This window comes from Agrobacterium pusense, from assembly GCF_013285525.1.
Lineage (GTDB): Bacteria > Pseudomonadota > Alphaproteobacteria > Rhizobiales > Rhizobiaceae > Agrobacterium > Agrobacterium pusense.
Genome location: NZ_CP053856.1, coordinates 2552501 through 2778826 on the forward strand (window position 1 = coordinate 2552501; position 226326 = coordinate 2778826).

General features: G+C 58.7%; 218 protein-coding genes, 3 tRNA genes, 2 rRNA genes, 1 other RNA gene and 1 riboswitch (1 of these 225 running past the window's edge). Of the genes, 101 read left to right on the forward strand and 123 right to left on the reverse strand.

The features are described 5' to 3' along the window. The 4 genes from HQN82_RS12365 to recQ form a co-directional block, all read left to right on the forward strand. Window positions 1-1702, forward strand: a 23S ribosomal RNA gene (locus HQN82_RS12365) (it extends 1099 nt beyond the left edge of the window). Window positions 1703-1966: 264 nt separating this feature from the next. Next, window positions 1967-2081 (forward strand): 5S ribosomal RNA (gene rrf, locus HQN82_RS12370). 220 nt (window positions 2082-2301) lie between these two features. Further along, window positions 2302-2378: transfer RNA gene (locus HQN82_RS12375), tRNA-Met, on the forward strand. A gap of 402 nt (window positions 2379-2780) precedes the next feature. Next, the gene (gene recQ, locus HQN82_RS12380; RefSeq protein WP_173615019.1) at window positions 2781-4589 is read left to right on the forward strand and encodes a DNA helicase RecQ; all 1809 of its coding nucleotides are present in this window, start codon (window positions 2781-2783) and stop codon (window positions 4587-4589) included. A 50-nt stretch (window positions 4590-4639) separates the two neighbouring features. Here the strand turns inward: recQ and HQN82_RS12385 are convergent, their stop codons facing one another. Beyond that, entirely contained in the window at window positions 4640-5872 is a 1233-nt protein-coding gene (locus HQN82_RS12385; RefSeq protein ID WP_004439004.1) for an ROK family transcriptional regulator, read from the reverse strand. A 264-nt stretch (window positions 5873-6136) separates the two neighbouring features. Between HQN82_RS12385 and HQN82_RS12390 the strand changes: the two genes are divergently transcribed. The 8 genes from HQN82_RS12390 (at window position 6137) to nrdF (ending at window position 14323) form a co-directional block, all read left to right on the forward strand. After that, on the forward strand, window positions 6137-7159 hold the full coding sequence (locus HQN82_RS12390; protein ID WP_004439006.1) for a sugar ABC transporter substrate-binding protein: 1023 nt from the start codon (window positions 6137-6139) through the stop codon (window positions 7157-7159). Window positions 7160-7383: 224 nt separating this feature from the next. After that, a complete protein-coding gene (locus tag HQN82_RS12395) occupies window positions 7384-8466 on the forward strand; it encodes an ABC transporter permease (protein WP_112766015.1) in 1083 nt (360 codons plus the stop codon). Next, window positions 8466-9248, forward strand: a complete 783-nt coding sequence (locus HQN82_RS12400) for an ATP-binding cassette domain-containing protein (protein ID WP_004439010.1) — start codon at window positions 8466-8468, stop codon at window positions 9246-9248. Before HQN82_RS12395 ends, HQN82_RS12400 begins: the two co-directional genes overlap by 1 nt. Next, a complete protein-coding gene (locus HQN82_RS12405; RefSeq protein ID WP_112766016.1) occupies window positions 9245-9874 on the forward strand; it encodes a nucleoside triphosphate hydrolase in 630 nt (209 codons plus the stop codon). Before HQN82_RS12400 ends, HQN82_RS12405 begins: the two co-directional genes overlap by 4 nt. A 132-nt stretch (window positions 9875-10006) precedes the next feature. Further along, a riboswitch (cobalamin riboswitch) is annotated at window positions 10007-10230 on the forward strand. Between the two features lie 296 nt (window positions 10231-10526). After that, window positions 10527-10748, forward strand: coding sequence for a glutaredoxin-like protein NrdH (gene nrdH / locus HQN82_RS12410; protein WP_107339850.1), 222 nt, complete (start codon window positions 10527-10529; stop codon window positions 10746-10748). 11 nt (window positions 10749-10759) lie between these two features. Then, the gene (gene nrdI / locus HQN82_RS12415) at window positions 10760-11158 is read left to right on the forward strand and encodes a class Ib ribonucleoside-diphosphate reductase assembly flavoprotein NrdI (RefSeq protein WP_004439016.1); all 399 of its coding nucleotides are present in this window, start codon (window positions 10760-10762) and stop codon (window positions 11156-11158) included. Continuing rightward, window positions 11146-13332 carry a class 1b ribonucleoside-diphosphate reductase subunit alpha gene (nrdE, locus tag HQN82_RS12420; protein WP_081950447.1) on the forward strand — a complete coding sequence of 729 codons (2187 nt, stop codon included), beginning with the start codon at window positions 11146-11148 and terminating at the stop codon, window positions 13330-13332. Before nrdI ends, nrdE begins: the two co-directional genes overlap by 13 nt. A 16-nt stretch (window positions 13333-13348) precedes the next feature. Continuing rightward, window positions 13349-14323, forward strand: a complete 975-nt coding sequence (nrdF, locus tag HQN82_RS12425) for a class 1b ribonucleoside-diphosphate reductase subunit beta (protein ID WP_045533183.1) — start codon at window positions 13349-13351, stop codon at window positions 14321-14323. Window positions 14324-14348: 25 nt separating this feature from the next. Here the strand turns inward: nrdF and HQN82_RS12430 are convergent, their stop codons facing one another. After that, window positions 14349-15461 carry an alpha/beta hydrolase gene (locus HQN82_RS12430; protein WP_006699837.1) on the reverse strand — a complete coding sequence of 371 codons (1113 nt, stop codon included), beginning with the start codon at window positions 15459-15461 and terminating at the stop codon, window positions 14349-14351. Window positions 15462-15613: 152 nt separating this feature from the next. On the opposite strand from HQN82_RS12430, the gene recF reads away from it, so the two are divergent. From recF to HQN82_RS12445, 3 genes are read left to right on the forward strand one after another with little or no spacing between them, the layout of a single operon-like run. Then, the gene (recF, locus tag HQN82_RS12435; RefSeq protein ID WP_006699836.1) at window positions 15614-16741 is read left to right on the forward strand and encodes a DNA replication/repair protein RecF; all 1128 of its coding nucleotides are present in this window, start codon (window positions 15614-15616) and stop codon (window positions 16739-16741) included. Between the two features lie 22 nt (window positions 16742-16763). Continuing rightward, window positions 16764-17531 carry a molybdopterin-synthase adenylyltransferase MoeB gene (locus HQN82_RS12440; RefSeq protein ID WP_037089577.1) on the forward strand — a complete coding sequence of 256 codons (768 nt, stop codon included), beginning with the start codon at window positions 16764-16766 and terminating at the stop codon, window positions 17529-17531. Continuing rightward, window positions 17528-18004: a GNAT family N-acetyltransferase gene (locus HQN82_RS12445; protein ID WP_045533179.1), complete on the forward strand. Its 477-nt coding sequence runs from the start codon at window positions 17528-17530 to the stop codon at window positions 18002-18004. Before HQN82_RS12440 ends, HQN82_RS12445 begins: the two co-directional genes overlap by 4 nt. 59 nt (window positions 18005-18063) lie before the next feature. Here HQN82_RS12445 and HQN82_RS12450 read toward each other — a convergent pair whose 3' ends face one another. Next, window positions 18064-19068 (reverse strand): 2-hydroxyacid dehydrogenase, encoded by a 1005-nt coding sequence (locus HQN82_RS12450; protein ID WP_004439034.1) that lies wholly within the window; start codon window positions 19066-19068, stop codon window positions 18064-18066. Window positions 19069-19248: 180 nt separating this feature from the next. Here HQN82_RS12450 and HQN82_RS12455 point away from each other — a divergent pair, with 180 nt between their 5' ends. Next, on the forward strand, window positions 19249-19782 hold the full coding sequence (locus HQN82_RS12455) for an SH3 domain-containing protein (RefSeq protein ID WP_034496360.1): 534 nt from the start codon (window positions 19249-19251) through the stop codon (window positions 19780-19782). On the opposite strand, the gene HQN82_RS12460 is transcribed toward HQN82_RS12455, so the two are convergent. Further along, complete coding sequence (locus HQN82_RS12460) at window positions 19775-20767, reverse strand: adenosine kinase (RefSeq protein ID WP_004439040.1); 993 nt, start codon at window positions 20765-20767, stop codon at window positions 19775-19777. The genes HQN82_RS12455 and HQN82_RS12460 overlap by 8 nt on opposite strands. 464 nt (window positions 20768-21231) lie before the next feature. Here HQN82_RS12460 and HQN82_RS12465 point away from each other — a divergent pair, with 464 nt between their 5' ends. After that, window positions 21232-22176 (forward strand): AEC family transporter, encoded by a 945-nt coding sequence (locus HQN82_RS12465; RefSeq protein WP_004439041.1) that lies wholly within the window; start codon window positions 21232-21234, stop codon window positions 22174-22176. Between the two features lie 5 nt (window positions 22177-22181). On the opposite strand, the gene HQN82_RS12470 is transcribed toward HQN82_RS12465, so the two are convergent. The 9 genes from HQN82_RS12470 to rimP all read right to left on the reverse strand — a co-directional run bounded on the left by HQN82_RS12470 (window position 22182) and on the right by rimP (window position 33464). Continuing rightward, the gene (locus HQN82_RS12470; RefSeq protein ID WP_006699833.1) at window positions 22182-23198 is read right to left on the reverse strand and encodes a class I SAM-dependent methyltransferase; all 1017 of its coding nucleotides are present in this window, start codon (window positions 23196-23198) and stop codon (window positions 22182-22184) included. 75 nt (window positions 23199-23273) lie between these two features. Continuing rightward, window positions 23274-25421 (reverse strand): polyribonucleotide nucleotidyltransferase, encoded by a 2148-nt coding sequence (gene pnp, locus HQN82_RS12475; protein WP_006699832.1) that lies wholly within the window; start codon window positions 25419-25421, stop codon window positions 23274-23276. A 277-nt stretch (window positions 25422-25698) separates the two neighbouring features. Next, the gene (rpsO, locus tag HQN82_RS12480; protein ID WP_004439050.1) at window positions 25699-25968 is read right to left on the reverse strand and encodes a 30S ribosomal protein S15; all 270 of its coding nucleotides are present in this window, start codon (window positions 25966-25968) and stop codon (window positions 25699-25701) included. A 181-nt stretch (window positions 25969-26149) separates the two neighbouring features. Next, window positions 26150-27097: a tRNA pseudouridine(55) synthase TruB gene (gene truB, locus HQN82_RS12485; protein WP_004439053.1), complete on the reverse strand. Its 948-nt coding sequence runs from the start codon at window positions 27095-27097 to the stop codon at window positions 26150-26152. Window positions 27098-27100: 3 nt separating this feature from the next. Beyond that, window positions 27101-27517 (reverse strand): 30S ribosome-binding factor RbfA, encoded by a 417-nt coding sequence (gene rbfA, locus HQN82_RS12490; RefSeq protein ID WP_004439055.1) that lies wholly within the window; start codon window positions 27515-27517, stop codon window positions 27101-27103. 134 nt (window positions 27518-27651) lie between these two features. Then, on the reverse strand, window positions 27652-30387 hold the full coding sequence (gene infB, locus HQN82_RS12495) for a translation initiation factor IF-2 (protein WP_004439058.1): 2736 nt from the start codon (window positions 30385-30387) through the stop codon (window positions 27652-27654). A 102-nt stretch (window positions 30388-30489) separates the two neighbouring features. After that, window positions 30490-31191 (reverse strand): RNA-binding protein, encoded by a 702-nt coding sequence (locus HQN82_RS12500; protein WP_035206477.1) that lies wholly within the window; start codon window positions 31189-31191, stop codon window positions 30490-30492. Next, the gene (gene nusA / locus HQN82_RS12505) at window positions 31188-32804 is read right to left on the reverse strand and encodes a transcription termination factor NusA (protein ID WP_173614929.1); all 1617 of its coding nucleotides are present in this window, start codon (window positions 32802-32804) and stop codon (window positions 31188-31190) included. Before nusA ends, HQN82_RS12500 begins: the two co-directional genes overlap by 4 nt. 63 nt (window positions 32805-32867) lie before the next feature. Beyond that, window positions 32868-33464, reverse strand: a complete 597-nt coding sequence (gene rimP / locus HQN82_RS12510) for a ribosome maturation factor RimP (RefSeq protein ID WP_004439068.1) — start codon at window positions 33462-33464, stop codon at window positions 32868-32870. Between the two features lie 287 nt (window positions 33465-33751). Here rimP and HQN82_RS12515 point away from each other — a divergent pair, with 287 nt between their 5' ends. After that, window positions 33752-35380 (forward strand): MFS transporter, encoded by a 1629-nt coding sequence (locus HQN82_RS12515; protein WP_004439071.1) that lies wholly within the window; start codon window positions 33752-33754, stop codon window positions 35378-35380. Between the two features lie 163 nt (window positions 35381-35543). Here the strand turns inward: HQN82_RS12515 and HQN82_RS12520 are convergent, their stop codons facing one another. Next, window positions 35544-36809, reverse strand: coding sequence for a lytic murein transglycosylase (locus HQN82_RS12520; protein ID WP_173614930.1), 1266 nt, complete (start codon window positions 36807-36809; stop codon window positions 35544-35546). 38 nt (window positions 36810-36847) lie between these two features. Further along, complete coding sequence (gene recR / locus HQN82_RS12525) at window positions 36848-37453, reverse strand: recombination mediator RecR (protein ID WP_003507177.1); 606 nt, start codon at window positions 37451-37453, stop codon at window positions 36848-36850. A 37-nt stretch (window positions 37454-37490) separates the two neighbouring features. Here recR and HQN82_RS12530 point away from each other — a divergent pair, with 37 nt between their 5' ends. Then, the gene (locus HQN82_RS12530; RefSeq protein WP_173614931.1) at window positions 37491-38126 is read left to right on the forward strand and encodes an MOSC domain-containing protein; all 636 of its coding nucleotides are present in this window, start codon (window positions 37491-37493) and stop codon (window positions 38124-38126) included. A 64-nt stretch (window positions 38127-38190) separates the two neighbouring features. Here the strand turns inward: HQN82_RS12530 and HQN82_RS12535 are convergent, their stop codons facing one another. From HQN82_RS12535 to ffs, 3 genes are all read right to left on the reverse strand, one after another. After that, a complete protein-coding gene (locus HQN82_RS12535) occupies window positions 38191-38514 on the reverse strand; it encodes a YbaB/EbfC family nucleoid-associated protein (protein WP_004439084.1) in 324 nt (107 codons plus the stop codon). Window positions 38515-38538: 24 nt separating this feature from the next. Continuing rightward, window positions 38539-40413, reverse strand: coding sequence for a DNA polymerase III subunit gamma/tau (locus tag HQN82_RS12540; protein WP_173614932.1), 1875 nt, complete (start codon window positions 40411-40413; stop codon window positions 38539-38541). A 78-nt stretch (window positions 40414-40491) separates the two neighbouring features. Next, window positions 40492-40588: signal recognition particle sRNA small type (gene ffs, locus HQN82_RS12545), an RNA gene on the reverse strand. 65 nt (window positions 40589-40653) lie between these two features. Here ffs and HQN82_RS12550 point away from each other — a divergent pair. After that, on the forward strand, window positions 40654-41082 hold the full coding sequence (locus HQN82_RS12550) for an HIT domain-containing protein (RefSeq protein ID WP_006699828.1): 429 nt from the start codon (window positions 40654-40656) through the stop codon (window positions 41080-41082). Next, the gene (gene nudC / locus HQN82_RS12555; RefSeq protein WP_081950445.1) at window positions 41082-42044 is read left to right on the forward strand and encodes an NAD(+) diphosphatase; all 963 of its coding nucleotides are present in this window, start codon (window positions 41082-41084) and stop codon (window positions 42042-42044) included. The genes HQN82_RS12550 and nudC overlap by 1 nt, the downstream gene beginning before the upstream one ends. 15 nt (window positions 42045-42059) lie before the next feature. Here nudC and HQN82_RS12560 read toward each other — a convergent pair whose 3' ends face one another. Next, window positions 42060-42923: a prephenate dehydratase gene (locus HQN82_RS12560; RefSeq protein WP_004439096.1), complete on the reverse strand. Its 864-nt coding sequence runs from the start codon at window positions 42921-42923 to the stop codon at window positions 42060-42062. Between the two features lie 11 nt (window positions 42924-42934). After that, window positions 42935-43690 carry a 3-deoxy-manno-octulosonate cytidylyltransferase gene (locus tag HQN82_RS12565; RefSeq protein WP_004439098.1) on the reverse strand — a complete coding sequence of 252 codons (756 nt, stop codon included), beginning with the start codon at window positions 43688-43690 and terminating at the stop codon, window positions 42935-42937. A gap of 149 nt (window positions 43691-43839) precedes the next feature. Here HQN82_RS12565 and HQN82_RS12570 point away from each other — a divergent pair, with 149 nt between their 5' ends. Then, window positions 43840-44415, forward strand: coding sequence for a c-type cytochrome (locus tag HQN82_RS12570; RefSeq protein WP_004439101.1), 576 nt, complete (start codon window positions 43840-43842; stop codon window positions 44413-44415). A 79-nt stretch (window positions 44416-44494) separates the two neighbouring features. Here the strand turns inward: HQN82_RS12570 and HQN82_RS12575 are convergent, their stop codons facing one another. The 3 genes from HQN82_RS12575 to HQN82_RS12585 all read right to left on the reverse strand — a co-directional run bounded on the left by HQN82_RS12575 (window position 44495) and on the right by HQN82_RS12585 (window position 48424). Further along, on the reverse strand, window positions 44495-45223 hold the full coding sequence (locus HQN82_RS12575) for a sugar transferase (RefSeq protein WP_072493781.1): 729 nt from the start codon (window positions 45221-45223) through the stop codon (window positions 44495-44497). Window positions 45224-45512: 289 nt separating this feature from the next. Continuing rightward, entirely contained in the window at window positions 45513-47822 is a 2310-nt protein-coding gene (locus HQN82_RS12580) for a transglycosylase domain-containing protein (RefSeq protein WP_173614933.1), read from the reverse strand. A 143-nt stretch (window positions 47823-47965) separates the two neighbouring features. Further along, on the reverse strand, window positions 47966-48424 hold the full coding sequence (locus HQN82_RS12585; RefSeq protein WP_077986525.1) for a YbaK/EbsC family protein: 459 nt from the start codon (window positions 48422-48424) through the stop codon (window positions 47966-47968). 470 nt (window positions 48425-48894) lie between these two features. Between HQN82_RS12585 and HQN82_RS12590 the strand changes: the two genes are divergently transcribed. Beyond that, window positions 48895-49104: a cold-shock protein gene (locus HQN82_RS12590; protein ID WP_003492998.1), complete on the forward strand. Its 210-nt coding sequence runs from the start codon at window positions 48895-48897 to the stop codon at window positions 49102-49104. A gap of 386 nt (window positions 49105-49490) precedes the next feature. On the opposite strand, the gene HQN82_RS12595 is transcribed toward HQN82_RS12590, so the two are convergent. Both HQN82_RS12595 and HQN82_RS12600 read right to left on the reverse strand, forming a co-directional pair. Next, the gene (locus HQN82_RS12595) at window positions 49491-50882 is read right to left on the reverse strand and encodes a dipeptidase (RefSeq protein WP_173614934.1); all 1392 of its coding nucleotides are present in this window, start codon (window positions 50880-50882) and stop codon (window positions 49491-49493) included. A gap of 164 nt (window positions 50883-51046) precedes the next feature. Further along, window positions 51047-51481, reverse strand: a complete 435-nt coding sequence (locus HQN82_RS12600; protein ID WP_022555354.1) for a MarR family winged helix-turn-helix transcriptional regulator — start codon at window positions 51479-51481, stop codon at window positions 51047-51049. Window positions 51482-51896: 415 nt separating this feature from the next. On the opposite strand from HQN82_RS12600, the gene polA reads away from it, so the two are divergent. The 10 genes from polA (at window position 51897) to HQN82_RS12650 (ending at window position 63580) form a co-directional block, all read left to right on the forward strand. After that, window positions 51897-54893, forward strand: a complete 2997-nt coding sequence (polA, locus tag HQN82_RS12605) for a DNA polymerase I (RefSeq protein ID WP_112766022.1) — start codon at window positions 51897-51899, stop codon at window positions 54891-54893. Between the two features lie 75 nt (window positions 54894-54968). Then, window positions 54969-55688: a DUF1868 domain-containing protein gene (locus tag HQN82_RS12610; protein ID WP_112766023.1), complete on the forward strand. Its 720-nt coding sequence runs from the start codon at window positions 54969-54971 to the stop codon at window positions 55686-55688. 192 nt (window positions 55689-55880) lie between these two features. After that, entirely contained in the window at window positions 55881-56066 is a 186-nt protein-coding gene (gene rpmF / locus HQN82_RS12615) for a 50S ribosomal protein L32 (RefSeq protein ID WP_003507205.1), read from the forward strand. A 184-nt stretch (window positions 56067-56250) separates the two neighbouring features. After that, window positions 56251-58053: a sensor histidine kinase gene (locus HQN82_RS12620; RefSeq protein ID WP_173615020.1), complete on the forward strand. Its 1803-nt coding sequence runs from the start codon at window positions 56251-56253 to the stop codon at window positions 58051-58053. Further along, entirely contained in the window at window positions 58050-59396 is a 1347-nt protein-coding gene (locus tag HQN82_RS12625) for a sigma-54-dependent transcriptional regulator (protein ID WP_004439142.1), read from the forward strand. Before HQN82_RS12620 ends, HQN82_RS12625 begins: the two co-directional genes overlap by 4 nt. Before the next feature lie 198 nt (window positions 59397-59594). Continuing rightward, complete coding sequence (locus HQN82_RS12630; protein WP_173614935.1) at window positions 59595-60578, forward strand: tripartite tricarboxylate transporter substrate-binding protein; 984 nt, start codon at window positions 59595-59597, stop codon at window positions 60576-60578. Between the two features lie 100 nt (window positions 60579-60678). Then, window positions 60679-61140 (forward strand): tripartite tricarboxylate transporter TctB family protein, encoded by a 462-nt coding sequence (locus HQN82_RS12635; protein WP_004439147.1) that lies wholly within the window; start codon window positions 60679-60681, stop codon window positions 61138-61140. 9 nt (window positions 61141-61149) lie between these two features. Continuing rightward, on the forward strand, window positions 61150-62655 hold the full coding sequence (locus tag HQN82_RS12640) for a tripartite tricarboxylate transporter permease (RefSeq protein WP_004439149.1): 1506 nt from the start codon (window positions 61150-61152) through the stop codon (window positions 62653-62655). Window positions 62656-62803: 148 nt separating this feature from the next. After that, the gene (locus tag HQN82_RS12645; protein WP_006699817.1) at window positions 62804-63016 is read left to right on the forward strand and encodes a SlyX family protein; all 213 of its coding nucleotides are present in this window, start codon (window positions 62804-62806) and stop codon (window positions 63014-63016) included. A gap of 12 nt (window positions 63017-63028) precedes the next feature. After that, a complete protein-coding gene (locus tag HQN82_RS12650) occupies window positions 63029-63580 on the forward strand; it encodes a DUF924 family protein (protein ID WP_107339867.1) in 552 nt (183 codons plus the stop codon). 66 nt (window positions 63581-63646) lie between these two features. On the opposite strand, the gene dnaJ is transcribed toward HQN82_RS12650, so the two are convergent. From dnaJ to HQN82_RS12665, 3 genes are all read right to left on the reverse strand, one after another. After that, window positions 63647-64783 (reverse strand): molecular chaperone DnaJ, encoded by a 1137-nt coding sequence (gene dnaJ / locus HQN82_RS12655; RefSeq protein ID WP_004439156.1) that lies wholly within the window; start codon window positions 64781-64783, stop codon window positions 63647-63649. Between the two features lie 89 nt (window positions 64784-64872). After that, on the reverse strand, window positions 64873-66774 hold the full coding sequence (gene dnaK / locus HQN82_RS12660) for a molecular chaperone DnaK (protein ID WP_004439158.1): 1902 nt from the start codon (window positions 66772-66774) through the stop codon (window positions 64873-64875). A gap of 307 nt (window positions 66775-67081) precedes the next feature. After that, window positions 67082-67171, reverse strand: a tRNA-Ser gene (locus HQN82_RS12665). A 220-nt stretch (window positions 67172-67391) separates the two neighbouring features. Here HQN82_RS12665 and HQN82_RS12670 point away from each other — a divergent pair. The 10 genes from HQN82_RS12670 to deoA all read left to right on the forward strand — a co-directional run bounded on the left by HQN82_RS12670 (window position 67392) and on the right by deoA (window position 76618). Further along, window positions 67392-67709 carry a hypothetical protein gene (locus tag HQN82_RS12670; protein ID WP_006699814.1) on the forward strand — a complete coding sequence of 106 codons (318 nt, stop codon included), beginning with the start codon at window positions 67392-67394 and terminating at the stop codon, window positions 67707-67709. 63 nt (window positions 67710-67772) lie between these two features. After that, window positions 67773-68423, forward strand: coding sequence for a peptide-methionine (S)-S-oxide reductase MsrA (msrA, locus tag HQN82_RS12675; RefSeq protein WP_112766027.1), 651 nt, complete (start codon window positions 67773-67775; stop codon window positions 68421-68423). A gap of 214 nt (window positions 68424-68637) precedes the next feature. Next, window positions 68638-69630, forward strand: a complete 993-nt coding sequence (locus HQN82_RS12680) for a BMP family lipoprotein (protein ID WP_004439166.1) — start codon at window positions 68638-68640, stop codon at window positions 69628-69630. A gap of 82 nt (window positions 69631-69712) precedes the next feature. Beyond that, a complete protein-coding gene (locus HQN82_RS12685; protein ID WP_112766028.1) occupies window positions 69713-71218 on the forward strand; it encodes an ABC transporter ATP-binding protein in 1506 nt (501 codons plus the stop codon). A 7-nt stretch (window positions 71219-71225) separates the two neighbouring features. Then, the gene (locus tag HQN82_RS12690) at window positions 71226-72329 is read left to right on the forward strand and encodes an ABC transporter permease (RefSeq protein WP_004439171.1); all 1104 of its coding nucleotides are present in this window, start codon (window positions 71226-71228) and stop codon (window positions 72327-72329) included. Window positions 72330-72335: 6 nt separating this feature from the next. Further along, a complete protein-coding gene (locus tag HQN82_RS12695; RefSeq protein WP_004439173.1) occupies window positions 72336-73307 on the forward strand; it encodes an ABC transporter permease in 972 nt (323 codons plus the stop codon). A gap of 5 nt (window positions 73308-73312) precedes the next feature. Next, window positions 73313-73729 (forward strand): cytidine deaminase, encoded by a 417-nt coding sequence (locus HQN82_RS12700; protein WP_112766030.1) that lies wholly within the window; start codon window positions 73313-73315, stop codon window positions 73727-73729. Then, window positions 73729-74529 (forward strand): purine-nucleoside phosphorylase, encoded by an 801-nt coding sequence (locus HQN82_RS12705; protein WP_173614936.1) that lies wholly within the window; start codon window positions 73729-73731, stop codon window positions 74527-74529. The genes HQN82_RS12700 and HQN82_RS12705 overlap by 1 nt, the downstream gene beginning before the upstream one ends. A gap of 2 nt (window positions 74530-74531) precedes the next feature. After that, entirely contained in the window at window positions 74532-75305 is a 774-nt protein-coding gene (deoC, locus tag HQN82_RS12710) for a deoxyribose-phosphate aldolase (protein WP_112766031.1), read from the forward strand. Further along, window positions 75302-76618, forward strand: coding sequence for a thymidine phosphorylase (gene deoA / locus HQN82_RS12715; protein WP_004439181.1), 1317 nt, complete (start codon window positions 75302-75304; stop codon window positions 76616-76618). The genes deoC and deoA overlap by 4 nt, the downstream gene beginning before the upstream one ends. Here the strand turns inward: deoA and HQN82_RS12720 are convergent. The 9 genes from HQN82_RS12720 to cyoA all read right to left on the reverse strand — a co-directional run bounded on the left by HQN82_RS12720 (window position 76611) and on the right by cyoA (window position 85409). After that, a complete protein-coding gene (locus HQN82_RS12720) occupies window positions 76611-77132 on the reverse strand; it encodes a TIGR02281 family clan AA aspartic protease (RefSeq protein ID WP_004439183.1) in 522 nt (173 codons plus the stop codon). The genes deoA and HQN82_RS12720 overlap by 8 nt on opposite strands. 131 nt (window positions 77133-77263) lie before the next feature. Continuing rightward, window positions 77264-77893: a uracil phosphoribosyltransferase gene (gene upp / locus HQN82_RS12725; protein WP_004439188.1), complete on the reverse strand. Its 630-nt coding sequence runs from the start codon at window positions 77891-77893 to the stop codon at window positions 77264-77266. Between the two features lie 95 nt (window positions 77894-77988). After that, window positions 77989-78966 (reverse strand): adenosine deaminase, encoded by a 978-nt coding sequence (locus tag HQN82_RS12730; RefSeq protein WP_107339872.1) that lies wholly within the window; start codon window positions 78964-78966, stop codon window positions 77989-77991. Continuing rightward, complete coding sequence (locus HQN82_RS12735; protein ID WP_112766032.1) at window positions 78963-80183, reverse strand: phosphopentomutase; 1221 nt, start codon at window positions 80181-80183, stop codon at window positions 78963-78965. The genes HQN82_RS12730 and HQN82_RS12735 overlap by 4 nt, the downstream gene beginning before the upstream one ends. A 113-nt stretch (window positions 80184-80296) precedes the next feature. Further along, window positions 80297-81058, reverse strand: coding sequence for an SURF1 family protein (locus tag HQN82_RS12740; protein WP_173614937.1), 762 nt, complete (start codon window positions 81056-81058; stop codon window positions 80297-80299). Between the two features lie 173 nt (window positions 81059-81231). Beyond that, window positions 81232-81627: a cytochrome o ubiquinol oxidase subunit IV gene (gene cyoD, locus HQN82_RS12745; RefSeq protein ID WP_173614938.1), complete on the reverse strand. Its 396-nt coding sequence runs from the start codon at window positions 81625-81627 to the stop codon at window positions 81232-81234. Next, window positions 81627-82253, reverse strand: a complete 627-nt coding sequence (gene cyoC, locus HQN82_RS12750; protein ID WP_006699805.1) for a cytochrome o ubiquinol oxidase subunit III — start codon at window positions 82251-82253, stop codon at window positions 81627-81629. The genes cyoD and cyoC overlap by 1 nt, the downstream gene beginning before the upstream one ends. A 6-nt stretch (window positions 82254-82259) precedes the next feature. Next, window positions 82260-84263 carry a cytochrome o ubiquinol oxidase subunit I gene (gene cyoB, locus HQN82_RS12755; protein ID WP_173614939.1) on the reverse strand — a complete coding sequence of 668 codons (2004 nt, stop codon included), beginning with the start codon at window positions 84261-84263 and terminating at the stop codon, window positions 82260-82262. A gap of 72 nt (window positions 84264-84335) precedes the next feature. Next, window positions 84336-85409: a ubiquinol oxidase subunit II gene (gene cyoA / locus HQN82_RS12760; RefSeq protein WP_037089638.1), complete on the reverse strand. Its 1074-nt coding sequence runs from the start codon at window positions 85407-85409 to the stop codon at window positions 84336-84338. Between the two features lie 306 nt (window positions 85410-85715). Here cyoA and HQN82_RS12765 point away from each other — a divergent pair, with 306 nt between their 5' ends. From HQN82_RS12765 to HQN82_RS12775, 3 genes are all read left to right on the forward strand, one after another. Continuing rightward, on the forward strand, window positions 85716-87044 hold the full coding sequence (locus tag HQN82_RS12765; RefSeq protein WP_004439203.1) for an MFS transporter: 1329 nt from the start codon (window positions 85716-85718) through the stop codon (window positions 87042-87044). A gap of 404 nt (window positions 87045-87448) precedes the next feature. Next, window positions 87449-92953 carry a glutamate synthase-related protein gene (locus tag HQN82_RS12770; protein WP_173614940.1) on the forward strand — a complete coding sequence of 1835 codons (5505 nt, stop codon included), beginning with the start codon at window positions 87449-87451 and terminating at the stop codon, window positions 92951-92953. Continuing rightward, complete coding sequence (locus HQN82_RS12775; protein WP_112766035.1) at window positions 92950-94719, forward strand: diflavin oxidoreductase; 1770 nt, start codon at window positions 92950-92952, stop codon at window positions 94717-94719. Before HQN82_RS12770 ends, HQN82_RS12775 begins: the two co-directional genes overlap by 4 nt. A 36-nt stretch (window positions 94720-94755) precedes the next feature. On the opposite strand, the gene HQN82_RS12780 is transcribed toward HQN82_RS12775, so the two are convergent. The 5 genes from HQN82_RS12780 to fabA all read right to left on the reverse strand — a co-directional run bounded on the left by HQN82_RS12780 (window position 94756) and on the right by fabA (window position 98756). Further along, window positions 94756-95349, reverse strand: a complete 594-nt coding sequence (locus HQN82_RS12780) for a TadE/TadG family type IV pilus assembly protein (RefSeq protein WP_037089524.1) — start codon at window positions 95347-95349, stop codon at window positions 94756-94758. After that, window positions 95346-95942, reverse strand: a complete 597-nt coding sequence (locus tag HQN82_RS12785; protein WP_004439213.1) for a TadE/TadG family type IV pilus assembly protein — start codon at window positions 95940-95942, stop codon at window positions 95346-95348. The genes HQN82_RS12780 and HQN82_RS12785 overlap by 4 nt, the downstream gene beginning before the upstream one ends. A 186-nt stretch (window positions 95943-96128) precedes the next feature. Next, a complete protein-coding gene (fabI, locus tag HQN82_RS12790) occupies window positions 96129-96935 on the reverse strand; it encodes an enoyl-ACP reductase FabI (RefSeq protein ID WP_022555382.1) in 807 nt (268 codons plus the stop codon). A gap of 6 nt (window positions 96936-96941) precedes the next feature. Beyond that, entirely contained in the window at window positions 96942-98165 is a 1224-nt protein-coding gene (fabB, locus tag HQN82_RS12795; RefSeq protein WP_112766036.1) for a beta-ketoacyl-ACP synthase I, read from the reverse strand. Window positions 98166-98240: 75 nt separating this feature from the next. Continuing rightward, window positions 98241-98756 (reverse strand): 3-hydroxyacyl-[acyl-carrier-protein] dehydratase FabA, encoded by a 516-nt coding sequence (fabA, locus tag HQN82_RS12800; protein ID WP_003507274.1) that lies wholly within the window; start codon window positions 98754-98756, stop codon window positions 98241-98243. 316 nt (window positions 98757-99072) lie between these two features. Here fabA and irrA point away from each other — a divergent pair, with 316 nt between their 5' ends. Continuing rightward, entirely contained in the window at window positions 99073-99492 is a 420-nt protein-coding gene (gene irrA, locus HQN82_RS12805) for an iron response transcriptional regulator IrrA (RefSeq protein ID WP_003493135.1), read from the forward strand. Window positions 99493-99567: 75 nt separating this feature from the next. Here irrA and HQN82_RS12810 read toward each other — a convergent pair whose 3' ends face one another. Then, complete coding sequence (locus tag HQN82_RS12810) at window positions 99568-100206, reverse strand: trimeric intracellular cation channel family protein (protein ID WP_004439220.1); 639 nt, start codon at window positions 100204-100206, stop codon at window positions 99568-99570. Window positions 100207-100283: 77 nt separating this feature from the next. On the opposite strand from HQN82_RS12810, the gene HQN82_RS12815 reads away from it, so the two are divergent. After that, on the forward strand, window positions 100284-100802 hold the full coding sequence (locus HQN82_RS12815) for a hypothetical protein (RefSeq protein ID WP_173614941.1): 519 nt from the start codon (window positions 100284-100286) through the stop codon (window positions 100800-100802). A gap of 12 nt (window positions 100803-100814) precedes the next feature. Here HQN82_RS12815 and HQN82_RS12820 read toward each other — a convergent pair whose 3' ends face one another. Next, window positions 100815-101525, reverse strand: a complete 711-nt coding sequence (locus HQN82_RS12820) for a YoaK family protein (protein ID WP_112766038.1) — start codon at window positions 101523-101525, stop codon at window positions 100815-100817. A gap of 205 nt (window positions 101526-101730) precedes the next feature. On the opposite strand from HQN82_RS12820, the gene HQN82_RS12825 reads away from it, so the two are divergent. The 8 genes from HQN82_RS12825 (at window position 101731) to HQN82_RS12860 (ending at window position 109011) form a co-directional block, all read left to right on the forward strand. After that, window positions 101731-102672: an ABC transporter substrate-binding protein gene (locus tag HQN82_RS12825; RefSeq protein WP_072493808.1), complete on the forward strand. Its 942-nt coding sequence runs from the start codon at window positions 101731-101733 to the stop codon at window positions 102670-102672. Between the two features lie 134 nt (window positions 102673-102806). Then, window positions 102807-103580 carry an ABC transporter permease gene (locus HQN82_RS12830; RefSeq protein WP_004439228.1) on the forward strand — a complete coding sequence of 258 codons (774 nt, stop codon included), beginning with the start codon at window positions 102807-102809 and terminating at the stop codon, window positions 103578-103580. After that, window positions 103580-104365 carry an ABC transporter ATP-binding protein gene (locus HQN82_RS12835; protein WP_004439229.1) on the forward strand — a complete coding sequence of 262 codons (786 nt, stop codon included), beginning with the start codon at window positions 103580-103582 and terminating at the stop codon, window positions 104363-104365. The genes HQN82_RS12830 and HQN82_RS12835 overlap by 1 nt, the downstream gene beginning before the upstream one ends. Window positions 104366-104399: 34 nt before the next feature. Then, window positions 104400-105137, forward strand: coding sequence for a histidine utilization transcriptional repressor HutC (gene hutC / locus HQN82_RS12840; protein ID WP_072493810.1), 738 nt, complete (start codon window positions 104400-104402; stop codon window positions 105135-105137). Between the two features lie 189 nt (window positions 105138-105326). After that, entirely contained in the window at window positions 105327-106484 is a 1158-nt protein-coding gene (gene exbB, locus HQN82_RS12845) for a tonB-system energizer ExbB (RefSeq protein ID WP_162699342.1), read from the forward strand. 6 nt (window positions 106485-106490) lie between these two features. Next, on the forward strand, window positions 106491-106976 hold the full coding sequence (gene exbD / locus HQN82_RS12850) for a TonB system transport protein ExbD (RefSeq protein WP_006699793.1): 486 nt from the start codon (window positions 106491-106493) through the stop codon (window positions 106974-106976). Continuing rightward, window positions 106973-107902, forward strand: a complete 930-nt coding sequence (locus HQN82_RS12855; RefSeq protein ID WP_112766040.1) for a TonB family protein — start codon at window positions 106973-106975, stop codon at window positions 107900-107902. The genes exbD and HQN82_RS12855 overlap by 4 nt, the downstream gene beginning before the upstream one ends. Window positions 107903-108021: 119 nt before the next feature. Next, window positions 108022-109011: an Ldh family oxidoreductase gene (locus HQN82_RS12860; RefSeq protein WP_022555390.1), complete on the forward strand. Its 990-nt coding sequence runs from the start codon at window positions 108022-108024 to the stop codon at window positions 109009-109011. Window positions 109012-109231: 220 nt separating this feature from the next. On the opposite strand, the gene HQN82_RS12865 is transcribed toward HQN82_RS12860, so the two are convergent. The 16 genes from HQN82_RS12865 to phnG all read right to left on the reverse strand — a co-directional run bounded on the left by HQN82_RS12865 (window position 109232) and on the right by phnG (window position 123548). Beyond that, window positions 109232-109477 carry a response regulator transcription factor gene (locus HQN82_RS12865; RefSeq protein WP_037089505.1) on the reverse strand — a complete coding sequence of 82 codons (246 nt, stop codon included), beginning with the start codon at window positions 109475-109477 and terminating at the stop codon, window positions 109232-109234. 455 nt (window positions 109478-109932) lie between these two features. Continuing rightward, window positions 109933-110973, reverse strand: a complete 1041-nt coding sequence (locus HQN82_RS12870) for an AraC family transcriptional regulator (RefSeq protein ID WP_037089502.1) — start codon at window positions 110971-110973, stop codon at window positions 109933-109935. 86 nt (window positions 110974-111059) lie between these two features. Next, a complete protein-coding gene (phnN, locus tag HQN82_RS12875) occupies window positions 111060-111656 on the reverse strand; it encodes a phosphonate metabolism protein/1,5-bisphosphokinase (PRPP-forming) PhnN (RefSeq protein WP_037089499.1) in 597 nt (198 codons plus the stop codon). Continuing rightward, on the reverse strand, window positions 111653-112789 hold the full coding sequence (locus tag HQN82_RS12880; protein ID WP_112766041.1) for an alpha-D-ribose 1-methylphosphonate 5-triphosphate diphosphatase: 1137 nt from the start codon (window positions 112787-112789) through the stop codon (window positions 111653-111655). Before HQN82_RS12880 ends, phnN begins: the two co-directional genes overlap by 4 nt. Then, window positions 112786-113475: a DUF1045 domain-containing protein gene (locus HQN82_RS12885; protein WP_048902766.1), complete on the reverse strand. Its 690-nt coding sequence runs from the start codon at window positions 113473-113475 to the stop codon at window positions 112786-112788. Before HQN82_RS12885 ends, HQN82_RS12880 begins: the two co-directional genes overlap by 4 nt. Before the next feature lie 283 nt (window positions 113476-113758). After that, window positions 113759-115108: a phosphonate ABC transporter, permease protein PhnE gene (gene phnE / locus HQN82_RS12890; RefSeq protein ID WP_112766042.1), complete on the reverse strand. Its 1350-nt coding sequence runs from the start codon at window positions 115106-115108 to the stop codon at window positions 113759-113761. Then, entirely contained in the window at window positions 115108-116094 is a 987-nt protein-coding gene (gene phnE, locus HQN82_RS12895; RefSeq protein ID WP_112766043.1) for a phosphonate ABC transporter, permease protein PhnE, read from the reverse strand. Before phnE (HQN82_RS12895) ends, phnE (HQN82_RS12890) begins: the two co-directional genes overlap by 1 nt. Window positions 116095-116164: 70 nt before the next feature. Next, window positions 116165-117070 (reverse strand): phosphonate ABC transporter substrate-binding protein, encoded by a 906-nt coding sequence (gene phnD, locus HQN82_RS12900; RefSeq protein WP_004439243.1) that lies wholly within the window; start codon window positions 117068-117070, stop codon window positions 116165-116167. An 86-nt stretch (window positions 117071-117156) separates the two neighbouring features. Next, complete coding sequence (gene phnC, locus HQN82_RS12905) at window positions 117157-118017, reverse strand: phosphonate ABC transporter ATP-binding protein (RefSeq protein ID WP_006699785.1); 861 nt, start codon at window positions 118015-118017, stop codon at window positions 117157-117159. A gap of 215 nt (window positions 118018-118232) precedes the next feature. Beyond that, window positions 118233-118850, reverse strand: coding sequence for a transferase hexapeptide repeat family protein (locus tag HQN82_RS12910; protein ID WP_035206552.1), 618 nt, complete (start codon window positions 118848-118850; stop codon window positions 118233-118235). Then, complete coding sequence (gene phnL / locus HQN82_RS12915) at window positions 118847-119554, reverse strand: phosphonate C-P lyase system protein PhnL (RefSeq protein ID WP_004439247.1); 708 nt, start codon at window positions 119552-119554, stop codon at window positions 118847-118849. Before phnL ends, HQN82_RS12910 begins: the two co-directional genes overlap by 4 nt. Window positions 119555-119558: 4 nt before the next feature. After that, the gene (gene phnK, locus HQN82_RS12920; RefSeq protein WP_004439249.1) at window positions 119559-120335 is read right to left on the reverse strand and encodes a phosphonate C-P lyase system protein PhnK; all 777 of its coding nucleotides are present in this window, start codon (window positions 120333-120335) and stop codon (window positions 119559-119561) included. After that, a complete protein-coding gene (locus tag HQN82_RS12925; protein WP_004439252.1) occupies window positions 120332-121234 on the reverse strand; it encodes an alpha-D-ribose 1-methylphosphonate 5-phosphate C-P-lyase PhnJ in 903 nt (300 codons plus the stop codon). Before HQN82_RS12925 ends, phnK begins: the two co-directional genes overlap by 4 nt. A gap of 133 nt (window positions 121235-121367) precedes the next feature. Next, entirely contained in the window at window positions 121368-122477 is a 1110-nt protein-coding gene (locus tag HQN82_RS12930; protein WP_173614942.1) for a carbon-phosphorus lyase complex subunit, read from the reverse strand. Between the two features lies 1 nt (window position 122478). Beyond that, the gene (gene phnH, locus HQN82_RS12935) at window positions 122479-123087 is read right to left on the reverse strand and encodes a phosphonate C-P lyase system protein PhnH (protein ID WP_004439258.1); all 609 of its coding nucleotides are present in this window, start codon (window positions 123085-123087) and stop codon (window positions 122479-122481) included. Beyond that, window positions 123087-123548, reverse strand: coding sequence for a phosphonate C-P lyase system protein PhnG (gene phnG, locus HQN82_RS12940; protein WP_004439260.1), 462 nt, complete (start codon window positions 123546-123548; stop codon window positions 123087-123089). The genes phnH and phnG overlap by 1 nt, the downstream gene beginning before the upstream one ends. A gap of 82 nt (window positions 123549-123630) precedes the next feature. On the opposite strand from phnG, the gene phnF reads away from it, so the two are divergent. Next, window positions 123631-124368, forward strand: coding sequence for a phosphonate metabolism transcriptional regulator PhnF (gene phnF / locus HQN82_RS12945; protein ID WP_004439262.1), 738 nt, complete (start codon window positions 123631-123633; stop codon window positions 124366-124368). A gap of 21 nt (window positions 124369-124389) precedes the next feature. Here the strand turns inward: phnF and dapB are convergent, their stop codons facing one another. The 4 genes from dapB to mepA form a co-directional block, all read right to left on the reverse strand. After that, on the reverse strand, window positions 124390-125217 hold the full coding sequence (dapB, locus tag HQN82_RS12950) for a 4-hydroxy-tetrahydrodipicolinate reductase (protein ID WP_022555402.1): 828 nt from the start codon (window positions 125215-125217) through the stop codon (window positions 124390-124392). A gap of 126 nt (window positions 125218-125343) precedes the next feature. Continuing rightward, window positions 125344-126366: a glucokinase gene (locus tag HQN82_RS12955; protein ID WP_112766045.1), complete on the reverse strand. Its 1023-nt coding sequence runs from the start codon at window positions 126364-126366 to the stop codon at window positions 125344-125346. A 22-nt stretch (window positions 126367-126388) separates the two neighbouring features. Then, window positions 126389-126772, reverse strand: a complete 384-nt coding sequence (locus tag HQN82_RS12960; protein WP_137069118.1) for a methylglyoxal synthase — start codon at window positions 126770-126772, stop codon at window positions 126389-126391. A 99-nt stretch (window positions 126773-126871) separates the two neighbouring features. Continuing rightward, window positions 126872-127927, reverse strand: a complete 1056-nt coding sequence (gene mepA / locus HQN82_RS12965; protein WP_173614943.1) for a penicillin-insensitive murein endopeptidase — start codon at window positions 127925-127927, stop codon at window positions 126872-126874. A gap of 200 nt (window positions 127928-128127) precedes the next feature. Between mepA and HQN82_RS12970 the strand changes: the two genes are divergently transcribed. The 7 genes from HQN82_RS12970 (at window position 128128) to HQN82_RS13000 (ending at window position 138185) form a co-directional block, all read left to right on the forward strand. Further along, window positions 128128-129972 (forward strand): extracellular solute-binding protein, encoded by a 1845-nt coding sequence (locus HQN82_RS12970; RefSeq protein ID WP_173614944.1) that lies wholly within the window; start codon window positions 128128-128130, stop codon window positions 129970-129972. A gap of 142 nt (window positions 129973-130114) precedes the next feature. Beyond that, complete coding sequence (locus tag HQN82_RS12975) at window positions 130115-131209, forward strand: microcin C ABC transporter permease YejB (RefSeq protein ID WP_004439268.1); 1095 nt, start codon at window positions 130115-130117, stop codon at window positions 131207-131209. Then, entirely contained in the window at window positions 131209-132354 is a 1146-nt protein-coding gene (locus HQN82_RS12980) for an ABC transporter permease (RefSeq protein WP_004439269.1), read from the forward strand. The genes HQN82_RS12975 and HQN82_RS12980 overlap by 1 nt, the downstream gene beginning before the upstream one ends. 5 nt (window positions 132355-132359) lie before the next feature. Next, a complete protein-coding gene (locus HQN82_RS12985; RefSeq protein WP_045533224.1) occupies window positions 132360-134000 on the forward strand; it encodes an ABC transporter ATP-binding protein in 1641 nt (546 codons plus the stop codon). A gap of 100 nt (window positions 134001-134100) precedes the next feature. Then, complete coding sequence (locus tag HQN82_RS12990) at window positions 134101-135348, forward strand: NAD(P)/FAD-dependent oxidoreductase (protein ID WP_173614945.1); 1248 nt, start codon at window positions 134101-134103, stop codon at window positions 135346-135348. Between the two features lie 172 nt (window positions 135349-135520). Then, on the forward strand, window positions 135521-136882 hold the full coding sequence (locus HQN82_RS12995) for a glutamine synthetase family protein (protein WP_022555410.1): 1362 nt from the start codon (window positions 135521-135523) through the stop codon (window positions 136880-136882). A gap of 1 nt (window position 136883) precedes the next feature. Next, the gene (locus HQN82_RS13000) at window positions 136884-138185 is read left to right on the forward strand and encodes an NAD(P)/FAD-dependent oxidoreductase (RefSeq protein WP_162699343.1); all 1302 of its coding nucleotides are present in this window, start codon (window positions 136884-136886) and stop codon (window positions 138183-138185) included. Here the strand turns inward: HQN82_RS13000 and HQN82_RS13005 are convergent. From HQN82_RS13005 to rirA, 7 genes are all read right to left on the reverse strand, one after another. Next, window positions 138182-138670 carry a gluconokinase gene (locus tag HQN82_RS13005; protein WP_045533089.1) on the reverse strand — a complete coding sequence of 163 codons (489 nt, stop codon included), beginning with the start codon at window positions 138668-138670 and terminating at the stop codon, window positions 138182-138184. The genes HQN82_RS13000 and HQN82_RS13005 overlap by 4 nt on opposite strands. A 107-nt stretch (window positions 138671-138777) precedes the next feature. Continuing rightward, on the reverse strand, window positions 138778-139518 hold the full coding sequence (locus tag HQN82_RS13010; RefSeq protein ID WP_045533087.1) for an ABC transporter permease: 741 nt from the start codon (window positions 139516-139518) through the stop codon (window positions 138778-138780). Continuing rightward, window positions 139515-140453 carry an ABC transporter ATP-binding protein gene (locus HQN82_RS13015; RefSeq protein ID WP_173614946.1) on the reverse strand — a complete coding sequence of 313 codons (939 nt, stop codon included), beginning with the start codon at window positions 140451-140453 and terminating at the stop codon, window positions 139515-139517. Before HQN82_RS13015 ends, HQN82_RS13010 begins: the two co-directional genes overlap by 4 nt. Further along, window positions 140450-141616 carry an ABC transporter permease gene (locus HQN82_RS13020; protein ID WP_173614947.1) on the reverse strand — a complete coding sequence of 389 codons (1167 nt, stop codon included), beginning with the start codon at window positions 141614-141616 and terminating at the stop codon, window positions 140450-140452. Before HQN82_RS13020 ends, HQN82_RS13015 begins: the two co-directional genes overlap by 4 nt. Window positions 141617-141698: 82 nt before the next feature. Continuing rightward, window positions 141699-142610, reverse strand: coding sequence for a glycine betaine ABC transporter substrate-binding protein OsmF (osmF, locus tag HQN82_RS13025; protein WP_006699768.1), 912 nt, complete (start codon window positions 142608-142610; stop codon window positions 141699-141701). 123 nt (window positions 142611-142733) lie between these two features. Then, complete coding sequence (locus tag HQN82_RS13030; protein ID WP_153776472.1) at window positions 142734-143780, reverse strand: AbrB family transcriptional regulator; 1047 nt, start codon at window positions 143778-143780, stop codon at window positions 142734-142736. Between the two features lie 171 nt (window positions 143781-143951). After that, entirely contained in the window at window positions 143952-144422 is a 471-nt protein-coding gene (gene rirA, locus HQN82_RS13035) for an iron-responsive transcriptional regulator RirA (RefSeq protein WP_004439283.1), read from the reverse strand. Between the two features lie 173 nt (window positions 144423-144595). Between rirA and HQN82_RS13040 the strand changes: the two genes are divergently transcribed. Next, window positions 144596-145645 (forward strand): Fe(3+) ABC transporter substrate-binding protein, encoded by a 1050-nt coding sequence (locus tag HQN82_RS13040; RefSeq protein ID WP_052114182.1) that lies wholly within the window; start codon window positions 144596-144598, stop codon window positions 145643-145645. Between the two features lie 90 nt (window positions 145646-145735). On the opposite strand, the gene HQN82_RS13045 is transcribed toward HQN82_RS13040, so the two are convergent. Continuing rightward, complete coding sequence (locus HQN82_RS13045; protein ID WP_004439286.1) at window positions 145736-147232, reverse strand: CoA-acylating methylmalonate-semialdehyde dehydrogenase; 1497 nt, start codon at window positions 147230-147232, stop codon at window positions 145736-145738. 105 nt (window positions 147233-147337) lie between these two features. On the opposite strand from HQN82_RS13045, the gene HQN82_RS13050 reads away from it, so the two are divergent. From HQN82_RS13050 to pncB, 7 genes are all read left to right on the forward strand, one after another. After that, window positions 147338-148219: a LysR family transcriptional regulator gene (locus HQN82_RS13050; protein ID WP_037089480.1), complete on the forward strand. Its 882-nt coding sequence runs from the start codon at window positions 147338-147340 to the stop codon at window positions 148217-148219. A gap of 123 nt (window positions 148220-148342) precedes the next feature. Then, complete coding sequence (locus tag HQN82_RS13055) at window positions 148343-149260, forward strand: DMT family transporter (protein WP_006699764.1); 918 nt, start codon at window positions 148343-148345, stop codon at window positions 149258-149260. 279 nt (window positions 149261-149539) lie between these two features. Then, the gene (locus HQN82_RS13060) at window positions 149540-150646 is read left to right on the forward strand and encodes a DUF475 domain-containing protein (protein ID WP_004439293.1); all 1107 of its coding nucleotides are present in this window, start codon (window positions 149540-149542) and stop codon (window positions 150644-150646) included. A gap of 360 nt (window positions 150647-151006) precedes the next feature. Beyond that, on the forward strand, window positions 151007-151351 hold the full coding sequence (locus tag HQN82_RS13065) for a MarR family transcriptional regulator (protein WP_035206798.1): 345 nt from the start codon (window positions 151007-151009) through the stop codon (window positions 151349-151351). 18 nt (window positions 151352-151369) lie between these two features. Continuing rightward, window positions 151370-152221 carry a C40 family peptidase gene (locus HQN82_RS13070; protein ID WP_004439295.1) on the forward strand — a complete coding sequence of 284 codons (852 nt, stop codon included), beginning with the start codon at window positions 151370-151372 and terminating at the stop codon, window positions 152219-152221. A 93-nt stretch (window positions 152222-152314) separates the two neighbouring features. Next, complete coding sequence (locus tag HQN82_RS13075; protein WP_072493832.1) at window positions 152315-152674, forward strand: hypothetical protein; 360 nt, start codon at window positions 152315-152317, stop codon at window positions 152672-152674. A 209-nt stretch (window positions 152675-152883) separates the two neighbouring features. Continuing rightward, window positions 152884-154188 carry a nicotinate phosphoribosyltransferase gene (gene pncB, locus HQN82_RS13080; RefSeq protein WP_004439297.1) on the forward strand — a complete coding sequence of 435 codons (1305 nt, stop codon included), beginning with the start codon at window positions 152884-152886 and terminating at the stop codon, window positions 154186-154188. Window positions 154189-154230: 42 nt separating this feature from the next. Here pncB and HQN82_RS13085 read toward each other — a convergent pair whose 3' ends face one another. Further along, window positions 154231-155625 (reverse strand): leucyl aminopeptidase family protein, encoded by a 1395-nt coding sequence (locus HQN82_RS13085; protein ID WP_112766050.1) that lies wholly within the window; start codon window positions 155623-155625, stop codon window positions 154231-154233. Window positions 155626-155767: 142 nt separating this feature from the next. On the opposite strand from HQN82_RS13085, the gene HQN82_RS13090 reads away from it, so the two are divergent. Beyond that, on the forward strand, window positions 155768-156592 hold the full coding sequence (locus HQN82_RS13090) for a tetratricopeptide repeat protein (RefSeq protein ID WP_004439299.1): 825 nt from the start codon (window positions 155768-155770) through the stop codon (window positions 156590-156592). A gap of 71 nt (window positions 156593-156663) precedes the next feature. Here HQN82_RS13090 and HQN82_RS13095 read toward each other — a convergent pair whose 3' ends face one another. The 9 genes from HQN82_RS13095 to HQN82_RS13135 form a co-directional block, all read right to left on the reverse strand. Continuing rightward, the gene (locus HQN82_RS13095; RefSeq protein WP_004439300.1) at window positions 156664-157650 is read right to left on the reverse strand and encodes a type II secretion system F family protein; all 987 of its coding nucleotides are present in this window, start codon (window positions 157648-157650) and stop codon (window positions 156664-156666) included. A 9-nt stretch (window positions 157651-157659) separates the two neighbouring features. Continuing rightward, a complete protein-coding gene (locus tag HQN82_RS13100; RefSeq protein ID WP_004439301.1) occupies window positions 157660-158664 on the reverse strand; it encodes a type II secretion system F family protein in 1005 nt (334 codons plus the stop codon). 15 nt (window positions 158665-158679) lie between these two features. Further along, window positions 158680-160146: a TadA family conjugal transfer-associated ATPase gene (locus HQN82_RS13105; RefSeq protein WP_035206587.1), complete on the reverse strand. Its 1467-nt coding sequence runs from the start codon at window positions 160144-160146 to the stop codon at window positions 158680-158682. A gap of 33 nt (window positions 160147-160179) precedes the next feature. Then, window positions 160180-161463, reverse strand: a complete 1284-nt coding sequence (locus tag HQN82_RS13110) for a CpaE/TadZ family protein (RefSeq protein ID WP_173614948.1) — start codon at window positions 161461-161463, stop codon at window positions 160180-160182. A 34-nt stretch (window positions 161464-161497) separates the two neighbouring features. After that, on the reverse strand, window positions 161498-162178 hold the full coding sequence (locus HQN82_RS13115; RefSeq protein WP_045533066.1) for a CpaD family pilus assembly protein: 681 nt from the start codon (window positions 162176-162178) through the stop codon (window positions 161498-161500). 56 nt (window positions 162179-162234) lie between these two features. Further along, window positions 162235-163818, reverse strand: a complete 1584-nt coding sequence (locus HQN82_RS13120; RefSeq protein ID WP_153776406.1) for a type II and III secretion system protein family protein — start codon at window positions 163816-163818, stop codon at window positions 162235-162237. Beyond that, window positions 163815-164621, reverse strand: a complete 807-nt coding sequence (gene cpaB, locus HQN82_RS13125) for a Flp pilus assembly protein CpaB (RefSeq protein WP_153776405.1) — start codon at window positions 164619-164621, stop codon at window positions 163815-163817. Before cpaB ends, HQN82_RS13120 begins: the two co-directional genes overlap by 4 nt. Before the next feature lie 127 nt (window positions 164622-164748). Beyond that, the gene (locus HQN82_RS13130; RefSeq protein WP_173614949.1) at window positions 164749-165261 is read right to left on the reverse strand and encodes an A24 family peptidase; all 513 of its coding nucleotides are present in this window, start codon (window positions 165259-165261) and stop codon (window positions 164749-164751) included. Window positions 165262-165367: 106 nt separating this feature from the next. Then, window positions 165368-165556: a Flp family type IVb pilin gene (locus HQN82_RS13135; RefSeq protein ID WP_045533062.1), complete on the reverse strand. Its 189-nt coding sequence runs from the start codon at window positions 165554-165556 to the stop codon at window positions 165368-165370. A gap of 414 nt (window positions 165557-165970) precedes the next feature. On the opposite strand from HQN82_RS13135, the gene HQN82_RS13140 reads away from it, so the two are divergent. Beyond that, on the forward strand, window positions 165971-166381 hold the full coding sequence (locus HQN82_RS13140; RefSeq protein ID WP_004439310.1) for a pilus assembly protein N-terminal domain-containing protein: 411 nt from the start codon (window positions 165971-165973) through the stop codon (window positions 166379-166381). A gap of 221 nt (window positions 166382-166602) precedes the next feature. Here the strand turns inward: HQN82_RS13140 and HQN82_RS13145 are convergent. Then, window positions 166603-166689: transfer RNA gene (locus HQN82_RS13145), tRNA-Leu, on the reverse strand. A 119-nt stretch (window positions 166690-166808) separates the two neighbouring features. Next, window positions 166809-167114, reverse strand: a complete 306-nt coding sequence (locus tag HQN82_RS13150) for an Rdx family protein (protein ID WP_042936652.1) — start codon at window positions 167112-167114, stop codon at window positions 166809-166811. Between the two features lie 134 nt (window positions 167115-167248). Here HQN82_RS13150 and HQN82_RS13155 point away from each other — a divergent pair, with 134 nt between their 5' ends. From HQN82_RS13155 to HQN82_RS13170, 4 genes are all read left to right on the forward strand, one after another. Further along, entirely contained in the window at window positions 167249-167698 is a 450-nt protein-coding gene (locus HQN82_RS13155; RefSeq protein ID WP_153776403.1) for a DoxX family protein, read from the forward strand. A gap of 135 nt (window positions 167699-167833) precedes the next feature. Next, window positions 167834-168532: a type 1 glutamine amidotransferase gene (locus tag HQN82_RS13160; RefSeq protein ID WP_173614950.1), complete on the forward strand. Its 699-nt coding sequence runs from the start codon at window positions 167834-167836 to the stop codon at window positions 168530-168532. 82 nt (window positions 168533-168614) lie between these two features. Beyond that, a complete protein-coding gene (locus HQN82_RS13165; RefSeq protein ID WP_004439314.1) occupies window positions 168615-168803 on the forward strand; it encodes a YegP family protein in 189 nt (62 codons plus the stop codon). A 174-nt stretch (window positions 168804-168977) separates the two neighbouring features. Further along, window positions 168978-170075, forward strand: a complete 1098-nt coding sequence (locus HQN82_RS13170) for a glycoside hydrolase family 25 protein (protein WP_173614951.1) — start codon at window positions 168978-168980, stop codon at window positions 170073-170075. Window positions 170076-170088: 13 nt separating this feature from the next. On the opposite strand, the gene HQN82_RS13175 is transcribed toward HQN82_RS13170, so the two are convergent. Next, window positions 170089-170964, reverse strand: a complete 876-nt coding sequence (locus HQN82_RS13175) for a DMT family transporter (protein WP_045533214.1) — start codon at window positions 170962-170964, stop codon at window positions 170089-170091. A 104-nt stretch (window positions 170965-171068) separates the two neighbouring features. On the opposite strand from HQN82_RS13175, the gene HQN82_RS13180 reads away from it, so the two are divergent. Together HQN82_RS13180 and HQN82_RS13185 are read left to right on the forward strand one after the other, a co-directional pair. Next, window positions 171069-172511, forward strand: coding sequence for an aminotransferase-like domain-containing protein (locus tag HQN82_RS13180; protein WP_210259558.1), 1443 nt, complete (start codon window positions 171069-171071; stop codon window positions 172509-172511). A gap of 73 nt (window positions 172512-172584) precedes the next feature. After that, window positions 172585-172902, forward strand: coding sequence for a hypothetical protein (locus HQN82_RS13185; RefSeq protein WP_004439319.1), 318 nt, complete (start codon window positions 172585-172587; stop codon window positions 172900-172902). Between the two features lie 77 nt (window positions 172903-172979). Here HQN82_RS13185 and HQN82_RS13190 read toward each other — a convergent pair whose 3' ends face one another. Further along, entirely contained in the window at window positions 172980-173438 is a 459-nt protein-coding gene (locus HQN82_RS13190) for an Rrf2 family transcriptional regulator (protein WP_006699744.1), read from the reverse strand. A 152-nt stretch (window positions 173439-173590) separates the two neighbouring features. Between HQN82_RS13190 and HQN82_RS13195 the strand changes: the two genes are divergently transcribed. Further along, window positions 173591-174481, forward strand: a complete 891-nt coding sequence (locus HQN82_RS13195; protein WP_173614952.1) for an NAD(P)/FAD-dependent oxidoreductase — start codon at window positions 173591-173593, stop codon at window positions 174479-174481. Window positions 174482-174544: 63 nt separating this feature from the next. Here the strand turns inward: HQN82_RS13195 and HQN82_RS13200 are convergent, their stop codons facing one another. Together HQN82_RS13200 and HQN82_RS13205 are read right to left on the reverse strand one after the other, a co-directional pair. After that, window positions 174545-174772, reverse strand: coding sequence for a DUF2188 domain-containing protein (locus HQN82_RS13200; RefSeq protein WP_173614953.1), 228 nt, complete (start codon window positions 174770-174772; stop codon window positions 174545-174547). Window positions 174773-174787: 15 nt separating this feature from the next. Then, window positions 174788-174985 (reverse strand): hypothetical protein, encoded by a 198-nt coding sequence (locus HQN82_RS13205; RefSeq protein WP_173614954.1) that lies wholly within the window; start codon window positions 174983-174985, stop codon window positions 174788-174790. Between the two features lie 572 nt (window positions 174986-175557). Here HQN82_RS13205 and HQN82_RS13210 point away from each other — a divergent pair. Next, window positions 175558-176112 (forward strand): hypothetical protein, encoded by a 555-nt coding sequence (locus tag HQN82_RS13210; RefSeq protein ID WP_173614432.1) that lies wholly within the window; start codon window positions 175558-175560, stop codon window positions 176110-176112. Between the two features lie 101 nt (window positions 176113-176213). On the opposite strand, the gene lepA is transcribed toward HQN82_RS13210, so the two are convergent. From lepA to HQN82_RS13225, 3 genes are all read right to left on the reverse strand, one after another. Beyond that, window positions 176214-178040 (reverse strand): translation elongation factor 4, encoded by a 1827-nt coding sequence (gene lepA / locus HQN82_RS13215; RefSeq protein WP_082074379.1) that lies wholly within the window; start codon window positions 178038-178040, stop codon window positions 176214-176216. A 73-nt stretch (window positions 178041-178113) separates the two neighbouring features. Then, complete coding sequence (locus HQN82_RS13220; RefSeq protein WP_173614955.1) at window positions 178114-178983, reverse strand: carbon-nitrogen hydrolase family protein; 870 nt, start codon at window positions 178981-178983, stop codon at window positions 178114-178116. After that, on the reverse strand, window positions 178980-179588 hold the full coding sequence (locus HQN82_RS13225; protein ID WP_173614956.1) for a GNAT family N-acetyltransferase: 609 nt from the start codon (window positions 179586-179588) through the stop codon (window positions 178980-178982). Before HQN82_RS13225 ends, HQN82_RS13220 begins: the two co-directional genes overlap by 4 nt. A 72-nt stretch (window positions 179589-179660) precedes the next feature. On the opposite strand from HQN82_RS13225, the gene HQN82_RS13230 reads away from it, so the two are divergent. The 3 genes from HQN82_RS13230 to HQN82_RS13240 all read left to right on the forward strand — a co-directional run bounded on the left by HQN82_RS13230 (window position 179661) and on the right by HQN82_RS13240 (window position 181270). Further along, window positions 179661-180062, forward strand: a complete 402-nt coding sequence (locus HQN82_RS13230; protein WP_045533046.1) for a ketosteroid isomerase-related protein — start codon at window positions 179661-179663, stop codon at window positions 180060-180062. Window positions 180063-180150: 88 nt separating this feature from the next. Beyond that, window positions 180151-180732: a helix-turn-helix domain-containing protein gene (locus HQN82_RS13235; RefSeq protein ID WP_004439336.1), complete on the forward strand. Its 582-nt coding sequence runs from the start codon at window positions 180151-180153 to the stop codon at window positions 180730-180732. Window positions 180733-180751: 19 nt separating this feature from the next. Then, window positions 180752-181270, forward strand: coding sequence for a GNAT family N-acetyltransferase (locus HQN82_RS13240; protein ID WP_045533045.1), 519 nt, complete (start codon window positions 180752-180754; stop codon window positions 181268-181270). An 18-nt stretch (window positions 181271-181288) separates the two neighbouring features. Here HQN82_RS13240 and HQN82_RS13245 read toward each other — a convergent pair whose 3' ends face one another. Beyond that, window positions 181289-182362: an alpha/beta hydrolase family protein gene (locus HQN82_RS13245; protein WP_173614957.1), complete on the reverse strand. Its 1074-nt coding sequence runs from the start codon at window positions 182360-182362 to the stop codon at window positions 181289-181291. Between the two features lie 140 nt (window positions 182363-182502). Between HQN82_RS13245 and HQN82_RS13250 the strand changes: the two genes are divergently transcribed. Beyond that, window positions 182503-183597, forward strand: coding sequence for a helix-turn-helix domain-containing protein (locus HQN82_RS13250; protein WP_037089612.1), 1095 nt, complete (start codon window positions 182503-182505; stop codon window positions 183595-183597). 7 nt (window positions 183598-183604) lie between these two features. Here HQN82_RS13250 and HQN82_RS13255 read toward each other — a convergent pair whose 3' ends face one another. Further along, complete coding sequence (locus tag HQN82_RS13255; protein WP_004439343.1) at window positions 183605-184708, reverse strand: TRAP transporter substrate-binding protein; 1104 nt, start codon at window positions 184706-184708, stop codon at window positions 183605-183607. A gap of 185 nt (window positions 184709-184893) precedes the next feature. Next, the gene (locus HQN82_RS13260) at window positions 184894-185367 is read right to left on the reverse strand and encodes a group III truncated hemoglobin (RefSeq protein ID WP_037089611.1); all 474 of its coding nucleotides are present in this window, start codon (window positions 185365-185367) and stop codon (window positions 184894-184896) included. Window positions 185368-185507: 140 nt separating this feature from the next. Here HQN82_RS13260 and mbfA point away from each other — a divergent pair, with 140 nt between their 5' ends. Next, window positions 185508-186491, forward strand: coding sequence for an iron exporter MbfA (gene mbfA, locus HQN82_RS13265; protein ID WP_006699734.1), 984 nt, complete (start codon window positions 185508-185510; stop codon window positions 186489-186491). Window positions 186492-186549: 58 nt separating this feature from the next. Here mbfA and HQN82_RS13270 read toward each other — a convergent pair whose 3' ends face one another. Together HQN82_RS13270 and HQN82_RS13275 are read right to left on the reverse strand one after the other, a co-directional pair. Continuing rightward, entirely contained in the window at window positions 186550-187164 is a 615-nt protein-coding gene (locus HQN82_RS13270; protein ID WP_004439350.1) for a transglutaminase-like cysteine peptidase, read from the reverse strand. A 118-nt stretch (window positions 187165-187282) separates the two neighbouring features. Then, complete coding sequence (locus HQN82_RS13275; protein ID WP_173614958.1) at window positions 187283-188071, reverse strand: alpha/beta hydrolase; 789 nt, start codon at window positions 188069-188071, stop codon at window positions 187283-187285. Between the two features lie 187 nt (window positions 188072-188258). Here HQN82_RS13275 and infC point away from each other — a divergent pair, with 187 nt between their 5' ends. The 6 genes from infC to pheT all read left to right on the forward strand — a co-directional run bounded on the left by infC (window position 188259) and on the right by pheT (window position 194192). Further along, a complete protein-coding gene (infC, locus tag HQN82_RS13280) occupies window positions 188259-188795 on the forward strand; it encodes a translation initiation factor IF-3 (RefSeq protein WP_004439353.1) in 537 nt (178 codons plus the stop codon). 184 nt (window positions 188796-188979) lie between these two features. After that, window positions 188980-189183 carry a 50S ribosomal protein L35 gene (rpmI, locus tag HQN82_RS13285; RefSeq protein ID WP_003493355.1) on the forward strand — a complete coding sequence of 68 codons (204 nt, stop codon included), beginning with the start codon at window positions 188980-188982 and terminating at the stop codon, window positions 189181-189183. A gap of 40 nt (window positions 189184-189223) precedes the next feature. Further along, complete coding sequence (rplT, locus tag HQN82_RS13290; protein ID WP_003493358.1) at window positions 189224-189628, forward strand: 50S ribosomal protein L20; 405 nt, start codon at window positions 189224-189226, stop codon at window positions 189626-189628. A 162-nt stretch (window positions 189629-189790) separates the two neighbouring features. Further along, window positions 189791-190669, forward strand: a complete 879-nt coding sequence (locus HQN82_RS13295; protein WP_035206809.1) for a lipopolysaccharide kinase InaA family protein — start codon at window positions 189791-189793, stop codon at window positions 190667-190669. After that, the gene (gene pheS, locus HQN82_RS13300; RefSeq protein WP_173614959.1) at window positions 190662-191744 is read left to right on the forward strand and encodes a phenylalanine--tRNA ligase subunit alpha; all 1083 of its coding nucleotides are present in this window, start codon (window positions 190662-190664) and stop codon (window positions 191742-191744) included. The genes HQN82_RS13295 and pheS overlap by 8 nt, the downstream gene beginning before the upstream one ends. 24 nt (window positions 191745-191768) lie before the next feature. After that, complete coding sequence (gene pheT / locus HQN82_RS13305) at window positions 191769-194192, forward strand: phenylalanine--tRNA ligase subunit beta (RefSeq protein ID WP_173614960.1); 2424 nt, start codon at window positions 191769-191771, stop codon at window positions 194190-194192. 53 nt (window positions 194193-194245) lie between these two features. Here the strand turns inward: pheT and HQN82_RS13310 are convergent, their stop codons facing one another. After that, window positions 194246-195247, reverse strand: a complete 1002-nt coding sequence (locus tag HQN82_RS13310; protein ID WP_044459966.1) for an aldo/keto reductase — start codon at window positions 195245-195247, stop codon at window positions 194246-194248. A gap of 116 nt (window positions 195248-195363) precedes the next feature. On the opposite strand from HQN82_RS13310, the gene HQN82_RS13315 reads away from it, so the two are divergent. Next, window positions 195364-196254 carry a LysR family transcriptional regulator gene (locus HQN82_RS13315; protein ID WP_004439376.1) on the forward strand — a complete coding sequence of 297 codons (891 nt, stop codon included), beginning with the start codon at window positions 195364-195366 and terminating at the stop codon, window positions 196252-196254. Here HQN82_RS13315 and HQN82_RS13320 read toward each other — a convergent pair whose 3' ends face one another. The 4 genes from HQN82_RS13320 to HQN82_RS13335 form a co-directional block, all read right to left on the reverse strand. After that, window positions 196255-196698, reverse strand: coding sequence for a GNAT family N-acetyltransferase (locus tag HQN82_RS13320; protein WP_112766062.1), 444 nt, complete (start codon window positions 196696-196698; stop codon window positions 196255-196257). Beyond that, window positions 196699-197649 carry an aldo/keto reductase gene (locus tag HQN82_RS13325; protein ID WP_112766063.1) on the reverse strand — a complete coding sequence of 317 codons (951 nt, stop codon included), beginning with the start codon at window positions 197647-197649 and terminating at the stop codon, window positions 196699-196701. It abuts the gene before it with no gap. Between the two features lie 107 nt (window positions 197650-197756). Then, on the reverse strand, window positions 197757-198740 hold the full coding sequence (locus HQN82_RS13330) for a GlxA family transcriptional regulator (protein ID WP_112766064.1): 984 nt from the start codon (window positions 198738-198740) through the stop codon (window positions 197757-197759). Then, window positions 198740-199300 carry an isochorismatase family protein gene (locus HQN82_RS13335; protein WP_045533036.1) on the reverse strand — a complete coding sequence of 187 codons (561 nt, stop codon included), beginning with the start codon at window positions 199298-199300 and terminating at the stop codon, window positions 198740-198742. Before HQN82_RS13335 ends, HQN82_RS13330 begins: the two co-directional genes overlap by 1 nt. A 178-nt stretch (window positions 199301-199478) precedes the next feature. Between HQN82_RS13335 and HQN82_RS13340 the strand changes: the two genes are divergently transcribed. Beyond that, window positions 199479-200462: a Gfo/Idh/MocA family protein gene (locus tag HQN82_RS13340; RefSeq protein ID WP_112766065.1), complete on the forward strand. Its 984-nt coding sequence runs from the start codon at window positions 199479-199481 to the stop codon at window positions 200460-200462. Here the strand turns inward: HQN82_RS13340 and HQN82_RS13345 are convergent. After that, window positions 200459-200830, reverse strand: coding sequence for a hypothetical protein (locus tag HQN82_RS13345; protein WP_112766066.1), 372 nt, complete (start codon window positions 200828-200830; stop codon window positions 200459-200461). The genes HQN82_RS13340 and HQN82_RS13345 overlap by 4 nt on opposite strands. 13 nt (window positions 200831-200843) lie before the next feature. Then, complete coding sequence (locus tag HQN82_RS13350) at window positions 200844-201086, reverse strand: hypothetical protein (protein WP_173614961.1); 243 nt, start codon at window positions 201084-201086, stop codon at window positions 200844-200846. 188 nt (window positions 201087-201274) lie between these two features. Here HQN82_RS13350 and xseA point away from each other — a divergent pair, with 188 nt between their 5' ends. After that, on the forward strand, window positions 201275-202873 hold the full coding sequence (gene xseA, locus HQN82_RS13355) for an exodeoxyribonuclease VII large subunit (protein ID WP_072493846.1): 1599 nt from the start codon (window positions 201275-201277) through the stop codon (window positions 202871-202873). Here xseA and HQN82_RS13360 read toward each other — a convergent pair whose 3' ends face one another. The 3 genes from HQN82_RS13360 to HQN82_RS13370 all read right to left on the reverse strand — a co-directional run bounded on the left by HQN82_RS13360 (window position 202874) and on the right by HQN82_RS13370 (window position 205442). Then, window positions 202874-204076, reverse strand: a complete 1203-nt coding sequence (locus HQN82_RS13360; protein WP_153776390.1) for a mandelate racemase/muconate lactonizing enzyme family protein — start codon at window positions 204074-204076, stop codon at window positions 202874-202876. Window positions 204077-204129: 53 nt separating this feature from the next. Continuing rightward, entirely contained in the window at window positions 204130-204837 is a 708-nt protein-coding gene (locus HQN82_RS13365) for a FadR/GntR family transcriptional regulator (protein ID WP_004439405.1), read from the reverse strand. A gap of 104 nt (window positions 204838-204941) precedes the next feature. After that, window positions 204942-205442 carry a MarR family winged helix-turn-helix transcriptional regulator gene (locus HQN82_RS13370; RefSeq protein ID WP_173614962.1) on the reverse strand — a complete coding sequence of 167 codons (501 nt, stop codon included), beginning with the start codon at window positions 205440-205442 and terminating at the stop codon, window positions 204942-204944. A gap of 81 nt (window positions 205443-205523) precedes the next feature. On the opposite strand from HQN82_RS13370, the gene pecM reads away from it, so the two are divergent. Further along, window positions 205524-206387 (forward strand): 4-hydroxybenzaldehyde efflux transporter PecM, encoded by an 864-nt coding sequence (gene pecM / locus HQN82_RS13375; protein WP_173614963.1) that lies wholly within the window; start codon window positions 205524-205526, stop codon window positions 206385-206387. Between the two features lie 6 nt (window positions 206388-206393). On the opposite strand, the gene HQN82_RS13380 is transcribed toward pecM, so the two are convergent. The 3 genes from HQN82_RS13380 to HQN82_RS13390 form a co-directional block, all read right to left on the reverse strand. After that, window positions 206394-207632, reverse strand: coding sequence for an aminopeptidase (locus HQN82_RS13380; protein ID WP_173614964.1), 1239 nt, complete (start codon window positions 207630-207632; stop codon window positions 206394-206396). An 87-nt stretch (window positions 207633-207719) separates the two neighbouring features. Continuing rightward, entirely contained in the window at window positions 207720-208193 is a 474-nt protein-coding gene (ybaK, locus tag HQN82_RS13385; protein WP_173614965.1) for a Cys-tRNA(Pro) deacylase, read from the reverse strand. 12 nt (window positions 208194-208205) lie between these two features. Continuing rightward, the gene (locus tag HQN82_RS13390) at window positions 208206-208553 is read right to left on the reverse strand and encodes an ArsC family reductase (RefSeq protein ID WP_004439419.1); all 348 of its coding nucleotides are present in this window, start codon (window positions 208551-208553) and stop codon (window positions 208206-208208) included. A 234-nt stretch (window positions 208554-208787) separates the two neighbouring features. Between HQN82_RS13390 and HQN82_RS13395 the strand changes: the two genes are divergently transcribed. After that, window positions 208788-208955: a hypothetical protein gene (locus HQN82_RS13395; RefSeq protein ID WP_003503889.1), complete on the forward strand. Its 168-nt coding sequence runs from the start codon at window positions 208788-208790 to the stop codon at window positions 208953-208955. A gap of 169 nt (window positions 208956-209124) precedes the next feature. Here the strand turns inward: HQN82_RS13395 and HQN82_RS13400 are convergent, their stop codons facing one another. Continuing rightward, the gene (locus HQN82_RS13400; protein WP_045533020.1) at window positions 209125-209841 is read right to left on the reverse strand and encodes a 2'-5' RNA ligase family protein; all 717 of its coding nucleotides are present in this window, start codon (window positions 209839-209841) and stop codon (window positions 209125-209127) included. A gap of 417 nt (window positions 209842-210258) precedes the next feature. On the opposite strand from HQN82_RS13400, the gene HQN82_RS13405 reads away from it, so the two are divergent. Both HQN82_RS13405 and HQN82_RS13410 read left to right on the forward strand, forming a co-directional pair. Further along, window positions 210259-210837, forward strand: coding sequence for a TetR/AcrR family transcriptional regulator (locus tag HQN82_RS13405; RefSeq protein ID WP_173614966.1), 579 nt, complete (start codon window positions 210259-210261; stop codon window positions 210835-210837). Between the two features lie 139 nt (window positions 210838-210976). Then, window positions 210977-211465, forward strand: coding sequence for a hypothetical protein (locus HQN82_RS13410; protein ID WP_173614967.1), 489 nt, complete (start codon window positions 210977-210979; stop codon window positions 211463-211465). A gap of 70 nt (window positions 211466-211535) precedes the next feature. Here HQN82_RS13410 and guaA read toward each other — a convergent pair whose 3' ends face one another. From guaA to HQN82_RS13475, 13 genes are all read right to left on the reverse strand, one after another. After that, window positions 211536-213113, reverse strand: coding sequence for a glutamine-hydrolyzing GMP synthase (guaA, locus tag HQN82_RS13415; protein WP_072493853.1), 1578 nt, complete (start codon window positions 213111-213113; stop codon window positions 211536-211538). Between the two features lie 82 nt (window positions 213114-213195). Next, a complete protein-coding gene (locus tag HQN82_RS13420) occupies window positions 213196-213834 on the reverse strand; it encodes a 5'-methylthioadenosine/S-adenosylhomocysteine nucleosidase (RefSeq protein WP_173614968.1) in 639 nt (212 codons plus the stop codon). Then, window positions 213831-214280, reverse strand: a complete 450-nt coding sequence (locus HQN82_RS13425; RefSeq protein WP_173614969.1) for a PaaI family thioesterase — start codon at window positions 214278-214280, stop codon at window positions 213831-213833. Before HQN82_RS13425 ends, HQN82_RS13420 begins: the two co-directional genes overlap by 4 nt. Window positions 214281-214413: 133 nt before the next feature. Beyond that, window positions 214414-214866 carry a TspO/MBR family protein gene (locus HQN82_RS13430; protein WP_035206657.1) on the reverse strand — a complete coding sequence of 151 codons (453 nt, stop codon included), beginning with the start codon at window positions 214864-214866 and terminating at the stop codon, window positions 214414-214416. A gap of 51 nt (window positions 214867-214917) precedes the next feature. Beyond that, window positions 214918-216012 carry a DUF1513 domain-containing protein gene (locus HQN82_RS13435; protein ID WP_173614970.1) on the reverse strand — a complete coding sequence of 365 codons (1095 nt, stop codon included), beginning with the start codon at window positions 216010-216012 and terminating at the stop codon, window positions 214918-214920. A 4-nt stretch (window positions 216013-216016) separates the two neighbouring features. Beyond that, the gene (locus tag HQN82_RS13440) at window positions 216017-217138 is read right to left on the reverse strand and encodes an imelysin family protein (RefSeq protein WP_173614971.1); all 1122 of its coding nucleotides are present in this window, start codon (window positions 217136-217138) and stop codon (window positions 216017-216019) included. Beyond that, window positions 217138-218661: a di-heme oxidoreductase family protein gene (locus HQN82_RS13445; protein ID WP_173614972.1), complete on the reverse strand. Its 1524-nt coding sequence runs from the start codon at window positions 218659-218661 to the stop codon at window positions 217138-217140. Before HQN82_RS13445 ends, HQN82_RS13440 begins: the two co-directional genes overlap by 1 nt. A gap of 61 nt (window positions 218662-218722) precedes the next feature. Beyond that, window positions 218723-220000 (reverse strand): imelysin family protein, encoded by a 1278-nt coding sequence (locus HQN82_RS13450; protein ID WP_173614973.1) that lies wholly within the window; start codon window positions 219998-220000, stop codon window positions 218723-218725. Window positions 220001-220154: 154 nt separating this feature from the next. Then, window positions 220155-221444, reverse strand: a complete 1290-nt coding sequence (locus HQN82_RS13455; RefSeq protein WP_173614974.1) for an RsmB/NOP family class I SAM-dependent RNA methyltransferase — start codon at window positions 221442-221444, stop codon at window positions 220155-220157. Between the two features lie 61 nt (window positions 221445-221505). Further along, complete coding sequence (locus HQN82_RS13460) at window positions 221506-221871, reverse strand: septal ring lytic transglycosylase RlpA family protein (RefSeq protein WP_004439454.1); 366 nt, start codon at window positions 221869-221871, stop codon at window positions 221506-221508. Between the two features lie 428 nt (window positions 221872-222299). Further along, window positions 222300-223172: an SDR family oxidoreductase gene (locus tag HQN82_RS13465; protein ID WP_173614975.1), complete on the reverse strand. Its 873-nt coding sequence runs from the start codon at window positions 223170-223172 to the stop codon at window positions 222300-222302. Between the two features lie 3 nt (window positions 223173-223175). After that, a complete protein-coding gene (gene queG / locus HQN82_RS13470; protein WP_072494847.1) occupies window positions 223176-224327 on the reverse strand; it encodes a tRNA epoxyqueuosine(34) reductase QueG in 1152 nt (383 codons plus the stop codon). 78 nt (window positions 224328-224405) lie between these two features. After that, entirely contained in the window at window positions 224406-225098 is a 693-nt protein-coding gene (locus HQN82_RS13475; protein WP_006699702.1) for a glutathione S-transferase family protein, read from the reverse strand. A 159-nt stretch (window positions 225099-225257) separates the two neighbouring features. Here HQN82_RS13475 and HQN82_RS13480 point away from each other — a divergent pair, with 159 nt between their 5' ends. Continuing rightward, a complete protein-coding gene (locus tag HQN82_RS13480; protein ID WP_037089424.1) occupies window positions 225258-226064 on the forward strand; it encodes an undecaprenyl-diphosphate phosphatase in 807 nt (268 codons plus the stop codon). Window positions 226065-226326 lie beyond the last annotated feature (262 nt).

Here is a 226326-nt window from a genome sequence, read left to right on the forward strand (position 1 = left end):
GCTTAGAAGCAGCCATCATTTAAAGAAAGCGTAACAGCTCACTGGTCTAAATAAGGGTCTTTGCGCCGAAAATGTAACGGGGCTAAAGCCATGCACCGAAGCTGAGGATTTGCGAGTAATCGCAAGTGGTAGCGGAGCGTTCCGTAAGTCTGTGAAGGCGGACCCGTGAGGGCTGCTGGAGATATCGGAAGTGCGAATGTTGACATGAGTAACGATAAAGGGAGTGAGAGACTCCCTCGCCGAAAGACCAAGGGTTCCTGCTTAAAGTTAATCTGAGCAGGGTTAGCCGGCCCCTAAGACGAGGCGGACACGCGTAGTCGATGGGAACCACGTTAATATTCGTGGGCCTGGTGGTAGTGACGGATCTCGTGTGTTGTTCAACCTTATTGGATTGGTTGGGCGGCGAAGAGGTTCCAGGAAATAGCTCCACCGTATAGACCGTACCCGAAACCGACACAGGTGGTCAGGTAGAGTATACCAAGGCGCTTGAGAGAACTATGTTGAAGGAACTCGGCAAATTGCACGCGTAACTTCGGAAGAAGCGTGACCCTTTTGTACGCAAGTATGATGGGGTGGCACAGACCAGGGGGTAGCGACTGTTTATCAAAAACACAGGGCTCTGCGAAGTAGCAATACGACGTATAGGGTCTGACGCCTGCCCGGTGCTGGAAGGTTAAAGGGAGGGGTGCAAGCTCTGAACTGAAGCCCCAGTAAACGGCGGCCGTAACTATAACGGTCCTAAGGTAGCGAAATTCCTTGTCGGGTAAGTTCCGACCTGCACGAATGGCGTAACGACTTCCCCGCTGTCTCCAACATAGACTCAGTGAAATTGAATTCCCCGTGAAGATGCGGGGTTCCTGCGGTCAGACGGAAAGACCCCGTGCACCTTTACTATAGCTTTACACTGGCATTCGCCAAGGCATGTGTAGGATAGGTGGTAGGCTTTGAAGCAGGGACGCCAGTTTCTGTGGAGCCATCCTTGAAATACCACCCTTATCTTCGTGGATGTCTAACCGCGGTCCGTTATCCGGATCCGGGACAGTGTATGGTGGGTAGTTTGACTGGGGCGGTCGCCTCCGAAAGAGTAACGGAGGCGCGCGATGGTTAGCTCAGACCGGTCGGAAATCGGTCGTCGAGTGCAATGGCATAAGCTAGCCTGACTGCGAGACTGACAAGTCGAGCAGAGACGAAAGTCGGTCATAGTGATCCGGTGGTCCCGTGTGGAAGGGCCATCGCTCAACGGATAAAAGGTACGCCGGGGATAACAGGCTGATGACCCCCAAGAGTCCATATCGACGGGGTTGTTTGGCACCTCGATGTCGACTCATCGCATCCTGGGGCTGGAGCAGGTCCCAAGGGTATGGCTGTTCGCCATTTAAAGCGGTACGTGAGTTGGGTTCAGAACGTCGTGAGACAGTTCGGTCCCTATCTGCCGTGGGTGTAGGAATATTGACAGGATCTGTCCCTAGTACGAGAGGACCGGGATGGACGTATCTCTGGTGGATCTGTTGTCCTGCCAAGGGCATAGCAGAGTAGCTATATACGGAATGGATAACCGCTGAAGGCATCTAAGCGGGAAACCAACCTGAAAACGAGTGTTCCCTATCAGAGCCGTGGAAGACGACCACGTTGATAGGACGGGTGTGGAAGCACAGCAATGTGTGAAGCTTACCGTTACTAATAGCTCGATCGACTTCTTCGTTCCCATTGTTCATGCTCATCAAGCAAAGCTTGATGATCTGTTCTGTCTTCACGCTGACGTGGCCTTCGGCCACTACGCTGCAGACGGCGCGCCAAACGATTGGCGACGGACTAGCGTCCTGTATGGGCGCCACGCTCGACCTCGAGCAAGGCAACATACGGATAAGTCACAGAAACGACGTGTAAATTAAAACGAAGCGCAAGCTTCCCAGCTTCTCGAAAACAACGTTCATGTGAAAACATGAACAATGTTGCGTTTTGCCGACCTGGTGGTTATCGCGGGGCGGCTGCACCCGTTCCCATTCCGAACACGGCCGTGAAACGCCCCAGCGCCAATGGTACTTCGTCTCAAGACGCGGGAGAGTAGGTCGCTGCCAGGTCTGCAAAACGCATCAAAAATCTTCTCATCACATCCCTCGGCCCAGCCGAAAAAAAAGGGCCGCCAAAAGCGGCCTTTTGCAGTTTAAGACAAAACTTAAGGAAAACGCCAAGCGCGTCCCTTACAGGAGATAAATTGCTCCGCAATTTACTCCGGCAAAGATCCGTCGTCGCTAAAGCAACGACGTAACCGCGACATTCGGCCTTGCCGAATGCGCTGGACGCGGGGTGGAGCAGCCCGGTAGCTCGTCAGGCTCATAACCTGAAGGCCGCAGGTTCAAATCCTGCCCCCGCAACCAAAATTACGAAGAAAGCCAACAAGAAAGCCCTCTCCCAAAAGAGGGCTTTCTTGCGTTTTGGGCATGGCATAACACTAGCACAAATCCGCCCCCGAGCACGCGCGGCAAGTGGATGCACCCAAACACAGTCGAGCACTCCGAAAACAACCCGGCTTCACAAAGTCCCGGATGCGACCGTGGCCCGAAGCCATGCAATCTGAAGCCATACAGGAAGCCGCTCGTTCCAAGGGTCCCTCCGGGGAGGCCAGACCGGATGGCTTGTGATGTTGGCGTGCCTCAAGCGGTTTCTGTACGCCAACGCCTTACGCAGCTTCTGTCTCTGTGGCCAATTCCACATTCGGGATTGCCATGGAACCGAAACTGGCGATGATGCGCCATCCTCCAGACACAGAAGAAGAAGCCGTGAACGACGATCCGTTGCAAATCCTCAAGACCGTTTACGGCTATGACAGCTTCCGTGGGCGACAGGCGGAAATCATTCGGCATGTCATGGCTGGAAACAACGCCTTCGTGCTGATGCCGACGGGTGGTGGAAAGTCACTGTGTTACCAGATTCCGGCGCTCGCCCGCAAAGGCATGGGGCTGATCGTCTCGCCGCTGATCGCGTTGATGGTCGATCAGGTGGCGGCGCTTCGGCAGGCCGGCGTGCGGGCCGAGGCACTCAACTCCGACCTTTCGCCAGAAGAGCGGCGTGCGCTCTGGCAGGCCATGCGCTCCGGAAATGTCGATATTCTCTATGCTGCGCCGGAAACCCTTCTCAAACCGGAGGTTCTGGAGGCACTTCAATCCATTGATCTGTCGCTGATCGCTGTCGACGAGGCTCACTGCCTTTCGCAATGGGGGCACGACTTCCGTCCGCCCTATCGCCAACTCGATCTGCTTATCGAGCGTTTTCCGAATACGCCGCGCATGGCGCTGACGGCAACAGCCGACGAACCTACCCGCGCCGAAATCCTCGGCCATCTGGATATCAAAGCGGACGATGCCTTCATCGCGGGTTTCGATCGTCCCAATATCCGCTACGCGATCATGGAAAAGGATAATCCCCGCGCTCAGCTCAGACGTTTTCTGAAAGACCGGGAAGACCAAAGCGGCATCGTTTACTGCCTGTCGAAACGCAAGGTCGAGGAAACGGCCGCCTGGCTGCGCGAAGAAGGACGTAACGCACTGCCTTATCATGCCGGCATGGACAAAGCCGCGCGGGAGGAGAACCAGACCCGTTTCCAGCACGGCGAAGCCGTCATCATCGTCGCGACGGTTGCCTTCGGCATGGGCATCGACAAACCGAACGTACGTTTTGTCGTCCATATTGATCTGCCCGGCAGCATTGAAGCCTATTATCAGGAGACCGGCCGCGCAGGCCGTGATGGTCTCCCGTCCGACGTGCTCATGCTCTACGGTTATGAAGACATTGCGTTGCGTAATCGTTTCATCGAGGAATCGGACGCCTCGGATCAGCGCAAACATATGGAGCGGCAGAAGCTGGATGCGCTGCTCGGTCTTGCGGAGACGGCAAGCTGCCGCAGGCAGATATTGCTTTCCTATTTCGGCGACAGATGCGAGCCATGCGGCAATTGCGATACATGCGCGGAGCCGCCGGATCTGTTCGACGGCGCCATAGCCGCCCAAAAACTGCTTTCCTGTATTTACCGCACCGGAGAAAGATTCGGACAAGCCTATGTCATCCGCGTCCTGCTGGGCCTCGAAGACGAAAGGATTTCCCGATTCGGGCATGATCGCATAACCACTTATGGCATCGGTAAGGAGCACGACAATCGCACCTGGCGCGCCATTCTTCGCCAGCTGGTCGCGTTGCGACTGATTGATGTCGATTTGTCCGGACATGGCGGATTGTCCATTTCCGCCGACGGGAGGCAGTTCCTGCGTGAAAAACCGTCGCTGATGCTGAGAATACCATCTGCGCCCCGTGCAGCCCGGCAGCAGGCGCCGCGAAACGCCGCATCTGCCGCCCTGCCAGACGCTGACCGCGGCCTCTTCGAGGTTCTGCGCGCAAAACGCATGGAAATCGCCCGCGCACAGAACGTTCCGCCTTATGTGATTTTTCACGATAAGACGCTCATCGAGCTTGCCGCCGTAAAACCTGTCTCCGTGAAGGATATGGCGCAGATTCCAGGCGTGGGGGATACCAAACTGGAACGTTACGGTCCGGCCTTTCTTGAGGCGATCATGCAGCATGCCGCCAGCGACTGACCGGCCGACACCCAGAGGAAATCCAGTCGGAATAAGTCACATGAGCCGGGTCAACCGGTCGTGTCTTTAAACAGAACGTTCTGATCGATGAGGTAACGGGAAAACAAGGGAAGGCTGGCGCCACCGATTGCACGCGCCTGGCTGCCGACGGCGCCTTCGACGATCTCCGGCAGCGTGACGCCCTGAAGATCGTGGCGTTTGAGCGCTTCCCGGGTGGCGGCGACGATCCTTGTCCTGACCCAGTCCGGAAAGCCGCCATCAATGATGACGCTGGAAAAATCGATGATGGATGCTGCGGCGATGACAGCCTGGGCCAAGGCTGCCGCAGTTTTTCCGATCCAGCTTTCCAGCGGCTCGCCAAAATCGATCCATTCGTCGGGCGAGAACCAGAGGGGTCGCGGATCGATGCCCCTTTCGCGCAGCATGTTCTCAAGAACGAAGATGGATGCAATTTTGAGGAGCTGAACGGTATTACCATCCTCCCCCTGGACGGGCAGTGGGCCGATTGCGCCTGCGGTACCGGTCTTTCCGGAAAACAGCGCTGAATTCAGGACAACGCCGCCGCCTATGAAGGAGCCGATAAAGACGTAGAGAAAATCGGTATAATTCTGGCCCGCACCAAATACCAGTTCAGCACCGCAGGCGCTTGTTGCGTCATTCTGCAGGAACACCGGGTAGCTGACGTTTTCGGCGATGCCTGCCCGAATATCGACATCCCGCCACCGTTCCATCTCAATCTGCGGCGCCCCGACCTCCTGCGCCCAGTTCCAGAGTTCGAACGGGGCGGCGATACCCACACCGGCTATTTTCTGCCGTTCTGCGGGGGAAAGCTTCGATTCCAGTTCCGCCATACCCTCGATCACGAAGGGCAATATCCATTCCGGTAGCGGATAGGGGTAGGTCCTGCGGAGCTTGAGCCTGATGTGGCCGACAAAATCCATCAACACCAGATCGACGCTGCGCCGGCCGATCTTGACGCCGAAGGAGAACACGGCGTCGGGATTGAGGCGCATTGGGGTCGATGGTTGGCCGACCCTGCCGCGCAGCCTTTCGCCGCGAATGAGAAGCCCGTCCTTTTCGAGTGAGCGCATGATAACCGAAACGGTCTGCGCGGAGAGACCGCAAAGTCTGGCAATTTCGGCTTTTGACAACCCGCCATGGCGGCGAACGAGAGAGAGCACAAGCCGCTCGTTATAAGCGCGTACACCGATCTGGTTGGCGCCACCGCTCATATCCATGGTAGTGGGCGGCGCTTGCTGCGCCGTCTCGACAGATTGTCTCATAATGTCATCCTCCCGCCTTCCATATCTGCCGCGGCCGATACAGCTGGCTTTATGGCAATCTTGCTATCGCAACGTAAACGTCATTGGCGATATTCCTCCATGCCGGGCCTCAGAATGCCACACAGAATTAATAATTCAATCGGATTTATTTATTGACAGCCGTTTCCTTTGGTGGTTCCATCGGAGCTAACGATCATTGTTCTCGGAGGAGACGAGATCGTGGGGTAGCCGAATAGGTGCTCAAATATCCATTGGGAGGATCTCATGAAGACCACTGTTTCCGCTCTTCTGGGCGCGCTTGCGCTTGGCGTTTCTTTCGCTTCCGCCGCTTCCGCCGCCGACACATCTGTTTGCCTCATCACCAAGACCGACACCAATCCATTCTTCGTCAAGATGAAGGAAGGCGCGACTGCCAAGGCCAAGGAGCTTGGTGTGACGCTGAAATCCTACGCAGGCAAGATCGACGGCGATTCCGAAAGCCAGGTCGCAGCGATCGAGACCTGCATCGCCGATGGCGCCAAAGGTATTCTGATCACAGCATCGGATACCAAAGGCATCGTTCCGGCCGTGCAAAAGGCACGTGATGCGGGGCTTCTGGTCATTGCCCTCGACACGCCTCTGGAGCCCGTCGATGCTGCTGATTCCACCTTTGCCACCGACAATCTTCTGGCTGGCGAGCTGATCGGTAAGTGGGCCGCCGGCACGCTGGGCGACAAGGCCAAGGACGCAAAAATCGCCTTCCTCAACCTCACCCCTTCCCAGCCGACTGTGGATGTGCTGCGCAACCAGGGCTTCATGAAGGGCTTTGGCATCGATGTGAAGGACATCAACAAGATCGGTGACGAGAACGACCCGCGTATCGTCGGCCACGATGTCACCAATGGTAACGAGGAAGGCGGCCGTGCGGCGATGGAGAATCTGCTGCAGAAGGACCCGACCATCAATGTCGTCCACACCATCAACGAACCTGCGGCTGCCGGCGCTTATGAGGCGCTGAAGGCCGTCGGCCGTGAAAAGGACGTGCTGATCGTTTCCGTCGATGGCGGTTGCCCGGGCGTCAAGAACGTCGCGGAGGGCGTTATCGGCGCGACCTCGCAGCAATATCCGCTGCTGATGGCGGCGCTTGGCGTCGAAGCGGTCAAGAAGTTTGCGGACACGGGTGAAAAGCCGAAGCCGACAGCAGGCAAGAACTTTGTCGACACCGGCGTGACGCTGGTAACCGACAAGCCGGTAAAGGGCCTCGACTCGATCGATACGAAGGAAGGTCTCAACAAATGCTGGGGCTGATGCCTCACCGTTGAAACCCGCGGGGGCATTCGTGCCCCCGCCCTTGGGCCAGAATGAATATCAGGCACGATCCGGGGGATCGGACAAAGGAACAAACGAGCGCGCTGCGCGCCCTTCGGGGATGACACAGGCCGCTTCAACACTTTGAAATCTACGCATCACTCTCTTTGGAGATAGACCTCGGTGGCAGGGCGGATGCGATGGAGCGATCGGGAGGAAAATCCATGAGCGATCAGCCGATGCGGGCTCAGCCGCATAATGAATTTGAAAAAGTGCTCTCCGGAAGTTCGACGCAGGTCGCCGCTTTCGATACGCACGACAAGAGCGCGCTGGAAAAATTCCAGCATTTTCTTCATTCCAGCCCGGCGGCCGTGCCGCTTATCGTTCTGGTGCTGTCGCTGATTATTTTCGGCCTGCTCCTCGGCGGCAAGTTTTTCTCGGCTTTTTCGCTGACCCTCATCCTGCAGCAGGTCGCGATCGTCGGCATCGTCGGCGCGGCACAGTCGCTGGTCATCCTGACGGCGGGCATCGACCTTTCGGTCGGCGCGATCATGGTTCTGTCCTCGGTCGTCATGGGGCAGTTCACTTTCCGTTACGGTCTGCCAGCGGAGCTCTCCATTCTCTGTGGTCTCGCCGTTGGCGCATTTTGCGGCTTCATAAACGGCGTTCTGGTTTCGCGCATGCGCCTGCCGCCTTTTATCGTCACGCTTGGCATGTGGCAGATCGTGCTCGCGACCAACTTCCTCTATTCCGCAAATGAGACGATCCGGGCTCAGGACATTGCCCAGCAGGCACCGATCCTGCAATTTTTCGGCGCCAATCTTCGTATAGGCAATGCGGTCTTCACTTACGGCGTGATCGCCATGGTTCTGCTTGTTGCTCTGCTCTGGTATGTCCTGAACCGCACCGCCTGGGGCCGCCATCTTTATGCCGTGGGTGACGATCCGGATGCCGCAGAGCTCGCCGGTGTCAACGTCAAACGTATGCTGACCACTGTTTACACCCTGTCAGGCCTCATCTGCGCCTTTGCCGGTTGGGCTCTCATCGGCCGCATCGGGTCGGTTTCGCCGACTGCTGGCCAATTCGCCAATATCGAATCCATCACGGCGGTGGTTATCGGCGGTCTGTCACTGTTCGGTGGACGCGGCTCCATCATGGGCATGATCTTCGGCGCCCTGATCGTCGGCGTCTTTTCGCTCGGCCTCAGGCTTATTGGGACAGACCCGCAATGGACCTATTTGTTGATCGGCGTCCTCATCATCTTGGCTGTCGCAATCGACCAGTGGATCAGAAAGGTAGCAGGCTGATGACAAAAGAACCCATTCTCACAGCACGCAATCTCGTTAAGCGCTATGGCCGTGTGACCGCCCTGGATCACGCCGATTTCGATCTCTACCCGGGCGAAATCCTGGCCGTGATCGGCGACAACGGCGCCGGAAAATCCTCTCTCATCAAGGCGATTTCAGGCGCGGTTACGCCCGATGAGGGGGAAATCCGGCTGGAGGGCCAGCCTGTGCAGTTCCGTTCGCCGATTGAGGCGCGCAAGGCGGGTATTGAGACCGTCTATCAAAACCTGGCCTTGTCTCCTGCACTTTCCATCGCCGACAATATGTTTCTTGGCCGGGAAATCCGTAAGCCCGGCATACAGGGCAGCCTCTTCCGCGCGCTGGATCGTCCGGCCATGGAAAAATTCGCCCGCGAAAAACTGTCGGAACTCGGCCTGATGACGATCCAGAACATCAATCAGGCGGTGGAAACCCTCTCGGGCGGTCAGCGCCAGGGCGTCGCGGTGGCACGTGCAGCCGCCTTCGGTTCCAAGGTCGTGATCCTCGACGAACCGACTGCCGCGCTTGGGGTCAAGGAAAGCCGCCGTGTCCTGGAACTTATTCTCGACGTGCGTTCCCGCGGCCTGCCGATCGTTCTGATCTCGCATAACATGCCGCATGTTTTCGAGGTTGCCGACCGCATCCATATCCATCGGCTTGGCAAGCGCCTGTGCGTCATCAACCCGAAGGACTATTCAATGTCGGATGCCGTCGCCTTCATGACCGGTGCCAAGGAAGCACCGAAGGAAACGCTCGCCGCATGACGCTGAAGCTTGAGACGATCGTCGAAGAGGTTCTTCAGCGGGCAGAAGGCCACTCCCGTTTCATCGTCGCGATTGCCGGTCCCCCTGGGGCCGGCAAATCCACGTTGGCGGATGCTCTTTGCGACGCCTTGCGCGCACGGGGCGAAACGGCCGCCATTCTGCCCATGGACGGCTTCCATATGGACAATGGCATCCTCGAAGAGCGAGGACTGCTGCCAAGAAAGGGTGCGCCGGAAACATTCGATGTGCGTGGCTTCCTCGATATCGTCTCTGCCGTTCGCAAGGGCGGGCAGGAGGTACTTGTCCCGGTGTTTGATCGCTCCCGTGAAATCGCCATTGCGTCTGCCCGTGCGATTGCTCCGGAAACACGCTTCATCCTCGCCGAGGGCAATTATCTGCTGCTGAACGAAGCGCCCTGGACAAACCTTTCCGGAAGCTTTGATCTCACTATCTTCGTGCGTCCGTCCGTCGCGGTGCTGGAAGAGAGGCTGCGAAACAGATGGCTGGGTTATGGTCTCGATGCAGCTCAGATCCACGCCAAGCTTTTCGCAAACGATCTTCCCAACGGGAAAAGGGTGATCGAAAACGCCCGTCCCGCCGATATCCACATCGATATCTGGGAATAGATTAACATCTTCGTCTCCCGCGCGGTGCGTCCGGCCCGCCGTTAAGTCATTGTTGACCATGTGTTGAATCTTTTTGATCCACAGGGCGGGGCTTTTGTGTGTCTATTTATTGACGAGAAAATTTCCTCATATACTATATGTGGTGTTCGAGGTTCTTCCGATTCGCAAGGATTGGGAGCTAAGACGGGAATTCGGTGCGTGACGCCATCGTGGTGAAGCAAGGCCGAAACTGCCCCCGCAACTGTAAGCGGCGAGCATCGTTCCGATTTGAGTCACTGGAGCTGAGCGCTCCGGGAAGGCCGGAATAGATGTTGTGACCCGCAAGTCAGGAGACCTGCCTTGAGCGCAAACGTCCACGGGCGGGGTGTCCGGAGGAAGGTGTAGACGCAGATGATTTGCGTGCGCCCTTTTCTGCCCCCTCCAGAACAAGCTTCGGGGTGAAGTCATGCCAGTGCATATTTTTGAGTTGCTACGCTCGTCTGCGTAGGGAGTGATTTTCTGCGGCTTTCAGCAGTTCCAGGAGAACCAGTCGGATTTCCCGAGAAAACTCCAAGAGAGCACGCCCCACCTGAATGACAAAACCACCGCCGCCCGATTGCGATTGCAATCGGCAACGCATTGCCGCGTCCAAAATAGCTTCGAAAGGGAAATTATGACCATCACCGTTTACAGCAAACCCGCCTGCGTCCAGTGCACCGCCACCTATCGCGCGCTTGACCGTATGGGCGTTCCCTATGAGATCGTCGATATTTCCGAAGATGCTGACGCTCTCGATCATGTCCGTGGTCTCGGTTACATGCAGGTTCCGGTGGTGGTTGCCGGCGAACGCCATTGGGCGGGGTTCCGGCCGGACATGATCGGCTCGATTGGCTGAGGCGGCAGGCGATGGGTCTGATCGTCTATTATTCCAGTCGTTCCGAAAACACCCATCGTTTCCTTCTGAAACTGGGGCGGCGGTTGCTTCGCCTGCCGCTCGGCGCTGAGGATGACGTGCCTCAGGTGTCGGAACCCTATGTGCTCGTCACGCCCACCTATGGCGGCGGCGGCACCAAGGGTGCCGTGCCGAAGCCGGTCATCCGGTTTTTAAACGAGCCCTCCAACCGCAATCTCATTCGTGGCGTCATCGCGGCGGGAAACACCAATTTTGGCGCAGCTTTCGCATCCGCCGGAGATATCGTCTCGCGCAAATGCGCAGTGCCGTTTCTCTATCGCTTCGAGCTTCTCGGCACTGAGGAGGATGTCGCCAACGTCAAACATGGATTGGAACGATTTTGGACACGCTGACCGCTAGCGCGCTGCGCAAGGACACCAAACAGCCAACAGCCGCAAGCCAGACGCCGCTCGATGCAGGCCTGGACTACCACGCGCTGAACGCGATGTTGAACCTTTATGACGAGAACGGAAAAATCCAACTCGACAAGGATCGTCTTGCTGCCCGCCAATATTTCCTCCAGCACGTCAACCAGAACACGGTGTTTTTCCATAACCTCAGGGAAAAGCTCGATTATCTGGTAGCGGAGGGCTACTACGAACAGGAGGTGCTGGACCAGTACTCCTTCAATTTCGTTCGTGACCTCTATGACGAGGCCTATGCCCGGAAGTTTCGCTTTCCGACCTTCCTCGGTGCGTTCAAATATTACACCTCCTACACGCTGAAGACCTTCGACGGAAAACGTTATCTGGAGCGTTACGAGGATCGCGTCTGCATGGTGGCGCTTTCCCTTGCGCGCGGTGATGAGCAGCTGGCACGCAATCTGGTCGACGAGATCATTTCCGGCCGCTTCCAGCCGGCGACCCCGACGTTCCTGAACGCGGGCAAGAAGAGCCGCGGCGAGCTGGTCTCCTGTTTCCTGCTGCGCGTGGAAGACAATATGGAAAGCATCGGCCGCTCCATCAATTCGGCGCTGCAGCTCTCCAAGCGCGGTGGCGGCGTTGCCCTTTCACTGACCAATATTCGCGAGGCTGGCGCGCCGATCAAACAGATCGAAAACCAGTCCTCCGGTGTCATACCCGTGATGAAGCTACTGGAAGATTCGTTTTCCTATGCCAACCAGCTCGGCGCCCGCCAGGGTGCGGGTGCTGTCTATCTGCATGCCCACCACCCCGACATCATGCGTTTCCTCGATACCAAGCGTGAAAACGCCGACGAAAAAATCCGCATCAAGACCCTGTCGCTCGGCGTCGTCATCCCCGACATCACCTTCGAGCTCGCCCGCAACAACGAGGATATGTATCTGTTCTCCCCCTATGATGTGGAGCGGGTCTACGGCGTGCCCTTCACCGAAATCTCGGTGACGGAAAAATACCACGAGATGGTCGCCGACAGCCGCATCCGCAAGAAGAAGATCAAGGCGCGCGAATTCTTCCAGGTGATCGCCGAAATCCAGTTCGAGAGCGGTTATCCCTACATCATGTTTGAGGATACGGTGAACCGCGCCAATCCGATTGCCGGTCGCATCAGCATGAGCAATCTCTGCTCGGAAATCCTGCAGGTCAGCGAAGCGAGCGCGTTCAACGCCGATCTCTCCTATAGTCACATGGGCAAGGATATTTCCTGCAATCTCGGTTCATTGAATATCGCCGCGGCAATGGATTCGGCCGATTTCGGGAAGACCATTGAAACCTCCATCAGGGCACTGACGGCGGTGTCGGACATGAGCCACATCTCCTCCGTTCCGTCTGTTGAAAAGGGAAATGACGAAAGCCATGCCATCGGGCTCGGTCAGATGAACCTGCACGGTTATCTGGCGCGCGAGCGCATCTTTTATGGCTCGGAGGAAGGCATAGATTTCACCAATATCTATTTCTACACCGTGACGTATCACGCTATCCGCGCCAGCAACCGGCTGGCGGTGGAAAGAGGCCAGAGCTTCAAGGGCTTTGAAAACTCCAAATATGCCTCGGGCGAATATTTCGACAAATATACCGACCGGGAATGGTTGCCCGCGACGGAAAAGGTCCGCGACTTGTTCGAAAAGGCCGGTATCGCCATTCCGACCCAGGAAGACTGGAAGGTCTTGAAGCAGGAGGTCATGGCATCAGGCCTCTATAACCAGAACCTGCAGGCAGTGCCGCCGACAGGCTCGATCTCCTATATCAACCACTCCACATCCTCCATTCATCCGATCGTCTCGAAGATCGAAATCCGTAAAGAGGGCAAGATCGGCCGAGTTTATTACCCGGCTTCTTATCTCTCGAACGACAATCTCGAGTATTACCAGGATGCCTATGAGATTGGCCCTGAAAAGATCATTGATACCTACGCGGCGGCCACCCAGCATGTCGATCAGGGCCTGTCTCTGACGCTGTTCTTCCGTGATACGGCCACGACCCGCGACATCAACCGGGCACAGATTTATGCCTGGAAGAAGGGCATCAAGACCATCTACTACATCCGTTTGCGCCAGATGGCGCTGGAAGGCACGCAGGTTCAGGGCTGCGTTTCCTGCACGCTCTGATTTGAGGGACAAGACAATGAACATCGCCGTAAAACCTGTGTCCCGCATCCGCGCGGTCAACTGGAACCGCATCGAGGACGACAAGGACCTGGAAGTCTGGAACCGCCTGACCTCGAATTTCTGGCTGCCGGAAAAGGTGCCGCTTTCCAACGACATCCCCTCCTGGGGAACACTGAGGCCCGAGGAGCAGAAACTGACGATCCGTGTCTTCACCGGCCTGACATTGCTGGACACAATCCAGAACGGCGTCGGCGCGGTGCGCCTGATGGCAGATTCGGCAACACCGCATGAGGAGGCGGTTCTCTCAAACATTTCATTCATGGAAGCGGTGCACGCCCGGTCCTATTCATCGATCTTCTCGACGCTCTGCCTGACACCTGACGTCGATGATGCCTATCGCTGGTCGGAGGAAAACGAGTTCCTGCAGCGCAAATCCGCACTGATCATGCGGGAATATGACAGCGGCGATCCGCTGAAGAAAAAGATCGCCAGCGTGTTTCTGGAAAGCTTCCTGTTCTATTCCGGCTTCTACCTGCCGATGTTCTGGTCAAGCCGCGCCAAGCTTACCAACACGGCGGACCTGATCCGCCTGATCATCCGCGACGAGGCCGTGCACGGCTATTATATCGGCTACAAGTTCCAAAGGACGATAGACCGCCTTAATGAAAACGAAAGGCAGGAGATCAAGGATTTCGCCTTCGACCTGCTTCTTGAGCTTTACGATAACGAGGCAAAATATACCGAGGACCTCTATGACGGCGTCGGCCTGACCGAGGACGTCAAGCAGTTCCTGCACTACAACGCCAATAAGGCCCTGATGAATCTGGGTTACGAGGCACTGTTTCCCGCCGAGGCTTGCCGGGTCAATCCGGCGATCCTTTCAGCGCTCTCGCCCAATGCAGATGAGAACCACGACTTCTTCTCCGGCTCCGGTTCGTCCTACGTCATCGGCAAGGCGGTCGCGACCGAGGACGAAGACTGGGACTTTTGAAACCTTCGGGTAACCCGCAGTATTTTTACTGCGGGTTCACCACCTGGCTGGCAAGTCGGAAGGGGCTCGATACGGTCGCGCCGATAGCATCGAACACGAAAGCGCCCGCACGGCCGATGCCGTTTTGTCCATTGCCGTTGCGGCTTGCCTCCAGCTGCGGCACGAGTGACGCCAAAGCAGCATAGCGGTCGTGGTTGAGCGGGTCCGACGCCTTCAGCTTGGAAATATCCACGAACTGAACGCCCTCCTTGAGGGCGGCGTCCTGCACCTTCGGATCCGTGACGTCAAGTGCGCCGATCCGCGTGACGTCCGCGCCCAGTATGGAGGAGGCTTTCAGGGCGCGGTCGTCCTTGGAAACCAGAACGGTGAGCGGCGGGTTGAGCCGGCCAACCACCTCGATCTGTTTGCGGAAGACATCGGCATCGATGTCGGGCGCGGCAAGAACCACCTGCAGCTTGGCAATAACGTCGCTTCGCCCCTCGAAACGCAATTGGCGTAGCGCTTCCATGACCAGCCAGCCGCCCATGCTATGGCCGAAAACGACAATGTTCTTGCGTGGAGAATGGCGTGTGAGGTCTGTCAGCAGATTGGCGAGTGCGTCACGGGAGTAGGTCGCCGATTCCTTGTCGGCAACGTAGCCGGCGACATTCGCCTGCGAGGGCCAGGAGAATACCAGCGGCACACCATCCAGATTGGCATCAGCTGCCATCTGCGCTGCCCGGAAAAGCGCTTCCTGATAGCTGTAATTATAGCCATGCACGAAAAGCGCAATCTGCTTGCCGGAGCGGGTGATATCTCCGAGGTCATCGTTGAAACGAGCCTTGCTCAACATCTGCGCCTGCGTGACGACAAAATCCTTCTTCGCGTCGGGTTTGCCGGTCGACCACTCAATTTTTCCACTCTTGTGGGTGGGCGGTATCGAAATGTCGAAGCGGGCATAATTCGGTTCGGCCGCTCTGAGCGCACTGAAGCCCTTTTGGGCCTCCTCGCTTTTTTCGCGCGTGCTTGCCACATAGGCGGTCACGATTTTGGCATCCTTCGCCCTGGTGTCGACCGCTTGCAGCACGTCCGCTCCCGGCCGTCCGGCGCAGGAGGAAAGAAGACCGAGCATGATGAAAAGAGGCAGGAGGAGACGCATGGAAGAGTTACCGGTGATAACGAACCGGCTATAAATAACCGCCCGCTAAAAAAGTTGCCACTACTGAATAATTCGCATGGTTTCGGCGCTAGGCAATAAACATGGACAAGAGCCGCCTTGCCATCGGGGCAGCTTCGTTTTAGGCCGTAACCATGACGAACAAGGTCTCGCTTTCCCGACTGAAACTCACGGACTTCCGCAACTACGCGGTGGCGTCGCTTTCCCTGGATGACCGCCATGTGGTGCTGACCGGCGACAATGGGTCCGGCAAGACCAACCTTCTGGAGGCGGTGTCGTTTCTGTCGCCCGGACGCGGACTTCGCCGCGCGGTCCTGTCCGACGTCACGCGCGTGGGTGCGGAAGCCACCGGCTTTTCTATTTTCGCAGATGTCGATGGCATGGATGGCGAGGTCGCGATCGGCACGGGGATTGAAGGCGATGGCGAGGTGGTGTCGCGCCGGCTGCGGCTGAACGGCACGGCAGTCAAATCCGTCGATGAATTGACCGACCATCTGCGTGTCCTGTGGCTCACCCCCGCCATGGACGGCCTTTTTACAGGCTCATCGTCTGACCGCCGGCGTTTCCTTGACCGACTTGTGCTTTCGCTTGATCCCGCCCATGGTCGACGCGCCAGCGATTTTGACAAAGCCATGCGTGGGCGTAACAGACTGCTTTCCGAGGGCCGTTTTGATCCGGTCTGGCTGGACGGTATCGAAAAGCAGATGGCTGAACTCGGCATCTCCATGGCGGTTGCCCGTTATGAGATGCTCGGCCTGCTCCGGAGTTTGATCGAAGGGCGGAGGGGCGATGCGGCCTTCCCCTCAGCGACGCTGTCGCTTTCCGGCTTTATGGATGATGGCCTCAACCGTCCCGCCGTCGATCTGGAAGACGAATATGGCTTGATGCTGCGTGAAGGTCGCTACCGGGACGCTGCCGCCGGGCGCACGCTTGATGGGCCGCACCGTGTCGATCTCTTCGTGCGGCATGCGGAAAAGGACATGGAAGCCGAACGCTGTTCGACGGGGGAGCAGAAGGCGCTGCTGGTGGGTCTGGTGCTCGCGCATGCGCAGCTGACCGCCAACATGACGGGTTATGCACCGGTTCTGCTGCTGGACGAGATTGCCGCTCATCTGGACGAGGGCAGGCGGGCGGCATTGTTCGATCTCATCCACGCGCTGGGGGGACAGAGTTTCATGACTGGAACGGATGCGGCCATGTTCTCCGCCCTTGGCGAGCGGGCACAATTCTTCAATGTATCCCACGGGAGCATCACCGCATGAAGGCAAAGAGAGGGAGTGCGACATGGACCCGCTGAGCCCGGAAGAAATAGAACGCTACAAACGCCATATCCTGCTGCCGGAAATCGGCGGTGCAGGCCAGCAACGGCTGAAGGCCGCGCGCGTGCTGGTCATCGGGGCGGGTGGTCTCGGTGCGCCGGTGCTTCATTATCTCGCCGCCGCCGGCGTCGGCACACTCGGCATGATCGACGATGACGTCGTGTCTCTCTCCAACCTTCAGCGCCAGGTGATCCACGATAGCGGGACGATTGGCGAGCAGAAGACGGAAAGTGCCCGAAAGGCCATTGCTCGCCTTAACCCTCATGTGCGTACAATCGTGTACGAAGACCGCTTTTCGCAGGTCTGGGCGCATGATCATTTGCAATCTTTCGATCTCCTGATTGACGGATCGGACAATTTCGACACTCGATATTCCGCAGCGGACGCGGCGGAAACGGCAAAAAGGCCGCTGGTGACGGGCGCCGTTGGCCGTTTTGATGGTTCTGTGACGGTGCTGAAGCCCTATGAAACAAATGCCGAAGGCACGTTGCTGCCCGGCTATCGTGACCTGTTTCCCGAGCCGCCGCCGCAGGGGCTCATCCCGAATTGTGCGGAAACAGGGATTGTCGGCGCGCTGACGGGCGTTATCGGCACGCTGATGGCCATGGAGGCGATCAAGCTGATCACCGGTGCCGGCGAACCGCTGATTGGCCGTCTGCTCCTCTATGACGCACTGTCGGCGCGTTTCGAAACAGTGCGATACAAGCGGCGTCAAGGGACAAAGAAAACATGATGGAAATCAATAGAATTGGGGACGACTTCGACCGCTGGCATGAATTGCTGGCGCTTATCATGACGTCCTTCGCTTACATGGATGGCGTCATTGACCCACCATCTTCAGCCCATCGCCTGACGCCTGAAAATCTTGCCGAAAAGGCAAGGGCGGAGATTGCTTTCGTAGTTTTGGACGGGAATGACCTGCTGGGCTGCCTTTTCTGCAGGCCGGAGCCGCCATCCTGTCTTTACGTCGGCAAATTGTGCGTTTCCCCGAAAGCGCAGGGAAAGGGCATTGGTAAAATGTTGCTGGCGCAAGCCGAGGCCTTGGCGCGTGAACTGGCGCTGCCGGCGCTACGGCTGGAAACCCGGATTGAGCTTGTCGCCAATCATGTAAAGTTCGGGGCTTGGGGTTTCGTCAAGACGGCAGAAAATGCCCATGCGGGATATGATCGCACGACCTCGATCGAGATGACCAAGATCCTCGGCTGAAGCGACTCCCCCCGGCGCGATTGACAAGAACCGGGAGGTCCGATCTTCGGGCCTCTGTTTCAGTTTCGCCCGGGCAACACCCGGTTCGGCGGGCGGTGACCATCGAACAGCGTGCGGATATTGATGATGACCTTGTCACCCATCTCGATGCGGCCTTCGATTGTCGCTGAACCCATATGTGGAAGCAGCACCACCTTGCCTTCCTTGGCAAGCTTGATGAGCTTGGGGTTCACCGCAGGCTCGTTCTCGTAGACATCCAGTCCAGCGCCGGCGATCTTGCCCTCGCGCAGGCACTGGATCATCGCTGCCTCATCGATGATGTCGCCGCGCGCGGTATTGACGATGTAGCTCGTCGGCTGCATCAGCGCGAGCCGCCGGGCGGAAATTAGGTGATAGGTTGCGGGCGTCGAAGGGCAGTTGACCGAAACGATGTCCACCCGCGCCAGCATCTGGTCGAGACTGTCCCAATAGGTCGCTTCGAGCTCCGCCTCCGTCGCCGGATTGACGCGTTTGCGGTTGTGATAGTGAATGGAAAGCCCGAAAGCCTTGGCGCGCCGCGCCACCGCCGTGCCGATGCGGCCCATCCCGACAATACCGATACGCTTGCCGGAAATGCGCCGTCCCAGCATCCAGGTTGGTGACCAGCCGAGCCACTCATCCGCGCCATTGGCAAGGACGCGTGTGCCCTCGATCATGCGGCGCGGTACGGCCAGCACCAGCGCCATGGTGATATCGGCGCTGTCCTCGGTCAGTACGTTGGGCGTGTTCGTCACGGTGATGCCCTTGCGGGCCGCGGCGTCCACATCCACATGGTCGATGCCGTTGGAGAAACTCGCGATCAGCTTCAGCTGCGGTCCAGCCTGCTCGATCATCGGGGCGGTAATGCGATCGGTGACCGTTGGCACCAGCACGTCCACCCGCTGCATGGCGGCGACCAGTTCTTCCTCGCTGCGCGGGGTGTCATCGATATTGAGTTCTGCGTCGAAAAGTTCGCGCATTCGGGTTTCGACGACATCAGGCAATTTGCGGGTGATATAGACTGTCGGTCTCTTCTTGGGGGTCATCGTTTGCCGCTGCCTTGTTCAGAAGTCATTAACCAGAAAGAGCGATAATTTCTTTCAATCAGGGCGTTTCTACCAGACCCACCGGCGAAGACAAACAAAACTCGCTGAAGCTTGAGGCATGTGGAAACGAGCCTCCTTAAATATCATCCGGTTTGCAGAAGGCGGGAAACGGAAATGGGCATGCGCAGTGTGGTTTCTATTGTTTGCATTGCATTGTCTTTGGGCCTCCTCGGTGCGGCAACCGACGCCATGGCGCAGGGCGCCGCGAAAGGCGCCAGCGGCCTGCCGCTGCCGCGTTTTGTCAGCCTGAAATCCAAACGCGTGAACATGCGCATCGGTCCGAGCACGGATTACGCCGTGTCATGGATGTATCTGAAATCCGGGATGCCGGTCGAGATCATCCAGGAATATGAAAACTGGCGGCGCATCCGTGATGCCGATGGGACGGAAGGCTGGGTCAACCAAGCCCTTCTCTCCGGTGAGCGCACGGCCGTAGCAGCGCCCTGGATGCGGGGCAAGGGCAAGGAAGTTTATGTGAACATGCGCCGTGAAGCGCAGTCGGGCGCTGCCGTTGTCGCACGACTTGAGCCGGGCGTGGTCTTCAGGATCGGCGAATGCAATGGGGACTGGTGTCGTGCCGAGGCCGGTCAGGCCTCGGGCTGGGTTTCGCAGGGCGAAATCTGGGGTGCTTACCCGGGTGAAGCCTTTAAATAAGGCCGTGCTTCTCGCCAAGCGCCTTCAGCGATGACATGGGACGAGGCCCGACCTGCTGAATGACAGCGGCAGCCGCAAGGCAGCCAAGCTTGCCGCAATCTTCGAGCGACCGGTCCTGCGTATAACCGAACAGGAAGCCGGCGGCGAAAAGATCGCCCGCACCCGTCGTGTCGACCACGTCATGCACCGGATAGGCATCCACCTTCACGCGTTCCGTGCCGCGCAGGATAACCGCGCCTTCTTCGCTCATCGTCACCGCCGCGATCTTGCAGTCGGCGGCGATCCTGGTCAGCGCAAGCTCGAAGTCGTCGGTTTCATAAAGGGAAAGCGCTTCCTGCTTGTTGGCGAAAACGATATCCACTGTGCCGGAGCGCATCAGATCGAGAAACTCCTCACGGTAACGGCCGACGCAGAAACTGTCGGAAAGCGTCATGGAAACTTCGCGGCCGTTTTCATGAGCAATGCGGGCGCATTCGCGGATCGCATCCTTGGCGCGCGGCGGATCCCACAGATAACCCTCGAAATAGGTGACCTTGGTCTGCGCCACCACGTCATCTTCCACATCCTCAGGGCCCAGATCGACGCAGGCGCCGAGATAGGTGTTCATCGAACGCTCGCCATCTTCGGTCACGAAGATCATCGAACGGGCCGTTGGCGGAAAGGTGCCTTGCGGCTTGGTTTCGAAATAAACGCCCTGAGCGCGGATGTCGTGCTGGAAGATTTCGCCGAGCTGGTCTTCCGCCACCTTGCCGAAATAGGCAGCCTTGCCGCCGAAATTCGCCACACCCGCCGCCGTATTGCCAGCGCTGCCGCCGGAGGCTTCGAGAGCCGGCCCCATCAGCGAATAAAGCAGCTCTGCCCGTTCTGCGTCTATGAGGTTCATCGCCCCTTTGGTAATGGCATTGTCGTTGAGAAAGCGGTCATCGCAGCGGGAAATGATGTCGACGATGGCATTGCCGACAGTCAGTACGTCAAATTTCGTCATTGGCCCTATCCGGTTCGCACGGGGTGTGCGTCTTTTTTCAAAGGTCTTAAACATTTCTGGCTGCAAGAAAAGCCTAAAGCGGAAATATGCGGTTCTGCGCGAAAGAAGAAAACGCGTCATTTGCCTGTAATATGGTTAAGCTATCTCTGCGAGCAGAGCAGAGGTGTGTGAATGCGTACCGAAGTGGAAGACATGAGGTCTTCTGGCTCAACCGTTATCTCCGCCACGGATGTACTGGCGGCATATAACGGACATAAAAGGCGGGGGAGACCCCGCTTTTTCTTTTAGGCAGACGTCACCATCGCATGGGCCGGACGCCCGCCCGGTAGACGTGGTGCGAAGGCTGCCCAGCCTTCCATGCCGCGATTAAAACCGGAACATGAAGCGTTTTCGCGATTCCATTCCGGCCGAAAAGGCTCTAAAGCGGAGTATCCTCCCGCAAAAGCCGCGAAAGCTTTCCCTCCATGTCTGCCGTTGCCGCGAATGTCGCCCCGATTTTCATTCTCATCCTGATCGGCTGGTTGACCGTGAGAGCTGGCCTCTTCCGGGCAGACGCAGGAGAGATCTTGAGCGACTTCGTCTTCAAGATCGCCGTGCCGACCTTGATTTTCCGCACCCTTGCGGAAGCGAATTTCCACGGTGCCTCGCCGTTCCGGCTCTGGCTCACTTATTTTGCTGGCGTGGCCGTCACCTGGACAGTCGGGCATATCGTCACCCGCCATGTGTTCAAGCAGGATGTCCGCATCGCCGTCATTGCCGGCATCTCCTCGGCCTTTGCGAATAATATTTTTATTGGCCTGCCTCTTGTCGGTCGCTCCGTGGGCGACGAAGGGCTGGTTGCCCTTTCCATCCTGCTCGCCATCCACCTGCCGGTCATGATGATCGCCGGCACGATCCTGATGGAAAATGCAACGCACAAGGCAATCGGTGGAGAAAAGCGCAGCACGGCCGCGGTCTTCAAGCAGGTCGGCAGAAATCTCGTCACCAATCCTCTTGTGATTGGCCTCGTCATAGGGCTTTCGACCAATGTTTCCGGTCTGGCGCTGACGCCTGTCCTGAAAACAGTGGTGGATCAGATCGCCTCCATGGCAGGACCCGCAGCCCTGATTTCGCTGGGCATGGCGCTGACGAAATACACCATCCGCGGCAATATGGGCATTGCCGTCACCATGACGTTTTTTAAACTGCTGCTCCTGCCAGCCTGTGTCTGGGCCATGGGCCACGTACTTGGGCTAAGCCGTGAATGGACGGCGGCGCTTGTCCTCACCTCGTCGGTGCCAACGGGCGTGAATGCCTGGCTCATCGCCAACCGTTTCGGCATCGGCCACAGCGTTGCGGCCTCAACCATCAGCATATCCACGGCGACCGGTGTCCTTTCCGTGTCGCTATGGGCCTGGCTATTGAGCTGATTTTCTTACTTCTGGGCGCTCAGAATCTTGAAGCGGGCATTTCGGCATACTTCCGTGCTGGTGCGGAATTCTGCTGCCAACACCGGCTCATAGGGCAGGCCGCGATTGGCGACCATCAGCAACTTGCCACCGCTGCGCAGCGCCCCGGCCGCGGCCTTGATGAAGGCCTGACCCAGCGCTGGCTCCGCCGCCTGTCCACTTGAATGGAAAGGCGGGTTCATGATGATGAGGTCGTATTTCTCCTTCGGCGGCTCGTTTGCCAGATCCTGCCAGAAGAAACGCGCCGTTAGGCGAGGGTTGTTTTCGAGAAGATTGGTCTTGGCGAATTCGAGCGCATTCCAATCCGCTTCGAACAGATCGATACGGGCCGTGCGCGGCGATTTTTCCGCCAGCATGATGGAGAGATAACCCCAGCCGGCGCCGAAATCGGCAGCATTGCCGTCGAAATCGGTCGGCAGGCGCGATGCGAGCAGTTCCGAACCATCATCCACGCGGTCATGCGAGAACATGCCGGGCAGGGCAGTGAAGCGGCCTTCCACCGTCACGGGCTTCTGAGCAAGTTTCGACACGACGGCAGAGATATCGTCCGGCCGTTTGAACCACAGGGCGACGCCGTGATATTTCGGCGTCGAGTCCACCTCGATGCCGAGCTTTGTCAGCGTCTTACGCAGCGTCAGAATACCGTCTTCCTTCGATCCGGCTGCGACGATCAGGCCGCCGGCCTTCACCCGGGAAAGCGCTTCAGCGACACGGTTTTCGTTTTCGCCGCGGTGTTTGCCGCAAAGCAGCAGCGCCGCATCGTAATCTTCGCCCGAAATATCCGGAGTGACCTTTGCACCCTGAGCTTCAAGAGCGCGATAGAGCGGCCGAAGATGCTGAACCGCGACGATCTCCGCGTCGAAACCGTCGAGCCGCGGACCCGCCTCCGCTCCCAGAAAAAGAACGCGTTCGCCGTCTTTCGGCATGGCAAGCATGTCAGAGGCAAAGGGATGGAAAAGGGTTTTTACGGCGTCACGGCTCATGGGAGCATCCTCACGGTAGAATAGAAAAAAGGCGCGGGCAAAACCCGCGCCTCGACAGGATCTGGTGGCGCGGCCTTATTCGGCAGCGGCTTCACCGTCTTCCTTCTTCTTGTCGGCAACGATTTCCTTGCCGCTTTCCTGGTCGACAACCTTCATGGACAGGCGAACCTTGCCACGCTCGTCAAAGCCCATCAGCTTGACCCAGACCTTGTCGCCTTCCTTGACGACGTCCGAGGTCTTGGCAACACGCTCGGAAGCGAGCTGCGAGATGTGGACGAGGCCGTCACGGGCGCCGAAGAAGTTGACGAAAGCGCCGAAGTCGGCGGTCTTGACAACCGTGCCTTCATAGATGGCGCCGACTTCCGGTTCCGCAACGATGGAGTGGATCCACTTGCGGGCCGCTTCGATTTCCTTGCCGGAAGAAGAAGCGATCTTGACGGTGCCGTCGTCTTCGATGTTGATCTTCGCGCCGGTCTTTTCGACGATTTCGCGAATGACCTTGCCGCCGGAGCCGATGACTTCACGGATCTTGTCGACCGGGATGTTCATCACTTCGATGCGCGGCGCAAATTCGCCGAGCTGACCGCGGCTCTCGGTGATGGCGTTGGCCATTTCGCCGAGAATGTGCTTGCGGCCACCCTGTGCCTGCTCCAGAGCGATCTTCATGATCTCTTCGGTGATACCGGCGATCTTGATGTCCATCTGCAGCGAGGTGATGCCGTCAGCCGTACCTGCGACCTTGAAGTCCATGTCGCCGAGGTGGTCTTCGTCACCGAGGATGTCGGAGAGAACCGCGAAACGGTCGCCTTCAAGGATGAGGCCCATGGCGATACCGGCAACCGGCTTGGCAAGCGGAACGCCTGCGTCCATCAGTGCAAGCGAGGTGCCGCAGACCGTTGCCATCGACGAGGAGCCGTTGGATTCGGTGATTTCGGAAACGACGCGCAGCGTGTAGGGGAACTGTTCGGCGGTCGGCAGCATCGGACGGATAGCGCGCCATGCGAGCTTGCCGTGGCCGATTTCACGACGGCCCGGAGAGCCCATGCGGCCTGTTTCACCCACCGAGTAGGGCGGGAAGTTGTAATGCAGCAGGAAGCGTTCCTTGTACATGCCGGTGAGGCTGTCGACATACTGCTCGTCTTCGCCGGTGCCGAGGGTCGCAACAACGATCGCCTGGGTTTCACCGCGGGTGAAGAGCGCCGAACCGTGCGTGCGCGGCAGAATGCCGACTTCGGAAACGATCGGGCGAACGGTCGACAGGTCGCGGCCGTCGATGCGGCTCTTGGTGTCGAGAACGTTCCAGCGAACAATCTTGGCCTGAAGGTGCTTGAAGACAGCGCCGATTTCTTCCGGCGTGTACTTGGCTTCGCCTTCTTCCGGCAGGAAGTGCGCCTTCACCTTAGCCTTGACGGCGTCGACGGCGGCGTAACGGGCGGCCTTTTCGGTGATCTTGTAAGCGTCGCGCAGTTCAGCTTCGGCGAGTGCCAGCATCTCGTTTTCGAGAGCGGAAAAATCTTCCGGTTCGAATTCGCGCGGTTCCTTGGCGGCAACTTCGGCGAGCTTGATGATCGCATCGATAACGGGCTGGAAACCGCGGTGACCGAACATGACCGCGCCGAGCATGACGTCTTCGTTGAGTTCCTTGGCTTCCGATTCCACCATCAGGACGGCGTCCTGCGTGCCGGCAACAACCAGGTCCAGAACCGACTCATCCATCTCGTCGAGATGCGGGTTCAGAACATATTCGCCGTTGATGTAGCCAACGCGCGCGCCGCCGACCGGGCCCATGAAGGGAACGCCGGAAAGCGTGAGCGCCGCGGATGTGGCGATCATGGAGAGGATGTCAGGATTGTTTTCCAGGTCGTGCTGGATAACGGTGACGACAACCTGGGTGTCGTTCTTGTAACCTTCAGGGAAGAGCGGACGGATCGGGCGGTCGATCAGGCGCGAGACCAGCGTTTCGTTTTCGCTCGGACGGCCTTCACGCTTGAAGTAACCGCCGGGGATCTTGCCGGCTGCGTAGGTCTTTTCCTGATAGTTGACGGTGAGCGGGAAGAAATCCTGACCCGGCTTCGGAGACTTAGCGGAAACCACAGTCGCGAGAACCATGGTCTCGCCGTAGGTTGCGATGACGGCGCCATCAGCCTGACGGGCAACCTTGCCGGTCTCGAGCTTCAGCGGGCGGCCTGCCCATTCGATTTCCACGGAGTGTTGATTGAACATATCTTGTCCTTGGTTGTGGCTGCCGCTCCGGCATCGTGCCGGCGGTGGCAGCGCGGTGACTCAATCACGGGCAAGACAGCGGGAGGCTTGGACGGGCAAGCATCCGGCAATCCTGCCCCATGACAGGTCTGCGGTTGAAAAAGGCGGCACCGGCCCATCCGGTTCACCCTTATCGCCCGGGGGCCACATCTGCGGCAAACGCCCGGAAAATCATGCGGCCTGAAGGGCCGGAATTAAAAACCGGCGGGCATCATTGAGAAGCCCGCCGGAAACCTTATTAGCGGCGAATGCCGAGAGCACCGATCAGCTTGGTGTAACGGGCTTCGTCCTTCTTCTTCAGATAGTCGAGAAGCGAACGACGGCTCGAAACCAGGGTCAGAAGGCCACGACGCGAGTGGTTGTCCTTCTTGTGATCCTTGAAGTGACCGGTCAGGTTGTTGATCCGCTCGGTAAGGATTGCGACCTGAACTTCCGGCGAACCGGTGTCGCCTTCCTTCGTTGCATATTCCTTGATGAGGGCGGCTTTACGCTCTGCAGTAATCGACATCGGACGATCCTTTCAGTTTTAAGGAAAACGGGACGCCTAGAGCCGGGATGTCGTCCAGCTCTGGCCATGAAAAGCGAAGGCAAAGCCCAAGCTGGCGCTGCCTATAAACTATTCTGGGTGCAATGGAAAGAGGCGATTGACAGCGCTCCGCCACGCGTCAGCAAACGCGTGACGGTCCGACTCAGCCGAAAACCCTCTTCGGGCGAAACTCGCCTTCGCCGATTTCGCCAATGGCGACCAGCTTGCCATGTGCCGTAGCGTAGGCTTCCGGATGGCTGGCCGGCGCATCGCGCCCGCGCAGCAGGATAGGGTTGCCCATCTTCAGCCGGTGCGCCTGGTCGTCATTGATAATAAGGCGGGGAAGGGCGGAAAGCGCTTCGGCCGTGTCGATCAGATAGGCGTCCAGCGCTTCCAGCCGCTCGTCGCGGTCTTCAACGGCTTCCAGCGCGGTGAGCGTTTCGAGCGGCACCATCATGTCTTCACCGAATGGAGCGACCATGGTGCGGCGCAGTTCCGAGATATGGCCGAAACAGCCGAGATCGCGGCCCATGTCACGCGCAAGCGCCCGCACATAAGTGCCTTTGCCACATTCCACTTCGAAATGGGCCGTATCGGCATCCGGGCAGGCCAGCAACGTCAAGCGATGGATTTCCACCTCGCGTGCGGGAATTTCCACGGTCTCGCCGTCACGTGCCAGATCATAAGCGCGTTCACCGGCGATCTTGATAGCGGAGAATTGCGGCGGGGTCTGCATGATCACGCCGGTATAATTGGGCAGAAGATCGCGGATCGCCTGCTCGTCCGGGCGCTGATCGGAAGATTCGACCACTTCGCCTTCCAGATCGTCGGTCGTGCGCTGCTCGCCCCAGGTCACTGTGAATTCGTAGATTTTCCGGCCGTCCATGACGTAAGGCACGGTCTTGGTGGCGTCACCAAGCGCGATCGGCAACATGCCGGAGGCCAGCGGATCAAGCGTGCCCGCATGGCCTGCCTTCTGGGCATTGAACAGCCACTTGATCTTGGAGACGGCCTCGGTAGAGCCGAAATCGAGCGGCTTGTCGAGGATCAGCCAACCGGAAATCGGACGGCCCTTGGGTTTGCGGTTCTGCTGTTTGCGTGGTTTGGACATGCTTCAGTTCTGTTCGTCGTCTTTTTCGTTTGAAGGTCCAAGATCGCGCTGCACTTCGGGCGAGCGTAGAAGCGCGTCGATCTTCTGATAATTGTCGAAACTCGTATCGTCGCGGAAACGCAGTTCCGGCATGTATTTCATCTGCCGGAGCTGCGGGCCGAGGCGGCCGCGCATGAACTTGGCATGGCGGTTGAGTGCCGTGATGATATCGGTGTGGTCGGCAACGCCGAGCGGCGTCACGTAAGCTGTCGCGATCTTGAGATCGGGAGACATGCGCACTTCCGAAATGGAAATGACGGTGCTTTCGATCAGATCGTCGCGGACTTCCCCGCGCTGGAGAATCTGGGTCAGGGCGGCGCGCACCTGTTCGCCGACGCGCAGCATGCGTTGGGAAGGGGCCGATGATGTAGCTTTTGCCATGGGTTATGCCTCAAACGGAGCGAGCGCCGGTAAGCCGGCGCCCGACAGTAAAGTCCTGTTTTGCGGCGAGAACGCTCTTTGTTCTATCGCATTTCCGGACGGAAAACCGGGGGTCCACTTTTCCTGGAAATGCTTTAGAGCGTTCTCGTGATGTGTTCGACGCGGAAGCACTCAATGGTGTCGCCGGCGCGGATGTCTTCGTAGTTCTCGAAGGCCATACCGCATTCCTGACCAACAGGCACTTCGTTGACTTCGTCCTTGAAGCGCTTGAGGGTCTTGAGCTTGCCTTCGTGGATAACGACGTTGTCGCGTACCAGACGAACACCCGCACCACGTTCCACCTTGCCTTCGACGACGCGGCAACCCGCGACCTTGCCGACCTTGGTGATGTTGAACACCTCGAGGATTTCGGCATTGCCGAGGAAGGTCTCGCGACGTTCCGGCGAAAGCAGACCCGACATCGCCGCCTTCACGTCATCCACCAGATCGTAGATGATGTTGTAGTAGCGGATCTCGATACCGGCGCGTTCGGAAGCCGTACGTGCCTGTGCATTGGCGCGAACGTTGAAGCCGATGATTGCGGCATTGGAGGCCTCGGCAAGCGAGATATCCGATTCCGTGATGGCACCAGCACCCGAATGAACGATACGAGCGCGGACTTCGTCGGTGCCGAGCTTGTCGAGCGAAGCGATAATGGCTTCGACCGAACCCTGCACGTCTGCCTTGATGACCAGCGGGAATTCCTTCATTCCCGACGTCTGCAACTGGCTCATCATCTGTTCCAGCGAACCGCGCTGGCCGGTCTGACGTGCGACAGCCTTGTCGCGTGCCAGACGCTGGCGGTACTCGGAAATCTCGCGAGCACGGCTTTCATTTTCGACAACCGCGAAACGGTCACCGGCCGACGGCGTCCCGGAAAGACCGAGAATCTCGACCGGCATGGCCGGACCGGCTTCCTTGACATGTTCGCCCTTGTCGTTGACGAGCGCGCGCACACGGCCCCACTGATCACCGGCAACGATGATCTGGCCGGGCTTCAGCGTGCCCTTCTGAACCAGAACCGTGGCAACGGCGCCGCGGCCGCGGTCGAGCTCGGCTTCGATGACCGTACCTTCCGCCGTGCGGTTCGGGTCCGCCTTGAGGTCAAGGATTTCGGCCTGCAGCAGGATCGCTTCAAGCAGCTTGTCGAGGTTGAGCTTGTTCTTGGCCGAAACTTCGACGTCAAGAACTTCACCGCCCATCGATTCCACGAAGACTTCGTGCTGCAGAAGCTGCTGACGAACCTTTTCAGGGTTGGCCTCATGCTTGTCGATCTTGTTGATCGCAACGACAATCGGAACACCCGCCGCCTTGGCGTGGTTGATGGACTCGATCGTCTGCGGCATCACGCTGTCGTCTGCGGCAACCACCAGAACGGCGATATCCGTCGCCTGCGCACCACGGGCACGCATGGCGGTGAAGGCGGCGTGGCCGGGGGTGTCGATGAAGGTGATCTTCTGACCGTTCTTCTCGACCTGATAGGCGCCGATATGCTGGGTGATGCCACCGGCTTCGCCGGCAACAACGTTCGCCTGACGGATGGCGTCGAGAAGCGATGTCTTGCCGTGGTCTACGTGACCCATGATCGTCACGACGGGCGGACGCGGCAGCATTTCGCCTTCGTCGTCCGCCTGGTTGAAGATGCCTTCTTCCACGTCGGATTCGGAAACGCGCTTGACGGTGTGGCCGAATTCGACCGCAATCAGTTCCGCCAGATCGGCGTCGATCACGTCGCCCGGCTTCATCATCTGGCCTTCCTTCATCAGGAACTTGATGACGTCGACGGCACGTTCCGACATGCGCTGCGACAGTTCCTGAATGGTGATGGTTTCCGGCAGGATCACTTCGCGCATTACCTTTTCGCGGGTCTCCTGCATCTGGCTGCGGCGGAACTTTTCCTGCCGGCGGCGCATGGATGCCATGGAGCGGCCACGTGGCGTACCGTCTTCATCCAGGTTGGACGAGGTAACGGTCAGCTTGCCACGGCGGCGTTCTTCTTCTGTCTTCAGGCGTGCAGCCGGCTTGGCCGGCGCCGGCGCTGCAACCTTGCCACGGACTGGCAGGTTACCACGGCGTGCACCGCGATCGTCCTCCTCGTCGCCGTCAGTGCGGCGACCGCGCGGAGCGGCAGTTTCGGTGGCCGGGCGTGCAGGGGCAGCGGCGGGCTGAGGACGAGCCTCGGCGCGGGGCGCCGGCTGAGCGGCAGAAACCGGCTTCTCAGCGGCCGGTTCGGATTTCGCTTCCGCGGCCGGCTGGCTTGCCGCGAGCTTTGCTGCTTCAGCCTCCTCGGCGGCGCGGCGGGCGGCCTCTTCCTTTTCCGCGGCAATGCGGCGTTCTTCTTCCACCTTGCGGCGAGCCTCTTCTTCGGCGCGCTGCTTGGCTTCAATGACGTCACGGGCCTGCGCTTCCATCAGTGCGCGGCGACGGGCTTCCATTTCACCGGCGGAAAGGTCATGCAGAACATTGCCGCGCGGACGCTCCGGCTGGCGCTGCTGGGGCGCAGACGAGCCGGGACGCTGCTGCTGCGAAGGGGAAGAACCCGGACGCTGCTGCTGGTTGCTGGGCTGGTGGATGCGTGGCTGCGGAGCCTGTGGACGCGGTGCTGCGGCGGCGGGAGCCGCCGGCTTCGGAGCGGGGGCCGCAGCCGAATGTACCTGCTTCTCGTCTTCGGGACGCATGGGGCGGCGCTTGCGTGTTTCCACGACAACCGCGTTGGTGCGACCTCGACCCATATCCTGCCGCACGGTGCCCTGATTCATCCCGCCCGGCTTCAGGGTAAGAGTCTTCTTGGCAGGCGCGTTGAGTGTCTTGTCGTCGTTGTTGTCGGTCATTCCGTTCCCGTTCCTTCGGACGAGAACCGGATGACGCTCATCAGGTCTCGTCGTTCAATTGCTGCATCGGAACGCGGCGACCGTTCATATCGGGCAACCGCGTCATTGTTCTGTCCGGGCAGCGTCGCGTTCCGCATGAGCCCGACCGCCATTGCGGTACTGCTCAAGCATCGTTGCGCGCTTCACTACACCCTCACCCGCCTGCCCTGCAAGCGCGCAGGCATGGATAAAAGCATTCTGGCCCATCAACTCGTCCATTTCGGCTTCGCTAAAGAGCCGGAAGGACGGAATTTCATTGCCGGCATCGCTGCCGAGCGCCCAGGCCTTGCGGGCCTGGTCCAGTTTTCTGACGCCATCGGCCGCGGCGTCGGTCGCATGGAACACGGCGATCGCGTTCCCGGACCGAACGGCAGCATCGACCTTCGTCGCGCCGCTGATGAACTGGCCCGCCTTGCGCGCCATGTTCATCATGCCAGCCACATGCTGGGCCATCAGACGGTCGAGAAGAGCGAGAAGCTCAGGCCCGGCCTTGACGTCACGTTTCAGAGCCCGCGCGAAGAGCTTCTTCGCGATGGCTTTCTCGATCAGGGCGCGCTCGGGTGTCACCCAGCAGCCGCGTCCCGGCAATTGGCGTTTCAGGTCCGGAACGACGTTGCCGTCCGGGCCTGCGACGAAGCGGATCAGCTCATCTGGCGATCCGCTCTGCCGTGTCACAATGCACATACGTCCATTGACGTCGCCTTTGATCCGCCCGTCATCGTCAGTCTCGGGCAGCTCGTCCGGCTCATGCGCCTGCGATGTCATTCCTGCTCGGCGGGATCCGCCTCCTCGGCAGCTTCCGCATCGGCTTCCTGTTCGGAAGCGAGCTCTTCGGCGGTGATCCAGCCTGCCAGAAGGCGAGCCTGCACCACCATGTTCTCGGCCTCGACGCGCGAAACATCGAGCTTGGAGAAGATGCCTTCGAACTTCTTCGTCTCGCCGTCCTTGCGCTCGCTCCAGCCAACGAGATCGTCCGCTGCACAGCCGGCAAAGTCTTCGATGGTCTTGATGCCGTCTTCGCCGAGCGCAACCATCATCTGCGAGGTCAGGCCGTCGATCTGGCGCAATTCGTCGGAAACGCCGAGTTCCTTGCGCTTGGCGTCCATTTCGGCTTCCAGGCGTTCCAGATATTCGCGGGCGCGGGTCTGGATTTCATCGGCGGTGTCTTCGTCGAAGCCATCGATCGAGGAGATTTCGTCGAGATCGACATAAGCCAGTTCTTCAACCTGCGCGAAGCCCTCCGAAGCCAGAACCTGGCCGACCATTTCGTCGACGTCGAGCGCTTCCATGAACAGGGCCGTACGCTCGTTGAATTCCTTCTGACGGCGCTCGGATTCTTCCTGCTCGGTCATGATGTCGATGTCCCAGCCGGTCAGCTGCGATGCCAGACGCACGTTCTGACCGCGGCGGCCGATGGCGAGCGACAGCTGCTCGTCGGGAACGACCACTTCGATACGCTCGGACTCTTCATCCAGAACGACCTTGGCGACTTCCGCCGGCTGCAGGGCGTTGACGATGAACGACGCCGGCTCCTGGCTCCACGGAATGATGTCGATCTTTTCACCCTGGAGTTCGCCGACGACGGCCTGAACGCGCGAACCGCGCATACCGACGCAGGCGCCGACCGGGTCGATCGAGCTATCGTTCGAGATGACGGCAATCTTGGCGCGTGAGCCAGGATCACGGGCAACCGACTTGATCTGGATGATGCCGTCGTAGATCTCAGGCACTTCCATGGTGAAGAGCTTCACCATGAACTGCGGATGGGTACGCGACAGGAAAATCTGCGGGCCACGCTGTTCGCGGCGAACGTCGTAGACGTAGGCGCGTACGCGATCGCCGTAGCGCATGTTTTCGCGCGGGATCATCTCGTCACGACGGATAATGCCTTCGCCACGGCCGAGATCGACGATGACGTTGCCGTATTCGACGCGCTTGACGGTGCCGTTGACGATTTCGCCGATACGGTCCTTGAACTCGTCATACTGGCGGTCACGCTCGGCCTCGCGCACCTTCTGCACGATGACCTGCTTGGCGGACTGGGCGGCGATACGGCCGAAATCCATTGGCGGCAGCGGATCTGCAATGAAGTCGCCGAGCTTGGCGTCCGGGTTGCGGTCGCGGGCAAGCTCCAGCGGGATCTGGGTCGAATAGTCCTCAGCCGCTTCGACAACTTCCAGAAGACGCTGCAGGCGGATTTCGCCGGTCTTGGAGTTGATATCAGCGCGGATATTGGTTTCCGAACCATAGCGCGAGCGGGCGGCTTTCTGGATAGCGTCGGCCATTGCGGCAAGCACGATTTCGCGGTCGATGACCTTTTCGCGCGCCACAGCATCGGCGATCTGCAGAAGCTCAAGCCGGTTAGCACTCACTGCCATTTTTTTATCTCCGTAAGTCGCATAATTGCGGGGATCGCCCGTTTTCCGGGCTTTACGTTGGAATTAGTCTTCGTCTGCTTCGTTTTCGTCGTTCTGGTTTGCGGCAGCGGCCTTGGCCGCCTTGTCTGCCCGCAGCGCATCACGAATAAGGTCGTCCGTCAGAATGAGCTTCGCATCGGAAAGCGCAGTGAACGGAATAACGACTGTCGGCTCTTCGCCATAAGCGATCTGGTCGCGTTCCAGCTTGAAACCGTCAGCATCAACCTCAACGATCTTGCCGCGAAACCGCTTGCGGTTCTCGACCAGAATGGAGGTTTCGACCTTCACCAGATGGCCCTGCCAACGGGTGAAATCCGATTTGCGAACCATCGGCCGGTCGATGCCGGGCGAGGAAACTTCAAGATGATACGCTTTATCGACCGGATCTTCCACATCAAGAACCGGTGAAATGGCCATGGAAATGGCTTCACAGTCCTCAACGGTCATCGTGCCGTCTTCCCGTTCCGCCATCACCTGCAGCGTCATGCCGTTCTGATTGGAAAGCCGCACGCGCACCAGAACATAGCCCATACCCGTCAGAACGGGTTCGATGATCTCGGCAATACGCTGGTCGATGCCGGTTTCGGTTATAAGTCGCGGTTCATGTGCGGTGTCTGCCATCTGGCCTTCCGGTTTTGGATTGTCGCCGGGCTTTCAGCCCTCTGTTTCCGGTCCGCCTAACGAAAAAGAGCGGAGCCTTGCGGCCCCACTCTTCATCAAGCGATCAAGAATTTCAGTGGTCATATAGACCCATCGGTGCAGGATTGCAAGGTTTTCGCGGTTAGAGTCGCTTCCGCTGCGCCCTCGGCCATATTTTCACCCTTCCCGTGCGGGAAAGGCTGGCATGATTTTCGGCACTGTCTATAGTTGCCGTTTGATAAATTGCAGTTGCATCAAGTGGACAGAGCGTGCCTGACCGTAAATCGCCACTCGCGCCTTTAAGGCATTTGACTTACAGACGAATCTGGATCGCGAGCCTTGCCTCAAATTTCGGTGGACTGATCCAGGCGGTCGGCGCCGCATGGATGATGACCTCGCTCTCCAGTTCGGAAAACATGATCGCGCTGGTGCAGGCCTCCACCTCTTTGCCGATCATGCTGTTCTCGCTGATTTCAGGTGCGCTGGCCGATAGTTTCGACCGCCGCCGCATCATGATTTCGGCGCAGCTGCTGATGCTGACGGCGTCCGTGCTGCTTACCGTTTTTGCCTGGTCCGGCTGGCTCACGCCGTGGCTTCTGCTTTTCTTCACCTTTATGATCGGCTGTGGCACGGCCCTAAACAATCCGTCCTGGCAGGCCTCCGTCGGCGAAATGGTGCCGCGCGAGGATTTGCCCGCCGCCGTCACGCTGAACAGTGTCGGCTTCAATATTACCCGCAGTGTCGGCCCGGCCATCGGCGGTATCATCGTCGCCGCCGCCGGTGCGGCCGCCGCATTTTTCGTGAATGCGCTGAGCTATTTCACGCTGATCTACGCCCTGTTTCGCTGGCAGCCGCCCAAATATGCCTCGACCCTGCCGCGGGAGCAGCTTCTGGCCGCCATTTCGGCCGGCATGCGTTATGTAGCGATGTCGCCCAATATCGGCAAGGTGCTGGTGCGCGGCTTCCTTTTCGGCCTTTCAGCCAGCGCCATCCTCGCCTTGATGCCCATCGTCGCCCGCGACCTGGTGGAGGGCGGCCCGCTGACCTATGGCGTCATGCTGGGTGCCTTCGGCGTCGGCGCGATTGGCGGTGCGCTGATCAGCGCGAGATTGCGCGAGGTGCTGTCCAGCGAATGGATCGTGCGCGTCGCATTTCTAGGCTTCGCCTTCAGCGCCGGCGTAACGGCGGTGAGCACGAGCGCGATCATCACGTCACTGGTGTTGACCGTTGCCGGTGCCTGCTGGGTGCTGGCACTGTCGCTCTTCAATACCATTGTCCAGCTCTCCACCCCGCGATGGGTAGTTGGCAGGGCGCTCTCGCTTTACCAGACGCTCACCTTCGGCGGCATTGCGGTCGGCAGCTGGCTGTGGGGCGAGCTGGCGGAAGATTACGGCATTTCCTATTCGCTGCTCTGTTCGTGCGCGCTGATGTTGCTTGGCGTCGTCGTCGGCCTCAAACTTGCCATGCCGGCCTTCGCCTCGCTCAATCTCGATCCGCTCAACCGTTTCGTGGAGCCGCCGCTGAGACTGGACATCAAGCCGCGCAGCGGGCCCATCGCCATTCTCATCGATTATGAAATCCATGACGAGGATCTCGGCGAATTCCTGCCGCTGATGGCCGAGCGCCGCCGCATTCGCATTCGTGACGGCGCGCGCAATTGGAACCTGATGCGGGATCTCGAAAACCCCGACATCTGGACGGAAAGTTATCATGTGCCGACCTGGGTGGAATATGTCCGCCATAATCACCGCCGCACCCAGGCAGATGCAGAGGCCTGGGACCGGCTGCTGGAGCTTCACCGCGGTAAGACGCGGCCACGGGTGCACCGGATGATCGAACGTCAGACCATCCCGCCGACCGACGATATCTTTCACAAGCCTCACACCGATCAGCATTGAGAGACGATGGGTAAGTGAGTGGCGATGCCCTTCCCACACACTCCCCGTCATCCTCTGGCCTGTCCCGAGGATCCAAACACCTATCATTAAATCAATCGGTTGCAGATGCTCGGGACAGGCCCGAGCATGACGGAGGAGAGGTTTTCACACGCTGCCAGCAACGCTACTTCAGCTTCGCCTTCAACGTCGCATCGGGAAAGCAGGTTGGAGCGAGCCCGTTTTTCAACTGCCAGTCCCCGAGTGAGCGGCGCGTCTTGAAACCTGCGAGGCCATCTGCCTTGCCGACATCATAGCCCTTGGCAACCAACGCCTTCTGCATTGCCAGAACATCCGAGCGCAGCATCGATCCGACATTGCCCCATTCCCCCTGGAACGGCCCCGCCCCGTGGGCGATGCGGTCAGCGAGATTGCCGATGAAAAGCGCATAGAGATCGGAATTATTATATTCCTTGATGACGTAGAAATTCGGCGTCACCACAAATTCCGGCCCGTGTCGCCCAGCCGGGACCAGCATCATGCCATCGGCAGAGAGGTCATTGGCCGGGAAGGCTTTTCCGGAAATGCGCGTGATGCCCATTTTCGCCCAGTCCGCCACAGGTCGTGCGAGATCAGGCCCTTCCTGCGCGCAGGAAACATTGGCGGGGATCGAGACTTCGAAACCCCAGTCGCGATTGCGTTGCCAGCCGCGCTGAGAAAGATAGTTAGCTATGGATGCCAACGCGTCCGGCACGGAGTTCCAGATGTCACGGTGGCCGTCGCCATCAAAGTCCACGGCATACTTCAGATAGCTCGACGGCATGAACTGCGGCTGGCCGAGCGCACCGGCCCAGGAGCCCATCATGCGAGAGGCCGCGATATCGCCACTCTCGACGATCCTCAGCGCATCGATCAACTCGGCGCGAAACATCTCCTTGCGGGTAGACATATAGGCTTTTGTGGCCAGCACATCGACCACGGAATGCGGCAGTTTTGCCCGGCCGAAACCGGATTCGCGGCCCCAGATCGCAACGACGATATCACCCGGCACACCGTATTTCGCCTCTATCCGGCGCAGCGTCGCCGCGTGGGTGGAAGCAAGCGAACGCCCGGTGGCGGCAAGACCCTGCAGCCGCTTTTCCGAGAAATAGGCGCCGGGCGAGGAAAATTCCGCCTGGCTCTGGCTCTGCTCCTTCGGCGGCTTCTGGCCGGGAATGACGAGATCGGGCAGGTTCCAGCTGATGGAGAGACCGCTGAGCGTGGCCTCAAGCGTCCTTTGCGAAATGCCAGCCTTGCGCGCTTCCGGCCAGATTTCCTTTTTCAGCCAGGCATTAAATTCGGCATCATATCGGGCTGCCGCTGCTCCTGTCGGAGCCGATTGCGCCAACGTCGTCGTTGCTGAAAAAACGGAAAGAAGGGCAGCCAGTGCCTTCGGGGCAAAACGGTTTCGCATTCGGTCTCCTCTTTGAATGACGGGGAGGGAGGGGGACTTCAGATTGTCGTTCGCGCCCGAAGCGCGGCCGTCAAAGTGCCCTCGTCGAGATAATCGAGCTCACCGCCCACCGGCACGCCATGCGCAAGCCGGGTGATCTTGATGTCGAGACCGGAGAGGCGGTCGGTGATGTAATGGGCGGTTGCCTGCCCTTCCACCGTCGCATTGACGGCGATGATGAGCTCGCGAATGCCGCCGGCGCTCACACGGTCGATCAGGCCCTTGATGTTCAGGTCCTCCGGCCCGACCCCGTCGAGCGGCGACAGCGTGCCCCCCAGCACGTGATAGGCGGTGTTCATCGCACCCGTCCGCTCCAGCGCCCAGAGATCAGACACATCTTCCACCACGATGATGACCGACTGGTCGCGCCGGTCGTCGGCGCAGACGGTGCAGGGGTCTATCGTATCGACGTTGCCGCAGCAGGAGCAGATCTTCACCTTGTCATAGGCCTCGCCCATGGCATGGCCCAGCGGCCCGAGAAGCTGTTCCTTCTTCTTGATGAGATGCAGTGCTGCCCGCCGCGCCGAGCGGGGCCCAAGCCCCGGCACTTTTGCCAGGAGCTGGATCAGTTTTTCGATTTCGGGGCCGGTGACTCGTTTTGCCATGAGCGCTTTCTACTGCATAAATCGGGAAACGGGAATCATGAAGCGCAAAGGGTTGTTCATGAAAATCAGGGCGGTGTGCCGCGGCAAGGCGAAAAGGGTGCTGGGAAAGACCACGAAGACGGGCATCTTCAAACACGCCGTGCAGGGTCCCGTCATGGTCGATGCGGAAGGCATCGTCAGTGACGCCGTCTGCAATCGCAAACATCACGGCGGGCCGGATCAGGCGATTTACGTCATGGGCTCCGCCGATCTCGACTTCTGGTCCCGCTCTCTGGGCTTTGCGGTCGAACCCGGGTTTTTTGGTGAGAACCTCGTTCTTGATGGTGTCGACAGCGCAAAACTCCACGTTGGCGACAGGTTCTCGGCAAATGACGTTGAGCTGGAAGTGACCGCCGCCCGCATTCCCTGCGCCACACTGTCGGTTCGCATCGGCGATCCCGATTTCGCACTGCGTTTCCGTCGGGCGGGCCAACCGGGGTTCTACTGCCGGGTGCTGAAAGGCGGCATGTTGGCTGCCGGGGAGGATATCGTGTTCAAACCCTATCGAGGATTGAAGCTGCCAATACCGACCATCTTGCAGCGCTTTCGCCCCATGCAGCTCAATGCAGCCGAACGCCGGGCCTTTCTGGAAACGCCGCTGGCGAGCCGGTTTCGCGCGATGCTGGAAGCTTGAAGCCGTCATGGGACAAGGAGGGCGCCCGCTCCATGCGCTTCGCCCTCTCTTTAGATCGGTTATATCAGAACGGCAGCTTCATGCCGGGCGGCAGCGGCAGGCCGGCGGTCAGCCCAGCCATCTTTTCCTGCGCCTGCGCTTCGCCTTTCTGCTTGGCGTCCTTATGCGCTGCGACGATCAGGTCCTCAAGGATTTCCACCTCGTCTTCCTTCAACAGCGAGGGATCGATTTTCAGGCCGCGCATTTCACCCTTGCCGTTCAGAATGACGGTTACCAGACCGCCGCCGGCACGCCCCTCGATTTCGAGCGCAGCGATTTCTTCCTGCACCTTCTCCATCTTGGCCTGCATTTCCTTGACCTTGCCCATCATGCCCATGATGTCACGCATGTGCCAATCTCCTGTTCTTTTTGTTTAAAACTCGATGTCGTCGCCGGGAAGGATGTCGCCTTCGCTCGATTCGGCAACCGATGGCGGCGCGATCTCTTCAGCCTCATCCTGTGCGGCGGCGCGGATGCGCACGTCGGTAATTTTTGCGCCGGGAAACTGCGCCAGGATGGCAGCCACATCAGGGTCCTGGCGTGCATCGACGAGACGCGCGTCCCGTGCGTTGCCCTCAGCCTCAACAAGGGTCGGTTCCCCCTGCTCCTTGCTGAGGCTGATGATCCAGTGGATGCCGGTCCATTCCTTGAGCTTGACGCCAAGTTCGCCGGGCAGGGAGCCGGGGGCACCTTCCCCGAGGCGCATATCGAGCCGGCCGGGCTCCAGCCGTACCAGCCGTACGAAGTTGCGCACTTTCGCCCGCATGACGGGATCGCGGTTCTTCTGACACAGATCGGCAATATCCTGCACGGAATTGACGGGAACTTTCGGCTCCGGCCGCTCCTCCGTTTTCGGTGCTGCGACCTGCATCTCCTGCGGGCGGCTATCTGGAATGGCGCGCAGTATGGCGGAGGTCTGTGGCGCTGCCTGGCGCTGGGTGGGAAGATCGACAGGTCGTCCCGCGGCCACGGTCTGTGCTGACGAATAGGCACGCGCACCGCCGCCATTGCCGCCGCCCGAAGGTCCGCCATTGGCGTAACCCCCGTCACCGTTCGAAAGCTCCAGCAAGCGCCGGGCAGCATCTTCGGGTGCGGGAAGATTGGCAGCGTGCGCCAGCCGGATGAGAACCATTTCGGCAGCGCCGGCCGGGCGCGAGGCGTTTTCCGTTTCCGGTATGCCCTTCAGCAACATCTGCCAGATGCGCGAAAGCGCGGTGACCGCAATCGTGTCGGCAAATTCCGCACCGCGCACGCGCTCTATTTCAGAAAGCGAGGGATCTTCCGCTGCATCCGGCACATATTTCATGCGGGTCACGAGATGGGTGAAATCGGCGAGATCGTTAAGGACCACAACCGGGTTCGCGCCCGCCTCATATTGACCGTTGAATTCCGACAGAGCGGCCGCGACATCGCCTTTGACGACATGCTGGAAGAGATCGACGATGCGGGCCCGGTCGGCAAGACCGAGCATGCCGCGTACCGCTTCAGCTTCCACCCGGCCACCGCCATGGGCGATTGCCTGATCGAGCAGCGACAGGCCGTCACGGGCAGACCCTTCGGCCGCGCGGGCGATCATCGAAAGCGCCTGCGGTTCGGCTTCGAAACCTTCCTTGCCGGCGATGGCGGTAAAAAGACCGACGAGATCGGCGGCGCTGATGCGGCGCAGGTCGAAACGCTGGCATCGTGACAGAACCGTAATCGGAACCTTGCGAATTTCCGTTGTGGCGAAGATGAACTTCACATGCTCCGGCGGCTCTTCCAGCGTCTTGAGCAGGCCGTTGAAAGCCTGCGTCGACAGCATGTGCACTTCGTCTATGATATAGACCTTGTAACGCGCCGAGACAGGGCGATAACGCACCTGCTCGATGATTTCGCGAATATCGTCGATGCCGGTATGGGATGCGGCGTCCATCTCGATCACGTCGACATGGCGACCTTCCATGATCGCCTGACAATGCTCACCGGGAATGCGTAGATCGATGGTCGGCTTGTCGATGGTGTCGGTTTTGTAATTCAGCGCTCGGGCGAGAATGCGGGCCGTGGTCGTTTTGCCCACGCCGCGGACGCCGGTCAGCATATAGGCCTGCGCAATACGTCCGGTCTCGAACGCGTTTGTCAGCGTGCGGACCATCGGCTCCTGTCCGACCATCAGATCGGAAAAATCCTTCGGGCGATATTTGCGCGCCAGTACCCGATAGCCGGTCCCGACCTGGGATTCGCTTGATATGGTGGGTACGCTGTCGTTCATCGCCTCGCCAGTTTGTTTTGCCAGTTTGTCTTGGGGCGCTGAACTGGCCCGGCGAAAGCTGAGCACGTCTTTTAAAAGGTGGGAGGCTGGCACGGCGACCCGTGCCGGGCTCGTTAGGGCTGCTTCCTTCCGGACCTGACCCGGTTGGCGAGTGGCTCGTCCACCACCAACCTCCCGGGGCCACATATCGGCAATATCGACAGCAAATGCAAGCCAAGCATTCAAAAAACTGCTATCACAATGAAAACAAACATGGAGGACACCTTGGAGACATTCCAGCTGGACGAAAGACTGGCGCGCGATAGCGTGCTCGTGACGCGTTTGGGGCTATGTGAACTGCGTTTGCAAAATGACAGCCGCTGGCCATGGCTGGTGCTGGTGCCGCAGCGAGAGGGCGTCAGCGAGCTGTTCGATCTTACTCCGCTTGATCAGGCCGTGCTGACATTCGAGACCAATCTTGTCGCGTCCGCCTTGAAAGAAATTACCGCGGCCACCAAGATCAATGTGGGCGCTCTGGGCAACATCGTCCGGCAACTGCATGTCCATATTATCGCCCGCAATGAAGGCGACACCTGCTGGCCCGGCCCCATCTGGGGTCACGGGACGCCCGTGCCTTATGCCGCGGGCGAAAAGGAAACTTTGATGAAAAAAATCTCCGGCGCACTCTGATGATTTCCATGAAAATTTTTGAAACCACTGCCCCCCATCCCGAAGCAAGTCTGCTGACGGCCTTTTCCAAAAACGCCCTCGACCGTTTCGCGGAAAAGCGGACGGAGGAATGCGTTGCCGATGCCCTGAAAATAGACGGCACCCATATTTTTGCCTTTTCGGGCAGCCGGCTTGTCCTGAAGCATGACGAACAGGTCATCGACCCCCTGTTTTCCGCCTATGAGCTGGCCGAGTTGCAGCCGGATTTCGACAATGCCGTCCTGCTTGGATATCGGGAGACCGGCGAACCGCGAATCGCCGTTCCGGTTGCCGTGGCCGAAGACCAACTGGCGAGCCACTACAAGCTCGCCGACGCCCGCACGCTTTATCGCGATCACCTGCTGGAAGAGGAATTGCTGAGCGAGGTCGCCCAGGCCGTCAGCCTCACACATTGGAACGCCGACAACCGCTTTTGCGGGAAATGCGGTGGGGCCATGGAGCTGCGAATCGGCGGCTACAAGCGCATCTGCGCCGCCTGCAGCCACACTATTTTTCCACGCACCGATCCCGTCGTCATCATGATGACGATCGATATCGAGCGCGATCTGTGCCTGCTTGGCCGCGGAGCGCATTTTGCGCCGGGCATGTATTCGTGCCTCGCCGGTTTTGTGGAACCGGGTGAGACCATCGAACAGGCTGTTCGCCGTGAAACGCACGAGGAATCCGGTGTCGAAATCGGCCGCGTCCGTTATCACGCCTCCCAGCCTTGGCCGATGCCGCATACGCTGATGATCGGCTGTTATGCCGAGGCGTTGTCTTTTGAGATCGCACGCGACGAGGTCGAGCTTGAGGATTGCCGCTGGTTCACGCGGGAAGAGGTGGCAAAGATGCTGGAGGCCCCGGCGGGCGAAGGTCTTTCTGCGCCGCCCATGGGAGCCATCGCGCATCGCCTGATGCGCGACTGGGTGGAATGGCCAAGGTAGGAGATCGCGGCAGGCTCAGCTCTGGTTGAGCTTGCCGCGCATCGCATGGCCCTTGTAGACGCCGAGAATGCGGACTTTTTCAGAGAAGAAGCGCAGCTCGTCCAGGGCATGCCGCACGGGTTCGTCATCGGGATGGCCTTCAATGTCGGCATAAAATTGCGTCGCCACGAATTTGCCGCCGAGCTGGTAGCTTTCGAGCTTCGTCATATTGATGCCGTTCGTCGCAAAGCCACCCATGGCCTTGTAGAGTGCCGCGGGAATGTTGCGGACGTTGAAAACGAAGGTCGTGACGACGATTTCTTCGCTCGACTGGCGCTTGGCCCAGTTTTCATCGCGGGAAAGCACTACGAAGCGCGTGACGTTGTTTTCCGAATCCTCGACATTCTCGGCGAGAATATCGAGACCGTAAAGGCTGGCGGCAAGACGCGGCGCAAGCGCCGCCATGCTGCGGTCGCCCGTTTCGGAAACGAGCCTTGCCGATCCTGCCGTATCGCCGGCGATGACGGGTTTCCAGCCGTTGGAACGAATGATCTTGCGGCACTGGCCAAGTGCGTGGATGTGGCTGTGGACGGTGCGGATTTCGTCCTTTTTCACGCCCGGCATCACCATCAGCTGAAAGCGGATCGGCATGAAATATTCGCCGATGATATGCAGGCGCGATTCCGGCAGCAGGTGATGAATATCCGCCACGCGGCCGGCCAGAGTGTTTTCGATCGGGATCATGCCGAGATCGGCTTCGCCGTTTTCAATGGCGTTGAACGCATCCTCGAATGTCGGACACGGCAATGGTTCCATGTTCGGAAACATGTCGCGGCAGGCCATGTCGGAGTTCGCGCCGAATTCGCCCTGAAAGGCAATGCGATTGGTGATCAAGCTCATGGGACTGTCCGTTAAAGGGTTCTGCTTGCAAGAATTTTGCGGGCTTTTTCGAGATCGTGCGGCGTATCGACACCGAGCGGTACGGAGCGGACGATCTCGGCATCAATGCGCATGCCCGCTTCGAGAGCACGCAGCTGCTCCAGCCGCTCGCGCTTTTCCAGCGGTGAGGGCGGTAGACTCACGAATGTCTCGAGCGCAGCACGGCGATACGTGTAAAGCCCGATATGATGATAAAGCGGCCCCTCGCCGTAAGGCGCGGTGGTGCGGGTGAAATAAAGCGCGCGCAGACGGGTTTCGGAAAGTGGGCTGCCCACAACTTTCACTACGTTCGGATTGGTTTTTTCTTCCTCGTCGGTGATTTCGACCGTCAGTGTCGCAATGTCGACGGCGGCGTTCTCCAGCGGGCGCAACGAGGCGCGTATAGTTTCCGCCTCGATGGTTGGAAGGTCGCCCTGAACATTGATGACATATTCCGCCTTGCCATAGGGGTCTGCCTTCTGCAGCGCTTCGAAAATGCGATCCGAACCGGATTGATGGTCGTCACGCGTCATCATCACGTCGAAACCGGCATTTTGAACCGCCGAAAATACCTGTTCGTCATCGACCGCGACGACGATTCGCTCCGCGCCGGCCTCACGTGCCCGCTGCGCAACCTGCACGATCATCGGCTTGCCACCAATGTCGGCAAGCGGCTTGCCGGGCAGGCGCGTGGAGGCCATCCGCGCCGGTATGAGGACGACAGCTTTCTCGAAATCCCGATTATTCATCCGACACCCTTCAAATCCCGCCCGAAAAGTGTCAAAACGTCACGGTGTGGGGAGCATTATTCAAGTTGCGCAGGCTGTGCAAAAGCCATAGCTTTCGAGCAATTTCAAGATGCCCGTTATATCGAGCGGATGCGAGGGAGCGCGTTTAGATGAATTCTTATGTTAATATGGGCGTTGGGGCGTTTCTGGGTACAGTATTCGTCCTGATGTCGGTGTCGATTGCGTCCGAGGGCATTTTCCATGCGCCCGCGCCCGAAAAGGAAGGTTACGCCATCGTCGCGGAAGAAAGCAGCGGCGGAACGGGCGGCGGAGAAGCGGCGGCTGCGGCCACCCCGATCGCACAGTTGCTCGCCAGCGCGGACGCCGCCAAGGGCGAAGCGGTCTTCAAGAAATGTACGAGCTGTCATACCGGAGAGAGTGGTGGTGCAAACAAGGTCGGCCCCAATCTCTTCGATGTCGTCAACCGGCCGATCGCCAGCCACGAAGGTTTCAGCTACTCCGCAGCGATGAAGGATTTCTCCAAGGGTGGAGCCGAGCACTGGGATTACGATCATCTCAACTATTTTCTCGAAGCCCCGAAAAAGCACGTTCCAGGCACGGCCATGGGCTTTGCGGGTGTGAAGAAAGAAACGGAAAGAGCAGATCTTATTGCCTATCTCCGCACGCTGTCTGCGAACCCGGCGCCGCTGCCGGATCCGGCTGCAGCTCCCGCGCCGACAAATTGAAGGTGACGACAGTTCATGAGAAAAGCCCGGCAGAGATGCCGGGCTTTTCTTTTCGCAATCTTGCCTTGCCTCTTGAAGATCAGAAGCCCTTGCCGCCCCGCAACTCGGAAATCACCGTTCCGACCATGATCCTGACATCCAGCCAGACCGAAAAATTTTCGACATAATAAAGATCGGAAACGATGCGTGCCCTTGCCTTGTCGCTGCGATCCGTTGGCCCGCGCAGGCCCCGCATCTGGGCAAGTCCCGTGATGCCTGGCCGCATCCGGTGCCGCAGGTGATAGTGCGGAACCAGCTCCTCGTAGAGACGGCCGGCCGCCAGCATGCCGATGGCATGGCAGCGCGGTCCGACCAGCGACATGTCACCCTTGAGCACATTGATGAGCTGTGGCAGCTCATCAATATTCGTGCGCCGGAGAATGGCGCCGATGCGGGTTATTCTCGGGTCATCCTTCACTGTTTGCGCCACGCCGGTAGCGTCGCACATGTCTGTTCTCATTGAGCGAAATTTATAGACGCGAATCTTCCGTCCATTCATGCCCCAGCGGACCTGCGAGAACAGGACCGGCCCGCGGCTGTCGAGTTTGACGAGCGCTGCCACCGTCAGCAGGACGGGAGCCAGTGCGACGAGGGCGATGGACGCCCCCGCAATGTCCATCGTTCTTTTGAGCGCGAACTGGCCGCGTTGTAGTGGAGATACCCGTTTCTCAAAAATGCAGGGCTGCGTTTCCGGTGTCTCGAAAGTGATGGCCGAGGAATAGGGATCGCCGAAAAAAACGGCATGGGATGAGCCTTTAGTACCCAACATAATATAGGATCCTGAAAAACTTATTTTGATAGAAGAAATTTAATTTATATGAACGATTAATAATTCATTTACCCTAAAAAGTCATCCGAAATGTAGCCGTGTCTGGGCAAATATCAATCTAAAGTTAACGTATGCACGCAGGTGTTGCACTTCAGGTGCCGATTCGCCGCCCTGGATGGGGCGGCGGCCGGTTCGGCCACCGAAAAGCGTGAAACGAAAGGGATGAAGGACGTGGACCTCGGTCGCTTCGTCCTTCGTTACCGGGACTTGGCGACGATTTAAAAACCTGTCAGCGACCCATCAGAATGTCGAGCAGGGTGGTTTGTTTCGGTCCCGACACGTCAGGCGCTTCACCGCCAATATCGGCCGGCGGCACAGGGCCGTTGCCGGTGGAATAACGGGGTTCGATATCCCGCGAAGGAATATTAGCCGGCGGCGTCAGCCCTCCCGGCTGCCCATCTGGCTGATTCGGTGTGGGTGATGCCGGCGCCGCGGGATAGGCGCGGTTATCAGTCGTTCCGCCGCCCAGCGCGTTGGAAATGATGTCGCCAATGGAGGAGGGCGCATTCTCCGGCGCCGGTTGCTGCATATCCATGAGCGGCGGCACGCCGCCTGCACCAAGACCGAAGAGGGGCGAAGGCGAAAGACCGGAATGAGCCGCCGTCATGAACTCTTTCCACGCCCTTGCAGGAAGGCCGCCGCCCGTGACCTTTTTCATGGAGGTGCCGTCGTCGTTTCCGAACCAGACGCCGGTCGTCAGATTGCTCGTATAGCCAACAAAGAGCGCATCGCGGAAAGACTGCGTGGTGCCGGATTTCCCCGCTGCCTGCCAGCCCTGCAGGCGCGCGGCCTTGCCGGTACCTTCGGTGATGACGCGCGACAGCATGCCGTTCATCGTGGCGGCAATTTCTTCGCTCAGCACCCGTGGCGGATTGTCATATTTGTTTTCATAAAGCACCTTGCCATCGGCATCGGTGATACGCTTCACGATGTGCGGCGTGGCTTTATAGCCGCCATTCATGAAGGGGGCATAAGAAGCTGTCAGTTCCATCAGCGACACTTCCGAAGTGCCGAGCGCGATGGAGGCATTATTCTGCAGCTCCGATTCGATCCCCATGCGATGCGCCACCTGTGTCACCCGCTCGGGACCGACCTCCATCACCAGCTGGGCGGCGATGGTGTTCAGGGAGTTGGCCAGCGCCGTGGCCAGTGTCACTTCGCCGCGAAATTTCTTCTCATAATTTTCCGGGGTCCAGTTGCCGATACGAACAGGCCCATCATTACGAATGGTATAGGGCGTAAGCCCGGATTCGAGAGCGGCGACGTAGACGAAGGGCTTGAATGCCGAGCCGGGTTGCCGTTTTGCCTTGGCAGCGCGGTTAAACTGGCTTTCGGCATAATCCGCACCGCCCACCACGGCCCTGATCGCGCCCGTACCATCGATGGAAACCAGTGCCGCCTGGGAGGCGCCCTGTTTTTTGCCGTCGCCCTGCAGCACGTGGGTCAGCGCCTTTTCGGCATCGCGCTCGAGATCGGGATCGATTGTCGTATCGACGACGATATCCTGCTTGACCTCGCCAACCAGGCCGCGCACCTCTTCCAGCACCATGTCGGCGGCGTAATGTTCGGCACCCGACCAGAAGCGTTTCGCTTTGGTCGGCGGCTGCGACATGGCGGTCTTGATCTCATCATCGGTAATGAAACCGACGTCGCGCATGGATTGCAGCACGACCTGCGCCCGTTCTTCCGCTGCCTGTGGGTCCCGTGCCGGCGAAAGGCGCGAGGGCGCTTTGAGAAGCCCGGCGAGCATTGCCGCTTCGCCCAGATTGACGTCGCGGGCGGATTTGTTGAAGTAGCGCCGCGAGGCCGCCTCGACGCCATAGGCGTTGGATCCGAAATAGACGCGATTGAGGTACATCGCCAGGATCTGATCCTTGGTGAACTTGTGCTCCAGCCAGAAGGACAGCAGCACTTCCTGAACCTTGCGTTCCAGGGTCCTGTCCGGCGAGAGGAAAAGGTTTTTCGCCAGCTGTTGCGTCAGTGTCGAGCCGCCCTGCACGGTTCGCCCCGTCAGCACATTCGTGACGATGGCACGTCCGAGACCAAGCGGATCGACCCCGAAATGGGAATAAAACCGCCGGTCCTCAATCGCCATCACAGCCTGTGGAATATAGGGCGACATGTCTTCCAGCGCGAGCGCCTCGCCGCCGGTCGTGCCGCGGTTTGCAAGCACGCTGCCATTCACGGAAACGATCTTCACATTCGGCGGACGTTCTGGAATGGACCAGCTGCTGGCACTCGGCATGCGCGCGCCATAATAAAGCACAAGTCCGGCAATCCCGATACCGCCCCAAATGCCCAGCACGATGCACCAATAGACGAGGGACCGGATGAAACCCGTCGCCCCCCGACCTGTGCCGCGGGCGCGCTTTTCGTTTTTCGTCTTGGGTCGGCGTGAAGCCTGTTTCGGTTTCTTCGGCGACTGTTTTGCAGTGCCGCTGATGCGCTCGCTGGCGTCAAGACGCAGATCGTCACCGGACTCGTGGAAATCCCCGAAAGAGGGTTCTACCCGTTCGCGTGATTTACCCTTGCCTGCCATCCAGCCGAAATCGCTCCTTTTGCGGGACCGCCTGTGCCTTGTCGGCCTCAAGCGTCTATGCCTGCGCGATCCTTAATCCAGGATGAAGAGTTTAAATGCGGCAATTTAAGGCGGGGTTAAGCCCAGGCCGGATCAAATCGGCGTCATTGGCAGACGTCGACCCATTCAGCTTTAGTCAGTTCGGCCATCACATGAGGAGAAATCCGCACCGCTGCATTGGTAGCGCCGGCTGCCGGAACCACTTCAAGATAATCTCTCAGCGATATGTCGCAAAACACCGGCAAAGGCGACGGCAAGCCGAAGGGGCATACTCCGCCGACGGGATGGCTGGTCACCGCAACCACCTCGTCCGCCCCCAGCATGCGCGGTTTCGTTCCAAAATGATCGCGGAATTTCCTGTTGTCGAGGCGTTTCGTACCCGCGGTGACAACGAGCAGAATTGCATCGCCCGCCTTGAGGCAGATCGTTTTGGCGATCTGGTCTGGCTCGACGCCATGTGCTTTAGCAGCGAGCGCAACGGTTGCCGAACTGGCTTCCGTTTCAATGATCGTCACCTCGGGTGATTTTTCGGCAAAAAATGCTCTGACGGATTGAATAGACATGCGTATTTGTTAGGCGGTTAGAAATGGTTGTTCAAGATGTCACGCTTCAGCTATGCAATAATCGCAATGCTGCGCTGCGATAGAATGTCTGTTTTTTGAGCGGCGATGTTGTATGTTCAAAACATCGAAGCGACGCACTCCTCCTCCCAGCGTCGCCCGATTGGACTGACAATACTCCTCCTCCCAATTGTCAGTCAGTTTCAAGAACCCGGCGCACCTCCTCCCGCGCCGGGTTTTTGCTATTTGGCGCTTCCTTTTTCGAGCCCTGGCGGACCCCTGATGCGATAGTTTCGTTCAAAGAAACTTGACTTTCAGCCCCTTCCAACCTAGGTACTTCGCCATCGATATTTGTTTGACGACCAGAGCTTCGGCGTCTTTCCAGACGCTCACGACGATCTTTTCCTTCAAATTCGACCCCAAGACCGCGCTGCTCGCAGCGCAAATACAATTGCCAACGGAAGGAAATCGTTATGGCGACTGGTACAGTAAAGTGGTTCAACGCAACCAAGGGCTACGGCTTCATTCAGCCGGACGACGGTTCGCAGGACGTATTCGTTCACATCTCGGCTGTTGAGCGCGCAGGTCTGACCGCCCTCAACGACGGCCAGAAGCTTTCTTACGAGCTGATGCAGGACCGCCGCTCTGGCAAGATGTCCGCAGGCAACCTCGTCGCTGCCTGATACGCAACAGGCCCGAAAGGGTTTCTTGCATGAACTGAAAGGCCGGATTTTTCCGGCCTTTTTCTTTGGAAGGAAGTCCGGCGGGCGGGGTCTTGAAAACGGCGGTACGTATACCGATATAGGGTTCAACAGTGTTTCAGATGAAAACTGTCAGGGGCGTCTTAAGATGCCGCTGTTGTTGCGTTAACCAAAGATTAACCAAAACAGATGATCCTGATTGTGAAAGCAGCGTCGGAAATCGACGCGCTCTGAAACATCAGACCGTTGAACCGCTTTGACCACGGATGTACTGGCATTGACGGAAAACGGATGGAAAGGTCGGGCTTGCCCGGCCTTTTTGTTTTTGGAGTGAGCGGAGGCGCCCGACCAGTGGCGCCTCCTCTTTTTTATTTCGCGACCAGTGCGTCGAGAATGCGGATCCAGGAGCGAATGCCCTTGTGGAAGGACTGCAGGTCGTATTTTTCATTCGGCGAATGAATGCGATCGTCCGTCAAGCCGAAACCGACGAGCAGCGAATCCATGCCGAGCATCTTCTGGAAATCGCCCACGATCGGGATAGAGCCGCCCATGCCGATCACGACGGCCGGTTTGGGCCACTCTTCCGAAAGGGCGTTCTTCGCCTTGGTCAGGACGGGTGAATCGTATGAAAGCTGGATCGCCGGCGATGCGCCATGCTCGTGGAATTCCACGGAGCAATCAGCCGGAATTTTCGAGCGTACATAGGCCCGGAAGTTTTCGCGAATGGCGGCGGGGTTCTGTTCGCCGACAAGGCGGAACGACACCTTGGCGGAAGCTTTTGCTGCAATAACGGTCTTGAAGCCATCACCGGTGTACCCGCCTATGATGCCGTTGACCTCCGCTGTCGGCCGCGCCCAGGTCTGTTCCAGCACGGAGCGGCCCTTTTCACCCGAGGGAACCGAAAGGCCCACTTCACCGAGGAAGGTTTCTGCGGTGCGGCCTAGCGTTTCCCAGGCAGCCTTGATATTGGCGGGCGTTTCTTCCACGCCGTCATAGAAGCCGTCGAGCGTCACGCGGCCGGTCTCGTCATGCAGGCCAGAGAGAATGTCGGTCAGGATGTGGATGGGATTTGCGGCGGCGCCACCGAAAAGACCCGAATGCAGATCGCGATCGGCGGCGGTGATGACGATTTCTTCGCCGACCAGACCACGCAGCGCCGCGGCAATGGCGGGCGTATCCCGGTCCCACATGCCGGTATCGCAGACCAGGGCATAATCCGCCTTCAGCTCTTCCGCATTCGCTTCGAGGAACGGCTTCAGCGAGGGCGAACCGGATTCTTCTTCACCTTCAAAAAGAATGGTGACGCGCACCGGCAGGCCGCCATTCACGGCCTTGTAGGCGCGGCAGGCCTCCACGAAGGTCATCAGCTGGCCCTTGTCATCCGCCGTACCGCGTCCTGTAATCACCTGACGGCCTGCGCCGATATCCTTGACGGCGGGTTCGAAAGGATCGTTTTCCCAGAGATCGAGCGGATCGACCGGCTGTACATCATAATGGCCGTAGAAAAGCACATGTGGGGCGTCTTCATTGGCCGCATCGTGATGCGCCACCACCATGGGGTGACCGGCTGTATCGCGAACGGAGGCGGTAAAGCCAAGCGCTGAAAGCGTTCTCACGAGCCATTCCGCCGCCTTGCGGCACTCGGCCTTGTAAGCGGGGTCCGTGGAAATCGACGGAATGCGAACGAGTTCGAACAGTCGCTCGAGGCTGGAGGTGAGATTGTCATCGGCAGTGGAAAGAATGGGGGAAACGTCTGTCATCGCTGATCCTGTCATGTCTGTCGTGACCCGGCGATAAGACGAAACATCCGGGCATCGCGCATCGCGGGAAACAAGGGCCGGCGTGTCGTGAATCGGCAAACGCGCGGCCGCGGGAACGATAGAGCAGTTCAGGAAAACTGCGAAGCGGTTTCGAGTTGGAAGCGCTATTTTGCTTTTTTTGCGCTCTCGATGGCGCGGCGCATATATTCCAGCAGAAGCTGGCGTTCAAAACGCCGGAAATCCGCAAGCAACATGTCTTCGGTGGCCTCAGAAGCGGCAATGGCATTCGCTTCCAGGTCCCTGCCGCGCTGCGTCAATTCGATGATCTGGGCGCGGCGGTCACCGGGATGCGTCTTTCGCACGATCAGCCCGTCGCGCTCCATGCGTGAGAGCGTGTTAGCAAGCGTTGCCTGTTCGACATCGATTCTGTCGAGCAACTGCCTTTGCGTCAGCCCTTCTTCATGCCAGAGCTCGATGAGAATGGGGAATTGGCCGGGAGAGAAGCCCAATGCGGCGGCTCTCTTCTGCAGCGCCATAGTGAACTCCCGCGCCATTTTGGCGGCGAGATAGATGGCCGATTCATCCCGGGAAAATCCCATTCCTCCGTCCCTCAGACAGTTTGGCCAGACGGCGCCGGCAATTCAATAGTGCGATATATATCGCACGATATGTTTTTGCCAGCTGGTAACAGGCGCAAAATAAAACCGCCATGGCCTGGAGGGGACGGCCATGGCGGTCATATTGGAGGACAAAGGCCCGGAGAGGGGGAAAGGCCTTTGTCCGGTCTGACGCGGCGGGGGACGAGCCAGCTATCAGACTACGGCGTGATCAGGCGCCGTCCTCTAAGAAATGTGTCTGCAAATGCGGCTTTTCAAGGGAAAGATGGATTACAAATCGGTAACGTTCGGGTGAAATGCGACGCGCTTTTTTCACCACCTCGGTTCCGGCTCTTTACCGTATGTTCCGCGAAGTTTCGGTAGACGTTAAAACGCCCCCGCGCTATCCATGCTACCCATGAAAAAAGGCGATCATCTCTTCCTCGTTGACGGGTCCGGTTTCATTTTCCGGGCCTTCCATGCCATCCCGCCGCTGAACCGCAAGTCGGACGGGCTGCCGGTCAACGCCGTTTCCGGCTTCTGCAACATGTTGTGGAAGCTCCTGAAGGATGCGCGCAACACCGATGTCGGCGTGACGCCCACGCATTTTGCGGTAATTTTCGATTATTCGTCAAAGACATTCCGCAATGAGCTTTATGATCTCTATAAAGCCAATCGCACGGCGCCGCCGGAAGATCTGGTGCCGCAATTCGGGCTGATACGGGAGGCGACGCGCGCCTTCAACCTTCCCTGCATCGAGACGGAAGGCTTCGAGGCGGACGATATCATCGCCACCTATGCCCGGCAGGCGGAGGCCATTGGGGCCGATGTCACCATCATCTCCTCCGACAAGGATCTGATGCAGCTCGTCACTGCCAATGTCCACATGTACGATGCGATGAAGGACAAGCAGATCGGCATCCCTGATGTCATAGAGAAATGGGGCGTGGGTCCCGAAAAGATGATCGACCTGCAGGCCATGACCGGCGATTCGACCGACAATGTTCCGGGCATCCCCGGCATCGGTCCAAAGACGGCCGCGCAATTGCTGGAAGAATACGGCGATCTCGATACGCTGCTCGCCCGGGCAGGTGAGATCAAGCAGCAGAAGCGTCGGGAAAATATCATCGCCAATGCGGAACTTGCTCGTATTTCCAGACAGCTCGTGGCCCTGAGGACCGACGTGCCGCTGGATCAGCCGCTTGAAGCACTGGTGCTGGAACCTCAGAACGGCCCGAAACTCATTGCCTTCCTGAAGGCGATGGAATTCACCACGCTGACGCGGCGGGTTGCCGAAGCGACAGAGACCGATGCTTCCGCCATTGAGGCCGCCAATGTGCCGGTTCAGTGGGGCGCTGACGCCCATGGTCCCGATCTCGATGCGCCGGCCGCTCCGGCTGCGGGTGAAGCGGCTGCTGGCGTAACGGGCACTGCGGTTTCGCCCGCTATTCCGGCGCGGAAAGGTGCAGGGGAGGGCAGCGCGCCGGCTGATCTTGCCACCGCCCGTCAGACGCTTTTTGCCGCCGCGAAGATCGACACGAGCGCCTACACGACGATCAGGGATCTTGCGACGCTGGACCTCTGGGTTGCGGCGGCGCGGGAAACGGGGGTCGTCGCCTTCGATACTGAAACGACCTCGCTTGATCCGATGCAGGCGGAGCTCGTCGGGTTTTCGCTGGCAATCGCCGATAATGGCAAGGATGCCTCGGGCAGCGATATACGCGCCGCCTACATTCCCTTGACGCACAAGACTGGCTCCGGCGGCGATCTATTCAGCGATGGTATCAGGCTCGCCGAAGGCCAGGTGCCCTTTGACGAAGCACTGGTCCGTCTCAAGGACTTGCTTGAAGACGAGGCCGTGCTGAAGGTCGCGCAAAATCTCAAATATGACTATCTGCTCATGAAACGCCATGGCGTCGTCATGCAGAGTTTCGACGATACGATGCTGATCTCCTATGTGCTTGAGGCTGGCAAAGCGACGCACGGCATGGATTCGCTGTCCGAACGTTGGCTCGGCCATACGCCGATCCCCTATAAGGACGTGGCGGGATCGGGCAAGTCGAGCGTTACCTTCGATTTTGTTAACATCGACAAGGCGACGGCATATGCAGCGGAGGACGCTGACGTCACCTTGCGGCTGTGGATGGCGCTGAAGCCGCGGCTTGTTTCAGAACGGCTGACCAAGGTTTACGAGCGGCTGGAACGTCCGCTGGTGCCTGTTCTGGCGCATATGGAGGAGCGTGGCATCACCGTCGACCGGCAAATACTCTCACGTCTTTCCGGCGAACTCGCCCAGAAGGCGGCAGCGTTTGAAGAGGAAATCTACGAGCTGGCCGGCGAGCGTTTCAACATCGGCTCGCCAAAGCAGCTCGGCGATATCCTGTTCGGCAAGATGGGCCTGCCGGGCGGCTCCAAGACCAAGACCGGCCAATGGTCGACCTCGGCACAGGTGCTGGAGGATTTGGCGGCTGAAGGTATTGAACTCCCCCGCAAGATCGTCGACTGGCGGCAGCTGACGAAGCTGAAATCCACCTATACGGATGCTCTGCCGGGATATATCCACCCGGAGACCAAACGTGTGCATACATCCTATGCGCTGGCCTCCACCACAACAGGCCGTCTGTCGTCCTCGGAACCGAACCTTCAGAACATCCCCGTCCGCACGGCGGAAGGGCGAAAAATCCGCACGGCTTTCATCTCCACGCCCGGCCACAAGCTTCTTTCCGCCGACTACAGCCAGATCGAACTGCGCGTGCTGGCCCATGTCGCCGATATTCCGCAGCTTCGCAACGCCTTCGAAAACGGCATCGACATTCATGCCATGACGGCTTCGGAAATGTTTGGTGTGCCTGTCGAAGGCATGCCCTCGGAAGTGCGCCGCCGCGCCAAGGCCATCAATTTCGGCATTATCTACGGTATTTCGGCTTTCGGTCTCGCCAACCAGCTCGGTATCGCCCGTTCTGAAGCCGGCGAATATATCAAGAAATATTTCGAGCGTTTTCCCGGCATCCGCGACTACATGGAGGCGACAAAGGCGTTCGCCCGTGAGAACGGTTATGTCGAAACGATTTTCGGCCGCCGCGCCCATTATCCGGAAATCCGCTCGTCCAACCCTTCCGTGAAGGCCTTCAACGAGCGCGCCGCCATTAACGCGCCGATCCAGGGCTCCGCGGCGGATATAATAAGGCGCGCCATGGTCCGTATCGAACCGGCGCTGGAGGCTGAAAACCTGTCCGCCCGCATGCTGTTGCAGGTGCATGACGAACTCATCTTCGAGGTCGATGAAGCGGAAATCGAGAAAACTCTGCCCGTCGTCGTCTCGGTCATGGAAAATGCGGCCATGCCGGCAATCTCCATGAAGGTGCCATTGCAGGTGGATGCCCGCGCGGCTGACAACTGGGACGAGGCGCATTGACCGGCTTTTGGCCGGTCCATGTCATGGCTGTGTCGCGTGCACGGATTAGAGGAAACGCTTCACGAGGAGTTTCCCATGCACGCCCCGCTCGTCTCGAAAGATCTCGGCTATATTTCTGCTGCCTGTCATGATCAGCCGCCGCGCCATCTCGGCAGCCGCTTTAATGAGAATGGTGAGTTTCTGCCTGAGCCGGGCAATACGGTCGTCTGCCATCTTGTCGGGGGCTCGCAGACCGAAAACGCGATCATTGCGACGCGTCAGCGCTTCCTGGATATGCCGGAGGCATCCCAGCTTGCTTTCACGTCGGCTTCCAGCCTGCACATGACGGTGTTTCAGGGCATCATCGAGTTTCGGCGTGCTCTGCCCTATTGGCCGCAGACAATGCCGCTTGATACACCGATCGACACGATGACGGACTATTATCGCGACCGCCTTTCGGCTTTTCCGGCGCTGCCGGGATTCAACATGCAGGTCACCGGTTTGCGGCCGGTAGGTCTGGTCCTGACGGGAGCCACCGCCGAGGATGATCGCATTGTGGCCCTGTGGCGGGATACATTCGCCGATTTCTTCGGCTATCGCCATCCTGATCATGACAGCTACGAGTTTCACATCACCCTGTCCTACATCATCAGCTGGTTCAAGCCTGAGTGCCTGCCGCGCTGGCAGGCGATGCTTGACGAGGAACTGGAAAAGCTGCGTGCCGCGGCGCCAGTTATGGAGATGCGTCCGCCGGCTTTCTGTGAATTCAGGGATATGAACCACTTCAAGGAGCTGGTTGTTTTCGATAGAAGGTGAAGCATGATTGGCATTGCCTGAGGGCAGTTTGCCGCATGGTTTTTGCCGAATCGGAAAAAATGCGCGTCAGGGCTGGTCAAAGCCCGTTTGGGCATGTATAAGCGCGCCAAATTTCCGATATCGAGACATCCGACATTCGGCCTTTGGTTCTGGCCGGTTCCGTTGTTTCGCCGCTTAAGTGGAGTAACAAAAATGGCTGTACCAAAAAGAAAAACAAGCCCGTCCAAGCGTGGCATGCGCCGCTCGGCTGACGGTCTCAAGTCTGCGACCTATGTTGAAGACAAGAACTCCGGCGAACTGCGCCGTCCGCACCATATCGATCTGAAGACCGGTATGTATCGCGGCCGTCAGGTTCTGACGCCGAAGGAAAGCGCATAAGCTTTTCCGACGTGACTTTGCAAAAACCGGCCCTCGTGGCCGGTTTTTTGTTTTTAGCGATCTCTCACGGTGTCCAGCGCTCACTTGGAAAATCTCGTCACTCCTCCTACACTCGCTTCGGGAGAGCGGGTTAGATTCCTGCCGCGTGAGGGGAGTTTCGGTGAAATATCGCTGGATTTTGTTGATGATGCTCGGTCTTGGCCTCGGTTACGGCGCCGTGACAAAAGGAAGCGGCGTCATTGCAGAAAGCTATTTCGGTGAAATGTCCGAGCAGGGGCGCACGACGCTCCGGCTTGCCGTCTCCGCCCTTGGCGGGCTGTTGAACCGTTACGAGCCGCTGCCTGCCTTGATTGCAGATCATGATGACATTGAGGAGCTGGTCGCACATCCCAAGGATGAAGCCCTGCGACAGCGCGCCAATGTTTACCTCAAATCCATCAACACCCTGCTGGAATCCTCCGATATCTACATCATTACTCTGGATGGCGAGACAATCGCGGCCAGCAACTATGATGGCCCGACAAGCTTCGTCGGTGAGAATTTCAGCTACCGTCCCTATTTTCAGGATGCGGCGAAGGGCCTGCAGTCGCGGTTCTTCGCGCTCGGCACGACCTCGCACAAGCGCGGATATTATTTCTCCGCGCCTATTCTCTTCAATGCGGAAATAAAGGGCGTCATCGTCTTCAAGGTCGACATCGAAGGCATAGAGGCCTCCTTCGGCGATGGCGAAAACCGTATTCTTGTGTCGGATCCCGAAGGCATCATTTTCATGACCGGCACGCCGCAATGGCTTTACTCCGGCCTGATGCCGCTGACGCCCGAAAGACTGGCGCGTACCGAGGCCTCACGCCGTTACGCCAATGCCACACTGAAGGAACTGCCGCTGAAACACGGCAGTTTCGGCTCTCATCAGCTGATGACGATTACCCAGAACGAGGGGGACAGGGAATATATGGTCCTGTCTCAGCCGATGGCGGATGCAGGATGGACCGTCAGCGTGCTGATGGATACCGGTTCATTGCGGACACAGGTGAAGACGGCAATGATCGCGATCATCCTGTGCCTGTGTCTGGCAGCCGCGCTGATCGCGGCGATGCTGCAGAGACGGCGACGGCTGCGTGAACGGCTGACCCATCAGGCAGAGGCCCAGGCGGAGCTGGAACGTCGGGTCGAGGAACGCACTGCCGATCTGGCGCGTGTGAACCAGGAGATCGAACACGAAATCGCCGAACGTCGCCAGACGGAAAAACAATTGCGCAAGATGCAGAATGATCTGGTGCAGGCGGGCAAGCTTGCGGCGCTCGGACAGATGTCGGCGGCCTTGTCGCATGAAATCAACCAGCCGCTTGCCGCAGCCAAGAATTATGCCGAAAACGCGTCGCTTCTTGTAGAGCGCGGGCGGCTGGACGAGGTCAGGGAAAACCTCAGGCGCATATCGGGGCTGATCGATCGCATGGCCTCGATCAGCAGGCACCTAAGGAATTTCGCCCGAAAGCCGAACGAAAAAATGACTGCGGTCAGCCTGGAAACCGTGCTTCGCGACACGCTTGAAATCGTCGGTGCCCGGTTGAAGGCCGCCAATGCGGTGCTGGATGTCAATCTCGGCCCGGTGCCACTTGCGGTGAAAGCTGGTCCGGTGCGGCTGCAGCAGGTGCTCGTCAACATCATTTCCAACGCGGCGGACGCCTTGGAGGGGCGCGAGGATCGGCGCATCGCGCTTGAGGCCGTACAGCACGGCCAGACGGTTTCCGTCTTCATCCGCGATCGGGGACCAGGCGTTCCGCCGGCAATTTCGGATCGCATCTTCGATCCGTTTTTCACCACCAAGGGTGTGGGGCGTGGCCTCGGCCTCGGGCTTTCCATCTCCTATAACATCATCAAGGATTTTGGCGGCCAGTTGCGGGTGAGAAATCATGAGGAAGGAGGCGCGGAATTCGAGATCGAATTGCCCGCCGCCGCCTGGCGCATGGAGGCGGCTGCGGAATGACCATGTCGCGGGTTTTGCTGATCGATGACGAAGAGGAACTGCGCTTCTCCACTGCCCAGGCGCTGGAGCTTTCCGGTTTTGCCGTTACCATGCTGGCGAGCGCCGAACACGCGCTCGAACTCATCGGCTACAGTTTTGATGGTGTCGTGGTCAGCGACATCCGCATGCCCGGCATGGACGGCATGACGCTGCTGCAGAAGGTGAGGGAGCTCGATGCGGAAATACCTGTGATTCTGATGACGGGTCACGGGGATGTTCAGCTGGCGGTCAACGCCATGCGCAATGGCGCCTATGATTTCATCGAGAAGCCGTTCACACCGCAATATCTCGCGGGCATCATCAAGCGGGCCAATGACCGGCGGGCGCTGGTGCTGGAAAATCGCCGTCTCAAGGCGGTGGCGGGCAAGCATGACGATCTCGAAACGCGCCTGCCGGGCAGAACCCAGGTGATGGTCGATCTGCGGTACCGCATTCGCGCCATCGGTGCGACGGATGCCGATACATTGATCGTCGGAGATACAGGCGCAGGCAAGGAGGTGGTTGCGCGGGCATTGCACGATATCAGCAGCAGAGCCAACCGGCCCTTTGTCGCGATCAACTGTGCGGCGCTTCCGCAGACATTGATTGAGAGCGAGTTGTTTGGTCACGAGGCCGGCGCCTTTCCGGGCGCGCTGCGCCCGCGTTATGGCAAGTTCGAACACGCGCGCGGCGGCACCATCCTGCTGGATGAAATCGGCTCTATGCCTTTCGAACTGCAGGGCCGATTGCTTCGCGTGCTGCAGGAAAGAGTGATTACCCGTCTCGGCTCGAATGAAACGGTCGAACTCGACGTGCGCTTCATTGCCACCAGCAAGGTAGATCTGGAACAGGAAGTTGCGGCTGGCCGTTTTCGCGCCGACCTTCTTTACCGCCTCAACGTCGCGACAATTCTCGTGCCATCGCTCTCGCAGCGCAGTGCGGATATTCCGCTGCTCTTCCTCCATCTGGTACGAGAAGCTGCCGCCCGCTACGGGCGGGAGGATATGGAGGTGCCGCAGCACCTGCTCTCCGCTGTTTCGCTCAGGGAATGGCCGGGCAACGTCCGGGAATTGCGCAACGCTGCGGACCGCTTCGCGCTGGGCCTGGAAACCGACGTGTCCGATGCGTCGCCGGCGTTTCAGGATGATGGCAGGTCGGCTCTTGCCCCGAGGGTCGCGGCATATGAAAAAAGCCTGATTGCGCAGGCCATCGCAGCCCATGGGGGAAATCTGAAATCCGTTTATGAGAACCTCGGCATCTCCCGCAAAACGCTTTACGAGAAGATGCAGAAATACGAGCTTCACCGGCATATGACCGAGATCTGATGGGTGGATTTCCACCCATCTTTAGGCCGTCATGGGTTGAAATCCACCCATTAACTTTGGTTACACGGATAAAACTGCGTTTCATCGCAACAGTGCCGTTGCTGAATGTCACTTCGGGATCGCAAATATCGTCACCCCGGCCGCCATGGAGGAGCATGCGCGGCTGAAGTGGCGATCATTTTCATCCGGGAGGAATCGATGAAAATACTGAAGACAGTTTCCGGCCTTGCTGCCGCCGCTGCCGTTTCCCTTTTCGCGCTGTCCGCATCCGCTCAGACCTATCCCGAGCGTAACATCACCATGGTCGTGCCTTTCTCGGCCGGTGGCCCGACGGACACGGTGGCGCGTCTTGTGGCTGAATCCATGTCGAAGGATCTCGGCCAGCAGATCATCGTGGAAAATGTCGGCGGCGCCGGCGGCACGCTTGGCGCCGGCCGCGTTGCCTCGGCAGATCCCGATGGTTACACCATCCTTCTCCACCACATCGGCATGGCGACTAGCGCCACGCTATATCGAAAGCTCGCTTACGACACGACCAGTGCTTTCGAATATGTTGGTCTGGTCACGGAAGTGCCGATGACCATCCTGTCGCGCAAGAACCTTGAGACCACGGACCTCAAGGGGCTGATCGATTACGCCAAGGCGAACAAGGACAAGGTCACCGTTGCCAATGCCGGCATCGGCGCGGCCTCTCATCTGTGCGGCATGCTGTTCATGAGCGCCATCGAGACGCCGCTCGTTACCGTTCCCTACAAGGGCACCGGTCCTGCCATGACCGACCTGCTCGGTGGCCAGGTGGACATCATGTGCGACCAGACCACCAACACCACCAAGCAGATCCAGGGCGGCACTGTGAAGGCTTATGCCGTAACCTCGCCGAAGCGGCTGGATGTGCTGAAGGACGTGCCGACAGTTGCCGAAGCTGGCTTGCCCAAACTCGAAGTCGGCATCTGGCACGGCATCTACACGCCGAAGGGCACGCCTGCGGAAATCAACCAGAAGCTCTCCAAGTCGCTGCAGATCGCGCTGAAGGACAAGAATGTCGCGGCGCGTTTTGCGGAGCTCGGCACTACGCCGTCGCCGGAAAGCGATGCGACACCGGCGGCGCTGAAGGCCAAGCTTGAGAGCGAAATCGCCCGCTGGAAGCCGGTGATTGAGGCTGCCGGCCAATATGCCGACTGATGAACGCGGAAAGACCGGCGGTTTCCTGCCGCCGGTCGACCGTGATCAACTTTAACAGGCGAACCGGCTGAATGTCGGCCGCCGTGGAGGGGCATCTTTCATGAAGTCGTTATTTAATGACCCTGCCGAAGCAGTCTGCGGGGCAATTTTTATGGGGCTTGGCGTCTTTTTTGCCTTGCAGTCCTATGGTCTGGAAATCGGAACCGCCTTCCGTATGGGGCCGGGCTACTTCCCGCTGGTACTCGCGATCATCCTGATCCTGCTTGGCGGCGTCATATTCCTGCGCGCAACCCGGCCGGCTGGCGAGGGCATCGGCGCAATCGCCTGGCGCGGCATATTTTTCATCCTGCCTGCACCGATTTTTTTCGGTTTCACTGTTCGGGGCCTGGGTTTTGTGCCGGCGCTGTTTTTCAGCGCGCTCATTGCGTCCTTCGCCTCACACAAGATGAGCCCGTTGATGGCGGTCGTTCTTTCCGCGGCTATCACTGTCTTTTCCGTCGCTGTTTTCAATTATGGTCTTGGCCTGCCTTTCCAGCGCTTCGGCCCCTGGCTCAACTTCTGAGGTATAGCGATGGATTTGCTCGATAATCTTGCGCTCGGTTTCGTCACCGCCTCGTCGCTGGCAAACCTCTTTTTCTGCCTGATCGGCGTGCTGCTTGGCACCCTCATCGGCGTTCTGCCCGGCATCGGCGCGACGGCGACGATCGCCATGTTGCTGCCGATCACCTTCCAGCTTGAGCCCGTCTCGTCGCTGATCATGCTCGCCGGCATCTATTACGGTGCGCAATATGGTGGGTCGACCACGGCGATCCTGATCAATATGCCCGGCGAATCGTCCTCTGCCGTCACCGCCATCGATGGTTACCAGATGGCACGCAAGGGCAAGGCGGGTGCAGCGCTTGCCATCGCCGCCATCGGATCGTTCTTCGCAGGCACGGTGTCCACTTTCCTTGTGGCGATCTTCGCGCCGCCGCTCACGGCAATCGCGCTGGAATTCGGCGCGGCGGAATATTTCTCGCTGATGGTCGTCGGCCTTGTGTCGTCCATCGCGCTCGCCCATGGCTCCATCGTCAAGGCGTTGGCAATGGTCGTGCTTGGCCTGCTGCTCGGTCTCGTCGGCACGGATATCTATAGCGGCACGCCGCGTTTCACCCTCGGTATCCGCGAATATGCCGATGGCCTGAATTTCGTGGCTGTGGCTGTGGGTGTCTTCGGTATCGCCGAAATCCTGCGCAACCTCGAAAACGAGCGGACCCGTTCGGTGCTGATCGCCAAGGTTAGCGGCCTGATGCCGACCAAGGATGATTTCAAGCGCATGGTAGGGCCGGTTCTGCGCGGCACGGCCATTGGTTCGGCTCTCGGCATCCTGCCGGGCGGCGGGGCGATCCTTGCCGCCTTTGCCTCCTACACCGTGGAGAAACGTGTCTCCAAGAACCCGGAAGAATTCGGGCACGGCGCGGTTGCCGGTGTGGCCGGTCCGGAATCAGCCAACAATGCCGGCGCCCAGACGTCGTTCATTCCGCTCCTGACGCTCGGCATTCCGGCCAATCCGGTAATGGCGCTGATGATCGGCGCGATGATCATTCAGGGCATCGTTCCCGGTCCGAATGTGGCGACCGAACAGCCAGCGCTGTTCTGGGGCATCATCGCCTCCATGTGGATCGGCAATCTGATGCTCGTCATCCTCAACCTGCCGCTGATCGGGCTGTGGGTGAAGCTGCTGACGGTGCCCTACTACGTGCTCTTCCCGATCATCATGGCCTTCTGCGCCATCGGGGTCTACAGCGTCAATTCCAACGTCTTCGATCTCTATGCCGTCGCCTTCTTCGGCTTCATCGGCTATGTGCTGGTGAAACTGCGCTGCGAACCTGCCCCGTTGCTGCTGGGCTTCGTGCTCGGTCCGCTGCTGGAGGAGAACCTGCGGCGCGCCATGATCCTCTCGCGTGGCGATCCGTCGACCTTCGTGACCCGGCCGATCAGCGCAACCCTGCTTTTCATTGCGCTCGCCGTGTTGATCATCGTCTTCCTCCCCAGCGTGAAGAAGAAGCGCGAAGAGGTTTTCGTAGAAGAAGACTGAGAATGCGATAAACTCAAAAGGCCGGCGATGTCTCCATCGCCGGCTTTTCTGTCTCTGTTTCCGCCATGCCGAATTCGCTTCACGAAAGCGACATATGGTTGACTCGCGAGCCTTTAGGCCCAAGGAAGGGCTGGAAAGAGAGGTCACCATGACGTCGGAAACCGAAGAACGGATCATCGCGCTCGAGGAAACGGTCGCGCATCAGGTGAAGGTGATAGAGGAACTGTCCGACCAGCTGGCGGAGCAGTGGAAGGTTGTTGAACAGACCCGCGCCAAGCTTGATCGCCTGACAGAGCGGTTCCTGAGTCTTGAGGAGCAGTCATTGGACGCGCCCGCCATCACAAGGCCACCGCATTACTGACGGGAGTACAGGATGAAAAACGACACAGCCAAGCTCGCTGAAGAAATCGTCGATTTCTGGAAGAAGGCTGGCCCGGAAAAATGGTTCGACAAGGACGCCGCCTTCGACAGTCACTTTCACGACCGGTTCCGTGACGCTCATTTCGCTGCCGCAAGGCGGGAACTGGATGGCTGGCTGGAGGGTGCAGAGAGCAGCCTCGCCTTGATGCTGCTGCTGGATCAGTTTCCGCGCAACTGCTTTCGCGACACGGCCCACATGTATGCGACCGATCCTCTGGCGCGGCTTTTGGCCGATGAAGCCATCCGGTGCGGACATGATCAGGCGGTGAGTGAGGATCTGCGGGTCTTCTTCTATCTACCGTTTTCTCACGCAGAAGATCTGGAGGCGCAGCACCGGGCGTGCCGTCTCAATCGGCCGCTTGGCGGGCTTTATCTGCATCACGCCGAAGAACATCGCGAGATCATCGAACGTTTCGGCCGTTTTCCGCACCGTAACAAGATATTGTTGCGGGAAACGACCCCGGAGGAGCGGCAATATCTGGAAGAGGGCGGCTTTTCAGGCTGACCCCAAAAAGAAAACGCCGCCAGTCCCAGGGATGGCGGCGTTTCTGTTGGTGAAGAACGGCGGCACTCAGCCGTCGAAGAATTCCTTCATCCGGGCGAAAAAGCCCGTCGATTCCGGATTATTCTCCTTGGAAGACAGCTGCTCGAACTCCTGCAGCAGCTCGCGCTGTCGCTTGCTGAGTTTCTGCGGCGTCTCGATCTGAATCTGGATATAGAGATCGCCCGTCTGCGCCGAACGCAGCACCGGCATGCCCTTGCCCTTCAGACGGAACTGCTTGCCCGGTTGGGTGCCTTCCGGAACAGTGACGCGCGACTTCGTGCCATCGAGCGTCGTGACATCGAAGGTGCCGCCGAGCGCTGCCGTCGTCATCGAGATCGGCACGGTGCAATAGAGATCGGCACCGTCGCGCTGGAAGAACTCATGCGGACGCACGGACAGGAAGATATAGAGATCGCCCGCCGGACCGCCACGCATGCCGGCTTCGCCTTCGCCCTGCAGGCGAATGCGTGTGCCATCCTCGATGCCCGAGGGAATGTTGACCGAGAGCGAACGCTCTTCCGTTACACGGCCCTGACCATGGCACTTGCCGCAGGGGTCGGAGATCGTCTGTCCGCGGCCATGGCAGGTGGGGCAGGTGCGCTCCACCGAGAAGAAGCCCTGCGCGGCGCGCACGCGGCCTGAACCCTGGCAGGTGGCGCAGGTCTTCGGCTGCGTGCCGGGCTTGGCGCCCGAGCCGGAACAGACGTCGCAGGTGATCGAGGTCGGAACCCTGATCTGCGCCGTCTTGCCGGTGAAGGCTTCTTCCAGCGTGATTTCCATGTTGTAGCGAAGATCGGCACCGCGTTCGCGACCGCCTGAAGACCGGCGCGCGCGACCGCCGCCCATCATCTCGCCGAAGATGTCTTCGAAAATATCCGAGAAGCCGCCATTGGCGAAACCGCCGCCGCCAAAGCCGCCACCGCCGCCCATGCCGCCATTTTCAAAGGCCGCATGGCCGAAACGATCGTAGGCCGCGCGCTTCTGCGGATCCTTCAACGTTTCATATGCTTCGTTGATTTCTTTGAATTTCCGTTCGGAATCGGCATCATCAGGGTTTTTGTCCGGATGGTACTTCATCGCGAGTTTGCGGAAGGCGCTTTTCAGCTCTTTTTCGTCCGCAGTCTTGCTGACGCCGAGTGTTTCGTAAAAGTCTGCTTTCGCCATTCAGTTAACAAGCCCCGCAAATGGATTTCCGGCTGCACGCGGCAGCCGGATGTCTTGCATAAATTGTCAGGAGACGGAAAGTCGCGCGATTATGCGGACTTCTTGTCGTCCTTGATTTCTTCGTAGTCAGCGTCGACGACGTCATCCTTGCCGCCTTCGGAAGCATCGCCAGCCTCGGCCTGCTGCGCTTCATAGATGGCCTGACCGAGCTTCATGGAGACTTCCATGAGGGTCTGGGTCTTCGCCTGGATGTCGTCGGCGTCAGGCTCGGAAGCCTCAACCGCGGTCTTCAGGGTGGCAATGGCGTCTTCGATCGCCTTGCGGTCGGTTTCGGAAACCTTGTCACCATATTCCTTCACCGACTTCTCGGTAGAATGGATGAGGCTTTCAGCCTGGTTCTTGGCTTCCACGCCCGCACGACGCTTCTTGTCGGCCTCAGCATTGGCTTCGGCGTCCTTGACCATCTTTTCGATGTCGGCGTCAGAAAGGCCACCGGAGGCCTGGATGCGGATCTGCTGTTCCTTGCCGGTGCCCTTGTCCTTGGCCGAAACCTGCACGATACCGTTGGCGTCGATATCGAAGGTAACTTCGATCTGCGGAACACCACGCGGTGCCGGCGGCAGGCCAACGAGGTCGAACTGACCAAGCAGCTTGTTGTCCTGCGCCATTTCGCGCTCACCCTGCGAGACGCGGATGGTCACGGCCGACTGGTTGTCTTCGGCGGTCGAGAAGGTCTGGCTCTTCTTCGTCGGGATCGTCGTGTTGCGATCGATCAGACGCGTGAAGACGCCACCCAGCGTTTCGATGCCGAGCGACAGCGGGGTCACGTCGAGCAGCAGAACGTCCTTCACGTCGCCCTGCAGAACGCCAGCCTGAATGGCCGCGCCCATGGCAACAACTTCATCAGGGTTCACGCCCTTATGCGGCTCCTTGCCGAACAGCTGCTTGACGACTTCCTGCACCTTCGGCATGCGGCTCATGCCACCGACGAGAACGACTTCGTCGATCTCGGAAGCGGAGACGCCGGCGTCCTTGAGCGCTGCCTTGCAAGGTGCAACGGTGCGCTGCACGAGGTCGTCGACCAGGCTTTCGAACTTCGCACGGGTCAGCTTCAGCGTCAGGTGCTTCGGACCGGAAGCGTCAGCCGTGATGAACGGCAGGTTGATTTCGGTCTGCTGCGAGGACGACAGTTCGATCTTCGCCTTTTCAGCAGCTTCCTTGAGGCGCTGCAGAGCGAGCTTGTCGTTCTTCAGGTCGATGCCCTGATCCTTCTTGAACTCGCCGGCCAGATACTCGACCAGACGCATGTCGAAGTCTTCACCGCCAAGGAAGGTATCGCCGTTGGTGGACTTCACTTCGAAGACGCCGTCGCCGATTTCCAGAACGGAAATATCGAAGGTGCCGCCGCCAAGGTCATAAACGGCGATCGTCTTGCCGTCCTTCTTGTCGAGGCCGTAAGCGAGTGCTGCCGCGGTCGGCTCGTTGATGATGCGCAGAACATCAAGGCCGGCGATGCGGCCGGCATCCTTGGTTGCCTGGCGCTGCGCGTCGTTGAAGTAGGCGGGAACGGTGATGACGGCCTTCTCGACCTTTTCACCGAGATAGGCTTCAGCGGTTTCCTTCATCTTCTGCAGGATCATCGCGGAAATCTGCGAAGGGGAATAATTCTTGTCCTGCGCCTTCACCCAGGCGTCGCCATTGTCACCCTTGACGATCTCGAAAGGAACAAGAGCCTTGTCCTTCTCGACGGTCGGGTCTTCATAACGGCGGCCGATCAGGCGCTTTACCGCAAACAGGGTGTTCGTCGGATTGGTGACCGCCTGGCGCTTGGCCGGCTGGCCGACAAGGCGTTCGCCATCGTCGGAAAATGCCACCATGGACGGCGTGGTACGTGCGCCTTCCGCGTTTTCAATAACTTTCGTGTCCTTGCCATCCATCACTGCGACGCAGGAGTTGGTTGTGCCAAGGTCGATACCGATTACTTTTGCCATGCTCTTCTCTCCTTGAAGCGCGCTGTCTGAACCCCGTGAGGCATTCCTTTGACAGCACCTTGACTTGGATTTGCAGCCTTCGCTGCTGTTATGCGGCGTATATAAGGAGCGATTTTTGCGGCTGCAAGGCGCAAGAGCAGGGGAAAGGCAGCAAAAAAGCGCCGGAAACTCTTTCTTTGCAGATGCATAGCCATCAAGGCTTGCGTAAGCCGAAAAACGCGACTTTGACGCTATGCTGCGCAGTCGTCCGGCGCCGCAGGCACAAGGACTTCCGGGATGCCATTATAATGGTTTGAAGTGGGCGAAATGGCGGACAGGGTGGGATTCGAACCCACGGTACGCTTTCACGCACACACGCGTTCCAGGCGTGCGCCTTAAACCACTCGGCCACCTGTCCTTTTTCAAGTCTGCATGTCATGAAGAATGCAAATCACTGGAACGGCGCGATATATACCGATGAATTCGCAGGGATCAACACGAATCTGACAGTTTTTTGAATTGTCGGCAATTTCATGCCTTTCGATGCGATTGCAATCGCGTTTTCCGGCCTTTATCCATGCAGGAAATGTTTCAAAATGTGGCTGCCGTGAGCGGCCGACCGTGAGCGAGGTATCCCAATGAAAGCTTTTTTGCGGTTTTTGAGCTTTCTTTTCCTCGCCGCAGCGATTTTTCTGGGTGTGCTCGATTCGATCCGCTCTGTTTCCACGTCATCAGTCACCATCACCGGCATATTGTCAGTCTGGAACTATCTTCTTCCTGCTTCGCGAACCATGGTGGAAGCGTCTCTGGCTCACTATATTCACCCTGAAGCGTGGCGCTTCATAGAAAATGCCCTGTCGGCACTGCCTGCATTTGCCTTTTTCCTCGCGCTGTCCCTCCTCTGCTGGATGGCCGGTTACAGAAAATACAAGGCGACGAGACGTTTGGCGGTCTGACGGGGCTGGCGCCCGCGGATGTGAACCGTGAGAAGCGGCGGAACTGGCCGCATGGAGGACCGAATGTTCCTGTTCGATACGCTTTCTAAAAAAACGACGATGCCGACCGAAGAGACGGCGTTGCCTGGCCGTGAAGAGGCTCTCGTTGTGCCGGAACTTCACTTCGTCAACGGCAGACCTCTGAAGGGGCCTTATCCGGATGGCTTCGAGACCATCTATCTCGGCATGGGTTGCTTCTGGGGCGCGGAGCGGTTGTTCTGGAAGACGCCCGGCGTTTGGGTGACGGCGGTCGGTTATGCCGGCGGCTTTACCCGCAATCCGACCTATCAGGAAACGACGACGGGTCAGACGGGCCATGCCGAGGTGGTCAAGGTTGTCTACGATCCGGCGGTGATCTCGCTCGGGGCGCTCTTGAAGATATTTTTCGAGGAGCACGATCCCACTCAAGGCATGCGGCAGGGCAACGACGTCGGCACGACCTATCGTTCCGCCATTTATGCGACGACGGAAGGGCAGCTGCAGCAGGCACAGAAAGCTCGAGACGCATTTCAGCAGGCTCTGGAAGAGGCTGGCCATGCCGGCGCCATCACCACCGAGATCGGCCCGCTTGAAACGTTTTATTATGCTGAGGACTATCACCAGCAATATCTTGCCAAGAACCCGGGTGGCTACTGCGGCCTCAGGGGAACCGGCGTAAGCTGTAATATCGACTAGTTTTTTTGCAGTTCTGCCCGGTGGAAAGACTAAAAAATCGCCAGATCAAAGTTTTTCCACCGGGTCAAAAAAACCGGATGAATTTTTCATTGAGCCATGCAAGGATATGAGGCAAGCACAGCCGGTATAACGGCTGGCGGTTCCGCAGACATTCCCGGGAAACGGGATTGCGGGAGGACCCTTAAAATATCAATTGCAACAACAGGGCTGCACAATGAAAAAATCCCTTCTGACGCTTTTTGCGCTTGCCGCGATGTCGGCCTCCGCGCTCGCCGCGGATATCAAGCCTGCGCTGGTCTATGGCACGGGCGGCAAGTTCGACAAGTCGTTCAACGAGGCCGCTGCGGCCGGCGCTGAAAAGTTCAAGGCGGAAACGGGCATCGAATTCCGCGACTTCGAACCGACCAGCGACACGCAGGGCGAACAGGCCATCCGCAACTTCGCCAGCAAGGGTTTCAACCCTGTCGTCGCCGTATCCTTCGCCTGGACGTCGGCCATGGAAAAGGTTGCCGCCGAGTTCCCCGACACCAAGTTCGTCATCGTCGATTCCGTCGTTGAACTGCCGAACGTCCGCTCGGTCGTCTACAAGGAGCACGAAGGTTCTTACCTCGTCGGTCTGCTGGCCGGCATGGCTTCCAAGACCGGCAAGGTCGGGTTTATCGGCGGCATGGACATTCCGCTGATCCGCAAGTTCGCCTGTGGTTACGCTCAAGGCGCCAAGGCTGCCAACGACAAGATCGAAGTCTTCCAGAACATGACCGGCACCACCGGCGCTGCCTGGAACGACCCTGTGCGCGGCGGCGAGCTTACCAAAAACCAGATCGATCAGGGCGCGGACGTGATTTACGCGGCAGCCGGTGCGACCGGTATCGGCGTGCTCCAGACTGCCGCCGACAACAAGAAATTCTCGATCGGCGTCGATTCCAACCAGAACCACCTGCATCCCGGTTCGGTTCTGACCTCGATGGTCAAGCGCGTCGATCTGGCCGTTTACAACGCCTATAAGGACGCCAAGGATGACAAGTTCACGCCTGGCATCGTTGCTCTCGGCGTCAAGGAAGACGGCGTTGCCTACGCGCTCGATGATAACAACAAGGCGCTCATCACGCCTGAAATGACTGCTGCCGTGGATAAGGCCAAAGCCGACATCATCTCCGGCGCCGTCAAGGTCCATGATTACATGGCGGACAATTCCTGCCCGAAATGATATGATATGTGGCTGGGGCGCATGATGTTTTTCATCTTGCGCCCTTTTCATATCCAGCCTTCGGAGAGGTTTCGATTTGAATATGGACCCTGCAATCGAGCTCGTGGGCATCGACAAGAAATTCGGTGCCGTACACGCCAACAAGAACATCAATCTGACAATTGCCAAGGGTACGATCCACGGCATCATCGGGGAAAACGGTGCCGGAAAGTCGACTTTGATGTCGATCCTCTACGGTTTTTACCAGGCGGATGCCGGTGAAATCCGGGTGAACGGCACGCCGGTCTCGATCCGCGACAGTCAGGCCGCCATCAATGCCGGTATCGGCATGGTGCATCAGCACTTCATGCTGGTCGAAAATTTTACCGTGCTGGAAAATGTCATGCTGGGCGCAGAAGGCGGTGCGCTGCTGGCCAACGGCCGGGCTGGTGCACGCAGGGAGCTGAAGCGCCTGGAAGACGATTATGGACTGGAAGTCGATCCCGATGCGATGATCGAGGAATTGCCAGTCGGCCTCCAGCAGCGCGTCGAAATTCTGAAAGCCATGTATCGTGGCGCGGAAATCCTGATCCTTGACGAGCCGACCGGCGTTCTGACGCCGGCAGAGGCCGATCACCTGTTCAAGATCCTCGGCGTGCTGCGTGATCAGGGCAAGACAGTCATTCTCATCACCCATAAGCTGCGCGAGATCATGGCGATCACGGACTCCGTCTCCGTCATGCGTCGTGGCGAGATGGTGGCGACCCGCAAGACGTCCAAGACCAGCGTCGAGGAATTGGCAGAACTCATGGTCGGCAGACGGGTGCTGCTCCGTGTCGAAAAGGGTGAGACCACACCCGGCGATGTTCTGCTCTCCATCCGCAATCTCACCGTCAAGGATAGCCGCGGCGTCACCATGGTTGATGACGTTTCGCTGGATGTCCGCGCCGGTGAAATCGTCGGTATAGCCGGTGTCGCAGGCAACGGCCAGTCGGAGCTGCTGGAAGCCATCGCTGGCATCCGGAAGCCCTATTCCGGCGAAATCTGGGTGGACGGACAGAAGGTCGATCGCCCCGATCCCGCAATTTTACGCAGGCTTGGCCTCGCCCACATCCCGGAAGACCGCCATCATATGGGGCTGGTGCTTAAATTCGAGGAATATGAAAACTCCATCCTCGGTTATCATCACGACGAACGTTACGGCAAAGGGCCGTTCCTCAACCCCGAGGCCATTCGCAGGGATGCGGTCGAGAAGATCGAAAAATACGATATCCGCCCGCCAAACCCGCAGCTGAAGACCGCCAACTTTTCCGGCGGCAACCAGCAGAAGATCGTTGTCGCCCGTGAAATCGAGCGTGACCCCAAGATGCTGATCATCGGCCAGCCGACACGCGGCGTGGATATCGGCGCGATCGAATTCATTCATCGCCGCATCATCGAAATGCGCGATGCTGGCAAGGCGATTTTGCTGGTTTCCGTCGAACTCGATGAAATCCGGTCGCTGTCGGACAGGATCATGGTCATGTTCGCAGGCCGGGTCGTCGGAGAAAAAACGGCGGAAGCCGAAGAACAGACGCTGGGCCTGATGATGGCCGGCATCGCCGCATGAGGCATGAATGAGCACCGCTTCCGTACCGCTGCCAAACTGGATTACCTACGGCCTCCTGCCGTTTCTCAATGTCGTTACCGCCTTTCTGATTTCCGGCCTCGTTGTCTGGTCCATCGGTGAAAACCCGCTGGCGGCGCTGCGCCTGCTGATCGAAGGGGCGCTCGGCCGTGGTGATGCCATCGGCTTCACGCTGTTTTATACGACGAGTTTCATCTTCACCGGCCTCTCCGTCGCCGTCGCCTTCCATGCCGGGCTCTTCAATATCGGCTCCGAAGGTCAGGCCTATGTCGGTGGCCTTGGCGCGGCGCTGGTGGCGCTGGCACTCGATCGTTATGTGCCGTGGTACGTGACGATGCCCTTCGCCGTCATCGGCGCTGCTGTTTTTGGCGCCGCCTGGGCCTTCATTCCGGCCTGGCTGCAGGCAAAACGCGGCAGTCACGTGGTCATCACCACCATCATGTTCAACTTCATTGCTGCGGCCCTGATGGTTTACCTGCTGGTGAACGTGCTGATCGTGCCCGGCAAGATGGCGCCGGAAACCCGCACTTTTCTGCCGGGCGGCCAATTGCCGAAACTCGACTGGCTGATGGCTCTCTTCGGCCTGAAGCTTGGTCCGGCGCCGTTTAACGTCTCCTTCCTGATAGCGTTGGTGATGTGTTTTCTGGTCTGGGTGCTCATCTGGCGCACCAAGCTCGGTTATGAAATGCGCACGCTCGGCATCAGCCCCTCCGCCGCCATTTATGCCGGTATTCCCTATGCACGCACCGTCATCATCGCCATGCTCATCTCTGGCGGTCTGGCGGGCATGATGGCGCTGAACCCGGTTATGGGCGCGTCGGCCCGTCTGCAGGTGGAATTCGTCGCCGGTGCGGGCTTCGTCGGCATCGCCGTGTCGCTGATGGGCCGAAGCCATCCGCTCGGCATCATCTTCGCGGCATTGCTGTTCGGCATTCTCTATCAGGGCGGCGCAGACCTTTCCTTCGAGATGCCCAACATTACCCGCGAGATGATCGTGGTCATTCAGGGTCTTGTGATCCTTTTCGCCGGCGCGCTGGAATATATGTACCGGCCTGCAATCGTCCGCATTTACCAGCGTCTGGCAAAGGGGTGAGCTGATATGGATTTCTTCGATATGCTGGTCAGTATTCTGGGCTCGACCGTTCGTCTCACCATTCCGCTTCTCTTTACCGCACTGGCCGGGCTCTTTTCCGAGCGGGCCGGCGTGTTCGATATCGGCCTTGAGGGCAAGATGCTGGCAGCGGCCTTCGCTTCCGCCTGCGTTGCCTATATCACGGCGAACCCCTGGGCCGGCCTCTTGGCCGGTATTGCCGTCTCGATCCTGTTCTCGCTGATCCACGGCTTTGCTGTCATCACCAATCGCGGCAACCAGATCGTGTCGGGCGTGGCGTTGAACTTCATTGCCGCCGGCCTGACCGTGGTGCTGGGACAGGCCTGGTTCGGCCAGGGCGGACGCACGCCGCAGCTTCCGGGCGAGGGGCGTTTTGCCCCGATCATCCTGCCCGGTGCTGATGCCATGCGCGAGGTTCCCTTCATCGGCCCGCTCTATGCAAACGTCATTTCCGGCAACAACATCCTCACCTATCTTGCCTTCCTGGCGGTGCCGCTGTCCTGGTGGGTGCTTTACCGAACGCGTTTCGGCCTGCGCCTGCGCGCGGTCGGTGAAAATCCGGGTGCTGTCGATACGGCTGGTATTTCGGTGACATGGATGCGCTTCCGCGCTGTCATTGTCGCCGGTTTTCTCTGCGGTTTTTCGGGCGCCTATCTTGCTGTGGCTCAATCCGCTGCCTTCATCGCCAACATGTCGGCGGGCAAGGGCTACATCGCGCTCGCAGCGTTGATATTTGCGAAATGGAAGCCGGTGCCTGTCATGTTCGCCTGCCTTCTGTTCGGTTTTCTGGATGCTGTCGCGAACTTCATGCAGGGTAAATCCGTGCCTGGCATCGGCGAAGTGCCGGTGCAGATATTCCAGGCCATGCCCTATATTCTGACCTGCATCCTGCTTGCGGGTTTCATCGGCGTTGCCAAGCCCCCGAAGGCCGGTGGCGTTGCTTATGCGAAGGAGCGTTAACCCCCATGTCCTCCGACCCGAAATCCGATCCGCAGGTCCATGCCCTGTTTGAGGCGGCAGTAGAGGCCATGGCCTTCGCCTATGCCCCCTATTCAAAATTTCCCGTCGGTGCGGCAATCCGCGCCGAAGACGGCAAGATCTACAAGGGCGCCAATATCGAGAACATCTCCTTCCCGCAGGGCTGGTGCGCAGAACCATCAGCCATCAGCGCCATGATCATGGGCGGGGCGAAAAAGATCAATGAAGTCGCCGTTATCGCCGAGAAGCTGCCGCTCTGCTCTCCTTGTGGCGGCTGCCGCCAGAAGATCGCCGAGTTCGCCACGCCGGAGACAAAGATCTATCTTTGTGACGAAACCGGCGTCCAGAAGGTCATGACCATGGAAGAGCTGCTACCCTCCGTCTTCAAGACCGAGCTGCCCTGATGACCGACGGTTTGATCGACATTCTGGTGGACCGCCTGAACGGCCTCATGCCGCGCGTCGCCATCGTGCTTGGCTCCGGTCTGGGATCGCTGGTGGAAGAGGTGAGCGAGCCGATCCGTATTCCTTACGCCGAGCTGCCCGGCATTCCCGCTGGCGGCGTTTCCGGCCATGCGGGTGAACTGGTGGCTGGTTATCTCGGCGGTGAGCCCGTCATGATGCTGTCGGGTCGGGTCCATTTCTACGAAAAGGGTGATCCCGCAGCGATGCGCCCCGTCATCGAAGCGCTCGCGGGCCTGGGCGTGCAGTCGCTCATCCTCACCAATTCGGCGGGCTCGGTCAGGCAGGATATGCCACCCGGCTCCGTCATGCAGATCACCGATCACATCAATTATTCCGGCATGAACCCGCTGATCGGTGAGGAAAGCGACCGCCGCTTCGTCGGCATGACGACGGCTTATGATCCTGATCTTATGCTTGCCATGCGCAATGCCGCCATCCGTGCGACGGTGCCATTGTTCGGCGGTGTCTATATGTGGTTCTCTGGCCCCAGCTTCGAAACACCGGCGGAAATCCGCATGGCGCGGCTGCTGGGGGCGGATGCCGTGGGCATGTCTACCGTGCCGGAAGTCATCCTTGCGCGCTTTTTCGGGATGCGCGTCGCTGCCGCATCGGTTATTACCAATTACGGTGCCGGCATGACCGGCGCGGAACTGAGCCATGAAGAAACCAAGGACATGGCTCCCGTGGGTGGCAAAAGGCTTGCCGCCATTCTGAAGGAAATGATCGCAGGAGGAGCGTGACCATGGAACTCCAGCGTCCGCGCGAAGCGGCTGCCCTCACTTTGTCCTTGCTGGACCTCACCAACCTCAAGGAAGACTGCACGCCACAGCAGATCGCCGCGCTCTGCCAGCGGGCGCATACGGAGTTTGGCAATACGGCCGCCATCTGCATCTGGCCGCGTTTCGTGGCGCAGGCGCGCGCCGCCTTCGGAAAGGATCATACGATCCGCATTGCAACGGTCGTCAATTTTCCGTCGGGTGATCTTGATGTCGCAACCGTGGTCGCGGAAACCGAGGTGGCGATCCGCGACGGTGCGGATGAAATCGATCTTGTCATTCCCTATCGCAAATTCATCGCGGGCGATGAAACCGCGGTTTCCGACGTGGTGGCCGCCGTTCGCAAGGCCTGCGCTACACCCGTGCTGCTCAAGGTCATTCTCGAAACCGGCGAGCTGAAGGACAAGGCCCTGATCCGTCGGGCTTCCGAAATTGCCATTGCCGAAGGCGCCGATTTCATCAAGACCTCGACAGGCAAGGTTGCCGTCAACGCCACGCTGGAGGCGGCTGACATCATGTTGCAGGCGATCCGCGACAGCAAACAGAAGGTGGGCTTCAAGCCGGCCGGCGGGATCGGTACCGTGGAGGACGCGACACTTTACCTGCGGCTGGCGGAAACCATCATGGCGCCGAACTGGGCCATGCCTTCGACGTTCCGTTTCGGCGCTTCAGGTCTCCTTGACGACGTGCTGAACGTTCTGGCCGGCGGAGAGCCCGCCAGGACCGCCAGCGGGTATTGAGCTTGATCCCGCAGGAAACCATCCGCCGCAAACGCGATGGCCTGGCGCTCTCGCCGCAGGAGATCGCCGCATTCATCGAAGCGCTGTCGAAAGACGGCATCTCGGAAGGGCAGGCGGCGGCTTTTGCCATGGCGGTGTTTTTCCGTGGCATGAACCGGGATGAGATGGTGGCATTGACACTTGCCATGCGTGACAGCGGTGATGTCCTGTCCTGGAGCGATATCGGCAGGCCGGTTGCCGACAAGCACTCGACCGGTGGCGTTGGAGACAATGTCTCTCTGATGCTCGCCCCGATCGTAGCCGCCTGTGGTCTCGCTGTGCCAATGATTTCCGGCAGGGGCCTTGGGCATACCGGCGGCACGCTGGACAAGCTGGAAGCGATTCCCGGTTACAATGTCATGCCGGACGAGGTTCTGTTTCGCCGGGCGGTGAAGACGGTCGGCTGTGCCATCATCGGTCAGACGGGTGACCTCGCCCCCGCTGACAGACGCCTCTATGCCATTCGCGATGTGACCGCGACGGTCGATTCCATACCGCTGATTACGGCTTCCATCCTGTCGAAGAAGCTGGCGGCCGGGCTGCAGACGCTTGTGCTTGATGTCAAGGTCGGCAACGGCGCCTTTATGCAAAGCATTGACGATGCACGAACGCTCGCCCGCGCGCTGGTCGATGTGGCTGTTGGTGCAGGTTTGCCGACAACGGCGCTGATAACAGATATGAACCAGCCGCTTGGCGATGCCGCCGGCAATGCCGTTGAAATCGTCAATTGTCTCGATTTTCTGGCTGGTCGCAAGGCTGGTAGCCGTCTGGAAAACGTGGTTCTGTCTTTCGCGGCGGAAATGCTCGTGCAGGCTCAAAAAACGGCCACACTGGAAGAAGGCGCAGCACTGGCGTCGGCCGCCCTCTCCTCCGGCCGGGCAATGGAAATTTTCGCGCGAATGATTTCGGCATTGGGCGGGCCAACGGATTTCGTTGAAAATCCTTTCCTTTATCTGCCGTCCGCGCCAGTCACTCTTCCGGTCCAGGCCGTGAGCAGCGGCTGGCTGACATCCTGCGCAACGCGCGAACTCGGCATCGCCGTCGTCGGACTTGGCGGCGGCAGACGAAAACCCTCGGACAGGATCAATCCCGCCGTTGGTATTTCGAATATTCTGCCTCTTGGGATGAAGGTGGAAAAGGGAGAACCGATTGCCATTGTCCATGCAGCGTCCGGAGAAGACGCAGCCTACGCCATTAAAGCGATAACGGCCTGCTATGGAATCAGCGACGACGCGCCGGAAGTCGCTGCACCCGTTCTCGAGCGTATCACCTGACCAGCCGCATTTCGCCGCCAGAAACCTTGAACGACGATAATTGCTTCAGGAAGCTCATGCCGACCAGCATGTTGCTCAGTGCATTGTCCTTCAGCACCATGGCGTCGACATTCTGCACGCGGATCGTGCCTATCTCCACCCGGTCGAGCTTCACATAGGCGGCCATGGTCTGACCGTTGGCGGTTGAGATCGCGTATTTGAAATCCAGACTGTTGACGCCGTATCCGAGCCGACGTGCAATCGTCTCATTGATGGCAACGGTTGAAGCACCGGTGTCGATAAGTCCGTCGAATGATTTGCCGTTGATACGAAAGGTGGCGTTGAAGTGGCCGCGGGCGTCAGCTTTCAGATTGACTCCGCCCAACGAAACAGGCTGGGGTTTGGCTGCTTCGGCCACAATTTCGGTTTTTGCTACGCTGCTTTCCGGGCGCGGCTGAAATTTGTCCATCAGAACGGGTATTTGCGTGGCGCCGATGGAAAGGCCAACAAGCAGAAAAATCGCGCGCGCCAGCAAGTCTTCACTCCTCCGAGGGCCGGTTACCCCTGGCAAGAATAGACGCAAAACATGCCGAAATCTTAAAAGAAAAAGCCATCCGCCGCTGATCGGGCGGCGAATGGCGTAAAAGGTTAAGCGATGATGAATGATTACTTGGTGCCGTACATGCGGTCGCCGGCATCACCGAGGCCGGGAACAATGTAACCCTTCTCGTTCAAATGCCTGTCGATCGCGGCGGTGTAGATCGGCACATCGGGATGTGCCTCACGGAAATTCTTGATGCCTTCGGGGGCTGCCAAAAGACACAGGAAGCGGATGTTCTTCGCACCACGCTCCTTCAGCTTTTCCACGGCGGCGATGGAGGAGTTGCCGGTCGCCAGCATGGGGTCGACAACGATGACCAGACGGGCATCGAGGCTTTCCGGAGCTTTGAAATAATATTCGACGGCCTCGAGCGTATCGTGGTCGCGATAGACGCCGACATGGGCAACGCGCGCCGAAGGCACCAGTTCGAGCATGCCTTCCAGAAGGCCGTTGCCTGCGCGCAGGATGGAGGCGAAAACCAGCTTCTTGCCTTCCAGCACTGGTGCCTGAATGGTCTCGAGCGGCGTATCGATGGTTTCCATCGTCATTTCAAGATCGCGCGTCACTTCATAGCAGAGCAGCGTCGAAATCTCCCTGAGCAGGCGGCGGAAGCCGGCTGTGGAGGTTTCCTTCTTGCGCATGATGGTGAGTTTGTGCCGCACCAGCGGATGTTCGATGACTGTGACGCCGTCCATGAAACTGGCCTTCCTTTTTTCTTGTGCCCCTGTAATTGACCGAAAGTCGGCTTTTCGCAAGCCTTCTTCGTGGTTTTACCCTGCCAACAGCTGCATCAGGCCCCGTCGAGTTTTTTAAGCAGCCCTCCGCGCGTTGCCTCGTCAACGAAGGCACATTCCAGTGCGGTGCGGGTCATGCTGTTTATCTCGCCATCGCTGAAGCCGAACTCGTCGGCGGCCAGCGCATATTCCCGTGCAAGTGAGGTAAAGAAGAATGGCGGGTCGTCGGAGTTGATGCAGACCCGCACTCCCGCGTCGCTGAGGGCTCTCAGCGGATGGCTGGCGAAGTCGGGATAGACCTTGAGCGCAATATTGGAGCCGGGGCAGACTTCAAGGACTGTTCCGGTTTCGGCGAGCCGTGCAACGAGACCGGCATTCTCGATTGCCCGCACGCCATGCCCGATGCGGGATGGTTTGACGAGATCGAGTGCATCGGCCACGCTTTCCGGCCCGCAAACCTCGCCGGCATGAATGGTCAATCCAAGGCCGGCATCGCGTGCGATATCGAAGGCGCGCGCATAATCGGCGACGCGGCCCATGCGCTCCTCGCCCGCCATGTTGAACCCCGTCACCAGCGGATGTTGGGTGCGCGCCGCATATTCGGCCGCGGCGATCACCCGCTCCGGACCGAAGTGCCGCTCGCCTGTGACGATGATGCGGGTTTCGATACCCGTCTTGTCCCTTGCAATCCGGATGCCTTCGGCAATGCCAGCGAGATAAGCGTCGGCGCCAAGCCCGATGCGGTCGCCATGGTCGGGCGAAATGATCAGTTCGCTATAGATCGTATTGGCTTCCGCGAGTTCGGTCAGATAGGCCTCGGTGAGAACGGCATAATCCTCATCCGTCTTGAACACCTGTGCCACCGCATCATAACAACGGATGAATTCGGCGAAATCCGACCATACATATTGGCCGTTCCGCAGAAAGCTGCTGGTGTCGATTCCGTATTTTTCAGCCTGTTTCGCGACGAGGGCGGGCGGGGCCGCACCTTCGATATGGCAGTGAATTTCCGCCTTCAGCAAATGCGATGTCAAATGAAGCTCCTGCCGTGAGAACCGGCCTCGATACCTAGATGGTGGGCGATGCTTTCGCCGATATCGGCGTAGCTTGAACGAATGCCGACATCGCGCGAGCGAATGCCCGGGCCGAATGCCATGATCGGCACCCTTTCCCGTGTGTGGTCCGTGCCCCGCCACGTGGGGTCGCAGCCGTGATCGGCGGTGAGAAGAGCGATATCGCCAGGCGCCATCTTGCGGTGGATTTCGGGGATTCGCGCATCGAAAGCCTCAAGGGCGGCGGCGTAACCGGCAACGTCGCGGCGATGGCCATAAAGCATGTCGAAATCGACGAAATTGGTAAAGACGAGATCGCCGTTTGCCGCCTCGTCGATAGCCTGCAGCGTCGCATCCATCAGGGCGGCGTTGCCGTTTGCCTTGATGACGCGTGAAACGCCCTGGTGGGCATAGATATCGCCGATCTTGCCGATGGCGTGCACTTTTCGGCCGGCCTCCACAAGCCGGTCGAGCAGAGTAGGCTCCGGTGGCAGCACGGAAAAATCGCGGCGGTTGCCGGTGCGTTCGAAGGTCGCGACCGTTTCGCCAACGAAGGGGCGCGCGATGACGCGGCCTATGTTCAGCGGATCGAGCAGCTTGCGTACCGTCTCGCAGAGCGCGATGAGCCGCCCCAGGCCAAAATGCGTTTCGTGCGCGGCAATCTGGAACACGGAATCCGAAGATGTGTAACAGATCGGCTTGCCGCTCCGGATATGTTCTTCGCCGAACCGCGCGATGATCTCGGTGCCGGAAGCATGGCAATTGCCGAGAATACCCGGAAGATCCGCCTCCTCGCAGATCGCTTTCACCAGTTCCGGCGAAAACGCATCGCCCTCCGTCGGAAAATATCCCCAGTCGAACGTCACCGGCGTTCCCGCGATCTCCCAGTGACCGGACGGAGTGTCCTTGCCCTTCGAAACCTCGCTGGCGCAGCCATGCAGGCCAAAAATGCGTTCCGGCGCCTCCATGCCGGCGGGAATGTCACCACTTGCCTGCCTTGCGATCTCCAGCAGGCCGAGCGAACACATGTTCGGCAGCTTCAGCGGTCCGGACCGTAGTCCCGTTCTGTCAGCTGCACCGGCAGCGCAGAATTCCGCGATGTGACCGAGCGTATTCGCTCCAAGATCGCCATAGTGCTCCGCATCGAGCGCACCGCCGACGCCGAAGGAATCCAGAACGAGAAGAAATGCTCTTGCCATAACTCACCGAAACGAAGCTGCGCCGACGGGCATGTCAGGCCGAACTGTCGTTATAGATCAGCAAAACGTGAAGAAGGAAGGGGTTTTGTGAACCATTCGGTAAAATCGGCCGCTCAATCCTTGCCCTGCTTTGACCTCGGGGCGTTCAGATTGCGCAGCACATACCAGCCCGCCGCGACGACCATGGCCGCGAGAATGTACCAGGTAATGGCGTAGGAGAGATGGTTGTTGGGAAAGGTAAGCATTGTCTTGCCGCCGACCGGCAGACCGCCGGGATTGGGTGCCGCATCGGCATCGACATAAAACGGCGCGACGCCCGAAAGGCCAGAGGCCTGCGATATCTGCGGAATATTGCGGGAGTACCAGCGTCCATTTGCGGGGTCATTGGTGCGGAGGAAAAGCCCGCCTGTCTCGGGGGCACGCATCAGCCCGATGACCTCCGCGCGGCCTGTCGGCTGACCTTCCTGTCGCGATGACGGGTCTCGCCTGTCGGACGGGACAAAGCCGCGATTGACGATGATGCTCGTGCCATCATCTCGTCTCAGCGGTGTCATGATCCAGTAACCCGGGCCGAGATCGGTAACGGTATAGACCTGGACCTCTTTGTCGTTGAGGAAAGTGCCCGAAAGTCTCACACGGCGATATTCGTACTCCGCTGGCTCGTCGAGCGTCGGCCACTGCCCGGCGGCGGGCGCATCGGTGGGTTCCGCGTGCACACGGGCCTCGACACGCTCAATCAGGTCGAGCTTCCAGGAAAGTCTCTTGACCTGCCAGGTTCCAAGAGCCAGCAGCAGCCCTGTCAGGGCGACGGTCAGAAACAGAACGACGATGGCTGCGGGGCGAATGCCGCGCTTGGGGGGCGTTGTTTTGGTCATGTCACGGTCCTTGAGAAGCGTGTCTGGCGGAGGTGTCGTCCACCTGACCGGGCCTCATCGCCCCGAATGCGCTTCTTCCAGCAGATAACCCCATAAATCGCGCCACGATTCATGGGGTTATGTGTTGGCGCGGAAGGCGGCCTGCCGGGCTTCCGGCAGGCCGCAATTTCTGGTTAAGGCAGGTTTTTCACATCTTCGATGTGCAGCGGCATCATGTTCTTGTTCATGTTGTACATGACCCACAGCGAACCGGAGAGCGTGATCAGCAGCACCACGACGGTGAAGATCAGCGCCATGAAGGTCCAGCCGCCTTCCGACTTGGTGTCCATGTGCAGGAAATAAATCATGTGCACGAAGATCTGGATGACGCCGAGGCCCATGATGGCGATGACGAGCAGCGTCTTGTTTTCAAGGACGTCGCCCATGACCAGCCAGAAGGGGATCGCCGTCAGAATGACCGAAAGGATGAAGCCGATCATGTAGCTTTTGAACGTGCCGTGGCTCGCGCCATCATGGTGATGATTGTCGTCGCCATGCGCGTCGTGATGTGCGTGTGCTTCGGAACTCATCAAAGAACTCCCATGAGGTAAACGAAGGAGAAGACGCCGATCCAGATGACGTCGAGGAAGTGCCAGAACATCGACAGGCACATCAGGCGACGCTTGTTCGCCGCGATCAGGCCGTGCTTGGCGACCTGCACCATCAGCGTGACGAGCCAGATGATGCCGAAGGTGACGTGCAAACCGTGGGTGCCGACCAGCGCGAAGAACGACGACAGGAAAGCCGAACGGTGCGGACCGGCTCCTTCTTCGATCAGGTGATGGAACTCGTAAAGTTCGACGGCAAGGAAGGCGAGGCCGAAGAGACCGGTGATTCCGAGCCAGACCAGGGTCGTCTTTACCTTCTGCTTTTCCATTTCCAGCATGGCAAAGCCATAGGTGATGGAGGAGAAAAGCAGGAAGCCGGTGTTGATGGCGACGAGCTTGAGATCGAACAGATCCGCGCCCGAAGGTCCGGCCGCATAGCTGCGGCCGAGGACGGCGTAGGTGGCGAAGAGCACGGCGAAAATCAGGCAGTCGCTCATCAAGTAGAGCCAGAAGCCGATCGAAGTGCCGTTCTCGGGATGATGGTCTTCCTTCAGGTAAAAGACCGGTGGTTCAGCGCCGTCGACGCTTTGTGCAGGTGTATGAGCCATGTTTCGTTACGCCTGTTTCGCGAGCAGCTTGGTACGCTCCGCCTCAACCGTGGAGACGTCGGAGGCTGGAATGTAGTATTCGCGATTGTAGTTGAAGGTATGGGCGATCGAGACCGCGACGATGCCGATGAACGACAGAGCTGCCAGCCACCAGATGTGCCACACCAGGGCAAAGCCCAGCACCACGCTGATGGCGCTGATGATGACGCCCGAGCCGGTATTCTTCGGCATGTGGATTGGGATGAAGCCTTCCAGCGGGCGGCTGTAACCGCGCTTCTTCATGTCCGTCCAGGCGTCAACATCGTGAATGACGGGCGTGAAGGCGAAATTATACTGCGGCGGCGGCGAAGACGTCGACCATTCCAGCGTGCGGCCATTATAGGGGTCGCCGGTGACGTCACGCAGCTTGTCGCGCTTCAGGAAGCTGACGATGAGCTGGATGACGAAGGAGGCGATGCCGAGCGCGATCAGGAAGGCGCCGAAGGCGGCAATCAGGAACCAGATCTGAAGAGAGTTGTCTTCGAACTGGCTGAGGCGGCGGGTAATGCCCATCAGGCCGAGAATATAGAGCGGCATGAAGGCAAAATAGAAGCCGGTGAACCAGAACCAGAAGGACAGCTTGCCCCAGAACGGATCGAGACGATAGCCGAAGGCCTTCGGGAACCAGTAGACGATGCCGGCGAGAACGCCGAACACCACGCCGCCGATGATCGTGTTGTGGAAGTGGGCGATCAGGAACAGCGAGTTATGCAGCACGAAGTCCGCTGGCGGTACGGCGAGAAGGACGCCGGTCATGCCGCCGATGACGAAGGTGATCATGAAGCCGATCGTCCACAGCATCGGCACGTCGAACTTGATGCGGCCCTTATACATGGTGAAGAGCCAGTTGAAGATCTTCGCACCCGTCGGAATCGAGATGATCATCGTCGTGATGCCGAAGAAGGCATTGACGTTTGCGCCCGAACCCATGGTGAAGAAGTGGTGCAGCCAGACGATATAGGACAGGATGGTGATGACGGCAGTGGCGTAGACCATCGACGCGTAACCGAAGAGGCGCTTGCCCGAGAAGGTGGCGACGATTTCGGAGAAGATACCGAAAGCCGGCAGTACCAGAATATAAACTTCCGGATGGCCCCAGATCCAGATGAGGTTGACATACATCATCGGATTGCCGCCGAGGTCGTTGGTGAAGAAATTCGTACCAGCGTAGCGGTCAAGGGTCAGAAGCGCGAGCGTTGCGGTCAGGATCGGGAAGGATGCCACGATCAGGATGTTCGAACACAGCGACGTCCAGACGAAGATCGGCATACGCATCATGGTCATGCCCGGCGCGCGCATCTTGATGATGGTCACGATCAGGTTGATGCCTGACAGCGTCGTTCCGACACCCGCGATCTGCAAACCCCATATATAATAGTCGACCCCCACTCCCGGGCTTCCGTCGATGCCGGAAAGCGGCGGATAGGCAAGCCAGCCCGTCTGCGCATATTCACCGATGAACAGCGAGATCATGGTGATGACGGCGCCAGCCGTGGTCATCCAGAAGGAGAAATTGTTGAGGAACGGGAATGAAACGTCGCGGGCGCCGATCTGCAGCGGCACGACGAAGTTCATGAGACCGGTGATCATCGGCATGGCCATGAAGAAGATCATGATGACGCCGTGGGCGGTGAATATCTGGTCGTAGTGATGCGGCGGAAGATATCCCTCCGATCCGCCGGAGGCGATGGCCTGCTGCACGCGCATCATGATGGCGTCGGCAAAACCGCGCAGAAGCATGATAAGCGCCAGAATGATGTACATGATACCGATCTTCTTGTGATCGATGCTCGTGAACCATTCATTCCAGAGGTAGCCCCACAGCCTGAAATAGGTGATGGCGCCGACGACGGCGATGCCGCCCAGAGCCACGGCCGCGAAGGTGGCGACAAGAATGGGCTCGTGAAGCGGGATTGACTCCCAGGTTAGCCGTCCGAACAGGAACGACGTTTGATCGGAGTTGACGACCATTTTAGCCTCTTGCGATTCAAAGACGTAAATTCGGCGCGGACAGGCCGCGCCGCAGAATGCCGGGACGTATCGTCAGCCAGCGACTTGTTTGGTTTCCGGCAGCGCCGCAGGTTCGAAAGTCTGGCCTTCGATAGCAGCCGGAGTGGATTGTGGACCGCTGGCGACGCCATAAGGCGCAAGCGGGGTGCAGACGACGGAGTTAAGCGCCTTGGCGATGTCGATGCCTTCCTTGCCGCCGCCGCCATTGGCGTCGATATGCATCATGTCACGCATGCAGAGCTTGTTGGGCTCCACACAACGGTTGAGGATGGCGCTGTAGAGTTCCGGATCGACCGAAGCGAAATATTGCACCGGCTCGCGCTCCGAAGGCTTGGCGAATTCGAGATATTCCTGGCGCCCGAAGCCCTTGCCGCCTTCCTTTGCCTTGGCCACCCACTGGTCGAAGCCCTGCTGGCTGAGGCCGTGGAATTTGAAGCGCATATGCGAGAAGCCGGGGCCGGAGAAGTTGGCCGAGAAGCCGTCATAGACGCCTTCCTTGTTGATCACGGCATGCAGCTTGGTCTGCATGCCGCCCATGGCATAAATCTGGCCGGCCAGTGCTGGAACGAAGAAGGAGTTCATCGCCGTCGTGCCGGTGATCTTGAAATTGATCGGGACATCGACCGGAGCGGCGAATTCATTGACGCTGCCAATGCCGAGTTCAGGGTAGAAGAACAGCCACTTCCAGTCCATGGCCACAACTTCGACGGTGATCGGCTTGATATCGGCGGTGACCTGACGGTTCTCGTCGATGCGTTCCAGCGGCCGATAAGGGTCGAGTCGGTGGGTGGAAATCCAAGTCACGGTACCGAGCATCAGAATGATCGCGACGGGTGCCGACCAGATCACCATCTCAAGGCGCGTGGAATGGTGCCACTCTGGATCGTAATCCTCGGCCTTGGCCGACTCGCGGTACTTCCATGCGAAGAACAGCGTCAGGGCAATGACGGGAACGATGATCAGCAGCATCAAGACCGTGGACGTGATGATAAGATCGCGCTGCTGGATGGCGACGTCGCCCGAAGGATTCATGACAACAAGGTTACAGCCGCTGAGCAGCAGCATTGCCGGAATTGCCAGAAGGGCGGATAGGAGTTTTTTGATCATGCGCACGTTCTTTGAACTCGTACAGTTTGGATTATGCCGCGAATAATTGCCGAACATCATTTTTCAAATGAGGTATATTGTCGCGGTGCAGCGAAATCTTTGCGATGCACCATGTGGCGGTCAAAGCTGCGTTTACAGGCGGAGCGCGTGCATTATCGCATAGGAAGCCCGTGGGGCAAGCCTTTCTTCTCAAACTTCAATTGACGTTACGTAGGGTGCGTGTGACAATCCGTCGCATCGTAACGCAACGGAAGAGGAGCCTGCGCGTTACATGAAATGGTTCGTCCATGACGCAGGAGGAATATTATGAGTTATACGAATGCTGCTCCATCTTTTGGGCAGGCGCCAGAGGCGAACGGACACGGTGCCGGCCCCGTAAAGGTCGATCCGGATCGCATTACGATTGCAGTCATTCTTGCGAGAATGACGGAGTTTTTTGATTTTTTCATTTACGCCATCGCCTCCGCGCTCGTTTTTCCGCATGTCTTCTTCTCTTACGTGGATCCGCTGACGGCCACGCTTTATTCCTTCGCTGTCTTCTCTCTCGCTTTTATCGCAAGGCCGATCGGTTCTCTGATCTTCCTCCAGATCGACCGCAGGTTCGGCCGCGCCGTCAAGCTGATGGCCGCGCTCTTCACGCTCTGCGGTTCCACCATGGCGATCAGCTTCCTTCCATCCTATGCCGAGGCTGGCATGCTGGCTCCCTGCCTGCTGGCGGTTTTCCGTATCGGCCAGGGCCTTGGCCTCGGCGGCGCCTGGGATGGCCTTGTCTCGCTGCTCGCCATGAACGCTCCGCCGAGGCAGCGCGGCTGGTACGCCATGATGCCGCAAATCGGGGCGGCCATGGGTTTTGGTCTCGCCAGCGCCTTCTTCATCGTTTTCGTCACGCAGCTTTCCAGTGCAGAGTTTTTGGCCTGGGGTTGGCGTTTCCCCTTCTTCGTGGCGCTGGCGCTGAACGTGCTTGCGCTCTTTGCCCGCCTTCGCATGATCGTGACGCCGGAATTCCAGGCCATGCTGGAACAGCATGAACTGGAGCCGCGTCCCATGTTCAGAATGCTGCGGTCGCAGTTCCCGGTGGTTGTCACCGGCGCATTCGTGCCGCTGGCGAGCTTTGCGCTCTTCCATCTCGTCACCGTCTTCCCGCTGAGCTGGGTTTCTCTCAACACCAGCCAGCGCGTGTCGGACTTCCTCTTCGTGCAGTTCGTCAGCGCCATCATTGCCGGCGGCATGATTGTCGTTTCGGGCATTCTGGCGGATCGCATAGGGCGGCGGAAACTTCTCGCCATCGCGGCGGTCCTGATTGGTCTCTTCAGCCTTGTGGCCCCCGTTCTCCTCAGTTCCGGTGATATCGGCCGTTATCTCTTCGTGCTGATCGGCTTCTCGCTGCTGGGCCTGTCCTTCGGTCAGGCGGGTGGCGCGCTCGCCTCCCGCTTCAGCCGCGAGTACCGCTACACCGGCGCATCTTTGACCTCGGACATTTCCTGGCTGATCGGTGCCGGCTTCGCGCCGCTCGTGGCTCTCGGATTTTCGTCCAAATTCGGCCTTTTCGCGGTCGGCATCTACCTCATGTCGGGCGCCCTGTGTACGCTTATTGCCCTCTGGTTTAGCCGCACGCTCGAAATGCCATCTGAGTGATTTGGGCAATTTAAAAAACTCCTGAAGCAGTCACGCCGCGGAATCCTTTCGGATTTCGCGGCGTTTTTGTTTTTTTATTGCGCCGGATCGATTTTAATCTTGACTTTCCTAATCATGAAATATTACGTAAGCAATACTGACGTAATTCGGCGTATTTTTGCGCTTGAAAATTGACCATCAGGGAACGCGATGCGAACGAACACGATCATTATTTGCGAAAATGCGGCGATTGCCGCCCAGCCGTTTGACGGCCGCAAAACGACCGTTCTCGCCATCAAACGCCGATAAGCAGAAGAAGAGGAGCAGCCAGGTCGCCTGCGGCTCCGCCCGCAGAGCGCCGGCTGACGCGCCGGATTCGGGAAAAAGGCGATGCCGCGCGAATTGCGCAATGAGAGGAGAGAGCCTTGAGCGTGACGGAGCAAAAATTCGGCCTTTACGATGCCGCTTTTGAAAAAAGCAGCTGTGGCGTTGGTTTCATCACCCGCAAGGACGGCGTGCAGACTCACGATGTGTTGAAGCGCGGCTACGAGGCGCTCTGCGCCGTCCCGCATCGCGGCGGCATGTCGGCAGAAGGTGTCGGCGATGGTGCCGGGGTGTCGCTGGATTTGTCGCTCTCCTTCTTTCGGAAATTGACTGGCGAACACGGTTTGCAGGCCGGCCGTTTCGGCGTCGGCAATTTTTTCCTGCCGCAGAACTCCGCGTTCCATGATGAGGCGGTTGGCATTATCGGCAGCGCGCTGCAGGAGCAGGGATTTTCGGTCCTCACCGTCCGCGATGTACCGGTAAATGATGCGGCCATCCGTGCTGCCGCCATCCCTTACCAGTTGCCGATCCGCCAATGGGTTTTCTCTGCTCCGGCCGAATGCGCAACTCCGGCCGAATTCGACTGGCGTATCCACAAGGCACTGATTGCCATTGAGGCGCTTGCTTATACCGTGCCCGATCTCGCCGGCTTTTATCCGCTCTCGCTCAGCGCCCGCACGCAGGTCCTGAAGGGCCGCCTGAACTCCCATGAGGTGATGCCCTTTTTCTGCGACCTGACGGATCCGCGCCATGAAGTGCATACGATGTATTTCCACACGCGGTTCTCCACCAATACCGATCCGCACCCATCCATGGCGCAGCCTTTCCGCCTGATGGCGCATAATGGCGAACTCAACACCGACAAGAAGAACCGCCTGTCGGAAGCGGCAGTCGCCTTGGCGAAGAATGCCAGCATCGTCAGGCCGAAAGGCCAGTCCGATAGCTGCCGTCTGGACCAGACCTTGCAGGCGCGGGTTATGGAGGACGGTCTTGACCTCGTTACCGCTGTGGTCTCGATGATGCCGCCAGCCTGGGAAAACGACGACACCCTGTCGCCGGACGTGAGGGCGATGCTGGAATATTTCTCTCTCTATGAGGAGAAAAATGACGGTCCGGCCGCGCTGATCTTCGGCGACGGCACTATTGTCGGCGCGCGCCTCGATCGGCTTGGCCTGCGCCCGCTGCGCACCGTCGAGACGGACGAATATCTCTGCGTCATGTCGGAGGCCGGGCAGATCGCCTTTCCGGCGGAGAGCGTTATCCGGCGCGGCCGCATCGAGGCGGGCGGCATGCTTTATTACGACCACGCCGCGCGCCGCGCCTTTTCCACCGTCGAGGCGCTGGAGTTTCTTGCCGCGCGCCGCGACTATTCATCCCTGCTGCGCGAAGCCCGTGTCATGCTGGAGGATCTGCCGGAAGTGCCAGCGGAAAAGCAGGGCTCACCGCTGCGTTATAATGGTGATCTCGAACGTCACCAGCGTTACGTCGCCTATTCGCACAATCAGGAAAGTTTCAAATTCCTGATGGACCCGATGCTGGCTTCCGGTTCCGAAAAAATTTCGGCGATGGGATACGGCAATGCCATCAACGCGCTTTCCGATCAGGAAGGTGGGGTCGCCAAGTATTTTTCGCAGCGTTTCGCGCAGGTCACCAATCCGCCGCTAGACAGTATTCGCGAAGCTGATGGCATGACGCTACGGGTGGCCTTGGGTGCCAAGCCGAACAGCGGCGCTAAGAAGGCACGCCAGATCGTCGTGCGCTCGCCAATCCTTAGCCACCTGGACATGTTGCGCATCCGCGAGCAAACCGAGACGCCGGTGCGCCGTTTTGAAATGCTCTATGCGCCCGTCTTCGATGCAGGGGAGGCCAATGAAGCGGCATTGAGAGAGGCGATAGACGGACTGTGCGCCGAGGTCGCCGCTTTTGCCGCTGGCGAAGGTGGCATTGCCGTGATCACTGACCGGCATGTTTCCGCGCGTCGTGCCGCTTTGCCAATGATCATGGTCGTTTCCGCCATCAATCAGCGGCTGATCGAGGAAGGCCTCAGGCTGCGTGTGTCGCTGATCGTCGAAAGTGGACAATTCTCCTCCTCCCATCACATTGCAGCCGGTCTCGGCTTTGGCGCTTCGGCGGTCTATCCGCTCGCCGTGCAGTTCCGCGCCGAGGAGAAATTCGGCAGCGAAGCCGACAAGGCCTTCAAGCGCTTCGCCAAGGCGGCGGAAAAGTCGCTGATGAAGACCATGGGCAAGGTGGGCCTGTGTACGGCGGAAAGCTATATCGGGGGCGAGTTCTTCGAGCCGAACTTCCTCGATACGGAAGATGACGTGCTGAAGCGTTATTTCCCGAATGTGAAAACGCCGGTCGGCGGCGTGAGCTTCGCCGTCATCGCCCAGGCCGTGGCGGACTGGCACCGCAAGGCGCTGTCTGTAAAGGGAGAAAGCGACATTCCGCTGCTCGGTCTTTTCAAGGAGCGTGCCGAAGGGGCCGGTCATTCCTATGGCACGACGGCCGTGCGCGGTTTCGTGGATATGACGGAGGAAAGGATCGGTTTCGACAAGGGGACCGAAAACGAAGAGGCGTTACGTCTCCTGCCGCTCAACCGCTTGGAAGATGCCTTCGGTCTCGACGACGCGGCCTATTATCACACCAGTTTTGACCGGTTGACCCCGGAGGCGATCGATGCCTTCGAGGTAACGACCGGCTACCGCGCATTTGCCCGTATGATGGCGGAAGAAAGAGCGCGTCGCCCCGCCGCCCTGCGCGATGTCCTGGAATTGCCAGCGGATGTGACGTTCGCCGGTTCGGCGGAAGAGTTTCGCCGTGAAATGGGTCGGTTTTCCCGCAAGGGCAATAACAGCTTCATGGTACGGGGCTTGCTCTGCGAAGGCGCAGAGGAAGGCGCCTTCCGGCTGCGATTGACCGGCCCGCACGGCCATGAGCTTGCCAGGCTCGCAGCACTTGGCCAATCGCTGATCGATCGCTTCGGCGAGGACATAGTCGGACATTGGCTTGAAGGGGGCGCTCTTCTGGTTCAGGCGAGGGGCGAGGCTTCCGATTATCTCTCGCTTGTTCGCACCGCGCCGGCGAGCATTTCGCTCGATGCCGTGCAAAATGCCAGCGAGATCACCATGACCCTCGCCTCTGGTGCAATGAGCCATGGCGCGCTTGTCGCGGCCGCCCATGAGGCTGTGGCGCATGGCACCAACATGGTTGGCGGCATGTCAAATTCCGGTGAGGGCGGCGAGCATATCTCGCGATACGGCACCATTCGCGCCTCGCGCATCAAGCAGTTCGCATCGGGCCGCTTCGGTGTCTGGGCCGGTTATCTTGCCGATCCGATGCTGGAAGAGATCGAGATCAAGATCGGCCAGGGCGCAAAGCCTGGCGAAGGCGGACAATTGCCGTCTCCAAAGGTCACGGTGGAAATCGCCGCCGCGCGTGGCGGTACGCCGGGCGTCGAGCTTGTCTCGCCGCCGCCGCATCATGATACCTATTCCATCGAGGATCTGGCCCAACTCATCCACGATGCCAAGGCAGCGCGCGTGCGGGTCATCGTCAAGCTGGTCTCGTCAGAAGGCATCGGCACGATCGCGGTCGGTGTCGCCAAGGCGGGAGCGGATGTCATCAACGTCGCCGGCAATACCGGCGGCACGGGGGCGGCGGCCGTCACCAGCCTCAAATATACTGGTCGCGCCGCAGAAATCGGCGTTGCCGAGGTGCATCAGGCGCTTTGCGCCACCGGCTTGCGCGCCAAGGTGCTGTTGCGCTGCTCCGGCGCGCACCAGACGGCGAGCGATGTCGTAAAATCGGCTCTTCTCGGCGGGGATAGTTTCGAATTCGGCACCACGGCGCTGATGATGCTGAAATGCGTCATGGCGAAGAACTGCAACATCAAATGCCCGGCCGGTCTCACCACCAATCAGGAGGCGTTTAACGGCGACCCGCGGGCGCTGGCGCAATATCTCATGAACATCGCCCATGAAACGCGCGAGATCCTGGCCGCACTTGGGCTGCGTTCGCTGCGGGAAGCGCGGGGCCGCTCAGATCTTCTTCACCTACTCGATCATCCCGCAAGCGTTGGCCAGCTTGACCTCCGGGAAATGCTAACCGTGGTCGAGGAAGTGAAGATCGACAGCCCGGTCTATATGGAAAAGGACTTCGCGCTGGACGATGCTTTCATCGAACTCGTGCGCTCGGCACTGGTCGACGGCGGGCGCGAGAGCATCGAGCTTGGCGGCAACCGTTTCCTTAACAATTGCAACAAGAGCGTCGGCGGCCAGCTCGCCGTCGATATCGAACGTATGCTGAACCATGAGCTTTCCGACGAAGAGGCGGATGCCCTGCCGGCCGTCAGGCGGGACAGCCGTGGCCGTCGATTTCTGGAAGCGGGTTCCGTGCGCATCGATACATCGGGTTCGGCTGGACAATCCTTTGGCGCTTTCTGCAACGACGGCATGATCATGGTCCATACCGGTACCTGCAATGACGGCGTCGGCAAAAGCGCCTGCGGTGGCACCATCGTCGTGCGTTCTCCCGGCGGCGGTTCGCAGGAGGCGGGCGGGAATGTGCTGGTCGGTAATTTCGCACTGTTCGGCGCAACCGGCGGCCGCACCTTTGTGGAAGGGCAGGCAGGCGACCGTTTTGCGGTGCGCAACTCCGGCGCGACCGCCGTTGTGGAGGGCGTGGGGGATTTTGCCTGCGAATACATGACCAACGGTGCGGTGCTTAACCTCGGCAGTTTTGGCAAGGGCTTCGGCAACGGCATGAGTGGCGGTTTCGTCTATCAATACGACCCCTATGGCGACCTGCCGAAGAAAGTCAGCCACGATTCGATCCTGCTTGGCTCTATCACGGGCGAGGACGAGCAGGCGGCGATCCATCGTCACGCCGTTCACCAGCTTCTGAACTGGCACGCGGTGGAGACTGGCTCAGCGAAGGCCGCATGGCTGCTGGAAAACTGGGAGAGCGAACAGCACAATTTCGTTTACGGCATGCCACGCGCGCTGCTGCTTTATCAGGACAGTGACGAAATTCTCAAGGCCAAGCCGCGCAAGGAATTGCTGGAGGAACTGGCTTCCGCACTTGCTGCCCATCAGCTGCGGAAGTTCAAGCTGGCCTATCGAGATCGCAAGTCCGTATTGAACGGCACCGTGCCGGCCTATGGCGAAACGGATACGGAAGACATGTACGCACTGATCAACAATTACACTGTGTTGAGCATGGCGCAGGCTATCGCCTTGCAGCGATTGCCGATGGCATCGGGTCCTTCCGACGCCGCCATCGAAAAAGCGGTGCGCAATCTCATTCTTACGGAAGATTATGCTCTGATGCAGCGTCTGTTGAAATATGCGCGCGAGGCTCTTTCCGACCATAGCGACGGACAGCTTGCGGTGATGATCGCCGCCAAGCGACTTGATGACTACAAGCAGGCACTGGCGCGCCGCAACATCTGGTCGGTGGACAGTCCAGGCACCTATGGCTGGATCATTCAGCAGAGCCGCAAAAACATCGAGAAGATCGGTCATCTGCCGGGCTTCGAAGAGCTTTTCGCGGCCCGCGCCATTCCTGACCTAACCGCCGCATCCAGTCAGAACAGGGCAGCATGATGAAGATACCCTACATTCCCGAAGACGCGCCCTTTAACGGCGACCAGCGCGCCTGGCTTGCGGGTTTTTTAGCCGGGCTCCACTCCCGCGCGGCCATTGGCCTGGAGGCATCTGTCGCCGCTGCCGCTCCCGAGACGGCGGCGAGCGTGCTGAACATCCTCTTCGGCACACAGACCGGCAATGCCGAGGCGTTGGCGATGGATATCGCCGCCGCCGCCCGCACGCAGGGCATGCAGCCGGAGGTGATGGCGCTTGACGACGTGTCCATGGAGCGCCTCGGTTTGATGAAACGGGTCATTGTCGTGACCTCGACCTATGGCGAGGGTGAAATGCCCGATAATGCGCAGCTATTCTGGGAAGCGCTTGCCGCTGATGGTGCGCCACGACTGGAGGCGATGAATTTCGCCGTGCTGGCGCTGGGTGATACGGGGTATGACGGATTTTGCCAGGCCGGTAAACTCATCGATACGCGCTTTGAGCAGCTCGGCGGCAAACGTATGAAAACGCGGATTGATTGCGATATAGACTTCGAGGACGCTGCCGCCGCCTGGATCGATGAGACCCTGCCCATTGCACTTGCGCTCGATGGCGGCCAGGCGGCGACTGTCGTGACGCCTCGTCCGGCCCAACTCCCCAGGCGGGTGACACAGGAATGGAACCGGAAGAATCCCTATCTGGCGCGGCTAAGCGTCAATCACCGTCTTTCCGGTCCGGCTTCATCGAAGGAAATCAGGCATTACGAATTCGATCTCGGGGAAAGCGGCCTCAGCTATGAGGCGGGTGATGCCCTTGGTGTCGTTCCCGTCAACTGCCCGAAACTGGCTGGTGCGTTGCTCGACCATTTCGGCGCGGAGGCCGATAGCGAAGTGGCCGGGCTGGATCGTTCGGTGGGAGACGCATTTCTCCGCATGTTCGAAATCTCGACGCCCTCGCGCGAACTGGTCGCCGAAATCGGCAAGCGCGCGGGTCATGACGAACTGGCGCATGTTCTTGCGAACGGCGACAGGGAGCAGCTGGCCGCCTTTCTCTGGAGCAAGGATATTCTCGACCTGCTCAATCTTGGCGGCAGGCGTCTTTTCGATCTTGCTGAATTCGTGACTTTCCTGAAACCGCTGCAGCATCGGGCTTACTCCATCTCCTCGAGCCCCCTTGCCGCGGGAAACAGCGTGCATCTGACGATCGCCAGCGTGCGTTATCGCGCTCACGACCGCGTGCGCGGCGGCGTGTGCTCCACCTATCTGGCAGATCGGGTGGAGGCAGGGGCGACTGCCGGGGTTTTCGTTTCGCCCAACAAGGCGTTCCGTGTGCCGCAAAACGACGATGCGCCGGTTATCATGGTGGGTCCGGGCACGGGAATAGCGCCGTTCCGGGCCTTCCTGCAGGAACGGCTGGCGCGGGGCGCCACCGGCCGGAACTGGCTGTTTTTTGGTGACCAGCACCGGCAGTCGGACTTCATTTACGAGAGTGAGCTGGGTGAAATGAGCCGTGCGGGCGTGCTGACGCGTCTCGATCTCGCCTTTTCGCGCGATCAGGCGGAAAAGATCTACGTGCAGACGCGCATGCGGCAGAATGGCAAGGCGCTTTATCAGTGGCTCGAAGAGGGGGGCTATTTTTACGTCTGCGGTGACGCGACCCGCATGGCGAAGGACGTAGACGATGCCCTGCACCGGATCATCATTGACGAGGCCGGCCTCTCTGCGGAAGCAGCAAGCGAATATGTCAGCCAGCTGAAGCGCGAAAAGCGCTATCTTCGCGATGTCTACTAGCCGTCAGCGCGAGGAGATCCGGATGCAACGGTGCATTCAGCAATTGCTGCAGACTGTCTCCGCATCGCGCTGCTTGAAGAAATAATCGCGGCCGATGGTGATCGACTTGACGCCAGAGGAGGAGATGTCGGTCATGAACATCAACAGTTCATGCGGGACAGAAAGTTCGACATGGATGAGGAAGCTGTCAGCAATCAGCAGGCGGGTCGGCACCACCACCGCAGAGCCGACCGCATAGGGCCGCTGGTTCTTCTCATCCCAGGACCAGGTGATTTTCGCCTGCTTCTGGGCATCGATTTTGATACCGCTGATCTTCAGGCGGAGACCCTTCGTGCTATAGGGCGCGAAGACTGCGGATGCTACATCCCCCATGCCTGCAAGATAGGTCTTGTCTACAGAACCCGTTTTCGAAATCAGGTCGTTGATCGTCGCGGCGGCGCTGCTTGCCCGCTTGTAGGTATTGTAGCCGATGGTGAGTTCGAAGGACGTCACATAAAGTGCGAGCAATATCGGGAAAATGATCGCGAATTCCACCGCGCCAACACCGCGGCGATCTCTTGCGAAGCGTGAAGCAAGCGCAATGAAACGCAGCCTGCCTTGCGTCACGGCGGCAATCAGACCTGCCATCAGGAGCCCCCGCTTGTCGTGTATTTTTCATTCATGAAAGCGTCGGTCGCGACGATCAGGAAGTGAGAAGGCATCGATCCATCGGCCGGGCGAATTTTTGTAAGATAGGGGCGAATGATATCGGCCGTCACCCGCCAGCGATAATAGACACGCAGCATGTTGATCGTTTCCGGCCCACCCGGCTTGAAGCCGAATTGCGCCGTATCAAGATCGTAATATTCTCCGAAGGCCTTCAAAGGTATGGCGGTGGGGATATCCTTGAAGGTGGTGAAGGAGCGAAGATCGATATAGAGCTTCTGTTCCGTTTTGATCTCATCCGCGGAGCACGTGATTATCACCGAGACTTCGTTGCAGAAGTTCTTTCGGAAGTCTTCTTTCGAAATTGAACTGCTGATCTGCCCCGTCCTCAGCCGCCGGGCCATGCTTTCGGTGGCATTGACGACCACCTGCTCCGCGATCATGGCGATGAAGGTTTCAATGATTGCGAAAACAACCAGGAAATAAGGGATGGCGAGGATCGCGAATTCGATGGCTGCGGTCCCGTCGCGCGAAACTCCGAATTTTTCCAGCAATGGCTTCAGTTTGGCCAGTCGCATGAGGCAGTGTCGATCTCTAAGCATATGCGGCAAGCGCAACCGTTGAATTGTTGCGGACCATAATCAACCGATGTTTAAAATCAGTTACCTCGGTGATTTATACTTTAGTGATTTATGAAAATGACACAGACGCCAAATGAAAAAAGCCCGGCACGGTGCCGGGCTTTAATAAACGAGGGACGGTGATTATTCCGCGTCCGCTTTGGACAGAACCTCGAGCGTGGGTGTCGAGGTGATATTATAGCCGCAGTCTACGTAATGGCACTCACCCGTCACGCCGCGCGAGAGGTTGGACAGAAGGTAGAGCGCAGACCCGCCGATATCGTCGATATCCGCCGTCCGTCTCAGCGGCGCGTTCTTCTGGTTCCATGCGTAAATGGCGCGCGCGTCGGAGATGCCGGCACCCGCAAGCGTGCGGACGGGACCGGCTGAGATGGCGTTGACGCGAATGTCCCGCGGGCCGAAATCGGCAGCGAGATAACGCACGGAAGCCTCAAGCGCCGCCTTGGCAACGCCCATGACGTTATAGTTCGGAATGACGCGCTGCGAACCGTTATAAGTCAGTGTCAGCATGGAGCCGCCATTCGTCATCAGCTCGGCGGCGCGCTTGGCGATTTCCGTGAAGGAGAAACAGGAAATGACCATGGTGCGGCTGAAATTCTCGCGCGTCGTATCCGCGTAAAGGCCCTTCAGCTCGTTCTTGTCGGAGAAGCCGATGGCATGCACGACAAAATCCAGCGCGCCCCATTTTTCGCGAATCGTCTGAAACAGCGCGTCCACAGAAGCGATATCTTCGACATCGCAAGGCACGATGAAGTCGGAGCCAAGTTCCGCGGCGAGCGGTTTGACACGCTTGCCGAGCGCTTCACCCTGATAGGTGAAGGCCAGTTCCGCGCCCTGTGCCGCAAGTGCCTTGGAGATACCCCAGGCGATGGAGTGATTGTTAGCGACGCCCATGATGAGGCCGCGTTTACCCTGCATGATGCCGTTCATGGGCAATTATCCGTTATGACGCTGGAAGACGAGCGTGGCGTTGGTACCGCCGAAGCCGAAGGAATTGGATAGGATGGTGTCGATCTTGGTATTGTCGATGCGGCTGCGAACGATCGGAACGCCCGCAAATTCCGGATCGAGTTCGGAAATATGCGCGCTCTCGCCGATGAAACGTTCCTGCATCATCAAGAGGCCGTAGATCGATTCCTGTACACCGGCCGCGCCAAGCGAATGGCCAGTCAGCGACTTGGTCGACTGGATGTGCGGGATCTTGTCGCCGAAGACTTCGCGGATCGCGCCGATTTCCTTGCTGTCGCCAACCGGCGTCGAGGTGCCGTGGGTATTGATGTAGTCAATGTCGCCCTTGACGGTGGAAAGAGCCTGCCGCATGCAGCGGATCGCGCCTTCGCCTGAAGGGGCAACCATGTCGTAACCGTCAGAGGTCGCGCCATAACCGACGATTTCGGCATAAATCTTGGCACCGCGTGCCTTTGCGTGTTCCAGCTCTTCGAGAACCAGAACGCCCGCACCGCCGGCGATGACGAAGCCGTCGCGGTTGACGTCATAGGCGCGCGAGGCGACGTCGGGGGTCTCGTTGTATTTGGACGACATGGCGCCCATGGCGTCGAAAAGGTTCGACATCGACCAGTCGAGGTCCTCGTGGCCGCCAGCGAACATCACGTCCTGCTTGCCCCACTGGATCATCTCGGCGGCGTTGCCGATGCAGTGCGCCGAGGTTGAGCAGGCCGAAGAGATGGAGTAGTTGACGCCGTGGATCTTGAACCAGGTCGCGAGCGTGGCCGAAGCGGTGGAGGACATCGCCTTCGGCACGGCGAAGGGACCGATGCGCTTCGGGCTGTTGTTCTTCAGCGTAATATCGGCAGCTTCGACGATGGTGCGGGTGGAAGGACCGCCCGAACCCATGATGATGCCGGTGCGCTCATTGCCGCTGATATCGCTCTCTTCCAGACCGGAATCGGCGATTGCCTGCTTCATGGCAACATGGTTCCACGCGCCGCCCTGCGACAGGAAGCGCATGGCGCGGCGGTCGACCAGATCGGTGGGGTCGAGAGAAGGCTTGCCCCAGACCTGGCACTTGAAACCGTGTTCGGCAAAATCCGGCGAAAAAGAAATGCCGGATTTGGCATTGCGCAGCGACGCGGTGACTTCAGCGGCATCACCGCCGATGGAAGAAACAATACCGAGGCCGGTGACAACAACTCGTCTCATGAAAGGGACCTTTTCTTAAGATTTCGGCTGGACAACCAAAGCCGCCCGGCGTTTGTCTGAACTATTCCGTCTGCCTCAGGCAGCCTTTTCCTTGGACAGGCCGACCCGCAGGTCTGTCGCCTGATAAATGGTTTCGCCGTCCGCCTTCAGCCAGCCGTCAGCAGTTCCAAGCACCAGACGGCCACGCATCACGCGCTTGAAATCAATACCATATTGAAGGAGCTTGGTGTGAGGGCGCACCATGCCCTTGAACTTCACTTCGCCGGTGGAAAGCGCCATGCCGCGGCCTTCTTCGCCCAGCCAGCCGAGGAAGAAGCCGGTCAGCTGCCACATGCCATCAAGGCCGAGGCACCCCGGCATGATCGGGTTGCCCTGGAAATGGCAGGGAAAATACCAGTCATCGGGGCTGACATCATATTCGGCACGGATGAAACCCTTGTCGAACGCGCCGCCGGTTTCTGAAATTTCGGTGATGCGGTGAACCATGAGCATGGGGGGCAATGGGAGCTGTGCATTTCCCGGGCCGAACAATTCGCCGCGACCGCAGGACAGGATCTCCTCGTAATTGTAACTTGATTGCCTCGTTGCCATACCGCTTTCACTTCCCCAATTACTGGTGTTGATCGACTTCACTAGAGCAAGTTAGGTTCAAAATGAAGCGCTGCAAGGGCAGAGGCGGTTCCGCCCCCATTCTTTGTCTTCGAACCTTCTTTGCAGAAGTCATTACCTCAATATGCCGTCCGCATACAGGAACCATCCGGTCGGAACCAGAGGAAATTTGCAGGAATGGCCGGTTTGCGGCCATTTGCGACACTCGGCGGCGCTGAAACTATTGAAAGCATTCCCTGCAAAAGATATATGCTATTGCAATTGACGGGTGGCATACCTCTGTTTGGAATGGGATTGCATGGCATTTGACGCCACATTGGATATCGGAACGAGGCTGCGGCGCTCTGGGCTGAGGCCCACGCGCCAGCGCGTGGCTTTGGGCGATCTTCTCTTCGCAAAAGGTGACCGCCACCTCACCGTCGAGGAACTGCATGATGAGGCTGTCACCGCTGGCGTGCCCGTTTCTCTCGCCACGGTCTACAACACGCTGCATCAGTTCACCGAGGCCGGTCTCATCCGGGTTCTCGCCGTGGAAGGTGCCCGTACCTATTTTGACACCAACGTGTCGGATCACCATCACTTCTTCGTGGAAGGCGAGAACGAGGTTCTCGATATACCTGTCAACAATCTCCAGATCGGCAATCTGCCGGAAGCGCCTGAGGGCATGGAAATCGCCCATGTGGATGTGGTGATCCGCCTCCGCCGCAAGCGCGGCTGAAGTTCTTCGGTTCGACAATGGATGTGCAAATGGCGCCCGCGGGCGCCATTTCTGTTTTCAGCGTCGTTCCATGGGTCACTTCATGACATCTTCCGGGCGTCTGCCGGGCTTGCCTTTATAGGGCGGGAAAGTCCAGCCGAAGATCAGCGCGCCGGACCTGATCCCAAAGGCCATCAGCACGCCCGCTGCCGAAGCGGCATAAAGCGGCGCGCCGAAGAAATAGACGACAATGAAGGTGGAAGAGCCCAGAAGCGCGCAGGTGATGTAGATTTCCGGCCGCAAGAGTACGGAGGGCTCACCGGCGAGAATATCGCGCAAAACCCCACCAAATGTTGCCGTCAGAACGCCGGTGACAATGGCGACAGTTGCCGAACCGCTTGCTGCGAGGCCCTTGGCCGCTCCCATGACGCAATAAGCAGAAAGGCCGAGCGCATCGAGCCAGATCAATACCCGGTAACGGGATTCGAACAGATGTGCCGTGAAGAACAGCAGCACCGCCACCGAGACGCAGACGAGAATATAGGTGGGGTTGATGACCCAGAACACCGGCGTTCTGCCGAGCACGAGATCACGCACCGTGCCACCGCCGATACCGGTGGCCGCCGCAAAAAACAGGAAGCCGATCAGGTCGAGCTGCTTGCGCGAAGCGGCAAGCGCACCGGTTGCGGCAAACACTGCCACGCCGGCATAGTCGAGAAAACCCAGAAGTGTCATGAAAAGGTTCCCCCCGGAACACGGGCGGCGAACACGTCAGTGTCGCGCAAGCACTAAACTCTAGGCTGGCCGCCCGGATGATCGCAACATCCATAACCCAAACGGATGCAAAGGAAAATGCCGTGCGAATCGCTCTCGTTGCCGCTCTTCAGGCGCTGGTTCTCTTGATGTTCCCGGTGGCGCTCTCGGCGCAGCAGCAGCTGGTGAGCGATCCGGAGATTTACGAGAAGGATCATTTCCGCAACGAGTGCAAGGCGGCAGCATTCGGCGACGATTTCGTCACACGGCTGGATATCAACAATGACGGGTTGATGGATGCCGTCGTCAATCACGGGCTTCTGGATTGCGACGGCGAAAAAGGCCGCGCTTGTGATGACGAGGGATGCCCCTATAATTTTTACGTGCAGGTGAAGGAGGGCGGCTACCTGATGATCGCGACGGCCCGCATCTACGGTTATGACTTCATCAAGCGGTTCGGCAACATGGTCTTCGTGCTGAAGATGCATCCGCGTTATTGCGAGCGTACTGATAAGGAGCCCTGCCTGATGACAGTGCGGGTGCGCGGGACAAAATTCGTCACGATCTCGCGAAAGTGAGCGCAACGGTTGCTACGGCGTAATCCGCCGGATTTTCACCCTCTGATTATAGCGCTGTCGGAGTGAGCGCGGAATGATGAGTGTGGCGATGGCGACAACGAAGACAGCGACCGCCACGACCCAGAGAGCATCCGACTGCATCTTGGCCCCGAGAACGGCACCGCAGATCGCACCGCTCAGCATGCCCAGCCACGGCACGATCTGGATGCCCCAATCAAAGCTCCGGTCACCGAGAAGAAAGCGGCCGATGCCTCGGCCGAAACGGGAAAGGGCGCCCGTCACATAGGTAAGGCCGATCGGCAGGCCCTCGATATGCTCGACGGCCGCGTTGACCATGCCCATGGCGAAGACCACGAGGTAAAATTGCACGAGGCCCGAGCTCTCGCCACGAAGCAGTGCCGAAATGGCCACAAGCGATCCGACCGCCATGAGGACTGCAAATATACGCCGCTCGAACTTGTGGGCCACCACGATCCCGCCCGCGTTGCCCGCCACAAAGGCAATGATCGCGACAAGGAGTTTCACGGCGTGGGAATAGATGCCCGCTTCCGCTGAAACCGCGGCGCGCGTGGTATTGCCGGTCATGAAGGATACGAAGTCGCCGGAAATATGCAGTCCAACCGCATCCGTCATGCCCGCGATGAAGGAAATGGCGGCAACCAGCGCGATACCCGTGCCGGTCCTTCTGGCCTTGATGATATTACGACGTCTCTGTCTGGTCATGGAGAGCTCGATACGGGAAATCGTTGGGCCTGCTCGCCGGCCGCGTTCTCTATGTCTAGAATGGCTGGCCGTGCATTTGCAATCATTCCAGGGATGTGCGTGCGCTTTCTGTTTTGTCTAGACAAATACAAAATGCCTGCCTACGATGCCTCAAATAAAGCGAAAAACAATGTCGCACAAAAATAAATCAAAAGGGGTTCCGATCATGAAAAAAACTTGGGTTTTCGCCGCTCTGGCGGCACTTTTCTCATCCGCTTCCGCCTATGCCGAAACGTCCGTGACGATAGGCATGTCGGGCTGGACGGGTTTTGCACCACTGACGCTTGCAAAACAGGCCGGCATTTTCGAAAAGAACGGCCTGAAGGTCGAGATCAAGAAAATCCCGCAGGCCAGCCGCCATCTCGCTCTCGCTTCCGGTGACATCCAGTGCGCCGCCACCACGGTGGAAACCTGGATCGCCTGGAACGCCAATGGCGTGAAATCCACCCAGATTTTCCAGATGGACAAATCGCACGGTGCCGATGGCATCGCGGTGCGCAGCGATGTCGCAAAGGTCGCGGACCTCAAGGGCAAGACGGTGGCCGCGTCCGCACCGGGCACCTCTCCTTATTTCTTCCTCGCCTGGATCCTCAAGGAAAACGGCCTGACACTGAAGGATGTGAAGGTCGTCAACCTTGAGCCGGGGCCGGCCGCGCAGGCTTTCGTCGCCGGACAGAACGATGCAGCCATGACCTATGAACCCTATCTCTCTACCGTGCGCGCCGCTCCCGACAAGGGTAAGATTCTTGCCACGACACTGGATTATCCCGCGGTTATGGACACGTTTGGCTGCACGCCAGACTTCCTGAAGGCCAATCCGCAGGCAGCCAAGGCTCTGGCGGACAGCTATTTCCAGGCACTTGATCTTATCAAGGCCGATCCCGAAAAATCCTATGCGACGATGGGCGCGGATGTGAAACAGTCCGGCGAGGCCTTTGCCGCTTCGGCAAAATTCCTCGAATGGCAGGACAAGGCCGCCAACCAGAAATTCTTCGAGGGCGAGTTCAAGACTTTTTCCGAAAAATCGGCTGACCTGCTGCTCGAAATCGGCGTGATCAAGTCGAAGCCCGATCTTTCGACCCTCGCGGACACGTCCTTCATCAAGTGACGGAAACAGCCAGCTGCATTTCCCTCTCCGGATATTGCAGCCAGTAAGAAGCGCGACAGTGTTCCCGCGTCTTGAGTGCGGGAACATGTTGATGGCGTGGCGAAGTGCCGCGCCGGTTCGGGACAGGCGACAGAATGCAACCACTTCAACCCATAAAGAACAGCACGAGGATAGCGCTCGGCATCCTGTTCTTCGTGCTTTTTTTCTCTGCCTGGGGCTTTGCCACGCTGGGCGGTTTCGTGTCGCCGACCTTTCTGGCCGACCCCGTTACCATGCTGAAGGATGGTATCTATCTACTGACGGATCAGGGTTTTGCCAGCGATATCGGCATGACGATCTGGCGTGTCGTGGGCGGTTTCGTGCTGGCCTCCATAGTCGCCGTCCCCCTCGGTATCGCCATGGGGGCTTATAAGCCCATCGAGGCGCTGCTTGAGCCCTTTGTCTCCTTCGCGCGTTACCTTCCGGCTTCCGCCTTTGTGCCGCTCCTCATTCTCTGGGCCGGCATCGGCGAGATGCAGAAGCTGCTGGTGATCTTCATCGGCGCCGTCTTCCAGATCATCCTGATGGTGGCTGTGGCCGTCGCCGGCACGCGGCGGGATCTGGTGGAGGCCGCCTATACGCTGGGCGCGCGGGATCGGGGCGTGGTGCGCCGTGTCCTCATTCCCGCCAATGCGCCCGACATTGCCGAAATCCTCCGTCTCGTCCTCGGCTGGGCCTGGACCTATGTCATCGTCGCGGAACTGATCGGCGCCTCCTCCGGTATCGGCTACATGATCATCAACAGCCAGGCGCTGATGGCGACCGGCCAGATCATCTTTGGCATCATCGTCATCGGTGTTATCGGCCTTATCTCTGATTTCGCGTTCAAATCGCTGAACCGGAAGCTTTTTGCCTGGAGGCTTGCCTGATGAGCGAACTCGTTATCAAGGGCGTCAGCCGCACCTTTCCAGGCGTACATGGCGGGCAGCCGACGCTGGCCCTGCAGCCCACCAATCTGGAAATCCCGCGCAATGATTTCGTTACCATCCTCGGTCCTTCGGGATGCGGAAAATCGACCCTGCTGCGCATCATCGCCGGGCTTGACCGTCCGACAACGGGCGAGGTGCTGTTGTCAGGCAGGGCGGTGACTGGCCCGGGGGCGGACCGCGGCATGGTGTTCCAGTCCTACACGCTGTTCCCTTGGCTGACGATCCGTGAAAACGTCGCTTTCGGCCTGCGCGAACGCGGCGTTGCGGAGAAGGAAAAATGGGAAATCGTTGACAGCTATATCGACAAGGTCGGCCTGCGTGGTTTCGAAAACCATTGGCCGAAACAACTCTCCGGCGGCATGCAGCAGAGAACGGCCATTGCCCGCGCCCTGGCAAATGGCCCGAAAATCCTGCTGCTCGACGAGCCTTTCGGCGCTCTCGACAATCAGACCCGCGGGCTGATGCAGGAATTGTTGCTCGGCATATGGGAGCGTGAGCAAAAGACGGTCATTTTCGTCACGCACGATATTGAGGAGGCGGTTTTCATGGCGTCGCGCGTGGTGACCATGTCTGCGAGGCCGGGCCGTATCAAATCGATCACGCCGGTCGACCTGCCGCATCCGCGCCACTACACCGTCAAGGCCAGCCCGGAATTTTCCGAACTGCGTGCAAGGCTGACGGAAGAAATCCGCAGCGAAGCGATCGCCGCCGCCGCTCACGGATAGCAGGGTATGGAACGGGGAGGATAGAAGCATCGGGATGAGGGGCACAGGCGCCGATCTTCAGGAAAAGTCACTGCACGAGCGAATCCGCAACGATGTGGAGCGCCACATCATGTCAGGCGAATGGCCGCCGGGATATCGTATCCCATTCGAACACGAAATGACGCGCCAATATGCCTGTTCGCGCATGACGGTGAACAAGGCTTTGGGAGAACTGGTGCAGCGGGGTCTTATCGAAAGACGCCGGCGTCTCGGTAGTTTCGTCCGTCAGCCCCACGCGCAATCGGCCGTGCTGGAAATCCACGATATCGAACGAGAGGTGCTGGCACTCGGGCTGGTTTACAGGTATCGCCTCGACAAGCGGCGTCTGCGGCCTGCGGGTAAAGACGATGGAGCGGCTATGGCGCTTGCGGCCGATGCGCCCGTGCTGGAACTCACCTGCACGCATTTTGCCGGCGGCGTCCCATTTTGTCTGGAAGAGCGCCTCATCAATGTCACTGCTGTTCCGGAGGCCGAGTTTGCCGATTTTTCGCAGATCGGCCCCGGAACGTGGCTGCTGAAGATGGTGCCCTGGAGCGCTGCTGAACATCGCATCAGCGCCGTATCGGCCGACCGCAAAAATGCCGCCGCGCTGGGTATCGGATCGGGAGCCGCCTGTCTGGTCATCGATCGCCGGACCTGGCACGGAACGGATTACATCACCCGCGTGTCGGTCACCTATCCCGGTGACCGACACGCGCTCGTTGCGCAGTTTTCGCCTTCGCAGAGCAGCTGAAGACGGTAGATCGGTCAATTTTTTGTAAAGAAGAGTTTACGGGTCGTCTTTTGGCAATATAATAGTTGTCAAAAGAACTCAGGTTTATTATCGGAACGTCAAGCTTTTACGACGGCATCCGTTATGACCCCGGTTTCAAACCGGTCAATCTGCGGATGGGTTCATCGACGGAAATCCGGGATAAAAAACATGTCAGTTGCGACCACCACTTCTTCCGCGTCTCTCAACAAGGCAAGCAGGACACGGCGCATTTCCCTTGCCACGACGGTTATCTTACTGGTTGGATTGAGCGCCGGTGCGGTTTTCGCTCAGACGGCATCCGAACCCCAGATTCAGTCCGCACCGCAAGCGGAAACGGTCCAGCCGGCACAGCCGTCCTCACAAACCCCGGCGGCGCCGGACGCTCCGGTCGTTCAGCCGAACCAGCCTTCCATGCCCGCACAGGAACAGCCGGCAGCCGTGGCGCCTGCACAACCTCAAAACAATGAAGCCGCGCCTGCACAGCCCGCACAATCTTCAGTCGCTCCCGCCCTGACACCCGAAGGTGCCGCGCCGACCAACGAGGTTTCAACCCCGGTAGAGCCCGTCGGCGCCGACCCGGCAAGTGCCGAACATCGCGCGGATATCCCACACAACCTGTCCCCCTGGGGCATGTTCATGGCGGCGGACTGGGTCGTGAAGGGTGTCATGATCGGTCTGGCCTTCGCCTCGCTGGTGACCTGGACGGTGTGGGTTGCAAAGTCCGTTGAACTTGCAGGTGCGCGTGTTCGGGCCGGCGCAACGCTGAAGGTCATTCGCAGGGCGAAAACTCTTAACGAGGCTACCGAGGCTGTCGAGAAGAAGGGCGGACCTGCGGCGCTCATGCTGCGCATGGCAACTCATGAAATGCAGCTTTCCGATGCTGTGGTCGAACATACCGATGGCGGCGGTATCAAGGAACGTGTCTCCTCGGCGCTGTCGCGTATCGAAACCCACGCCGGTCGCCGCATGTCACGCGGGACGGGCGTTCTGGCAACGATCGGTTCCACCGCCCCCTTTGTCGGCCTGTTCGGCACCGTCTGGGGCATCATGAACTCCTTCATCAGCATTTCGGAATCGCAGACCACCAATCTCGCCGTCGTCGCGCCCGGCATTGCCGAAGCGCTTCTGGCCACCGCCATCGGCCTCGTTGCCGCCATTCCCGCAGTGGTGATCTATAACGTCTTCGCGCGCTCGATCACCGGATACCGCCATCTGCTGGCGGATGCCGCAGCCGGCGTGGAGCGCCTCGTCAGCCGCGATCTCGATTTCCGCCGCATTCCGCCGGGCAGCACCAGCAAACCCGCAGTATCGCTGGTTGGACGGTGATCGGACATGGCTGGAGGAATTCGCGAAAACAGCGGTGACGATCTCTCCGAAAACCATGAGATCAATGTCACGCCCTTCATCGATGTGATGCTGGTTCTGCTCATCATCTTCATGGTGGCCGCGCCGCTCGCCACCGTCGATGTGAATGTCGATCTTCCCGCATCCACCGCAAAACCCGCGGAACGACCGGAGGAGCCGCTGTATCTCACGGTCAAGGACGATCTCTCGCTTAATCTGGGCAATGATGCGGTCGCCCGTGAAGCCTTGGCGGCCGCCATCGACCGCCAGACGGGTGGCAAGAAGGATACCCGCATCTTCCTGCGTGCAGACAAGGCGGTTGATTACGGCCACTTCATGGAAATCATGAACCTGCTGAGAGATGCCGGTTATCTGAAGATCGCCCTTGTGGGGCTGGAAAATGCCGCTGCCGTGTCGCAGCCTCCGGCTGCTGGCCAGCCCGCCCCGTCGGCGGTGCAGGAAGCGACGCCATGAGTGAAAGCGGCTATCCACAGGCCCGACATTCCCGCCTTTGGGAGGTGACGCTGTGGTCCGCCGCGGCGTTGCTGATGCTCAGCGTTCATGCCGGGTTCGCTTATTATCTGATGCAGGAGCCGGACGAGCTTGAGGCCGGCGGGCCGCCCCCCGCCGCCATCATGATCGAAATGGCGGCGATACCGGAAGCCGTCCAAACTGAAGAAACGACGCAGGCACAGGATGTCGAGGACGCCGAAGAAGTGAAGAGCGACAGCAGCGAACCGGTTGAGGAAGCTGCTCCTGAAGAGACCCCGCCACCACCTGAACCGGTTGCCGAAACGCCGCCGCCTGAGCCGGTGCAGCCGCCTGAGCCACCGGTCGAGGAGATCGTCGAACCGCAGGAAGTTCCCGAGCCGGTTGAGACCGTCGATCCCGTTCAGGAGCAGATGATGGCGGAACTTGAAAATGTCGAGGTCCCCTTGCCCGTCATGCGGCCTCCGCCTCCGCCCGTCGAAAAGAAGGTGGAAAAGAAAGAGCCTGAAGAGAAAAAGAAGGTCGAGCGCCAGCGCCCCAAACCGCAGCAGGCCTCGGAACTGCGTGAAACTGCGAAGGTGGAAGCCCAGCAATCCGACCGCACGGCCGCATCGCGCAGCAATGCCGGCTTCTTTTCTTCGTCATCCGCCTCCCCGGCAAAATGGGGATCGAAAGTCCGCTCGCATATTCAGCGGCGCAAACCACGTTCACTCCGCAGCGATGCAATGACTGCGACGGTGCGGTTCCGCGTCAATGATGCCGGTGCCATCAGCGGTGTCAGCGTTGTTCAGTCCACCGGCGATTCGTCCGTGGATCAGCAAATCGCCGCCTGGATTCAGAGCGCGTCGCCCGTGCCCGCCCCGCCGCCGGAAGCAAACAGGACGATCACGCTGCCGATCAGCATCCGCTAGCAGCTCCCCTGGCGGGACCGATTTTTTCCGACCTGTGCCGTGGTGTGGCCGCAATGATATTTCGCGAATGTTTTCGATGGTGTAGGTCTTGACGACATCACAAGCAGAGGCATTCCGGAATGAAATTCTCAATCGCAGAGGCGGAGGATCTCGTATCCTCTATCTTTGAGCGCAACGGCGTTCTACCGCAAAACGCCCGCTCGGTGGCAAAGGCGCTCGTCGCCTCCGAGGCCGCCGGGCAGGGTGGTCATGGTTTTCGCCGTATACCCGTTTACGTGCGTCAGGCCCGTGTAGGCAAGGTCGATGGCAAGGCGCGTCCGGTGGCCACACGGGTGAAGCCCGGCGTCCTCTCGGTCGACGCCAATCATGGTTATGCCTATCCGGCGATCGATCTCGCGCTTGAGGAATTGCCTGAAATGGCGCGCCAGCAGGGGATCGCGCTCGCCGCCATCCACCGTTCCCATCACGCCGGCGTCATGGCGCTGACTGTCGAACGTATTGCCGAAACGGGTCTCGTGGCGCTGATGTTCGCCAATGCGCCTGCGTCCATGGCGCCATGGGGCGGCAGCAAGCCGCTTTATGGTACGAACCCGATTGCCTTTGCCACGCCCGTTGGCGGCGCCGATCCACTCGTCATCGATCTGGCTCTCTCCAAGGTCGCACGCGGAAAAATCATGGCGGCGCGCCAGAAGGGGGAGACGATCCCGGGCGACTGGGCGCTTGACAGAAATGGCCGACCGACCACCGATCCGGAGGAGGCCATAGAAGGAACCATGGTTCCTGCGGGCGAAGCCAAGGGCGCAGCGCTGGCGCTGATGGTGGAAATCATGGCCGCTGCAATTACCGGCGGAAACTTCGCCTTCGAGGCTTCCTCCCTTCTGGACGACAAGGGTGCGCCCCCCTCGCTCGGACACACCATTATCGCAATAGACCCTGTATCATCAGGCGGCTCTGCCTTTACCGAAAGGCTGGCTCTCATCGCCCAGGAGATAGAAAAACAGGAAAATGTCCGCCTGCCCGGTCGCCGCAGCCAAGGTATCCGCAAACAGGCGTTGGAAAGCGGTATCGTGATCGAAAGCGATATTCTTGGCGAAATTCAATCGCTTTGACCGGACATTAAAAACCCGGCGGGTCGACCGTGACCCGCCGGGTAAACCGTAAATGGCTGCGTTTATCTGCATCGATGGGACCGGACATCATGTCCAGCCGCCATTTGGTCCGCCGATCCCGCCATTGATATGGAAGGATTTTGACGCAGAAAGCCGCTCATCCGGTTTTCAGCTTCCGGAAAGGACTTTGTCGCGGAAGCTTGAGTTGAGCAGGTGGCGATTATGCCTCCTGTTCGATCAGGCCGCGCAGCAGGGCAATACTGACGGTATTCAGCAGATTGGTCGCACCCAGCCTGTGGCGCACCTTTTCCAGAGTATCCTTGACGTCCGCCTCGTCGGCGCCGACTATCACGGCGACGTGTGAGGGATGTTTGCCCCGCGCGACCAGCCCCAGATATTGCCGCTCACGCTCCGAGAGGACGACTTCATGCATCTGGCGATGTTCATGCGGCGTATTTGAAGACATTTCTTTCAGCCTCAAAAAAGATTGCCCTTCCCGGGCAGGAGCAGGCAGTGTTCATTCTCCGACACCAGCTCGTTGGCCGCTCCGTCCACACGCGAACAGAAACGCCAATTTCGCCAATAGGTTTCATCTGGCCTCAGGAGTTTTGCGGTAAGGGGCCGCTTTCGCAGCCTGTAAATCCGATGCGGACGTTCTATTCCAGCCATTGAGGGCCTGCGACAACGACGCCCAGCGACGACAATCTGTCTGGCGTAAAATGCAGTTTCAAAGCTTTGGAATGTTTTCGTCACACCCGAAGGAGATCGGCGCTCTAATAATCGATGTGTTCCACCGATAAAATAACATGACGCGCCAAGTTTTTCATTTTATTGTTATGTTTCGGCACGCATCGCGACAACTGTTGATATATTCATCAACTTTAATGCCTCGTTCCGAAATATTGATGCTGTAGCCATGTATTATCCGGCGGAATGATGCGCGTGTTTCCGGCGAATATCCGTAGGTGTTGCCCCGAACCAGCGGGAAACGGAGCGGGAAAATGCACCTGGGGTCGAATATCCAAGCCGGTAACTGATGTCGGAGACCGGAAGATCACTTTCCACCAGAAGCTTGAATCCGGCATTCTTGCGAATGGCATCCTTTATCTCGTTGAGATTGGTCCCGAGTTCGGCAAGGCGCCGCTGAAAACTGCGTTCCGAAAGGTTGAAATAAGGGGCAATCTCGCTGAGCGAAAGCTCCGCATCGGAAAGCCTCATCTGCATATACCGCTTCACCTGATCGATGAAATGCGTCGCGTCCGCCGATGTCTCCGGTCGGAGCATCCGGCACTGCAAATTCATCAATTCGAACAGGCGTTCATCGGCGTTGGGATTGGCCACCTCAAGGAGAGATAAGGGAAGGCGCATGGTATGGATCGGTTGGGAAAAGCTGATCCGCTTCGTCATTCTTTCTTTAAATAATTGAATATTATCGGGTTTCGGTCGCTCCATCCCAATCTCGATCTGATGGATGCGCTCTCCCAGAATATCGCGGAGTCGCTGTATCAGGATTGCCAGGGACAGATCGACATATTGATCACGCTTGACAATCACCGGTGCAAAAGACCATGACAGCGTCACCCCGGTCGCATCTGCAACCATGGTGAAATTGCTGTTATTGGTCGCATAATAGACGTGATCCTGAAGAAAGCGCAGAAACGCCCGCACCGTCGGGGCGCTGATCAGGCCATATCCGAAAGCACCGGACGCGCCGGCGGGAAAAGTGGAGGCGCACTGCAATCCGAAAGCGTCGTCGCCGGATATCAGGGCGCAGGTTTCCAGCAGACGGCATAATCTATCGAGGCTGATGCGCTCTGTGAGACTTCCGAAATTGTCGGGATCGATCTCAAGAGCCTTGCAGATGGGCGCGATATCGATGCCACGCCCCCGCGCATAATTGTTGACGCCGGCGGCCAGACCGGCCACCACAGTTATTTCGTCGCTGAGCCTCTTTTCGGGCATCCCTAGCCTTGGCGTACCATGTTTGGAAATTGTCGCCTGATGGTAAGCCTCGCGCACCCGTTTGTCGAGCAGCGCGGCCGGGGATTTTATGTACGGTTGCGGACGCTTTGCTCCAGAAGCTGCATCATTGTTTTTCCCGCATCTTCGATCGCGCCGCTGTTGTCCACAGTGATCACGTCAAAATCGCCGTCGACACAGAGAGCACTACGTTCCAGCCGTCGCAGGATATCGTCGCGGCTCTCCCGTCCTCGCTGTTCCAGCCTTCGTGCCAGAACCTCCGGTCGCGCCACGATATTCACGACCTTCAGGCGGGAAAAAGCAATACCGAACTGAGGCAGGGCCGACCGGGAACCGTTGGCGATAACCACGTCCCCGGCGTCTAGCTGACGATAGACAGCGGCCGGAATGCCATATTTCAGCCCATGCGCCTGCCAGGAGACTGCGAAAGCGCCTTCACTCTCAAGCCGGTTGAATTCCTGCATGGAAACTGCGTCGTGGTTTTCACCGCCCGCGTCGCCACTGCGGGTAATGACGCGGCGGGTGAAGTGAAAGCCCGGCCGGCCTGACAGCTGCATTGCCGCATAATCCATCAGCGTATCCTTGCCGGCCCCGCTGGGGCCGACAATGACGATCATGGTTCCGGGCGATCCCTCGCGCCGGCTGTCTTGTCCGTCGCCGGTCATGCCACGCGCTTGCCCTGACGCCAGACGGCACGTGCCACGGGAACGCCATCTTCGCGGTGAACCCGGACCAGATCGGCCCGCAGACCGCCGGCTATGCGGCCGCGGTCGTGAAGACCAACGGTCCGCGCCGGTGTGGCGGTGACCATACGCAGAGCTTCCGGCAGCGTGATGGCTTCCACCTGATCGGCAAGCAGGAACGGCGCGAAGAGCAGGCTGAAGGGCACGTAGTCGGAAGAGAGAACATCCAGAACACCGATTTCGGCCAGATCGCGGGCGGCGATGTTGCCGGAATGGGATTTGCCGCGAACGATGTTAGGAGCACCCATCAAGACGCTCATGCCGGCGCTGTGCGAAGCTTTTGCCGCCTCGACGCTGGTGGGAAATTCCGCCAGCTTCACGCCGTGACCAATTGCTTCGCCGACATGCGCTTCTGTTGCATCGTCGTGGCTCGCAACGGTGATTCCACGCTCGGCGCAGCGGGCAGCCAGATAATCACGATGCTTGGCGGAATATTCCGCCGATGCCGCCTGCCTGCGCCGCACGAATTCGGCGAACGCCTCGTCGCTCAGACCGCGCTTCTTCTGATAATAGAAAATATACTGATCCATCGACTGGAACTGGCGCTGGCCCGGGGAATGATCCATCAGCGAAATCAGCCGCACGCGCGGATCGGTTTCGAAATCTTCAAAATGCTCCAGCACATCGGCGGAAGCGACCTCACAGCGCAGATGCAGCAGGTGGTCCGAGCGCAGGCGGTTCTGATCCGCCGCAGCCTCGATGGCGTCAGCCATTTCCCGCATTTCACCTTTTTTGAAACCACCGTCTTCATCCGAGCCAAGTCGCAGGCAATCGAATACGGTGGTGATGCCGGAGGCCGCCACCTGTGCGTCATGGGCCTGAATGGCGGCAATCTTGTCCCAGATGACACCGGGGCGCGGCGAATAATGCTGCTCGAGATGGTCGGTATGCAGTTCCACCAGGCCGGGAATCAGGAAATCGCCTTCAAGATCTTCTCCGGTCTTGGAGGCGCCTTCGCTGATATCGGCGATCTTGCCGTCGCGGATCAGAACGGAGCCCAGAATAATATCGTCTTCCAGAACGATACGGGCGTTGGAAAGGGCGTGCTCAGTCATGGTGTCGCATCTTCCTTTGGCTGCTGGCCAAGCGGGTGCCAGCTGTGAACGGTGAAGGGGGCGCCGCGCGTTTCTTCGATGAACAGGGCGAGGCCGGAAACGGTGAGGGGTTTGTCGGTGAATTCGGCAAATCGTGCGGAGAGAAGCTCACGCACGGCGGGCTGTTCGCTTTCGTCGATCCGGCCGGTCAGCGTCATGTGAAAACGGAAATCATCCATGACATGCGGGTAGCCCCAGAGCGAAAGATTTTCCCGCTGGCTTTCGGTCAGCATCTGCGGCCGGCGGCGGGCAATATCTGTTTCGGACAGGGGGGCGCGGAACCGGTCGAAATGATCCACGATCTCCGCTGCAAAGTCTTGCAGCGGCTGGTAAATGCGATCCGGCACCAGGGCGAAGAATGGCCCAAGTGCACCAACCACGATACGCGGAATGTCAAAGGCCGGCTGGCTTGCAGCAAAGTCCGCGACGGCCGCCAGCAGCTCTGCTTCGCTGTATTTCTCGGACAGCTCGAAAGGCGCTTTCAGGGTTGCGTGGAAGCCATAACGGCGGGGCTCTTCCGTCATCTCCGCATAGTCGGCATGGTCATCATGCAGTCTGCCGGAAAACGCGTTTCGTCCAAGCCAGCGGGATGCCGTTTCGGTCAGAGGATGATCTTTAGCCGGAGAAAAATAGATGGCATAGCGCACGGCAAGCACTCTTCGGTGTCATGGAAAACCAGGGATGAGAAGCTATTTGGCGTGACTCGCCCGCCTCCCGCAAGGTCAGGAGTGCGAAGTAATCTCTTTCCGTGACAGAATGATGATGCGGATGGAAAAAAGCGCACCCGGAACCTCATAGAGGTTCCGGGTGCGCTTGGGGATAAGTTAGCCCTACGGACGCGGGACGGAGAAAGGATCAGTTGCTTCTCCTGATGTGCGGGGCGGGATGACGAACGCTTGCGGCGTCACGTGAAGTCCCGCCTTGCCGGGTTTAATGCTGCGTTTTTCCGATCAGACGCGAACGCAGCGAGTTAGAAATGTGGTCGAACAGGAAAACGACGAAGAGGATCAGCAGGACCATATAGGCCACCTTGTCCCAGTCGGCATTGGTGCCCATCGCTTCCAGCAGTTTCAGGCCGATACCCCCGGCTCCCACCGCACCGATGATGGTGGCGGACCGGGTGTTGCTCTCCCAGAAATAGAGTGACTGTGAAATGAACACCGGCAGAACCTGCGGCAGCACGCCGAAGCGATTGACGGCAATCGGGGAGGCGCCGACCGATTTGACACCCTCGCGCTGCTTGTCGTCGACATTCTCCAGCGCCTCGGCATAGACCTTTCCGAGCGCGCCGGTATCGGTGAAGAAGATCGCGGCAATGCCGGGGATCGGTCCCGGGCCGAAGCTGCGGGTGAAGAACAGTGCCCAGATGAGCATGTCGATCGAGCGCAGAAAATCGAAAAGGCGCTTCATGCCCCAGTTCGCCGCCCTGTTCGCGGTGATGTTGCGTGCGGCGATAAAGGCGAGCGGCAGGGCAACGACGGTGCCGAAAAGCGTACCCACGAAAGCCATGACCAGCGTTTGCATCAGCTTGGACAGGATGTCGGCGTGTTGCCAGACACTGTTGTCGAGAAAATCATCGACCATATGGCTGAGATTGGAGCGCGCGGGATCGAGCCTCTCTCCCCAGAGAGCGAGAGCGGCAAGCTCGCCATAACCCTTGCCCCAGAATTCCGATTTCGTATCGAACAGGAAGTTCGCCCATCCAAGGAAACGGCGCTGCACATAAACCTGGCTGGTGCGGATTTCCGCCTGACCGGCAAAGCCGTAACGCACCAGCACCTTCTTGCCGTCCTGCTGGATTTCGGCAGGCAGCCCCTGTGGTGCAACAGCGCCGTCGTCGTTGATCATGACGGGATAGTTCTTGCCGTCGAAATAGACATCCACGCGGGTTGGCGTCACATCGAGGCGGTTGTCCGAACCCGCATAAACAACGCTGTAACCGCCATCGGGCAGGGGTTGCAGCCAGTCGATCTTCGCATCGACCGGATATTGACCGCGGCTCGACCATTGCGGTTCAACCTTGCCGGCTTCGAAACGGAGGCGCGGTTGGGCGCGCCAGGAATACCAGTCCTGGATGTAGCTGGAGGCCCGATCCCATCGGCCCTGCATGAAAGCCGGACCAACATTGAAGAGGAAAAAGCAGCCGACGAGGTAGGCGGTGACGGCAAGAAGTCCGACAAGCAGACCATATCGCTGCATGAAACTGCGGTTGAATACCTCAGGATGCGCAGCCGTCAGCCTCTCGCGCTCGGCAGTGTTGAGAATGAAGCTGGAAGACATCAGGCCTCTCCCCGTCCGAATTCGAAGGATTGATGGCCGATCAGCCTGCGGCGCAGCCAGCCGGAAAACTGATCGACGGCAATGATGGTGATCAGCAGCAGAATGATGATGGCATAGGTCTTCGACGCATGATCATTGCCGATGGACAGCCGGAACACTTCGCCGATGCCGCCGCCGCCCACGGCGCCGATGATGGTGGAGGCGCGCACGTTGATTTCGGCGCGCAACAGCGCATAAGAAACGAAATTTGGCAGCACCTGCGGCACGATGGCGAAACGCACCCGCTCCAGCCAGTTGGCACCGGCGGCGCGCAGGCCTTCATCCGGCTTCATGTCGGCATTTTCCACCACTTCGAAGAAGAGCTTGCCGAGAGCGCCGATGGTATGGACCGAGATTGCGATGATCGCCGCGATCGGACCGATCGACAGAATGGCTGTCAAAAGCCCGGCGACGACGATTTCAGGAAAGGCGCGCAGCACTTCCATCACCCGGCGCACCAACCAGCGCACGAGGCCGGCGCCAACGAGATTGGTGGAGGCGAAGAAGCAGAGCACGAAGGCGAAGCCCGTGCCGATGATCGTCGAGACCAGCGCAATATTGAGCGTGATGATCAGCTGGTAGATGAAGTGCGGGATGTAGAAACTGCTGGTGATGTAAACGCGATCCGCGACATAGTTGTATTTCAGCGAACCGTCCGCATAGGGCGACGGCAGGTCGAACATGGCCCGGAAGATTTCCAGCGGACTATCGGGTACGAAGGTCTTCATGAAATCGAAGAAATAGGGCAGGCGCTCGAAAAATTTGCCTGAATTGGCCGCATTGGCGAAATTCAGGGAGGCGGCAAGGATGACGAGAAAGATCACGAGCGAAATGACGGTATAGATTCGCCGAGTCGCAAGCTGCTGTTGATAATGACGCATGACCGTCTGGGACGATGCGCTCAATCCTTCTGGCGAGAAGGTACCATGGTGCAGTGTGGTCGCCATGCCGCTTTTCCTTTATTTGCAAAAGCGGCGGCGCCGCAAGGCACCGCCGCTTCCGGATATGATCTGAGGATCAGCCGCCGATAACCGACTTACGGGCGTCGATGATCGTCTGGTAGAAAGACGGATCGACCTTGATGTAGGCGGTGTTCTTGCCCTGGGTGAAGCCCTGGAAGCAGGCGAGGTCCTTCTTCGGCAGTTCCATGAAGAAGTTTTCGACCTTCTGCTTCATCGCGTCGCCGAGCTTGTTGGTAACCATCAGCGGGCCGTTCGGGATCAGTGGCGACTTCCAGACTTCGACGATATCGTCCATGTCAAGGTTGCCCTTCTTGACCATCTGGTAGAGGTTGCCGGCCGTGTAGCCTTCTTCCCACTTGCCCACGCCCGAACCAAAGGTGGTGCCGACATCGAACTTCTTGTCGAGAACGGCGAGAACGAGGTTCTCATGGCCGCCGCCAAAGCCGGTTTCGGAGAAGTATTCCTTGACCGGAACGCCGGTTTCCTTCGGAATAGCGACGTTCGGAACGAGGAAGCCGGACGTGGAATCCGGGTCCGCGAAGCCGATCTTCTTGCCCTTGGCATCAGCCAGCGTCTTGATGCCGCTGTCCTTGCGGGCAACCATGATCGTGTAGTAACCGGTCGAGCCGTCAGCGCCGGCGGTGGTCAGAATCGGATCAACGGCCTTCGGATCGGCCAGGGCGATCTTGGCGTAGGAAGAAGCGCCCATGGAGGCGATGTCGATGGTGCCGCCGAGCAGACCCTGGATGACGCCGTTATAGTCCGGCGATGGGAAGATCTGAACTTCGGAAACGCCGGTCGCGGCCTTCAGGCCATCGGCTACGCACTTCGTGTTGCGGATCTGGTCCGCTTCGTTTTCGGAACCGTCGAGACCGATGCGCAGGACCTTGACGTCCTGGGCCATGGCGGAACCGGCCAGAACGCCAAGGGCGACTGCCGAGAGAAGGATTTTCTTCAACATGGACTTTCTCCTGTTTCCCGGCAAGCCGGAGTTTGTTGTGAACCATCGGCCCTTGACGCGGGCGCAAACGATGCTGGGCGGTTCCCTCAGAGCCCGGCGAGAGCGAGCGGTTCGGGACCGGCAGATTGCTGCACCGGACGCGCGGCAAGCTGCGCGCCGGGAATATTGATGCTGGTCGAGGTCATGGTCTCGTCGATGCCGGATCCCTGAGAATCGGTTCCGTAAATCTCAGTAACGGCTGCGGCCGTCAGTTCGGCGGGCGTTCCGTCGAAAACGACGCGGCCCTGAGACATGCCGATGATGCGTTCGCAATAGTTGCGCGCGGTATCCAGCGTGTGCAGGTTGGTAATGACGGTGATACCTTCACGCTCATTGATGTCGCGCAGCGCGTCCATCACGATCTTGGCGTTCAGCGGGTCGAGCGAGGCGATCGGCTCGTCGGCAAGGACCATCTTCGGAGACTGCATCAGGGCGCGGGCTATGGCGACGCGCTGCTGCTGACCGCCGGAAAGCGTACCGGCCGCCTGCATGGCCACATGCTCGATGCCGAGCCGCTCCAGCGCGGCGATGGCCATCAGGCGCTCTTCATGTGTGAAGATATTAAAAAGGCTCAATGCCGTGGAACGGTGGTTGAGGCGTCCAAGCATGACATTGGTGAGCACGTCGAGGCGCGGAACAAGATTGAATTGCTGGAAGATCATGGCGCAGTCGCGCTGCCAGTTGCGCAGTGCAGCCCCCTTCAGCGACGAGACTTCCGTGTCATTGAAATAAATGGAACCCGAGGACGGATCGACGAGGCGGTTGATCATGCGCAGCAGCGTCGACTTGCCGGCGCCTGAACGTCCAATCACGCCGACCATCTGGCCCTGCGGAATTTCGACATTCACGGAATCGACCGCGGTGTGATTGCCGAAACGGCGCGTGACTTGCTTCAGGTGAAAGCTCATTTCCCCGTCCAATCTTCTTTTGACGGGGTTCGGCGTAACAGCGGGGCGTGAAGTGCGAATGTCAGTTTGATGAAGAAAATATTACAAAGAGCTCAAGTGTTGCGGCCGCATGTTTGCCGGCGAATGTCTGGGAACCGGCCCGCCGCGTCTTCAGGACACCAAACTGAAAAAGCAAACCCCGGGAACTTCCCGGGGTCGATCAGGTCTGTAATGTTTCAGCCGCGATATTTTATGATGAAATCCTCGGCCGCCATGCTGCGAAAATCATCGAGCGCGTCGCGCAGTCTTCTGTGATCCCAATCCCACCAGCGGAGGTCATCCATCTGCCGGCCCAGTTCTGCGGGGAAACGCTCCCGGATCAGTCTTGCGGGTACACCTCCCACGATGGTGTAGGGCGCTACGTCCCTCGAGACGACAGCACCTGCTCCGATCACCGCGCCGTTTCCAACGGCGACCCCAGGCAGGATGGTGGCGCCGTGGCCGATCCAAACATCGTGACCGATCACAACGCGTCTGGCGCGGCGAGCGGCAAAAAAATCGGTCTCGTCTTCCGCATCGTCCCAGTAATTGCGCGCGCGATAGGTGAAATGATGCAAGGTCGCCCGCTGCATGGGATGATTGGTGGCATTGATGCGGACGGAGGCAGCGATGTTGACGAATTTGCCGATGGTCGCGCACCAGATGGCGCCGTCCTGCATGACATAGGAATAGTCGCCCATCTCGACCTCCTCGATGCGGCAACGCTCCGAAATTTCGGTGTAGCGGCCGATCGCGCTGTTGGTGACGCGGGCGGTTTCGTGGATGACGGGCTCAAGGCCGACCTTCACACTCATGCTGCAGCCTTCCGCGGAGAAAACTGCGAAACGTCGAGAATGCGGTCGGCCACGGCTTCCCGCACTTCTTCATCATGAAAGATGCCGAGCAGTGCCGTGCCCTTTTCCTTTTTCTCCCTGATCATCTCAACGACGACACGCCGGTTGGTGGCATCAAGGGAAGCAGTTGGCTCGTCGAGCAGCAGGATCGCATGATCGGTGATGAAGCCGCGGGCGATGTTGACGCGCTGTTGTTCACCACCTGAGAAAGTGGCGGGCGGCAACGACCACAATTCGCGCGGCAGGTTAAGTTTCGAAAGCAGAGCGGCCGCCTGCTCACGTGCCTCTTCAGTGGCAATCCTGCGCGCCAGAAGCGGTTCGGCAACAACGTCTATGGCGGCGACTCGGGGTACCGTGCGGAGGAATTGGCTGACATAACCGATGGTGCGATGGCGAATGTCGAGGATCGTGCGAGGGGAGGCGCTGCCGATGTCGACAACTTCACCCTCATGGCGGATCAGAATCTGTCCGCTGTCTATGGCATAGTTGCCATAGAGCATCTTCAGGATCGAGCTCTTGCCGATGCCGGAGGGCCCGCCGAGCACGACGCATTCGCCGCTGCAGACAGAGAAATTGACATCGCGGACGACAGGCAGTTCGATGCCGTCGCGAAGATGCATGGTGAAGCTTTTGAAGACTTCCGAAACGATGAGAGGCGTCGGCATGGCGTCAAACCTGCAAGATGGAGGAAACAAGCAATTGCGTATAGGGCTCGCGCGGATCGTCCAGCACCCGGTCGGTCAGGCCGTGCTCGATGACGTCGCCGCCCTTCATCACCATCATGCGGTGAGACAGCAGCCGGGCTACCGCGAGGTCGTGGGTGACGACGACGACGGCGAGGCCGAGATCGTTGACGAGGCCACGCACAAGATCAAGCAGACGCGCCTGCACGGACACATCGAGACCACCCGTTGGCTCATCCATGAAAACCAGGCGCGGCGAGGTGACGAGATTGCGGGCGATCTGCAAACGCTGGCGCATGCCGCCTGAGAAGGCGCGCGGCTGATCATCGATACGGTCGGTGCCGATTTCCACCCTCTCCAGCCATTCGCTGGCAGATTGCCTGATATTCCCGTAATGCCGGTTGCCAACTGCCATCAGCCGCTCGCCGACGTTTGCACCGGCCGAAACCGCCATTCGCAACCCGTCTGCCGGGTTCTGATGCACGAAGCCCCAGTCGGTGCGCATCAGGAAACGCCGTTCGGCCTCACCCATATGGTAGAGATCGCGCATAGAGCCGTCGCGCATGCGATATTCCACGCTGCCTGCCGTTGGCATCAGCCGGGTGGAAATGCAGTTGAGGAGCGTGGTTTTGCCGGAACCGGATTCGCCGACTATGGCGAGAACTTCACCTGGATAAAGTTCGAAAGAGACATTGCGGCAACCGGCTCGGTCACCGTAATATTTTGAAACGTCACGGACTTTGAGAAGCGGTGCGTCGCTCATTCTGCGGCCTCCTTCACATCCGCCAGCATATGGCCCTTGTGGCCATGGGCGCGGCGGTCCTCGCAATGATCGGTATCGGAGCAGACGAACATCCGTCCGCCTCTGTCATCAAGCACCACCTCGTCGAGATAGACATTTTCTGCGCCGCACAGCGCGCAGGGCTTGTCGAAGCGCTGGATTTCAAAAGGATGATCCTCGAAATCGAGGCTGACGACGTCGGTGTAGGGCGGTACGGCATAGATGCGCTTCTCGCGCCCGGCGCCGAACAGCTGCAACGCGTCCGACATGTGCATTTTCGGGTTGTCGAATTTCGGGGTTGGCGATGGATCCATCACATAACGCCCGGCCACCTTCACCGGATAGGCGTAGGTGGTGGAGATGCGGCCGTTGCGGGCAATGTCCTCATAGAGCTTGACGTGCATCAGGCCATATTCCTCCAGCGCGTGCATGACGCGCGTTTCGGTCTCGCGCGGCTCGAGGAAACGCAACGGCTCGGGAATGGGTACCTGATAGACAAGCACCTGGCCCGAATGCAGTTCCTCTTCCGGAATGCGGTGCCGCGTCTGGATGATGGTGGCATCCTTCGTTCGGGTCGTGACGGCAACATTCGACACCTTCTGGAAGAAGGCGCGGATGGAAACCGCATTGGTCGTGTCATCGGCGCCCTGGTCGATTACCTTCAGCACGTCGTCGGGGCCAAGAATGGAGGCGGTCAATTGCACACCGCCCGTGCCCCAGCCATAGGGCATGGGCATTTCACGGGAAGCGAAGGGAACCTGATAACCCGGAATCGCGATGGCTTTCAGGATTGCCCGGCGGATCATCCGCTTGGTCTGTTCGTCCAGATAGGCGAAGTTGTAGGCAGCCAGTCCGTCGTCAAATGAAACTTCTTCAAGCATTGCGCGTTAGCCTTGTGAAAAAAGGAGTACAAGCTCATGGAGATTGGAATTCTTGTAGCCGTGTTCTTTGCTGTCTTTGCAGCAACGACCGTCTTTTGCGCTTACTGGTTCGGCGAGCAGCACAGCCGCTGAGTCATTCGGCCGCATCGCCCATCCATTCCGTGCCAGTCGCGTTCGTTGCTTCGAAATCAGCACGCATTTTTCGGACGAGCCCGAGTTCAGCCTGGAAATCCACGTAATGCGGCAGTTTCAGATGTTCGACGAAGCCCGTTGCCTGCACGTTATCGGCGTGTGAGATGACAAATTCTTCGTCCTGCGCTGGCGCTACGACATCTTCGCCGAATTCGCCGGCGCGTAGTGCACGGTCGACCAGCGACATCGCCATCGCCTTGCGCTCGCTCTGACCGAACACCAAGCCATAACCGCGCGTGAATTGCGGAGGGGCCTTGAACGAACCCTTGAACTGGTTCACCATCTGGCATTCGGTAACCTGGATATCGCCCAATGAGACCGCGAAGCCAAGTTCCGGCACGTCTAGCTGGATTTCAACTTCACCGATGCGAATCTCGCCGACAAAAGGATGTGTCCGGCCGTAGCCGCGCTGCGTGGAGTAAGCGAGCGCCAGAAGAAAACCCTCATCGCCGCGTGCCAGTGATTGCAGGCGCAGATCGCGCGACATCGGGAATTCCATCGGTTCCCGCGTCAGGTCACCGGCAATATGGTCGTCCGGCAATTCGCCATCGCTTTCGATCAGCCCTTCCTGGGCGAGAATATCGGAAACGCGCATGACATGTTCCGGCTCGCTATCCCGCTGGGTTGCTGCTTCGACCGTTTGGTCTTCGAGAAGGGAGGGGTCGAGCAGGCGGTGGGTATAATCGAAGGTCGGCCCCAGCAATTGTCCGCCCGGCAGGTCCTTGTAAGTCGCGGAAACGCGCCGCCTCACCGTCATATCCGCTGTGTCCACCGGTACCGAGTAACCGAAGCGCGGCAGCGTGGTGCGGTACGCACGCAGCAGAAAGATAGCTTCGATCATGTCGCCGCGCGCTTGCTTGATGGCAAGGGCTGCGAGCGACTGATCGTAGAGAGACGCTTCCGCCATCACCCTGTCGACAGCGAGCGAAAGCTGTGAAACGATCTGCGCGACCGTCATGGCCGGCAGGTCCCGGTCTCCGCGCCGCTTGTCGGCCAGAAGCCGGTGGGCATTGGCGATGGCGGTTTCACCGCCTTTGACAGCAACATACATCTTATGACTCCACGAGTTTGATGCGCGTCGTGCGCGGCAGGCAGACGAATTTATCGCCAGCCGTCAGGATCACGTCGACGCCGCGCGGGAAGAAGGCGTTGTTCTCCGCCCAGAGCCTCGGGAATATGTCGGGCAGACCGGAAGGACTGATCACGTTGACGTGGCGGATGCCAGGGCCGGAAAGCTGCAATTCCCGACCGCCATCGAGATCAGGCAACTCGATGATGAGCGTGGTGGAACGGTCGGGATATTCCTGGCTTCCCAGAGCGAAGAGACCGAAGGACGAAATGGCGCTGCCGGCCTCGAAGACCGCGAAATGTGCCGTGCCCTTTTCTTCTGTCGCAGCTGCGCCAGTGTGAAAACCGATCCAGCCGGGGACAGCGGTTTTTCGCAGTGCGCTGCTCAGCCAGACCGGAGTGTCATGGTCACAGAGCGCCAGCAGAACCGCTCCGGTCGCCGCGGCAAGCGGCAGCGGCGGAAAGACTGCTGTTTCGACCGCCTGTGTGGTGCCCGGACGGGCCATGCCGTCCATCAGTTTTTTGAAAACCCGTTGGGAATCGAAGACGGCGTCGGAGAAACCGCCCGTCAGTGCTTCGGCCTTGACACCCATCAATCTTCTCCTCGAACCATGGTAAAGAAATCGACCCGTGTTGCGGCAGTCTCCTTCATTGTCCGCTCTTTCTCTGCGGTCAGCCTTTTTTCGAGAGGCGAGAGAAGCTCGGTCTCGATGAAATCCCGTGTCGGGCTTTCCTGCCAGAGCGCATCGAAAACGGCGGCGTACCAGGCTTTTTTGCGGCCGGTGCCGAGAACATGCGCATGACCCACGGTGCCGGAGGCCAGCTTGATCGTCGCCCGGGTGACTGTCGTTTCACCGAGGTTGAAAGGAGCGCCGCCACCGCCGATCCGGCCCTTGACCATCACCAGCCCGGTTTCCGGCCCGCGTACGGTTTCCGTTTTGGGGTTCTCACCCTGGCGGTTCCAAGCCGTTTCAAGTTCCTGAACCGTGGCGCGGGCAAGAAGCGCTGCCGCTCTTTTTCTGCCTGCGTGTATGTCTGCCGTATCGTTTGTCATCGCTTGACCTCTAATGTCTATTGATATAGACAACTATACAATATAAGCTACAAGTAATGGCGATGAATGACAAGCGTGTGACATGAGCCCTTCGGCAACGATGAAAAGAAAGAATGGAGTGGCGCTCTGGCGGCAGATCGCCGACCGGATCAGAGGCGAAATCGCCGCTGGTGATCACGACGAAACCGGCATGTTACCGCCGGAAATGACATTGGCGCAAAAATTCGGCGTCAACCGCCATACTGTCCGGAGTGCCATTGCCGCACTGGCGAGCGAGGGCATACTCGAGCCGATGCAGGGACGCGGCACGATCATCGCCCGCAAGGAGCGTCTGAGCTTTCCGATATCGCTACGCACGCGCTTTACGGCTGGCATCGGCGATCAGGTAAAGGAAATGGAGGCGCTGCTGCTTTCCCACATCACCGAGCCGGCCAATGCCGATCTGGCGGCGCGACTACAATTGCCGCTGGGTACGCCGCTCATACGTCTCGAAACGCTCCGCAAGGCGGACACTCGCCCGGTCTCTCGCTCGACCACGTGGTTCCCCGCCGACCGTTTTGCCGGAATAGGAGAGGCCTATCAGAAAAGCGGCTCCATTACGGCTGCGTTCAAGATGCTTGGCGTGGCTGACTACGTGCGCATTTCGACCGTCATTTCCGCTAGTCACGCGGATACGCGCGATCTCGCCGATCTCGAATTGTCGCCAGGCGCCATCTTGCTGATAACCCAGGCGCTGAACGCAGATATGGACGGCGTGCCGGTGCAATACGCCATCAGCCGCTTCTCGGCCGATACGGTCGAATTCACGGTGGAAAACTAAGGTCAAAATCGAGGTGGAAGACTATTCCGCCTGCGACAACCCCAGCACATCCAGCATCGAATAGAAACCGGGCTTCTTGTCGAAGGCCCAGACCGCTGCCGTGATCGCGCCGCGCGCGAAGATGGAGCGGTCGCCGGCGTAATGGGAAAGTTCGACGCGCTCGCCTTCGCCGGCGAAGATGACAGAATGTTCACCGATCACCGAACCACCGCGCAGTGTGGCAAAGCCGATGGTTCCCGTCTCGCGCGCCCCGGTATGGCCGTCACGCACACGAACGGATGACGTGGAAAGATCGACGTTGCGGCCGGCGGCGGCGGCTTCGCCCAGCAGCAGCGCTGTGCCGGAAGGTGCATCCACCTTGTGCTTGTGGTGCATTTCCAGGATTTCAATATCCCAGTTCTGCGCATCCAGCGCCTGCGCCGCCTGCTGCGTCAAGACGCTGAGCAGGTTGACACCGAGGCTCATATTACCCGACTTGACGATGCGGGCATGGCGCGACGCCGCCTTGAATTTTTCCTCATCTTCCTGCGCGCAGCCCGTGGTGCCGATGACATGCACGATGCGGGCCTGTGCAGCGAGACCGGCAAAGGTGACGCTGGTTGCCGGTGAAGTGAAGTCGATCACCCCTTCGGCGTGGAGAAATGCCTGCAGCGGATCGCTGGTGATTTCGACGCCGATGGGGCCGAGACCGGCAATCTCCCCGGCATCGCGGCCGACAAAGGCCGAACCCTCGCGCGCGACCGCAGCATGCAGCTGAACGCCCGGCGTCTGGTGAATGAGGCGGATCAACGCCTGTCCCATGCGGCCCGCCGCGCCGACCACCACCAGTTTCATGCCGCTGCTGCCCATGCTGTCACTCACTTCTCATGTCGGGCGGATCGGAACCCGCCGGTATCGGATGTTTGATGTGTTCCGCATTGACGTTAAAGACCGTCCGCCCGCTTCGCAAGCATCACGTCGGAACGGTTCGGGCGGTCAGACCCTCCAGCGCCGCCCGTCCAGCGCCAGGCCGAAATCGGAAGGCGTTCTCGCATAGGTGGCGAGGCCGGAAAGGGCCGCCTGAGGGTGGGTGACGACGAAAGTGGGGATGGTCCGCATCAGCGCGCTGTGCGGCGCCTTGTCTTCAAACGCGGTCCGGAATTCCGGGCTCTTGAGCGCCGGAATGATCTTCTGCGAAATGCCGCCCGCGAGATAAACGCCGCCCTTGGCCATGAAGATTAGCGCGAGGTCGCCCGCCACGCGGCCGAGATAGGTGCTGAAAAGCGAAAGCGTTTCTTTGGCCTGTGCATTCTCGCCCGTGAGCCCCTGCGCGGTAATATCGGCCGGATCGGAAAAGGCGGCTTCGATGCCATCGGCCTTGCAGACGGCGCGGTAAAGATTGACCAGCCCGCGCCCGCACAGAATCTGTTCGCCAGCGACGCGACCTTCGATGGTTTCGATATGCGGGAAAACCGCGTAGTCACGCGCGCTTCTCGGGCCGATATCGATATGGCCGCCTTCGCCCGGAACCGGAAACCACATATGGCGCGCATAAACCAGACCGGCCACTCCAAGTCCCGTGCCCGGTCCAAGAACGACGCGAGAGGCCAGCACGTCTTTTTTGCCGGAGCCGATGGCGTCGCGGTTGTTGTCATCCAGAGCCGCAATCGCGAGCGCCTGCGCCTCGAAGTCATTGATGACGATGACGTCCTTCAGGCCGAGATTGGCGAGCATTCCCTTCGGCTTGACGACCCAATGGCAGTTGGTGAGCGGTATCTCGTCACCTTCGATCGGGCCGGCAATGGCAAGAATGGTCGAGACGGGCTGAAGCGAGGTCTTGTCCAGAACAGCCTGCTGGATGGCGTCGTCAATGGTTGGGTATTCCACCGTCTTCACCGTTGTGAGGTGCACGGGCTCCGCAAAGGAATCGATCAGGATGGAAAAGCGGGCATTGGTGCCGCCGATGTCGCCAAGAAGGATTGGAAAGGACAGATATTCGGTATCGGACGTCTTCGGCATTGCCTGTTCCATGGTGGGAGGGTCAGTTGGCGACGTGGAAGTCGATGAGATTTTCTGCGGTGGCGCGGTTGAGCGCCATGGGAATATCATAGACCGTGGCAAGCCTCGTCAGAGCCTTCACGTCGACATCATGCGGCATTGCCGTCAGTGGATCGGTGAAGAAGATCAGCATGTCCACTTGGCCAGTGGCGATCATCGCGCCGATCTGCTGGTCGCCGCCGAGAGGGCCGCTTTTGAGGCGAATGACTTCAAGCCCGGGGCAGGCTTCCTGCACCCGTCCACCGGTGGTACCGGTTGCGACGATCTTGAAATTGGTAAGCGCCTTCTGGTGATGACGGGCGAAATCCGCCATATCGTCCTTTTTCTCGTCGTGAGCGATGAGCGCGATACAGCGTTGTCCTTCCATGGTCCCAGCCCGTCCCCGTAGAATTAAATCGATTTGAAGCCTTCTATAACAGCTTGCCGCCATTTGAAAAGGGAAGCTGTTGAATGCCTCATTTCTGTTTCAGTTCAATGTCGGGCGATGGGTCGGAAGTGGAATATCCGAAGGCGGCTGCAGGGCGGGGGCCGCCTGAATGACCTGTTCCACGCTTTGCTGGCGCACGGCTTGGGTCGGCGAAGTTGAATAAGCCTGGGCTGCAATCCCCTCGGGGTTGGCGGAAGGAGCGGCGGCCACGGCGGCGCAGGCAGCGGGCAGGTCGGAAACCATGACGGGACGCGGTTTCACGGGCTTGGCATTGGGGTCCTTTTTCGGCGGCGCCCATGGCTCCTTGGTGAACCACCAGGCAAGAGACTTGTCGCAGCCATCGCCCTTGCCGACGGCGGCCTGCGGCTTGCAGTTCGGCGCGCCGGGCGGGCATTCGAGACGGATGTGGAAATGCTCGTCATGGCCGTAGATCGGCCTGATCTTGCCCATGAAGGTGCGATCGCCGGTCCAGGTCTGGCAGAGCTTCTGCTTGATCGCCGGGTTGACGAAAACACGCTCCACCTGCGGGTAACTTGCCGCCATCATCACCAGCCGTGCATTCAGCGGCGACCACTTGCGGTCGTCAACCGTCAGAAACTTGCTCTTGTCCAGCATGGAGATAAAGGGCACCGTTTCGCGCTGTTCGACAGTGAGCCGAGGCGTGGGCATGGGCCGCCACCAGACATCTACATCGAGGCCGATCTGGTGCGAGGCATGACCTGTCAGCATCGGACCGCCGCGCGGCTGGGAAATGTCGCCGAGCAGCAGGCCCGGCCAGCCGATTTTCTGGGCGTCCTGCGAAAATTGCTCAAGGAAGGAAATCAGCTGCGGCTGGCCCCAGCGCCGGTTGCGCGAAAGGCGCATGGCCTGCCAACCGGGACCATCCGTTGGCATGGCGACTGCGCCGGACTGGCAACCTTTGGCATAGGAGCCGATCGGCTGGGATGCTGCGGCGGAAGGCAGCGCCATGTGGCCGAACACTTCTTTTGCGGGCCTGTCTTCGGCCGATGCGGTTTCGATCTGCAACTGCAGCGACGAGACGACCGACATCGCCAGCACGGTCGCCTTGAAAATTCTCGATGATCCCGCCGTCATATAGCCGTGCCCGTCCGATCAGTTGATTCTCTTGCCCCTAGAATAAACTGGAACGGGATTTTGTTAAAACCATGTTTCGTGTTGCCCTTCAGGGCGGGATAACGACGCTGATAAAGAGCTTGTGAGACAGCGCATCTGTTTTTTGCCAATGTTTCTTTTATGCTCTCCGCAACAGGCACAAAAACAGGGACATTGACCCGATGATATTGGCACCACTGAAATCCCGACTTCTTATCGCCCTTATAGCGTCCGCCCTCCTGATGCCGGCGGCGGCTTCCGCCCAGTCGGGCGATGTCTGGCGAAAGGGGATTTCGACGGTCGGGGAGCTGAAGCATCCCGATGGATTTGACCATTTCGACTATGTAAACACCAATGCGCCCAAAGGCGGCACGTTGCGCCTCTCCACATCGGGCACCTTCGATACGCTGAACCCGCTGCTGGCGAAGGGCGAGGCGGCGACGGGCCTCTCGCTCGTCTTCGATACGCTGATGAAGTCAACGGAAGAGGAACTGTCGGCCTCCTATGGTTTGCTGGCGGAAGGCGTCAGCTATCCCGAGGATATCTCCAAAGCGACGTTCCGCCTGCGTCAGGAGGCCAAGTGGGCGGATGGTAAGCCTGTGACGCCTAAGGATGTCGTGTTCAGCTTCGAAAAAGCCAAGGACCTGAGCCCGCAGCTTGCGACCTATTATACTCACGTCACCAAGGCGGAAGTGAGCGGTGAGAGGGACATCACCTTCACCTTCGATGAAAAGAACAATCGCGAATTGCCGCAGATCGTCGGGCAATTGCTGATCGTTCCCAAGCACTGGTGGGAGGGCACCGGCCCGGACGGCAAACCGCGCGACATATCGCGCGGCACGCTGGAGCCTGTGATGGGTTCCGGCCCCTACAAGATCGCTGCCGTCGCCCCCGGATCGACCATCACTTATGAACGCCGTGACGATTATTGGGGCAAGGACGTCAACGTAAATGTCGGGATGAACAACTTTAAAGCCATCGCCTACACCTTTTTTGCCGATCAGGACGTGGAATTCCAGGCGTTTAAATCGGGCACGATCGATTTCGCGCGGGAGGCTTCCTCCAGCCGCTGGGTCACGGGTTATGATTTTCCCGCCGTCAAAGACGGTCGGGTGAAGAAGGAGGAGCTGCCGAACATCTACCGTTCCGTCGGCATCATGCAGGCCTTTGTGCCGAACATGCGGCGGGAAAAGTTCCAGAACCCGAAACTGCGCAAGGCGCTGAACTATGCCTTCGATTTTGAGGAACTCAACCGCACGCTGGCTTACGGCCAGTTCCAGCGCATCAACAGCTTCTTCATGGGCAGCGAACTAGCTTCGTCAGGCCTGCCGACGGGTCGCGAACTGGAGCTGCTTCAGGAGCTCAAGGATCAGGTTCCACCTGAGGTCTTCACGACGGAATACAAGAATCCGGTGGCGGGCGATCCGGCCAAGCAACGCGACAATCTGCGCGAAGCCGTCAGGCTGATGAAGGAGGCGGGATATGAACTGCGCGGCAATCGCATGGTCAATGCGAAAACCGGCCAGCAACTCGATATGGAATTCCTGATTGATTCCGCCGGCATGGAACGAACGATCCTTCCTTACGTCCAGAGTCTGAAGAAAATCGGCATCAACGCGACCATCCGCACAGTCGATGCCTCACAATTCACCAACCGCACCCGCAGCTTCGATTACGACATTATCGTCAAGCTCTGGGCGACGTCGGCCAATCCGGGTAACGAGCAAGCCGATTACTGGGGTTCGGCGGCTGCTGATCGTCAGGGATCGAACAACCTCGCCGGCATCAAGAACCCGGCCGTCGATGCTTTGGTGCGCAAAGTCATTTTTGCGCCCAATCGCGATGAGCAGGTCGCTGCTGCCCGGGCGCTCGACCGGGTGCTGCTCGCCAACAGCTATGTCATTCCGCAATTCTACCGCGGCGAGCTGTTCATCGCCTATTGGAACACGATTGTCCGCCCGGAAAACCTGCCTGAATATGGTATCGGTTTTCCTGAAGCCTGGTGGTCCAGCCAGGCCGGAAAATGACGCCGGCCTTGCTTTCGCGATCAAGGCTTGATTCACATAGGCCGAGACGAATCGCTTGAAATGCGCTTGACGCCGCTTTGAGGAAAGGACCGGGCTTGACCGAGACGAAAATCGCTGACCGAACGGCTGGGGGAAGAGGCTGATGGGCGCCTATATCCTCAGACGTCTGGCGCTGATGATCCCGACCATCATCGGCATCATGGGCATTTCGTTTCTTGTCATCCAGTTCGCCCCGGGTGGGCCGGTGGAACAGGTCGTCGCGCAGCTGACGGGTCAGGGCGACAGCGCCTCCGACCGGCTCTCGGGCGGCGGCGATCTCATGGGGCAATCAGGCGGCTTCGATGAAAGCGGTTCGAAATATCGCGGTGCACAGGGGCTCGATCCGGAGCTGATCAAGAAGCTCGAAAAGCAGTTCGGTTTTGACAAACCGCCGCTCACCCGGTTCCTTGAAATGATGTGGAATTACATTCGCTTCGACTTCGGCGACAGCTTCTTCCGCAATTCGTCGGTCATCGATCTCATCATTGACAAGCTGCCGGTCTCGGCCTCGCTCGGTTTCTGGATTCTGATCATATCCTATGTGATTTCCATTCCGCTAGGCATCAAGAAGGCCGTTTCCGATGGCTCGACCTTCGATGTCTGGACCTCAGGCATCATTATCATCGGTTATGCGGTGCCGAGTTTCCTGTTCGGCATCCTGCTCATCGTGCTTTTCGCCGGCGGATCGTTTTTCGACTGGTTTCCGCTGCGGGGCTTGGTGTCTGATAATTTCGACCAGCTGAACTGGTGGCAGAAGATCATCGACTATTTCTGGCATCTTACCCTGCCGTTGATCGCTCTGTCGCTCTCCGCCTTTGCGACAACAACGCTTTTGACCAAAAATTCCTTCATCGACGAGATCAAGAAGCAGTATGTCATCACTGCCCGCGCCAAGGGTCTCACCGAGCGCAAGGTCCTTTATGGGCATGTTTTCCGCAACGCGATGCTGATCGTGATCGCCGGTTTTCCGGGTGCTTTCATCTCGGCCTTTTTCACAGGCTCACTGCTCATCGAGAATATCTTCTCGCTGGATGGTCTCGGCCGCCTCGGTTATCTCTCGGTCGTCAACCGTGATTACCCGATCGTCTTCGGCACACTGTTCATCTTCTCGCTGATGGGCCTCGTCGTTGGCCTGCTCTCTGACCTCATCTATACATGGATCGATCCGCGTATCGACTTCGAGCGGAGGGACGTGTGATGTCGCTCGCTCATCCTGCAGGAACCGAGACGCTGGTAAATCCCAAGCGCCCGTGGTTTTCGCCGACGACCAAGCGCCGCTGGCAGAATTTCAAGGCAAACCGCCGTGGATACTGGTCATTCTGGCTGTTCCTGATCCTGTTTTTCCTGAGCCTGATGGCGGAATTCATCGCCAATGACAAACCCATCCTCGCCTCCTACAAGGGCGAGCTGCTGGTGCCGGTCATGGTGGATTATCCGGAGGAGAAATTCGGCGGGTTCCTGGCCCAGACCGACTACAAATCCTCTTTCATTCAGGACGAGATCAACGCCAATGGCTGGATGATCTGGCCGCCGATCCGCTACTCCTACCAGACGGTCAACTCCAACATTCCGCATTCGGCACCCACCGCACCTTTCTGGCTGATGGATAAAAAGGAGCGCTGCTCGGCCTATCCGCAGGGCGATGCCGATCCCGGCTGCACGCTTGGCAATCTGAACTGGCTCGGCACCGACAATCAGGCCCGCGACGTCACGGCGCGGATGATCTACGGCTTCCGCATCTCCGTGCTGTTCGGCCTGACGCTGACCATTGCTTCCGCCATTGTCGGCGTCACCGCCGGCGCCATTCAGGGCTATTTCGGCGGCTGGACGGACCTGCTTTTGCAGCGTTTCATCGAAATCTGGTCGTCCATGCCGGTGCTCTACATCCTGCTCATCATTGCGGCCATTCTGCCGCCCGGCTTCTTCGTGTTGCTTGGGATCATGCTGCTGTTTTCATGGGTCGGCTTCGTCGGCATTGTTCGCGCCGAATTCCTGCGGGCCAGAAACTTTGAATATGTCCGTGCCGCCCGCGCACTTGGCGTCGGCAACTGGACGATCATGTTCAGACACCTTCTGCCCAATGCCATGGTGGCGACGCTGACCTTCCTGCCCTTCATTCTCTCAGGGTCGATCACGACACTCACCTCGCTCGATTTTCTCGGTTTCGGCATGCCGCCGGGATCGCCGTCGCTGGGCGAGATGATTGCGCAGGGCAAGAACAACCTTCAGGCGCCCTGGCTCGGTCTCACAGCCTTCTTCACGATGTCCATCATGCTGTCGCTCCTTATTTTCATCGGCGAGGCCGTTCGCGACGCCTTCGATCCACGCAAGACGTTCCGGTGATCGCCATGACGGAAACAAATATCCAGCCGCTGCTCTCCGTTCGTGATCTCTCTGTCGCCTTCCACCAGGGCGGCGCGACAAGTGTTGCAGTCGATCACGTGTCTTTTGATCTGATGTCGGGCGAAGTCGTTGCCCTTGTCGGCGAATCCGGCTCTGGCAAGTCGGTGACGGCCAATTCCATCTTGAAACTGCTGCCCTATCCGGCAGCAAGCCACCCCTCGGGACAAATCCTGTTCGATGGTAAGGACATGCTGACATTGCCGGAGCGCTCGCTACGTGCGGTGCGCGGCAACGACATCACCATGATCTTCCAGGAGCCGATGACCTCGCTCAATCCGCTTCACACCATCGAGCGACAGATCGGAGAGATTCTTGAGCTGCATCAGGCAATCACGGGGAGCGAGGCGCGTGAACGCACACTGGAGCTTCTGCGCCAGGTCGGTATCCGTGAACCGGAAAAACGCCTGAAAGCCTATCCGCACGAATTGTCCGGCGGCCAGCGACAGCGTGTGATGATCGCCATGGCGCTGGCAAACCGGCCGAAACTGCTGATTGCCGACGAGCCGACGACGGCGTTGGACGTGACGGTTCAGGCCCAGATTCTTGAACTCCTCGGTGATCTGAAAAAGCAACACGGCATGTCCATGCTGTTCATCACCCATGACCTCGGCATCGTCCGTAAATTTGCCGACCGCGTCTGCGTCATGACGAAGGGGAAGATCGTAGAAACCGGAACCGTCGAACAGGTTTTCAACGATCCGCAGCATGCCTATACACGCCACCTGCTGGCGGCGGAGCCCAAGGGCGAGCCGCCGGTTTCCGACAGCAGTAAGCCTGTGGTCATGCAGGGCGACGATATCAAGGTCTGGTTTCCCATCAAGGCGGGGCTGATGCGTCGCGTTGTCGACCATGTTAAGGCGGTGGACGGTATCGATATCACGCTGCGTGCCGGCCAGACGGTGGGTGTGGTCGGGGAATCCGGGTCCGGAAAGACAACCCTTGGTCTCGCGCTCTCCAGGTTGATCGCATCTGAAGGACGTATCAGCTTCATCGGCCAGTCGATCGACCACTATTCCTATGAGATGATGAAGCCGCTCAGGAACCGGCTGCAGGTCGTGTTTCAGGACCCCTATGGTTCACTCAGCCCGCGCATGTCGGTGGGTGAGATCGTCGCCGAGGGCTTGAAGGTGCATGAGCGGTCGCTGTCTGCCGACGAACGCGATACGCGCGTCGCCACCGCGCTGGAAGAGGTCGGTCTCGATCCGGCCACCCGCTGGCGATATCCGCATGAATTTTCCGGCGGCCAGCGCCAGCGCATCGCCATTGCCCGTGCCATGGTGCTTAAACCCCGTTTTGTCATGCTGGACGAGCCGACATCGGCACTCGACATGAGTGTGCAGGCGCAGGTGGTCGATCTCTTGCGTGATCTCCAGGCAAAGCATGAGCTCGCTTATCTCTTCATCAGCCACGACCTGAAGGTGGTGAAGGCACTTGCCAACGACCTGATCGTCATGCGTCACGGCAAGGTGGTGGAGAGCGGCCCGGCGGCGGAAATCTTCGCCAGTCCACAGCAGGACTATACCCGGGCGCTCCTGGCGGCTGCCTTCCACATCGAGGCCGTGAAAACGAAGGCGATTAGCCAGTAGGCCTCGTGGTGTTTCTGTTAAGGCAATGATTTTTCTGTTGCTTCGCGAAAAATGCCGACCCATGTTGCTGGGTATGTGACGCAAAGACGGATTGATTGCCATGGCAGCGGATGTGATCGTTTTGGGGGCGGGGATCATCGGGGTTTCCACCGCCTTGCAGCTGGCCCGCAGGGGCAGGTCGGTGGTGCTGGTCGACCGGCGCGGACCGGGTGAGGAAACCTCTTTCGGCAATGCCGGGTTGATCCAGAGAGAAGGTGTGGTGCCCTATGCCTTTCCGCAGGATATCGCCCTGCTGCTGCGCTATTCCCTGAATAACAGCATCGATGCCCGTTATCACCTCTCAGCTCTGCCCAAGATCGCGCCTTTTCTGGGCCGCTACTGGTATAATTCCGCAGCCGCGCGCCATGCGGCAATTGCCCGGGCCTATGCACCGCTGATCGAGCACTCGGTATCCGAGCACAACATCCTGATCGAGGAGGCCAAAGCCGGTGACCTGATCGTCAAGAATGGCTGGATGGAAGCCTACCGGACAGCCGCACGGCGGGACGCTGATTTTGCCTTTGCCGAACGTCTGGCGCGAGACCATGGCATTTCCCATACGAAACTTGACGCTGAGGAACTTGCCGCTGCCGAACCGCATCTGAGCCATGATTTTGTCGGCGGCCTGAAATGGAACGATCCCTGGTCGGTGCTCGATCCGCATGCGCTGACGCTCGCTTATGTCCGGCTGTTCGAGAGCCTCGGTGGACGCGTGTCAAGGGGCGATGCGTCCACCCTCAGTCAGACGGCAAGCGGTTGGACGGTGCGCACCGAAACCGGCGCAGTCGAGGCCGAACATGCCGTCGTGGCGCTAGGCCCTTGGGCAGATACCGTCACCGAGCGACTGGGCTACCGTTTTCCGCTCGGTGTGAAGCGCGGTTATCACATGCATTACGCGCCGCAGGAAGGCACTAAGCTCAATAACTGGCTGATCGATGCCGAGCGAGGATATTTCCTTGCGCCGATGCGAAAAGGTATCCGGCTGACGACGGGGGCGGAATTTGCCGAACGCGATGCGCCGAAATCGCCCGTGCAGATTGAACGGGCGGAGCGGGTGGCGCGGACCGTCTTTCCTCTTGGCGGCCGGCTGGATGCGGAACCGTGGATGGGTGCCCGGCCCTGCACGCCGGATATGATGCCGATAATCGGCAAGGCGCCACGTCACCGGACTTTATGGTTTGCCTTCGGCCACGCCCATCACGGGCTGACGCTCGGGCCCATTACCGGTCGTGTTCTGGCTGAAACGATGCTGGGCGAAACGCCTGTTATCGCGATTGACGCGTATCGCCCGGGAAGGTTCAATCCCTGAGAACGAAATCCGCTGGCCTTCTGTGAGCGGGCCACGTAACATGGTCCCATGCAAAGGGGAAAAGGGGCAGACGTCATCATGGTGGCGAGGTTTCTCATCTATCAGCAGCAGGATGATTTTCGCTAGCGAAGATTGCTGCGCATGATCAGAGATGGAAACGGCTTGCTGGTGCATGATGGATGATATTGAAAACGCAAAGAAATTTTTCGTCGATAACCCCGATATCGAAATACTCGAAGCCTTTGTCATAGATGCCAACGGCGTGCCGCGCGGCAAATGGATTCCGCGCGAACGGGCAATCGACGTGCTTGAAAAGGGGATGGCCATTCCCCGTTCCGTTTATGCGCTGGATATCTGGGGCCGTGATGTCCACGCTGCGGGCCTCGCGGAGGGCACGGGTGATCCGGACGGCTTCTGCTTTCCCGTTCCCGGCACACTGTCGCGGGTGACATGGCTCGGCCGGCCGACGGCGCAGGTTTTGCTCGCCATGAAGAATCCGGATGGAACCGGTTTTTACGGCGATCCGCGCCATGTTCTGGGGCAGGTTCTCAATGCTTATAAAAAAGCGGGTTTGACCCCTGTCGTGGCCACTGAACTCGAGTTTTACCTGATCGATCCCGTTCGTTCGGCGCTCGATCCCGTGCGTCCGCCGCACAGCCGCGAGGGCCGGTGGCATACGGGCCAGACGCAGGTCCTGTCGATTTCAGAGTTGCAGGATTTCGAAGATGTTTTCCACGACATCGCGACAGCGTGCCGCGCGCAGGGCGTGCTTGCCGATACGACGCTGCGGGAAAACGGTCCCGGCCAATATGAGATCAACCTCAATCACGTGCCTGACGCGTTGCAGGCTGCCGATTTTGCCGTTTTTCTGAAGCGTATCGTTAAAGGAGTGGCGCGCCGGCATGACCTCGACGCCACCTTCATGGCCAAGCCCTATGGGCTTCAGGCAGGCAATGGCATGCATGTGCATTTCTCCGTTCTCGACAGGGATGGCAGGAATATCTACGCGGGAGAAAACGGCCCTTCGGATGCGCTGCTGCATTCGGTCGGCGGCCTCCTTGAAAACATGGGAGAGAGCATGGCGATCTTTGCACCTCATGCCAATTCCTATCGCCGTCTCACACCGAGCGAACATGCGCCGACCTACGCCTCCTGGGGTATCGATAACCGCTCGGCAGCGGTGCGCGTCATTGTTGCCAGCAAGGCGGCGACGCGTATCGAACACCGCGTCGCCGGCGCCGACACCAACCCCTATCTGGTTCTCGCGATGATACTGAGCGCCGCGCTCGCCGGCATGAAGGAGAAGCGCCAGCCCGGCGGCGCGATTTCCGGCGACAGTCACGCAATCAACCATGAGCCGCTGCCCACCAACTGGGACTATGCGCTGCAACGCTTCACGCGGTCCAGCTTCGCCTATGCGACGCTTGGCCAAAAATACCGTACGCTGTTTTCCGCCTGCAAACAGCAGGAGCTTTCCGAATTCTCCCTGCGTGTAACCGACGTCGAATATGACGCCTATATCAGGACGGTGTGAAATGGCTGAGGTCACCAACATTCCCAATCCCGGCCACACATCGTCATGGTATGCGGCCTCCGCTAATGTCAAAACCGTGCGCCCGACGCTTGAGGGCGCGCTGGAAGCCGATGTCTGCGTGATCGGCGGCGGTTTCACCGGCATTTCCGCCGCCCTTGAACTCAGTGAACGTGGCTACGCGGTCATTGTGCTGGAAGGCGCGCGGGTGGGCTTCGGCGCGTCGGGGCGCAACGGCGGGCAGATCGTCAACGGTTACAGCCGGGATCTCGAGACCATCGCCGGCCGCTACGGGCATGACAAGGCAGTGAGGCTTGGGGAGATGTCGCTTGAAGGCGGCGCGATCATCCGCAACCGCGTCACCAAATATGCCATCGACTGCGATCTGGTCGACGGCGGTTTCTTCGCCGCCTTCACGTCAAAGCAGATTCGCGAAATGGAGGCACACAAGGCCCATTGGGAAAAACATGGTCATGGCGGCCTGGAAATGGTCTCCGGAGCGGATGTCGGCCGCTACGTGAAGACCGATCGTTACGCCGGTGGCATGATCGATCGTTTCGGTGGCCATATCCATCCTCTTAATCTCGTGCAGGGCGAGGCGGCGGCTGCCGAAAGCCTGGGCGCTCGTATATTCGAAAATTCGCGGGTCATTGCGGTAGAGCAGGGGGAAAACCCCGTCGTGCGGACGGCAACGGGCAGCGTGAGGGCGAAATATGTTCTCGTTTGCGGCAATGCTTATCTTGGGAAATTGCTGCCGGAAATCGGCGAACGGATGATGCCGGTCTCGAGCCAGGTCATGGCAACGGAGCCCCTTAATGCCGATCTGATTGAGGCGCTTCTGCCCGCCAATTACTGCGTCGAAGATGCCAATTACATTCTCGATTATTACCGTCGCACCTCGGACAACCGTCTGCTCTACGGCGGCGGTATCGGTTATGGCGGCAGCGATCCGGCCGACCTGACAGGCGTGATCCGCCCGAACATGCTGAAGACCTTCCCGCAGCTGGAAAAGATAAAGATTGAGTATGCCTGGAGCGGCAACTTCGCCTTGACCCTGACGCGTATTCCGCACATGGGCAAACTGTCGGACAATATCTACTTTTCCCATGGCGACAGCGGTCACGGGGTAACGACCACGCATCTGCTCGGCAAGATATTGGGCGAGGCCGTTGCAGGCCACGCCGAACGTTTCGATATCTGGAGCTCCTTGCCGAACTATCCCTTCCCGGGTGGCAAGACGTTCCGCGTTCCGCTGACCGTACTTGGCGCCTGGTGGTATGGCCTGAGAGACAGGCTCGGGCTTTAAAACACGACCGTTTTCAAAGCGGAAAGCGCGTTCGAAACGATCTCTTCCGGTGTCGTATCGATGCTGACAGCCACGACGCCGGGCTCTCCCGTTGGTACTTCCAGCGTGGCAAGCTGGGTCTGAAGCAGCGAGAGCGGCATGAAATGGCCCTTGCGCTCGCCCATCCGCCGGCTAAGCAGTTCCAGGCTGCCATCCAGATAGACGAAAGCCAGCGGGCCGCCTGTGGCCCGGCGGAGGCGGTCGCGATAGATTTTCTTGAGCGCCGAGCAGGAAACGACGACACCGTTGCTTTCGCTGCCTTTGCGAAGTTCCGCGCCGACGAGATCGAGCCAGGGCCAGCGGTCTTCATCAGTAAGGGGAATACCCTCTGACATCTTGTCGACATTGGATTTGGGGTGGAGTTTATCGCCCTCAATAAAGGCAATGCCCAGTTTCTCCGCCAGACCTTCCGCGACCGTGGACTTGCCAGAACCGCTCACTCCCATCACGACGATTGCCTGTGTCACCCGAACCTCTGAAATTTCTGTTTCGACGGTCTGCCCCTACCATGTGCGGCGAACGCCGGGAATATAAAATGTGACGCATGTCCTGTTCATTGCCCGGTTCTGCGGGCCGCGGTCCTTTCCAGGGCGGAAAAGCCGGTGTGGATCAGGATCGCCAGTGCCGCAACGATAAGCCCGCCCTGAAGGATGAAAGCGAGATTGTTGGATTGCAGGCCGGCGATGATAACTTCCCCAAGCGTCCTTGCGGCAACCGTTGAGCCGATGGTGGCGGTGGAAAGGCTGATGACCGCCGAAAGTCGGATCCCGGCGAGGATGGCCGGCAGGGCGAGCGGCAGCTCCACTTTTACGAGCCGTTGCCAGCCGGTCATGCCGCTGCCTCTTGCGGCATCCACCACTGCTGGCGGAAGGGTGGTAAGTCCGGTCAGCGTATTTTCGAAGACGGGCAGCAGGGCATAAAGAAACAGCGCGATCAGAGTGGGTTTTTCGCCAAAACCGATTATCGGCACCGCAAGCGCCAGCACCGCCACGGGGGGGAAGGTCTGGCCGATATTGACGATGCTGCGGGAGAGCGGAAGGAAATCCCTTCCGAAGGCTCGGGTCACGAGAATGGCGAGCGCACCCGCCATCATCGTGGCAAGCCCCGTTGCGATAGCAACAGTGGCGAGATGCGAAAGGGTGAGGGAAAGCAGATTGGCCTGCGTGTAGATGGCTGGCGCATTGGCTTGCACAAGGGGGCTGAACAGGGGCGAGAAGCTCTGGGGCGAGGCAAGAAACGCCATCAGCGCCAGCACCAGAAATCCCAGGGCGAAGAAAGAAGCGGCTTTTCTCATCGGTTTCCGGCGGCGCGCTGGAGGAGAACGTCACGCCGCACCAGGCCCGCGGGCTGTCCGCTGTCTTTTATCACTGGCAGGACATCGCGGCCCGCCCATAACATGGCCGAAAGCGCGTCGCGCTGGCTTGTATGTTCGCTTAGCGGCTCGCCCTCGGCGCTTCCCGGCTCCACGACATCGGCAACCGAAAGGACCGAGAGCAGTTTCAGCGCGCGTTCGTTTTCCCCGATCATGGTGCGCACGAAGTCATTCGCGGGTTTCAGCACCAGTTCTGCCGGCGGACAGTCCTGCACGATACGTCCCCCGTCCATGACTGCGATACGATCAGCCAGATGAAAAGCCTCGTCCATGTCGTGCGTGACGAGAACGATGGTCACGCCAAGCTTCTTCTGTATATCGATGAGGTCTTTCTGGGCCTTGGCCCGGATAACCGGATCGAGAGCGCCGAATGGCTCGTCCATGAGGAGAATGTTCGGTTCAGCGGCCAGCGCCCGCGCCACGCCGACACGCTGCTGCTGGCCTCCGGAAAGTTCATGCGGGAAACGCTCGGCATAAAGCGCAGGTTCGAGCTGGAAGAGATGCATCAGCGCATCGATCTTCGCAGCGATGCGTTTGCGGTCCCAGCCGATCAGCTGCGGCACGGTCGCGATATTCTCCGCCACCGTTCGATGCGGAAACAGGCCATGGCCCTGAATGGCATAGCCTATCTGGCGGCGAAGCCTGAATCCGGATATCGCGCTGGCATCTTTTCCGTCTATTCGGATTGCGCCGGAAGTTGGCTCCACCAGCCGGTTTATCATGCGCAGCAGGGTGGTTTTTCCCGACCCCGACGTGCCGACGATGACGGTGACGGTGCGCGGCGCGACCGTCAGGGACACCTGGTCCACAACGGTCGTATCGCCATATCGCTTCGTGATGGTGTCGATCTCGATCATGCCTTTTGCCTTCCGCCTGAGCTGAAGAGATTGCTGTCGATGAGGGCGTCAAGCATGATTGCAGCCGCAAAGCCGAGGAGAACGGTCGGCACGGTACCCAGCAGCACGAGGTCCATCGCCGTCTGCCCGATGCCCTGGAAGACGAAAACGCCAAAACCACCGCCGCCAATCAGCGCCGCGATCGTCGCGAGCCCGATATTCTGCACCAGCACGATGCGGATGCCGGTGAGGATGACCGGCATGGCCAGCGGAAACTCCACCCGCAGCAGGCTTTGCGTGGAAGTCATGCCGAGTCCGCGCGCCGCCTCCCGGACTGCTCGCGAAACGCCGGAAAGGCCAACCACCGTGTTGGAAACCACCGGTAGCAGCGAATAGAGAAATAGCGCCACGAAGGCGGGCGCCATGCCTATGCCGGCGATGCCGATCTTTGCCGCGCCCGGCACCGTCGCTGCGATCCATCCAAGCGGTGCGATCAGCAAACCGAAAAGAGCGATGGAGGGTATGGTCTGGACGATGTTGAGGGTGTTCAGCACGCCCGCCCGCAGCCGCTCCACCTTGTAGCAGAGGAGGCCGAGCGGAATGCCCACGAGCGTCGCCGCAACGAGCGAGCCGATGGCGAGCTGCACGTGCCGCAGTGCCTCGGTCCAGAATGTGTCGGCTCTCCCGGTATATTCCCTGATGATCGAGAGATCGTTCCAGAGACCGCTTGTCAGCACGGCCGCAAGTGCAGCCGCCGCCAGCAGCAACAGCAAAATCCGAACGACCGGCCTGGGCCTGAGACGGGCTATACAATCCGTAGCAAGCAGGGCCAGCCCGGCAAAAATCAGCCAGAAACCGCTGGCAGGCGAGACGCGGGCAAAACTATTGCCCTCCGGTGTCAGGAAAGAGGCAGCCTGACCGACGAAAACCGCCAGTACCGCAAGCCCGACCAGCGCAATCGTGAGCTTGAGGCGGGCGGAAAAGCGAAAGAACGCGATGAAAGCGGCAAGAAGAACGACGGTGGTGATAATGGCGGCAGCCGAAGCCGGGAGGGCTTCGAAAACCGTTCGTGTCTCACCCTGAACGATCCGGTTCGCACGGAATGTCATGAAGGGCGCCACGAGAAGCGCATAGAGAAGCAGGCATGAAATCACCACCCCCACCTTGTCAGGCCATTTCGTCAAAATCCCGCTCCCCTGTCTCATCGATCAGGCGAAGGCCGGAAGAACGAATTTTTCCCGACCCGTCGCCCGGAACCACAGACTATTACTTGACGAAGCCGTTCTTGGTCAGGAAGTCGAGCGCGACGGTTTTTGCCTGCTCGCCGCCCACCTGCACACGGGCGTTAAGCTCCTGCAGGGTCGCCAGATCGAGCTTTTCAAACACGGGTTTCAAAAGTTCCTCGATATTCGGATGCTTTTTCAGGACTTCTTCGCGAATGATGGGCGCCGGCTGATAGACAGGCTGCACGTGTTTGTCGTCCTCCAGCACCACGAGACCGGACGGGGCGATGCCGCCATCCGTGCCGTAGACCATGGCAGCATTGGCGTTGTTGGTCTGGTTGGCTGCGGCTGCGATGGTAGCGGCCGTATCGCCGCCGGACAGCGTGATCAACTGGTCCGGCTTCATGGTGAAGCCGTAAGTGGTCTGAAACGCCGGCAGGGCAGCAGCGGAGTTGACGAACTCGGAAGAAGCGGCAAGAACCACTTCACCGCCGTCGGCAACATATTTGCCGAAATCGGAGAGCGTCTTCAGCTTGTTTTTGTCCGCAACATCCTTTCGCAGCGCGATTGCCCAGGTATTGTTGGCCGGGGAGGGCGTCAGCCAGACGATCTTGTTGGCGTCATAGTCGAGCGTCTTTGCTTCCTGGTAGGCCTTGGCAGCGTCCTTCCAGAGAGGGTCATCCGCCTTGGAGAAAAAGAAGGCGGCGTTGCCGGTATATTCGGGGTAGATGTCGATCTCGCCCGCGGTAATCGCCTTTCTGACGACTGGCGTTGCGCCGAGCTGAATGCGATCCGTCGTCTCGATATTGTTCTTGCTGAGAACGGCGAGAATGATGTTGCCGAGAACGCCACCCTCCGTGTCGATTTTCGACGACACGACCACTTGCGCCTGAGCGATCGAAACAGAAAAGGCAAGCGCAAGTCCGGCGCCCGTCAACGTCATCAAGCGGTTCATGAATGGTCCTCCGATGGGTCAGCCTGCCGAGCAGGCGAAGGGTCGCCGCCCGCAATTGCGGCTAAGCCTGAACGTGCCGGAGAGAAAAAGGTTGCAATGCTGCCAGCATTTTTCCGGCAGATGTCAGGTTTCGCCGTCTCGTTTTCGGGCATCCTTTCCCATGACGAGCGGCATAAGAACCGACAGGAACAGAAGCCTGATGACGTGATGCGAGCCGACATAGGCGGTATCTGCGTGCATCATGACCGCCATCGCAGCCATGGTTTCGAGGCCGCCCGGTGAATAGGCGATCATCACCGCATTGAGCGGAACGCCGGTCACGTGGGAAATCATCCAGGCAATACTGCCGGCGATCACCATGACGGCAATGGTGACGACAAAGCCCGCTACAAAGCCCTTGCGCACCTCCATCAGCGAGACATTCGAAAACCGTGTCCCGATCAGGCAGCCGATCAGCACATACACTGGAAGGCTGAGCCAGGTCGGGACGCCGCCTTGAGTGAGGCCGGTAATATGCGTGCCAATGGAGATCGCGACGCCGCCGAGCAGCAGGGCAGCAGGAAACTTCCAGCGCAGGAAAAGCCAGCCGGTCAGCAGGGAAGCGACGATGGTCAGTCCCAAGGTGAGGAGATCCATCGGTGGTTTGGTGAGGAGCGGTTCGGTGCTGACAAGATCGAAATATTCCACGATCAGCGGTACGGAAAGAGTGAGCGCAAGTACCCTGACGCTTTGCACGATGCTGACGGTTGCGAGGTCGCTTTTCGTCTCGGCCCCGAGGCTGATGATATAGCTGAGGTGGCCGGGGGAAGCGCCGAGCATTGCCGTGGTCCTGTCGTAACCGAAGCCGTAATGCAGTATCCAGTAAGCGACATAGAGCATGATGACGACAGCGACGAGGACGACGACAAAGCTCACCGGCCAGGTCTTCGCAGCGTCTATCACGGAGGGCGTCACGCTCGTTCCCATCGAAATGCCGACAACGACGAAACAGGCATTGCGGATGAAGGCGGGAATGCCAAGCCTGAGGCCTGCCAGTCCAGAGATCGTCACCGCAAGTGCCGGGCCGGATAGAAAGGGTGCCGGGATATCGATGAGGCTGGCGAGCAGCGCACCTATGCTGCCGATGAGCGCGGTAAGCGCAAATGTATGGAATTCAGGCTTGATGATCATTGCGACGCTGATTGGTTGCTTGAAAAAGCTCACGACCAAATGCGCCGCTTCCGTTCGCGAGGTCAACACGCGGGATCAAAAATATTCTGTCTCGCGCGGCTTCCTTAAAGAAAAGCCCGTGACCTCATGGGCACGGGCTATGGTGTAATCGCCAGGGAAGCAATAAGACCATCATGCAGCCGGAAGGGCAGCGACCTTCGGCATCGTGGTGTCGAGGCCAAGCAGAAAGTTGATCTGCGGCCGAGCCTTGACGAGATCGTCGATCGAATATTCGGCCAGCACGTCGAAGAAGGCGTTGAGCGCCTTGCGCAGTGCCGAATTCAGGCCGCAGCTGTCAACAAGAGGACATTCGACGGCGCCGTCCTCGAAACATTCCGCCATGGCGAAGCTGTCTTCGGTGACCCTGACCACATCGAACAGGCTGATCTTTTCGGCAGGCTTGCCAAGCCGCACGCCGCCATTGCGGCCGCGAACTGTTTCCACCAGGCCGGCCTTGTTGAGCGGCTGGAGGATCTTGAACAGGAACAGCTCGGAAACGCCATAGGCCTTGGCAATCTCCGGAATGCGGCTCAGATGGCCTTCATTTGCGGCGCAGTACATCAACATGCGCACGGCATAGTTGGTCTGTTTGGTCAAGCGCATGCTGGTCTCCTAACTCTCAATGTGGAGTTATATAGTCTCTTTTTCAGTTTAGAACAATTCCAGAAACCGAAAAAACTGGCATCCATCCGAGATTTCTCACACAGCCTTGTTGACCGCCTTCATGATTCATGAACAAACAAGTCAAGAATCGGAATGTAATGGAGGCATTCACAATGGCAAGCTTGAAATCATATTTTTCCGCTGCCGTTTTTTCAGGGATGATGATCCTTTCCTGCGCACCCAAAGCCTGGGCAGAGGGAGAGGTTAATGTCTATTCCTATCGCCAGCCTGAATTGATCCAGCCGCTGCTCGACGCCTTTACCAAGGAAACGGGAATAGAGACGAATGTTCTTTTTCTCGACAAGGGACTGGTGGAACGCATCCAGGCAGAAGGCGTCAATTCGCCGGCCGATGTGCTGTTGACGGTCGATATCGCCCGTCTGGTCGAGGCCAAGGAGGGCGGTGTCACGCAGCCTGTTCTCAACGATCCCGTCATCGAAAAGGATATCCCCGCCAATCTGCGTGATCCCGAGGGCGAATGGTTCGGCCTGACGACACGCGGCCGGGTTGTCTATGCCTCGAAGGAGCGGGTGAGCCAGAAGGATATCACCTATGAGGAACTGGCGGATCCGAAATGGAAGGGCAGGATCTGCATTCGCGACGGCCAGCATTCCTATAATATTGCGCTGATCGCCTCAATGATTGCACATCATGGTGTCGATTATACCCGCACCTGGCTTGCCGGCCTGAAGAACAACCTTGCCCGCAAACCTGATGGAACCGACCGCAGCCAGGCGAAATCAATCTTTTCCGGCGAGTGTGATATTGCCCTTGGCAACACCTATTATGTCGGCCTGATGCTGACAAATGACCGCGAGCCGGAAGAAAAGGAATGGGCGGGTTCCGTGCGGGTCATCTTTCCCAATGCGGGCGACCGTGGCACGCATGTGAATATTTCCGGCATGGCCCTGACGAAATACGCCCCCAACAAGGACAATGCCCTGAAACTCATGGAATTCCTGGCATCGCGCGAGGCACAGGAAATCTACGCCAGGCAGGTCTTCGAATATCCGGTGCTGCCCGGCGCCGAGCCGTCGGATGTGGTGAAGGGCTTCGGCCCCATCAATCCGGACAGGTTGCCGCTGACGGACATCGCCGCCCATCGCAAGCAGGCATCCGAACTGGTGGACGAAGTGGGCTTTAATGACGGCCCGACCAACTGATCTCAGGCCCTGCTTCCAGGACGGATGAATTCCAGTCAAAAAAGCCCCGCTGCAAAACAGCGGGGCTTTTTTGTATTGCCTGCTTGCGGCTTATTTCATCGTCGGCATGACGAATTCGGCACCCGACTTGATGCCAGACGGCCAGCGCGAGGTGATGGTCTTGGTCTTCGTCCAGAACTTGATCGAATCCGTGCCGTGCTGGTTGAGGTCGCCGAAGCTCGAAGCCTTCCAGCCGCCGAAGGAATGGTAGGCGAGCGGAACCGGGATCGGAACGTTGATGCCGATCATGCCGATATTGACGCGGCTTGCGAAATCGCGGGCTGCATCGCCGTCACGGGTGAAGATGGCGACGCCGTTGCCATATTCATGCTTCATCGGCAGTTCCAGCGCCTCTTCGTAGTTCTTGGCACGAACGACCGACAGAACCGGTCCGAAGATTTCCGTCTTGTAAATGTCCATGTCAGGGGTGACGTGGTCGAACAGGCAGCCGCCGACAAAATAGCCGTCTTCATAGCCCTGCAGCTTGAAGTCGCGGCCGTCGACCAGGAGCTTTGCGCCCTGTTCCACGCCGCTGTCGATCAGGCCCTTGACGCGCGTCTGGGCTTCCTTGGTGACGAGCGGGCCCATATCAGCCTTGTCATCGGTGTAAGGACCGATCTTCAGTGCCTCGATTTGCGGAATGAGCTTTTCAACGAGACGGTTTGCCGTCTCTTCGCCGACAGGAACTGCAACGGAAACAGCCATGCAGCGCTCGCCGGCCGAACCGTAACCGGCGCCCATCAGCGCGTTCACGGCCTGATCGAGATCGGCGTCCGGCATGATGATCATGTGGTTCTTTGCGCCGCCGAAGCACTGCGCGCGCTTGCCGTTCATGGCAGCGGTGCCATAGACGTAACGGGCGATCGGCGTCGAGCCGACGAAGGAAACCGCGCCGATATCGGGATCGGTGAGGATGGCGTCGACGGCACCCTTGTCGCCGTTGACGACGTTCAGGATGCCGGCCGGAAGGCCGGCTTCGATCATCAGTTCCGCGAGGCGGATCGGCAGCGAGGGATCGCGCTCGGAAGGCTTGAGGATGAAGGCGTTACCGCAGGCGATCGCCGGGGCGAACATCCACATCGGGATCATGCCGGGGAAGTTGAACGGGGTGATGCCTGCGCCGATGCCGACCGGCTGGCGGATCGAATACATGTCGATGGCCGGGCCCGCGCCTTCGGTGAACTCACCCTTCTGCAGATGCGGAATGCCGCAGACGAATTCGCAGACTTCAAGCCCGCGGACGATATCGCCCTTGGAATCTTCGACGGTCTTGCCGTGCTCGCTGGAGAGCAGCACCGCCAACTCGTTCATGTCTCGGTTCAGAAGTTCGACGAACTTGAAGAAAACGCGGGCACGACGCTGCGGATTGGTCGCAGCCCATTTCGGCTGTGCCGCCTTGGCGCTTTCGACAGCCGCGCGCAGTTCGGCGTCGCTGGCAAGCGCGACCGTAGCCTGAACTTCGCCCGTGGCCGGATTGTAGACATTCGATGTGCGGCCGCTGGTGCCCGGCACATGTTTGCCATTAATGAAATGACCGATTTCCTTCATGGTGTTCCTCCAGAATGTGATGGCGCAGCATTGCCTTTCGATTTGCACAAATCAATCGCCTGAAATAAGCATCAATTGTGCAAAAATAGACACAAGGAACGTGGCATGAACTGGGATGATGTACGTTTGTTCCTGAGCGTGGCGCGAAGCGGCCAGTTTCTTTCCGCGGCCAGAAAGCTCGGTGTGAACCATGCCACTCTCAGCCGCCGGGTTTCCGCGCTGGAAGCCGCCATCGGCACCCAGCTCTTCCTGCGCAGCACCAATGGCTGCGAACTGACGGAGGAGGGTCAGCGGCTTCTTGCGAGTGCGGAGCGCATGGAAACTGAAATGCTGAATGCCCAGGCCAATCTCGGTCGCGTCGATACGGCGGTTGCGGGAACGGTGCGCATCGGCGCGCCGGACGGCCTCGGCGTATCCTTCCTCGCGCCAAGGCTTGGCAGACTGACGGCGCGTTATCCCGATCTGAAAATCCAGCTCGTTCCGGTGCCGCGTTCCTTTTCGCTTTCGCAACGTGAGGCTGATATCGCCATCACTATCGAAAGGCCGGAACAGGGCAGGCTGATGTTTTCCAAGCTCACCGATTATTCACTCGGCCTCTATGCCTCGGCGAATTATCTGGCTGACTACGGAACGCCTGATGATGTCGAGGCACTGAAACGCCACCGGCGGATCGGTTACGTGGAGGACCTGATCTTTTCGCCTTCGCTGAACTTCACCGGCGAAATCATGCGTGACTGGGACGCCGCCTTTGAAATCTCAAGCGCTACCGGCCAGACGGAGGCAGTACGATCCGGTGCAGGGATCGGCATCCTGCACAATTACATCGCGGGCCAATATCCCGAACTTATACGGATCATCCCGCATCTCACCATCAGCCGGTCCTATTGGACGGCTTATCACGAATCCGCTCGCCAGTTGGTCCGTGTCCGCACGGCGGTCAATTTTCTCCAGGAACTCGTGGCCGAAGAACGACGCATCTTCACCTGATATCCGAAGCTCCGGCGTAATAGTACTATTAATTGTGCAAACCCGTCCGTTCTGGACTTGACAAAGGACGGCTGGTTGGACGACCAATGCAACCATTGGGAGATCGGAACTGACATGTCGACTATGATAAAAAAGCTTTCGCCGACGGGCCTCGGCGTGGCCGTGATGCTGCTTGGAATGCTGCTGTTCGCGTTGAACGACGCCATGGGAAAATGGCTCGTATCGACCTACAGCCAGGGCCAGGTGATCCTTATCCGAAGCGCCGCGGCGCTGGTCATCCTTGTTCCGATCGTCTGGAGAGCCGGCCTCTCCGGCCTCGTGAAAATCGAGCGGCCCGGCCTTCAGGCGGCGCGCGTCTTTTTCTCCACGGCCGAGCTTTTCTGTTTCTATTTCGCGGTCGCGGCGCTGCCCCTGGCGGACGTCATGACCTATTGGCTCGCGGCGCCGATTTACGTGGCGGCGCTCTCCCCTTTTCTGCTCGGAGAAAAGGTCGGCTGGCGTAGATGGACGGCCATTGGCATCGGTTTTGTCGGCGTTCTCATCGCGCTCAAGCCGAGCTCGGCAAGCCTCACCTCCGCTGCACTCTTTTCTATCCTCGGCAGCGCTGCCTTTGCATTCATGATGTTGTCCGGCCGCCAGCTGCGCAATACGCCCGACACGGTGCTCGCCTTCTGGCAGATCATCGGCGCGGCGCTTGCGGGCATTGTCGCCGTGCTCGTCACGCCATCGGGATGGCTGCCGGTGCAATCCGGTTTTGATCTTGCCTTCCTCGGCCTGCTTGGCGTCGTCGCCATGGCGGCGCATGTGCTGGTCAACCGGGCGCTCAAACTTGCCGATGCTGCAACGGTTGCGCCGCTGCAATATACGCTGCTGCTCTGGGCGGTCATTTTTGGATGGCTGTTCTTCGGCGATGTGCCCCAGACAAGTATCGTGGTCGGCGCGGGCCTGATTGTTCTTTCGGGCCTTTACATCTTCTTTCGCGAAAATACGCTCAAACGCCGTCGCGAAACCGCCGAAGATCTGGCCGCAGAGCAGGTTTGATCTCTGGTTGCAATCACGGGACTTGACGAAGGCGTGATCTTCAGGGAGTAAGAAGGGGCCCTGCGATGATTTGTCTCGCAAGGGCAGAGGAAACAAAGGTGCCGGGCCCCTCTGGCGAGAGTTTTACGGCGCTCTCGTGATGTCGGTACCGCCTGCAAAATTCGCCGGCGGATTAAAAACTATGAAAAACCTGAATGTGCTTCGCGCGCGTGCTTTCTGCGTGCGGCCTGACGCCCCGCGTCGGTCTGCAACCGTCCTCGTAATGAACGGTGACCGGACATGAGCGCTGCCCAGAAAACCACGCTCTCCTACTTCAAGTGGGCTTTTATCGTCACCATCGTCGGTCTCATCCTCGGCGGCTATCTTGGCTGGGAAATGACCGGTACGGTTGGCGGTACCGCGACGATCTTCTTCATCTGCGTCGTTCTGGCGGTGCTGGAAATCTCGCTTTCTTTCGATAACGCCATCGTCAACGCGAACAAGCTGAAGGACATGACGCCGGTCTGGCAGCACCGCTTCCTGACATGGGGCATTCTCATTGCCGTTTTCGGCATGCGTATCGTCTTCCCGCTGCTGATCGTTGTCGTCGCCGCCAATGTCGGTCCCTGGACGGCCATCGTCATGGCGGCAACCCAGCCGGAACGTTATGCGGAAATCATGCAGGACGCCCATCTGCCGATAGCGGCTTTCGGCGGCACCTTCCTGATGATGGTCGGTCTCAACTTCTTCTTTGACCATGAAAAGGACGTGCATTGGGTGCGCTGGATCGAGGAAAAGGCTGCGACCTATTCCTCCGTCAAGGGCATCGAGATCGCCTTCGTGCTTGTTGTCATGTTGATTTTTTCGCGCATCATCGGCGCCAGCGACAACCCGGAACTCGGTCCGGTCGCGGCCAACACGTTCTTCCATTCGGCGATCTGGGGTCTCTTGACCTTCCTGCTGGTAGAAGTTGTCGGCGGCATTCTCGATCGTAGCCAGGAAATGCTGGAAGGCGCAGCAAAGGGCGGTTTCGGTGCGTTTCTTTATCTCGAAGTGCTTGACGCCAGCTTCTCCTTCGATGGCGTGATCGGTGCCTTTGCGCTGACGCAGAACCTGTTCATCATCGCCATCGGCCTCGGCATCGGCGCCATGTACGTGCGCTCGATGACGATCATGCTGGTCGAGAAAGGAACGCTTGCCGAATATCGCTATCTGGAGCACGGCGCCTTTTATGCGATCCTGATCCTGTCGGTCATCATGTATGTGCAGACCATGGTGCATATACCTGAAGTCATCACGGGCCTTGGCGGCGCAACCCTGATCGGTATCTCGCTCTGGTCGTCGATCCGCTATAATCGGCAGCAGAATGCCGATGCAGTCGATGCCGCACGCGGCGCAGAGATTTGATCCACAATACCCCTGTCTTCCGCCGTCACGGCGGGAGACAGTTTTTAAGCATTGAGTTCGTTCTTGCCTCTTTTTATCGCCATTTACGCCTTGCAAACGCCTTCGCTGCGCGCGTCATTTATCCATTAAGTCCCTGATTTAAAATATACTTGTGCGGCGCAGCAAAACTGGCACGATTTCTGCATCTCATCTTGCAAGTCCAGAGGGGACATATGGCCCAAAAATGGGTCAACAATTACCGCCGCGCCGCGCGATCTTTCGGATCTGCGCCGTGCGGCGGTTCTGTTTGTGGGGATGGTTCTTGAGTTTTTCGCGCTGTTGCATGAAAACGATAGGACAACGACTGGAAGGTTTATCGGCTTGCCTGCAGAACTTTCGCCCACGGCCGCCCTCGGGCTCTGGCATCGCGTCTCGATGGCGCAGGTCACGGCCGATGCGCCCGATTTGACCTTGCGTCAGACGGCCATCCTGCTGCAGATTTATCTTGTGCCGCCGCCGCATACCGTGCGCGGCCTCGCCGGCCTGCTGGGCGTGACCAAGCCCGTTATCACCCGCGCGCTCGACAGTCTCGGCGCGCTAGGGCTGGTTGACCGGGCCCGGGATGAGCGGGACAGGCGCAATGTCGTGATAAAGCGCACCGTCGCAGGTGCGCTTTATCTGGAAAAATTCGGCGATCTGATTATTGATCAGGCCCGTAATATCTAACCTCTGGACGTGAACCCCATGATGCTCGACCGCCGCCTGAATATCTTCCGCTCCGATCTCGCCGACGAAAAACTGCAAGGGGCGGTGCAGGCCGATCGTTTCGTCAGCGGATCTCCCGCACAGGTTGTGGTGCCTGTCATCGGCCTGCGGCCCACGCCGGACCTTGTCGCCGGTATCGATACCGAACTGCTGTTCGGCGAGACCCTGCGCGTTTTCGACAGGGCGAACGGCTGGGCCTGGGTGCAGGCGGATGCGGATGGTTATGCGGGTTACGTGCCGGAAACGGCCATTGGTGATGTCGTTGCGGCCACTCACCGTATCGTTGCTCCCCGTACCTTTGTTTATCCTTCGGCCGAACTGCGCAAGCCACCGGTGGCGGCGCTGTCCATGGGCAGCCTGATCCGGATCGTCGGTGAAGAGGAGACCCGTGGCACCCGGTATCTCATGACCGAAAATGGCGAAGGCGTCATTGCCGCCCACTGCCGGACCGTCGATGCTGCCCCTGACGACGACTATGTCGCGGTGGCGTTGCGCTTCATCGAAACCCCCTATCTGTGGGGCGGTCGCTCCGGATTTGGTATCGATTGTTCAGGCCTCGTACAGCTTTCCATGGCGATGGCGGGCCGGCGGGTGCTGCGCGATACCGACATGCAGGTGAAATCGCTCGGTGTGGAAATAGAGCGGGACGAGTTGCGGCGCGGCGATCTGGTCTTCTGGAAAGGCCATGTCGGGCTGATGGAAAATGAGGAAACGCTGCTGCACGCCAACGGCCATACCATGAATGTCGCGCGCGAAAATCTCGCTGCAGCCATTGAGCGCATCGGTTGGCTTTATGAAAAGCCGACGGCGTTCCGTCGCATGGAGGACTGAGGGCGCGCTTCACGAAATTGTTCCCGTCTTGCCCTTTGTGCGACAGCCGTCGCCGGCCTACATGCTGTCAATAATGGTACGGGACGGACACTGATGAAGACAAGAACGGCGGCACGATTGGCAGCGATCCTCGCGGCGGTCCTATTGAGCACTTCGGCAGAGGCCCAGACGGTGTTCCAGAACGGTTTTGCCCCGGCACCCGACGCCTATGCCAACCTGCCCGGTGTAAAAGACCCTCGAACGCTCCAACCCAAGGTCCGTTATAACTGCCATAGCGAACTGGGAAGTACCGGATATTCACGTGGGCCCTACCGGACCGTCTTCGGCAGTCGCGGACTTCCCGTCCAGGGTTACCGCTGCACCGATGAAAACGGTATTTCCAGCTTTGGCGGACGTAACCCCGTTTCCAAGGATTGGTACCCCGGCATCAATCCCGTTGATCCGACTTTCTGACGCGGCGTGCCCGTAGCCCCTGGCTGAAAACGATAATGAGGTTGCCGGTAAATCAACGCGCGGGCGGCCGGTGAGGCATTTGCCGGGCCGGTGCTCTGGACTTGTTGTCGCTTTTTCAGATAAATCTTCCGCATGACGGGTTGATACCTGCCAGGGTGCGGATTGACATCGGCTATTCTGACCTTTGGCCGATACTGGGGAATGCAAGTATGACGAAGACCGATATAGCCACCCGTGTCCACAATCATACCTGGAAACTTGACCCGATCGTCCGCAGCCTGATCGATACGGATTTCTACAAGCTGTTGATGTTGCAGATGATCTGGAAGCTTTATCCGGAAGTCGACGCGACGTTTTCGCTGATCAACCGCACCAAGACGGTGCGGCTGGCCGAGGAGATCGACGAGATGGAGCTGCGCGAACAGCTCGATCATGCGCGTACGCTGCGTCTTTCCAAAAAAGAGAATATCTGGCTTGCGGGTAACACGTTTTACGGCCGCTCGCAGATTTTCGAGCCGGAATTTCTCTCCTGGCTATCAAGCTATCAGCTGCCGGAATATGAGCTTTTCAAGCGTGACGGGCAGTACGAGCTGAATTTCCACGGCCGCTGGATGGACACGACGCTCTGGGAAATCCCGGCGCTCGCCATCATCAACGAGTTGCGTTCGCGTAGCGCCATGCGCTCGCTCGGTTATTTCACGCTGGATGTTCTCTATGCCCGCGCAAAGGCCAAGATGTGGGAGAAGGTTGAGCGGCTGCGGGAACTGCCGGGCCTGCGCATTTCCGATTTCGGCACCCGCCGCCGCCATAGCTTTCTGTGGCAGCGCTGGTGCGTCGAGGCGTTGAAGGAAGGCATCGGGCCGGCCTTTACCGGTACGAGCAACGTGCTGCTCGCCATGGATTCGGACCTTGAAGCCGTTGGGACGAACGCGCATGAACTGCCGATGGTGGTCGCGGCGCTGGCGCAGACTGATGAGGAGCTGGCTGCCGCGCCCTATCAGGTTTTGAAGGACTGGAACCGGCTTTATGGTGGCAACCTGCTGATTGTTCTGCCCGACGCCTTCGGCACGGCGGCGTTTCTGCGCAATGCGCCGGAATGGGTGGCTGACTGGACGGGTTTCCGCCCGGACAGCGCACCGCCGATCGAGGGTGGCGAGAAGATCATCGAGTGGTGGCAGAAGATGGGTCGCGACCCGCGCAAGAAGATGCTGATCTTCTCCGATGGCCTCGATGTCGATGCCATCATCGACACTTACAGGCATTTCGAAGGCCGCGTTCGCATGAGCTTCGGCTGGGGCACCAACCTCACCAATGATTTTGCTGGCTGCGCGCCGAAAACCATCGCCAGCCTCAAGCCGATCTCCATCGTCTGCAAGGTCAGCGACGCCAATGGCCGGCCGGCTGTGAAACTCTCGGACAATCCGCAAAAAGCAACCGGTGAACCGGCCGAAGTGGAGCGTTACCTGAAATTCTTCGGCCAGGAAGATCACAAGGAGCAGAAGGTTCTGGTTTGATCAAAGCGGGGCGCTCCGGTCGACGAAGCGTCCCTAAAGCCACTATTTCGTGAACTGATGTGCGATATAATGGAAGAGGGCGCGAATACCCTGCGCTTCTCCACCGATCGATGAGTGGTGCCTTTCACTCAGCGACCAGCCGTAAATATCGAAATGCGCCCAGCGCCGGGTGTTGGTCACGAAACGCTTGAGAAACAGCGCGGCGGTGATCGATCCGCCCATGCCGCCGGACGGCGCATTGGTAATATCGGCCGCGCGCGAGCGAATGTCCTTGTCGTATCCCATATAAAGCGGCATGCGCCACAGCGGATCGTCGGTATCGATGCTGGCTTCAGCGATGTCATGGGCCAGATCGTCGTCGTCGGTGTAGAAGGGCGGCAGATCGGGACCGAGCGCGACGCGGGCGGCGCCGGTCAATGTTGCCATGTCGATCATCAGGTCTGGCGCGTCCTCATCGGCATAGGCCAGAGCGTCCGCCAGAACGAGGCGGCCTTCCGCATCGGTATTGTCGATCTGCACCGTCAGCCCCTTGCGGCTCCGGTAAATGTCGCCGGGACGGAAGGCGTTGGAAGAGATGGAGTTTTCGACGGCGGGCACGAGGACGCGCAGGTCGACCGGCAGCTTCGCGTCCATGATCATCAGAGCCAGGCCGAGGACATTGGCGGCGCCGCCCATGTCCTTCTTCATCAGGGCCATGGACGCTGCGGGTTTTATATCGAGACCGCCGGTGTCGAAGCACACGCCCTTGCCAACAAGCGTCAGACGCGGATTACCCTTTTTACCCCAGTTCATTTCCAGAAGGCGTGGTGCGCTTTCGCTGGCGCGGCCGACGGCGTGGATGAGGGGGAAGTTTTCCTTCAGCAGGTGGTCGCCGGTGGTCACCTTCACCTTCGCCTTGTAATGGGCGGCAAGGGCCCGGAAAGCGATCTCCAGCTCATCCGGTCCCATGTCGTTGGCAGGCACATTGATGAGATCGCGCGCGAGAAAGACGCCCGCGAGAATGCGCTTGATCTCGCCGTCTTCGGCATCCTGGGGAATGAGCAGCTTGGCCCCGCTGGTTTTGGTGGTCTTGTATTTGTCGAAGCGGTAGCTGCCGAGGCCGAAACCGAGAGCGAGGCGATTGGCCGTCAGTGGTGCGGTCTCGATGTGCCACTCGCCTTCAGGCAGTTCGCGGGCGAGTTTGCCGGTGATGAACGGTATTTCAGAGGGATTGCCGCCAAGGCCGAGAAGCACGCCGCCGAGCGAACCATCGGCAGAGGGAACGAGCAGGATGGCACCGGCCTCCGCCTTGAACCCTGCTTTCTTTGCCCAGTCCAGAGCGACGGGGTCAATGGCGCCCTGCTCGATGTGGGCGGGCGTGACTGCGAAAACCGGCAGTGTACTGCCTGCCTTTGAGCTGAAAGGGGTCGGGCGTTCGATGAACTGATAGGGCGCCATTATATGCTTCCGTAAATGTCGAGAATCGGTGCGATTAACGCTCTGTTAGGGTTAACAGATTATTGCTTAAGCGAAAGTTGCGTCATGTGAGTCTGTCGTTTGTCGGGCGCAAGATTGATCATTCTTGGGCGAGGGCGCTGCCATGACTGCTTTTTCTTTGGCTGAGACAGGCCGGACAGGGCTGCTGCGGGGCGCGTGTTTTGCAGCATTGGTTCTTGCGGTTTCTGGATGTGCAAGCACCAACAAACCGGACCGGATGTCTACCGGCTCCATTCCCGCCGCCGCGCGCTCCTATGATCACATGAACATGGACCAGCTTCGCCAGGCGGAAGAAACCGCCGGCAAAGCCTATGAACGCAATCCCAAGGACAAGTCGGTGGGCATGAATTATGCCAGCGTCTTGATGATGACGGGCAAGAACACGCAGGCTCTTGCAGTCATGCAGCAGATAGCCATCGCCAATCCCGCCGACCGCGACGTGCTTGCCGCGTATGGCAAGGCACAGGCGGCCGCGGGACAGCTGGAGCAGGCGCTTTCAACCATCCAGCGGGCGCAGACACCCGATCGACCCGATTGGCGCCTCTATTCGGCCGAAGGCGCGGTGCTTGACCAGCTTGGACGTTCCAGCGAAGCCCGCTCCCGCTATCGGCAGGCGCTTGACCTGAAGCCGAACGATCCGAGCGTGCTCTCAAATCTCGGCATGTCCTATGTGCTATCGAGCGATCCGCGCACTGCCGAAACCTACCTGCAATCGGCCATCGCCCAGCCTGGCGCCGACAGCCGCGTTCGCCAGAACCTCGCGCTCGTTGTTGGCCTCCAGGGTCGCTTCGCCGAAGCAGAGCGTATTGCGGTACAGGAACTCTCGCCGCAGCAGGCCCAGGCAAACCTGACTTATCTGCGGGCAATGCTGTCCCAGCAAAATTCCTGGCAGCAGCTCGCAAAAAAAGACGGAAAGCCGGCGGGCTGATGCTTCGCGCGATGCCGCGTCCTTATATCCGGAACTTGACGCGTCGCCGCGAAATTCGGGCGAAATGTTTTTCAGAACGTGTCCAGCACGCGGATGATGGCAGGGCCTAGAATGACGGCGATGAGGACCGGCAGGAAAAATACAATCATCGGCACGGTCAGCTTCGGCGGTAGTGCAGCTGCTTTTTTCTCCGCTTCGTTCATGCGTTCGTCGCGGCCTTCCTGTGCGAGAACGCGCAGCGCCTGAGCGAGCGGCGTTCCGTAACGTTCCGCCTGAATAAGCGCTTGCACCACGCTTTTCACGGCTTCGAGCTGTGTTCGCGTGCCGAAATTCTCGAGAGCGACCCGCCGGTCCTGCAGGAACGACAGTTCCGCCGTCGTCAGCATCATTTCTTCAGCCAGTTCGGGGGACTGCTCACCCATTTCCTCTGCCACGCGGCGCATCGCGGCCTCCATGGACACGCCGGATTCGATGCAGATCAGCATGAGGTCGAGCGCATCCGGCCAGGCTTTCTTGATCGACGCCTGCCGTTTGTTCATGCGGTTCGACACATAAATATTGGGAGCATAGAAACCGATATAGCCGAACAGTAACACAGCCATCAGCCGGACGATGAAGGCTTTGTCGGAAAGATTGCCGAGCACGAAGATCCAGGTGAAGGCTACGGCCAGAAAAATGAAAGGCAGGATGAAGCGGGCGGCGAGAAACGTGTTGAACGCGTTTTGGGAACGAAGCCCTGCTGCCCGCAGCTTGTTCATCGTGTTCTTGTCCGCAAGCGCTTCCTGGAGGTTGAATTTCTCCACGATGCGCCGGGCGGACTTGTTATTGTTGCCGCGCAAGGAGGTTTTGCCTTCCCTGGTAACGGTCGCAAGCCGCTCGCGCTCGCGGCTGCGGATGAGATCGCGTTCCGACGAAACGGCTTTCATGCGTTTGGCAAAATCCTTCCGCTCGAAAACCGGCATGATGAGCGTATAAAGGGTGGCGAAAACCGCCAGCGTCACCAGAACGGCGACGATCGTTTGCGGATTGGTGAGGCTCGAAAGAAAACTCCCGCTCATTCTGCGCCCTCAAATATCGAAATTGATCATTTGGCGCATGATGAATATCCCGATCAACATCCAGACGGCTGACGCCCCAAGAATGATATGGCCGCGAATATCGGTAAAAAGCACCGATAGATATTCGGGCGAGGTAAAGTGCACCAGCATCATGACGACAAAGGGCAGCGAACCGATGATGACCGCAGACGCCTTTGCCTCCATCGAAAGTGCATTCACCTTGGCACGCATCTTCTTGCGGTCGCGCAGAACTTTTGAAAGGTTCGACAGCGCTTCGGAGAGGTTGCCGCCGGCCTGCGCCTGAATGTTGATGACGGTGCTGAAAAAGCTCACTTCGAAAAGCGGCATTGTCAGCATCATGCGCTCGATCGCCTGCGGAATGCCGATGCCGACCTGCTGCGCGTCGACAACCCGCTGGAACTCAGTTTTCACCGGCTCCTGCCCGTCAGATGCGATCAATCGCACCGCGTCGTTCAGCGGCAAGCCGGATTTGATCGAGCGACACATGACATCAAGTGCGTTGGGAAACTCTTCGAGGAATTTTTTCTGCCGGCGCTTGAGGAGGAACGCCAGTGCCCAGCGCGGCAGCCCCAGCGCGATAACGGCGCCTATCGGTAGGGCGATAAGCAATGACAGGCCATAAAGAAGTGCGATGAGGGTGGCAAAGCCCGCCGCGCCGACGCTCAGCAGCTGAAACTGTCGCAGGGACAGCGTCAGCCCCGCCTGAACGAGCTTTTCGCGCAAACCGACATTTTTTGCCTTTTTTGCCCTCTCATTTTGTTTTTTTTCCATTTCCCGCAGGTTGTCCTGCATGGATTTGCGGCGTTTGCTGAGCTCATGCACGCGGTCACGTGCGGCTTTGATGTTGGTGTGGTCCGTCTCCGCGGCCTGGACCCGCTTGAAGCGGCTGGTGGTCTTTTTTTCGACCTCTATCTGCTGGAAAAGAAAAGCGTAAGCGAGCGCGCCCGCCGAAACGGCGACGAGTGCGGCCAATAAGAGGATTGTCGGGTCCATGGCGGTCGCTTTCCCTTAGGAGGTCTTTTCCATTTCATCGAGCGCGGCGGCCAGGCGTTTTTCCTCGCCATAATAGCGTGCACGGTCCCAGAAATGGGGTTTGCTGATGCCCGTCGATACATGTCTGCCGATCAGTTTGCCGTTGGCATCCTCACCTTCGATTTCGTATCGCATCAAATCCTGAGTGACGATCACGTCGCCTTCCATGCCGATCACTTCCGTGATCTGGGTTATCCGGCGTGAACCATCACGCAGGCGCTGCGCCTGAATGACGACATCGATCGATCCCGAGATGATTTCACGCACGGTTTTGGCCGGCAGAGTGAAGCCGCCCATGGCGATCATGGATTCGATGCGGCTGAGGCACTCGCGTGGTGTATTGGCGTGCAGCGTTCCCATTGAACCGTCATGGCCGGTATTCATCGCCTGGAGCAGGTCGAATACCTCCGGTCCGCGCACTTCGCCGACGATGATGCGTTCCGGCCGCATGCGAAGGCAGTTCTTGACGAGATCCCTCATCGTGATCTCACCTTCCCCTTCGATGTTCGGAGGCCGCGTTTCGAGTCTGACGACATGCGGTTGCTGCAGCTGCAGTTCGGCGGTGTCTTCGCAGGTAATGACGCGCTCATCCCTGTCGATGAAGCTCGTCAGGCAATTGAGAAGCGTGGTCTTGCCGGAGCCGGTGCCGCCCGAGATGACGACGTTGCAGCGGACACGACCGATGATCTTGAGCAGTGTCGCGCCTTCGGGTGTGATCGCACCGAAACGCACGAGCTGGTCGAGCGTAAGCTTGTCCTTCTTGAATTTTCGGATTGTCAGCGCCGGGCCGTCGATGGCGAGCGGCGGCGCGATGACGTTGACGCGCGAGCCGTCCGGCAGGCGGGCGTCGCATATGGGGCTCGATTCATCCACACGTCGGCCAACCTGGCTGACGATGCGCTGGCAGATGGAAAGCAATTGCGCGTTGTCGCGAAAGCGGATGTCGGATTCGATGGTCTTGCCGCCGACTTCGATGAAGGTCTGGCCAGAACCATTGACCATGATATCGGCGATATCGTCGCGGGCAAGAAGGGGCTCAAGCGGCCCGTAACCTAGAACGTCATTGCAGATGTCTTCAAGCAGTTCTTCCTGCTCGGCAATCGACATTGCGAAATTCTTGATCGTGATGATGTCGTTGACGATATCGCGAATTTCCTCGCGCGCGCTCTCCGCATCAAGTTTGGCGAGCTGCGAAAGGTCGATCGTATCGATGAGCGCGGAAAATACCTGGCTCTTGGTATTGTAATAATCCTCCGTGCGGGCGCGCTTTTTTTGCGCCGGCTGCGTGACCGCCATCTGTCGCGCTACGGGTGATTGGCCCGGCTCGAGCGTGTCGATGGAGAGAGAGCGCGGCTCGGGCGCCGCCACCTGCATGGGGACAGGTGCGACGGGATCCGGCTTCGTGCTTCTGGCTGGGCCCTCGGCCCCGCGTTTTCCGAACATCGGCGTTTCCGTCAATAGGCGCGGAGGGAATCCCTACTTGCGCTTGAGAATATTCTTAAGTCTGTCCAGACCGCCGCGCCGGCTTTTGCGCAGCACCGTGCGACCGGTGATGGTATGGGCAATTTGCGAGAAGGTTTCTGCGATCTGGGATTTTTCATCCATTTCGCTAATCATGCGTCCGCTGTTTGCGGCGTTTCCAAACAATTGCGCCTCGAATGGAATGATCGCAATCGGCTCGATTTCCAGCGGGTCGAAAAAATCCGCCGGAGCGATTTCGGGTCGCTTCGGCATGCCCACCTGGTTGAGGATGAGATGCGGCAATTTATCGTTGGGGCGCAGTTTTATCAGCGCGTCGAACAGGTTCTTCGTGTTGCGAAGATTCGCAAGATCCGGAACCGCGGTGATGACGACCTCATCCGCTTCCGCAAGCACAGCCCTTGTCCAGTCGCACCATTGGTGGGGAAGGTCGAGGACGGCGACGGGCGCGCTACGCTGCAAAACCTCAAGGATCGGCAGAAAGGCCTGGCGGTCTAGATCGTAAGTCCGGTCAAGAAGCGACGGTGCCGCGAGCAGCGATAGGTGATCGGAGCATTTCGTCAAAAGGCGGTCGAGAAATACCTCATCCAGCCGCTCCGGCGAGAAAACCGCTTCCGCCATGCCCTGGGCCGGATCCTGATCGAAATCGATATTGGCTGTGCCATAAGCCAGATCCATGTCGGCGAGAATGGTTTCCGTCGAAAACAGGGTCGAGATGCCGAAGGCGCAATTATGTGCGACCGTCGAGGACCCCACCCCACCTTTGGCGCCGATGAAGGCGATGTTGCGGCCAAGCGGCTCCGCTTCGGGATCGACGAAGATCGCGGCGATCGAACCCAGAAGATCGGCCATGTTGACCGGGGCAACCAGATATTCCGAAATACCGTTGCGGATGAGGTCGCGATACAATGTTATGTCATTGTGGCGGCCGACAATGATGACACGGGTTGAGGGATCGCAAACCTCCGCGAGAGGAGCAAGGTCATCCAGCAGCGAAGCCGGCGCGCTTGCCGTCTCCAGAATGATGAGATTTGGCGTAGGCGAGGCAGAGAACATCGTGGCCGCAGCGTTGATGTCACCCTTCGTCACCCGCAATGTTACCTTGCTCATGCGCCTGTCACCGGACAATGCGTCCATGACGCCCTGCATGTTGTCGCTGACGCAGAAGGCCTGGATGGAGATGCGGGGCAGGGGCCGCAGGCGGTCCATATCGGAGGTGCGCACCGGCTGCAGGGTGTCTGCTCCGTCGCTTGACTTGATGTCGTATTCTACAGCGCTCATCGTCTTTCCTGCCGTGACAATTGTTGGGACCGCATCAGTTTGCGGTGGCCGTGTTCTTGCCGTTACGATACGTATCGATAACCACTGCACGGCGCTCAGCATCGATGGGGCTCATGCCGCGCGGGCCGACCAGATCCATCGGATTGGCGACCTGAGCCGCGAGATTGCTTTGCGAAGCGCACCCGAAATTGTACCAGTTCTTGTTGGCGAAGGTGTTGTCCGAAAGGTCTTCCGGCCATTGGCCGCATTGCCCGGTCATGGCGGTGACGGCCACATAGCTCAAACGAATGGGAGCAGCATCGCCATTCGGGGAGGCGGCGTAGCGCGTTTCCATGATCTTGCCCGAAGAAACTCCGGCGCCGGAAAGCGTCGAGCGGATCTGTTTCGCCATTTTTGATGCGGTCGCCGAATTGGCGGACCCCGACGGCACCTGGATATTTACGATGCCGGTCGACATGGACGCGTAATTCTGGGCAAACCCGCGGACATTGTCCGCCACTGCCGTGGTCAGCCGGCTGTCGCCTGCCGAAACCGGAATGTCCAGCGAATGTTCCGCTTCCGAGAGCGTTATGGGATGGCGGGTGCGATAGTCGTCAGGAATGGCATTGGTCGTCAAAGGGTCACGCGCGCAGCCCTGCAGAAGGCCGGCGGTGAGCGCAACCATGGCGACGAGACCGGCGCGTTTGATGGACAAAAAGGAAGAGGTTTCCTGCATGATGTTTCCTGCCCCCGCCGGGCTTGCTCTGAAGAGGGGATTTCGTGCGCGTTTGGTCATTTGTAGATGAACCCCACCGATCCCTGATAAGGAGCCGCCTGAACCTGGTCCTTGCGGCCATAGACCTTGTTGACGCGGTTCATGAAATACATGGCTGCATCGTTTTCCGGATTGAAGTTGTCATCCGGCCGGGCGATCTGGTTGCGCGCGACTGGCCGCACCAGATAGGGCGTCGCGATGATGACCAGTTCCGTTTCGTTGCGGATGAAGTCCTTGCTGCGGAAAAGCGTACCGAAGATCGGAACCTTTGAAATGCCCGGAAGCCCCGACATGGCCTGGCGGATATTATCCTGGACCAAGCCGGCGATGACGATCGAGCCGCCCGATGGGAGTTCGACGGTTGTCGAGGTCTCGCGCTTGCGGATCGACATATAAGTCGAACCTGGGATGTTCCGGCCTGCATTTCCGGTTACCACGTTACCTTCATAGGTAGGCTCGGAAACATTGGTCTCGATCTTGAGGCTGATCCGTCCTGGCGAAAGCACCACCGGCCGGAAATTCAAGGTTATGCCGTAGTCGACCGTGTCGGTCGTGCGCGTTATGGTCTGCTGGCCCGTATCCTTGTCGATGGTGACTTCCTGTTCCGCAGGCAGACGGAAATCGCCCCCGACATAGAACTTTGCCTGCTCGCCGGAAATGGCGGTGAGGCTGGGTTCGGCCAGCGTGCGTACGACACCGGCCTGCTCCATGGCATTGAGATAGGTGGCAAAGTTGAGCGAACCGGAACCGATCGCGCCGCTGGCGATCCGCGAGGCGCCGCTGATTGCATTTCCAAGATTGGACGGATTTGCGAATTCGAAGCCGTTATTGCTTGTCGAACTGCTGATGGAGCCATTGAAACCCAGCTGTTTCAGCACCTGCCGGCTGACCTCGGCGACGGTAACCTTCAGCGTTACCTGATCTTCGCCTTCGATCGTCAGCATATTGACGATTTGCGATACCTGGCGGTTTTCGGCAAAAATTGCGGCGTCTCCGCCATTGTCGCCACCTGTCAGCGATATGTTACGCGTGGTGGCTTCACCACCCTTCAGAAAGGCTTCGGCAAGCTGTACTGCCCGTGCCGAGTCCTGCGGTGTACGAACCGTTCCCGTCAAAACGATATTGTCTGAAACAATTTCGACCTTGATGTCGGAGTCGGGAATAAAGCGGCGAATATTGGTCTCCAGCCCGACGATATCGCGCTCCACCTCGAGATCGAGGCTGACGATTTCACGGCCACTATCGCCGAAAATGAAAATATTGGTCTGCCCCACCGTTTTTCCGAAGAGATAGATTCGTCTCGACGTGCGGGTCACGGCATCGGCAAGGCTGGGGTCAGCAACGAGAATATCATGGGCGTCCTCGGGCAGGTCGATGACCAAAGCCTTGTTGAGGCCGAGTTTCAGGCGTTTGCGAACGCCCGAGCCACTCTCGGTGATGCGCACGATGCTGGCGCTTTGTGCCGCGGCCTCGCCGAGACGCAGAAATTCGGGCGAATGCGGGCCTGGAATGCCTGAAAAAGCCACGCAGAATGCAAGTGCGCCCAGCATCGATGAACGCAGGTGTTTTTTAACGCGCTTTGCCATGAACCCCCCGGTCATTGTGATGCTCCCTGATTGCCCTTGACGATCGAACCGGATTTGATCACCTGAATTTCCGGTTGGCCGGAGCCACCGTTGAGAAGATAGCCCGCCGAAAGCGTGTCGTTTTCCTGTGCATCGGCGATCGAGCGCAGGGCGAGAGTGAGGCGATCCGCCATCTGCTGCGCCACCGTTATGATCTTCGCCTGCTCAGGCGTCAGTTCCAGTGTGGCCGTTGCGCCCACGACGGCGGAAATCCCGTCTTCGCCTTCCTTGATCTGCTGGTCGATCGCGAGAACCCGGACATTGTTCAAAACATTCTCGGTCAGGAAGTGTCCGTTCTCACCCTTGCGAACCATGATGACGTCGACACGGTCATTGGGCAGTACGAAGCCGCCCGCGCCGGTTGAAACGGAAATTTCCGTGGCGACGGCGCGTTTTCCTGCCGGCAGAAGCGATGACATGATGCGGGTACTGGAATCGACGACTTTTTCCGGCCGCACCGGTTCCCCCTCGAACAGGGGCAACCGCACGACGGCGCCGGTGAGTTCGGTGATTGCGTTGGGGTTTTTGGCTTCGGTTATGAAACTGTCGACGACATTGCCCTGCGGCCAGGGCGTCCAGCGCACCGAGCTGTCATTCAGACGGCTGCCGACGGGCAAATTGACCGAGGAAACGAGAACGTTGACCGTCGGCTCTTTCTGGATGATCGTTTCCGCCTTTTCGATAACCTGTTTTGCACCGGAAATCTGCATGGCGACAAGACCGGCAAGGCCGGCTGCAACCAGGGCAACGGAGAGAATGACGATACGCGACGGTTTCATGCTCGATCCTTGAGGGAATCAGATTCTTCTCCCGTCAGGATGGCGCGTCATTGGTATAATTATGGTTAATATTATACTTGGGTTTGTGGTTAACGAGCCTTTAATTTCGGTCCTTGAAGTAATTCATTCAAAGAAGACCGGCGATGGCGGCCTTTACCATCGGTGCTTCACCGTATGTCAGAAGTCCGGCAATGGCGATACCGATCCCATAGGGGATCTTCTTTGCCACCATCAGTGAATCTGGGATAGGAATGCCTATCGCCATTATTTCCTGTGAGCGGGATCGCAAAAGCAGGATGCCAAGTGTCAACACACCGCCGATGAAGGTCACTGCGAGCAGAAACTCCATGAGGGAGATGTTGAAGCCGTACCACACGGCAGCGGCCGTCAGAAGCTTGGCATCTCCTCCACCCATGACATTGGCGGCGAAAAGCGCAAAACAGGCAAAAAATACAATAGCGGCGGCCGCGAGGCTCATGGCAAAAGTATGCCAGTCCATTCCGGAAAAAGGGGCTATGACCACAAAAGACGATAGCAGGAAAAGTGTTATCCTGTTCGGTATCGTCATGCTGAAGAGATCATTCAGAGCCGCAAAAGCGAGGCAAAAAGGCAATATCAGGAAAATTGCAGCGACTACCACGACCATCTCCTCGTGCTGCTTTTCACGGCAGCTACTCTATCGAAGGTATTCATAAAAAAGACACGCCGCCTCAAGGGCGGCGTGTCCACTTCTGATTCAGCAACGCTTAGTTTGTTGCGGCAGGCGCATTGGCGTTGATTCTCTGAGAAAGAGCGGTGAAGAAAGCATTGAGCCGCGTACCAACGGCCGAAGCGCCGCCGATGATTGCAACGGAAATAAGCGCGGCGATCAGGCCGTATTCAATTGCCGTGGCGCCGGATTCGTCCTTGAGGAAACGAGCGAAAATCTTGGTCATGAGTATCTCCTAACTCTTGTTTGGTTCAGCACGCCGACAACTGTTCTCCGTTGTTCGGTTGCGTTCAAACTACCGCCGAGCAATTTCCAAGCACTTAAAAAAAAGGATTAATCCAAAGTAAACGTCCTGTTGAGTTTCTCTTGGTAAACAAATATAAAAAGTATTGACTGTATTTTTATATTTGCTGGAAAACGAATATATTCCGCTGCAAGCTGTTTCCTGTTTTGAGAAGAGCGCGCTATAGATGAGACATATATGTTCATTTTTGGTGCGGGTTTGCGGCAGTGGGGAATGACTTGAGATGCGCATGGTTATCGCTTTAATCGTGCATTTTCGTCACTTAACGCTTCATTCACTAAAACCACGCATTCTTTGACGCGGTAAACTGCTGATTAGTGAGCAAGGGCAAAAAGCGTGTCATCCGGAAAACTGACGAAAATTGTGGTCGGCTTGTCGGTCATTCTGGGAGGGGCGTTCCAGCCCGGTTTTGCCCAGGAAGACATATTGCGCGTCTCGATGAATCACGCCCGCGTCCTCCGTCTCGACCGTCCTGTCAGCAAGGTTATCGTCGGCAACTCGAAAGTTGCCGATGCCACGGTTGCCGACGCCACCACGATCGTTCTGACCGGCCGCAGTTTCGGCACGACAAATCTCGTACTTCTCGACGCCGAAGGGAATCCAATCGTCGATGAGCGGATTCTCGTCTCCATTGATGAAGGCAATACGGTCCGTGTTTTCCGCCAGACGGAGCGAACCGTTCTTTCCTGCACGCCCAATTGTGAGCAGCATTCGCAAAACAGTGGCGACAAGGACGCCCAACCTTAACAAGGCTTGGTCCGCCTCAAATCCGAACGATCGAGCCGCCGTATTCGATGCCGTGAAGGCGTGAGCCTTGGCTCGTCATCTGCATCTTTTCCTAAGGGTAAGATTGGCGCTGGGCGTCAGCAAAACGAAAAACCGCAACATGTACCCCTGCGTTCTGCAGGAGGGCCAAATGTTGCTGTTTTTTCGTCTAAGTATTTGATCTGGCTAAGATCAAAATGGAATGGTGCCCAGAAGAGGACTCGAACCTCCACACCCTTGCGAGTACCAGCACCTGAAGCTGGCGCGTCTACCAATTCCGCCATCTGGGCGACGGAGAGCGATGTACGAGGGCAGCCGCCCGGTGTCAACAGGCTTTTTGAACTTTTATGACGGTCATTGATTTTAAAGGGAAAAAACTTGTCTGGTGCTGTTGAAACCCGTCGCCGGGTCAGGTGTCGAGGCCTTCGTGCTTCGTCCTGTCGGCATGACCGAGGTCTCGTTCCGGGTCGATGATGTCGCGGATTCTCTGTTTGAGCTCTTTTGGGCCGGGAAAACCGCCGTCACGTTTGCGTTCCCATATAATGGTACCGTCCACCCCGATCTCGAACACGCCGCCGGTCGAGGGGACAAGGCTCACTTCGCCGATGTCCGAGGCGAAGGTTTGCAGGATTTCCTGCGCCATCCATCCAGCCCGCAGCAACCAGTTGCACTGGGTGCAGTAGCGTATCGTTATGCGCGGTTTGGTGTCGGTCATCATCACGTCTCCTTCGCGGCCGAGTCACGATAATGTTAACTTTAACGCTCATGTTTTTACCCGGCATATGCTTGTTCTTATCACGGGGCTTTGCGAACAGATAAGTCAATCGAATGCTCAAACAGAGAGATCCTATGGCCCAGTTCGACAATAATCGTCAGCGTCTGTTCGTTCCCGCCGTTGCACCGCTTTATAACGGGACACACGATGTGGTGGAGACCATTTTGCGTGTCACGGCGGGACTTCTGCTGGTTACCCATGGGTTCGGCAAGATTCTCAATCCCTTCGGGGCGGTCGGCATGGTGGAGAGCCTCGGTTTTTACCCGGGCGTCTTCTGGTCGCCGCTGCTGGCGGCAACGGAATTCTTCGGCGGTATTTTCATCGCCATCGGCCTTTTCACGCGGCCGGCATCCTTCGCCGCCATGATCGTCCTTCTGGTAACGGTCTGGTTCCATGGTGTGGTGAAGGCGGAAGGTCTGGGCGGTGCGGAAAAATCGATTCTCTGGGCGGCGATTTTCCTGTTCTTCACGATTCGGGGCGGCAACCGGCATTCGGTCGACGCGAAGCTCTCGCGGGAATTCTAATATCCAGTGGCGGGGCCCATGCTGTGCCACGCCACTGCTGCCGTACCTCTTGAAAATCCCTTTTCATCATGATGAAGCTTGGATTCAATCGGCGAAACCCGCCGGCTGAATCATCTGTTATCATCAAGAGGTCGCATGCGCGTCGCAATTATCGAAAACATGGCGGGCACGCCGCATGGACAACTCGGCGTGGCATTGGCGGAGGCAAATGCGGAGGTACACGTCATTCGCGCCTATGCGGGGGAACCGCTTCCGAAAGATGCGGGCGGTCATGATGCCCTTATCGTTCTGGGCGGAGAGCAGAACGCACTCGACGATGCCCTCTATCCCTATCTTCCAGAGCTTGCGCGTTTGATGAAAACCTTTGGCGATGCGGGCAGGGCAGTCATGGGTGTTTGCCTCGGCAGCCAGCTGCTGGCCCGCGCTTATGGTGGCGATAATATTCTCTCCAGTCCACCGGAATTCGGCTGGCAAAAGGTGTCCCTCACGGAAGAGGGCATTTCCGATCCGCTTTTGGCCGGGCTGGATAGAGCTTTTCCGATTTTCCAATGGCACTGCGATACATTTACACTACCACCCGGCGCCACCCGGCTTGCGACCAATGCCGCGACGCGGAATCAGGCCTTTCGCCTCGGACGGGCGGTCTATGGCACGCAGTTCCATTTCGAGGCCTCCGCAGCAGTCGTCGACGGGTGGTGCGAGGCCTTTCCCGCTTCCATCGAAAAAATGGCGCCCGGCTGGCTGGCACAATATCCCGATCATCGCGACCTGCGTGCAGGGATGGCGGATGCAGCGGGTCTGGAGATTGCCCGTGCCTGGGTGCGGCTCATCTGACGGATTTTCTGTTGCGAATATCATGGTGCCAGACCAGAATTGCGTGGAGTTCATTTTACAGCGCGAAGGAGCCGCAAAGCCCATGTACAAATTCGAGATTTATCAAGACAAAGCCGGAGAATTTCGCTTTCGCTTCAAGGCTTCGAACGGCGAGACGATGTTTGTCTCTGAAGGCTATAAGGCCAAGGCCTCGGCCATTCACGCGATCGAGTCGATCAAGAGAAATTCCCCCGGCGCCGATACCGTTGATCTCAGCACCATGACGGCCTGAGTCGTCCAATGAGAACCGGAATGCAATTTACCTGCCAGAAATGAAGGGCGCATTGGTGGGTGCCGGCGTAAAGATAAGATTCAGTCTTTTTTGATAATCTTCCGTTAGCATTTGTATTTCGAGGTCTCCGGGTGGCGCCAGTGCGTCCCCGATTTGTTTTGCGTACGGGTTCTCATGCGTTCATCGGCTGTGCCAGCACTTCTTTTCGGTTGCCTTCTGCTTGGCGGCTGCACGTCCAGTTCCGGTCCGGAAAGCCTGGTTGCCGGCTTGCCGTCGAAGGAAACCACGAGTTCTGTCACGCCATCAGCGCCGGTGCCGCAGGCAAGTGTCGGCTCGCAGCCGATAACCGCTCAACCGCGGCAGGAAGTACTGGCCTGGGGTGGGCCGGTGCCGGAAGAGCCCAAGGCTTTTTCCGCCGTCACGCCGAGGGCGTCGCTGCCGCAGGATGCGCCTGAAATCCGTTTGCCGGTCCCGCCGCAGGCCGGGATGATACGGCCGGCCGAACGGCCGATGGAGCATCCGGTCCAATTGGCCATGGCGGCGGCTCCGGCGGCGAGCGCCGGTGCGCAGATCCGCTCCCGCATTTTCCGTTCCAGCTTCAGCGATGCGAAACCGATCAATTTCGGCCGGGTTCAGCCGCGGCATTTCCAGGTGCACGGCGTGGATGTGTCGCGCTGGCAGGCCAATATCGATTGGCCGTTGCTGCGCACCCGCGGGGCCAATTTCGCCTTCATCAAGGCCACGGATGGCGGCGATCACCTTGATCCGATGTTCCGCACCAACTGGCAGGGTGCAAAGGCCGCGGGCATTCGCCGTGGCGCCTATCACTTCTTCTACTGGTGCCGTTCGGCCAGCGAACAGGCAGACTGGTTTATTCGCAACGTGCCACGCGATCCCGACGCGCTGCCACCGGTGATCGATGTGGAATATAACGGCGAGTCGAGCTGCAAGATGCGCCATTCCCGTGAGCGCGTTCTGGAAAAGATGCGCGTCTTCATGAACAAGCTCGAGCGCCATTACGGGCAGCGGCCAATCATTTATACCGCGCCGGATTTTTACAAGGATAACCTGACCGGCGAGTTCCAGGACTATCCTTTCTGGCTGCGCGCCGTCGCCCAGCACCCATCGGTGGTCTATCCCGGTCGCAAATGGCTGTTCTGGCAATATTCCGGCTCGGGCCTGTCACATGGCGTCGATGGCCGCATCGATCTCAATGTCTTCAACGGCAGCGAAGATGCGTGGCACCGCTGGGTGGATCGCCGTTCCAGCTGAAGGATCGCCCGTGTCAGCGCGCGAATCTTCTGGCGCCCGCGACGCACAGCACCACAACCAGCGTAACGGCAATCATGGCAGGGCTTACCTCTTCGTGCAGCAGGGTTGCGGCAAGCGCGAGGCCGAAGAACGGCTGCAGCAGCTGCAATTGTCCGACTGCCGCAATGCCGCCCTGCGCCAGGCCGCGATACCAGAAGATGAAGCCGATCAGCATGCTGAACAGGGAAACATAGGCAAGGCCGCCCCAAGCCTGGGGATCGATGCCGGCGAGCGTTTGCGGCCCTGTGAAAAACGCGAGCGGCAGCATCACCGGCAGGGAGAGAACCAGCGCCCAGGAAATGACCTGCCAGCCCCCCAGCCTGCGGGAAAGGGCGGCACCCTCTGCATAACCAAGTCCGCAGACGATGATTGCGCCGAGCATCAGGAGATCACCGGTAAGCGAGGCCTCAAGCCCGGTCGAAAATGAATTCCACATCGAAAAGCCCGCCACCAGGGCGCTGCCCGCGCAGGAAAAGAGCCAGAAGGCCGGGCGCGGGCGCTCGCCTCCGCGCAGAACCGCAAAGATTGCGGTGGCCAGCGGCAACAGCCCGACAAAAACAATGGAATGCGCCGAGGTAACGTGTCGGAGGGCAAGCGCCGTCAACAGCGGAAAGCCCACGACAACCCCAAGCGAGACGATGAAGAGCGATGTCAGATCATGGCGCGCCGGGCGCTTTTGCCTGAAAACAAGCAGCAGCACCACCGCCAATAGACCCGCAATGCTGGCGCGGGCCACAGTGAGGAACACGGGATCGAAACCCGTCACCGCAACGCGCGTGGCGGGCAGCGAGCCGCTAAATATCACCACGCCCGTCAGACCGTTCAGCCAGCCGCTTGTCGCCTTGTCCATCGTCATCTCCTGCATTTTGTCCTTCTTCCTCCGGAACTGCTGGCGGCAACAGCGACAGTCATGTACAATTTAAAGAAACTGTTATGGTTGATGTTCCAGTACGGATGGAGAGAGTTGTGGACGGGCGGTTTTCAACCCTCGCGCAGATCGAGCCCGGTACGCGCATAGAAAAGGTCATGGCGAGCATTCGCCAGCGCATTGCTTCGCGCAGCCTCGTTCCAAGCGCGCGCCTGCCTTCGGTGCGCGGGCTGGCGAAAGCCATGCACGTTTCCACCTCCACTGTTGTCGAAGCCTATGACCGGCTGGTGGCCGATGGCACGATAAGCTCGCGGCCGGGCTCCGGATTTTTTGTAGCCGGTCCGCTTGCGCCCCTGTCTCTCGCCGATATCGAGCCCCGGCTGGACAGGGCGGTGGACCCGCTATGGGTATCCCGTCAGGCGCTGGACGAAGGGTCCGTCCTCGCCAAGCCCGGTTGCGGCTGGCTTCCCGCGTCCTGGATGCCGGAAGAGGCAATGCGGCGGGCGATCAGGGGGCTTGCGCGCGCGGATGCCGCTCTGCTGACGGATTATGCGAGCCCGATGGGGCTTCTGCCGCTGCGGCAGCTCCTGTCGCGCAGGCTGGCCGATCACGGGGTTCAGGCCGGGGCCAGCCAGATCATGCTGACCGATTCCGGTACCCAGGCAATCGATCTCCTGTGCCGCTTTTTGCTGCAGCCTGGAGATACGGTAATCGTCGATGATCCATGTTATTTCAATTTCCACGCCCTTTTGCGCGCGCACCGCGTCAGGGCCATTGGCGTGCCCTATACACCTACAGGGCCGGACCTGCCGATTTTCGAGCAGGCGCTGAAAGAGCACCGGCCGCGGCTCTATATCACCAATTCCGCGATCCATAATCCCACTGGCGCGCGGCTCTCCGCCGTTCATGCCCACCGTTTGTTGATGTTGGCCGAACAGTCGGGACTGACCATCATTGAGGATGATATTTTCGCCGATTTCGAAACTCAGGCCGCCCCGCGTCTGGCGGCCTTCGACGGCCTGAACCGCGTTGTCCAGATCGGTAGTTTTTCAAAAACACTGTCGGCTTCCGTGCGCTGCGGTTTCATAGCAGCGCCCCTGGCGTGGGTGGAAGCGTTGACCGACCTCAAGATCGCCACCGCTTTCGGCGGAGCGCATTTCTCAGCCGCGCTGGTCCTGTCGCTTCTGACGGATGGCAGTTATCGCAAACATGTCGAGGCGCTTCGTCTGCGGCTTGCGGCGGCGATGCCGGAGGCGGCGGCGCGCCTCATCTCACTTGGATGCGTGCCGTGGATCGAACCGCAGGCGGGCATGTTTTTATGGTGCCGCCTGCCGGAAGGCGTGGATGCTGCCGATGTGGCGCGCCGCGCGCTCGCGCAGCAGTTGGTGCTCGCACCGGGGAATGTGTTCAGTTCCTCGCAGAGCGCGTCCGGTTTCATGCGTTTCAACGTGTCGCAAATGGGTGGTCCACACGTCATGACCGTGCTTGCAGATGCTCTTCGTCAGCCGCCCGTTTCACCTTCGTCCTGACCGCAGGGGCGACTGATCGGAACAAAATCGCGGGAACGTCGTTTTCTCGGCAGAATGAAGAGGAGGAAACACCATGACATTCGATCCCAACAACCCGCGTCCGGACCGCGATCTTCGTCCGGAACTGAATATCAACAACGAACCGCGTGCCCGCACCTCGTCGTCCTGGGTGCCGTGGCTGGCAATCATCGTCGTCGTATTGGTGGGCGTCTTCGCCTGGTCGCAGATGAGCGGCCCGACCACCGATCCCGCCACGACGTCGTCCACCACGCCACCCGCTGCGACGGACCAGGCGCCGGCACCGATGGCACCGACTACCCCGGCAACGCCGCCGGCAAATAACGCCGCCCCGGCAAGTCCGAACACGGGTGGAACCCAGACCCAGCCTTAATGGCTGACTGGACATGATGAAGCCGCCTGCTTCCGAGCAGGCGGTTTTTTCGTTTGAGCAATCGCTGGTTCACTCGCTCAGAGCTGGTCCATGGCGGAAGGATGATTGGAGACTTTTGACCAGCGGGTGATCGATTCTGCCGCCAGCGCCGAAAGCGTAATATTTCCGAAGCGGGATAACAAAATGCTCTCCGCCTCGGTCATGGCCTCGAAAAGTGCAGCATTGACTGCCTGTTCAATAACACAATCCGGATTGTCACCTGCCAGCCCGATAGAGAACAGTTCGGGTGCGCCAAGCGCTCTGTAGATATCGAGTAATGTAATCTCATTGAGTGGGCGCGCCAGAACCCATCCTCCGCCATGTCCTTTTTCGGAAGAGACATATCCCTGCTCGCGCAGGCCCGCCATCGTCCTGCGCACCACCACGGGGTTGGTCTGCAACATGGCTGCGATACTTTCCGAAGTCGCCGCGCCCTCATGTTTTTCCATATGGATCAAAATATGCAGCACCCGGGAAAGTCGTGTGTCGTGTCTCATTGTTGAAGCCCGCCTGTTTGCATTCACGCTTACCACCCTCCGGCTGACGTAACAATATAAGTTGCATGACCATTGACTCGATCTTTCATGTAACAATATAAGTAGCATGACATGGACCGCGGTTACGGGCGGTCTCAAACCATGGGTGCATCATGAAATTCGACGTGATCATAATTGGCGGCAGTTACGCCGGGTTATCCTCCGCCCTGCAGCTGGGCCGCGCAAGGAAGCGGGTTCTGGTGGTGGACGCAGGCGAAAGACGAAATCGCTTTGCCAGCCACTCTCATGGTTTTCTTGGGCAGGACGGCAAGGCGCCCGGCGAAATCGTGAGCGAGGCGCGCAGCCAGATCGAGCGCTACCCGACGATCGAGTGGGCGCGTGGCAGGGTAACGGATGCGGAAGGGACTTTTGGTGACTTTGAGGTTGAAATCGATGGCGGTCGCCGTGAAAGCGGCGCCCGTCTCATTCTCGCCATGGGCGTCACCGACGAACTTCCGGATATAGTCGGGCTAAAGGACCGCTGGGGGTCCTCTGTTTTCCACTGCCCTTATTGCCATGGCTACGAACTGGATCAGGGAAAGATCGGAGTTATCGCGGCTTCACCTCTGGCCATACATCATGCCCTGATGCTCCTGGACTGGGGGGAGACGACCTTCTTTACCAATGGCGTCTTCGAGCCGGATGCTGATCAGGATGCGCTTCTGTCTGCTCGCGGGGTCCATGTGGAAAATACGCATATCCGGGAAATCGCCGGACATGCGGATATCGCTCTGGTGGATGGGCGTAATATTGCGCTGGCGGGCCTTTTCACCCAGCCGAAATTACGTATCGCCTCAGACTGGGTAAAAAAACTCGGCTGCGCCATCGAGGAAGGACCAATGGGATCGACCGTCGTTACCGATCCGATGAAACAGACCACCATTGCCGGCATATTTGCCTGCGGCGATGTGGCAAGGGCTGCCGGCTCTGTGGCCCTTTCGGTTGGTGACGGCGCAATGGCCGGTGCGGCGGCGCATCGGTCGATCCTGTTTCCGGAGATATGAGAATAAAAGGAATTTATAAAACTGGTGGCCTTGGGAGGCCACCAGCACCAGTAAAAAGATCAGTCAGCCCTTGGGCGGAAACGGATCATTGCCATAAGAGTTACGCTCGCGGATGCGACCGTTCTCTCCGTGAACCAGCATTTCCGTTGCCTGATTTTGTGCGATTCCGCGGGCAATATCGATTGCTTCACGTTGGGTTTCCACCACCCTCGTTGCCCGTTCTGCGCCGGCGCCTTTTACGGCCCAGCCATCGGGATGAGGAACAACATGCTGATTACGTTTATTCGTCATGTTGAGAACCTCTCGTCACGCGGCGCGCCGGGAAAGCGCGGCTTCACGGCTGCCGACATGTTTCCGCTCTTTAAGGACATCGTTAACGCGGCCCGGATTGACGTCGAAGCTCGCTGCAATCCGGTTCTGGAATTCACCCTTCCAGTGGCGAAGCCAAATCTGGATGGCATCATCAAAAGTGAGCGTGTAGCTCGGCATATTGTCGTTGGTCATTATATTCTCCTGACTACGACGGAATGCCCTCTTGAAACGGAGACCGGAAAATGCGATTCTTGAAGTGTTAAGTGCTTCAGATATCGGCAATTCCAGTCACTCCGTCCAACGGATTTGGGCTTGTCCGCTGACACCATGGGTCACATTTCAGGTCGGGTGCCAGCCTTTCCTGCTTTGTGGCCCTTTTTGTTATTGCCAATCGCGACGGTGCTCGTTGCTGCGGTCAGCTAGTGCAATTCTTTCCATGTGATTCTCCTTTGCAACAATACTTGATCGGTACTTCTGTGGAGTCAATCCATTCACGGCGATAAATGCGTGATTTTTAAAAATTCAGACAAAAAAATCACGAGATCAACTTGTCTATGTCAATCTTTAATATGCTGATAGACGTGAATTTTTCATAAAAAACTGATATTATACAATGCGTTATGATGTTTATGTCTGTCTGTTTGTGGATTTCTGTAGTCATCCTTGTTGTCTGAGTCAGATTTCGTCCCAATGGATGGCGGGTCACTAGAGCCGTTGACGCGTTTGAGTCGCTCTGTAATAATAAGATAAATAGGAGTCGGAAGATGACTGGTCAAAAATCTAAAGACGCGTTGCTTGGTTTTCTCGACTATCTCGCTCGCAAGGGACTCATGAACAAGACAACAGCCTCCTCAAGAAAGGCGGCCGTTAACAATGTTCTGGGGATTCTGGACAACGAGGAGGCGAAAGATGTGTCCATGATCGATCTGGACGATGTGATGCGTCGTTTTCAGAACCTAAATGGAATGAAATATACCGGCGACAGCTTGGCCACCTATAAGAGTAGGGTGAGGTCTGCTATCGATGATTTTCTTAGTTATGTTGAAAATCCGATGGCATTTAGGCCAAGCACAGGCAACGGCAAAAAAGCACGTGAGAATTCACGACCAGCCAATAGAGCGCAAAAAGAAAATACTACGCCGCTTGCTTCTTCACCGACACTAAACACTCAAACACCGCCGCCGGTTGCCACGTTGATTTTGCCGATACCAGTTCGCGCTGATTTGACGGTTTATGTGCAGGGGATACCTCACGATCTAACTCAATCAGAGGCGTCAAGGATAGCGAACGTGATACGTGCTATGGCAATTGTTGATTAGTGTTAGCGGCGGATTTTCAGGTTACTTCTAGTAGGCGCAGGTTAAACAAGCGTAGCGCGCTGCCTGCTGTCGCGCCACGCCCTTGCAGCATTACAGATGCATCACTCGTCGTTCATCTTCAGAGCGGCGATAAAGGCTTCCTGCGGAATTTCCACCTTGCCGAACTGGCGCATGCGCTTTTTGCCTTCCTTCTGCTTGTCCAGAAGTTTGCGCTTGCGTGTGGCGTCGCCGCCGTAGCACTTCGCCGTTACATCCTTGCGCAACGCGCGCACGGTTTCGCGGGCGATGACCTTGCCGCCGATGGCGGCCTGGATCGGGATCTGGAACATGTGCGGCGGAATGAGTTCCTTCAGCTTTTCGCACATGCCGCGCCCGCGCCGGTCGGCCGCCGAGCGGTGGACCAGCATGGAAAGCGCATCGACGGGATCGCCATTGACGAGGATCGACATCTTGACGAGATCGCCTTCGCGATAGTCGATGATGTTGTAGTCGAACGAGGCATAACCCTTGGAGATCGATTTCAGACGGTCGTAGAAATCGAACACCACTTCGTTGAGCGGCAGCTCGTAGGTAATCATCGCGCGGTTGCCGACATAAGTCAGCTCGGTTTGCAGTCCACGCCGGTCCTGACAGAGTTTCAGGATGCCACCGAGATATTCGTCCGGCGTCATGATCGTCGCCTTGATCCACGGTTCGCGGATTTCCTTGATCTTCACCACGTCGGGCATGTCGGCCGGGTTGTGAAGTTCCTTTTCCGTGCCATCCGTCAGCGTCATTTCATAAACGACCGAAGGCGCTGTCGCGACGAGATCGAGATTGAATTCGCGCTCGAGGCGTTCCTGAATGATTTCGAGATGGAGCAGGCCCAGGAAGCCGCAGCGGAAACCGAAGCCGAGAGCGGCAGACGATTCCATTTCGAAGGAGAAGGAGGCGTCGTTAAGGCGAAGCTTGCCCACCGCCGCGCGCAAATCTTCAAAGTCGGCCGCATCGACCGGGAAGAGGCCGCAGAACACCACGGGCTGCGCGGGCTTGAAGCCGGGCAGGGCCTGCGCCGTCGGGCGCTTTTCGTCGGTGATGGTATCGCCAACGCGTGTATCGGCCACCTCCTTGATCGAGGCGGTGATGAAGCCGATCTCGCCGGGGCCGAGGCTATCGACATTGACCATCTTCGGGGTCAAGACACCGACGCGCTCGATGCCGTATTTCGCGCCCGAGCCCATCATGCGGATCTGCTGGCCCTTGCTCAGCACGCCGTCAATGACGCGCACCAGAACCATGACGCCGAGATAGGTGTCGTACCAGCTGTCAACAAGCAGCGCTTTCAGCGGCCCGTTTTCGCCGACATCGCTCTTCGGCGGCGGCAGGCGATGGACGATGGCTTCCAGAACATCGGGAATGCCAAGACCTGTCTTGGCGGAAATCATCACGGCGTCGGAAGCGTCGATGCCAATGACTTCCTCGATTTGTTCCTTGATGCGGTCGGGTTCGGCCGCCGGCAGGTCGATCTTGTTGAGCACCGTGACCAGTTCGTGATTATTGTCGATTGCCTGATAGACATTGGCGAGCGTCTGGGCTTCCACGCCCTGCGAAGCGTCGACCACCAGCAGCGAACCTTCGCAGGCCGAAAGCGAGCGGGAGACTTCATAGGCAAAGTCGACGTGGCCGGGCGTGTCGATAAGATTAAGCACATAGGTCTCGCCGTTATTCGCCTTGTAATGCAGGCGCACGGTCTGAGCCTTGATCGTGATGCCGCGCTCGCGCTCGATATCCATCGAATCGAGGACCTGTTCCGACATGTCGCGTTCGGCGAGGCCGCCTGTCGACTGGATCAACCGGTCGGCCAGCGTCGATTTGCCGTGATCGATGTGGGCAACGATCGAAAAGTTGCGGATATGGTCCAGGGGCGTGCGGGTCGAATTTGTGCTCATGTTCCGCGCTATAGCAGGGGCTTGTCATGCCGCAAAGCGGGAATTTGGTTAAAAGCCTTTTAAAATCGGCTTTTCAGATCGCAAATTGCTCCGGCCAGTCACGGCGGGTGGCCACCTGTCCTTCGGTGCGCAGCCTTGCCACTGCGGCAAGATCGATATCGGCGATCAAAAGGCTGCTTTGCGTCACCGCATCACTTTCGCTTTCCGCGACGATGCCGGATGCTGGCATGCCGTAGTCCGACGGCACGTAAAGGGCAGCGCGACCACGATTTTCATCGACGGCCGGGGACCATGGCGCTTCCCCGGCGGTGGGCGATGACAGGACGGCATACTGGTTTTCCAGCGCCCGCGCCTGCGCGCCGATGCGGACCCGATAGGCACCCGCGAGGGTATCGGTGCAACTGGGCGCGAGGACCAGTTCGACGCCGAGTTCCGCCAGCCTGCGGCCAAGCATCGGGAACTCGTTGTCGTAACAGATGAGAATGCCCAGCCTGCCGATCTGCGTATTAAACGCTTTAAGGCCCTCGACGCCGGCATGGATGTTCCATTGCTCCCGTTCGAAGCGGGTCATGATCTGCTTGTCCTGATAACCGATCAGGCCATCCGGACCGAAAAGCCACGCGCGATTGCGGAATTTGCCGTCCGGGTCCTTCACAGGCGCGCTGCCGGGCTGGAACAGAATTTGATGTTGCCGCGCCAGCTCCTCGCATAGCTCTACCCAGGAGGGGATCATCGGCTGTATCTCTTCGATGGAACGGTGCAGATCAGAACGGATGTCGGGTGGCAACTGACCGGTCAGCGTCATAGCCGAATATTCCGGCAGCAGCAGCAGTTCTGCGCCCTCGCTCTTGGCCTCGCGGACAACGGCGGACAGATGGGCGGTATAGGCCTCCCATGTCTTGATCAGCTCGATGGCATATTGGCTGGCGGCGAGGCGTGTCATGTGTCTCCATCTCCGGCAAGGATGGTCTTCATCCAGAATGACAGGGGTTTGGGGCTCTCGGTGCTTTCGTCGAGGTCCTGCCAGATGAAGCTTGTATGCAGCTCGGGGTGGTGGCGATAACCGCGCTTTTCCCAGAAGGCATTGAGCGGCACGTAATCCATCGGCCAGCGGGGATGGTCGGCAGGCCGCTCGACAGCGCAGAAGGTGCACTGGTTAAAGCCGAGCCGCTTTGCATGTGCCTCCCGCTCCTCGAAGAAGCGCAAGCCGACGCCGTGGCCGCGATAGCCGGGAAGCAGCACGCTTTCACCGAAGTAGAATATCCGGTCCGGATCGTAGCCCGCTTCCACGAATGGCGTTTTCACCTCGTCGGTTTCGGCGGCCATCGGCATGCCGGTGGACATGCCGACCACTCTGCCGTCATCGAGCGCCAGCACGAAGACCGCCCCGTCCGTATCGGCATAGGTCGCAAGATATTTGCGCTCATACTCCAGCGAGCCGTCATAGAGATACGGAAAGGCGCGAAACACCTCGATCCGCAGGCGCGCGAGGTCATCGAAATAAGGTGTGGCGTCAATGCCGGAAAGAGACTTGATTTCGACGGTCATGGGCATTTTCACTCTCGGTTGCACTGGTTATACCGTCATGGAACACCCGCGCAAGCATGAACGGAGAAGACGATGACCGCTGCCGAGACCATCCGCGCCTATTACGATGCCTTCAACCGTCAGGATATGCATGCCTTCCTGGCGCTGCTTCACGATGAGGTGGTGCATGACATTAATCAGGGCGAGCGCCAGACCGGCAAGGCCGCCTTTGCGTCCTTCATGGATCATATGAACCGCTGCTATAAGGAAAACCTTACCGATATGGTGATCATGGCGAGCGAGGATGGAAAGCGCGCGTCCGCCGAATTCATTGTCAATGGCGAATATCTCAAGACTGACGAGGGGTTGCCCGAGGCGAACGGTCAGACATATGTGCTGCCGGCCGGCGCCTTTTTTGACCTGAAAGATGGAAAGGTTAGTCGAGTAACGAACTACTATAATCTGAATGACTGGATTGCCCAGGTCGGCGCCTGACGCCTATTTGCCGATAAGCACCCGGCGGAAAAATGACAATTCCACTATGAAGGATATTGACTCCATCATGTGAGAGTGAAATTCTCATATGATGGAAAACGAAGATCACATTCTCGAACGCTCGATCGGCGAGCGCATCAAAACGTTGCGGGCTGAAAGCGGCCTGACGCTGGACAGGCTTGCATCCGAATCGGGCGTCAGCCGCGCCATGATTTCCCGTATTGAAAGGGGAGAGGCGAGCCCCACCGCGTCGCTGCTCGCCCGCATCTGCGCGGCATTTGGCCTGTCGCTCTCCGGTTTCTTCGCCGAAAATGAGGAAACCGTTTCTCCGCTGGTGAGAAAGCGCGACCAGCAGCTCTGGAAAGATCCCGAGACAGGCTATGTCCGCCGCGCCATTTCCCCGCCGCGCGTGGGATCGGATGTCGATATTGTCGAAGTCGAATTTCCAGCCGGCGCGCGCGTCGGTTTTCCGCCGCATGCGGCAAGCCGGGGCATGACGCAATATGTCTGGCTTTTCGAAGGCGTGCTGGAAATGACGAGCGGCGGAAACGTTCACCGGCTGGAGCCGGGCGATTGCCTTTTCATGCCGGTCGGAGAAGGGCACGTCTTCCACAATCCTTCCGAAAAACCTGCCCGTTATGCCGTTGTGCTGGATCAAAGACAGCGCTGATTTCCCCACAGGAGTTTTTATGACCATCATCCGCATGTTGAACGGGCAAGAGACCATCGATGCCCTGCCAGAACTCTGCGAAGTCCTCGCCGCCTGCGTGAACGGCGGCGCCTCCGTCGGCTTCATGTTGCCCTTTTCCCCGCAGGATGCCGAACCCTTCTGGCGATCCGTGGCTGAAGCGGCAGGTCAGGGTGCGACTATTCATGTGGTAGCGGAAGTGGATGGCAAGGTAGTCGGCACCGTGCAGGTGGGGCTCGCCTCCAAACCCAACCAGCCACATCGCGGCGATCTGATGAAACTTCTCGTGCACCCATCCGCCCGAGGCCTTGGCGTCGCCCGCAAGCTCATGCAAAGGGTGGAGGAGGAAGCGGCAAAACGTGGCCGTACCCTTCTGGTTCTGGATACGGCAACTGGCAGCGATGCCGAGGCGATTTATCCCCGTCTCGGCTGGGAACTGGTCGGCGTCATTCCGGATTACGCCCTGTTTCCGGATGGACGCTTTTGCAGCACGACCCTGTTCTATAAGCGGATCGGCTAGGCCTTTGAGACTGCGGCCTCACTGGCCCGGCTTCAGCGTGCGGTTGAAAGCTGTAAGGATCATCGTCTCCAATTGTGCGTGAATATCCGCGCGGTCTCGTGGTCCGGCCGGTTCGCAGATCGGATCATGCTCGCCGATGGACTTGAGAAATGCATCGGCATCCGGTTTGCAGAGGGGCAGGAAGCTGAAATGGTTGGCGTCGTCCACCCGCAGATAGGTCGCGCCGGGCACGTCGTCTGCGAGTTTATCCGCAAGCACGGCCGGCGGAATTTTACCTTTGCTGCCGAGATTGATGAAGGTCAGCGGAATATCGATCGCTTTCAGGCTCTCCGGTTTGAAAGCCAGCGCCAGGCCGGGATCGATCAGCACGGCGGAGCGAATGCGGGGATCGCGGTTCTGCTGCTCAAAACGGGCCTTGTCGAGGGTTTTGATATCCAGCTTCGGAACGCTGACCGGCTCGCCATTGAGGTAACCCCGGCCGCCGGCGAACCACTGGCAATCCATCATCGAAGAATAGTCCTCGCAATAGCGGGCATAGGCATCGAGATCGGCGCGCGCACCCACAATCTCCATCGCCGCGCTGCCGCCCAGCGAGAAGCCGAGAACGCCGATCCTCTTCGTGTCGATCGCATTCGACCACTTGCCTTCTGCCGTCATGACCGTAATGATCGTTGAGAGATCGTCTGTTCGCTCCCAGATTTTCGGCGTATCGGCGGGCGTGGAATCGCCGCTGGTGGTGCCGGGATGGTTGGTGCCGGCGACGATGAAACCCTCGCTCGCAAGCTTCGCGGCGATCCATGCCATGCCGGACACTCTTGAACCCGAGCCGTGGGACAGAAGCACGAGCGGCAAACGGCCCGTTTTCACCGCACCATCCTTGAACACGGGCGTGCCCTGAAAAATTCGGTCCTCGCCGGAAGGCGCCTGTGTGCCCTTTCCGTCAGATGGATACCAGACGGTGAGAGCAAGGTCTTTGCCGCGAGCTGGCGAATGAACGGTAGTTTCGCTGATGCCGACGGCGTCCGCCGCAAAAACCGGTTGAGTGACGAAAGCGGAAAATAACATGGTCGCTATGGTGGTGACAGGGCGCATGAAAACCTCGTGTGTTTGGGAAGAACGGGGCTCAATCTGCGCCGCCACGTATTTTTTGCGTCCTTGATCGCGTTAAAGGTCGTACCGAAACGCGATCTGGTCCATGAAGTGCGACAAGGTTTCGCTCCGGGATGGTTATCGTGCTTTTCATTCCCCTGCCTTTCGTCGTGGCGCTGTTGTTGGTGGTCATGTTCATCGTCTTCTTTCGAAGCGGAGACGATGTGCGGACAAACCGCGTATTTTTGGCGCTTATCGCCCTTTGCGCCGTGCAGTCTGTGCTCGTCGGCCTGCGCTGGGGATATGGTGTGAGCCTGGTGCGATACGTTCTGCCGGTTTTGGCCGCCTGCTTGCCACCACTTGTGTACATTGCCTTTCGCGGCCTGATGAAGGTGGGGCCGGAAAGCAGAAGGGCCATGCTGGCAAGCCTCGCCCTGTCCCCTCTGCTGGTCATTCTTCTGGAATTCACATTCCCGGTCGCTATCGATCTTGGCCTGATTGCCCTCTTCGTTGGCCATGCGACCGCCCTGCTGCTGCTCGGAAGAAAAGGGCCTGATGGGCTGGACGAGGCGCAATTTGCGAGCGTCGCTTCGGCACACAAGGCGCTCATCATCGCTGCTGCGGCGCTGTGCGTTTCCGCTATGTTCGATCTTCTGGTGTTTCTCGATTTCGAATGGGCACATGGCGAGAACGTCGCGGCGCTCGTCAGCAACGCCAATCTTTTCGGCCTGTTGCTGATCGGGCTGATGGCGGCCATGGCCGGGAAAAGCAAGGCGTCGCAAGCGGCCGCGGAGCCGCCGGCAGAGGTGCCGCCTCCTTCGGAACCATCACAACAGGACCGCGAGATCGTTGCGGGCCTCGATCGCCTGATGACGTCGCAGGCGCTCTACCGCGACGAAAATCTCAACCTGTCGCGCCTAGCAAGACGCCTCGGCCTGCCGAGCCGGCAGATTTCGGGTGCGATCAATCGTTCGCTTGGCGTCAACGTCTCGCAATATGTCAACCAGCTGCGCATCCGCGAAGCCTGCCGGTTGCTGGAGGAGACGGAGCAATCGGTGACATCGATCATGTTTTCTTCCGGCTTTCAAACCAAGTCCAACTTCAACCGGGAATTTCGCCGCGTCACCGGCATGAGCCCGGTCGACTGGCGGGAACGGCAGGTGTGGAAACTGGTCTCGTCTAACAAAACGGCCACCCGGCAGATGCCGGATGACCGTCTGAAGATCGTCGGGAAATGATTGTCGATCAGAGCGTGCCGTTACGCTGCTGGATCATCATGTAGGTGTCATAGGTGTATTCGGCGATCTGTGCCCAGAGATAGGCATCCTTCTTGAAGGCCTGCTGGCTCTCGTAGATTTTCTTGAAGCTCTCGTTCTTGGCCGAAATCTCCGCGTAGGTTTCCTGCGCCGCTTTGTGGCAGACATCGAGGATTTCCTGGCTGAAGGGGCGCAGGATCGCGCCCTGCGCTACCAATTCCTTCAGCGCCTTCGGATTGCGCGCATCGTAGCGTTCCAGCATGCTGGCGCTGCCCGCGGCGCAGGCGTCTTTCAGGATGCGCTTGTAGTTTTCCGGCAGTTCGTTGAACTTCTGCAGGTTGACGAAGGCATGAACGGCCGGGCCGCCTTCCCACCATGCGGGGTAATAGTAATATTTCGCGACCTTGTAGAAGCCGAGCTTCTGGTCATCATAGGGGCCGACGAACTCGGTGGCGTCGATCGTGCCCTTTTCGAGCGCGGCGTAGACATCGCCGCCGGCGATCTGCTGCGGCGTCACGCCAACCTTCTGCATCACCTGGCCGGTGAGGCCGGCAATACGCATCTTCAGACCCTTGAGGTCGTCGATGGTGTTGATTTCCTTGCGGAACCAGCCGCCCATCTGGGCACCGGTGTTGCCGAGCAGGATCGAGTAGATATTGTGCTGGGCAAGGAACTCATTGAGCAGCTCGTTGCCGCCGGCCTGGTTGAACCAGGCATTCGTCTGGCGCGCATTGAGGCCGAAGGGAACCGAGGTCCCGAGCGCGAAGGTCGGGTCCTTGCCAACGTAATAATAGGCGCATGTATGCGCCATTTCGACGGTTCCGGCCGTCACCGCGTCCGCAGCCTGCAGGGCCGGCACGATCTCTCCGCCCGCGAAATGCTGAATGACGAAATTGCCGCCGGAAGCTTCCTTAACGTGATCGGCGACGATCTGGCCCGCGCCGAACAGAATGTCGAGGCCCTTGGTGAAGGACGACGTCATCCGCCAGGTAATCTTGGGATTTTCTTGTGCGATGGCCGGAGCGGCCAGCGCCGTTGCGGTAACACCGGCGCCCACGGCGCCAGCCTTGCGGATAAATGATCTGCGATCCATGTCGATAAGCCCTGCTATGCTTCATATTACAGGCGAACCGCACGGTACGCCTCCCGCCGGCTACTAAACATTTATCCTTGCGGCCATCAAGAGGGAATGTTCGAAACCTGCGCGCTCCTGCGCGGCGCTTCGTCATCGTTCCAACTCTGCAATCAGGTGCCGTACCCAGGCCCCGCGCCTTGCGGTTAAGACGACGATCGCGTCAACGCGGGATCATCGAGCGCCGGATTGTAAAAGAGCGAGAGCGTCAGGCTTCTGGCGATGCGTTCAGCGGTTTCCATAAACCAGTCGTGCGCCTCTCTGCCCGGTGCAATGTCATCGAGTGTGGCGGAAAACAGCGCAAGCCATTGGGGGAAAAGCTCGGCGGTCATGCCTTTTACGCCAAGATGGGCTTGGACCGGCTTGCCGCCATATCCGCCATTCTTGAACGCGACGGCCGCCCAGAACTGCTTCATCCTGGCCATATGTTCCGCCCAGCGGCCTGCAAGCCGCGCATCGAAAACGGGCCCGAGCGCGGGGTGCTTCAGCACGCGACCGTAAAATGTTTCCACCAGCAGATCGATGAAACGGGCATCGACACCGATAGCCGCCATCGCTTTTTCTGCCCTGTCCTGAATTTCTGCGCTGTGGGCGGCTCTTGCCGCGGCTGGGTTCTGCATCATCGATCCTTTCCCAACGAATTTACGCCGCTGCGCTGCCATCGGCAATGCGGCGCTTTGACTGATTAGAATTATTCTAAGATGGCTTGATCGCGGGGTGATGCGGATGTATTTAGAATTATTCTAAAAAGGTTTCAGCCATGTTCCACAGTCTTTTCTCGCTTTCCAAACGTCCCTTTTCCTCCCTCAGCGAACAGGAAATCCTGGCGCTCGCCATCTCGTCGGAAGAAGATGACTCTCGCATCTACCGCTCCTATGCCGATCACCTGCGCGCGCAATATCCTCAATCGGCGAAGGTTTTTGACGACATGGCCGAGGTCGAGCAGCAGCATCGAAACGTGTTGATCGACATGCATCGCCGCCGCTTCGGAGAAACCATACCGTTGATACGCCGCGAACATGTGCGTGGTTTCTACGAACGCACACCGGACTGGCTCGTGAAGAATCTCTCACTGGAAAAAATTCGCGCCCAGGCGGAATTGATGGAAGCGCAGGCAATCCGTTTTTACGACGAAGCCGTCAAGCGCACCACGGATGCCTCGACGCGCAAGTTGCTCGGTGATCTGGCGGAGGCAGAGCGCGGCCACGAGGATATCGCGCATATGCTCGAGGAAAAACATCTCGATGAAAACGGCAGAACGGAAGAAGAGGAGACCGCCAAGCGTCAGTTCCTCCTGACCTATGTGCAGCCGGGTCTCGCCGGGCTTATGGACGGTTCCGTGTCGACGCTGGCGCCAATCTTTGCAGCGGCCTTTGCCACACAGGATACCTGGCAGACCTTCCTCATCGGTCTTTCCGCCTCCGTCGGCGCGGGCATCTCCATGGGGTTTACGGAAGCCGCTCATGACGACGGCAAGCTTTCCGGTCGCGGCTCGCCACTGAAGCGCGGCCTGGCATCGGGCATCATGACGGCCATTGGCGGCCTCGGCCACGCGCTGCCCTATCTCATCCCGCATTTCTGGACAGCCACGGCTATTGCCGCGATCGTTGTTTTCGTGGAACTCTGGGCTATCGCCTTCATTCAGAACCGCTTCATGGAAACGCCATTCCTGCGCGCCGTCTTTCAGGTGGTCCTCGGTGGCTCATTGGTGCTGGCGGCCGGCATTATCATCGGCAATGGCTAAAAGGCAAAAGCCCGCGGCGCCTGCCGCGGGCTTTTCGATATAATCGATTTCATGCAGATCAGCGCAACGCGCCGACCAGAACGTCCCGACCATCCTCGATGGAAACCCAGCGGCCCGTATTAAAGGACGCCTGCCGCTTCAGATAGGTGTAGTTTGTGTCGGTCCAGAGCTTCACGTCGTCGGTGAGATTATCGAGGATATAGTCGCCATCCGTGGTGCGAAGGGTAAGCACCGCATGACCTTCACCATCAGGCTTGCGAACGACTGTTATCAGCAGGTCGGCCACGGAAAATCCGCGCTCGATCAGCTTCTTGCGCTTCAGCAGTACGAAATCTTCGCAATCGCCGGCGGTTGTCGGGTATTCCCAGACCTCGTCCTTGCCATAGATTTCCTGGTCGGTCATCGCCACGATGGTCGTGTTGACGGAGGTGTTGACCTCGCGAATGACGCCCCAGCCATAGTCGGTGACGCGTGGCGGCGGCGTCGCCTTGCTGCGAATGTTGCACTCATCGGCATATTTTTGACAGAACTCGTAATGGCCGATCGGCTGGGAGGTGATCCCGCCCGTCACCATGGAAGGGCTTCCCTTGGTTTCCGCCATGGCGGAGGCAGCAGTCATTAGCCCGGCGGCAACTGCAGACAGCAGCGCACGCGCCAGCGGTGCGTTCATCATGAAACCCGTCCCTTAATTCTTAATGAAAAGTTAAGAGGGTTGGGGGGCAGGAGTCAATCTTTAGCAATCAATGGCGCGCAAGACTCGTTGAATATGGTTAAGAGCGTTGCGGAAATGCCTATGTTGCAAGGGCTCTCACCGCCGTGAGCATCCTTTCAATGTCCCGTGGCCGGGAGAGCCGGTGGTCGCCGTCGCGGATCAACGTCAGAACCACGTCGTCGGCTGGCAGGTGTTCCAGAAGTTTCAGCGCGTGTTGATAGGGCACGTCGGGATCGCGCATGCCCTGCAGGATGTGAACGGGGCAACCGGTGGTGATGATGCCCTGCAACACGCGGTTCTGCCGGCCGTCTTCCATGAGCGCGCGGGTGAAGATGTTGGGCTCGGGACTGTATTCCGAGTGCTCCTCGAAATATCCCCTCTCCAGCAGCGATGTCTTTTCTGCCTCCGTCAGGCTGGGCTCTATCAGTTCCGCCGTGAAATCAGGCGCAGGCGCGATGAGGATCAGGCCTGCGACGGATGGGGCGCCACCTGTCTTGCGTAGTTCCTCAACCATGCGCAAGGCGATCCATCCGCCCATCGAAGAGCCGACGAGAATGACGCTCGACGGCGCCTTTGCACGCACTACGGCGAGTGCCTCTTCCAGCCATCGGGAGATCGTGCCTTTTTTGAAATCTCCGCCGGACGCGCCGTGGCCGGAATAGTCGAACCGAAGGCAGGCAAGGCCGTTTTCCGCTGCAAAGCGATCCAGTTTGACCGCCTTTGTTCCGGTCATGTCTGAACGATAGCCGCCGAGCCACACCAGCATGGGTGCGCTTTTGCCGGAAATCGCCGGACGATGGAGAATGGCAATCTCGCGGCTGTCGTTATCGGGACCTACGCGCAGGAATTCGGCGGCTTGTTCGCTCATGTATATGCAATTCTCCTGATTTTAGTGCAACAACGGCGGCGTATTTGCAAAAACCGTGACAACAGGTGATCTTTTCGGGCAGATATGCTATTGACTTCGCCACGGCAATAACGACATTTCCGCCGCTTGTACCAAACAAGCTGTTTTTTGCCGACGTGATCCAGAAACAGATCAGGAGAATACGACCATTCGCAGACCTTTCAAAGCCGATGCCCCCGTCAAGGAGGGGCCGCGCTCCAACCGGGAAATTCGGGTTCCCAGAGTTCAGCTTATTGATGAAGAGGGCCAGAACCTCGGTAGCATGCCGACGGATCAGGCATTGAAACTGGCGGAGGAGGCCGGTCTCGATCTCGTTGAGATTTCGCCGAACGCTGAACCGCCGGTGTGCAAGATCCTCGATCTCGGCAAACTGAAATACGCGACCCAGAAAAAGGCCGCTGAAGCGCGCAAGAAACAGAAGATCGTCGAAGTCAAAGAAATCAAGATGCGCCCTAACATCGACACGCATGATTATGACGTGAAGATGAAGGCGATGGGCCGTTTCTTTGAAGATGGCGACAAGGTGAAGGTGACGCTGAAGTTCCGTGGCCGTGAAATGGCTCACCAGGAACTGGGCATGAAGCTTCTTCTTCAGGTGAAGGAAGACACTCAGGCGATTGCCAAGGTGGAGGCCGAGCCGAAGCTTGAAGGCCGTCAGATGATGATGGTTCTCGCGCCGAAATAATTTATACCGCCACAGAACTGGCGTAATGAGCCGCACGGGGAAGTTCGCTTTCCCCGTTGCGCTTTTAACCGACTGCGGTTATAAGCGCGCGTCCGAACGGTCCGGCAGGGCATGCCGAGGCCGTTCCTGAATAGCTTGAAATAGGCCTCGTCTGCCTGTTTCGATACAAAAACGGAGTAGCAAAATGCCCAAGATGAAGACGAAGTCCGCTGCAAAGAAGCGGTTCAAGATCACTGCAACCGGCAAGGTTGTTGCAGCCGCCGCCGGTAAGCGCCACGGCATGATCAAGCGTACCAACAAGTTCATTCGCGACGCGCGTGGAACCATGGTTCTCGCCGAAGCTGACGGCAAGAAGGTCGTCAAGAACTACCTGCCGAACGGTCTCTGAGACTTTTCCGCATTTTTGGACACTTTAAGGAGATCATGACATGGCACGCGTAAAACGTGGCGTAACTTCCCGCGCCAAGCACACCAAGACACTCAAGGCAGCCAAGGGTTTCTACGGCCGCCGCAAGAACACCATCCGCGCAGCAAAGGCTGCCGTGGATCGTTCCAAGCAGTACGCTTACCGCGACCGCAAGGTCAACAAGCGTAACTTCCGCGCTCTTTGGATCCAGCGTATCAACGCTGCTGTCCGCGAATTCGGCCTCACCTATGGCCGCTTCATCGACGGCCTGAACAAGGCTGGCATCGAAGTGGACCGCAAGGTTCTGTCCGACATGGCTATCCATGAGCCGGCAGCATTCGGCGCGCTCGTCGAAGCAGCGAAGAAGGCGCTTGAGTACCTCAAGGATGCTGGTACGGCCAACGAGTTTGAAACCGCTGTAAAGTAATTACGGCGCGGACAATCTGTTGTTCATTTGAACCCGTGTCGGGCAACCGGCGCGGGTTTTTTCTTTTCAGCTGCCATACATTTCTATCGGCGTTTTTTAATTTAGAAATTTAGAAGACTTGGAGTATTCACGCCGTTTGAAGCGAAACCTTTGGTGGACGAAATGCAGGTCAATAAAAGTGAGGTTGTGGAAGCGGAAGGTTTCCGCGTTCATCTCGACGACGACGACATCGCAACCGTGATGCGTGTCCTCCTGAAAAGTGACCGTCGCATTCAGAAGGTTGAACTCTCGCAGCTGACGGTGTGGATCAAACGGCAGGGCACGGAGCGTGTGACGTGGTGGATGAAAATTCAGAAGCTGCTGTCAAAACTCCTGCCCTACGCTTTTCTTCGCCCTTCCGAACCGCTTGATGGCGCGGGCCTCATGCAGCGGGAACTCGAAACCTTGCAGCAGTTCCAGCAGCGCGGCTTCCCGGTTCCGCCGCTGATCTACTCATCCCGCACGGCCGTGGTGCTGGGAGATGTAGGCCCGACGCTCATGGAGCGCATGGATGCCCTGAAGGCCTCCGATCCGATCGAGCATGACGCCCTGCTTGTTAAATCCGCAGAAGCACTTGGCGAGCTGCATGCCGCAGGCCTCTGCCACGGCCGCCCGCATGTACGAGACTTCTTCTTGAAGGATGGCCGTATCGGTTTCATGGATTTCGAGGAGCGCCCTCAGGATGTCATGCCGCTGGAAACGGCGCAGGCTCGTGATATCTGGCTGCTGTTTCTGCAGGTGGCCACGCGCGCCAATGATGCCCCCAAAACCCGCGACGCCGCCTTTTCGCGCTGGCTCGAAAATGCTCCGCCCCGCGCACTGGAAGAATTAACCCGCTTGACCCGCATTCTCGGGCGTTTTTTACCGCTTGCCCGGTTGATCGGGCGCGTGCGGATGGGTAGTGATCTGCGACGCTTTATCATGGCGACCGACTATCTGATGAATGCTGTGAACACCGACGCCGCTGTTAAAAAATCCGGCAAGGCAGGAAAAGATGACTGAACTTGATACCTTGAAATCGCAATTGATGTCGGAGATCGCCGCCGCTGCCGATGAACCGGCCATCGAAGCCGTGCGCGTCTCCGCGCTTGGCAAGAAGGGCTCGGTTTCGGAGCTTCTGAAGACGCTTGGCAGCATGAGCCCGGAGGAGCGCCAGACCCGCGGCGCCGCCATTAATCAGCTCAAGACCGAAATTACCGACCTTATCGGCGAGCGCAAGAACGCGCTGAAATACGCCGCCATCGCCGCGCGTCTCAAGGCCGAAACGGTGGACGTCAGCCTGCCCGTCCGCCAGTCTCCGGCAGAGCGCGGCCGCATTCATCCCATCAGTCAGATCGTCGACGAAATCACTGCCATCTTCGCGGATATGGGTTTCTCCATCGCCGAAGGTCCTGACATCGAGACTGACTATTACAACTTCACGGCACTGAACTTCCCGGAAGGCCACCCGGCCCGCGAGATGCACGATACCTTCTTCTTCCAGCCGGACGAAAAAGGCGAGCGTAAGGTGCTGCGCACCCACACCTCACCGGTGCAGATCCGCACCATGGAGAGCCAGAAGCCGCCGATCCGCATCGTCATCCCCGGCAAGACCTATCGCCAGGATTCCGATGCCACCCATTCGCCGATGTTCCATCAGGTCGAAGGTCTTGTCATCGACAAGAAGGCGCATGTCGGCAATCTGCGCTGGATTCTTGAGGAGTTCTGCAAGGCCTTCTTCGAGGTCGACAGCGTCGTCATGCGCTTCCGCCCGTCCTTCTTCCCGTTCACGGAGCCAAGCTTCGAGGTGGATATCCAGTGCGACCGTTCCGGCCCCACCGTCAAGTTCGGCGAGGGCAAGGACTGGATGGAAATTCTCGGCTGCGGCATGGTGCACCCAAACGTGCTGCGCGCCGGCGGGCTGGATCCGGATGAATATCAGGGCTTTGCCTGGGGCATGGGTCTCGACCGCATCGCCATGCTTAAATACGGCATGCCCGATCTGCGCGATTTCTTCAACGCCGATGTCCGCTGGATGAACCACTACGGGTTCCGCCCGCTCGACATGCCGACGCTGTTCGGCGGTCTGAGCGTTTAATCCGGTTAGCCAAGGAGCAAAGACATGAAATTCACTCTTTCCTGGCTGAAAGAGCATCTCGATACCGATGCGACGCTGGACGAGATCTGCGAGCGGTTGACGGCGATTGGCCTTGAGGTCGAGGATGTTGACGACAAGGCGGCCTACAAGCCCTTCGTCATTGCCAAGGTGGTTTCCGCCGACAAGCACCCGGAGGCCGACCGCCTGAAAGTTCTGATGGTCGATGCCGGTGACGGCAAGCCGGTGCAGATCGTCTGCGGTGCACCGAATGCGCGCGCTGGGCTCGTCGGTGCGCTCGCACGTCCCGGCACCTATGTCCCGGGCATCGATGTCACGCTCGCCATCGGGAAGATTCGCGGTGTGGAAAGCCATGGCATGATGTGCTCCGAAAAGGAGCTCAACATTTCCGACGATCACGACGGCATCATTGACCTGCCGGCGGATGCGCCCGTCGGTACTTCCTTCGCATCATATGCCGGCCTCGATGATCCTGTCATCGAGATCAATCTCACGCCCAATCGTCCGGACTGCACCTCGATCTACGGCATTGCGCGTGATCTCGCGGCCTCCGGTCTCGGCAAGCTGAAGACAAAGCCTGCACCCTCCTTCAAGGTGGAAGGCGCAACGCCCGTCGATGTGAAGCTGGAACTGGACGATCCCGCCCTCTGCCCTGGCTTTTCGCTACGCATCGTGCGCGGTGTGAAGAACGGCCCCAGCCCGAAATGGATGCAGCAGCGTCTTCTGGCGATCGGCCTGCGTCCGATCAATGCGCTTGTTGATATCACCAACTACATGACCTTCGATCAGGGCCGGCCGATGCACGTCTTCGACGCTGCCAAGGTCAAGGGTGATCTGACTGTTCGCCGTGCAAAGGAGGGTGAGACGATCCTCGCGCTCGATCAGCGTGAATATAAGCTCGGCCCGAACAATGTCGTCATCGCCGATGAAAAGGGCCTCGAGTCTATCGGCGGCGTGATGGGTGGCGAACATTCCGGCTGCGACGAAAACACCGTCGACGTGCTGATCGAATCCGCCCTCTGGGACCCGATCAACATTGCCAAGACCGGCCGTTCGCTCGGCATCATCACCGATGCGCGCTACCGTTTCGAGCGCGGTGTCGATCCGGAGTACATGGTTCCGGGCCTGGAGCGGACCACCGAACTGGTTCTGGAGCTCTGCGGCGGCGTTGCCGGCGAAGCCAAGGTCGTTGGTTACAAGGGATATCAGCCCAGGGTCGTGGATTTCCCGCTTGCGGAAGTGAAGCGGCTGACGGGGCTCGAAGTCTCGGCTGAAGAGAGCCTGGCCATCCTCAAGGGCCTGGGTTTTGGGGTCGAGGGAACGGGCGAGCGCGTATCCGTCACTGTGCCGTCCTGGCGCCCGGATGTCGACGGCAAGGCTGATCTGGTTGAAGAGGTCATGCGCATTCATGGCGTTGACAATATCAAGCCGGAACCGCTGGAAAGCTTCGGTGCCGTCAACGGTCGCATCCTGACCACGCTGCAGGTCCGCACGCGCACCGCGCGCCGTGCGCTGGCAAGCCGCGGCATGCTGGAGGCCGTCACTTGGTCCTTCATTCCGGAAGCGCAGGCGAAGCTATTCGGCGGCGGCTCGCCGGCGCTGAAGCTCGCCAACCCGATTGCGGCCGATATGTCGGATATGCGGCCCTCGCTGCTGCCGGGCCTGCTGACCGCCGCACAGCGCAATGCCGACAAGGGCTATGGTGACGTCGCAATCTTCGAGGTCTCCGGCACCTATGAAGGCGACACGCCTGATACGCAGCGCCGTGTTGCTGGCGGTGTTCGCCGTGGCACGGCCTCGCTCGCTGGCAGCGGCCGCATGTGGTCCAATGCGTCCAAGGGCGGCGGCAAGCTCGTGGATGTCTACGACGCAAAGGCGGATGCACTGACGGTGTTGGAAGCCTGCGGCCTCCCCATGGCCAATGTCCAGATCGAGGCCGGCGGGCCTGCCTGGTATCATCCCGGCCGCTCCGGCACCATCAAGATGGGCCCGAAGGTCGTGCTTGGTTACTTCGGTGAATTCCATCCGAAAACACTGTCCGAGCTGGATGTGTCGGGTGTCTATTGCGGTTTCGAGATTTATCTCGACGCCATGCAGGAGCCGAAGAAGAAAGCCACCCGCACCAAGCCTGCGCTCGAACTCTCCCCCTTCCAGGCGGTCAAGCGCGACTTCGCCTTCGTGGTCGACAAGGCCGTAGAGGCGGGGGCGATCATCAAGGCGGCAACGAGCGCTGATCGCAAACTGATCACAGGCGTCAATGTCTTCGATATTTTCGAAGGCGCATCGCTCGGAGAAAACCGCAAGTCGGTCGCCATCGAAGTGCAGATTCAACCGGTCGACAAGACTCTCACCGATGAGGATTTCGAAGCCTTGACGGCCAAGATCGTCGGTAATGTCGAGAAATCGACAGGCGGCGTTCTGCGCGCCTGACGTCGGATAACAGATTGAAAAAAGCCGCGGCAACCACCGCGGCTTTTTGTTTTTCAACGATTGGCCATCTGTGACATGCGTTCGGGATAACGTTCGCCCGCAACCTTGGACGGAGCCAGCAACGCGCCAAGGCTTTCGACTTCTTCCGGCGTCAGGGACACATCAGCGGCCGCTACGTTTTTCTCCAGATTGGCAATCTTCGTGGTGCCCGGGATCGGTACGATGAAATCCCCCTGCGCCAACACCCAGGCCAATGCCAGTTGCCCGGCAGTCACGCCCTTTTCGGCAGCCATGTCTTCCAGAAGTCTGACCAGCGCCAGGTTCGCGTCGAAGTTTTCACCCTGGAAACGCGGCAGGCCACGCCGGAAATCATCGGCTGCAAGTCCGTCCAGCGATTTCAGCGCTCCGGTCAGCGCACCGCGCCCAAGCGGGCTGAACGGTACGAAACCGATGCCGAGCTCACGGCAGGTATCCAGCACGCCATTTTCTTCCGGGTCGCGGGTCCACAGCGAGTACTCGCTCTGAATGGCGGCAATCGGGTGGGTGGCGTGGGCTTTTCGAAGCGTTTCGGCACTGGCTTCGGAGAGGCCGAGATGTTTTACCTTGCCCTGCTTCACCAGCTCCGCCATCGCCCCAACAGTTTCTTCGATTGGCACATCCGGGTCGACACGGTGCTGGTAAAAGAGGTCGATGGCGTCAACGTCGAGGCGCTTGAGGGAGGCTTCGGCGACGGCACGAACATTTTCCGGTCGACCGTCCGTTCCCACCATCATCTGGCCCGCGGGTTTGCTGCCATCAATCTTGAAGCCGAACTTGGTGGCAATCACCACCCTGTCACGATAAGGCTTCAGGCCCTTGCCGAGGAGAATTTCGTTCGTGTAGGGCCCATAAACTTCCGCCGTATCGAAAAATGTAACGCCGAGGTCAACAGCGCGATGCAGCGTCGCGATCGCACTGCTTTCATCGCCCGTCGGGCTATAGGCATGGGTCATTCCCATGCAACCGAGGCCGAGCGCCGATACGGTCAGATTGTCTCCAAGGGTTCTGCTTTTCATCTGTTCGTCCTTCCATAAGGAACCGCCCGTCATCAGGGCGTGATGGGAACATAGCGAATGAGAGCAGCAAAAATAATCACTGCAAATCCGCGTGGGTTGTTCTATAATTTAGAACAATGAACCGTGTGCAACTCTCCCAACTGGCCGTTCTCTCCGCCGTTGCCGAAGGCCGGAGCTTTCGCAAGGCGGCTGCCGAACTCGGCATTGCCCCTTCCGCCGTCAGCCATGCGGTCTCGTCGCTGGAGGCGAGCCTGGGCCTGCGGCTACTTCACCGTACCACCCGCAGCGTTTCTCCGACAGAGGAGGGAAAGCGGCTTCTCGAAACCTTGGGTCCGGCGCTTGCCGATATCGACGCCGTCATCGATACCCTTGCCGAACAGGGCGGTCGACCCGCAGGTCCTTTGCGCATCACTCTCCCCAGACTTGCCGCTGAAGATCTTATTGTGCCCCGGCTGGGGGAATTCCTGCGGCTCTACCCCGAAATCTCCCTCGAAATTTCGACCGATGATCGCTTTGAAGATATTGTCGCAAAAGGTTTCGATGCCGGGCTTCGTCTCGGGGAACATCTCGATGCAGATATGATCGCCGTGAAAGCGAGCGGGGCCTGGCGTGGCGCGATTGTCGGCGCACCGTCCTATTTTGCGGAAAATCCGCCTCCCCGTGATCCGAGGGACCTCATCCGGCATCGCTGCATCCGCCGGCGTTTTGCGAGTGGATTGATCTATCGCTGGGAGCTGGAGAAAAATGGCAAAGCGCTTGTGGTCGACGTTCAGGGGCCGCTGATCCTGTCGGACCAGAGTCTCATTCGCCGGGCGGCGATAGACGGCGCAGGGCTTGCCTTCGTTTTTGAACAGCGTGTCGAAGACGATATAAGGGAGGGCAGGCTGATCCGCGTTCTCGAGGATTGGTGCGCGCCGTTTGATGGATTTTACATCTATTACCCCTCGCGCCGGCAGATGCGTCCGGCGCTGAGGGCCTTCGTGGATTTCTTCCGCTTCCGGGGGTGATCAGAAGGTGATGCGATAGCGGATATGGCCGTCGCTTTTCACGTAGCTGTCGTAGAGCTTCTGGGCGCGGTGATTGTCCTCACCGGTGTTCCAGTAAAGCCTAGACCAGCCCTTTTCCTTGCAGATAGCGATAAGGTCGTCCATCAACGCCCGGCCCGTCCCCTTACCGCGGATTTCGCCATCGACAAAAAGGTCTTCCAGATAGCAGTCAGGCGTTTTCACCCAGGTGGAATCATGGAAGTGGTGAATGGCGAAACCGGCCATGCGGTCGCCAAGCATTGCCACCCGCATCGAAACGCGCGAGGCGGGGTCGAGAATGCGCTCCCAGGTATGGTCGGTTACCTCGTCGGCGAGATCGACATCGTAAAAGGCGAGATAGTCGTTCCACAGGCGCAGCCAGTCCGCCCGGTCAGCCGGCTGCGCATCGCGAATTACAAGCTCCATTTATGCACCCGCCTTGTCGAGAAGCGTCATCATCTCATCCGTCAAGGTCAACTCGACGGCGCGTTTGAAGCTTTCGAGCTGGGACAGGCTGGTGGCGCTGGCGATGGGCGCGGTTATCGCCTTCTTTCTCAACAGCCAGGCCAGCGCAATATCTGCAAGCTTGGCCCCCGTTTCGACTGCCACCGCATCCATGGCCCCCAGAACGGCAAGGCCACGGGCATTGACATATTCGCCCACGCGATAGCTGCGGGCGACGCCCTCTGTATCGGCCTTGGCACGATATTTCCCGGTCAGAAAGCCGGCCGCTAGGCTGTAATAATTGATGACGCCAATCTCTTCCTTCTGGCAAAGCTCGGCAAGCGGGCCTTCGAAATCCTTGCGGTTATAGAGGTTGTATTCCGGCTGCAGCACGTCGTAACGCGGAAGATTATTTTTTTCTGCCGTGTCCAGCGCATCCTGAAGCTGGCCCGCGGAATAGTTGGAGCAGCCTATGGCGCGAATTTTTCCCTGTTCCTTCAGTTTTGCGAAGGCGGCAAGTGTTTCTTCCAGCGGCACGTCGGCATCCGGCTTATGCGCGAGGTAAAGGTCGATATAATCAGTCTGAAGCCGCTTCAGCGAAGCTTCGACGGCTTCGGCGATCCACTTGGCACTGAGACCGGTCTTCTGGCCGCGATTGTCGAAACCTACCTTGGTGACGATCACCGCGTCCTCGCGCCTGACGCCGGATTGTTTCAGCCACTTGCCGATGATGGCCTCGGATTCACCGCCCACATGCCCATCCACCCAAGCGGAATAGACATCCGCCGTGTCGATGGCGTTGAACCCCGCATCAAAAAAGGCGTCAAGCAGGGCAAAGGACGTCTTTTCATCCGCTGTCCAGCCAAACACGTTGCCGCCGAAGACGATGGGGGCGATGGAGAGGCCGGTGCGGCCGAGGCTTCGTTTTTCCACGGGGAATGCTCCTGTTGCTGTCTTATCGCAAGGTTAGCAACTGCCCGCCGGCATAACCATTCAATTCCTTTGATGGCAATCATCAGGCTGCGGGAGGTCCGAGATTATCAGGCGTGAAAGCCGCGATAGTGGCTGGGCGGATACCGGTTATGCTGCTGCCAGACCCGCCGCAAATGCCGGGCGGAGGCAAAACCCGCCCGTTCGGCAATGGCCTCCATATCAAGGCGGCTGTTTGCGAGAATATCACGGGCGAGGTTGACCCGCATCAGGTTGACATAATCGATGACGCTGATGCCGGCATGCTCGCGAAACAGACGTGAGAGATGCCTTTCGCTGAGCGCGGCGATATCCGCTAGCCGCTCCAGCGACCAGTCCTGCGCCGGTTCGGCCATTACGCGGTCCTGCACCCGGTGAATGGCGGGATGGATGTGGTTGCGGCCTGTGAGCCAAGGGGAGATTTGCGGATCGTTACCGCTACGCCTGAGATAAACCACCATGGTTTTGGCGATGCGTGCCGCAACCGCAGGCGATGTCAGCCGGGAGACCACATGCAGCATCAGGTCGATGCCGGTGGAAATACCGGCGCTGGAGAAACGGTTGCCGTCCTCGACGAAAAGGCGGTTTTCGGCCACCTGTGACAATGGCGCAATGCGGCGTAGCCCCTCTAGACAGTCGGCATGGGTCGTGCAGTTGCGGCCGTCGAAAAGGCCCGCTTCGCCCGCCAGAAGCGCGCCGGAGCAAATGGAAATCACCGTGGTGTCGGGACGCACTGCACGGCGCAGCCATGTCGCCAGCGCCTGCCGCTCACGCTGCGTTCCCGGATCACTGTCGAAGCGTGATGTGCTCCCGGAGATCAGTAGAAGAGCATTTTCCGGCAACGTCGCCGGCAAGCTCTCAAGCCGGGCAAGCGCAAGGCCAATGGAAGTTTGTTGCTCGTCGCTCGCAGCAATGTACCGGCAGTCAAAATGAATGTCGCGCTGTTCCCCGTTGGCATAACGGATCACCTCAAGCGGGCCGGCTATATCGAGCAACAGCGCATGTGGCGGCACAAGCGTATAAAAGGGAACGACGCGGGTGCCGCCCTCATCCATCAGGCGGCCTCTTTGATGGTTGCAAGCACGTCGCTGACAGTTGCGATGCGCGCGAAGCGGCCAGCCAGCACCAGTTCGGTTCGCTTGCGGATATCTTCCGCACTGAAAACGGTGCCGGAAGCATGTGTCATCGGGAAAGTCAGCGTCGCTTCGCTGACGTAGTCGACTTTGTAACCAAGATCGGAAGCGTGCCGGGTCGTGGTTTCGCAGCATTGCTCGGTACGGATGCCGGAGACGATCAATCGGTTGATGCCCTTCTCAGTCAGCCAGATTTCAAGACCGGTGCCGGCAAAGGCCGAATGGCGGTTCTTGTGAAAGGTGACATCTGGGGTAATTCTTACGCCCTCAAGTGCACGGATGTAACCGCTGTCTTTTGAGAAGGCCTTGTCACCATCGACATGGAAGATCTGCACAACGGGAATACCAGCAGCTTTGGCGCCATCGATGAGCGCCTGCTGTTTCTCAAGATAAAGCGTGAGGCCGCTTTCATCAAAGTAGGGGGCGTGACGAAAGGATTCCTGAACGTCGATGACAAGCAGCGCGGTGTTGGAAGAGGACATTTCACGGTTCTCCGTTGGGTTCATGTCTAGCATCATTTCCCTTTTGATATACGTATAAAAGCAGCCAGACCGACAATGACCGGACAAATCCGGCCATTCTTTATCAGTCGCGCTGCCGCGGCTTGCCAGAGTGTGTGGCGGTGCTAAGTTTCCAGGAATGACAGAACGGGAGAACGGAATGCTGCGCTTCGGAATAATCTCAACGGCGAAAATCGCTCAGGACCACGTTATTCCGGCGATACAGGATGCACAGAACTGTGTGGTCAGCGCCATCGCCAGCCGCGATCCTGCCAAAGCGCGCGCGGTGGCCGATCGCTTTTCAGTGCCCTACGCTTTCGGCTCCTATGAAGAAATGCTGGCTTCTGATGTCATCGACGCGGTTTATATTCCGCTTCCCACCTCGCAGCATGTGGAATGGACCGTCAGGGCGGCTGATGCCGGCAAGCATGTTCTTTGCGAAAAGCCGATTTCATTAAAGGCCGAGGAGATAGACGCCCTTATCGCCGCGCGCGACCGTAACGGCGTTATCGTATCCGAGGCCTTCATGGTGGCCTACGCTCCGGTCTGGGCGAAGGTGAAAGAACTGCTGGCTTCGGACGCAATTGGTTCGCTGAAACACGTGCAGGGCGCTTTCACCTACTTCAACCGCGATCCCGGCAATATGCGTAATATTCCCGAACTGGGCGGCGGCGCCCTGCCGGATATCGGCGTCTACCCGACGATCGTGACGCGTTTTGCCACCGGTGCGGAACCGAAACGTGTGCAAGCAACCGTCGAACGCGACAGTGAATTCGGCACGGATATCTACGCTAGCGTCAGGGCCGATTTCGGCGGTTTTGAACTGAGCTTCTATCTGGCGACACAACTCGCCTCCCGCCAGCTCATGGTCTTCCATGGCACGGACGGTTACATCGAGGTAAAGTCGCCCTTCAACGCCAATAGGTGGGGTGCGGAAGAGATCGAGTTAACCAATCAGACCCATAACGCCTCGCAAATCTTCCGGTTTCAGGACAGCCGTCAGTACAAGCTGGAAGCAGAGGCCTTTGCCCGTGCGGCGAAAGGTGAGGGCGACGTCGTCACGTTGGAAAGCTCAAGGAAGAACCAGCTTTTCATCGACGCCATCTACCGGGCGGCGGAAAAGGACGGCTGGGAAACGGTTTAGTCTCGCTCTTGCCGTTGCCTTTGAAGCCGCCAATAGCCGTAAAGCGCCAGCACCAGTGCCGCGAATGCTGAAAAGACAAGTGGCACGAGCGGTTGCACCAGAGGGGTGCGCCATTGCAGCAGCGCAAAAAGCCCGACGCTGACAATACGTGAGGTAAAAGTTACGGCGTTCATCAAGAAACCGTTCGGCCTAACTGATGCCTCAGCATTGACCCGGTTCAGCCGCCAGCTTGTTGCGAGCCCCGTTGCCGCGCCGGGCACGCGGGCGACGAGCGGAGCAACGCCGAGATAGAGCATAAGCAGGCAGGTAACGATGATGTCGGCGGCCAGCCCGCAAATCTCGGTAAGGGCAAAGCGCGGAAGCCTCAAGGCCGGGGGGCTTTTAGAGGGTTGGCTGAGTGAAACGCGGGCGCTGCAGCACGAGAAGGCTGATAACGACACCGACGACACCGAAATTGTAACCGGCGAGTGCCAGAAGCAGCGACATCAGCGGTACGGCCGTGGGAGAAAGTGCGATCGCCACGCCATAGGCACCGATAATCATCATGCAAATGAAAACGATGCTGAAAACCGAACGTAACGCAACTGCGGTTACGCCAAGCAATGTGGCGGTAAGAAAAATCATGATGCCGCCTCCTCTTTGGTTGCCGGGCCTGGGACAGACGTAACGCCGTCTTCCCTAACGAACCCTTGTTTTCTCCTCCATTCCCCATTTTCCTAACTCGGTAGTTGAGGATATGGTTTCATCGCGGTTAAAAAAGCGCTGGCCGGCGCTGGCATTTCCGAATCGACGGCTTTTGGTTACAAACAGGCATGAGCGATATCTTCTCCCACGCCGCATTGAGCAATCTTGCCGAATTCTCGGTCTCCGAACTGTCGGGCTCCATCAAACGCACGGTGGAGACGGCGTTCGAACAGGTGCGGGTGCGGGGCGAAATTTCTGGTTATCGTGGGCCGCATTCGTCAGGACACGCCTATTTCTCACTGAAGGATGATCGTGCCCGCATCGATGCGGTGATCTGGAAGGGCACCTTCTCGCGGCTGAAATTCCGCCCGGAAGAGGGCATGGAAGTCATCGCCACCGGCAAGATCACCACCTTTCCCGGTTCCTCGAAATATCAGATCGTCATCGAAAACCTTGAGCCTGCCGGCGCCGGCGCGCTGATGGCGCTTTTGGAAGATCGCCGCCGGCGGCTGGCGGCGGAAGGGCTGTTCGATCCGGCCCGCAAGCGCCGCCTGCCTTTCATGCCGCGCGTCATTGGAGTTGTGACCTCGCCAACGGGCGCGGTCATCCGCGATATTCTCCACCGCATTTCGGATCGTTTCCCGGTCCATGTCGTCGTCTGGCCGGTCAAAGTGCAGGGCGAAGGCTCGGGTGAGGAGGTGGCGAACGCCATTCGCGGCTTCAACGCGCTTCAGCCCGGCGGCGAGATTGCCCGCCCCGATGTAATGATCGTTGCGCGCGGCGGCGGCAGCCTCGAAGACCTCTGGAGCTTCAACGACGAAATCGTCGTGCGCGCCGCTGCCGAGAGCGAAATCCCGCTGATTTCCGCCGTCGGACACGAGACCGATACGACATTGATCGATTATGCCGCCGACGTGCGCGCCCCGACGCCGACGGGAGCCGCCGAAATGGCGGTGCCGGTGCGGACGGAACTCGAAGCGCAGCTGTCGGGCCTCGCTGCCCGCCTTTCCGGTTCGGTCTTGCGGCAGATGGACAATCGCCGTCAAGGTGTGCGGGCGCTGGTGCGCGCGCTGCCTTCGCTCGATCAGCTTCTTGCTTTACCGCGCCGCCGGTTCGACGAAGCCGCGAGCGGTCTCGGTCGCGGATTGGAAATAACAGCTCTCAACAAGCGCCGTGCCTTCGAACGTTCTGCCTCGGGTCTCAGGCCGGAAACCCTGTTGAACGGTCTCAAACACCACAGGCAGCGGATTACTGAACGTATGCACCGGGCTGAGACCCTTGTGGAACGCCGCCTGTTGCAGGGCAAGGGCCGCGTTGATGCTTTTGATTCCGCGTTGCGTTCGCTCCCCGCCCGACTTCTCGGCCAAGTGGAGCGGCAGAAGGAACGCATCGTCAGCGCGTCTCGCCGCGCCGATACCGCCGTGTTGCATCGCATGGCGCAGAACCGTTCGGGTCTCGCCGCCCATGATCGTATCCTGCAATCGCTGTCCTATAAGAACGTGCTGAATCGCGGTTATGCGGTGATCCGCGATGATGAGAACCGGCCGCTGACTCGCGCGGCGGCTATCGCGTCAGGCGCTGTTGTCTCTATGGAATTTGCTGACGGTCGCGTCTCCGCCATCACAACGGGAGAGGGGACGCCGTCCCCGGATACGCCCGTCGCGTTGAAAAAGAAGCCGGTAAAACCGGCTTCTTCGGACCCTGGCAATCAAGGCAGCCTGTTCTGATCAGATTGATGCCGCATCTGAAAAACGGCGGCTGACGGTGAAGGTCTTTTCGATATCGGGATGCAGCTCCATGCCGAGGCCAGCGCCTGGCGGCACGGTGATCATGCCGTTCTTCACTTCCGGCAATGCGGTCACGAGATCGCGATACCAGGTCTTGTAGAAGGCACGCACGCTTTCCTGCACCAGCGCATTCGGCGCATTGAGCGACAGATGTGTGGAGGCGCAGAGCACCACCGGCCCGGTGCAATCATGCGGGGCGACCGGCAGATGCCAGGCTTCCGCCATCGAGGCAATCTTGCGCGCTTCGGAAATCCCGCCGCACCAGCTGATATCAAGCATCACCACACCGGCAGCACCTGTCTCGAGCAGGTCGCGGAAGGCCCAGCGGGAACCCAGCGTTTCGGACGCGGAAATCGGTGCGGGCGAAACAGCGGCATACCGCGTCAGGCTGGAAAGGCTGTCCATCTTGATCGGGTCTTCATGCCAGAAGGTCTGGTATGGCGTGAGCGCCTTGGCGATCTGCATGGCGGGCAGAAGCTGCCACATGGAGTGAAACTCCACCATGATATCCATCTTGTCGCCCACCGCTTTGCGGATTTTTTCAAACGGCTCAAGCGCTGCCTTCAGGTCCGGCATCGAGATATATTGCCCGCGCGTCTTCTCCGCCGCTGCATCGAAAGGCCAGATCTTCATGGCCGTGATGCCGTCTTCCAGCAGCGAATGGGCAAGCTCGTCCGCGCGATGCAGGAAGCCGTTCAAATCGTCATAATCCTTGCCACCGGAGAGGCCGTAATTGGCCGTGTGCTGGCCGGTGGCTTTCTTGATATATTCCGTGCCCGCGCAGGTATTGTAGGTGCGGATTTCCTTGCGGCTGAAACCTCCGAGCAGCTGGGCTATCGGCTGGTTGGTGGCCTTGCCGAAAATATCCCAAAGCGCAATATCGAATGCCGAATTGCCGCGCACTTCCGCACCGGATGAGCGGAAGCCGAGATAACCGACGAGATCCTGCGCCAGAAGGTCGATCTGCAGCGGATCGCGGCCGATGACCCTGGGTGCAATATATTCATGCACATAGGTCTCCACCGTCTCGGCGCCATAAAAGGTTTCGCCAAGCCCGGTAATGCCTTCATCCGTATGGACCAGAACCCAGAGCAGGTTTGCCCGTTCCGCCACGCGGACGGTCTCGAGTTTGGTGATTTTCATGAAGTATCTCCTCCAGAGGCAGTCAGTTTCCGTCTGGGACTGCGTTGAAAAAATCAGGCGATGCCGGCCGCCAGAAGCGCGTGAACGCTTTCATCGAAATGACGCGCCATCAGCGTTGAAGCGGTTTGCGGGTCACCGGCGGCAATGGCCTGTCCGATGGCGATGTGAAGTTCGCCTGCAGCATGTCGCTGTGCATCGGATGTGCGGCTTTTCCAGCCGATCGGCCACGTCTGGCGCGTTACATTCTGAAAGGCGCCGAGAATGAGTTCAAAAACCGGGTTCTTGGAGGCTCTTGCAACAGCAAGGTGAAAAGCCAGATCATGTTCCATGACCTTGTCATTGTCGCCAAAGTCCCGCTCCATGTTGTTGGCATGGTCGAGAATGGTGAGCGCTTCCGCATCCGTTCGTCTGAGCGCCGCGAGCGTCACGGTTCTGACCTCGATCGTGCGGCGCACATCGTAGATCTGCTGAATGTTGATCTGCTCAGTGTGAATGCCATGTTCGAACATCAGCGACATCGCACCATGATCCAGCGTCGCCACCGTAGCGCGTTTGCCGGCGCTGACATCGATCAGCCGCATGGCCGATAGGGACCGGAAGGCCTCACGGACGACGGTGCGGGAAACGCCGAGCTGCTGCGAGAGCGAAAGTTCGCTGGGGAGCTTGGCGCCGGGCGCAAGTTCGTTTTCGCGGATATGACGGGTGATCGCGCCGATCGTGCTGCTGACGAGACCGGATTCATGCGAAATGGCACTTAACATTTTTCCTCCAACCTGTAGTACAGGTTTACGGAAAATTGCTTACAGGATTTTTGGGCGCGAAACAAGCGGCATCACGGAGCATTATGTTTGCCAGGCGGAAATGCCTATGCTTCGAAATCCCGTAAGAACCGTTTCAGCAGCTGGTTCAGCGTCGTGCGCTCTTCCTCGCTCAGACTGGCGACCAGACGGTGCTGGTTTTCGACATGTGCACCGACCGCTTCCTCGACAATGGAAAATCCCGGTTCTGTTAACGATATCAAGACGCTGCGCCGGTCATCGGGATTATGTATGCGCTTCACAAACCCAGCTTTTTCGAGCTGGTCGATGCGGTTGGTCATGGTGCCGGAGCTTACCATTGTCATCGCCAGCAGATCGCCGGGGGAAAGCCGGTAGGGTGATCCGGAACGCCGTAATGTCGCTAGAACATCGAAAGCGGAGGAGGAAAGACCGTGCTTCAGCAGCACGGTCTCCACCTCTCGCGCTAGATGGGTGGTGAGACGGTTCAGGCGCCCCAGCAGCGCCATGGGTTCGACATCGAGATCGGGCCGCTCCCTGCGCCATTGCGCCAGAATGTGATCGACGCGGTCAGGTGGTTCTTTGCTCATCATCAAGGCATAACAATTTGTATCTTGACGTCAAGATAAAATCACTTAGGATGCATTTGTCTTGATATAGAGATTCTTGAAATGAAGAAAAATACAGCCTATGCCGCCGATGTGCTGACGACTTCTCTTGCTCCCGCTATTTGGGGCACGACCTATTTCGTCACGACTGAATTTTTGCCTCATGGATACCCTCTGCATGTCGCCATGCTGCGCGCATTGCCGGCTGGCGTGTTCCTGCTGCTTTTCGTGAGAACACTGCCGCACGGTATCTGGTGGCCACGCAGCCTCATTCTCGGGGCGCTGAATTTCTCGTTCTTCTGGGCGATGCTTTTCGTTTCGGCCTATCGGCTGCCCGGCGGCGTGGCGGCAACGGTGGGCGCGGTCCAGCCCCTGATCGTGATTGGCCTTTCCCGGCTGTTTCTCGCGAAACCGGTCCGGCCGCTGGCTATCACGGCCGGCTTTCTGGGTATTGTCGGTGTGGCGCTTCTGGTTCTGGCGCCGGGGGCTGCGATGGATGGTATCGGCGTGGCGGCAGGCCTTGCCGGTGCCGTGTCCATGGCTTTTGGAACAGTGCTAACCCGCAAATGGCGTCCGCCGGTGTCGAATCTGACGTTTACCGCCTGGCAACTGACAGCCGGTGGTATCCTGCTGCTGCCGGTCGCGTATTTTTTTGAACCCGCACTGCCGACGCCGACGGCCGCCAATATTCTCGGCATGGCCTATCTGGGTCTTATCGGCGCTGCCTTGACCTATTTTCTGTGGTTCCGCGGACTTGCCCGCATCGAACCTTCCGCCGCCGCATCGCTTGGTTTTCTAAGCCCGGTCGTTGCAACCCTGCTCGGCTGGCTGGCGCTCGGCCAAAGCCTCACGCCAGCGCAGATCGCAGGTTTCGTTGCGGTGCTCTTCAGCATCTGGCTCAGTCAGCGCAGCCAGTTGCCGAGATAGGTGTCGTCAGGCCCATTCGCCCTTGCGCATGACAGGAACCGTGGAGCCATCCGGCCTCACGCCATCGATATCCACCTTGTCGGAACCGATCATCCAGTCGATGTGGATCAGGCTGGAATTGCCGCCCTGCGCCTTGATCTGATCCTGCGACAGCGACGCGCCGTCGAGGAAGCATTTCGAATAGCACTGACCGAGCGCGATGTGGCACGAGGCATTTTCATCGAACAGCGTGTTGTAGAACAGGATGCCGCTTGCCGAAATCGGCGAGGAATGCGGCACCAGCGCCACTTCACCGAGGCGCCGCGCGCCTTCGTCAGTGTCGAGTACCTTGTTCAATACAGCTTCGCCCTTCGAAGCCTTGGCTTCGACGATACGTCCACCCTCGAACTTCACCTGGATATCGTCGATCAGCGTTCCCTGATGCGACAGGGGCTTGGTGCTGGAGACGTAACCGTCGACGCGCAACGCGTGCGGTGTCGTGAACACTTCTTCGGTCGGGATATTGGGGTTGCAGGTGACCCCATTCTTGGCGGTGGAGGCGCCGCCATGCCATTCGTGGCCGTCCGCCAGGCCGATCTTCACATCCGTGCCAGGGCCGGTGAAATGCAGTGAAGCGAAACGTTCGCCATTCAGCCACGCCGAGCGCTTGGCAAGGTTGGCATTGTGCTCAGCCCATGCGGCGACCGGATCAGCCAGATCCACCCGCGAGGCAGCGAAGATGGCCTCGGCTAGCCTGCGGACGGCTTCGTCTTCCGTCACGTCGGGAAACACCTGCTTTGCCCAGGAGGGGTTCGGATAGGAGATGATGTTCCAGTTGATGTCGAAGTTGGAAATCTTCTCCAGCGCCGGCTTATAGGCGGTGGAGTTTGCTTTATTGGCGCGGGCAACCTTGGCGGGGTCCTGTTCGGCCAGCAGCATGGGGTTATCGCCGGCAATTGCCAGCCGCGCCGCGCCGTTCGAATAGGCCTTTGCCATGCCATCATAAAGCCAGCCGGAAGCCCGGTCGAAATTGGCGTCGCTCGCATGGCGATAGCGGGCAAGCGTGGTTTCTTCGTCGGAGTAAAAGGTGGTAACCAGTCCGCCGCCCGCCATATAGGCATGTTTTGTCAGCAATCGCACCAGCGGCAGCGCTGCCAGCGGCGCGGTAATCACCAGATCCTGATCCTTCTGCAATTGCAGACCGACCTTGATGGCGACTTCGGCCAGTTTTTCGAGTTTGACGGGATCGATGGGGGAAACAGTCATGATCTGCCTTCGTCTATTTCAATCGGAGGCGCCGACCATAGCCCATTCCTCCTGAAAGCCAAACGCTTTCAGGCGCGCCCCTGCGCCTCAATCGGCGACCAGCGGTGCGGCAATGGCCTTCAGTGCCGTTTGGGCATCTCGGGGAGAAAGCCTCACCTGCAAGCCGCGCTGCCCACCATTCATGTAGACATAATCATGCGTCATCGCTTCGGCCTCGATGGCCGTAGGCACCTGCTTCTTCTGCCCGAAAGGGCTGATGCCGCCGACATGGTAACCGGTGGCACGCTCGGCATCGGCAGGTTTCATCATACTGGCGGATTTGCCTCCGAAAGCGGCCGCAAGCCTCTTCATGCTCACCTCACGATCCGAAGGGACGACGACACAGACCGGCTTGCCGTCCAGCTCCGCCATCAGCGTTTTCAGCACCAGATGCGGTGGCTCGCCGATCGCCTCGGCCGCCTGCAGGCCAATGCGGTCTGCATTCGGGTCGTAATCATAGGTAACGGTGGTGAAGGCGACGCCCGCCTTGTTCAGCATCTGGGTGGCGCGGGTTTTGGACATGGCAGATTGCAGTCACGCAAAAAGAGTCTGGTAGGTTTCAGGCTTGAAACCGACGGTTATCTTGCCCTTCGCCTCCAGCACCGGACGCTTGATCATAGAGGGCTGCTCCAGCATCAGTGCAATGGCCTTCTCGCGGCTCAGGCCAGCCTTCTGGCCGTCATCGAGTTTTTTGAAGGTCGTACCGGCGCGGTTGAGAACCATTTCCCAGCCCGCGGCATCGCACCATGTCTCCAGATGGGCGCGGTCAATGCCCGAGGCCTTGTAGTCATGGAAAGAATAGTCGACGCCATGGGTTTCCAGCCAGCTTCTGGCCTTCTTCATCGTGTCGCAGTTCTTGATGCCGTAAATGATGATCGTCATGCTGCCAGCCTCTTTGTGTTCAAGCTTTCCGGCATAACAAAATATCCGCCTTATTCAACCCGCCGGCTGAGGCGCCCTGCGTCCTTTTGAAGACGCCAAGCCTGAGCCATGCGAAATCGCAATGGCTGATATCCGAACGAGCGCGAGCAAAGCTGCATGGCTTCCCTGCTACATCATGAGTTGTAGAACGGTGCGGAAATGCCCATTATCTGGGCATCAAAGATGGAGAGAAAAATGCGTCAGGTTGCAAAGACATCGCGTAACTTCTTCGGTGAAACTTTCGCCGTTCTCGGTGCAGCGCTCTCGGTTTCGGCCGCTGTTCGCGCGCATCGCAAGCCCGCCCGTGCCGATCTCGAAGCCCTCGGCATCGATGGCAAGGCTTTCGACAAGGTTCAGCTCTAAGCTGGTTATCGTTCCCGGCGAGGCGGCACCGCCTCGCTCGCGCCGGATACCGGAACACCTGGTTCTCGGCGGGCGCTACAAACTGCGCTTTTGTTGGCGCATCCTCTGCGTCTAACAGCAGTTTGGCAGCTAATGCTAGGCATGTATGCCGTGCTTTTTCACGTAAGCGTTATCGTGCCGCCATCTTGTGCGCCGACCGCTTCTGCGGCCTGAATATTTTTTCCGGCAGATATAATTGACTTTCCGGCTGCTCATAGCGGTCCGCTTTCGCCGAAAGCGGGAAGCGCCCGAGAGATTCGTGCCGCGTCTCTCCATTATGGCTGAAGATGAGTTCGAAGCTGCCCGCCAGCCAGCTATATGGTTTTTCAACAGGCATGATGTCGATTTTCCCGCAGCCATAGACCACGGTGAGATGCGGCGTGAACGACGATGCGGCAACAAAGGGCAGATTGGCCCGCCAAAGCGCGCGCTGCACCATCTTCGCCAATGCTCTGAGCTCCAGCATCTCGCGGCGGCTGCTTAGCGCCAGACAGCTGCGATTGCCGAAAAGCGAGCTGCCATCGAACGTAATCGGAACGGGACGCGCCCTTATTTCCCCCAGTGCCGCCTTCAGCCGGTTCGCAAAACCGCGAGGCACGGTGTCGAAACACCCGACGCAAAGGAGGGTGATATGCAGAAGCTCGGCTGGATGGGCCGCCCGCTTCGTCCGCCCGGCGGCATGGCACGATGCATCGGTGAAAATTCTCTCCGCCAAGGCCACGGGCGGCTTCAGCACGATTAAGACCTTGTTGCCAAATCGCGGATTGACCCGTCGCTGCTTCTCCAGATCGAAGCCTTCGAGGAAAAGTTGCCCTGACCCTCCATTATCCGTCAACTCGAAACTCACGACGATGCTCCACGGCCTTTGCTCAAGGCCGCAATATTATCATCGCCGAGGAAAATTGGAAGAACAAAAAGCGAACAAAACTTCACCATATGCCGGGCAATATTCGATACGGCCTTTCGCGAACGCAATCCGTATGAACCGGCAACTCGGTCTGGAGCAGACGATCTTCCCAGCTGGTCCGCGGGACCAACATTCCGCTAGCCAAGGTGGCGGGAAGCAGGGCCAACCAACAAGCCAATGCGAGTGGCATGTCGATGGGGCCAGGCAATGACGGGGCAATGGCTGAGGGCATGCCTTTCTTTTATGGTTCTCCGCCTGTGATCGTCGGGGTCGATCCTCGTCCGGATCCCATCGCCGGAGCTTATTCACTGCGAAAAACGTGTTTGACATTCTACCTACTAGTTGGTAGGTAAAAGCATGAAAAGCTCTAAAACCAAAGCCGATGACATTCTCCAGTGCGCCCGGACCCTGATTGTGAGAGGGGGCTATAATAGTTTTAGCTATGCCGATATTTCCCATGTAGTCGGCATTCGCAACGCGAGTATCCATCACCATTTTCCCAGCAAGGCGGACTTGGTCGCGAAACTGGTGTCACAGTACAGGCACGAGGCCGAAGCCGGTATCGCCGCGCTGGCGCAGCACATTCCAGATCCGCTGGAGCAGCTTCGCGCCTATATCGGCTATTGGGAGCGCTGCATCGCCGATGCAACCCACCCCTTCTGCGTCTGTGCGCTGCTTGCCGGCGAAATACCGATTCTTCCCGAAGCGGTCGTTTTCGAGGTGCGTGCGCATTTTCGGAGTCTCTCGGACTGGCTTACAGCCGTGCTGGAGCGCGGCGCTTCCCAAGGGCGCCTTGCACTAACCGGCACAGCGCGGGTCAATTCTGAGATGTTCATGGCCACCGTGCACGGCGCAATGCTCTCAGCGCGCGCACATGGCGATGCCGCAAGCTTTGGCGCCATAACCCGCCCGATGCTGGAGCGCATCACCGCTTGAACTGCATCTTGCGAGGGGCGTCGACGCATGACCCAAACGAGACCGACCGATCAACTAATGACGCTGCTCTGGCAGACACGCCAGCGACAATCTGCGTTCCGGACCACCCCATCTTTCAGGAAGAGAAAGGCAATTTCGCATGTTCGGTATTTCTTCGCTTGGCTGGATCCACACGCTCGGCAGTCTGCCCGCCATTCCCGCGGCCATTTTCATGTTTACCCGTTACGGTCGCATCGTCCCCCGATCCACGCCCGGGGCAATCTACTTTGTGTCCATGCTGATTGGCGCTGCAACTGTCTTTCTTGTGGCGCATCAGCCAATCAGCTACGTCGTTGGCGTCCTGACCATCCTGTTCCTGCTTGCAGGCTACGGTATCGAACGCGTTCTGGGTTCAACGCGTATCGCCAGATATATTGAAACCATCTGTCTCAGCATTACCGCGTTTCTGTTGATGGTCCCGACGGTGAGTGAAATTCTGCGCCGTGTTCCCGACGGTCATCCGATAGTGACAGACCTGAAATCGCCGCTGCTTCTCGGCGCCCAGGCAGGATTGCTGGCGATCCTCGTGGCTGGCCTGACTGCCCAGATGATCTATCTCATCCGACAAAACAAAAACGCCGCGAACTAGTCGCGGCGTCGTCTTTCTTCTTTAGATACGGTGGCGTTGCGGCAGCAATCTCACCGTATCGAGTATGGTCCTATTCCCATTCGATCGTGCCGGGCGGCTTGCTCGTGACATCGTAGACGACACGGTTGATGCCGCGCACTTCGTTGATGATGCGGGTTGCCGCACGGCCGAGGAAGTTCATGTCGTAGGGATAGAAATCCGCAGTCATGCCGTCCACCGAGGTCACCGCGCGCAGCGCACAGACGAAGTCATAGGTTCGGTAGTCGCCCATGACACCAACAGTCTGGACCGGCAGCAGCACGGCGAAAGCCTGCCAGATGGTGTCGTAAAGACCGGCCTTGCGGATCTCGTCGAGATAGATCGCATCCGCTTTACGCAGGATATCGAGCTTTTCACGGGTAATCGCACCGGGGCATCGGATCGCAAGACCCGGACCGGGGAAGGGATGGCGGCCGATGAAGCTTTCCGGCAGGCCGAGTTCGCGGCCAAGAGCGCGCACTTCATCCTTGAAGAGTTCACGCAGCGGCTCGACGAGCTGCATGTTCATGCGCTCGGGAAGACCGCCGACATTGTGGTGGCTCTTGATGGTCACCGAAGGGCCGCCGGAGAAGGAGACACTTTCGATGACGTCGGGGTAGAGCGTGCCCTGCGCGAGGAAGTTCGGAGCACCCTTGCCATCGGCGGCAATCTTGGCCGCTTCGGCCTCGAAAACCTCGATGAACAGACGGCCGATGGTCTTGCGCTTCACTTCCGGATCGGAAACGCCGGAGAGTTCGCCGAGGAACAGGTCGGATGCGTCCACATGAACAAGCGGAATATTGTAGTGGTCGCGGAACATGCCGACGACCTGTTCGCTTTCCCCAAGCCGCATCAGCCCATGATCGACGTAAACGCAGGTCAGCTGGTCGCCGATAGCCTCATGAATGAGAATAGCTGCAACCGAAGAATCGACGCCGCCTGAAAGTGCACAGAGCACCCGGCCGGTGCCGACCTGCTCGCGGATCTTGCGGATCATCTCGGCGCGATAGGCCGCCATCGTCCAGTCGGATTTCAGACCAACGATCTTGTGCACGAAGTTTGACAGCAGCTTGCCGCCATCGGGCGTATGCACCACTTCCGGATGGAACATGGTGGAGTAATAGTGGCGCGTCTCGTCCGCTGCGATGGCGAACGGTGCGTTTTCGGAGGTTGCGATGACCTCGAAACCTTCCGGCAGCTTCGTCACGCGGTCGCCATGGCTCATCCACACCGGGTAGCTTTTGCCCTGCTCCCAGAAGCCTTCGAACAGCGGGCTAGCCTTCTTGATGTCGATATCGGCGCGGCCGAATTCCGCCGCATGGCCGCCCTCGACAACGCCGCCGAGCTGTGTGCACAGTGTCTGCTGGCCATAGCAGATGCCGAGGATCGGTACCTTGCTGTCGAACACTGCCTGCGGCGCGCGCGGGCTTCCTTCCGCCGTGACAGATGCGGGGCCGCCGGAGAAGATCACGCCCTTGGGCTGAAGTTTCTCAAACGCCTCTGCGGCATTCTGGAACGGGTGGATTTCGCAATAGACCCCGGCTTCGCGGATGCGGCGCGCAATCAGCTGCGTCACCTGGCTGCCGAAATCGATGATGAGAATGCTGTCGGGATGGGCTATCTGGGTCATGGCGAGCCTTTAAAGAAAATGGCGGCTTTAGGCAACCCGGAAGCGGGTGGCAAACGGTAGAAAATCGCGAAAATCGCAAGGTTCAGAGGGCTATCGCGCCGTCTTCGATAGCGCGACAGAGCCGGTCAACGGCATCCGCCAGTTTTTCATCGATGATGTGCAGATACTCGGTCCAGTCATTCACGTGTTTCACATCGGCCTTGCCGTCGGAAATACCGCGCAGGCCAATCAGCGGTAAACCGAAACGCTGGCATGCTCTTAAAACTGCATATGTCTCCATTTCCACCATATCGGCGTCGATCAGCCTATAGGCCTCGCCGGAAACGACGTTGGCGCCGGTGGAAAGCCGCGCCCCGGCAACGTCGGGTATCCGCAATGGCAAGGCCACCTCCGCCGGCAGGTCGAGAAACGGTGTGCAACCCTTCGCAAAACCGAAGGGAGAGGCATCCATGTCACGATAAGAAACCGACACTGCCTGGTAGATTGCGGTCTGTTCGAGGGTGCGGGAACCGGCGGAGCCGAGCGAAACGACGAGGTCGGGCAGATGGTCAGCCGCATCGAGACCAGCAAGAACGGCCGTCACCGAAATGGCCGCTTCAACCGGGCCGACGCCGGTCATCAGGGGCGTAATGCGCGCCTGAAGGTGGGGGCCGTATTCGGCAGAAGCCGCCATGACGAAAAGAATGGATTTATCGGCGACGTGCGAAAGCCGGTAGCTCATCCGGTAATATCCTCGCGTCCTTTCACCACCATCATCGTGCCCGTCATTGAGGCGATCAGCTTTGCCGGCCCATCGGACAGGGCATAGGCGCGACCATCGGCGACGATAAGATTATTGCCGGGCTTGATGATCTCGCCGCGAAACAGAAACCGCTCGCCGCGTCCCGGCGACATGAGGTTCACCTTGAACTCGATGGTCAGCAGCGAGGCTTCCGTCTCAATGATCGTATAGGCGGCATAGGTGCAGGCGGTATCCAGACAGGCGGCGATGACACCCGCATGCAGTATGCCGTGCTGCTGCGTCAGCTTTTCATGAAAAGGGAGTTCGATTTCCACCAGCCGGTGTTCGATACGGCTGATTTCGGCGTTAATCGCCTGAACCACGCCCTGCCGCGCAAAGCTTCTTTCTATCCGCTGACGAAAATCGCCGGGATCAGTGATCTCCATGGCCTGCCTGCCTGCTTCTGCCTCATCGCAAACTGACATGGCGCGGGGCGGCAGGCAAGACAAGGGCGATGCGGCAAATTAGAGAAATTAGGAAAAATCCAGCGCGCTTTTCCTTTGGAAATGCGCAAGCACTTTAGTTAAGCATGCCGATGCTTGCGTTGAGCACCGTCGCAAAGGCGACCCACACGGCATAGGGTACGAAAAGCCACATTGATATGCGGTCACGACGATAGGAAAGCGCTATAAAGGCAAGAATGCTGATCAGCATTGGGATGATGACAATCAATGCGCCAGCCGGACTCTGCATGCCGAAAAAGATCGGCGACCACAGAAAGTTCAGTACCATCTGGGTGAACCAGAGCCGCATGCGCGTTCCCATCGGCTTGCGAATCCATGTCCGCGCGCCAGCAACGCCGATCAGCACGTAAAGCGCGGTCCAGACAGGCCCGAAAATCCAGTTGGGCGGATTGAAGAAAGGCTTCTGCAGCGATTGATACCATTCGCCGGGCACATTGTTGACGCCGATCAACGCCCCTACGGCAACAACGACAACCACAAAGACAATATAGATCGCAAGATTTCTCATGATCGGTCCAATGCGCCGGTTGGGCTTTTGTTCCCCTGTTTTTTCAATATTTTAGCCGGATAGCCGCACGATGTGCTGGTCCCATGCCACATCGCTGCGCCGGGTTCCGAAAAACCCCTGATAGGACGAAACCGCGATGCCTCTTAAGGCGGGCGCAACACCTGCCGCGTCCCGCACTGTCGTCTCGGAAACCACACGCTCGGTTTTTGCATCCAGCGTCACGGCGGCGTTGCCGTTGGGCGAGGTCAGGCCAACCAGCTGATCGCGCCGGTTGACGGCGATGGCACCCACATAATTGGCAAGGCGGACCGTTGTTTCTTCCGGTAGATCCACAAAGGTTACATCCTCACCCCTAGAGAAATGGCCGACAAGTGGCGGAAGATCGTTGCGCGGTCCTTCATACTGGCAGGCGAACCAGATGCGCCCGTCATCCCCGATATCGACATGACGTGTGGATAGCTGCCGCAGTCCGTTCGGCATCGCGTGTTTCTGAATCAAATGGCCGGTTGCGACGTCCAGCAGCACGAGAGAAGGTTGCATCCTGTCAAGGTTGAGCTTGGTGCGGCCGAAATCCGGATGGGTTTCGATACCACCATTGGCGATGATGATCGTTCGCCCGTTGTCGCTCACCGTCATGTCATGCGTGCCGACGCCATGCGCGTCATATTCGCCGATGCGTATGAAGCCGTTTCTGGCGTCATAGAGCCCGATAACGCCACGATTGCCGTCGAAGTCGTTTTCGCTGGCATAGAGGATCGACCCATCTGGCGAAAACTGTCCATGACCGTAGAAATGGCGGTTTTCCGGCGTGTGCATCACGATCGGTTCGCGATGCCCCCCGGGGTCGAAGGCCATAAAGAATGTCCCCGGCCGGCGGGCAAAGGCCACGGTCATGCCGGTCGCGCGGCTCGTCGCCATTCCATGGGCGCGGGCAGGAAGCGTGACGCGGTCGATGATCTCGCCGCCCTCGCTCACCGTCGCAATGCCGTAGGACCCGTCACGGGCGCGGAAGGCAGACGCAAAGACCGCGTCTGTCCGCTCAAGCGCATAAAGTGAACGGGGAGCCAAGGCGGTGAGGAAGGAAACTCCCGCCGCTTTGATGAAGCTGCGCCGATCTATCAGTGTCCGCCTGGTGCCGGAGATCATCGGCTCAATCCCCATCGGCGAAAGAGAAGCCGGAACTGAGGCCAATCGCGCCGCCATATTGATCGTTTAACCGGTAGATAAGGTCTTTGCCGTTCAGCAGAAGATAATCCACCTTCGCTCGCTGATCGTCCTGATCCAGCGCCTTTTGCACATCTGCATCGATTGTCCCGGCCACGCGGATCATCGATTTGGCAATGAAGTCGATGGAATTTACGATGGAGCGTTGGTCGGGTGGGACGAGTTCGGCCATATCGGCGGTATGCAGCAGTGTCTGAATGGCCTTGATGTTTGTGGAGATGCTTCTCCATGTCAGGCCAGACCGCCAGTAAATGGCGGTGCGGGGAAACGTCGCCTTGTCCGGCCCCTTGTAAAAGGTCTCGATCCGCTGGTCGCGGATCGCCTCGGCGCCGTGCACCAGAATGCCGAGCAGGGCAACCAGCGCCTCTCGTTCGTCGCGGAAGACGGGGTTATCAGGCCCCGGCTGCGTCCAGTTTTTCTGTGCGCCATCGGCCGCGTTCCAGCTATCGGAAAGCTCTGCCGCGACATCGGCGATATTGCCGGCAATGGCGGCTCCGAAACGGCAGCGGAAATCGCCCTTCTTATCAAGAAGTTCGTCCGCGCCGGTGCCGTAGAGAATGAATTCCAGGGCGCCCAGCCCCTGTGCGGCAACGCTCTTGCCACTCAGTCCTTCAGCGGTTGTAACGCTTTCATCCTTGTCGGAAAGGTAACGCTGAACCTGTTTCAGCCCGAGCCCCTTCTTGTCGGGATAATAAAGGACGCGCTCGAAACGGTTCTGTTCGATGACAGGGCCGACACGCACGATCTCGATGGTCGACCAGCTTGAGACGGTATCGGCAAAGGCGTCCTTCGCCGTCTTCTCCGTCGTAGCAGAAGGCGCCGCGCAGAAAGCCTTCATGCTGTCCTCCAGCGTCTCTGCGGAGCGTCGGAAGTGGTCGTAGCCGGGTCGGATGAAGCCGGTCACTGCCTTTTCCATGACGCCGCGCACCTGTGCGGGGTTGAGCGGTGGCGGCGGCATCAGTTCCACATCCTGGGCCATGGCCGGCTGTGTGGTCAAAAGCATCAGCATGGATATGAGGCCGGAGATTTTTCGCATGGCTTTTTTCATTAAAGAGACTCCAGAAAGGCCAGCAAAGCCTGCCGGTCGGATTTTTTCAAGACGGCAAAGGCGTCGCGCGCTTTCTGCCCTTCGCCGCCATGCCATAATATCGCTTCCGTCACGCTGCGTGCGCGCCCGTCATGTAGGTAAAAACCATTGCCATTCACGCGTTCTGTCAGACCTATGCCCCAGAGAGGCTGGGTCCGCCAGTGTCGTCCGCTTGCTTCGCCCACCTGTTGGCCATCGGCAAGCTCCTCTCCCATGTCATGCAGCAGAAAATCGGAATAGGGCCAGATAAGCTGAAACGCATGCATCGGATCGGCGGCATCGCGTCGGGTGACGAATTTTGGGGTGTGGCAGGCCGTGCAGCCCGAGGCGTAAAAGAGTTGCTTGCCCCGCAGCACCATCGGCTCACCGACATCACGCCGTTGCGGCACGGCGAGGTTTTCAGTGTAGAAGGTCACGAGATCGAGAACCTGATCCGGCGCCTCCACTGGCCCGAGCCGCGGTTGCACGCCCGTTGGCATGGCGAGACATTTTTTCTGCCTGTCGGTACAGTCGCCATAGGCATTCGGCGCATCCGGTGTGGAGATGCCGATATCGTGGGAGAAAGCGCTTGCGCTCTGGTCGCGTACGCTCGCGTTCTGAGCTTTCCAACCAAACCTCCCGAGTTTCGTTTCGCCGGTGCGATGATCCTTGACCCAAGCGGGACGCCCTTGAATGCCGTCCCCATTCTTGTCGTCCGGATCGGCGTTGGCCAGAATATCGGTGTCGCTGATAGCTTCTATCAAGCCAAGCCCAAGGGTCGGCATGGCAATGCGTGCTGACAGCGAAGTATCGGCGCCGAGCGGGCCATATTTCAACTCTGCCACGACATAATCAGGCTGTCGCAACGTCACCATCTCGCCATCCGCCAGGGACACCCGCTTTTCCGTATAGGTGATGACAGCCTTGCCCTCGGCCTCAAGGCCGGGAATGGCAAGATTCTGAAGCTGCCGTCCATAAGTGTCGTCAGGAAAGTTCAACACTTCATGGCGCGCGATTGCCGTGCGTTCCGCCTCGTCTCTAGCCGGCCTTGCCAGCCGTAGAAACAGGGAGACGGCGTCTTCGCCGGCAAGAGGCGGACGGCCCCTGCCATCCTTCACATGGCACGTCTGGCAGGATCGGGCGTTGAAGAGCGGCCCCAAACCGTCTGAAGCCTGCGTGGAAGAAGGAGAAGAGACCCACAATTTCTGAAACAGCGCGTTGCCGAGCTTAAAATCCTGCCTCCGCTTCGGGGGCATGGTGGCTGAAGGATGGGAAAACGCGTTGCTGTCAGTTCTGTTGGTATTGGTCGACGCCCCGCCAGACATGGCTTCGAAAGGCTCCGGGCCGGTAAAATCGATCACCGGAGCGGTGACTGCAAGAACGCGGTTTCTGTCATTTTCCGTCAGATCGTCACGCAAGGATGCGGCAAGCGTCGCCGTCGCCAAAAGACAGGCTGCCCCGGCGAATAAGAACGGCCTACGGATCGGCGACAGAGACGTTTCCATGAAAGTCAAACGCGTGTGGGGAGGAACAGGCCGCAGTCTCCCTGCGGCCCGTTCTTGCCGTTTATTTGAAAACGGCGTTCGGATTATCGAGGCTGGCGGATCCTTCGAGGTCAATCTTGCCGAGATCGAGCGCTGCAATGACGCGTTCGACCGATTTCGTCTGGTCGAGGAGGCCATCGATGGCGGCCTGAACCACGGCGTTGCCTTCCTTGTTGCCCTCGCCAATCATCTGATCGTAGGCCTCAACCGTCTGAGCGCGCTTTTCCATCGCGTGCATGGCATTGAGCGTCTTGTCCAGCTTCACCAGCATCTCGTCGTTCAACGCCTTGTCTTTGGCGCCGACCAGTTCCGAGAGCGACGCGCCAGTCATCTTCGTTCCGTCCACACGGGTATAGTCGCCGGTATAGGCCGAGGCGATGCCGATCGCGTCGTTGAGATGCGAATTATAGGTATTGTCGGAGAAGCAATCATGCTCCTCTTCCGGATCGTGCAGCAAAAGGCCAAGTTTCATGCGTTCGCCGGCCAATTCACCATAGGAGAGCGAGCCCATGCCGGTGAGAATGGCGGTGAGGCCTGCCTTCGGATCGCCTTCCAGCGTTTTGGTTGCTTCGCCTTCCGGCGCCCAGGCGTCGACCATCTCCTGCAGATCCTTGATCAGCAGGGTGGAGGCGGATTTAAGGTAATCGGCGCGGCGGTCGCAATTGCCGTTCGTGCATTTCGCCTTGTCATAATCGGTGTAAGGGCGGTTGCCTGCCCCCGGCCCGGTGCCGTTCAGATCCTGGCCCCAGAGCAGGAATTCGATGGCGTGGTAACCTGTCGTCACATTGGCTTCGACATCGCCCGCCTCGTGCAGGCTTTCGATGAGTTCCGGGGTGATCTTGGAGGCGTCGACCTCTTCACCACTGATCTTGATCTTCGGGTTGGCGATGATATTCGCAACATAAAGCTCGTTTTCGTCGCTTTCCGTGCCATAGGAACCATCGACGTAGTCGATCAGGCCTTCGTCCAGCGGCCAGGCGTTCACCTTGCCTTCCCAATCGTCAACGATCGGGTTGCCGAAACGATAGACTTCCGACTGTTGATAGGGAACACGTGCCTTGATCCAGGCTTCCCGCGCGGCCTTTAACGTTTCTTCGCTCGGTGTGGCGATCAATGCGTCGACGGCCTTATCCAGCGCCTTCGCTGTGATCAGCGAATCCTCATATTTCGCATGTGCGACATCGGCATAGTGCTTGACAATAGCGGCCGCGTCTGTGGCAGCCTTTGCAGGAACCGCGGTGAAAGCCGCCGATGCGGCAAGAAGCGCGAAAGAAGCGCTGAGAATGGTTTTGCGGATCATGATCCCTCTCCTTGAGCAGGCATGAAATAACTTCACGCTGCGGCAAGCGAGTTCTGACCCAATCACAAACTTGTGTCAAACATTCTAGTTTAGAATGCTTTGAAACAAGCCCGTACTGTATTTCTCAGGTAAAATCCCTGGATGCAAAATGCTTTTATGCTCTGCGTTTCATCAGGCAGAAGAAGAAACCGTCCGTATCTGTGGTTGCAGGCGTGAGCGTCACTGTCTTGCCGTCGGAAGAATGCGGTTTGTTGGCATTGCTGCCGAAAGTCGTTTGCCACCGCTCCAACGCCGAACCAATGGCAAAATCTGGATTTTGCTCACAGAAGCGACGGACCTGCTGTTCGTTTTCTTCGGGAAGCACCGAACAGGTTACATAGAGCAGCTCTCCGCCCGGGCGCACGAATCCCTTGGCCTGCGAAAGTGCCTCGCCCTGCTGTTGCACGCGCTCTTCCAGATTGCGCGCGGTCAGCCGCCATTTGGTGTCGGGGCGCCGCCGCCATGTTCCGGTTCCGGTGCAGGGGGCATCGACGAGAACGCGGTCGAATTTTTCCTGAAACGGCGTGAGGCCCGATGGACGGTCATGAACCTGCACATTACGCGTGCCAGCCCGCTTCAGCCGTTCGATGATCGGCGCGAGGCGCTTGCGGTCGGCGTCGAAGGCGTGGACCTGACCCTTGTTGTTCATGCTGGCAGCCATGGCCAGCGTCTTGCCGCCGCCGCCTGCGCAATAATCGAGGATCTGATCACCCTCATGCGCGCCGGCGAGATCGGCGACGATCTGCGACCCCTCGTCCTGCACTTCGAACCAGCCCTTCTGAAAGGAGAGTTCGGCGGTGACGTTCGGCAGGCGGGATGGGCCTTCGCCTGCGGCAATGCGAACACCCTGACGGGCGATGTGCGTGGCCTCCGCGCCGCTTTCCTCAAGAACCTTCAAAACCTTTTCACGGGTCGCCTTCAAGGTGTTGGCACGCAGATCGAGAGTAGGGCGCTCATTGAGCGCCTGAGCCTCAGTCAGCCAGCGCTCCCCGAATGCGGCCTCGAAGGAAGATTGCACCCAATCGGGAATGTCGCCCTGAACATGGGCCGGCGCCTCGGCGAGGGAACGGGAGAGAAATGCCTGCTGTCTTTCAGCGTCCGGTGCGGCAGGCGCGAATTTGTCACCATCGAATTCCGCTGCCAGTTCCGTGAAGCTCTTGCCCCATTGACGCAACAGAACAGCGTAGCCGAGTGAGGTGGCGCTGTCGTCATCCATCAGCCAGGCGTGCGACAGTTTCATGCGCAACGCATCATAGACAATGTTGCCGATCGCGGCCCTGTCGCCCGACCCGGCGAAACGATGGGCAAGGCCCCAGTCCTTCAGAGCATCGGCGACGGGACGCCTGCGTCCCTCAATATCCGCCAATACTTCGATTGCTCCGGCCAAACGCCCGCCTAATCGCATTGTCTACCTCGTTTTCCTGACAAGTCCGGTTGGTAGACGCGAATGGCGGCGAGGGCAAGGCTCAATCGGCTTTGACGACCTCGTAGCAGACCTTGGCAGTGCCGGAGTTGATCATGCCGATGTTTTTGGCCGCAGCCTTGGAAAGATCGAGAACGCGACCCTTGATAAATGGCCCGCGATCATTGATGCGAACGACAACGGCCTTGCCGTTGCGCGCGTTGGTAACCTTGACCTTGGTGCCGAACCGCAGGGAGCGGTGGGCGGCGGTCAGGTTGGCGGCGTTCATACGCTCGCCAGAAGCAGTCTTGGAGGTCAACGCATACCACGATGCGCCTCCACAACCATTTGCCGCATTCGCCTGAAGAGGCGCGATGATGGAACAGGCGGCGATAGTTGCAGCGGTGAAAGTTATACGACGGATATTCAAAACAGTGCTTCCCTGAAAATCGGCCCCGCGCCGATTGATTGTGCCCTTGCTAAACGGCCATGAACTGGCCTGAACGCCTTTTGATGCGAGATTGTAGGGCGAGGGAAAAATGGCGAAAAAAAGCTGATCTCAAATCACGAACTGTTACAGACCGTAACATTCGTGATCATCGGCCGGAAGCTGCCATTGCCGCGCCCGTTTGAAGAAGCGGAAAAAATAACGAAGAATCAATGCTCAATGGGAATGTTGTTGCAAGTCACGGCTTCGTGAATCCACTTCACGAAATGTGAGTGAAATATTTTTCTAATGACTACGATTTTAGTGATTTCGGCTTGGTTAATAAAATCCTAATTGGCTGAAATAAGACGAAAACCATCCGGAAAAGCGGGATTGGAAGGATTTTTCATCGCTTTTGGAGATGGCATTTTTCAGCCTCGCCAGAGGCCATTTTCCCATAATTGTCGAAGCGAGACCCTGTATTCCGGGAAGCGAAAATCGAAGCCCAGATCGCGAATTCTGGCGTTGGAAACGCGCTTGTTCTCGCCATAAAAAGAGCGCGCCATCGGTGTTAGATCGGCAGTTTCAAAGGCCTGTTCGGGTGGTGGTTCCACTCCCATCAGCGCTGCCGCGAAGCTTACCACATCCTGCGGGGGGCAGGGTTCATCATCGGTCACGTCGAAGATGCCGCCTTCGTGTTTCTGTGCCAGGAAGGCAACCGCCGCGCCGATATCCTCCACGCGGATGCGATTGAATACCTGGTCCTTCTTCACCAGCCGCCGCGCCGTTCCCTTCTCGAAATTCATGAAGGCATTGCGCCCCGGGCCATAAATTCCGGATAGACGCAGGATGGAAAGCGTCGCGTCGGCGTCGCGGGCCGCTTCAGTCCATGCGGCCTCAGCCGCTACCCGCTCCACAGAACGTGGGGAAACGGGGCGGCAGGGTGTTGTCTCGTCCACCCAAGCGCCGCCGTGGTCGCCATAAACACCCACGGTAGAAAGATAAGCGATCCATGCCAGATTGGGCAGGAGCTTTTTCAAGTCGCCGCCCAGAAGCGGAAGGAGAGGATCGCCATCCTTGCCCGGCGCGACGGATTGTATGAGATGCGTGACATTGTCCATTGCAGCGACGAGCTCATCATTGAGCTGGACGCCGTCAAAGAGCAAGGGCGTCATGTGTGCGCTGGCGAGGCCAGAGAATTTGTCCTGACTGCGCGTGGTGCCGGAGATCCCTGCTGCTTGGGATTTCAGCGCGTTGGCAATGGCTTTCCCCGAATAACCCGCGCCAAAAATCATCACATGCATGGTTCACGCCTCTGCCAATTGCCATTCCATTTCCGCCTCCGGATCAGTCTCCGGTGCGCGCGTGGCAGAGTATGTACGGAATTCCTGTCTGTCCATAAGCCGCGATAAAGCCCACGCGGCCATGCCGCGTACCTCCGGCGAAGGGTCCATTTCGGCAAGAGCCTTGCATCGTTCCACGAACTGCCGGTTTCCGGAGTTGCCGGCCGCAATCAGCACATTGCGGATAAATCGGCTACGGCCGATGCGTTTGACGGGAGAGCCACTGAAAAAGCTGCGGAAGGCAGCATCATCCAATGTCAGGAGGAAATCGATGGACGGTTCTTTCAGATCCTCGCGCGCCTGCAATTTCATTTCCGAGGCGCTGGCCGCGAACTTGTTCCATGGGCAGGCGGCGAGGCAATCGTCACAGCCGTAGATGCGATTGCCCATCATCGGCCGAAACTCATGCGGAATTGGCCCCTTGTGCTCGATGGTGAGATAGGAGATGCAGCGACGGGCGTCGAGTTGATAGGGGGCGGGAAAGGCCGCCGTTGGACAGGCATTAAGACAGGCCCGGCAGGAGCCGCAATGATCCTTCTCGGCCTCATCGAGACAGAGATCAGCGGTGGTGAACATGCTGCCGAGGAACAGCCAGGAACCATGGCTGCGGCTGACGAGGTTCGTGTGTTTGCCCTGCCAGCCAAGACCGGCGGCGGCGGCGAGCGGTTTTTCCATCACCGGGGCGGTGTCGACGAAGACCTTCACATCCTCGCCGGCGCGTGCGGCGAAGCGCGTGGCGATTTCCTTCAGCCGCCCCTTGATGACGTCGTGGTAATCGCGATTGCGGGCATAGACCGAAATGGCTGCCTTGTCCGGTTTCGAGAGCAGATTGCGCGGGTCTTCGTCGGGACCATAATTGAGGCCGAACATGACGATGGAGCGTACATCGCTCCACAGCGTTTTCGGCTCCGCCCGCCGGGCCTCGGTTTCTTCCATCCACGCCATCGTGCCGTGATAACCTTTGCCGAGAAATTCTCTCAGCCGTTCCGGTGCGAGCGGAATGCTGTCCGGCGCTGTGACGCGACATAGATCGAAGCCAAGCGAAAGGGCTTCGTGACGAATGAAATCCGTCAGTTTGCGCGCGCGTATCCGCTGCTTCTCGTCGGCAACGTCGATGGTAGTCTCTCCTGCGGGTTGTTGCGCGTCATATATAGGCGCAGTCCCGGGCCGCAGCAAACAACCGAAAGGCTGAACTTAAAAGTCCAGATCGGCATAATGGGAGGAGGGGGCGAGGCGTGGAATACGCTCGCTCAGGAACGGCCGGAAGGACGGACGGGATTTCACCCGCTGGTACCATTCCTTGGCGATGGGTGCCTCGAGCCAGTTGATCTCGCCGAGATAATCCAGAACCGAAACCGCGGCTGCGGCGGCAAGATCGGCATAGCTCAGCCGATCACCCGCCAGCCATGTGCGCGAACCGGCCAGCCATTCCAGATACTTTATGTGCTGGCGGATATTGTTGCGGGCTGTGCGCAGCAATTTGGAATCCGGCGGGCCGCCGCCTTGCGCGGTCGTCATCTGCAATTTGTAAACACGCTCCCGTACCAGCGGCCGGGTCACGTCATTTTCCATCTTCTGCAGAAACCATTCCGTCAGGCGGCGAATTTCCGCCCGCTGAAACGGGTCTTCCGCCAGAAGACGCCTGTCACGCTTCAAAACCCCATGGGTTTCATCGAGAAATTCCGCAAGCACGTAAGGCCCGCTGAGGGAGCGCATATTGTCGTCGAGATAGACCGGCAGGGTGCCGGCCGGATTGAGCGCCAGAAACTCCCGCCGTCTTTCCCACGGTTGCTCCTCCACGAGATCGGTCTGGAACCCGTATTCCGCAAGGATCAGACGAACGAACCGGGATGCGGTCGACATCGGAGAGTGATAGAGAGTTGGCATCGGTACTCAATTTTTACGATTGGTTGTCATGATCGGCATCTGCCGGAAAACTTTTTCAGTTTCGCTTCATCAAGACGCTATAAGAGCTTGGCTACTTTAAAACAAGTTTAACGCAATTGCCTTCCATTGCCACTTCCCCCCTGAAAAGAAGGATTCCCCATGGGTGACCAATCGATCATCAGCGCGCTTCTGCTGGGTATCATCGAGGGTCTGACGGAGTTCATTCCCGTTTCCTCAACGGCGCATGTGCTGCTGGCCGGGCACTTCCTCGGCTTCAAATCACCCGGCAACACCTTTGCGGTTCTCATCCAGCTCGGTGCGATTCTTGCGATACTTCTTGTTTATTTCCAAAAGCTTGTATCGATTGCGCTCGCTCTGCCGACAAGCGCGAAAGCGCGCCGCTTCGTGCTGGCCGTCGCTCTCGCCTTCCTGCCGGCGGCCATCATCGGCGCCTTGGCGCATGACTTCATCAAGACTGTGCTGTTTGAAACGCCCATGCTCATCTGCGTGGTGCTGATCATCGGCGGGGTCATTTTGCTTGCCGTCGACCGCATGCCGCTGAATCCGAAATATACCGACATCATGGATTATCCGCCGTCGCTTGCATTCAAGATCGGCCTCTTCCAGTGCCTCGCGATGATTCCCGGCACATCGCGTTCCGGTGCCACGATCGTCGGCTCGTTGCTGATGGGCACGGACAAGCGCTCCGCCGCCGAATTTTCGTTCTTCCTGGCGATGCCGACCATGCTCGGCGCGTTCACGCTCGATCTTTACAAGAACCGCGATGCCCTGAGTTTCGATGACGGCGCTCTGATCGCCGTCGGCTTCATCGCCGCTTTCGTCTCGGGTCTTTTTGTCGTTCGCTCGCTCCTGGATTTCGTCTCGCGACGGGGCTTCGCGCCCTTCGCCTGGTGGCGCATCGCCATCGGGTCGCTGGGACTTATCGCGCTTCTGGTCCTGGGCTGAGGCTTTAATTTATATGGTCTGAAAAAGAAAAAGCGCCCCGGAAAACCGGCGGCGCTTTTTTTAAACTTCTAAAGGCTGGTCAGTTGGTGCTGATCGAAGCCGTCGCGCAGGGGTCCACGCCATAAGCCGGAGCACAACCGCTCTTACCCGCTGCAACCGTGCCCGGTGCCATGAATGAACCCGCCAGAACCACCAAAGCCGCACACGCAAAAAAGAGTGCGATAGATCTGCCCATTTTATGATTGCCTTTCAGACGTTCGTT

Coding starts and splice junctions, on each gene's coding strand:
- HQN82_RS12385 (WP_004439004.1), bottom strand. CDS start 5,872: ATGAGACAATCTGTCGAGACGGCGCAGCAAGCGCCGCCCACTACCATG.
- HQN82_RS12390 (WP_004439006.1), top strand. CDS start 6,137: ATGAAGACCACTGTTTCCGCTCTTCTGGGCGCGCTTGCGCTTGGCGTT.
- HQN82_RS12395 (WP_112766015.1), top strand. CDS start 7,384: ATGAGCGATCAGCCGATGCGGGCTCAGCCGCATAATGAATTTGAAAAA.
- HQN82_RS12400 (WP_004439010.1), top strand. CDS start 8,466: ATGACAAAAGAACCCATTCTCACAGCACGCAATCTCGTTAAGCGCTAT.
- HQN82_RS12405 (WP_112766016.1), top strand. CDS start 9,245: ATGACGCTGAAGCTTGAGACGATCGTCGAAGAGGTTCTTCAGCGGGCA.
- nrdH (WP_107339850.1), top strand. CDS start 10,527: ATGACCATCACCGTTTACAGCAAACCCGCCTGCGTCCAGTGCACCGCC.
- nrdI (WP_004439016.1), top strand. CDS start 10,760: ATGGGTCTGATCGTCTATTATTCCAGTCGTTCCGAAAACACCCATCGT.
- nrdF (WP_045533183.1), top strand. CDS start 13,349: ATGAACATCGCCGTAAAACCTGTGTCCCGCATCCGCGCGGTCAACTGG.
- HQN82_RS12430 (WP_006699837.1), bottom strand. CDS start 15,461: ATGCGTCTCCTCCTGCCTCTTTTCATCATGCTCGGTCTTCTTTCCTCC.
- recF (WP_006699836.1), top strand. CDS start 15,614: ATGACGAACAAGGTCTCGCTTTCCCGACTGAAACTCACGGACTTCCGC.
- HQN82_RS12440 (WP_037089577.1), top strand. CDS start 16,764: ATGGACCCGCTGAGCCCGGAAGAAATAGAACGCTACAAACGCCATATC.
- HQN82_RS12445 (WP_045533179.1), top strand. CDS start 17,528: ATGATGGAAATCAATAGAATTGGGGACGACTTCGACCGCTGGCATGAA.
- HQN82_RS12450 (WP_004439034.1), bottom strand. CDS start 19,068: ATGACCCCCAAGAAGAGACCGACAGTCTATATCACCCGCAAATTGCCT.
- HQN82_RS12455 (WP_034496360.1), top strand. CDS start 19,249: ATGCGCAGTGTGGTTTCTATTGTTTGCATTGCATTGTCTTTGGGCCTC.
- HQN82_RS12460 (WP_004439040.1), bottom strand. CDS start 20,767: ATGACGAAATTTGACGTACTGACTGTCGGCAATGCCATCGTCGACATC.
- HQN82_RS12465 (WP_004439041.1), top strand. CDS start 21,232: ATGTCTGCCGTTGCCGCGAATGTCGCCCCGATTTTCATTCTCATCCTG.
- HQN82_RS12470 (WP_006699833.1), bottom strand. CDS start 23,198: ATGAGCCGTGACGCCGTAAAAACCCTTTTCCATCCCTTTGCCTCTGAC.
- pnp (WP_006699832.1), bottom strand. CDS start 25,421: ATGTTCAATCAACACTCCGTGGAAATCGAATGGGCAGGCCGCCCGCTG.
- rpsO (WP_004439050.1), bottom strand. CDS start 25,968: ATGTCGATTACTGCAGAGCGTAAAGCCGCCCTCATCAAGGAATATGCA.
- truB (WP_004439053.1), bottom strand. CDS start 27,097: ATGTCCAAACCACGCAAACAGCAGAACCGCAAACCCAAGGGCCGTCCG.
- rbfA (WP_004439055.1), bottom strand. CDS start 27,517: ATGGCAAAAGCTACATCATCGGCCCCTTCCCAACGCATGCTGCGCGTC.
- infB (WP_004439058.1), bottom strand. CDS start 30,387: ATGACCGACAACAACGACGACAAGACACTCAACGCGCCTGCCAAGAAG.
- HQN82_RS12500 (WP_035206477.1), bottom strand. CDS start 31,191: ATGACATCGCAGGCGCATGAGCCGGACGAGCTGCCCGAGACTGACGAT.
- nusA (WP_173614929.1), bottom strand. CDS start 32,804: ATGGCAGTGAGTGCTAACCGGCTTGAGCTTCTGCAGATCGCCGATGCT.
- rimP (WP_004439068.1), bottom strand. CDS start 33,464: ATGGCAGACACCGCACATGAACCGCGACTTATAACCGAAACCGGCATC.
- HQN82_RS12520 (WP_173614930.1), bottom strand. CDS start 36,809: ATGCGAAACCGTTTTGCCCCGAAGGCACTGGCTGCCCTTCTTTCCGTT.
- recR (WP_003507177.1), bottom strand. CDS start 37,453: ATGGCAAAACGAGTCACCGGCCCCGAAATCGAAAAACTGATCCAGCTC.
- HQN82_RS12530 (WP_173614931.1), top strand. CDS start 37,491: ATGAAGCGCAAAGGGTTGTTCATGAAAATCAGGGCGGTGTGCCGCGGC.
- HQN82_RS12535 (WP_004439084.1), bottom strand. CDS start 38,514: ATGCGTGACATCATGGGCATGATGGGCAAGGTCAAGGAAATGCAGGCC.
- HQN82_RS12540 (WP_173614932.1), bottom strand. CDS start 40,413: ATGAACGACAGCGTACCCACCATATCAAGCGAATCCCAGGTCGGGACC.
- HQN82_RS12550 (WP_006699828.1), top strand. CDS start 40,654: ATGAAAACAAACATGGAGGACACCTTGGAGACATTCCAGCTGGACGAA.
- nudC (WP_081950445.1), top strand. CDS start 41,082: ATGATTTCCATGAAAATTTTTGAAACCACTGCCCCCCATCCCGAAGCA.
- HQN82_RS12560 (WP_004439096.1), bottom strand. CDS start 42,923: ATGAGCTTGATCACCAATCGCATTGCCTTTCAGGGCGAATTCGGCGCG.
- HQN82_RS12565 (WP_004439098.1), bottom strand. CDS start 43,690: ATGAATAATCGGGATTTCGAGAAAGCTGTCGTCCTCATACCGGCGCGG.
- HQN82_RS12570 (WP_004439101.1), top strand. CDS start 43,840: ATGAATTCTTATGTTAATATGGGCGTTGGGGCGTTTCTGGGTACAGTA.
- HQN82_RS12575 (WP_072493781.1), bottom strand. CDS start 45,223: ATGTTGGGTACTAAAGGCTCATCCCATGCCGTTTTTTTCGGCGATCCC.
- HQN82_RS12580 (WP_173614933.1), bottom strand. CDS start 47,822: ATGGCAGGCAAGGGTAAATCACGCGAACGGGTAGAACCCTCTTTCGGG.
- HQN82_RS12585 (WP_077986525.1), bottom strand. CDS start 48,424: ATGTCTATTCAATCCGTCAGAGCATTTTTTGCCGAAAAATCACCCGAG.
- HQN82_RS12590 (WP_003492998.1), top strand. CDS start 48,895: ATGGCGACTGGTACAGTAAAGTGGTTCAACGCAACCAAGGGCTACGGC.
- HQN82_RS12595 (WP_173614934.1), bottom strand. CDS start 50,882: ATGACAGACGTTTCCCCCATTCTTTCCACTGCCGATGACAATCTCACC.
- HQN82_RS12600 (WP_022555354.1), bottom strand. CDS start 51,481: ATGGGATTTTCCCGGGATGAATCGGCCATCTATCTCGCCGCCAAAATG.
- polA (WP_112766022.1), top strand. CDS start 51,897: ATGAAAAAAGGCGATCATCTCTTCCTCGTTGACGGGTCCGGTTTCATT.
- HQN82_RS12610 (WP_112766023.1), top strand. CDS start 54,969: ATGCACGCCCCGCTCGTCTCGAAAGATCTCGGCTATATTTCTGCTGCC.
- rpmF (WP_003507205.1), top strand. CDS start 55,881: ATGGCTGTACCAAAAAGAAAAACAAGCCCGTCCAAGCGTGGCATGCGC.
- HQN82_RS12620 (WP_173615020.1), top strand. CDS start 56,251: ATGATGCTCGGTCTTGGCCTCGGTTACGGCGCCGTGACAAAAGGAAGC.
- HQN82_RS12625 (WP_004439142.1), top strand. CDS start 58,050: ATGACCATGTCGCGGGTTTTGCTGATCGATGACGAAGAGGAACTGCGC.
- HQN82_RS12630 (WP_173614935.1), top strand. CDS start 59,595: ATGAAAATACTGAAGACAGTTTCCGGCCTTGCTGCCGCCGCTGCCGTT.
- HQN82_RS12635 (WP_004439147.1), top strand. CDS start 60,679: ATGAAGTCGTTATTTAATGACCCTGCCGAAGCAGTCTGCGGGGCAATT.
- HQN82_RS12640 (WP_004439149.1), top strand. CDS start 61,150: ATGGATTTGCTCGATAATCTTGCGCTCGGTTTCGTCACCGCCTCGTCG.
- HQN82_RS12645 (WP_006699817.1), top strand. CDS start 62,804: ATGACGTCGGAAACCGAAGAACGGATCATCGCGCTCGAGGAAACGGTC.
- HQN82_RS12650 (WP_107339867.1), top strand. CDS start 63,029: ATGAAAAACGACACAGCCAAGCTCGCTGAAGAAATCGTCGATTTCTGG.
- dnaJ (WP_004439156.1), bottom strand. CDS start 64,783: ATGGCGAAAGCAGACTTTTACGAAACACTCGGCGTCAGCAAGACTGCG.
- dnaK (WP_004439158.1), bottom strand. CDS start 66,774: ATGGCAAAAGTAATCGGTATCGACCTTGGCACAACCAACTCCTGCGTC.
- HQN82_RS12670 (WP_006699814.1), top strand. CDS start 67,392: ATGAAAGCTTTTTTGCGGTTTTTGAGCTTTCTTTTCCTCGCCGCAGCG.
- msrA (WP_112766027.1), top strand. CDS start 67,773: ATGTTCCTGTTCGATACGCTTTCTAAAAAAACGACGATGCCGACCGAA.
- HQN82_RS12680 (WP_004439166.1), top strand. CDS start 68,638: ATGAAAAAATCCCTTCTGACGCTTTTTGCGCTTGCCGCGATGTCGGCC.
- HQN82_RS12685 (WP_112766028.1), top strand. CDS start 69,713: ATGGACCCTGCAATCGAGCTCGTGGGCATCGACAAGAAATTCGGTGCC.
- HQN82_RS12690 (WP_004439171.1), top strand. CDS start 71,226: ATGAGCACCGCTTCCGTACCGCTGCCAAACTGGATTACCTACGGCCTC.
- HQN82_RS12695 (WP_004439173.1), top strand. CDS start 72,336: ATGGATTTCTTCGATATGCTGGTCAGTATTCTGGGCTCGACCGTTCGT.
- HQN82_RS12700 (WP_112766030.1), top strand. CDS start 73,313: ATGTCCTCCGACCCGAAATCCGATCCGCAGGTCCATGCCCTGTTTGAG.
- HQN82_RS12705 (WP_173614936.1), top strand. CDS start 73,729: ATGACCGACGGTTTGATCGACATTCTGGTGGACCGCCTGAACGGCCTC.
- deoC (WP_112766031.1), top strand. CDS start 74,532: ATGGAACTCCAGCGTCCGCGCGAAGCGGCTGCCCTCACTTTGTCCTTG.
- upp (WP_004439188.1), bottom strand. CDS start 77,893: ATGGACGGCGTCACAGTCATCGAACATCCGCTGGTGCGGCACAAACTC.
- HQN82_RS12735 (WP_112766032.1), bottom strand. CDS start 80,183: ATGGCAAGAGCATTTCTTCTCGTTCTGGATTCCTTCGGCGTCGGCGGT.
- HQN82_RS12740 (WP_173614937.1), bottom strand. CDS start 81,058: ATGACCAAAACAACGCCCCCCAAGCGCGGCATTCGCCCCGCAGCCATC.
- cyoD (WP_173614938.1), bottom strand. CDS start 81,627: ATGAGTTCCGAAGCACACGCACATCACGACGCGCATGGCGACGACAAT.
- cyoC (WP_006699805.1), bottom strand. CDS start 82,253: ATGGCTCATACACCTGCACAAAGCGTCGACGGCGCTGAACCACCGGTC.
- cyoB (WP_173614939.1), bottom strand. CDS start 84,263: ATGGTCGTCAACTCCGATCAAACGTCGTTCCTGTTCGGACGGCTAACC.
- cyoA (WP_037089638.1), bottom strand. CDS start 85,409: ATGATCAAAAAACTCCTATCCGCCCTTCTGGCAATTCCGGCAATGCTG.
- HQN82_RS12765 (WP_004439203.1), top strand. CDS start 85,716: ATGAGTTATACGAATGCTGCTCCATCTTTTGGGCAGGCGCCAGAGGCG.
- HQN82_RS12775 (WP_112766035.1), top strand. CDS start 92,950: ATGATGAAGATACCCTACATTCCCGAAGACGCGCCCTTTAACGGCGAC.
- HQN82_RS12785 (WP_004439213.1), bottom strand. CDS start 95,942: ATGCGACTGGCCAAACTGAAGCCATTGCTGGAAAAATTCGGAGTTTCG.
- fabI (WP_022555382.1), bottom strand. CDS start 96,935: ATGAACGGCATCATGCAGGGTAAACGCGGCCTCATCATGGGCGTCGCT.
- fabB (WP_112766036.1), bottom strand. CDS start 98,165: ATGAGACGAGTTGTTGTCACCGGCCTCGGTATTGTTTCTTCCATCGGC.
- fabA (WP_003507274.1), bottom strand. CDS start 98,756: ATGGCAACGAGGCAATCAAGTTACAATTACGAGGAGATCCTGTCCTGC.
- irrA (WP_003493135.1), top strand. CDS start 99,073: ATGGCATTTGACGCCACATTGGATATCGGAACGAGGCTGCGGCGCTCT.
- HQN82_RS12810 (WP_004439220.1), bottom strand. CDS start 100,206: ATGACACTTCTGGGTTTTCTCGACTATGCCGGCGTGGCAGTGTTTGCC.
- HQN82_RS12815 (WP_173614941.1), top strand. CDS start 100,284: ATGATCGCAACATCCATAACCCAAACGGATGCAAAGGAAAATGCCGTG.
- HQN82_RS12820 (WP_112766038.1), bottom strand. CDS start 101,525: ATGACCAGACAGAGACGTCGTAATATCATCAAGGCCAGAAGGACCGGC.
- HQN82_RS12825 (WP_072493808.1), top strand. CDS start 101,731: ATGAAAAAAACTTGGGTTTTCGCCGCTCTGGCGGCACTTTTCTCATCC.
- HQN82_RS12830 (WP_004439228.1), top strand. CDS start 102,807: ATGCAACCACTTCAACCCATAAAGAACAGCACGAGGATAGCGCTCGGC.
- HQN82_RS12835 (WP_004439229.1), top strand. CDS start 103,580: ATGAGCGAACTCGTTATCAAGGGCGTCAGCCGCACCTTTCCAGGCGTA.
- hutC (WP_072493810.1), top strand. CDS start 104,400: ATGAGGGGCACAGGCGCCGATCTTCAGGAAAAGTCACTGCACGAGCGA.
- exbB (WP_162699342.1), top strand. CDS start 105,327: ATGTCAGTTGCGACCACCACTTCTTCCGCGTCTCTCAACAAGGCAAGC.
- exbD (WP_006699793.1), top strand. CDS start 106,491: ATGGCTGGAGGAATTCGCGAAAACAGCGGTGACGATCTCTCCGAAAAC.
- HQN82_RS12855 (WP_112766040.1), top strand. CDS start 106,973: ATGAGTGAAAGCGGCTATCCACAGGCCCGACATTCCCGCCTTTGGGAG.
- HQN82_RS12860 (WP_022555390.1), top strand. CDS start 108,022: ATGAAATTCTCAATCGCAGAGGCGGAGGATCTCGTATCCTCTATCTTT.
- HQN82_RS12865 (WP_037089505.1), bottom strand. CDS start 109,477: ATGTCTTCAAATACGCCGCATGAACATCGCCAGATGCATGAAGTCGTC.
- HQN82_RS12870 (WP_037089502.1), bottom strand. CDS start 110,973: ATGCCCGAAAAGAGGCTCAGCGACGAAATAACTGTGGTGGCCGGTCTG.
- phnN (WP_037089499.1), bottom strand. CDS start 111,656: ATGACCGGCGACGGACAAGACAGCCGGCGCGAGGGATCGCCCGGAACC.
- HQN82_RS12880 (WP_112766041.1), bottom strand. CDS start 112,789: ATGACTGAGCACGCCCTTTCCAACGCCCGTATCGTTCTGGAAGACGAT.
- phnE (WP_112766042.1), bottom strand. CDS start 115,108: ATGTCTTCCAGCTTCATTCTCAACACTGCCGAGCGCGAGAGGCTGACG.
- phnE (WP_112766043.1), bottom strand. CDS start 116,094: ATGGCGACCACACTGCACCATGGTACCTTCTCGCCAGAAGGATTGAGC.
- phnD (WP_004439243.1), bottom strand. CDS start 117,070: ATGTTGAAGAAAATCCTTCTCTCGGCAGTCGCCCTTGGCGTTCTGGCC.
- phnC (WP_006699785.1), bottom strand. CDS start 118,017: ATGAGCTTTCACCTGAAGCAAGTCACGCGCCGTTTCGGCAATCACACC.
- HQN82_RS12910 (WP_035206552.1), bottom strand. CDS start 118,850: ATGAGTGTGAAGGTCGGCCTTGAGCCCGTCATCCACGAAACCGCCCGC.
- phnL (WP_004439247.1), bottom strand. CDS start 119,554: ATGCCGACGCCTCTCATCGTTTCGGAAGTCTTCAAAAGCTTCACCATG.
- phnK (WP_004439249.1), bottom strand. CDS start 120,335: ATGAGCGACGCACCGCTTCTCAAAGTCCGTGACGTTTCAAAATATTAC.
- HQN82_RS12925 (WP_004439252.1), bottom strand. CDS start 121,234: ATGCTTGAAGAAGTTTCATTTGACGACGGACTGGCTGCCTACAACTTC.
- HQN82_RS12930 (WP_173614942.1), bottom strand. CDS start 122,477: ATGTATGTTGCTGTCAAAGGCGGTGAAACCGCCATCGCCAATGCCCAC.
- phnH (WP_004439258.1), bottom strand. CDS start 123,087: ATGGGTGTCAAGGCCGAAGCACTGACGGGCGGTTTCTCCGACGCCGTC.
- phnG (WP_004439260.1), bottom strand. CDS start 123,548: ATGACAAACGATACGGCAGACATACACGCAGGCAGAAAAAGAGCGGCA.
- phnF (WP_004439262.1), top strand. CDS start 123,631: ATGAGCCCTTCGGCAACGATGAAAAGAAAGAATGGAGTGGCGCTCTGG.
- dapB (WP_022555402.1), bottom strand. CDS start 125,217: ATGGGCAGCAGCGGCATGAAACTGGTGGTGGTCGGCGCGGCGGGCCGC.
- HQN82_RS12955 (WP_112766045.1), bottom strand. CDS start 126,366: ATGCCGAAGACGTCCGATACCGAATATCTGTCCTTTCCAATCCTTCTT.
- HQN82_RS12960 (WP_137069118.1), bottom strand. CDS start 126,772: ATGGAAGGACAACGCTGTATCGCGCTCATCGCTCACGACGAGAAAAAG.
- mepA (WP_173614943.1), bottom strand. CDS start 127,927: ATGACGGCGGGATCATCGAGAATTTTCAAGGCGACCGTGCTGGCGATG.
- HQN82_RS12970 (WP_173614944.1), top strand. CDS start 128,128: ATGATATTGGCACCACTGAAATCCCGACTTCTTATCGCCCTTATAGCG.
- HQN82_RS12975 (WP_004439268.1), top strand. CDS start 130,115: ATGGGCGCCTATATCCTCAGACGTCTGGCGCTGATGATCCCGACCATC.
- HQN82_RS12980 (WP_004439269.1), top strand. CDS start 131,209: ATGTCGCTCGCTCATCCTGCAGGAACCGAGACGCTGGTAAATCCCAAG.
- HQN82_RS12985 (WP_045533224.1), top strand. CDS start 132,360: ATGACGGAAACAAATATCCAGCCGCTGCTCTCCGTTCGTGATCTCTCT.
- HQN82_RS12990 (WP_173614945.1), top strand. CDS start 134,101: ATGGCAGCGGATGTGATCGTTTTGGGGGCGGGGATCATCGGGGTTTCC.
- HQN82_RS12995 (WP_022555410.1), top strand. CDS start 135,521: ATGATGGATGATATTGAAAACGCAAAGAAATTTTTCGTCGATAACCCC.
- HQN82_RS13000 (WP_162699343.1), top strand. CDS start 136,884: ATGGCTGAGGTCACCAACATTCCCAATCCCGGCCACACATCGTCATGG.
- HQN82_RS13005 (WP_045533089.1), bottom strand. CDS start 138,670: ATGGGAGTGAGCGGTTCTGGCAAGTCCACGGTCGCGGAAGGTCTGGCG.
- HQN82_RS13010 (WP_045533087.1), bottom strand. CDS start 139,518: ATGAGAAAAGCCGCTTCTTTCTTCGCCCTGGGATTTCTGGTGCTGGCG.
- HQN82_RS13015 (WP_173614946.1), bottom strand. CDS start 140,453: ATGATCGAGATCGACACCATCACGAAGCGATATGGCGATACGACCGTT.
- osmF (WP_006699768.1), bottom strand. CDS start 142,610: ATGAACCGCTTGATGACGTTGACGGGCGCCGGACTTGCGCTTGCCTTT.
- HQN82_RS13030 (WP_153776472.1), bottom strand. CDS start 143,780: ATGATCATCAAGCCTGAATTCCATACATTTGCGCTTACCGCGCTCATC.
- rirA (WP_004439283.1), bottom strand. CDS start 144,422: ATGCGCTTGACCAAACAGACCAACTATGCCGTGCGCATGTTGATGTAC.
- HQN82_RS13040 (WP_052114182.1), top strand. CDS start 144,596: ATGGCAAGCTTGAAATCATATTTTTCCGCTGCCGTTTTTTCAGGGATG.
- HQN82_RS13045 (WP_004439286.1), bottom strand. CDS start 147,232: ATGAAGGAAATCGGTCATTTCATTAATGGCAAACATGTGCCGGGCACC.
- HQN82_RS13050 (WP_037089480.1), top strand. CDS start 147,338: ATGAACTGGGATGATGTACGTTTGTTCCTGAGCGTGGCGCGAAGCGGC.
- HQN82_RS13055 (WP_006699764.1), top strand. CDS start 148,343: ATGATAAAAAAGCTTTCGCCGACGGGCCTCGGCGTGGCCGTGATGCTG.
- HQN82_RS13060 (WP_004439293.1), top strand. CDS start 149,540: ATGAGCGCTGCCCAGAAAACCACGCTCTCCTACTTCAAGTGGGCTTTT.
- HQN82_RS13070 (WP_004439295.1), top strand. CDS start 151,370: ATGATGCTCGACCGCCGCCTGAATATCTTCCGCTCCGATCTCGCCGAC.
- HQN82_RS13075 (WP_072493832.1), top strand. CDS start 152,315: ATGAAGACAAGAACGGCGGCACGATTGGCAGCGATCCTCGCGGCGGTC.
- pncB (WP_004439297.1), top strand. CDS start 152,884: ATGACGAAGACCGATATAGCCACCCGTGTCCACAATCATACCTGGAAA.
- HQN82_RS13085 (WP_112766050.1), bottom strand. CDS start 155,625: ATGGCGCCCTATCAGTTCATCGAACGCCCGACCCCTTTCAGCTCAAAG.
- HQN82_RS13090 (WP_004439299.1), top strand. CDS start 155,768: ATGACTGCTTTTTCTTTGGCTGAGACAGGCCGGACAGGGCTGCTGCGG.
- HQN82_RS13095 (WP_004439300.1), bottom strand. CDS start 157,650: ATGAGCGGGAGTTTTCTTTCGAGCCTCACCAATCCGCAAACGATCGTC.
- HQN82_RS13100 (WP_004439301.1), bottom strand. CDS start 158,664: ATGGACCCGACAATCCTCTTATTGGCCGCACTCGTCGCCGTTTCGGCG.
- HQN82_RS13105 (WP_035206587.1), bottom strand. CDS start 160,146: ATGTTCGGAAAACGCGGGGCCGAGGGCCCAGCCAGAAGCACGAAGCCG.
- HQN82_RS13110 (WP_173614948.1), bottom strand. CDS start 161,463: ATGAGCGCTGTAGAATACGACATCAAGTCAAGCGACGGAGCAGACACC.
- HQN82_RS13115 (WP_045533066.1), bottom strand. CDS start 162,178: ATGCAGGAAACCTCTTCCTTTTTGTCCATCAAACGCGCCGGTCTCGTC.
- HQN82_RS13120 (WP_153776406.1), bottom strand. CDS start 163,818: ATGACCGGGGGGTTCATGGCAAAGCGCGTTAAAAAACACCTGCGTTCA.
- cpaB (WP_153776405.1), bottom strand. CDS start 164,621: ATGAAACCGTCGCGTATCGTCATTCTCTCCGTTGCCCTGGTTGCAGCC.
- HQN82_RS13135 (WP_045533062.1), bottom strand. CDS start 165,556: ATGACCAAGATTTTCGCTCGTTTCCTCAAGGACGAATCCGGCGCCACG.
- HQN82_RS13150 (WP_042936652.1), bottom strand. CDS start 167,114: ATGACCGACACCAAACCGCGCATAACGATACGCTACTGCACCCAGTGC.
- HQN82_RS13155 (WP_153776403.1), top strand. CDS start 167,249: ATGGCCCAGTTCGACAATAATCGTCAGCGTCTGTTCGTTCCCGCCGTT.
- HQN82_RS13160 (WP_173614950.1), top strand. CDS start 167,834: ATGCGCGTCGCAATTATCGAAAACATGGCGGGCACGCCGCATGGACAA.
- HQN82_RS13165 (WP_004439314.1), top strand. CDS start 168,615: ATGTACAAATTCGAGATTTATCAAGACAAAGCCGGAGAATTTCGCTTT.
- HQN82_RS13170 (WP_173614951.1), top strand. CDS start 168,978: ATGCGTTCATCGGCTGTGCCAGCACTTCTTTTCGGTTGCCTTCTGCTT.
- HQN82_RS13175 (WP_045533214.1), bottom strand. CDS start 170,964: ATGGACAAGGCGACAAGCGGCTGGCTGAACGGTCTGACGGGCGTGGTG.
- HQN82_RS13180 (WP_210259558.1), top strand. CDS start 171,069: ATGGAGAGAGTTGTGGACGGGCGGTTTTCAACCCTCGCGCAGATCGAG.
- HQN82_RS13185 (WP_004439319.1), top strand. CDS start 172,585: ATGACATTCGATCCCAACAACCCGCGTCCGGACCGCGATCTTCGTCCG.
- HQN82_RS13190 (WP_006699744.1), bottom strand. CDS start 173,438: ATGAGACACGACACACGACTTTCCCGGGTGCTGCATATTTTGATCCAT.
- HQN82_RS13195 (WP_173614952.1), top strand. CDS start 173,591: ATGAAATTCGACGTGATCATAATTGGCGGCAGTTACGCCGGGTTATCC.
- HQN82_RS13200 (WP_173614953.1), bottom strand. CDS start 174,772: ATGACGAATAAACGTAATCAGCATGTTGTTCCTCATCCCGATGGCTGG.
- HQN82_RS13205 (WP_173614954.1), bottom strand. CDS start 174,985: ATGACCAACGACAATATGCCGAGCTACACGCTCACTTTTGATGATGCC.
- HQN82_RS13210 (WP_173614432.1), top strand. CDS start 175,558: ATGACTGGTCAAAAATCTAAAGACGCGTTGCTTGGTTTTCTCGACTAT.
- lepA (WP_082074379.1), bottom strand. CDS start 178,040: ATGAGCACAAATTCGACCCGCACGCCCCTGGACCATATCCGCAACTTT.
- HQN82_RS13220 (WP_173614955.1), bottom strand. CDS start 178,983: ATGACACGCCTCGCCGCCAGCCAATATGCCATCGAGCTGATCAAGACA.
- HQN82_RS13225 (WP_173614956.1), bottom strand. CDS start 179,588: ATGACCGTCGAAATCAAGTCTCTTTCCGGCATTGACGCCACACCTTAT.
- HQN82_RS13230 (WP_045533046.1), top strand. CDS start 179,661: ATGACCGCTGCCGAGACCATCCGCGCCTATTACGATGCCTTCAACCGT.
- HQN82_RS13235 (WP_004439336.1), top strand. CDS start 180,151: ATGATGGAAAACGAAGATCACATTCTCGAACGCTCGATCGGCGAGCGC.
- HQN82_RS13240 (WP_045533045.1), top strand. CDS start 180,752: ATGACCATCATCCGCATGTTGAACGGGCAAGAGACCATCGATGCCCTG.
- HQN82_RS13245 (WP_173614957.1), bottom strand. CDS start 182,362: ATGCGCCCTGTCACCACCATAGCGACCATGTTATTTTCCGCTTTCGTC.
- HQN82_RS13255 (WP_004439343.1), bottom strand. CDS start 184,708: ATGGATCGCAGATCATTTATCCGCAAGGCTGGCGCCGTGGGCGCCGGT.
- HQN82_RS13260 (WP_037089611.1), bottom strand. CDS start 185,367: ATGCAGAACCCAGCCGCGGCAAGAGCCGCCCACAGCGCAGAAATTCAG.
- mbfA (WP_006699734.1), top strand. CDS start 185,508: ATGTTCCACAGTCTTTTCTCGCTTTCCAAACGTCCCTTTTCCTCCCTC.
- HQN82_RS13270 (WP_004439350.1), bottom strand. CDS start 187,164: ATGATGAACGCACCGCTGGCGCGTGCGCTGCTGTCTGCAGTTGCCGCC.
- HQN82_RS13275 (WP_173614958.1), bottom strand. CDS start 188,071: ATGAGCGAACAAGCCGCCGAATTCCTGCGCGTAGGTCCCGATAACGAC.
- rpmI (WP_003493355.1), top strand. CDS start 188,980: ATGCCCAAGATGAAGACGAAGTCCGCTGCAAAGAAGCGGTTCAAGATC.
- rplT (WP_003493358.1), top strand. CDS start 189,224: ATGGCACGCGTAAAACGTGGCGTAACTTCCCGCGCCAAGCACACCAAG.
- HQN82_RS13295 (WP_035206809.1), top strand. CDS start 189,791: ATGCAGGTCAATAAAAGTGAGGTTGTGGAAGCGGAAGGTTTCCGCGTT.
- pheS (WP_173614959.1), top strand. CDS start 190,662: ATGACTGAACTTGATACCTTGAAATCGCAATTGATGTCGGAGATCGCC.
- pheT (WP_173614960.1), top strand. CDS start 191,769: ATGAAATTCACTCTTTCCTGGCTGAAAGAGCATCTCGATACCGATGCG.
- HQN82_RS13310 (WP_044459966.1), bottom strand. CDS start 195,247: ATGAAAAGCAGAACCCTTGGAGACAATCTGACCGTATCGGCGCTCGGC.
- HQN82_RS13315 (WP_004439376.1), top strand. CDS start 195,364: ATGAACCGTGTGCAACTCTCCCAACTGGCCGTTCTCTCCGCCGTTGCC.
- HQN82_RS13320 (WP_112766062.1), bottom strand. CDS start 196,698: ATGGAGCTTGTAATTCGCGATGCGCAGCCGGCTGACCGGGCGGACTGG.
- HQN82_RS13330 (WP_112766064.1), bottom strand. CDS start 198,740: ATGGATGAGGGCGGCACCCGCGTCGTTCCCTTTTATACGCTTGTGCCG.
- HQN82_RS13335 (WP_045533036.1), bottom strand. CDS start 199,300: ATGTCCTCTTCCAACACCGCGCTGCTTGTCATCGACGTTCAGGAATCC.
- HQN82_RS13340 (WP_112766065.1), top strand. CDS start 199,479: ATGCTGCGCTTCGGAATAATCTCAACGGCGAAAATCGCTCAGGACCAC.
- HQN82_RS13350 (WP_173614961.1), bottom strand. CDS start 201,086: ATGATTTTTCTTACCGCCACATTGCTTGGCGTAACCGCAGTTGCGTTA.
- xseA (WP_072493846.1), top strand. CDS start 201,275: ATGAGCGATATCTTCTCCCACGCCGCATTGAGCAATCTTGCCGAATTC.
- HQN82_RS13360 (WP_153776390.1), bottom strand. CDS start 204,076: ATGAAAATCACCAAACTCGAGACCGTCCGCGTGGCGGAACGGGCAAAC.
- HQN82_RS13365 (WP_004439405.1), bottom strand. CDS start 204,837: ATGTTAAGTGCCATTTCGCATGAATCCGGTCTCGTCAGCAGCACGATC.
- HQN82_RS13370 (WP_173614962.1), bottom strand. CDS start 205,442: ATGAGCAAAGAACCACCTGACCGCGTCGATCACATTCTGGCGCAATGG.
- pecM (WP_173614963.1), top strand. CDS start 205,524: ATGAAGAAAAATACAGCCTATGCCGCCGATGTGCTGACGACTTCTCTT.
- HQN82_RS13380 (WP_173614964.1), bottom strand. CDS start 207,632: ATGACTGTTTCCCCCATCGATCCCGTCAAACTCGAAAAACTGGCCGAA.
- ybaK (WP_173614965.1), bottom strand. CDS start 208,193: ATGTCCAAAACCCGCGCCACCCAGATGCTGAACAAGGCGGGCGTCGCC.
- HQN82_RS13390 (WP_004439419.1), bottom strand. CDS start 208,553: ATGACGATCATCATTTACGGCATCAAGAACTGCGACACGATGAAGAAG.
- HQN82_RS13395 (WP_003503889.1), top strand. CDS start 208,788: ATGCGTCAGGTTGCAAAGACATCGCGTAACTTCTTCGGTGAAACTTTC.
- HQN82_RS13405 (WP_173614966.1), top strand. CDS start 210,259: ATGAAAAGCTCTAAAACCAAAGCCGATGACATTCTCCAGTGCGCCCGG.
- HQN82_RS13410 (WP_173614967.1), top strand. CDS start 210,977: ATGTTCGGTATTTCTTCGCTTGGCTGGATCCACACGCTCGGCAGTCTG.
- guaA (WP_072493853.1), bottom strand. CDS start 213,113: ATGACCCAGATAGCCCATCCCGACAGCATTCTCATCATCGATTTCGGC.
- HQN82_RS13420 (WP_173614968.1), bottom strand. CDS start 213,834: ATGAGCTACCGGCTTTCGCACGTCGCCGATAAATCCATTCTTTTCGTC.
- HQN82_RS13425 (WP_173614969.1), bottom strand. CDS start 214,280: ATGGAGATCACTGATCCCGGCGATTTTCGTCAGCGGATAGAAAGAAGC.
- HQN82_RS13430 (WP_035206657.1), bottom strand. CDS start 214,866: ATGAGAAATCTTGCGATCTATATTGTCTTTGTGGTTGTCGTTGTTGCC.
- HQN82_RS13435 (WP_173614970.1), bottom strand. CDS start 216,012: ATGATCTCCGGCACCAGGCGGACACTGATAGATCGGCGCAGCTTCATC.
- HQN82_RS13440 (WP_173614971.1), bottom strand. CDS start 217,138: ATGAAAAAAGCCATGCGAAAAATCTCCGGCCTCATATCCATGCTGATG.
- HQN82_RS13445 (WP_173614972.1), bottom strand. CDS start 218,661: ATGGAAACGTCTCTGTCGCCGATCCGTAGGCCGTTCTTATTCGCCGGG.
- HQN82_RS13450 (WP_173614973.1), bottom strand. CDS start 220,000: ATGATCCGCAAAACCATTCTCAGCGCTTCTTTCGCGCTTCTTGCCGCA.
- HQN82_RS13455 (WP_173614974.1), bottom strand. CDS start 221,444: ATGCGATTAGGCGGGCGTTTGGCCGGAGCAATCGAAGTATTGGCGGAT.
- HQN82_RS13465 (WP_173614975.1), bottom strand. CDS start 223,172: ATGCATGTGATGATTTTTGGCGCGGGTTATTCGGGGAAAGCCATTGCC.
- HQN82_RS13475 (WP_006699702.1), bottom strand. CDS start 225,098: ATGCCAACTCTCTATCACTCTCCGATGTCGACCGCATCCCGGTTCGTT.
- HQN82_RS13480 (WP_037089424.1), top strand. CDS start 225,258: ATGGGTGACCAATCGATCATCAGCGCGCTTCTGCTGGGTATCATCGAG.